Genomic DNA, 230,686 nt, shown 5'->3' with positions numbered 1-230,686 from the left:
CTCGCGGATACTCAGCAGCTGATACAACCCTTCCTCCTCTTCCTGCATCCGCCTGAATGCAGCCTCCAGAAAGACGAACTCATTCTTATTGCGGACCCCCGGATTGACGCGACCGCGAACGGTACGAACCAGTTCCCTGACCGGCTTGGACAACCAAGTGGCAATGAAAACGGTCAGGATGGATCCCGCGAAAATAATGACGATCGTAAGGAATATGATGCTTCGCTGCAAATTGTGGGGCTTGTTCATCAAATCATCGACTGAGTAGATGCTTACGTTTGTCCAACCGAATTCTTTCGTACGGGACCACGCATACAGTAATCGTTCGCCGTTAAGCTCACGGAACATATACCCTTCAGGCAATGCCTCCTGGGCGATATCGTGGATGAATGGTTCCTCATACGCGTTCTTGAGCAGCAAATTCTTGTCATGATGGGAGATGATTGTCCCGCTTGACTTCATGAGAAAATAACCTTGTTTCCCCGATTTCGTTGATTGCAGGTACTGCTGGATTTGACTCTCCTTCAAATTGACAACAATCGTTCCGCGAGTAGCGGTTGAAAGCCGATTTAAAGGCAATGCGAACGATAAGACATTCACGCCCGAATCAAGCTTGCGCGGATACCATACGCCGCGGATTCCTTTTTGCTCCATAAGCGCTTCGTTCAGCCAGTCGATCGGCTCGTATTTGTCCAAGCTTGTAATGCCTTTGTCCGTCGATATTACGTAATTCGCATCGTCAAGATAAAAGAAAGACGAATATACCCCGTCGACGCTCTGATTCAGATTCAACAATTCCTTGAGTACCGCCATTGCCTTGCTTACATTCATGTAATTCGTTTTGAGTTCAGCCAGAGACTTAAACGGACGGATTCGATCGAAGATGTCGGTGCCGCCAAGGCGTACCGTATTCTGGGATAGATTGCTCAGAGCATTCTCATTCAGCTCGCGATTGGCATTTAGTTCTGCAAGCGAGGTTTCGGCGAAGGCATGCTCCGAATTTTGCAGGATCTGGGAGCTGCTGTACCAGGTTAAGATGGCCATCGGTACGGCCATGATGCAGAATAGGATAAATGCCAATTGCATCATCATTGGAATTCGCTTCATTGGACCCCTCCATACCCTAAATTGATTGCATAAGAAAAAAACACTTATGTATGTATTAAGATAACTAAAGCGCTTTCATTTGTCTTCGCTTTTAGGTGTCTGTTTTGTTCAGATTTCGCATTATATGTTAAGTCAATGGGGACCAGCTCGTAAATCGCCATAACTGATCTTCATGATCAAAATCTGATCCTTTTGCGAAAATGGGATCAAATTTTGCCAAGATGATCAGTAATGTCGTGCGTCAATTATGTTCCCGTTGGATCATCACCTGACCAGATATAAAATAACATTTGTCATCCTTGTGCATGGTTAGCAGCGCAAGTCAGCTTGATACGGTTACGTTGATTACCGTCGATTGACTATGTAAGACACAGCACCAAACAACCGCCGTGCAGTGACGGCGGTTGTTTGGTGTTATGACGGACTACGATACGGCCTAACGTTGCGTTCGACAACTGTCGATCACGAACAAAAAAATACATCATCTGCTCCTCTAAACGTTTGGATTTTTAGGCAGGCTGTTTTTTATTTTTGTTAGATAAAACCGATCTTATGCAGCATATTTCATGATTTACCAAGCAGCAGCACGCACTTGCCGAATCATGTGAACTATGATATTTTAGTTTCCAAGTAAACAAAATGGAGTGTGGACCGAAGCATGGATTATCCTGACCGTATCAAGACGTTAATTTATGAACAGCTGCTTCATTTTTCCCATTTGCATGAACAGAGAATGGAGCTGGAGCTTAAAGAAATCAAAAAGATGGTACAGCTTCAGCAGCTGAAAGACGTGCCTGGAAACTTATCGACCATTCATGTTCTGGATTGTATCGGCGATCATGAACCGATCAATCATTCCGCGATTGCCGAGAAATTAAAATTGTCAAAGGCCAGCATTACCAAGATTAGCAAAAAGCTGCTTGAGCTTGAGCTTATTCATCGGACCCAGCTCAATGATAATCGCAAAGAGGTGTACTTTCGTCTTACCCCCCAAGGGAAACAGCTGTTTGAAATGCATCGGTCTATGCACGAAGCGGAAGAGCAGCGATTTATGCGTTTTTTGGACCATTACTCCGACGATGAGCTGCATACGATTTTGAAGTTCTTTCAGGGAATGGCCCGGTACATAGACGAGAGATAAACAAATTTTTTTAATATTTTTGTTTACTAGTAAACAATTTTCCGAGGAGGAATTACATTGAATTATTCCCAAACGATAAGAGAACGCAGAACCATCCGGAGATTCAACCCAACCCCGGTTGACCCTGATATAATCGTATCCTTGCTGACTGATGCAGCCAAACTGTACGAGACCGAAGGTACACCGCGCTGGCGCTGCCTATACGCCGGCACGGCAGAGTCGCGTCAAAGGCTGGTTGAGAGCATGATCGCCAAAATGAAGGAAAGCAAATTCGGCAAGCTTATCCCTGCTAAAATGATCAATTATTTCATAAAACAGATAACGGATATTCCCTCGCACCTGATCTTCATCGCGGAATCCGCCTCCGATCAGCGACAGCGCGATGAAAATTACGCTGGCGTGTGCAGTATCATGGAAAATTTTCTCCTGCTTGGTTGGGAGCGCGGGTTGGGCGCGCTGTGGGACACGGATCCGATGCTTCAAAGCGAATCGTTTCTTGCGGAAATCGGTTTGCAAGAGGGGGAACGTTTTGCTGGAATTTTACACGTGGGATATTTCGATAAAGTGCCGAGAGCCCGAAGAAGAACGCCGGCGGAACAAAAATGGACCTTGATCGTCGGAGACGGACAGCCGAGTGAAGTGCAATCGAATAACGCCCGGATTTCAGAGCAAAGCATTCTGGAGGTTCTGAATGACGCCGTCTGGGCGCCTAATGACGGATTAAGGGAACCGTGGCGTTTTATCTATGTAACGGGCAGCGGAGCAGCCGGAAAGCTGCCTGTCTTGCAAGGGAATCCTTCGTCTGCCCTCCTCCTAGTCGTAGCCAAGGAAGAAGCAGATTCACATAAGCAGGAGGAGGATTATGCAGCGGTATGCTGTTTGATCCAGAACTTTCAATTGCTGGCCAAATCCAAACCGTGGTACGCACGCCGAACGGTCCCGGAATGGATATATAACCAGGATCATTGCAAGCTATTCGGCATCCGTCCACTGGAGCGGATCGTAGCGGTGCTGGAGCTCGGGGAAGATGATCCATTCTCACAATCGGCACCGTCTGCTCCCCCATTGCTGAACCTCACGCATTTATGATGATATAGGAAAAAAAGGACATTCGTTCCTTCAAACGAATGTCCTTACGACCCTTTTTAGAAAATACGGTGGATCCTGCTTGCAATATCAAACGAACAGCTCAACACCAAAGAAGAGCAGCAAGCTGCTGACACTTGTGTAGGCGCTTAGGAGGTGCTGTTTGGATTCCTTATTGAAGCGTCTTTCAACAACGGATCGGAATGCATGCAGAAAGACTAGCACAAGAATAAAGTCCTGATAAGCCTCCCATCTCCATTCCAGAACAAGCCTCGTGTAGAAGAGGGCGATTAAAGAAACCGCAACAATGATGAGCTCCCCCATGAGATGAAATCGGTTGATATGCTTATACAACGGCCCATTTGAATTGTAGGTGACTTTCATTTTTTTTCTCATCCATAAGTAACCGATAACGACTACGAGTGCATACAAAATGATACTAATCTGAAACATTCAACTGCCCCCTTTCTAAGATAATGGACAGTATCACTTTTGACTTAACGCTCAAGTTTTGTGTACAGCTGCTCGAATTTGGTAATAAAGGTGATCCCTTCCTATTAAAATACACTACTTTCTTGTTTGGATCAATGGATTTAAGGAAACGCCTTCTTAATTGATTAATAAACTCACACCATGCTTCCAGGTTAACATAAGGAATCATCGGAGTGGCTGATATTTAATACTCGAGACCGCTCTGCTGCTCTTTATCTAACGGGTACTTCTTGGTCAACAAGGACTTGAGCTTCATGGGAAACAAAAAAAGCCGCGGATTCCGCGACTCCTTACTACGAAATTTTCAATGCATATAGCTGCGAGCTGATCTCATCAAGCTTCTCCTTAATCAAAATCGCCTCGGCATATCGGGCCGGAATGCCCGCATAACCGTAGTAGATGCCTGCTAACCCACCGGCGATCGCGCCGATCGTATCGGAATCACCGCCTAGATTTGCCGCCTTCTGCACGACTTCTGCATAATCCGACGTTTGGAGCAGGATGTGGAGCACCCACCGGAAGGTATGTACCACATACCCGCTTGTCGGACAATCCGGCCGTTCTTCAATGATGTCCTCGTATTCGCTTCCCGCCACTTCGGCCATGATCGCCGTTCTTAAGTGTTCTCCCTGCAGAAGGCGCTGAGCCATTCGGTTATACATGATGCAGGCTTCAGTACACCTTGGATCATAATGCGTCATGCGTGACTGCATAGCCGTCATTCGATCAATATCTGCCGGGTCCTTATACGCTAACGCCGCAGGCAGGCATCGCATGAGGGATCCGTTCCCGCCGCTTTGCCCCATATCCATGTGCGCCACAAACGCGGCTTCGAGCCAATCGCCCTCGTATTTTTGAAACACGTGTCGGATGATATTCCCTATGTCTTTAGGTCTCGATTGATACCATTCCATAAAGAAACGCCCGATTGCTTCCATTGGTTCAACAGGATTTTCGAGGATTCCTGCTGCCACGCACAGGGTCATCATCGTATCATCGGTCACTTCCCCAGGCTCCAGGTGCCATACCCCACCGCCAATGATCTCCGTCAAATAACCATGCTTCTCCTCGATCTCCCGTTCAGTCATAAACTCCGTCGTTCCGCCAAGCGCGTCGCCCACAGCCACCCCGTACAGCCCGCCCTTGATTCGGTCAAATATTATGTTATCCATTCAAGCACCTCACATTTACTGAAGTTCTTCGTCGAGAGCGTTCTTTGGGGATGTATAGGATTATAGCATATGTAGAAGCCTCTTAGAGCCTCAATAAGTCATCATAAGAAATTTTCGAGGTCGAGGTCATTAGCTCGAAGCTGCCCCTATCCAACATGTCCCGGCCGATGGACTGCAATAAGGATACCGCAGCTCGGAATGGCCCGGAGCCGGTACTGATTCGCTGGATGCCGAGCGCTTCAAGTTCATGCGCTGGAGGCAATTCGGGTACAGCCAATACATTAATCGGGCCGTTTATTTCTTGCCTGAGTGTCCGGATGTCAGAGACTGTTTTGATTCCGGGGACAAAAATACAATCTGCGCCTGCTTCCTGATAAGCATGCGCCCGTTTAATTGTTTCCTCGAGCTTAGTGAAAGGAGTCTCTAACTTGATCCAGTAGGGATCCGTTCGGGCATTGATAAAGACGGGAATGCCAATGCGTTTCCCAAGCTCACGGATGGCGGCGATTTTCTTTTGCTGATCAGGAATATCATACAGCGGCATTTGCGGATCCATGGTGCTGTCTTCCAGATTGATCCCTACCGCGCCGGCGTTGATTATCTGTTTGACCGTTTCAACAATTTCCTCTGGGGTCTCTCCATAGCCGTCTTCGATATCCACGGTTACGGGAATGTCGACGGCTTGAACAATGCTGCGGACGGCATCCAGCATCGTGTCAAACGGCATGCTGCGGTCGGCATAACCACGAGATGCCGCAATGCCAGCACTGGTCGTGCCCAGAGCTTGGAAGCCGCATTGCGCGAAAATTTTCGCGCTCACAGCATCCCATGCGTTAGGCAAAATAAAGAAGCTCGAGTGAAGCCTTCTGAAATTCATCGCCTTTTGAACTAGTTGTGTCCCTTCCATCTTACGCCCTCCCAACTCAATTTCTTCATATATGCAGCCCCGTTACATATTACACCAGGTATGATTCGATAACTATCGAAGTATGGAATGCACATGCCCGCTCCGCTCCTGCACTCGTCTTAGAAATGAACAGAGCCGTTCTCGGCAACAGTCGTTCCCAGACCCTACAAAATCCCTGTCTCCTATTCGAGTGATTTGCCAAGCGCGTCAAGCATTTCGTTCGTGCCATGCTCGCGTATCTCTGGCGTATCATGCCCGTCGAAAAACGCCCCTTGCTCGGTGAATACCAGCTTCGTGCCGCTCTCGGTTGGGAAGAGCTCTACAGTCGTGATTGAAACGGACATCCGAATATCGTCCGAATCCAGGGAGTAGCTATAAACGATCCGCTCCTCCGGCACAATTTCTTGATAGCACGCATCAAAGGTAAAGACGGGTCCCTCTGGCGGACCTCCGCTGCTGTATTCCCGCCCTCCGACACGGAATTCAAAAATTTCGGGCTTGGAGAACCACTTTGCCTTGGAATTCACATCGGACCAGGCTTGAAAGACCCTCGCAGGCGATGCGGCATAAGTTCGTTCCACTACAAAAGTGGCGTGTTTGACAAAACGTTCAGTCACGGTTAATCCTCCTTAGATTTTGATTCTTCTTCTCCCATGGCAAGAAAATCGCCAAGCATATCGAGACGCTGCTCCCACCTTGTCCGCCGCTCGATAACCAATGCCTCATGGCTTTTTTTCATCACTTGCAAGAGTTCGGTGAAATCTTCCACAGCTAATGGTGCATTTCCCTGTATCGACTTGGATACATGCTGAAGCTGTTCAAGGAGCATTTGCTGAAGCTTCATTTGCTCCTTAATTCGAGCCATCTGCAGGTTGATGATCTCCAGCGGGCTGATCTGCCCGTCGATAAGGACGGACTTGATTTCCTCCAAAGATAAACCCAACTCCTTCAGCGATACAATCTGCTGCAAGCGGGAAAGGTCAGATTCGTTGTACAGCCTGTGACCTGACTCAGTCTGCGCGGATGGCGAGAACAAGCCGATTTGATCGTAAAATCGCAAAGTTCGCACGGTGAGCCCTGCGAGTTTGGCAAGGTCCCCTACTTTCCAATGTCGTCTCATCAGAAACTCCTTTGTTAGCGCTAACGGTTTACCGGTAGCTCTAGTATAAAAGATGACGTTACGTAAGGTGCAAGCCATAAATTGATTTTAGAGCAGGATTTGCTTGGAATGCATCCCATATATCTGATAGAAATATTTAGACAAGACATTTACCAAATATTCCTTTACAGGAATATTCCAAACGTGGTATATTCAGTTCAGTAAATAATTTCCTGGAAAAGGAGCTGAGATGGATTGAATCAAGAAGTAACCTCTTTTATAGAAAATCTCGGTAAGCCGTGGCAAGTTGAGATTTCAAATCGACTACGCGAGTTGGTTCATGAAACCATTCCCTCGGTCGAAGAGCGTATCCAGTACAAAAAACCGCATTTTCTTAAGAATGGACATTACGCCGCGGTGATTTCCCCCTCGAAAGACGCAATTGCGTTCATGATTATGAATACGGCCGAGCTGGAAGTGCCGAAAGAATTTGAAGGTCCGCCTGAGCGAAAATGGTTGAAAATCCGTGAAGGCGATTCGCCGGACTATGGACTCTTAAGTCAATTGCTCGAAAAGGCATCCAGTTCGCTTTAATGTAATGGAGAAGGCGATTTGAGCATATTTATTTTTCATCGATTGGAACATGATGTGCAGGTAGTGCTAATGGATTATCCTAATTTATCGATTACCTGTCCAGCCAGCAATAATCCAATTTCATATCTGAAGGCACCCGGAAAATACGGTACTAACCGTTCATTTCCAGGTGCTTTTTATGCTGGAGGTCGTGTTAAAAAAAGAAATCTGAACGGCAGGTGATCATCATTATAATCCAGATTCTGGCGACCGTCTCTCATTCTTGCATGCAGGCTCCTTAGCTTTTTTGAAGCTTGCGCCTTTGATTATTTTGGTAGGCAGAGGGTAGATTGTTATGAGCTTCTCATAAATAACCTTCACCTCTTCTCGGTTATCACTTTTTATATGGCGAGCCAGAGCTTCGAAGTCCGAAACATCCTTTTTCCGATACCAGTCATACCCAAGCGCTATGGATTCGGCGAGTTTATCGCGCGATTCTTGAGGAACTTCCGGCTTTTCGAGATACATTTTTATGGCATACATCACGTTCGACCCATACAGTTCGCCAGTACGGTTAAATTCTTCCCCTTCAGACTCCGTTTGCGGTGTGAGATCTGCTGACTCCCCGATATTCGGTGTTGGAGCTTCTTCCGATATGGATGGATGGTTTCGTTGATTTGCCTCTCCGGTACTATTGCTGCAACCGGCACTCAAGGCGAAGGATAAAATCATTGCGATTTTACCCCCATAATGAACAAGATGCTTCAAGTTTGAATTCCCCCTCATGCTTCAACAAGCAGATTGATCTCTGTGGGATTATTCTACTATACAACCATTATTTTCTTCCAATTATTTTTCGACTGCCCTTTGGCAAAAGGTGTCATCGAAATAGTGCCGTGAACCGAGCTAAACAAATGGGCTCGCTTCGCTCCAATCGGACCACCCTCTTGATTCCCACGGATGTTAAACAACGCATGAAAAAAAGCCGCCTTTGGCGACTTTTGAGAGTAACTTTTCGGTCTTGTACAAACGGTGATTCATGCATTTAACACTCCGGTTCATCGTTTCGCTTAAAAATCACATAAGTTCGAGTGACCCTTCAACAAGTTAAGCGGAACCCGGCAACGTCAAGCTTTTCGTCCCAAGGAGGTATAACAACGCTGCCGCTTCCTTGCGTGTCATGACCTGCTTGGATCGGTAATCGACGGAGCCGTCTGGGGACGGTGTCACTTCTGGACCATAGAACTTGTATCCGACGATATTGCTTACAGCGTCAACGGCCCATGAATCGGTCTTCCCCGTTAGCTTTGCTTTCTCTAGCGGATGACCTAGCAGGATCGCAAGCCGTGAAGCCATCGCTGCCGCCTCCTGACGGGTGATCGGACGGTCCGGTTCGAACGAGCCTTTGTCGACCCCTGTCACAACCCCCATATCAAACGCTGTCGTGATTTTACCCGCATCCGACCGGTTCGCCGTGTCCCTGAATGCGGGTTGGCTCTTCGAAGGGACAGCTCCCAGCCAGTTGACGAGCCAAATGGCGAATTCGGCGCGAGTCATCGGCGCATCCGGAAGAAACCTTCCGTCCTGTCCGGCTTGAACCACGTTAAGCTGATGCAAGCCGTCAATGTAGGACGCATAAGGATGGTCTTCGCCGACATCCTTAAATCTTTCGGGAACAGGCAGCTTCTCCGACCACGCCGCCGGATTGGTTTTGGTGAATAAGAACCTGATGGACCCGTCCTTGTTTTCTTGAAACGCCACAGGACTTCCTTGCTCATCCTCGAACAGCAGCGGCTCGACTTGTTGGAGTGTGTGCTTACCCATTAAATCTTCTAGCAAGAGTACGCCATCTTGTGCCTTAATTCGAGTTGTCAAATAGGCGACCCGCAAATCCCGATAGATGCCTTCGTACCTTTCCAATTGATCCTTGGCAGGTGTAGCGTAGATTGGTTGACGTTCAGCCGGAAAATACCTGTCCATGAACGCTTCGAATAATCGGTCTCGAAGATCGGAGTTATTGTTGTACACGATAAAGGCGCCAACTTTCTGCTCGGGAAGAAGCCACATCCATGAAGCGAAACCGGGGATGCTCCCTCCTTTTCCGATCACGTATTGATCGTTGAATTTGTGATGCATAGCGAATTCAAACCCGTACGTCATCGTCGGCACCTTCGGATGAATCGCCTTCTGCACGCTTTGCATCTCTTTTACTGTTTCTTTCCGAAGAATGCGTGTCTCTCCGAGCGTTCCTTCGTTTAAATGGGCGAGCATAAACTTGGCCATATCGCTCCCCGTCGTTAGCATGCTGCCCTGAGGCATATCGGTTGGAATCGTATTGTAAGGCGGCAGCGGCTCTTGCCGTTCGTTGTAACCGGTAGCAAGGCTTGACTCCATGCCTGGAGTCAATACGAACTGGCTGTTCTTCATTCCAAGCGGCTTGAAAATGTTGTCATCCACGTATTGATGGAACGGCTTACCGGACACTTGCTCGACAATATAACCCTGCAGCATTGAGGCGAAATTATCATATTTATATACTTCGCCCGGTTTGTGAATGACCGTTGGCATCGTCTTGATGATGTAATCTTTGAGCTGCGTAACGGCGGACAAATCGCCCGTAATCATGTCGCCCGGCGGCGGGTCTACGATATCAAAGCCGGTTGTATGTGTAAGCAGATGCTCCATCGTTAGCGGCGAGCCCGTATTATTTTTTAGTAGCACGTCGCCCATGTACTGCTGAACGTCCTGTTCCAGGTCGATCTTGCCTTGTTCCACTAGCTGCATAACGGCTGTAGCCGTAATTACTTTGGAAACGGAGGCAATACGAAACCTGGACTGTTCCGGATCGACGGGTTTTCCTGCCTCGAGGTCTGCATAGCCGTAGCCTTTCTGCAGCAGTACTTTGCCATCCTTAACGACAACAAATAACGCACCGGGTACTCCCAAAGCCTGAATATCGGGGCGGTTGAAAAACGTGTCGGCAAACGCTTCGATGTCCTTCTCGTTCAGTATGGCCGCCCTTTGGGCTGGCGCCAATTTCTCTTGAGGCTCTCCGGCTGCGGATACCGCAGGCACGGTGGCACAAGCGACCATAACGACTGCCAAAGCCGAAAGCATGTTTTTTTTCCAAACAGGGATCGTTGCCATTTAAGCTGCTCCTTTCTCACTCCAATCTGCTATTGCAGCGGAATCGCCATTACAAGTATTGAGGTCTTGTCTTCGATGCCGGATCCGACTTTTTTATTGTATTTGCGAATTCTTTCTGTTTACTTTCTCGTTTCATTCAATTACCTTACAAAAAGGCACAGACGTCTCGCGAACCAGGTTCAGGTACTAAAAAAACCGCCATTGGCGGCTTTTTATGGGACTTGTGTCTTGTCCCCGTCAGCTTCTTAATTAAATCCGCCATTAATGCGGATCGTCTGTCCTGTTATCCACCGGGCTTTGTCGCTGACAAGCAGCTCGATCGCATTGGCAATGTCTCCGGGTTCGCCCAGTCGTCCGAATGCGTTCATTCGGCGGTATGAATCAATTAGCTCTGGTGACTTGCCGCTTAAGAAAAGTTCAGTTGATACCTGGCCCGGCGCTATGCAATTGATGACGATATCTCTTGCGCCGAATTCCTTGGCCAATTGGCGGGTCAACTGCTCGACTGCTCCTTTCGTAGCAGCGTACACGCTGTACGTCGGAAGCATCCCACCTGAGATGGAGGTCGAGAAGTTAATGATCGTTCCCCCCTGCTCCATATGCTTCATCGCTTGTTGACAAGCGAAATACGTTCCCTTCACGTTGATCGCGAAATGCCGGTCAAAGCTCTCCTCCGTCACGTCCTCAATCGCCGTACACTCCATGATGCCGGCATTATTAACCAGAATGTCCAGGCGTCCAAACCGCTCAAGCGTTTCCGCGAACAACGTTTCAACTTCTCCTACCTTGCTGACATCGGCACGAATCGCTGCAGCTTCCCCGCCGGATGCCTCAATGGTCTGAACAGCCTCCTCCGCTTTCCCTGAATTCGAGGAATAATTGACGACCACCTTCACTCCGGACGCAGCCAGTTGGATCGCGATCTGCCGTCCGATTCCCCGTGAAGCCCCGGTAACGATTGCCACTTTTCCATGTAAACTCATATTTGTTCACACCTTTACCTTCATTTTATTGCCGGTAACCCGACTGGATTGACCCTGTGAACTCATTATATGGAATCAATGGCTTATGCCGTTAGAACATATCTATTCAATCCTTGCCTAATTCTCTTCATTCTCGATATGATAAAAGCAATACACTCCGACTGATCTGGAAAGGAATACGTGACTATGGACGAATTACTCCGCAAGGAGCAAGTCTTGCAGCAATTGGCGAGTTTGATATGCCGCCACGCTCCGTCAACCGGGACACATTTGACGCCGATCCCGTCGTTGATGTTGATGCATGCTACAAAACTGTCCCAGCCGATGGAATCCGTATATAAGCCATCGATATGCGTCGTAGCGCAAGGGGCAAAAACAGCGACAACGGCCAATGAAACCTATCGATATGATCCATCGACCTATCTGGTGACTTCCGTCGAATTGCCTATCATCGGAAGAATCATTGAGGCTACGCCCGAAACTCCGTATTTAAGCCTAAAACTTAGCTTCGATGCGGACGTCATCTTGGATATTGTCAAAGAGACGAGCCCCTCCGTTGTTTCGCTGAGGGAAGCCTCCCGCGGCATAACCGTAAATCGCACGTCTCCACCATTGCTCGAAGCCATGGTTCGTCTCATGCAGCTGCTGGACGAGCCAGATCATATTCCTTTCCTGGCACCGCTAATCATCCGCGAAATTCTGTATCGCATCCTCCAAGGTGAACACGGCTCGCTTATCTATCAATTTGCTATGATCGGCAGCCATGCACACAATATCGCGCAGGCGATCCAGATGATTAACCGGCAATACGACCGTCCGCTTGTCATTGAGCAGCTTGCCAAATCCGTCAACATGAGCACGTCTGCATTCCATAAACACTTCAAACGCGTCACGGCAATGAGCCCGTTGCAGTATCAGAAAAGCTTGCGCTTGCAAGAAGCCCGCCGACTAATGGTGACCGAGGCCGTGCAAATTTCCGAAGCCGCCTTCCGCGTAGGCTATGAGAGCCCATCGCAGTTTAGCCGCGAATATGCCCGTATGTACGGACGGCCGCCCATGCTGGATATTCAGGAGCTACGGGATTCGATATGAGTGATAGTCATAAGCACTGCGCGAAACATAAGCCATTTTAAGCCAATTTTCATGACATTCATTTGACCTTAAAACAAAAGAAAAGGCAATCTACTCCAATCGAATAGATTGCCTTTTCGGGCCGCTGTTACTTGCCACGATGTCTCGTGATAAACGGAAATCTTCCTTGGTATTTTCCCTCTGTTGTACTAAGGAGCGGAGGAGATCATCGCCGGCAGCATATGCCGATTCCCCGCGACTTCACGAGGCATCTTCATTCATTTTACTGACTCGTCGGCGGATGGACCGTAAAAGCCCGGAACCGGAATATCAAGGAGCCGCAAATATACCCCAAGCTGCGCCCGGTGGTGAACCATATGGCTGATACCGAAGGTGCGAAGCGCGATAGCCCGAGGCTGGCGCAGGATGATATGGTCGCCGTTTCGCAAGGTCCATTCCTCGCCGAGCGTCGTCTCACCGCATTCGGCTAACAGCTGATCAAGCTTGACGACGTTTGCGTCGAATTCTTCCAACACGTCATCGCGTTTTTCTAAAGCCTCCCGCCGAAGCGGCACGGTTGCAAGATCGAATTCAGGGTACTGAAAAATGGCAATTTGCCAGTTGAGGATGTTGATCAGATGCGTGGCCAATCCGCCAAGCGTCATGGACTTCTCGTGCGGCTTCCACGACATATGCTCTTCGGGCAAGCGCTCCAGAATGCGGCGTGTAGCACTCAACTCTTGCTTCGCGTCTCCCACAATCAATTGTTTTACCATTGTTTTCCTCTCCTCCTTATATAGCAAGCATACTATAAACCCGCTCGGGTGAACATCATGGATTGGGTCGGATCTTTTCCAGTTCTCAATGAGAGTCCGCGAGAATCGGAAAGATGAACTAATCGTATATCCTAATCGTTTAATCCCTTTCCATCAAGGATTTGCGGTACATATTTTTCGACCCGGGACGCACGGGTTTTAGACTGCTTGGGTTGGGAGAAATAATGAAGATACGCTCTTTGACGTCCGGGCGTCAAGCCTTCAAATGCTGCTTTCAAGCCAGGGATTTCCTCGAGCTTAAGTTGAAACTCTTCAGGAACTATGTATTCATCCGTCTTTTTAAAATTGACTTCCAAACCGGCCTTTTCAATCTCAATCGCTTCATATATATAAGATTTCAAGATGGGTTCTAACTCATCGATTTCTTGTGCATTGGTGAACCGAATTTGACGCGCCGCCTGCACATTTTCCGTTTGTTGGATGAGAATTCCGTGGGCATCCTGTAATAAGGCGCCTTTGTGAAACAGCAGTGCACAATATTCCTTAAATCCGTGGATTAAAACGACGTTCTTATTCTTAAAGCTGTAACAAGGATGCATCCACTTAAAATCTTCGGTCAGCTCACAGTCAAGAACGATGGCTCTCAACTTTTCATATTCTTCTTTCCACTTTCTGGATTTACTTACGAATTCATCGACCTTTGGATTCAGATTTCGAGTTGTCACGATGGAGCCCCCCCCCCTTCAAATTCGTCGATCCGCCGATCGACAAGAATGATCATTCATCGTTTGCGTAAAATGGCCACCCTTTACTGGATGGCCATCTGTCATTTCATATAGTGAAGCTCAGAGTTAACCTAGAGTGGATCGGCTTGTGATTGTTTTTTGTTCGCAGGCGCAAACCAACCGAGAAGGGCTATCGCCACCAATACACCATAGAAGATCAACGTCCAGGCTGTGCTATGTGGAAAATGATGATCCAGCACAGCGATATCCTCATGAGCTAATGTAATCACGACGAGCTTGACCCCAACCCATGCTACGATGGCATATGCCGTGGTCTCCAGTGCCGGCCGTTGAGCAAGCAGCTTAACAAACCATGTCGCCGCGAATTTGATCAGGATGAGCCCGGCGATGCCGCCAAGCAGGACAACGATAAATTTTCCGCCGTCCATTCCACCGAAATTTCCAAGCGGCGAATCCGGAAGGCCCAGCGCTAAAGCCACTGCAGCAAGAATGGAGTCAATCGCAAAGGCGAGGTCAGCAAGAGCAATTTTACCTACGGTAGGCCAGAAGCCTTTGCCCGCAGCATCTTTCTTTATATCCTCGCGGATGTTCTTGTTTTCCTTGCCAAAACGCGCTTTGATTATATGTTTTAAGCCAAGGTACAGCAGATAAGCAGCCCCGATCGCTTGAATTTGCCAAACGTTCGCAATAAATGATATGGCAAACAGGGCGGCGAAACGAAAAACAAAAGCCATGATAATTCCGTAATTGATGGCTTTCTTCTTCTGGTCATCCGGTAAGTGCTTCGCGATTACCGCCAGAACGAGGGCATTATCCGCAGATAGTAAGCCTTCCAATCCAATAAGAATTAGTAATGCCCATACATACTCCAACCAAAGTGACTCCAACAGTTACTTCCCCTCTCTGATGTTTAGAATGTCATGACAAGCTTCTTGCTTTTAACCTCCAAGCATTGAAGCAAAGGGGATTTTCCGACTTACATGGTTTCCCGTATCCCCTTTCGCTATTTACGTTGTCATTTAACGTCTCGTTTCATTCATTTTTCGTTTGTTTTATCATTCATGCTCCGTAGAAATCTCATCACCTTTCATAAAAATTGCCACCCGCTACACTATCCGTTGATGAATCTATTGTTAGTGTCCATTTCGGCTAAAGATAGTATACCAACAGCCTGCCGCTATTCATAGTGACTGTTGATATAAAAGAACCAGAACGGATTTGGATACAAAGTCGCAGAAATCGTGAGCTCATGTGTAAACATTCCAACTCTCTCTTTCCATCCGAGCATCGCGGCATGCATCGAAGAAGATCCATGTCATTACCGCTTTTTTGGATACGAAAAAAACCGCTAAACGCAAGGAACCTTGTGTTTAGCGGCTGCTGCATGAAGAAGCTAACCTGAAATGAGTCTGGCTCGTCAGCTATTGGTGTTGAGGGATATGTTACTGAGCAACAGGTTTCTTCACACCGCTGATCTGCCCGCCATGCTGAACGACAAGCACGTCTTGTCCGATGAGCGTCGGCAATGGTGTGCCTTTGTATTGAGCGGAGGCCAGCGTACGTCCACTGTTCGTATCGAGCATTAGCAGCTTGCCGTTCTCAAGTCTTACATAGGCGATGCCCGAATCGCCGAGGGACCATTCGGTCACTTTCGCTTCAAACGAATAAGTTTTTTCCGGCTCGGATTTGGAAGGACTGTCTGTTTTGAAGCGGGAGACCACAGCTTTCTTTTGAGTCTCATCATACTTTTCAATGACATAGAAATACTCTCCATCGGATACGACATCCGATGCACTTTGATCTTCCACGAAATCCACCGGTATGTAGGATCGGGTAGCCATAATTTTTCCGTTGGTCAAACTAATTTCATTGATGTTAGCTGCATATCCGGCATCGATGCCCTCGGTTACGTCTCGCGAATAGAACGATTTGTCATTCGAGAAGAGAATGTCCTGATGGTCACCGTCGTTTTGTGTCCATTTTACTTTGCCGTTCTGAGGATCGATTCCCTGTAACCCGCTCGTGGTCAAAGCACCGTCGATAGTCGTGGTTGCAACAAGGATTTTGCCTGTTTGCAGCAGTTTGTACCCATGGGCGCCGCCCTTCAATTTCCACTTCACCTTTCCGTTTGATGCGTTGTAGGCCGTCAGTCCGAACGCATCCCCGACATAGATCACACCATCGGCTGCATGCAAGCTGTGATTCACATAGCTTTCTTTCTTAGCTGGCTGGGATTGGGTTTTAACCTTCCATTGCAGCTTCCCTGTTGCAGCATTGAGCTTGATCAATCGGCCAGTCGCATCCGTAAACCATACCGATTTACCGTCTGTGACGGTCTGCGAGACCGCGGTCGCAGGATACGTCCAGCGGGTTTTGCCTGCCGACGCGTCAAAAGCAATATATTTCTTCCCGACGGAATAGTAAAGGCTGTTCTTAATTAATGTGGTTTGGGGGCTGATCTTGCTCGGATCTCCCAGCGTCTTCGTCCACATCGGTTTCAGATTATAGGAAGACTTGTCCTCAGCTGACGCAGCAGAAGCTACATGTCCCTGCCCCGGCAAAATGGAAGAAATCGGCGATGCGAGAAGAGCCACTGCCATACTTGTTACGACGAGACGAGAAACGGTTTTCTTACGATTCATATTCATTGATGTATTCCTCCTATGATTAGATATACATATACCAGACGCTAGATAAGACAAAAGGTTGCATAATAATCCTATAAAATCCAAAATATCGAAAATTATTTAAAACCTTCCATATTCAGCATTCAACGAAACTAGGAAGTAACTGGATCGGTCTCACAACAGGGATAACGGGCTGGAGAAACCTTAACAAGCTGAGCCGCCCTGTGAGACGAAACGACCATCCGCTTTATGGATACATGTTATTGTATTATGACTAATTAGTTTTTTCAAGAACCATTTGGTTTTTACACAGGCGTACGAAATGACGCATTTGCTGATGCTATGGCCCATCAAATGCATCATCGTATGTTTAGTCGAATATAAACAGCTCCTCAATGGGCGCTCCAACTGCACGGGAAATATCAATCGCCAGCTTTAAGGAGGGATTGTATTTTGCCGCCTCCAGACGGATGATGGTTTCTCGGCGAACCCCTACCTTGCCCGCCAGCTCATCTTGGGTCATTCCCGCTAACTGCCTGTACTTTTTCAAATTGCATTTGAATGGTTCCATGGGCATCCACCTAACAATATTTATCCAGATAATAAAAAGTTATGGAATACGTCAGAAACGTAGCTGCCCAACCCGCTGCGCTCACGATAATCATGAATTCTCTCGTTACGAAGGCGAACATGCTGCCCATTCCAATGATAAACAAACATGCGGCCGGCACCCACATGGTGATGGACCTCGCCTTCTGAGCATTCATGTAATACCGTTCATCCGGCATCTCCTCTGCCAGCTTCCCATTGAAATAGAAACTGAAAAAGCTAAAAAAACTAAAGTAAAACAACATGGCTGGATCATGGGTCTTAAAATACTGCAGTCCGTTAAACCCCAATAAACCGAGCAGCCAACCGTGCTTTCCAATCCGTACGTAACGCTTCCTCTGTCCCTTATACATTCCTGATTCCTCTCCTGCGGTTAAAAATCAACGCCACCTCGATCCCTACCAGCAGAGCGATAAGGTATACGGCTGCATCCATGCTCATCACCGCGGCTGCCAGCAGGCACATCATCAGCGGAACGGCATATTTGCGGGGATGGTGCCATAAGTCACTCTCCACCCGCCATTTGTGCACGGGATATTTCCACTCGAGCCAAACGGCTGCAATGGCGGACTGGGCGGCAAATACGATGCTAATTACATAATACACGATTTCTACGGACCCATGAAATAGAAGCCAGGAGACTAAGAAGATCATGTAGATGAACAGGTTTACGGTCAATATAAACAGACCATACGGAACAACGGTACGTTGAAGCTGGCCTGGCAGCATTTGGATCTTCCGGTGCAGCCCGCGATTGCTCGATAGCAGGATGCCGATCGGCGTGTTAAAGGACAGAACCGCAAATGCGAGCGGCAGGCACGAGTCCAGATGCATCTGCTCGAGCATAAACGCCATGAAACCCGCAAATATACATAACGCCAGCGTATTGTATAAATAGCTTTTATGCGAGATTAGATACCGTACAATGTACCGCAGGAACGAAGAGCTTCGAAGCGGTGCCGCTTGGTTATCCTTCATCCTCGAGACCTTGTAGAATCGGTAAGAATCCGTCCGATGCAGCACGAGCCCTTGGAGGATGGTGCTGATCAGCAGTCCCGTCAACCGATAGGACGGCTCGGGGAGAAGACAGAGGGCTGCTTGGATGAGCAGCAAGAGACTGGCAGTTATCCTTTTACCGCTGTTCATCTGGGCGAATATTACGAAAGCAGTCAGGCCCGCATTCAAAAAGCTAAGCAGAAATGCCGGTATATAAATAGCCGTAAAGGACGAAAATGCCATGTAAAATACGAGAATGTACGAAGTCTTGGTAACCAGGGTGTATAGAGCAACCGCATAAAAATAGGCTGCATTGAACATGCCTGGCGCAAATGGAAGCATGAACGCTCCTTTCAGCTTCCTCCGGTTATCGTCCGATGCCAAGGTCTTCAGTACGATACCAAACGTAAATACGGTTATGGCCGTCATAAATACGAGCAAGGACACCTCATAATGGCGATCCAGGCTGCTCAGCGCCGCAAAGATCGCGGCTAAGGCTATGGCATGCTTCCACAATCGGTCGTAACGCGCCCCGAGGAGCTTTTTGGCGAATCCATGAAATGTCGAGATCACTTGTTCAGTACACCTCTAATGTGCTCGGGATCCATCTCTCCTTGCAGGAAAGTGTGACGGATTGATCCGGCTTCCAAAATGATGATGCTGTCCGAGGTTAAGCACAGGCTCTCAAGTACGTGGGAAGAAAACAAAATCGTCCCATAGCTCCTGTATTCATTCATCAACCGGTACAAAAACTCCGTGCTCTCAAAATCCAGCCCGTTGACCGGCTCATCCAGCAGCAGCAGCTCCGGACGCAGTGCAAATCCCGTGATCAGATAGGCCTTCCTCCGGCTGCCCATCGATAATTGGCCCAAGAACGCGTTCCGGTATTTCTGAAAGTTGAATCCTTCAACAAGTTCATCCAAGGTATCGTGACGAACTTCTCGTCCGTAGGACCGGAACACATGTCTCACATATTCCTCGAACGTGAAATACTCAAACGATTCGTCCTCCGAAAACACGGTATACCGGTTTCGCTTAAACGCAAGGCTGGTCAGCGATGCATCCTCGTTCCTCCACTTCAGCCGCTCAAGCGAATAATGCCGGTGAATGCCGCTCAGAACATGGATCAACGTGCTCTTGCCGGCTCCGTTCAATCCTACCAAACCGATGATTTGATTAGGGCCGATTTCCAAATGAAGGTTCGAAATGACGGCGTCCGTTTCCGTCCGGTACCAGGCGCAAAGTCCGGTCATGCTTAACAAATGCTGCTGCTGCTTCCCGTCATTGATTGCGGAATTTCCAACTTCTCCAGCCTGCATAAACAAATAGAACGCCTCCTGCTAGAAATAATAGAGCCAGCGGATACGATTGTTGGATAATACGTTGAATGCCAATCCCGATCCAGAGCAGGCCCATCCCGATACGAAGAACCATTTTCATCCCGATCATTCCTCTCAGATGTGATTTATTTGTCTCTTTATGTGATAAATATATCACCTTTTATGCAGATGGTCAAATGGCTTCCAGGTTTGACACGGTGCAGGAAAGGTTTTACAATACGGGGCATGTGTCCTAAAATACGATGTTTTATACTGGAGTGAATACGATATGCAGATTCGATTGATGACGGATAACGATATGGACAGCGTTATCGACATTTGGCTGGCTGCCTCGAAAGAGGCCCACCACTTCATTCCCCAGGAATACTGGGAGTCCAAAGAAAAGGACATGCGGTCCGTGTATTTACCAATGGCCGAAACGTATGTGCTGGAAGAAGCAGCCGGAATAGTCGGCTTTATATCGACCGTTCAACATGCCTTGGCTGCTTTGTTCGTTCATCCTCGCGAGCAAGGCAAGGGGTATGGGTTGGCCCTGCTTCAATCCGTCAAGGAACGCGGCCCTAAGCTCGAGCTTAAAGTGTATAAAGAGAATGAGAACGCCTTTCGTTTTTATTCCCGCCACGGCTTTTCTGTTGTTGAAGAAACGGTTGATGAGGATACCGGTCATGCGGAATACGTCATGTCCTGGGAAGAGCGTTAATCGGGTATATTCCCCTTCAAATGCTTCTTCGCTTCATTCGCTGATCTGCGTGAATGGAACCCATCAAATAAACCCACTGATCCTGAGTGATCAGTGGGTTTAAACAATTGGGATTTATTCAGGCCGATGGAGCGGGCTTCTTGAATACTTCGATCAGACTGGTGAAGCTATTCCCCGCTTGACCATTAGCCACACCTCGCTTGAACACCTCTAAGACAGCTGCGGGAAGGGATGCGTCGATGCCGGCATCCTTGCTCGTATGTACAATGTGATCGACACTCGCCACGCCCATGCCGAGCCGGTCTACATCCCCTGGATGCTCGCCAGCATCGATCCGAGGCGTATAGAACTCGATGAACATCGGCAGTGATTTCATCGTCTCAATGGCATAGGGGCGGATCTGCTCAGCCGTGAGGCCATTCGCGCCTGCAAGAGAAAGGGCATGCAAATAACTGAGCATGGAGGTCCAGAACATATCCATCTGAATCTGATAGTACAGCGCTGCAAGCCCCGGATCCTCGCCCCGATAGTCGGCCCCCGTCAGGACCTCAAGCGTCTTTTTATGGGCATCAAAAACCTCTCTTGTACCGCTGTAGTATGTTGAGGATTCCGCTTTGCCGATACCCGATGGCGGGACCTGTACGCCGCCCGTTAGGTGGCGTGCTCCGCGCGCTTCGAGCCACTTCGCCGCCTCTCTGGCTTTTTCCGGAGTGTCTGAGCTCAGGTTGACGAAGACTTTACCGCTCAAGTCCCTTGCAGCCTGTTCTAGGATCGCGTACATCGCGTCATAATCCGTGAGACTGAGGATAATTAAATCATTCGCAGCTATCGCCTCGTCAACACTAGACGCTTTAATGGCACCCTTAGCTGCTAAAGCGTCCGATTTGCCGGCAGTCCGGTTCCACACGGTTACCTCATAGCCCCGATCCAGGAATACGGCTGCCATCGCTTGGCCCATCGGGCCCAGACCGATTATGGTTACAGATGGACGGTTACGTTCCCTTGCTGACGTCGCTTCATGTTTTGATCGTTGATCATTTTGATTCATACAACATAGCCTCCTTAAATATACTAATCAAACAAAACGGTTTTGTTTCCACTTAGGCGAGTGTTCCCCTATTTTTGATCTCAACCCAGAGTGCTTCCATGCAAGTACAAACATTTCATTTCACTTAACGCAGCACTTTGACAAGCGCGCCTAGCTCTTCGTTCCCATAACCTGAATCCACAGCTTTTTGGAAGAGGCCCAGGGCGAATGTTGGAAACTCAGCGTTGATTCCCGCCTCCCGCGCTTGCTCCACGAACATTTTTACGGTTACCAAACAGGTGTTAAGTGAACTTTGCGGCTGATCAAACGTATTGGATTGAATCATATCCCCTTCGTATTTGATCATTTCTCCCATTGCTGGAGAGATCGCAGAGATCATGGACCCGAATTCATCTACGCGCAGGCCATCGGATTCAATGATGCGCGCCGCATGAAAGAATCCCATCATGGAACCGAATAGCGTAGACAGAAATGCCAGATCCGTTGTGGATGCTGCGCTGACCTTTTCTCCCAGGTAGGGAACGTTTCCAGCCAGACTCTTGAGCAGGGCCTCACTTTTCTCGTAAGCCGATTTCGAGCCTGATGTAAAAATTGTCGTGTCCGGTCTTCCAATTTGCGGTGGTGTGGCGGGGATGGCCCCATCCAGATAATCGGCTCCATGCTCCCGTGCCCATGCTGCATTATCTCTAGCCTCTTGGGGAGTCCCCGTGCTTAGCTGCACGAACACTCGGCCGGCGAGGGCTGCCGTAACCTCAGGTGTGTCCAACACGCTGTAAGAGATCTTGTAATTGGCTACACAGACGATCGTTACCGGACTGGAAGCTACAGCAGAAGCTGCATTGGGAGCTAGAATTGCCCCGTCCCTGACGAGAGTTTCTGCTCTTTCAACCGTCCGATTCCATACGGTAACGCGATGACCATTTCGGAGCAGCGCCTGTGCGAGGGCGGTACCCATTGGTCCTAAACCGATCACTGTTACATCACTCATATAAATTCCTCCAATTTTCCATTAGTGAAACGAAACTGTTTTGTTTCGTTTGAGAAAACAATACAACACGGTTCATAATCGTGTCAAGATATTTCTTCCATGTCTATGGGAAAGTCTATGGGAAAGGGAAGATTCCATCCCAATGATGCAAGGCTTGATTGCTTATCCGTGCGATATCCTTTATCCCCTTCAGCCCCGTTCGTTCATGTCCCTGTCAATTTAAGGCGCAAAAAAAACCTAAAGCCGTTAACTCGCTTTAGGTTCGTGGTTAAATCTATTCGTTCGTTTGACCAAGATATAATTCAATCAAATGTGTAGATAACGCCTTAAGCTGTGCCGCAGGTCCCGAGAATCCATAAACCGAAACGGAGGACAACGCGCCGTTAATGACAAGCATCAGTTGATCTGTCAATGTATCGTCATTCACACCGGCCAACTGTGTCAAACGGGATAAACGCTGACGTATGGCACGATTGTACTCTACGGCGAGTAAATGGACAGGGTGATCTTCTTCGGAAAATTCAGCAAGAGCATTTAGAAAATGACAGCCTCGATGATAACCCGGCTCGAGCATCTCGATCGTCGCATCGATCAAAGCCAGTAACTGCTCTTTAGGTTTTCCCTCTTTTTCGGCGATCACTTCGTCAAAGTGCTCCCAATTGATATGATCCTGTTCTTGGAGGTATGCCATAACTAAATCGTCCTTGGTCGGGAAATGACGATAAAGCGTGGCTTTGCTCACACCGGCTCGTTCAACAATGGTATCGATCCCAACGGAACGAATGCCTTCGCGGTAGAACGACTCTGATGCCACGTTAAGAATATGCTGGCGTGCTGAAGCGCGTACCATTTCCTTCACCTTGCCTTCTTTGTGCATACTAAACAAAACATTTCTGTTTCGATTCGAATTGTAGCATGTTTTCTATCATCGAGGCAAGGAATCTCTTACAACTCGGAAACCGCAATTGCCCGTCGAGCTGTCGGGCGTATTCCCGCTGCGGGCTGCCACGCGGTACCGGTTGCAATAGGATCTGTGACACAGGTACGAGCCCCCGCGCATAGACCTTCTGCCGGTTGGCTCTGCGTAGAACGGGTTACTGGCGGATGTTTGTTGATGATAGGACGGGCTGAACCAATCGCCGCACCATTCCCACACATTGCCGGACACGTTATACAATCCGTAACCATTCGGTTTGTAGGCATCAACGGGCGCCGTCCCGATATACCCGTCGCTGGCGTTGTTTTTGATCGGAAATTTGCCCTGCCAAATATTGCACTCGTGTTCTCCATCCTGCTTCAGCAGATCGCCCCATGGATAGGTCCTGTCCTCTAACCCCCCGCGCGCGGCATATTCCCATTCCGCTTCCGTCGGGAGCCGCACGCCGGCCCACTCGCAATACGCCATGGCGTCATTCCACGAGACATGTACCACCGGATGGTCCATCCGGCCTTCGAGAGTCGAGGCTGCTCCCTCGGGTGCAGCCCAGTAAGCGCCTTCCACCACCAGCCACCAAGGCGCTTCTTGCGGAACCTGCGTCACTTTAGCTTTGGTCTCATCTGAGGCCAGCAGTTCAAATACGAACGACCATCCGAATTTCTCAGCTTCCGTTACATAACCGGTGTCCTCTACAAAGCGTTGATATTCCCTATTCGTTACGGCATACGGCGAAATTTCGAATCCGGAAACCGTAACGCTCCGCGCCGGCCCTTCACCGTCACTTGGGAAGCCTTCTTTCGAATTCGTGCCCATCATAAACGTCCCCTCAGGGATTGCTATCATGTCCGTATGAACATCCGCTTGAGACGGTTTATGGTCAAGGCTTTCACGCACCATGACAGGTTGTTCATTCCGATCGGCTTCCGCAAGCTGAACGTTCGCTCTGGATCCCGTACAGCAAGAATGATGTTCTCCCACGCTCGATTCCTCCTAATCCTTGATACAGAGAACAGGACAACCATATTAGAGCGGTTATCCTGCATCCATTCACTGCAACATCGTTTTCTATTATACAAACTCCCGAGGATGACGTCGCATCAGCTCCGGTACCGCTTCTCCCCGGCCTGTATTCTTTAAGCGCTCAATATATCGCGGCAGATGACCTTTGGCATGGTAAGGTCCCCCCTCTTTCATGACCGTCCACAACGGATCCACGTCAAACGGCATCGTGGACATCATCTGATCATGCCACTCATTCAGCAGATAGACCGCTTCCCTGCAAAGCTCCGGTCTTTGAGACGCTTGGTTATGCTGTTCATGGACATCTTCGGAAATATGGAACAGCATCTCTTTGTCGAACAGATGAAAGCCGTCATGATAGGTCCGAATGTAGAGCCATTCTCCGAAACGAACGCTTCGTTGACAAACATGGGCGCATTGCGATACGACCAGATACTCTCTGCCGCTCCCTTGCCCTGTCCGCAGGCTATCGGCGTAACTGATGCCGTCCCAGCTTGCAGCCGGAGCGACGTTCAGATAGTCCGCCATCGTAGGCAGTAGATCCAGATGATAATGAAGCGCGGGGTCCGTAATTCCCTTCTTGATCCCAGGTCCCCGGATAATCATCGGAATGCGGCACGTTCCCTGATCCGCCGTACCATGTTCTCCATAAATCCCAAGCTCCCCCATGTTCTCGCCATGATCCGCAGTAATGATAATGACCAGATCATCCATGACTCCCTTATTCTCCAGCAATTCGAAGATCGCACCGATATGCTCGTCCATATGGCGAATGCCGCAATCGTAGCCGTCCACCATCATCCGCAAATCCTCCATCGACTTGATCTCCCCTGGATGTCGCGGATATTTGGGGGATACTTCACTATTATACATGTTAATTTCGTTTGCTCCATGCGGGCCAACCTTCTTCCGATGCTCCTGAAGCACCTCTTCCGTAATCCAAGCAGGCAGAGGATCATGCTCGAAGGGATTTCCCAGCGACTGGGGAGCACGATACGGTGTATGCGGATCCCAAAAATTCACGTATAGCATCCATTGGTCCTCATCCGCATGGCGCTCCAGCCAATCCAGAACGACTGGCGATACCTCTTCGGCAGACTCCATGCCGCTCTTACCGGTATTGTAGATTTCATTGAAGCCCGCATAAAAGGTCCATGCCGAATGGCGTTCTCCGAACGGACTGATCAAGGCCGTCTTCATGCCGGCCCGGCGGAATATTGCGGGAAAGCTCTCCGTTACGAGCTTGTCGTGAAAGTCGCGGGCAATGCCTTCATGCCGCACGTCGGCAGCCGTGCCCCCATGACCGACGACGCCGTTATGTATGCCGAACTTGCCGGTCATTAATGCCGTTCTTGAAGGAAAACATGGCGCGTCCGAGGTATAGTAATTGTCAAAACGTACGCCTTCCGCAGCAATCCGGTCAATATTGGGCGATGTATTGCGATGATAACCGTAGCAGCCGAGATGATCCGGTCTGGTTGAATCCAAATCCAGCAGCAATACTCTCATATCCACATCGTTCCCTTCCTCTTCGTTATCCACTTCCGACTTGTTGAAGCTACAAATAAAATGGTCAATGTGTCGTTGCTTGAAATTATAGGCCGCGATGCATGCGGAGTCGATGTACATTTCGCTGGTTTGGTGTACGATTCCATTCCAATTTTCATACAAGAAGATCATAGAAGCGAACGAAATTCTACTCAAAGCAAGTATAAATATGCTAGGCTATAGGTATAAAATCACTGCGAGGTGCTCGAATGTGTTCCAATTGATGAGCGTGAATTTTGATGATTACATCCCAAATTGGCGGACACAGCTGGAGACGATTGCATACAACGTCCTTGTTGTAGTAAGAGCAGGCAAGGTAAGATACGAGATCAACGGAGAAGAAGTGATTGCGGAAAAAGAAGACGTGCTCTTTATCCCTCAGTCTACCAGAAGAAGCGGCGGCAATTGGAACGATACCCCGCATCAGAAGCATACGATTCTATTTACGCTGGATCGCCAAGAGCCAACTGGAATTCCATTTCTGGACGCAGGGCAATTCATGAAATTCAACCTTACGCATATTCAATATGCCTATCGCCGCTGCGAGCGATTATACGAGGAAATGCGGGGCGGCAAAAGCTACCGCACGATGATCTGTCAAGGCATCATGCAGGAGCTGATCGGGATGCTGGCCCGTGAGCTCGAAAAGACTGAGCTTGCGCCCAGCAAACGAAACTACGCGGATACCATCAAATCCTATCTGCTGGAGCATTATCGCGAATCGATAGAAATCGATGCATTGGCGAGATTAATCCATCGCTCTCCGAGCTATGCCGCAGCCCTTTTCAAAGAGGTGCACGGTCAATCTCCGATTCGATATATGCACCAGCTGCGGGTGCAGGAAGCCTGCAGCCTGCTGATTCACTCGGACATGAGCATCACACATATCGCAGACTATCTGGGTTATTACGACACTTCCTATTTTTATCGGATGTTTAAAAAACACACCGGTTTCTCGCCCTCAGACTATGTACAACAACACAACTTGCTTTAAACCCAATCAAACATATCAACCTAAACATAGTATTAAGTATTCGGAGATGAGAGGAGGTTTCCTTGTGGGTGAAGTAAACGGATATGGCGGAGGCTACTCCATAGGAGCAATCCTGGTTCTCTTTATTCTTCTGGTTATCATTGCTAGCTCCTTTGGTTTTGGCATTGTTTAATAGGGAAACCTAAACTCACAGCATAGGCTCGGCAAGCACCAAGAACCCGCCGATCATTATCGCGCGGGTTCTTGGCATATACAAAGTTTAAGATGTGGAAATATTGCCTGACTAATACATAGGATCGCACGTGCTGAAAGAGATTTCCTTCATCCTCTCTAATCGGGGAGCCCGCTTCGCGGCGCAACAGCCGTTGTTCCTCGCTCAACCAGCTTGACCGGCACCAGGATTTTGCCCGAGGCTTGCTTGCCCATTTCCAGCCAGTTCACGATAATCTCGGCGGCCTGGCGTCCGATTTCATAAAAGTTTTGTTCAACCGTCGTCAGTGGTATGATGACATGCTCTGTGACCGGATTGTTGTCGAACCCAATAATCGAAATATCCTCCGGAATACGGATTCCTCTGTCCAGACAGAGATTCAGCAGGTTGGCGGCGATAAGATCATTCTCGGTCTGAACGGCCGTGATGCCCTCCGCACGGTAGGAATCAAGCAGCTCGTTATAGAATCGCTCCGCGCCGACTTGTTCCCGGTATCCCTTCATATTCAGCCAAATATATCGGCTGTCAAGAGGAATCCCGTGATCCTTAAGCGCCTGGCAATAGCCGAAATACCTGTCCCGGACCGAGGAAGTAGATTCAATGCTTACAGCCGTCAGGAATGCGATTTTGCGGTGGCCGAGCTCGATGAGTCGGGATACCGCCTGGTACGAGCCGCTGTAGTTGTCTGATACGACCGCTCCGAGCGGAAGGCTGTCGAAATATTTATCAATGGTAATGATCGGATAGTCCTCCAGCGTAAGCCGGTGAAGGATATCATAATTCGTCTGATCGTTCCTGGGATACAGGATGATTGCCGCTATTCCTTTTCGCGTCAGCATTTCCAGCAGATCCCGCTCTTTCTGGGAGTCGTAATCGCTTTGATGAATGCTCAAGTAGTAGCCATTCGCATTCAGCCAGTCCGATGCGCCGCGAATGTACCCCATCGTGCCCCGGTCATCCTCCGAGGGCAGGATCAGGGAGATCATTTTTCCGGTGCCTTCCTCTCTTCCATCTTGCCCGCGGCTCCTGGGTTTGACGAAGCTCCCGCTTCCTTTAATCCGGTAGATCAAGCCTTCCCGCTCGAGCTCTTCGAGCGCTCTTCTTGTCGTAATGCGGCTCACGCCAAAGGCCGAGCTCAGCTCGGCCTCCGTGGGCAGCTGGGATTCGGGAGGGTAGCGGCCCGAAACAATTTGTGATTTCAGCTCGTCCATCATAACGCTGTACAGCGGTTTATTGTCTTTGGTCAACTTCGCTCTCATCCCATCTTTAACGTACTTGCACGTATCTCGCTTGTTACGCTAAATTATAGCGTTTCTAACATCGGCATGTAAACTCGCTGCACGGAAATCGCCCGCTGCCGTACGCCCATACCGGGCAAGCGATCGTTTACACAGCAGTCTCGGCAATCGCTCGTGAACAATGCCATAGGATCATTTGACGTTCAAATATCGTTCGTATTGCGCACGCTTGATTTCCAGGTACTCCTTGGCCCCCATCTTGTCGAGCGTCTTGACGTATCCGTCCCAATCGGTATCTAAGCTGGCCTTCCCCGTCACGAACTTGACCCTCATTTCCTGGATATATTTATTGATATCGGTCAAGATTGCGCTCGTCGTGTTCGCTTCCTCATCTGTCGGCACGAAATCCGGCCACAGCTCCTTCGGGGCGAATTCATCCAGCTCAGCCGGGTCCGCCTTAATCTCGTCGGCTACCGTTGTCCCTCTTGCAGCCATCCGCAGCTCATCGTCCGGCTCCACATAAGGGTAATACGCACCGTACACATTGTCGACGTATTGGAACGCCCCGAGCTGCACGCCTCCCTTATAATTCAAGATGTCTTCCTTGTACCTCGGCTTGCCGTCTACAAGATCGTATGTTTCGCCCTCTAACCCGAAGGTGCCGAAGTTGATGCCCTCCTCGCCGTAGAAGTAATCGATCCATTTGATCGTTTCGACCGGATGCTTGTTTTTGTTCGTTATGATGAATCCGAATATGCCTTTGGCAGGCGGTCCGAGCGTGCCGGCAACCTTGTCCCCGTTCGGTCCTTCCAGCGCGTTAATGCCAACGTACTGCTCGGCAGCCTCCTTGCCGATATATCCAGGGCCTTCCCATACGAAGGAGCCGATCTTTCCGCTCGCGCCGTCCGCCGACCATTTGGCGTAGTCGTAGCCGGTCGTGAAATTTTGCTGCGCAAGCGAGCCGTCTTTATACAAATCGCTCATATACCGCAGAAGCTCCCGGTACTTCGGATCGTTGAACGTCGTTTTCACCTGTCCATCGGCGTCCTTGTACAAATATTGGCCGAACGCCTTGGCGCCGCCTTCTCCCATGCCGAAGCTGCCTGCGAGGAAGCTTTCCAGGAAGGTCCAATACTGCGTCTCAAGGACCCAGCCCAGGCGGGAATCATCCTTCTCTCTTACCTTCTTCAGCGCCTCGCGGAGCTCTGCGGTCGTCTTCGGAACGTCAAGTCCGGCTTCATCCAGCCAGGATTTATTGATATATAACCGGACGGAATTAAATGCCTTCGAGAAGTCGACATAGGGCAGCGCGTAGATGTGTCCGTCGGACATCGTGATCGCTCCCTTGATGTCCGGATTCTCGTTCAGCAGCTTTCGCAAATTAGGTGCATGCTCCTCGATCAATTCCTCAAGGGGTATGAACAATCCCTGTTTGCCGTATTTCATCAGCTCGTCCGTTCCGAAGGCGATGCGATAAAATGCATCGGGAAGATCGTTGGAGCCGAGCATGACGTTTTTCCGCTCCGTTACGGCTGCGCCGGCAAGTTCCTCGAACTCGACCTTAATGCCGGAGATCTCCTCGTATTTTTGCCACATCCACAGCTGATCGGCCGGAGGATGAACATCCGTATAACCGCGCTTCACGATATGCAGTGTAATGCTTCCCGGATCCCCTTCGGTATCGGAAGGCTCCGGAGAAGCCTCGCTCCCGGACCCGCCGCAGGCGGACAGGAGCAAAGAGAATGTCAGGGTCAAGGCAAGCAGAAATTGAAGTCTTTTTCTCATATCAACAATCCCCTCTTTCCATCTTTATGAGGTCCAAGCCAAGAAATCGGGCGGTTCCTGCTTGAATCCCCGTGTTATCCCTTGATCGCTCCCACCATGATGCCTTTCTCGAAAAAACGCGACAGCAGCGGATACAACAGAAGCAGCGGCAGCGCGGACAGGACGACAATCGCATACTTCAGCCCTTCCTTCACCATCATCTGGTCCGCATACTCAGCCCCGACCGATATGCCGGCCATCTCCTTGAAATCGTTCTGCACGAGAATTTCCCGCAAAATAAGCTGCAGCGGAAACTTCTCCCGATCCGTTAAGTAGATCATCGCATCGAAGTAAGCGTTCCAATGGCCGACGCCGTAGAACAGAAGCATGACGGCAATGATGGGCATGGACAGCGGGAGCACGATTTTGTACAGCATCTGAAAATCGCCGCAGCCGTCCACATAGGCGCTTTCTTCAAGCTCGATCGGAATCCGCGTCTGGAAATAGGTGCGCATGATGATCATGTTGTAGGCGCTGATCGCCCCCGGCAGCACAAGCGCCCATACCGTGTTCAGCAGCCCAAGCTGCTTATTGACCAAATACAGAGGAATCAGACCACCGCCAAAAAACATCGTAAACGCAAACAGCATCGTAAACAGACCTTTACCGTAGAACCGTTTGCGGGACAGCGGATAGGCGGCGAGCACCGTCATGATCAGGTTGATGGCAGTTCCCAGGAAGGCATACAGGATGGTGTTCAGGTACCCGCGCCATATTTCGCCGTTCTCAAACACCTTGGCATACGAATCGAGATTGAAGCCGGCCGGATATAACAGCAGCGGCTTGTCCCAGATTTGACGCGGATCGGAGAATGAAGCAAACAGCACGAACACGAGCGGATACAGAATGATGACGGTGACCAAGACGGCGAGCACCAGAATGACGATATCCGCGATTTTCTCGCCAGGCGTTCGTTTGATGTTCAGCAGCACGACATAGGTTCCCTCCTTAACATACAGTCGGCATTCTTCCCTACCATAAGCTGGTTTCCCCGGCCTTGCGGGCTGCCGCATTGACGATAATCAGGATCATGAAGTTTATGACGTTGTTGAACAGGCCGACTGCCGCGGAGAAGCTGTACTGGGTGTTAATCAGCCCGCTTTTGTACATATAAGTCGAAATAACCTCAGAGGTTTCCAGGTTCATCGGGTTTTGCATCAGCAGGACTTTCTCGAAGCCGACGCTCATAATGCTTCCGGCGCTCAAAATCGATAAGATGACAATGGTCGGCAGGATTCCGGGAATCGTAATATGCCAGATGCGGCGGAACTTGCTGGCACCGTCCATGTAAGCCGCCTCGTATAAATCCGGGGATATGCCGGATATCGCAGCGCTGTAGATGAGTGACGACCAGCCGATTCCCTGCCACACGCCGGACCAAACATACAAATGCCAAAAGTTAGATGGTTCGGCTAAAAAATCGACGGGTTCTTTCCCGAGAGAAACCAGAATGGAATTGAAAACGCCGTTCGTCGGCGAGATGAAAAAGAACAGGATACCGACTGCGACCACGACGGAGATGAAGTGAGGAGCGTAGGAGATGGTCTGGGCGAATGAGCGGAATTTGCGGCTCCGCAGTTCATTGAAGAGCAGCGCCAAGAGAACAGGTGCCGGGATGCCGACGAGCAGTCCATACAGGCTGATGCCGATCGTATTTTTCAGAATTGTCCAAAAGTAATACGCATCAAACAGCCGCTCGAAGTGCTCCAAGCCGACCCATGGGCTGTTCCAAATGCCTAGTCCGGGCATAAAATCCTTAAACGCGATTTGAACGCCGTACATCGGCCAGTAGTGCCAGATCAAGAAGTAAAGTACCGCCGGAGAAATAATGAGATACAGTCCGACATTTCGCTTCAGCTGCTTTTTGACATGCTTCCATTTGCTCGGCCTCTGTACGGGCTGTGCGGATGCCGAGGATAGGCGAGCGTCCATTTGTGGCCATGACCTCCTTCTTGAAAAAGGTAAACGCGGCGGAGATTTTTGTCAGCGTAAGAAACACAGATGTTCATCTCCTGAATTCAGCAATTCATCATCCCCTTCCTGTATTTGTTATGATATGTTGTTATGTAATTTCATAGTTGTTATAACACATTCTAGGTTCGATTCCCTGGATCGTCAAGATCTAATCATTTAAAAGATTGGGAGAAATGAAAAAAAGACCGCGTTGTTAAGCGGTCTTTCTGTTATCGTATTACCTCGCGAGCCTTGAATTAATGGGCATTGACGAGAATCTTTACCTGGTTCTTTTCCTTGAGCAGCGCCTCAAATCCATGCTCCACCACTTCATTTAGCTTAATCTTCTGCGTAACGAGCTTCTCTGCCGGGAAGAAGCCTTTCTCCATCAGGCTGATCACGGCCGGGAACACGTCACGATAGCCGATAATGCCGGTGATGCTCCGTTCTTTCATAACAATATCGTTCGGAATGATCGGCGCAGAGGTTTCGAAAATGCTGACGATCATAATCTGCCCGCCGATCTTCGTGGAATGGATTGCCTGAGTGAGAACGGGAGGAACGCCGGTCACTTCGAAAGCGACCTCGACACCCCCGCCGGTGCGCTGCTTCAGCTCCTCGACGACATCGCAGGCTTTCGGATCAATCACGATCGCCCCTAACTCCGTCGCCTTCTGTTTCCGTTCCTCGGACAGCTCTACGGCGTAGATATCCGAAGCGCCTGCAGCCTTCAGCGCCTCGATGACAAGCAGTCCGATCGGCCCGGCACCAAACACGACGGCGCGATCGCCGGCTTTCAGCTGGCTCTGGCGTACTGCGTACAAGGCAACGGCCGACGGCTCAACCAATGCCCCCTGCTCATACGAAACACTGTCGGGAATTTTGTGCACCATATGCTCATCCGCTGCGACGAACTCGGAGAATCCGCCTCCGCCGCCGGCCAGGCCCAGGAAGCCCATTTTTTCGCACAAATTGTATTTACCTTGACGGCATGCCTCGCAAGTCCCGCAGGAAAAAACAGGTTCTACGACGACGCGGTCGCCGGCTTTAAAGCGAGTTACTCCCTCCCCGACTTCAACCACTTGGCCCGAAAATTCATGGCCCATAACGACCGGTGCCTGTTCTCCGGTAAGCGCATGCGGGGTTGATTCAGGTATAAAAATCGGTCCGGCTACGTATTCGTGGAGGTCGCTTCCGCAAATACCGCACCATTCCACCTTGATTTTCACTTTACCTTTCGTTGCTTGAGGCTCCTCAATGTTCTCGAGCCGCAGATCCTTCACACCATGCCAGCGCAGTGCTTGCATCGTCTTCATCTCCTTATGAGTTCGAAAATAAAAGAATGAAATAGGAAACGTTTCCGAAATCAAATATGTCATAGTTTCGCTATTCTGTCAAATCTTCTTCCTTGAATTGTGAAAGGTGATATAGCATGTCAAGGCTCTTTGTCTGTAGCATGCCATAAATCGCAGTTTCCCGGTATTCCAATGGATCTCAATTACCGCCGACAATCGCCGTGAAGTTATATTGTCATCTTCAAAACACCTTCTTATCCCCCAACTCCCCATCCTCCCCCGTCTTTAGGAAATAAGGAAGCATGCATGCTATAATAGAGGTGATTGCCTCAATCATCCAATATTTTCGTACTCATACAGGAAACGTTTCCGATAGAGAAAGGGTTAAAGGATTATGACGAATTCAAAAAAAGTAACCATTGAGGATGTTGCCAAAAAAGCAGGCGTCGGTATTGCCACCGTCTCCAGAGCCATCAACAACAGCAAAGGAATCAGTCCGAAAACAAAGGCCATGATCATGCAGGTAATCGAAGAAATCGGCTTCAGTCCGGATACGTCAGCTCAAAGCTTAAAGGTCCGTCAGACGTATCAAATCGCCTTGGCCGTCCCGGACATCCGGAACGCCATCATCCCGGAAATCGCCTGGTCGGTCGAACAGACTGCCAAACAGCACGGGTATCGGGTTGTTCAGATTAATACGGCCGGCAACGCCCGGAACGAGCTCGAAATCGTGCGGGATATCAAGAAGCTGCACGTGGACGGGCTGATCATCATGCCGCTCGCTTACCCTAAAACGCTCGGAGATCTGATTAGCAAATCCAGCCTTCCGGTATCCATCATCAATTATGGCAAGCAGCTCGGCGATGAGTACAAGGCCGATATCGTCGGCCTCGCAAGGCAGGAAGGCAGACTTGTCATGGAGCATCTCATCAAGATCGGGAGAACGCGGATCGCTTATGCCGGCGCGCCAAAGGATAAAATCGAAGAACGTTACTGGGCATATGAGCAGTCGTTGAATAAGGTCGACCCTTCCCTCGTTTATTTCGGAGAAGATTTCTCTTTCGAGACAGGCGTCCGCGCGGCGGATTACTTCTACGGGCTTAAACATATGCCGGACGCGATCTATGCCGTCAACGACATGGTCGCCATCGGCATTGTTAACCGATTTAAAGAATTGAAGATCAAGGTTCCGGAAGACGTCGCTGTCGTGGGCATCGACAACAACGCGTGGACCACGGTTACTACGCCGCAGATCAGCTCTGTTTCCATTATGGGTGACGAGGTGGCGCGGCTTGCCACGGAGCTGCTCTTGAAGCGTTTGCGGGAACGGAAAAGCGGCGGCTACGAACGCGTTCAGTTCGAACCCCGACTGATCGTGCGGGAGTCTAGCGTATCCATCACCCGAACCACCGCCGAGGAATAAAGATATGACGAACTTGCGTGTGAACAATAAGAAAGACCGTGCAGCAGCTGCTGCACGGTCTGTTCTATGATTGCTTGAGTAAGGTTCGAGAAATGATCTCTGTTCCCTTTCCAAGCGATTTGGCGAGACCAAATGTGCTTTTTCTCACTATGCTGTGTCAGAGAAGCTTGCTAATAAGTAGCCGTAGATCATCGATGAGTGTGTCTGGATTTGACATGGCAATCATATGACTCTCACTGCTCCGATCTCGGGGATTTTCATTCGTATTCTTCGGCCATCCGTCATATTCTGTAAACCTCTCAATAAGGTAACCCAGCCTGCGCATTATCTCGGTCCAGACGCGGGCGACGCGTTTGCTGCTCCACGGAGCCTCATCTGCCGGCTCTGGATAAGCGGAACAGGCGAACCCGGGAAGTGAGGGTGCCACGATGTGTAACGCAATCCTTGGAGCTTCCCTTTTTGCTCAACTCTTTTTGTACGGGTTCCTTGATTCTTCGATGATCGTGATCTTTCATTTATACGGACCGAGGTCCGAATACCGGCGCTAACTTCGATGCAGAAAGCTGCTCGCTTAGCCCGAAATATTCGCAAAAATTCATGATCATCGGATTCCATTTCGAAGGATCGATATAGTTGGACTCTCCATCCATAAGAAGCCCTTCTTCGATATGCACTTTTTCAATGTAAACTTCCATGGCAACAAGCGAACTTGGTTCTTCAAAAGGGTGGACCTTCACAAGCCTGGCTTCCAGGTGGATGGGACATTCCTTGACGCGCGGTGCGTGAACGAGTTCGGACGGAAGTGGAGTTAGCCCGGCGATCCCAAACTTATCCGCCTCATGCTGATATCCCCTCTCGGCTTTAGATTCCGGCACAGGATTGCGACCGGTCAATAGCGTCAATTGATCGATTGCGGGAATCAAGTCAACCGACGGAAGATTCAGCACGCACTCGCGCTCACGGATCAGATTTTGAACGGTCTGGGATTTGCTGCTCATCCCAAGCATGCATGATTGATTGAGCCACCAGGCGGAAGACATTGGAGCCAGGTTGGGCGTGCCGTCTTCGTTGACCGTGCTGATCAATACGACCGAAGTGCCGAAGTATAGGATTTTGGGCTGGATTACTTTATGCATGACAGACACCCTCTCTCCACTATGATTTTTAAGTAATGTATCACGAGACCATTTATGGAAGATAGGGTTTTGGAATAAGACCGCAAGATCTCGAAATTGGACCGGGGATTCGCCACATCAACTAGAGAACAGCGGAACTTCCCCGCCCGGATACAAGGTCGAGCTGGACAGCCGTTTCGTCTGCGGCAAAGGAATACCCGAAGCAGGCTCGCTTAAATCTGCACTTTTGCTCGAATAGATAGACGCTGTTTCATCGCTGTAAATAATGACTTGCTCCATACCGCTTCCCCATAAGTCGGCATGGACGGCATATCCCTCGTCAGGAAACTCCGCGATTGCATTCATGTGACCGTCATACAAGGTGGGAAGGACCCCTCCACCGCGCCGATAAGCCAATATATAGTCCAGGGCTCCTTCCGCCCATCCGCGCAAAGGCTCGATAATCGTTAGCCAGCCTGGTGTTTTGCGGTCTTCTTTCCAAACCTCCCGGCCGCTGCCGTCGAGCAGGAATAAGGCGTCCTTGCCGACCAAACCCTTCCCGTCGTCCTCTCTCACAAGCCGGTCCAGCCCCGCAATTTGCAATCCAGGCAGGTCGCTTCGGAAGCGACCGAGCGCGATGTGCTGCGACTCGATGGAGCCTTCGTATCGCCATAGCTCCCTCCCGTTTCGGTCATACATGACCGTGACGCTGCCTCCGATCACGATCTCCGGGTCTCCGTCGCCGTTCACGTCGCCGATCCAAATGCAATCGGCATGGTCATCCAAATCGCGGCAGCTCCATAACGGCGTGCCGTCATGGTCCAACAAGGTATAACCGGCCATCACTTCATCATACCCGTCCCCGTCCAAATCGTAGACCCAAGGGAAGTGGCCCGGATTGCCCTCATGCGTCCATAGGATGTTGAAATGATGGTCCATTGCCCACATGCGGCGATAACGATCCTTTAGGATGATATCCCGCGTATGCGGGCTTCCCGTCAAATTCGCAACGATAATGCAGTCATGCGCCTCCGGATCCGGCAGCTCATGCGATGATCTGACGCTTCCGTCGTACCCGTTAATGACCAAGAGACGGTTCTCCATAACGCATAACACCTCTAAATGACCGTCTCCGTCGATATCGACAATTTGAGCGGGATAATCCGAGCCTTGACTGCCGGCGCCAGGATCCGGTTTGCCTGTTTGCCACAGCAGATTCCCCTCCAAATCGTACGCAGTGAGGCACTGCACCTGATGGGGAATGTAACGCACGTCCTGGCGGTTGTCGGGTTGAACGAGCAGCATCTCCATCCGGCCGTCTCCGTTTAAGTCGCCAAGCAGCATTTTACACCGCGGACCTGCTGCCCGAATATCCAGCCTCCCGATGAGCAAAGGATCAATTGCCTTCCCTTGGTTCATCCGATATCCCTCCTTTTGATGAATGATCATGAAAAATCCTCAAAAGCTCCCTCCAACTGCCATTTCGGCACTCCCGCTAAAGCTTGATCTGCTCTCCGCCTTTCACTTCGACAATCTGTCCATCCACGTCCAACCAAACGCTTAATGCTGACGGGTTATAGACGAAATCCAACGCGGCTGCAAACTTCAGTCCTTCGAATGCTTTCGTATAATCGACTAACTCGATGTTCGTGCAATACCAGATTTCCGGTTTACCTCCTACATAAGCGCAGAACTGTTCCATAAGTTCCCAATTTTGATCGTGATCGAATTCGTAGCTATGCCCCCATACGTTCATCAGATACAAGTACTGCTTTTTATGCAGGCTCATGAAGGTCTCGGCGTGCTTCATCAAATCACGATTATGATGACAGGTCGGCTGCCATTCCAGGAAATCGTCCGGCATTCCGAAATGCCCTGAACTCGCAACGACTCTCGCATATTCTATCCCGAGGCCCGGCAGCATCTCTTTAATTCTGCGGCTGTAAGAGCCGTTCGGATACGACATCCCTCGAACCGTATACCCTACGATACCCTCCAAAATGCGCCGGTCTTCCATGACTTCATGCACGATTTGCTCATTCGGACAGCGAGCGATCGTCGGATGGGTCAACGTATGCGCCGATACCTCGTGACCTTCATAAAGCGTTCTGACCTCTTCTGCCCCCACCCTGTCCGGCGTTCCGAGCAGCCCGGAATTGATATGAAAAGTTCCTTTGAGCCCATGCCGGTTCAAGATGTCCACCAGCCGCCGATCGGCAAATCGTCCGTCGTCATAACTCAATGTCAGGGCTTTGTGCCTCCCTCCAGGAAAGCACATCATAATTTTGGTCATCCTGTTTCCTCCTCATCGGATATGCTCCTCGTGACGGATTATGCTTCCATTACGAGATATACTCCTCGTGAACGAAATATCCCCCTCGTAACGGGGGCCGATTACCTTCGCCTTGCGCGGGGAAGATACAATTGCGGAACAGGCACCATTCCCCAATCGATATCGGATGCAAAATAAAAGCTTGTATAACTTGGCTGGTTATATACGACATTCTGCCATGCAATTCCTGTCCGATATTGCGTATCATGCATCAACGTATACAATTTTCGGTCCGTTACTTCGGTGCTCAAGTAGATACGGATCGCCGAGCTATCCTTTGTTCGAACCAACAGCTCCTCTCTCCAATCTCCGAACACGTCCGCAACAAGGCATGGATTTCCCTTCGTACCGTTGTTGGAAACCGCGCCTTCTGCGGTAAGCAGCCTGCCTCGTTTCCAGTCGTCGATCGTAACCGGCTCGTCGAATCTGCCGTTGATGATCTGTGTGGTCATATCAGCCGACCATTTGATGCTCATGTTCGTGCCCGGTACCTGTGCCGCAATCCGTTCTCCCGTACATGTCATCAAGCCGAACGCTTCATCGCTTTCATAACCTTCGCTGCACCATGTTTGAAGGCCGCGATGATTCGGTTCAACCTGCCCGATCATTCCGCGCCCAACGTCATCGATTGCGAAGCCGCCGTATAACACCTCGCCGGTTGCCGCATCACGCAGCGTATATCCGTAGGGTCCCGATGCGCCGCTTTCATGGACCATAAATATCTCCAACCCTTGCCGATCCGGATCTATATTCGCTACATGAAGTGCATCGCCGTGACCCAGCTTGGAGATTGCGCCAGGCTCCTTGCTTTCCGGGGGCATTTCAGCCCGAGAGCTGTATAAAATCGTTCCGTCATGGTCGATGGTTGCCGCCCCGTATATAATTTCGTGGCAGCCATCTCCGTCCACATCTGCAACGCTTAATGAATGCGCGCCTTGTTTAGCGAGGCTGCCGAACTTCTCACTGCGGCCGTCCTCTAGACCAAGCGTATCATGAAAAGGGTTATTCATCGAAACCCAGCCGCTGTCGACGAACCACTTCTCCTTAAGGCGCTTTCCATCCCAGGAATAGGCTGCGACGGCGGCCCTGGTATAGTAGCCGCGGGCAAAGATCGCAAACGGTTGTTTGCCGTCCAAATAGGCTACGCCTGCCAGAAATCGGTCCACGCGATTACCGGGCTCGATGCGGTTCCAAGCATAATCCCCCCACATCAGACCGTCATCATGCCGCCCCGGCTTATAGGGGATCGTCTCCAATTCCTCGCCCGTATGCCCATAAAATACGGTTAAATATTCAGGCCCATCAAGAACGAATCCCTCGAATGACCGCAAATTGTTGCGGCCACTCCGACTGGGAGCATACACATCGAGGAAGTAATCGGCGAGCCGTTCCGCATCCCCCCTGGACAAAGGGTAATCGTAACGTTGCTCGATCCCAAAGCATTCTTCCAGCGTGGAGGGCCATCGTCCGGCCACCACCTCCTCATGGGAGTGCCAGCGCATGAACACTGAGACGATATGCTTATAGTAATCCTCGCTGCTCATTCGATAGTCGTCCGAATGGCTGTATCCGGCAGCGATATCCTCAGGCGGCATCGTTACATAAGTTTCGGTGGTGCTCTGACCTGCCTGATTGTACCGGATGACCTTCGTGCCGGGTGCGGTCTTAAACATGAGCTCGGCTCTCCCGTCTCCGTCAAAATCGTAGACCAGAAACTGCGTATAGTGGGCACCTGCCCGAATGTTCACGCCTAGGTCAATCCGGTATAGCAGCGTTCCGTCCAGCTTATAACAGTCGATATACACCTGTCCGGTGTAGCCGGAGTGCGATACATCTTTCGCGTTTGAAGGGTCCCATTTGACAAAAAACTCATACTCGCCGTCGCCATCTACATCCCCTACGCTCATGTCATTCGCCGAGTATGTAAAGGTTTGACCGGTCGGCGTTATGCCGTCAGCCGGTTTTTGCAAGGGTATTTCGTAGTACGGACCTTCCCACGGATTGACATCGGCACTTCGGTCGACCTCTTGACCGTCGACAACGGCACAAACATAGTAAACCGAGTCTGGCGTCCCGCCGGGATCCAAATAATTGGTGCTGTCGCAGACAACTGCGATCAAGCTGCCATCTCGATACAGGTTAAAATCAGTTCCGGTCAGTCCGTTACTGCTAAAGCCGCTCACTTCATTCCCGAGCAATCGCCAGCTGAGAAATACTCCTTCGGATGTGACAGCTGCAACCAGCCCGCGACCCAGGTATTCCAGCTGAACCTCGGACTGATTCCTTGTTTCATTTTTGTACTGATCATGGTCGGTTTTCATAATTAGGCCCCCTCTCAATTGATGATTTGCCTGCGGCATACACGGTTAGATTTGCATATTCACCAATCAACGGGGCCATCTGGCGGAAACCAACCTTGCCGCCGGCGAGTTGCGGTCCGTACGTCTGACCGTCGTCCTCCCATGAGAACACCGGCAGGTCGTTAACGGCAAACGTAATGCGGTTCTTATCCTTGACGATGAGCATCCGGTAAGGGCCAACCGCGTCCATGACGCCAGGGATGGGATCCGCCCCTTGAGCGACCAGATGGAAGCCGTAGCTTTTTCGCAAATTGCATGTGTGAAACATCCGTTCTTCCGTCCACTTCCTCCGAAAGTAAGAGATATGGAAGGCATTCATTTCGCCGTGATGGTACTGGTCGTATTCCCCCGTCCGGGGCTTGATCGAAGGATCGAATAAATCACGCCCCTCCGTTCCGGTTGCGCAAAAAAACATCATGGCCAAGCCCGGCTCGCGCACCGGCCAAAAATCCCAAGAAATTGCGGCGTCTGCCGGAAAATCCTCAAGACACCACAGCACGAAATTGGCGCGCTGTCCCTCCTTCTCATCCAAGATGCTCTCGAGTCGCATTCGCCCCATAGGAAACGTGACAGAGGCATTCCCTTCCAATCGAAAATCGGCGACATGCTCGGGATCGGCTAGCGGGTTCACGTATATCTCCCTCCAGCCTTCAGGAATAAGCGAGCTATCGGCCGGTGCCGGAACTCCTGATTCGGTTGATTGATGAGGTTTCATCTTAAGTAATGCTCCTTTCTTCCAGCCACGGGCGGATTGCCAACTATTTTGCAGGGCGGACGTGCCGATTACCAGGCTTCTTTATATCTTGGCTTGTTGCCGTTCCGATACCGTATGGCCCGGGAGTGCGTCCGGGATCAGTTCCAGGCTGATGATCGTGTTCAAAGACCACTGCGACGCCTCGTTCGTGTTCATCCAGTCAATCTCCTTCAGCTCGCCGGCGTAAGTAACGTCAGCCGAGTCTTTCTCCAGATCTGTTGTAGCAAAAGGATGTGACAGCAGCGTCGACCAGGCAAAATCGGCTGTACGTCTGTCCTTTCGGTACCAAGCGCCGTAAGCGACGAGGGCCAGTGTCAGGACAGGGTGCTCAAACCGCTTCGTGCTGATTGCACCGCCGGTAATTTGATCCTTTTCTTCTTGCGTGAGATTATAGAACACACCAAAATCAGCCATCATCTCATCCCACTGCTTATCCTTCAGCATGCCGGACAGCTCGAACCACACTTGCGGTGCGCCCATGCATAACGCCAGATGCCGTCCCCAGTTGTCGTCGCCCATCGACGTAAGCACGCCGGTTATCGGGTCGTAACCGTAAGTCGGACCGGAGATCAGACCGAAATTCGCCTGTTTGATACATTGAATGCCGGTCAGCAGTTTGTCACGGTAAAATGGATCCTCTTTACGCTCCCAGCGGGTCATCCAGTTGGAGCTGAAGGCCGCCCAATCGGGACCGACCCGGATATGCGTCTTATGCTCGTCCTTCGGAAAATAGGCGCGCATCGGGTCGATATGAACGGTTGTATAATCGGCGTCCTTGGCCACATCCATCATATCCCCGATTCGTTCGTCCCCCGTCAAATAATAATAATAGCGATGCAAGCCGGCCATGCTGATCCGGGCTTCCTTGCAGCCGCAGCCCCAATGGACGACGTTATGCCGGGAGCCGAGGCCTGCGTATTCACCGAAGTGGTAGACGTCAACCTCGCTTGTATGGCGCGTCATCGCCTCCGCCATCCGGAATATATCTTCGCGTCCCGAACGCAAAAACATCAGCCACAGCCACATGTTCGGGACCAGTTCGGTATTTTGCCACGCACAGCCGCCGAGATCATAATTCCAGACATGGCGGGCAGGGTCATAGCTGTGCATGAAATCGCCGTAATCCCAGAAGCCGTACCAGCGCCTCTGCTCTACCTCCCTTTGGTAAAAGGCGATGATCCCGTCCAGCTTCTCTTCGAGACGGGCCTTAATGGGCGTTCCCCGGTCCGGCAAGCTCCAGATGCCAAAAGCGCCCCGGCTCCGCAAATAAGCCGGCTCGCATACAAGCAGCGGCGGCGAATCGTTATAGCTCGCGTAGGCTTCCAGCTCAATCGGCGACGGCGTCGCCCCCCGGCACCAGATCGTCAGCTCGCTCGTATTGCCGACGCCGTAAGACGTTGCGCGCAGCTCTTCCGCGCCTTCGTAGGAAGACTCAACATGCGTGCTCGTATCGTAATGGCGCATGTCCATGGCGGGAGCTTCCGGCGACCAGAACCAGGCGGTCAGCTGGGCCTCGTCCGCCGTGAGACCGTGTGCCTCCATGCCGGAAGGATGCTTCTGCCAGAAATTGCGCATCGCAAGAGCCAGGCCGCCGCCTGGCCCGCCGACATACGCGACCCCGCGCCCTCTCCGGCCTTCGGCGGATTTGAGCCAGCTGCACCCTGCCTTGGTCCGCTTGGCCATCAGGTAATGGTCAGCTGAGAGCTGCGCCATTTTATAGCCGTCCCAGCACGCGGAATCGTCCAGCAGATTCATGAAGTATTCATCGGCCATGTCTTCATCGGGCAGCAATTCCCCATTGAGCTGACGCTTGAACAGCTCCAAATATTTGCCATGTGTACGCCGCGTATGGAGCGTCTTCGGCGATTCGCTTACAAAACCGCTGTCGCCCGCGAACCGGACGTGGCGGTTATAGAGCGGCCCGCGCATTGGCAGCCCGAAACGGATGCCGAGTCCCTTCACGAAATCCTGATTCGGATTGCCGTCATAAAAAAACGTATGCACGACCCGAAGCGACTCCAGTCCCGCGTAGGCGTACAGGCGAAGCGAAAATGGCAGCCATTCTCCGGTTCCATTGACGGCACGGTGACGCCCCGTCAGCTTAATGACCGCTCGGACCGGGCCTACTTGCTCCACCTTCGCCTCGTAAATCCGGGATTGATATCGCTCTTGCCGGATCGTTCGGCTGCCGGTCAGCTCGCTTACGCTCTCCTTGATGGCAATTAACTCGCCATAGGAGCTTATGCTGATACCGTTGTGTTGAACATCGGCGATCATACGGCTGCCTGTTTTCGGTACCCGAAAGGAAATGACGCCTGTGTCGATCGTAAAGTCGTTCTCCGTCTCATGCACCGACAGCGAAGCTGATGTTGGCAATAGCCCGGGTTCTGCCTTCACTACCGCGCACCCATCAGGAGCGCCAGCCGGAAAAGCGGCCGCATGCGCCGTCCATTTCACGCTGCCGTCCGGCCAATATGCAGTCGGCCAGCTCTGCAGCGCAGGTGCGGTGCCGCCTTCCATATGCAGCGACAGCCGCTCGTCCCGCGAAAGCTCCCCTTCCTTCCACGGCATCCCCCACGTCAACCCTGCCGGAATAGGCGTGGCTGCCTTTAACCAACGCAGTTGTACCCGCGTGTCGTTCATGGAATCATCTCCTAACGTTTTTGCTCACTTCCGACTTCTTCAACGCCCTTATTGTAGTGAGCTGAGGTTTTCCCGGCAATGACACTTTCTTGATGACCTCTTCCGGCCGAAATTGCACGATTTCTAAAAGATTGCACTTTATTGCACGCGAAGGCTAAACGAGCTTCTCACAGGCCCTTCGCTTCGCAACAAAGCCGGCAGCGTTCGCATGATGAACCACTGCCGGCTTCTTCCCCGATGTGTCTTTTACGCAGCTTGCTTCCTACTCCGCCCGGCTTAGCTCGCGGTAACGGGTGGGGGTCATGCCCTCAAGCTTTTTAAAGATCCGGTTAAAATAGCTGTGCCGATATCCGACCTGTTCAGCGACCGTGTTGATTTTCATCTCCGAATCCCGAAGAAGCTCCTTCGCTTTTTCCATGCGCAGCTCGGTCAAATAATCGATAAAGTTCTTGCCGGTCACCTGCTTGAAGGATTTGCTCAGGAAAAACGGGTTCGTGCCGATGTGATCGGCGCAATTGTCGAGCGAAATGTCGCGCATATAGTTTTGCTGCATATAGATCATGGCTTGCTCGATCAGCCGTTTGACCTGGCCATCCGTCCTGCTTGTTAGCTCCTTCATGAAAGGTGCGATCACCTTCATCTGGAACCATTCGCGGGCGCCTGCAGGCTCTTTGATCTGAGATAGCTGCTCATACAGGTTGGCGCCCTTAAACAGACGATTTGGCTGAATGCCGGATACAAGAATTGCATGCTGGACGGAACCCAGCAAATGAAGCATCCCCTGCTGGACGTCGATCGCTTTGGCCTCTTTCACGGACAACGCTTTCTGGAACTCGACGAGCAAGGCGTTGGCGTCCGCTTCCTGCCCGGTCCGTAGCGCCTGAAGAAACTCCCGTTCCAGCGTGAACGGGTACTGCGGTTCGGACGAATCCTCAAAGTCCAGCTGCTCCATCTCGATGATTTGGTTGTCGTTATCGAATTTGCGGAAGCTGGCCGCGTGCTTCACGCCCTCGAATGCGAGCGGTATGTCGCTAGCCCGGGTGACAGCCCGGCTGATCGCTACGGTCACCACCATGTTGAGCAGCCGGTTAATCGTCCGCGCAAGCTCTTCGCTGAATGCTTTGATCGTTTCCGCACAGGGCTCTCCTTCCGGCAAGATCAGCAGCACGCCCGATCCGAGATCGTGGAAATTGATCGTGCTGCTTTGCTCGAAATAGGAATCCGCCAGCTCTTCGATCATGTTGACGGACGCAAAGGTGACCAGTCCCTCGTCCCCAAACTTGAATTTTCCTTCCATGCTGGCGATTCCGGTAAGCTGTACGTACAGCACGACAAACTGCTTGCCCCGCACCTGCCATTTATACCGCTCCATCCGTGACCGAAGGTCCTCCTCGGTATATGCGTACAAATAGCCCTGAAGCAGCTGATGGAGAAAACTCTCCTTCACGTGCGGCAGCTGCTCGACCAGCTTGGCGTTCAGCTCCCGGCTTTCCCGGTTTAAATGCTGCCATTGCCGCTCGATCAGCGTGAACTCGTCCTCCCGGCTTCCGCCTATCAAGGAGGCACTAGGCAGCAAATCCATCATCAGCCGTTTGACGGGCGAATACATACGGTTCGATGCAAGCCAAGCAAGGAGCACCGCCAGGAAGAGAGCGCTCAGGCTGACCGTCAAAATGACTTTGGATATAAAGACAACCGGCGCCGTGATATTGGTGATCGGCGAGGCTGACACGTACAGCCAGCTGTCCATGATTCGTGCGAAATAACCGTATGTAACCGCGTAGGTTTTATCGTTCCATTCGTACAGGAACGAGCCTTCCGTGCTCCCGTTCAATTCGATCTCGCTCCTGACTGCCATAACAAACGTCGAGTCGATCGTACTCCCGTTGGCGGATACGTAGAGCTGCCCGGCCGGCTCCATCAGAAAGTTCTCGCCGTCGGTATAAGGCGTAATGGTCCGCAGCGCCTCCGCGACCTGATCGTTGTCCAAGCGGACGATCAGGGCACCGATCGGTTTGGGGCTGCCCCCGGGAACGAGATGCACAAACGTCAGTTCCCGTTTTCCCGGCTGATCAGGGTCAAGCGCCAGCTGTGTCCAATACGTCGTTTTTCCCGCGTCAAGGAGACGATCGTAAAGCGATATGACACTTCCGTCATGCAAAGCAGAGTATTCCGGATAAAACAATACCGGCTGACTTCCGCGCAAATAGAGGCTGACGTTGCGAATCATCGTATTGGAGCCCTGCATCACCAGCAGCGTATTCGTAATATCGCGGGTCTTCTCGAAATCGCGCACGAAGTCGCGATCGCTGAGCGAATAATCGAAGCTCGTATCGAACGCCCAATGCGCCAGCATCATTTCGAGATTGGACAGCTGTTTATTGAGATTCTGCGACCGCTGCTCAATCTGGTTATTATGGAGGTTCAACAGCTCCTTTTCCAGCTTTCCCCCCGCCATGGAGTACACGAGAACCCCTGTTATGATGCCGGGAATGCCGGCAACGAACAGGAACATGATCAAGGTTTTCCTGTAGAAGCTGCCGGATCTGCCGGATAAGCGGGCCAATAACGTCTTCCATCCATTCATCGTCAGCTCACCAACCATATCTAAAATTAGTTTTGCCTTCCCACGTCAGGCGGACCTTTGATCTTTCAGATATGTAAGCGTATTCAATAACCGCGAAATAAAACCGTTTCCTTTCATTAGCATAACGCGGACCTCCCCATAAAGCCTGCATGTTTTCAGGGTAATTTGTTCAAAAAACCGAGGAATCTCAAATAACTCCACATCGTGGAGTTCTGGATGCAAAGCGGTTACTCTCAAGTTTCGGGTAAGTTGAACGGTTACATTCTATTGCGAAAAAGAGGCCACGAGGCCTCTTTTTCGCTGGAGCGACACGACTATGGACTGCTTAGGATTTGGATGCCGCGTACAGCTCGTTGATTTCCTTAACGTAATCGTCGCCGCCGGATTTTTTCCACAGTTCGATTGCGTCGCGCCAGCCCTGCTCGTCAATTTGGCCGACGATGAATTTAATGCGGGCGTCGTTAATAATATTTCCGAGCTGCTGCCCTTTTTGCGAGTATACTTCAGAAATGAACGGTTCCGCCGGATTGGCGACGATCGTTTCCCGGTTTTTCAGCTGAACCTCCGTTTGCTTCAAGCGAAGCGGGGTCTGGGCCACTTGCAGCCCCTTGCCTTCCGGAATGTAAGGCACCATCTGGTTAAGCCCTTCGACTTCCGATTCGAGCAGCACAGCGTCCGTGCTTCTTTCCAGCGTCTGATCATCGATCTTAGTATAATGCACGCCTTCAAGCCCGAAGCTGGTCAGCGTCTGTAATTCAGGCTCGTTCAGCTGGTCAAGGAATTTCAATATGCGGTCGACCTCCTCTTCAGTCTTCACGCTCGACTTCGGAATAGCCAAAAGACCGGCGAATCCGGAGGTAGGCAGGGTACGAATTTGTTCATCCGGACCGGCTACCGCTCCGAACACGTCCATGTAATGCTCTCTTGAGTCTTTGCCCGCAGCTGCATTCGCTGCTTTGATTTTGTCGTCGACTCGAGCCGCGCCGTCCACGACGTCGATAATCACGCCGGCCTGACCGTTAACGAGCGGATCGGTCCATTTCGCGGAGTCCATGACGGCAAAATCTTGGTTGACGAGCTTTTCGTCATACAGCTTTTTCATGAACTTCAGCGCTTCGAAGTATTCGTCGTATTCGAACTCCGGCACGAGCTGGCCGTCCTTTTCCCCCCAAACGTTAGGCGCACCGAACCACAGCTTGATCTGGTCGAAGCCCGCTCCCCAACCGGCCGTCCATTTGACCATGACCAGACCATACGTGTCGTCCTTGCCGTTTCCGTCCGGATCCTTCTCTTTGAACGCTTTCAGCATATCGTAAAATTCATCGATCGTTTTCGGCTCCTCCAGGCCGACGTTCTCCAGCCAATCCTTACGGTAATAAACGCCGTTACGGCCAAGCTCGCGCCCGCGATATACGCCGTACGTTCTGCCGTTGATCGAAGAGTTGTTCAGGATGATTTCGCTGGCCTGGCTAAGGTTCGGATAATTTTTGAGCTTGTCGGTCAAATCCCAGAACGCCCCCGATTTCACCGCGCTAACGAAGCTTGGCCCCTTCGAGTCCGGCACGTAAATAATTTTCGGCAAATTGCCCGACGCCAGGGTAATGTTGAATTTATCGGCATACGAAGCGTTGGGCACCCATTCGAAATGAATGTCCGTGCCCGTCAGCTTCTCGAGCTCGGCCGCTACGGGACTATCATCCTTTGGATAGTTCGTTTTAAAAATCGGGAGCATAATGTTCAGCTTATACGCTTCTTGCGAACCTGATGAAGCGCTTGCAGGCGGAGCTGCAGTCGAGCTGTTGGTTGAGTCCGTGCCCCCGCTGCTTTTGGTGGACGAGCAGCTGGCCAGCAATACGATGCACATCGTGCCTAGAATAAGAAATGTGGAAGCACGCTTCGCTTTCATTGTCTTTTTCTTCATTAAATAGCCTCCCTTTATCGTTAGAATCCTATTACAAACCGCGCGAGCTCCAAGCAACCCCATCTTGCTGGTATAACTAACAGAGCCACGCGGATTCACACATTTGGAAAATAAAGCTCTACCCTTTCACGGAGCCAAGCAGGACGCCTTTGGCGAAATGCTTTTGCAGGAACGGGTACACGCACAGGATCGGGATCGTGCCGACAACGATCACAGCCATCTTGATCGATTGATCCGGCGGCTTCACAAAGTTAGGGTCCATCGAGTTCAGATCCCCTGCAGCCGCTTGCGATAGCAAAACGATCTGGCGCAGCATGACCTGCAGCGGCCATTTCTCCGGATCGTTGATATACAGCAGTGCCGAGAAGAAATCGTTCCAATGTCCGACGGCATAAAACAACGTAAATGTGGCGAGAACAGGCATCGACAGCGGCAGCACGATCCGCCACAAGAGGCCAAGCTCGGAGCAGCCGTCGATGCGGCCGGCCTCCTCGATCTCCTTCGGAATTTCCTGAAAAAAGTTTTTGACGATGATCAGGTTAAACGCGCTGATCGCCCCCGGCAGCATGAGTGCCCAGAGTGAATCCAGCAGCTGCAGCTCCTTGACGACGAGGTAAGTCGGGATCATGCCCCCGCCGAACAGCATGGAGAAGATGACGAGATTCAGCACCAGATTGCGGCCGTACAATCCTCTCTTTGCCAAGGAATAGGCCATCGTTACCGTAAAAAACAAATTGACGAGCGTGCCGATCACGGTCACGTACACGGAAACGCCAATGCTTTTCACGATCGTGCCTGTGGAAAAAATAAACTCGTAGGCATTTAACGTAAATGTTTTGGGTATGAAAAACACCGCCCTGGACGTCAGCTCCGCATCCGAGGCGAAGGAGCCCGCGATGACGTAAACGAAAGGGAGCACGGCAGCCAGCCCGAACATTGTGAGCACGATATAATTGACGGTGTCGAACGTGACGCCTGCCGCTGTTCTGTATTGCTTGGCCATGGATCATTTCCCCTTTCTTCTTAATAAAGCCCGGATTCGCCGAATTTTTTCGCCAGCCAGTTCGTGCCAAGCACAAGCGTTACGCCAACGACCGATTTAAACAGCCCGACGGCAGTGCTGTAGCTGAAGGCGCCTTGCGTGATCCCCATCGCGTAAACGTATGTGTCGAACACCTCGCCTACCGAGCGATTGAGTGGATTTAACATCAAATAAATTTGTTCGAAGCCGTTGTCCAGCACGCTGCCCATACGCAGAATCAGAAGAATTACGATGGTGCTGCGAATCGCTGGCAGTGTGATATGCCAGAGCTGCCTCCAGCGATTCGCCCCGTCGATCGTCGCGGCCTCGTATTGCTCCACGTCGACGGCCGACAGCGCCGCCAGGAAAATGATCGTTCCCCAGCCGCATTCCTTCCAGATCGTCTGCAAAATGATGACGGGACGGAACCATGACGGATCGGACAGAAACTGGATTTTTTCCCCCGTATATTGGTATAGCAGCTCGTTGACCGTGCCGCCCTCCGTGGTCAGGAACACGTACGTCAAACTCGCTACGATTACCATCGATATAAAATGCGGTACATAAATCATCGTTTGAATCGTCCGCTTAAAGAACGAAAGCCTTACCTCATTTAACAAGAGCGCCAATATAATCGGAGCGGGAAAAAAGAAAATGAGATTATAAAACGATAACAGCAGCGTATTGCGCAGCAGCATAAAAAACTCGGGGTTATTAAAAAACAGGCGGAAATGCTCGAAGCCCACCCATTCGCTCTTCAAAAAGCCGGTAAACGGCTGATAGTTTTGAAATGCCAGCAATACCCCCCACATCGGCACATATTTAAATACCAAAAAATAAAGCAAGCCTGGGAGCAGCAACAGGTAGAGCCATTTGTCCCTGCGCAGCCTTGCCGCGAAGCTCGTGCGGTAATCCGCCTGCTTGGACGTTTGCGGGAAGTCCCTTTGAGCCGTAGCTTGCTTCATCATCATCCACCTCCATATGTCGTTCATCGCCTCGCGAGCGGTGTGGCCTTATTATGCAGCAGCGCTTTCTTTTCCGGCAATGAGACATTTTTGAAGGCTGAAAGAGCCGTGGCGATCGGCATTCTTAAAGAAAGTGCAAAGTGTGCAAAAGAGTCAAAAGACTTCCGAACATAAAAAAGCTGGTAACCTTGACGAGGCCACCAGCTTCTCTAGCGCACGAAAGTGTTAGATCGCTTCATTTTCACTCGATAGAACCTGATGCTGTTCACTCATGGCTTGCCGCCGATCATGCAGCACCAATACAAGCATCATTCCCATCACGATGCCGAAGATGATCCCGGCCTGCGTGGTCAGCATCCGAAGCACCGGGTGCTCAGGTGAGAGCTGGGAATCCGTGCGAATCGCAGAGAAGAGATTATACGAAAATAACATGCCTGAAGATACCCATACGGCTGCCATCCGGGGGACAAACCGCCGTGATCTGCTGCGGGAAGTAAGGACAATTAATCCCCATGCTCCGGCGAAGGACCATGCGCCCGTGCTTAACGTCAGCAGATGCCACCACATGTCGCGCTCTTCCAATCTGGCCGGATCAATGCCGATCGTCCCTCCCGCCGCCCAGAATACCTTGATCATGCCAAGCAGGATACATCCTATGCCAACAAGTCTCCCCATGATTTGCTGCAGCCTCAAGGTATTCCCGGGCAATTGGCTATAATCCATCGAATTGCCGAAAGCCTCCGGCCAGCGTGACCTTGCATATCCTGCCATGGCGAGCGGAAGGCAAATGCTGACGCCAACCAGCGATAGCATAACGAATAATTGTTCCAAGGCCCATACGCCGGCGGCACCTGCCTCCTGATCCCGAAGCATGGCAGCCGGGCCCAGTACCGGAGCCAAGAGCAGCATAGGAACGAGCAGACCGGTACCTATCCATACAGGGATGGCAACCAGCCATGCAGGCAGACGCGCCCCCCAGGGCATGCTGAATGCTAATGCAAGCAGGATTCCGATCGCTGCTATTATGGCGGTAGCTGCGTTGATTGCTCGCCAACTGGTGTCGCCCATTTGTTCAGTCGGAATGAATAGCCCTAGCGTCCAAGCGATTTTAATCAGAAAATACGGCATCACCGATATGGCAGCTCCATAGCCATATCTGCGCCTCATGGTTGACCATTGTGAAACCTGCCTCTCTTTCAAAGCTGTTGTGCGATCATACCTCATGCTGGATCACTTACCTCCTTACACACGCTAATTGTGTATCCCATTCTATCTCCCGAATCGAAAAGTAAAGCGACCCCAAGGTTAAGATTAGGTTAATAATTGCATCATAAGGTTCACAGCGCTCTCGCATCATCGAGATGCATAAAAAAAGCTGCTTGCAAGTCATCACAAACGACTTATAAGCAGCTTCAATGTCAAAAAAGTCGGCATTCTTAAGGCTCTCTTAAGCAGGCCTTGTCTTCCGTACCCAATCTGTTAGCTATTTCGTTTCTTTCCAAATGGAAAACGTACACCCCGTGGAGCTGGATTCCATTTCCCACTGCATTCCCATCTCCTTGGTCATCAGCGAAACGATGGATAAACCAATACCGGCGCCTTTCTCAAGAGTCTTATTGCTTATTCCGGGACCTCTGTCTCTAATAATGAGAGTCTGCTTCTGACTTTTCTGACCATCCGTCATATGAACCGCGATGTACCGGCCCGCTCCGGCGTGACGCACCACGTTTTGAAACACATTGTCGAGAATCCGATGCAGCCACATGGGATCCGCAGCCCAGATCACCGGCTCGTCAGGGAGCTCGACCTGAACCTCGAAATCCTTTGCTTCAAATACAGGATACCATTCGGCCACTCGATTCCGGACCTCCTCCGTTATATCGACGGGCTGCATGCTTATGGGATACTTCCCTGCCGACAGCAGCGAATAGGACAGGAGATTATCCATCAGCTTATCGACTTCATTCAGCTTCCTTTCAATGATGGAAAGCGACGTTTGCCCATGGGAGGATTCCGGGTTATTGCGAACCGTATGGATATGCTGGCGGATGACGGTCAATGGGGTGCGAAGATCATGGGACACGTTTGAAATGAATTGCTTGCGCAAATCTTCCTCTTCCCGCTCCCGCTGTTGACTTTCCCTGAGTTCCCGCACCATGCGGTTAAAGGCTCCTTCGAGCTCTCCGATTTCGTCTTTTTTGCTAATCGTGACCTCATTCGGAATTTCATTCTTCCCGCTAACGCTCATCGCTGACTGCAGCTTGATCAGTCTTTTGCGAAGCTTAACGAAGAATAGCCAAGACAGCCCCACGAAGCAGAGACAAATTATGAAAAACAAAAGGATCAGCGGCAAATTTCCCGCGAGCGACATCTCTGCTGATAGGATATGGGATTTAGGGAGCCGCATGACCATAAACCCTTGCTTGGGATCGCCACCGATCAGCGAGGCTAAGGTAAACGATCCTGGTTTATGTCCTTGCATCTGAAGTGAGAGCACATCCTCATAATCCCACTGCGCTGGTGTATCATCCGAAAGGTCTTGGACCGCCTGCGTTTTGCCCGACGGATCAACCCAGAATATTTCGGCATCCGGAAACTCCTCATTCAACTCGGCCAAGCGGTTAAGGATCGTATCCCGATCCGTCCCGTTCAGCTTCATGGCCTCTTGCTGCCATATACGGGTGATTTCTTCCGGACGGTAAATCGGATGATTGCTAAGGAGATAGCCCGGAAAATAAAACATCGCGGGAATGACCGGCCAAAGCAGCATAGCGGTCATAATGAGGATCAGGTACTTTGTCATTAACGAGCCTCGGATTTTCATGCCCGCACCCGGTATCCGACGCCGCGGATGGTCTCGATAATTTGGGGAGAAGCCGGATCCTGTTCGATTTTCTCCCGCAAATGGCGAATATGGACCGTTAATGTTTTATCCCCCGCCAAATGCGGTTCGCCCCATATCGCTTCATAAATCTGCTTCTGCGTTAAAATGTGATTCAAATGGTCAAGGAAATACATAAAAATATGAAATTGCTTACCTGTCAGCACAATCTCATCCTTCGATTCCGTGTGCCATATCCGGTTACGATTCCGGTCGATCGTTAAATGACGGATCTGAAGAAGTTCCGGTTCCGAAACGCCCGTGCGTCTAAGAAGCACTTGAATGCGGGCCAGCAGCTCATCCGGATGGTATGGCTTCGTCATATAATCATCGGCAAAAGACAAGCCCGTAAGCTTATCCTCAATGGCCGTTCTCGCCGTTAGCATCATTATGGGCAGCTCTGGCCTCTGCCGCTTGATCCGTTGACCGACCGTAAAGCCATCCAAGCCCGGCAGCATTATGTCGACGATAACCAAATCACAGCGTTCTAATGCTTCCTCTACGTCATAACCGGATGTCTTCCATATGACCTCATAGCCGTGCCCGCTTAAAAAGTCTCTGGACCAGGCACCGATCTCCTGATCGTCTTCAATATACAAAATCGTGAATGTCTTCATTCATCTCGGACTCCTAAATAGTGGTATATGAGTAGTCTAGCATATCATGGCTGTAAGGGAATGAAGATTCGCTAGAATTTCCAGAAAACATAAAACCACTGATCCAGGATCAGCGGCTTATGTATATCATTTATCATTTCAATTGTTCATGAGCTCTTCCATGTCCTTATAGGACATAGCCTTAATCAAATCAGCTCGTTCAGACTGCTAGTATTCCTTACTTGCGCAAAGGTATCTTGTAAGGATGCCATAAATGTTTGATGAACGGTTTGGGCTGGGATCACGGTTCCGTCCCATTCTATATCCCTGGTCGCACATGCATCGCTCAGCAACAATACTTCATAGCCCAAGCGACTTGCGCTTCTCACGGTAGAATCAATACAGATGTGGCTCATCATGCCGCATACGACTAACCGCTTGGCCTGAATGGATTCAAGATGCTGCTGCAGTTCCGTTTGATAGAAGCTGTCAGGGGTATGTTTTACAATCACTTTTTCGTCTGACCGGGGAGCTACTGCTGCATGAATGTTAATCCCTTCCGTACCGGGAAGAAAGAATGTTGCGTGTTCATCTAGCAGGATGCACTGAATATGGACAATGGGTAAATTCTTTTCCCGGAACAGCGTCAATGCCTCTTGAGCGCGGGCAGCTGCTTCATCGGAATTGTACAGCTCATTTCTCCCTCCCTTGAAATAATCGTTCTGAATGTCGACAATTACTAAAGCTGTATTCATCGTTCATGTCTCCTTTACTCGTAGTAAAGGTATTATAATATCGGGAATTACCACCCGTGAATTACCCACTTTTTTGTGGGTATGGGATGCCTTTTCGATCGAGAAGCTCGGTTTGCCCAAGCTCCACCATATATTCAATTCCGATCTCTTGCATGATCAAGACCGCATCTAACAATCTTCTTCCGCGTGCAGTGAGATAGTACTCTACGTGCAGCGGATAACCTTCCGTTTTGATTTTATCCACGATTCCGCAAGATTGGAGCTCCCTTAAATGCTGCAGCAGCATTTTTTGGGTGATCTGGTCAATTTCACGCTCTAGCTGCGCTAAGGATGTGTTCCCGTTCTTCAGCTGATAAATGATCATGGTCTTCCATTTGCCTTTAATAATGTCATGGACAATCTCCAGCGGGCAGTTACATACTTCACGAATGATCATAAACTCACCTCTATGCATCATAGCCGGGTTTTCCGGTATTGTTCCGGCGTCATGCCGGTTGTTTTGGCAAAGGCTCGAAAGAGCTGGCTTGGGCTCGCAAATCCCACGCACTGCGGCTTGTAAAGTGCCGATCCGTGCTCGTCGATTATGCGTTTGAGCTCGGCTGTTTGCCGAGCCTCAACGAGACGATGTGATTGACTCCGATTTTCTTTGCCCGGTGGCTGGGAATTTCCCTGCGTTTGTATTCCTCGAAGCCTAATTTATTATAGAGCTTTATTGCTGCCATATTGGTATCGGCGACTTCTTCAATCAAGTAAACCTTATAAGATGTATGCTCAAGGATATGACGAATTAACTGCGTAGCAACGCCTTGCCCCCTGAATTCGGAAGCTGTCCCTACAAATTCGATGGAGCCTGCCCCAGATGAAGGATGAACAAATGGTGTTTCAAATTCTTTTTTTAGGAAAACGCCAGCCAATGTGCCTTTATACCAGCCTAAATGTTTGCGAAGCTCCTGTTTATCCAGTTTGACAGAAAGTGATGTTCCATTCGTGCAGGCAGCCATTCCGATCACTTGCCCCTTGTGTAATGCCACATAAAATTGATCCAGCACGAACATGTGGGCGAACGCTGCAGCAAGTTTTTTCGGATCCTTGGAGAAAAAACCTAGCCACTCCTTGAAGCCATCCGCAAATAGCTCCGATAATCCTGGCCTCACATCCAGCTCCGCTTGATCAGCCTTCACTACGGTTATCATGGGTTCACTCCCCTACCTTAAATAGAAATGCGGTCATGACTGACGGCGAGGGCATCTGAAAGTTGCTCTTGAGCAGGATTTTCATCTCGGCCAAACCCTGAATGGAGGCGTAAAAATAGACGGCCATCTCTTTTGCATCTCCCAAGCGGAACTCTCCAAGCTGCTGCCCCTTACGAATGAGCTGAGCCGTTGCATCAAGCAATCTGGCATTGACCTGGAGAATCTCCTCATGCAATTGGGAGTCCGTGCCTGCACTTGCGAACAGCGCTTGATTGATTAAGATCAGCAAATTGGCAAGCTCCTCCCCGTTCGACAGGTCGGTGTAAACTTCATCGATAAACCGGGCAATTAACTGCTTAGGGGATTGATCCGACTCGAATGAACGAATATTGCGTTTCAACCCTTCGACTGCATAGCCGACCAATTCGTTAAGCAACTGATCCTTTGTCCTGTAATGCCGATACAGTAACCCGATGCTAATGCCAGCCGTATCCGCGATGTCTTGAACACTCGTCGAGCCGTATCCTTGATGAACAAACAGCTGCATCGCCGCTGAACGGATCTTGTCTCTGGTGGCATTCCGCATTTCTTCATACTGCTCTTTGGTACGTGGCAAAATCATAACTCCTTTTTTTGAGTGAGTTTTTACTCATTATAAAAAAGTTGAGCTGGAATTTCAACCCAACGAGTAAAAATAATCGTACTGCGAGGCCACCCTTTGCAATTCCGCTATCATATAACTTGATAATGACATAGCAAAAGACCCAAGTTCTTGTCGATATGTCAACTGTACATGAACTTGGGTTTTCATCTAAATATAGAACTATATTAGAACAAACGCGGCTATGAACATAACGTCTGGTCATCGTTTTGCAGATATCAATCAAGCGAACGCTGATGTTTTCGCCGGCTCAACTCCGCCTCCCGTTGGTATCAACGATACCAAGCTTGCTCATGCCCCTCCCTGCTTGCGGAGTTTGAGCGCATGCACCCCGACGATCAAGAGCCATGCGATGTCGGCAATAATCAAGAATCGTCCGAACAGACCTGCCAGAATATCAGGACCAAACCGGCCGTCTTGAGGGATTTGCAGGACGAATGCGAGCATGGCGACGAGCGCAATCCCGGTGCTAACGAGCAGCCGTTTACGAACGGGTCTCCATGGTTTGCTACGAGTTAACGCCAGGCTTAGCAGCAGAGCCGCGACCGGCGTATAATCGAGCATGGCGCCAATGGAATGCATCTTTCCGCTGAACGTTGCAGCCTCCGGGCTCACGGATATCGGATCGGTGACGAATACGGCCGCGATCAAGACGCCAGCCGCGCTTATAGCAAGGATAGCGAGCCCAATGTATCCCGTTATGGAGCGAATTTGCGGGAAAATTGAAATTGCAACGCCAATCTGTGCAGCAGCCAACAATCCAAATGCGACTTGCATGAGCCATCCAACGCTGCCAAGCGCATATTCGCTAATAAAACGCCATGTAGGATCGAACTCCGGCTCCAGCACATGAAGACTGGCAAGAATAAGGACGAACAACGTTCCACATAATACCGATCCGAAGGCGAATTTGGAAGCATTCGCAGATACCGGTTTTACTGTAACTAGCAGTTTAGCCATTTGTCATCCCCCCAACAGCCGCAATTCTCCTCATCGACGATTCATATCCGCCGCCACCTGGATAGGTCCATGCGCCCGTATTCGTATTCCCGTCTGAACTGAATGCTCCCTTGAAGTAAGTATTCGAGCCTTTCTCGCCGGCCCAAATGATTAGCGTGTCCCCTTCCATTTCGTAAACATAATCGAATGTGTTGCCCATCGTATCATAATACCGTGATTTGATGTCATGGCTAGGTTCTTCGCCAAATGGCTTTAAATGCCCGATAATCTCAATGCCTTTCACTTCTTGTCCATGCTGCATAAGCTGAACGCGTTGTATCAAGAAATATCCGCCTTCCATCCATTCATAGGTTACGGTGCCTTCTGCCCCTCCGCTGATTTGCCATGTACCGACTAAACGATCCAGCGATTGAAGATCAGTCACTTTTCATTCTCCTTTCATTGTTTAATTGGTTATTTCTTATGATTGATCTTTCTTCTTATCGGCGATCATCCTTTTTAGGTAATTGTCCAGTTGGTCAAGCCGCTCGTTCCAGATGGTTCGATGGTTCTGCAGGTAGCTTGCGGCAAAACTGTTGATAGCCGTCATAAGTCATCCTCCTTTTAGATACTCGAGCAATATCCCTCGGAAAAGGCGAGACCCTCTTCCCGCAGATATGGGTAGAATCCAGCCAATCTCCTAAGATCTGGAGAGGTCTGGCATCGTGTCTGCAGGTTCGCTGTCTGCTCATGCACCCAATATACACTTATACGTATATACATGTCAATGTATATAATTGATTTTCCAAAAATAATTGTTTCTAGTTCAAACTGCATGTAGGAACTCTTCCTTGAAAAAAAACGGAACTTCTTAACTGGAGCTGGAATTCGTTTGATTTGTCCAAGCTTTGTTTATGAACGACGGTAATTTGGCTGGATCACAACAAAAAAATAAACCACAGATGTAATCATCCGTGGTTTACTTCCAGATAAAAGCTTTCGGCGTTAGGATCTGCGAATCTGAATCTTCAAGAGAGATTGCTCCCGGAGATTGGGTCGCAAGGCTTCAATGCTTCAAGTTGCTCATGCCAGGTTTATGCTTCGAATCGAGTCCATATTCACTTTCGGCTTGCGCTCGATTGTCAGTAAGCCGTTCACTTCCTGCTGCACGTCCGTAATTTGCGTATAGCAGAATCCGCACACGTAAGGCAAGCTTTTTATCGCCTGCGTTATGCCTTCGTAACGCTTCAAAAATTCCTCATCGCTGCGAACCTGATTTCCGTAGCCCCAGCCCTCTTCGCTTGTAAAGGCGATGCCGCCGTATTCGCTGATAATGACAGGCTGACCGCGATAGCCATAGCCCTGCGCAAATGGGTATCGATGCTTGTTATGCGCGAACGCATTGCCTAAGAGTGCGTCTTTGTCCCGATAACGCTCTTCCAGCATGGCGCCCAGCTCTTCATAGTCGTGGAGCGTAATAATATCCGATACCGTATGCTCCCATCCGTCGTTCACAATCACCGGCCGCATTTGATCGAATGCCTTGGTCAGATGATAAATCGACTCCGTAAACTGCTGCTGCATGCGATCGGTAAAGATCTCGGATATTCCCCATGACTCGTTAAACGGTACCCAGGTAATAATGGAAGGATGGTTATAATACTGCCGAACGATTGCCATCCATTCATTCGTGAAGCGTTCTACGGCATCGTCGCCGAATTCGTAGGTTGACGGCATTTCCGACCAGACCAGAAGACCTTTGCGGTCGCACCAGTATAAATAACGGGGATCCTCCAGCTTCTGATGCTTGCGCACACCGTTAAAACCGAGCGCAAGCGTTTTGTCGATGTCTTCCAGCAGCGCTTCCTCCGATGGAGGCGTCAGATGCGTCTCGCTCCAATACCCTTGGTCCAGCAGCAGCCGCTGATAAAGCGGCGTATGATTCAGCAAGATTTGATCTCCTACGATCCGGATGCTTCGCATGCCGAAATAGGAATAGACGGTGTCGATCGGTTGCCCGTCTTGCTTAAGAATCATCTCGACGTCGTATAAGTTCGGATGATCCGGGTGCCAAGGCTTGATCTTCCATTCACCCGCCGCTTCGTTCACGACACTGACGTCGACCGTTACCGTACTGCGTTCGACGCTCGTTTCCGAAGATCGGATCAGCTTTCCGTCAAACCGGACGATCGTCTGAAGGGTTACTCCGTCGTAACGAAGCCCTGTATTCCCCAATTCATAACAGAAGTTCGCCGCCCCCCGTTCCAGGTCCGGCGTAATTTTCACCCTGCGGATATGGACCGGGTTCACGTATTCCATCCACACGGTCTGCCAAATGCCGGTGGTTTGCACGTACCAGCAGCCAAAGCTGTCCTTCATCCAGCGCTGCTTGCCGCGCGGCTGCATGCAGCTGTTGCTGTCCATAGCTCGAACGGTAATTCTGTTCTCCCGGCCAAGCTCGACCGCTTCGGTAATATCGAACGAAAATGCGGCATATCCTCCCTCATGCGTGCCGATCCTCCTGCCATTGACCCATAGAGTCGCCGCGTAATCGACGGCTTGAAAATGCAGCAGGATCCGCTTTCCCGCTGCCTCATTAGGAACGGTAACCGACCGCTCATACCACACGCAAGGATGGAATGTTTCGTCTCCTATGCCGCTGGCCTTCGTTTCAAATGTGAAGGGGACCGTAATTTTGCGGTCAGCATCTAATCGTTCGAACCACTTGCCGCTTTCCCCCTCCAATGCATCGTCGAACCGAAAATCCCATTCCCCGTTCAGATTTTCCCATTCTTCACGTACCAATTGCGGTCTGGGATAGTCCTTAATATACTTGTGCGAGCTTGACATTCTGTTCCACTCTCCATCTTCTGTTAGTTTATGTTTCTATTTCACAGCTATGGACTCTACCGTGATGTCCCCGAGCTCGATCTGCTCCGCATGAACCGACCGAATGCCCACTCTCCCCTGCATGAAAGCCCGCGGATCCTCGTACGTCAGAACCGGGTCTTTCCCGTCCTGCGCATAAACTCGGATTTCGCCGCGAACCGCCTCAATGCTTAAGCTTGCTAGCTCATTAGGCTCCAGCGAAATTTTCACGCTTTGCAGAAGCTCGGAATCGTAATTATGTTTGTACAGCTCAAGCTTCGTGGCGCTGACGGCAAGGAAATATCCCATCAACGAATCGCTCACTTGATCCCGGAAATCCGACTCGTTCGTCACCCGGAAGAGCACCCCCGCCTGACCGGACGGGTCAACGCCAAGCTTTACGGTCGTACGGATGCGATAGTCGGTCCACTGAGGACTTCCTCCATACATCTTGGCATCGGAATCGGCTGTGCCGGCATACCTTCCATCCGTTTCAACCCACTGGCCATGAATATCCTCGGCGCTTGCTTGTTCCAGAACACCCTCGACTTTGAACTTTTCTTCATTGACCCGTTCAAGATCCATCGTTGTCCACTCCAGCGTTTGGCCGCTGTTCAATTGAATGGTAAGGCTACGAAACCCCTTTTCGAGCTTCAGCGACCCGACCCGGATTTTCACCCAAGGCTCGCTGCCGGAGTGATCGCTGCCATCGACTTTATAGCTTCCGGCTACCTTATCGTCCACAAGAACCTTGATGGCCGATGGATGCGCGCCGGACTTGACCGTCAGGTCCAGCCCATACGTGCCGGATTCGGAGACGTTCACCGCGTAGCGCAGCCAGTCGCCTTTTTCCGTCAGTGCGGCCGCATAGCTCCCATCCTCTGCGAGCTTGATTGCCGTTCCGTCCGAACGGCGCCATTCACTGGAAGCTGAGGGGTGCCGGACCGAAAAGCCCCTGCCTTCGCCGCTTAAATAATGAACGGCCTCGATGCTGCCAGGAAGCGGCTTAGCCGTATCAAAGTCGCTGGTGCCGGAAGCGTGATTCGAGAACGCCGTATACGAAAGGCCCGGATCGCCTTCCTCGTACAGATATCCGATTTTGCCTGGGCCGAACGAGTCCGCCGATTCATCCAGCCTCAGCATGCCGTCCAGATAAACCCGGAGCCGATCTTCTCCACGCTCGACACGAATGGTGTGCAGCTTAGACCAATCCATGTCTTGAGGGATCTTCGTCTCGGCAAGCACCTGACGCCTTCCGTCCACCACTGTCCCCAAGGAAATCGCGTTGTCCTTCGGCTCAATTTCGGCGAATCCGTATTGATTCGCATCCTCATAGGCAAACAATGCGGCAGCGCGCGCCTGAGACGGCTCCAAATTATATTCAGCCGTAAAGATTGGACCCGTGCTCTCCTTGCTGATGATTCGACCGCTCCCTGCTGTTTTCTCAGCCTCCCACAATGCTTCGTCGATGTCAGCTCCATCCAGTCTGTCGGCAAAGACCGGCCCTCTCGGAACAGGCTGTTCGTAGTTCGTCGGTCCGAGAAGCTCCATCCTGTCTCCATTGAAGACCAGCCTATCGATGTTCATACGGCGGACAGGCGGGCCTTCCTGGGATCTTCCCGTAAGGTTATGGTATACGAGATAATATGAATCCAGGTCGGGACCAAGGACGGTTGAGCTGTGGCCGAGTCCGTAGAAGTCCGGCTTGGTGCTGATGACGAGCGGGTTGTTGACCGGAACGGTATACGGACCAAGCGGCGAATCATGGGACACGGCATAGTTAATGCGATAACCTTTGCTGAATACGTGATTGCCGGTATAGGTCATATAATAGGTTCCGTTACGTTTAATGATCATGGACCCTTCGGTCCAGTGGCCTAAGTATGGGCCCGGAATCGTTTGGCCTACCCCGAAATCGGCAGGACCGTTCATGGGAACGCCAACAATGCCCGAGGAGCCTGCATGCGTAAACAGCCAGGTTCCGTCATCGTCGATGAACACCGAGCCGTCGATGCTCATGCCGACATTCTCGGTGATTCGTTCGAACGGGCCTGTCGGCGATTCGCTCCGGAACACGAAGTGACCTCTGCCTGCCGGAGAAGTATAAAGATAGAACCAGCCGTTCCAGTAAATGACTTCCGGCGCATAGGCGCCGGTCGAGACAGGATCTTCGGTCACCAGCCCCGCATACCGCCAATCGACCAGATTATCCGACATCCACGCCTTGATTCCCGTCCGGTGATCCTTCGTGCTGACATACAGATAATAGCGCCCGTCATGCCGCAGCACGTATGGATCTCCGTTGCCGTAATCCTCCCATTCTTCCTCTAAGGATGGAAAAGGATTGGCATACGTTTGGTTCTTGTAAATTTCCATATCGACCGCCTCCGGTTTCGTGATTGTACTGCAACCCGACATTGCCAATCCGGCCGCTAATCCTAATGCTCCAAGGGATCTGGCGATCTTCCGCAGGTGCGGTATGCTTATCGGCATACGCCTCACCCCTTGATTCCGCTGATCGCCATCGATTCGATAAAGTATCGCTGGCAGAAAAAGAATACGATGATCACCGGCACCATCGCGATGATGGCGGCGGCCATGATCATCGGATAGTCCGACTGACCGATGTACATGGCCTGCATGGAAGCGATCAGCACCTGGATCGTTTGCTTCTCGGGCGTATGCAAGTAAATCAGCGGGCCGAGGAAATCGTTCCAAATGCCCATAAAGCTCAGGGCTGCTTGAGCCGCCAGCGCTGGCTTCATGATCGGCAGCGCGATCTTGAAGAAGATTCCAGGAAAGCTGGAGCCGTCGATCTTCGCCGCTTCGATCAACTCCGTCGGCATCGCGCTCTGCAGATACTGCCGTATGAAGAAGATGACGACGATGTTTCCGAACAGGCCGGGTATGATGAGCGGCAGCAGCGTATCTACCCAATCCAGCCTGGAAAAACCGATATATTGCGGAATCATGACAACGGAATAAGGAATCATCATCGTTCCGAGCAAACCGAGGAACAGCACCCCTTTATATGGAAACTCAAATTTCCCGAATGCATACGCCGACATGGCGGATACCAGCATGCCGACCGTCAGGACGATTACGACGATGATCAAGCTGTTCATAAACCCGTTAAGCAAAGGCGACTCCTGCCACACCTTCGCGTAGTTGCCAAACGTAAACGGATCGGGGATCCACTGCGGAGGAATTTCAAATACGTTTCGTCGATCCTTAAGTGAAGTCGATATGGTCCAAAGGAACGGCGCGACCATAAACACCGAGCCGAACAGTAACAGCAGCAGCGACCAGAGGTCGGTCCATCTTTCCCGTCTCACGATAATCCCCCCTAGTCCTGATAAACCCATCGATTGGAAAGCTTGAATTGAATCAGCGTGACGATGAAAATCAAAATACCCAGCACCCATGCAACCGCACTCGCATATCCCATGTTGAAATACTCGAACGCATGCTGGAATATGTAATAGACGACCGTAGCGCCGCTATATTCCGGTCCGCCGTCGACCGCCAGCACATAGATTTGGCTGAACGACTGGAACGCCCCGATGATACCCATAACGATGACGAAAAAATGAATCGGCGTAAGCAGCGGGATCGTAATTCGCGTCAGCTTATGCCATGCTCCGGCGCCGTCGATTTCCGCAGCTTCGTAATACGTTGATGAGATCGACTGCAGTCCCGCTAAGTACAGCACCATGTTCCCCCCGATGCCGCTCCACAGACCGATCAGGATCAGCGAAGGCTTCACCCACTCGGGTTTGCCCAGCCAGTTAGGCCCGGTTATCCCGAACACCTCCCACAGGAAGTTGTTGAGCAGCCCGTAATCCTGGTTCAAAATCCACTGCCACAGCAGCGATACCGCTATAATCGGCGAGATGACCGGCAGATAATAGATCGTGCGCATGAACGAGATGCCCGCGATTTTGCGGTTCATCAAGATCGCCAGCAGCAGCGACAGCACCATGCCGATCGGTATGCCGATCATCAAATACACGGTGTTATACAGAGATTTGAACACCTTTTCGTCGGCCAGAAGATCCTTATAATTAGCGAATCCCATCCACTGCGGATCGGACAGCATATCCCATTTATGAAAGCTAATATAGATCGAGAACAAGATCGGCACGAGGCCGAACAAAAGAAATCCGAGGACCGGCGGAGCGACGAACAGATACAGCCAAGCCAGTTCCTTTCTGCGATAGCCGCTGAGCAGCTTCGTTCCCATATTCATTCCACCTTCGCCTGTATTCCTTATGACAGGGCGTTGTTCATATAGCGGGGAGCGCCGGCAACAGCAGCCGGCCGCCCCCTTGCGCCATTATTTATTTCCCTTGTCGTACAGCTCCTGCATCTTCGGCTGGATTTCAGCCGTGAAGTCCTTGGCCGACATATCGCCGTTCCATACCTTGCTCGCGTTCTGATTAAATGCATCCATCCATTGCGTATCCTTCGAGAAGGCTATCACGTCCGGACGACCGTAATCTTGGATAATATCCAGAAATACTTGACGTGTTTGCGGCCCTTTATCCATTTCCATAAACTCGCCTTCGGCCATGTCGATCAGGTTGGGAACCGCTTGCCCGAGCTGGTAGTTTTCGCGCTGTCCTTGCTCATCCAACGACAGGAACGCCGCCAAATCGAACGCTTCCTGAGGGTGCTTGGATTTCGCCGATACGGCAAATCCCATCGAACCGAGCCAGGTCGCCGTTTGTCCCGTGTTCGGGCTTGCCGGCCATGCCGCAATATCCCAATTGAACGGCAGCTCCCAGAATGCCGGCTGATCCCAAGGACCCATCGCAAACATGGCCAGCTGTCCGTTAATAAAGCGGGTGTAAGCATTCATTGCTTGCTCAGCTTCCTGATTCGGGCTGACCTTATGCTTCAGATTCAGGTCGGCTACGAATTGCATCGCCTCATAAAACGCAGGCTCATTTACTTTCACGGTACCGGTGTCGTAATCGATGTACTCGCCGCCGTTGGCCCAAACCGCGGACTCCAGGCTGTATGCGCCAACCCCGTACTGCTCCGGCTTTCCGTCGCCGTTGTTGTCAACCGTCAGCTTCTTGGCTGCTTCGAGCATGTCGTCCCATGTCCACTCTCCGGCTGTTGCGGATGGATACGCCACGCCCGCTTGATCGAACAAATCCTTATTGTAGACAAATGCCCACGGGCCAACATCCTTCGGCAGTCCGTACAAGTCTCCGGTACCGACCTTGCTTCCGTCGAAGCGGTAACGGTCCATCGCCTGCTTCCATACGTTGTCTGGTTTAAACAACGTCGTCTGGTCCAGATAGGATTGAATATTGAGGAGCGTTCCGGCTTCTGCAAACCGATAGAATTCGGGCCCGCCGACGTAGAATACATCAGGCACCTTGCCGGAGCTGATCAGCGTTGTCATCTTCTGCGAGTACTCGCCCGGAGGCACCGATGTATATTTGACGGTGACATGCGGGTACTTCTCCTCGAAGGAAGCGATCAGCTTTTCGAAAATTTTCTTTTCGTTCGGATTGCCATGGCCCATAAACTCGATCGTCACGGGCTCCTTTTTGTCCGTCCCGGCGGCAGCCTCATTGCTTGGCGCCGAGCTGTCCGGGTTGTTGGAGGAAGCTCCGCCGTTTGGACCGCTTCCGCCTCCGCTGCAAGCGGATAACGCAAACATCAGTAACAGCATGATCATACCTGCAAATTTGCTCTTCGATTTCATGCGATTCCCCTCTTCTTCAAGGTATATTGTAAGCGCTTTACGAAGTCATAATAACTTATAACAATATACTTTTATATACTCAATTTATTATAAAATTGAAGAGATTGAATACTTCGCATAAGAATCGCTTTATTCCTTTACAAGCTGGACCGGCACAACGATTCTTCTAGCCTCAAAGGCCCCTTCAATCTGCTCGGTCAGCAGCTCGATGGTCAGCCTGCACATCTCCTCCTCGTTTTGCCGAATATACGGAACGTTCGGCAGATCCGGCGGATCGAACGTAATCAGCTCCAGATCGTCAGGCACCCGTCGACGTGAGGCGACAGCGGCTCTATAAACATTTCTGCACAGCTCCGTATTGGCTGTGATGACCCCGGTGATAGCGGGACTGCCGTCCAAAAAATCCTGAATGTGTTCGACGGATTGACCCGAAGCTATCTCATCCAACGGAAGGAGACACCATAAGCTTTTGTCGATCGACAATCCGCGCTCAAGGAAAGCCTGCTCAAACCCTTGCGCTCTCTCGTCCGTTACGGTATTCGTAATTTCCGGCGAGATGAAAGCGATGGACGAATGGCCTTTGTTCAGCAGATACGCGACGGCTTCCCTCGTGCCGTTAATGTTATCCGAGCTTACGCTGTACGTCTTGATCTCCTTCAAGAACCGGTCAATCAGGACAAACGGGAATCGATCCAGCGAAAGCCTCAGTATCGAATCGTTATATGTCTCGTTTTCAACCGGAAAAATGATCATGCCGTCCACTCCCTGCTTCAGAAAGGACGAAATGACTTTGGACTCCTCAAGCTGCGACTCGCGCGTAATTCTCAGCATCACTTCATACCCTGCGGCAGTGGCGTATTTTTCAATGTTATCCAGAAAGCGCTGGTCCACTTTGGTTTTCATCGTCGGCAGCACCAGCCCGATCCGGCCGCTTCTGCCTGCTCCCGCCGTCCACTCGCCCAACTGATCGAGCGCGGCAGCGTTCTCCGGCCTGCTCATGACAAAGGTCCCTTTCCCTTGAATCCGGACGAGCAGCCCTTCCTCCATCAGTCCGACCAGCGCGTTTTTGCTTGTAATTTGACTGACGCGGTACCGCTCGGACAGCTCCTTCTCCGAAGGGACCCGGTCACCTTCCCGCAGCTTGCCGATGGCGATCAGCCGCTTGATGTCTTCCTGAATTTTTTTGTACAGCGGCAAGGATTTCAATGCACATCACAACCTTTATAATTTAAATAGTATAATTAGTATATTAATATAACATAACTTTGTTTTTGTAAATGAAAAAAAGCACCCCCAAGAGTGGGTGCTTGATTATTTATATTTAATGGTCAGCCCTCCCCCTCCTAACTGCTCAGCTTCCAAGGATGGGGTCTGCGATGATCTAATGTGCCAAGGATGCTCACGAAACGGCATCGATTTGTTGTTCCTCTTGATCGGGCCGTTCATAACGATATAAATACCGGGACAGCACGCCATGCTTCGGCGACAGCAGGAAGCTTACAAGAAAGACGATCCCGGTCGCGAAAGCCATCGATCCCGAAATGGACGTGTCCAGCCATACGGCGACGTAATAGCCCGCGAAGGCAGAAATCACACCGAAGGCGCCGCTGAGCACCAGCATAATGGACAGCTTATCTGTCCATAGATATGCCGCTGCAGCAGGAGTAATGAGCATGGCGACGACCATAATCGCCCCGACGGCATCAAACGAGGCAACGGTTGTGATCGACACCATCGACATAAACACATAATGCAAGAGCACAACCGGTATGCCGATGCTGGCGGCTAAGGCCGGGTCGAAGGAGGTGATTTTCCATTCCTTGTAGAAGGCCAGGATGACCACCAGCACGACCAGCAGCACGGCAGCCAGCATGAAGGTTGCCTTAGGCACTTCGCCAAGAAGCGGTACATTCATGACCTCCCAGGGCACGAACGCAATCTCGCCCATCAGCGCGTGCTTGGTGTCCAAGTGGGCATTGCCGACCTGGGTAGCAATCAGAATGACGCCGATGGCAAACAATGTCGTAAACACCACTCCGATCGAGGCATCCTGCTGAACCCCCCGGGAATGAAACCACTGTACGAGGAGGGCCGTTAGAAGGCCGGTAATGATCGCCCCGATCAGCATATGAGGTCCGTTTAATTCCCGCGTAATCAGAAAGGCGGTTACAATACCGAGCAGCACGGTATGACTAATGGCATCGGCCATCATGGCCATTCTTCGCAATATGAGAAACACCCCGACAATGCCGCAGGACAAACCGACCAACGAAGCAGTAAGCAATATCCAGCCCGTATATGTCATCGTTTACTCCCCCTCCCTGATGGCCGGAACCTTGGTCCAGCTTGAGCTTGGATCCTCCACCTGCTTCTTCTTCTCGGATCGCAGCTGGAGTGCCTGAATCAGCAGCCCTTTCTCCGAGCCGAACACGAGCGACACGGTGAATAATACCGAGGAGGCTATCACGATAAACGGGCCCGTCGGCCAGCCTTTGCCGAGCGTGCTGATCAAGGTTCCGATCAGACCGGAGCCACCGCCGAAAATCGCGGACAGGATCACCATCGTTCTGAACGATTGCGTCCAGTACCTTGCGCTAACAGCCGGTATGATCAGCATTGCCGCCATCAGGATGACACCTACGGCCTGAATGCCGATTACGATCACGAGGACGAGGACCGCCATGTAGATCGCGTTCATCCATCGGCTGCTTAGTCCGAGCCCGCGGGCAAAGTCCGGATCGAACAAAAACAGCTTCCATTCCTTGAAAGCGACCGTCACGATCACGATGACCAACAGGGCTAGGGCAAGCATGGTAAAGACGTCTTTACGGACCATGGACGCGGCCTGACCGAAAATAAAATTATCCAGTCCGCTCTGGTTGCCTCCAGCCGTACGATTGACGATCGTGAGCAGCATGATTCCGAGTCCGAAAAATACGGACAGGATCATGCCCATCGCCGTATCCTCCTTGATCCGGCTGGAGGAGCGGATCCATCCGATTAACCAAGCGCCGATCAACGCGCTGACCGCGGCTCCGATGATCATGAACAGCAGATTTTTGGTACCGGTCAGCGCGAAAGCCACAACCACGCCCGGAAGGGCAGCATGCGAAAGCGCGTCACTCATGAGGCTTTGTTTCTTCCAATACGCAAGACAGCCGATCATGCCGGCCGCCATGCCCAAAATCAAGGTACTGAGCAGCACCCATTGTGTATTTGGAGACAGCAATGAATTCAACACATGTTACGCCTCCTTCATGAAGCGAAGGGAACCGCCATAGGCCCGGTATACGTTGTCCTTGGTGAACGCGTCCTCCGTCTTCCCGTGGGCAACGACGGTACGGTTAAGGAGCAGAACGTGATCGAAGTAATCCTCGACCGTCTGCAAATCGTGGTGGACAACCATCACGGTTTTTCCCGACATTTTCAAATTTTTCAGCGTGGTCATAATCGCACGTTCCGTCGCAGCGTCCACTCCGGCCAGCGGCTCATCCATGAAATACAGATCGGCGTCCTGCACAAGAGCCCTTGCCAAAAACACGCGCTGCTGCTGTCCCCCGGACAGCTGGCTGATCTGCCGATCCGCAAAATCGGCCATGCCCATCTGCGCAAGGGACGCCATCGCCTTCTCTTTATGGCTCTTGTTCGGCCATTTCAACCACCCGACGCGCCCGTAGAGTCCCATCATGACAACGTCGAGCGCATTGGTTGGAAAATCCCAATCCACCGATCCGCGTTGAGGCACGTAGCCGACTCTCGTCTTGGTCTGACTCAGCGTTGATCCGAAGAACGATACGTCTCCCGAGAGCTTCGGATGAAGCTCCAGCATCACTTTAAGGAGCGTGGATTTGCCGGCCCCGTTGGGACCGACAATGCTGGTTAACGAACCTTGCTCCACCTCGAACGAAACATCATGAAGCACCTTATTTTTACGATAGGATGCATGCAAGCCTTGAACTTTCAGCACACTCATCTTATTCACCGCTTCCTGTTAATGCATGATAAATGGTTTCAACGTTATGGCGATACATTCCGATGTAGGTCCCCTCCGTCGTCCCTGCTTCCCCCATTGCGTCAGAGAAAAGCTCTCCGCCTAGCTTCACGTTGAGCCCTTTCTTGGCTGCTCCTTCAATGACCGCGTTGATGGAAGCCGGGTTGATGCTGCTTTCAATAAAGACGGCGGGGATGTTGTGTTCAAGCAGCGTATCGATCGTCCCGTTGATGTCCGAAAGACCGATCTCATCCTCAGTACTAAGTCCCTGCAGCCCGACGACCTCCATGCCGTGCATGCGGCCAAAATATCCGAACGCATCATGCGCAGTAACGATAACCCGCTGAGCTTCAGGAATTTGACGGATCTTGTCTTTAGCTTCTGCCTTCAGTTCATCCAGCTTGGCGAAATAATCCCGCTTGTTTTGTTCAAAATATTCGGCATCATCAGGCGAGAAGGCTTTCAGCTCTTCTACAGCCGAATCCAGCGCCAGCTTCCATAGGTCGATGTCAAACCAGACATGGGGATCAATCGCCTTACCTTCATCCTCAAGCAGCTGATCCCTCGGGATCGCATCCGCAATGGCCAGCACCGGTTTATTTTTACCAATCTGCTCAAAGATCTCCGTCATATTTCCTTCGAGATGCAGGCCGCTGTAAAATACGACATCGCTGCCTTGCAGCTTCTGAATGTCTCCTTGCGTAGCATTGTATAAATGCGGATCAACCCCGGGCCCCATCAGGCTTTGGACCTCTACCCGGTCACCGCCGATGACGGTAATCGGCTCTGCAATCTGACCAATCGTCGTCACAATTTGGATTTTCTCTGCAGGATCCCCTGATGCTTGGTTCGTCTGCGGCTCACCGGAAGCACATCCGGATAGCACGAGTACCAGACTCAGCATGACCGCTCCCAGCATTTTCGTCGTTTTACTGAACAATTTGGTTTTCATCTTCCATTTCTCCTCCTCCAACGTATTGCCTTGTTCGAACATGACAATGTGCTTCTCCCGTCAATTCCATCCTGCATCAAACCAAATGTAATTCCTTGTACCAATTATTTTGCCTTAGGTAAACTTTAATAGCTATGTACAAAAAATAATCCATCATTAGGCATTTGTCAATACGATTTTGCCGTTCTTACGCAAACCACAACAAAATCAACGTCAAAATTCCTTGTGGTTATCCTTGTTTTTCGATTTTTTAAACGGATGCAAATTATTTAGAAGCGGTTAACTTATTTTCCTTTGATGATGAAAATACTGTATAAAACAAAAAAACGAAGCCCCTGGTCAGGTTCTTCGCTAGTTTCTGGTTTTATACTTGTATCTTTCGCTTAAGTTATCCTAAAAACCGAACATGGGAAAGCTTCGTTTTCATGCGGTCCAGCTGTTTTCTCGTACGGCTTCGACGATCGGGTAGCAGCTGAATGCCGGCATGTTCGGCAATCACCGAAACCACCTCATCGATGGATAGCCGATCCGTATCGATATGCTGCCGGAATACTTCCTGCGATAATCCGCTGATGCATCGGTCAATCTGCTGGGCTGCCCATGAATTCGCTCCTTCATAACGGCTACGAAGGCGCTTAAGGAGGACCTCCCTTGAAGCACACAAGGTAAAATGCCGAACATCCACACCGTCCCGGCGGAGCCTTCCTACGATTTCATCGAAATATTCCGGATTGGTTACCGTCATTGGCGCAATGATGATGCGGTTAGACTCCTGGTCCATGTGCTTGAACATGGCGTAATTAAACTCACGCCACATCGGGTAATGCTGGAAATCATCCCGCTTGGCATCCGGCGGCAGGTTTGACCGAATGAAATAGCCGGCATTTTCCGGATCGTACACATACGAATTCGGCAATCTGCGATGAAGCTCGTGTGCAGCTTGCGTCTTCCCGGAGCCGAAAGCTCCGTTAATCCATAGAATCATGGTTTACCTCCTGAATAAGGCCCTTATTTTCTCAAAAAATCCGGAGTTCTTGTCAGCGTCTTGCCATGATCCCGCACGAAGCCGAACTGCTCGTACAGACCGTGCGCATCCCTTGTTGCCAAAATGCCGAATAAATTTCGGTAATCCGGATGTCCGGTAATCGTTGCGATTAGCTTTTTGCCTACGCCTTGAGCCCGGTAAGCCGGATCCACGTAGACGTCGCATAACCAATACACGGTCGCCCCGTCGGTGACCACACGGGCAAAGCCGATTTGCCGCTCGTTATAATAAGCACCGAAGCAAACCGAGCCCTTCAATGAATCCAGGATTTTAGATCGGGACCGCTTATTGGCCCAATAGCTGTCATGCAGAAATCTTAAGATGGCTGCTGTATCCAGCAAGGAAGGGTCGCTGCTGATCGTCACGTCTTTGAGATCCAGGGGTTCATTCATGATGCAAGATCCGATCATTAACATGGAGCCTCTTCTGCTCCAGGATCTTTTCTCTCAGCCGATCGCATTCCTCGTTGATCCGAGCAACTTTGCGTCGCGTCAGAAAACGGAGAAAAACAAGCACCGCATACTGTGCAAAGGTCCAGCCGGATGACACCTCGTCGTCATGGTGATAGAAGCCTGCGTTCATGGATCCCCCTCCTAACCCTATGGGTTCATTTAGAAAACCTTCCCAGTTACCATCTTATGATAACCGAACGAATAAAACAACGCCCCTGGCGGCAATTCGCCATCCTGCTGTTATTGGCCGTCTCGTTGATAATTGTTTCAAAATAAGCGTTTCCCATCTCGCGGAGAAGATGATCGAGAACGCTTGCATAACATATCGGGTGGCATTCGGCAGCTATGGAAACAACTCGGTTCAACCATTTAAAAAAGGCTCCGAGCAGCTAAGCCCCGGGCCTTTTCTTCGATATCGTCATGCAATTGGGGTGCCGTCGGGCAGCTTGTATTCCGGCCGCAACAGGACAACATCTCCCTTCTCCGGAACTCCGCCCAAGACCAGCACCTCGGATTCAAAGCCTGCAATGCGTCTCGGCGGAAAATTCACAATCGCCGTTACCTGGGTGCCGATCAGCTCCCCGGCGTCGTATCGGCGCGTAATTTGCGCGCTAGTCCGCTTGATTCCAAGAGGACCGAAATCAATTTTCATTTTAATCGCCGGAACGCGGGCTTCCGGGAAAGGCTCGGCGTCCACGACGGTTCCAACACGGATATCCAGCTTCAAAAAATCTTCGATCGTTGCCATGTTGATTCGCTCCCTTGCAATGGTTACCGAAGTTTTGCCATGAACTTCGTATGGTGGGAATCATCATAACATCAGCAGCGGAAAGGCCGCAAGTTCGAGAACGGTTATAATCATTTCATCTGGGGGCGAGCCCAGCGATGAAGAAGGCTCATATGCTTCCAGTACGATATTTCTGCTCCTCCATCTCCCTTAGCCAACGTTCATGGAGTCTGGTAATTTTGTCCCATATCCCTTCACGCTCCAGCTCCGAATAATGGACGAGTTCCTCATGGAATAGATCGGCCAGCACTTCTCTCCACTGAGCCTTGCTTACGATTTCTGAGGAATGCATGCCCGCTTCATCCCATGACTTCAATATCCGGCCTTTGAGCTCATGGATTCTGTTCACGCTCCGCTGCCTTACAATGAACAGGTCGCGCCAAGGCGACTCGGGGGATCGGCTGTAGAATTTATGGTTAGCTGTGAAAACATCCAGGGTGTCAACCACATCAGGAGCATAATCTATCCCAACATAGGAATTGGCAGGATCATGCGTCAGACGCCAGCCTCCTTGTACCACAGCGGACTCCATGAGGCTGTAAGAGAACGGTCCTTGACGATATGTCCCATATCTTAACGGTATCGGTTCATAAGGCATATCACCTAATCCGACATCAACGATCCATGGCTCTTCTTGTCCGTCGTCATTGGCTAAGCTCACGGTAATCCCTAGATGAAATCCGTTAATTCGCGGCTCTTGCCCGATCGGCTGTACTCCCGCCCGATGCCACCGTACCTTATAACCCAAAGCCTGAAGCAGCGTGCCGAACGCGCCGTTCAGATGAAAGCAGTACCCGCTGCGCCGGCTCAGCATCAGCTGAATGGAACTCCGCACGTCCATAACGGTCGGTTTACCCGCAAAAATATCGACGGTTTGCCAAGAAATTCGCTCTACATGTGCTTGATGAAGCTCGAACAAAAACGCTTGTGTTGGAGCCTTTCTATCGTAAATTCCCAATCGGTTTAAATATGATTTGACTTCCGCATCCGTAATCAATATCTCCACTCCTCTGTGATCAGCCATCTGTAATATATGCTATATCGCTTCTGACCTTAAGGAAATGGTCAGAAAAGGCAGATTTAAAGAGACAGTTGCCGTCGCGCCTCAAAGCCTGATTTTACGCCATTTTCTTGATCACGGAGGTTAGGTCACGGGGTTACGCGGCGGTTCATTAATCAAGCGACCAGGCTTTACGCAGCAGCTGGATTCCGTACTCCATCTCTTCCTCCCGCAACCCCGCAAATCCCATATATAGTCTCGGGTACTGTCCGGCATCCTGCGTTTGCCCGATCCACATCTTTCGCAGATCATAAACCCTTACTCCCTGTTCCGCCGCAAGGCGAATCAACTCCTCTGACGTGACATGCTTCTTAATCGTCAGCTGGATATGCAATCCCGAATACTGGCCGGAGATCTCCACATGGTTGCCAAGATAAGTATGAAGGATGTCAATTAGGTGTCGATGCCGCTTCCGATACAAGCTTCTCGTTCTGCGGATATGACGGTACCAATGCCCCTCCTTGAAAAAAGACTCCATCGCCCACTGCTCAACCCGGGACGGAGCAAAAAACAACGTATGCGGCATCTTCTTCAACCGATTCATCAAATCCGGCGGAAGAACCAGATAGTTCATCCGAAGCGTCGGCGTCAGCACCTTGGAGAAAGTTCCCGCGTAAATCACCCTTCCGCTCCGGTCCAGACCTTGGAGGGAAGGAATCGGCTTTCCATGGTAACGAAATTCGCCATCATAATCATCCTCGATGATATATGCATGGTTGTCCTCTGCCCATCGCAGCAGGCGTTCCCGCTCGGGGTATGGCATAATGCTCCCTGTAGGAAATTGATGGGAAGGCGTGACATACACCAGCTGTACCTGCCTCCGGTTTAACGCAGTGATCGATATGCCGGAGTCCCCGACCGGGATCGGTATGACCTGAAAGCCGTTCAAATGGAATTGATCACGGACAAGGCTGTAGCCGGGCTCTTCGAATGCCACCGCTTGGATGCCCTTAAGCAATTTGGAGAGAATCCCCATGCTGTATGCCGTGCCTGCTCCGATGACGACTTGCTCCGGCGTAGATTGCACGCCCCTTGAATTCCGCAAATAATCGGAAACCACCATACGAAGACCGTATTCGCCTTGCGGATCACCGTAATGACCGATTTCTTGCAGATGTTGGTCCAGCGATTCCTTGAGCATTTTATTCCAGATCCGTACTGGAAAAGCACCCGGGTCTAGTGCTGTCGGATTAAAATCAACTTGAACCGGAGGCAAGCTGTATTCCGTGCCTAGCACTGGTGCAGCCGCAGCAGGTTTAGCAGCCTCCCCGCTTATAGGTCGCGCCACTTCGCGTTGGTACGGGTTAACGGCATACAGGCCGGAACGGGGCTTGCTGATGACATAGCCCTCCGCCGTCAGCATCTGGTAGGCCGTTTCAATCGGGGTTTTGCTAATATTCAACTGATTTTGAAGCGACCTTACCGAAGGCAGCCGCTGTCCGTTTGCTATAACCCCGCTTCGAATGCTGTCGCGTATGAGGAAATACAATTGCTGGTATAGAGGCTGCTCGCTTTGCTCCGGTAGAAGAAGATCGATCATAAGAACGCTGCCCCCAATCTGGTGTTTGAAATGTCGCGTGATATGCAATTTATAATATCTCCGGCCTCTTTAATGTCATGGACAGGTGACCTGCACGATTTATTAAAAACTGACCATTTTATAGTAGTCAGATTTATTTTATTATAGAACTTGCTTGCCGACTAGATCCGAATCCGCCTTCATCGGTCTCTCCCTTGCATGATCGAGTCGTGACCGTGAGCATCGGTAGGACCAGCCGCAACAACAACGTTCGCGTCGGGAGGAAGAATAACATGAGCTCATTCATCCATCTAAAAGACAAAATCGGCCAAGGCATAACATTTCGGCATTGGACGGGTCCTAGGTCGATGGGGCGCCCGTCCCGCTTATATTCAAGCGGTCATGGACCAGTTCAAGCGTGAGAACCCGGACAAAGAAGCGCATGAATACCAGACTCGCCTTGACGAGACATACCGACGGATCGGCCAGCTGTACAACGAAGGGACGTTCTATCAAGCCGTAATCGTTCAAGAAGTAAAGGATCTCCTGCAGACGTTCCCAGCACCTGGCCTTGAAATATAAAAATCGCAGGCCTTGGCCTGCGATTGCACTTATGTTATCCTTGATCGCTTACCTTATTCTTCATTACCTACATTATCCCTGTTTATCTCCTATTACAGTACGCTGTTCTCAATCATTCCACTGCGTTTAATCTTCCAGCTCCCAAGCCGGATTCCAGCATATTTCCCACAGATGCCCGTCCGGGTCAAGGAAATGACCCGAGTACCCTCCCCAGAACGTATCTTGAGCGGGGACAGTTACGGTTGCCCCTGCCTTTACGGCTTGCTCCATGACCTCATCGACTTCTTTCTTGCTCCCGACATTATGGCCGATCGTCATTTCCGTCGAGCTTGGTGCATGATGCGGGACATTCGCTTCCACGGCCAAGTCCTTGCGACTCCAAATCGCCAGCTTCACGCCAGCCTGCAGATCGAAAAAGGCAACCGCTCCATGCTCAAACTCGGTTCCGACAATCCCCTCAGTCGGCAAGCCGAGTCCGTCGCGGTAAAATTTCAGCGATCGCTCCAGGTCATCAACGCCAAGCGTTAGTACAGATATACGCGGTTTCATGATACATTCCTCCTAAACGTGTGGCTTTCGCCTTCAGGTTTAACTTCCTGTCACTATTTATTTTCGCTTCCGATAACCCGTAAAGGATTGTAAAAAACGGACATCTTGTACACTAACCCTGGCTGCACGGGGCATGGAACACCTGCTGAGGCGAAGCGCCGTAGAATCGTTTGAAGCTGTGGATAAAGTGCGACTGGTCATAATAGCCGTATTTAGCGGCGATATCCGGAAACCGGAAGGATCGGGCATGAAGCAGCTCCCGCAGCAAATATTGAAACCGGATGATGTCCGTCATTTCTTTGGGACTGATGCCCAGCTCTTTTTGAAAAGCCCGACGTACCGTTCGTTCGCTGTAATGGAGCTTCTCCGAGAGGGATTTGACGCTCAGCATCCCCTTCTCTTCGTATACATATCGGAGCCCATGCAGCAAAATCGGCTCGTCAAGGGAGAAGTCTGCCCGATCTAACCTGTTCCATAAATAAGATTCCATTCGTTCGATCCGCTGGCTCGTCTCGGCAGCTGTCATGATGCTCTCGCTGAACTCGACGGCGTCCCTACCCCAAATCTCATGCAAGAACACTTGCGTATTCCGGAATTCCGAGACGGGAAAGCGAGTGAATAAACGAACCGTCTCCGAATAGAAGCGGACGCCGAACAGGCAGTGATGCTCCGTTATGGAGAACGCGTCCGGTACAGTCATAACCCCTGCCACGAAGGCACATTCGGAGGCGGAACGGGAATGGAGGTCAAATATAATGTCGACGCATCCGTCGGGCAAAATGCGATGCTGCGGCGGGCGAGCCGATGGCCGCACATCCAGTGTCCAATACGCGGCCACATAAGGACTCAGTCCAGGACTTGGCAGAAATTCGCGATAGCTGTAGGAAGCGTCCGGATGAGAAGTCTCGATCATCGGAGCTTGCAGCGGGTTGAACGATCGCATGGTCTCCCTCCCATTCGTTCTGACGTCGCTTTCATTATACGATATTTGGCCTCTCCCTTGGGCTAGTTCGCGAAAATGGATACCGCACTGTATATGAGCAGCAACCCCATCGCAATATTGAATGCTCGCTCATGGCGGTCAAGGAAACTTTGGAGGAGCCTGCCGCCTAATGCCCAAGTTAAGTTGGCGCTAATCCCAACGGCCGTCAGCAGTAATGAAAACATGATCAATTGAATGCGGGAATCCGCCACAGGGATTACGAAGGACGAAATGGCCGTAAAACCGTATAGAATCACCTTGGGATTGATGAATTGAAAGAAGAATCCGAACCAGAAGGAATTCATGCCTCTGGCAAGGTCTTCGTTTTGCTGCGGCTTGCTTCTCATGATTTTGACGGCTAAATACAGCAAATACAAGCTCCCCAACAAATCCAAAGCGATCTTGGCCCTCGGAATCCATTGATTTAACGCAAAATTGAAGTAACCGGACAACAGCATGATGACGAAGCATCCCGCTGCAACCCCGCCGATAAACTTTAGAACGGCCCGGTACCCGTATTTTTGGGCCTGGGTCATCGAGATAATATTGTTCGGTCCCGGCGTAAAGGATGAAACGAGAGCAAACATAAGCAAAGGTATGAGCATGGCCGCCTCCTCCCCTCTTGTTGTATGATATAATTTACGATGTGTGCACTATAACGTATGTACGTTTAATTATACATTATGTGCGTTATAACGCACAATCTAAAATTTGTTCAGCAGGAGGCACTCGAACATGAAGCATATCAACAGCATTCTCGCTCAAAACTTGAAGCGGCTCAGGGAAGAACGCAAGCTTAGCCTGGACAAAGTGGCTGATTTGACCGGAATCAGCAAGACGATGCTCGGCCAAATTGAACGCGGCGAATCCAGCCCCTCGATTGCTACCGTATGGAAAATCGCCAATGGGCTGAAAATCTCATTCACCTCCCTGATCCATGAACCGGCAACGGATACCGTTGTCGTACCTGCCGATGAGGTCCAAGCATTGGTTGAGGATAATGGAAAGGTCCGTATCTATCCGTTGTTTCCGTTTGAGGACGGACGCAGATTTGAAATCTACTCGCTTCAGATGGAGCAAGGGGGATATTTAAGCGCGGAGGCTCACATCGACGGAACGGAGGAATTTATTACGGTGTTCGAAGGAGAACTAACGATTCGGATCAGTACCGAGGAATACACGGTGCGTCGCGGGGATTCGATTCGCTTTAAAGCCGATAAACCTCATGTTTATCACAACTCCGGCGAAACGACTAACCAGTTCAGCATGGTGATTCATTATAGAGAATAATGCTGGGAATCAGACAAATTAAACGCATCCTGTTAATAGGATGCGTTTAACGGGGATGCATTTAACGGGGATGCATTTAATCTTAACGTCGAAGCGCCTGGGTGCTGACCACCCCGTATCGGGATAACAGCTTCCTGCCGAGCAGCGCCACAGCGCGATCCGTCAGAAAGCCCATTATGCCGAGGCAGAAGAGGCCTACGAATATCCAGTCCGTACGGAAGAACAGCCTGGAATTCCAGATCAAATACCCGACGCCTTCGTTGGATGCAATCATTTCAGCTCCGATAATCGCCATGAACGACGTCCCCATGGCAAGCCTTACCCCCGTGAACATATACGGAACCGTTGCGGGAATGATGACATGAAGAACCGTTTGCCATTCGGATGCGCCCATGCTCCGGGCGGAACGGATTTTGTCCTCTTCCACGGACAACACGCCAGTCAGCGTGTTCAGCACCACGATAAAAAAAGTGGCGTACAAGATAAGTGCGACCTTTGACGTCTCCCCGATCCCGAACCAGACCAGAAATAACGTAATGAAGGCAATCGGCGGAATAAAGCGGATGAAATTCAGGAAAGGCTCTGCAATGGCTCGCACGGCATTCACCTTGCCGATAATGAGCCCTGCGGGAATCGCGATCAGGCTGCCTAGCGTCCAACCGAGCAGAACCCTGTAGGAGCTGATGCCGATGTAGCTTAACAGCGTTCCGTCTTGAAGCAGCTCATACCCGCCTTTTCCCGTATCGATTGGCCCCGGCAGAATTTCCGGTCCGTAGACCCATGCCAGGAGCTGCCACGCCGCCAGTATGACAAACCAGAAGATGAGATGGCGAATGCCTTTGATCATGTTATTGCTCATCGTTCTCCAAACTCCTTTCTTCGCATCGCTAGTCATCAAAATGCTCTTGGATTCGATTATGAAGCCGGTGGAACTCCGGCTCGGACAAATCGCGCGGATAAGGCAAAGGGACGTCGTAAATATCCGTGATCCTGGATGATGGTCCTGCGGACATAATGCCGATCCGTTCTCCTAGGAGCAGCGCCTCCTGGATATCATGGGTAACAAAAATAACGGTTTTATTCGTTTTTCTCCAGATATTGACTAATTCCCTTTGCATCGTGCGTCTCGTCATGGCGTCAAGCGCCCCGAACGGTTCGTCCATAAGCAGAATTGCAGGATCGTTCGAGAGCACTCTGGCCAGTTGAACGCGCTGCTTCATGCCGCCGGACAGCTCCCTCGGGAATTTTTGCTCGTGCCCGGCCAGCCCAACCAAAGAGATATACCGATCCGATATTTCCCTTCGCATCATGGCAGGCAACCGTTTCATCCGCAGGCCGAATTCCACGTTCTCCCGGACGTTCAGCCACGGAAACAAGGAAGAATCAGCCTGCTGAAATACGACAGCGCGGTCCTGACCGGGGCGCTCAACTTCTCGTTCCCCGACCTTCACCTGGCCTGACGTCTTGGATACGAAGCCCGCGATGAGCCCGAGCAGCGTTGATTTGCCGCAGCCGCTCGGCCCGAGCAGTATGAAGAACTCTCCGCCTTTCACCGTCAAATTAACATCCTGAATGATGTAATGCAGTTCCCCTGCTCCCGGCTGCGAGAAGCTTTTGTTCAGCTGCTCAATATATATCCCGTTCGTTTGCGGCGCAGCGCTCATTGATCGCCATCCCCTTTCTTGATATCGATAACGCGTTCGGGAAATGCCTCCCTCACGATATCCAAATCCAATTTCTCGTTCAGGTCAAAGTCTCTCTCGATAATGCCGCTGGACACCATATACTCCTTCTGTCCTTCCAGCCCCTCGTAAGCCTTATCCGAGAATCCGATGCTCCATGGATTGACCGGAAGATCCTTTAGAGTCGCGTCCTTCGGTTGCTTTACTTCCGCGTACATGATTTCCGCCGTTTCCTCCGGATGTTTCTGCGCGTATTCCGAAGCTTCATCAAGCGCCTTGAGGAACTGTACAAACCCTTCACGGTTCTTCTTCAGAAGCTCGGTCGGCGCGATCAGCCCCGTGCCGATCCGCACCGGCGTCTGCGACATATCGGTCAGCTCGCGCGCCTCTGAAAGGGCGCTGAATTTTTCATTCAGAACAGCACCGTATACCCATGCTGCGTCAATCTCCCCTTTTTTCAACGCGACGTAAGCCTCATCGAAGCCTCCCTGGCCGACGAGCTCCACATCGGAAATAGCAATACCGTTCTCGGCCAAGTACACATCCCATAGATAAGGAATAAAGGTCCCTCTTGAGAAGCTCAGCTTCTTGCCTTTCAGATCGGCTGCGCTTTCGATTTCCTTGCGAACGTACAGCTTCCACTCGCTAGCGCTGAGATCCGTTGCCGTACCGGATGAAGCAAAGATGGTGTAATCGCCCTTACCGGCAGCGTTCAGAAGCGGAAAGTCGGCGCCGAATGCAACATCCACCTGTTTGATGAACAGGGAGTTCACGCCTTCGGCAGGCGTTGCGAAATTTACCAGCTCCGCTTCGATTCCGTACTTTTCGAAGATCCCCTTGGATTTCGCAACGCGGAATGTCGTATTTGTGGAAATATCCGCAATTTTAAGTTTTAGCCGGCTTTCCTGCTGCTCCTCACCTGATACGCCGCTGCAGCCGCCAAGCAGACTCGAGATGCTCAATAAGCACAGAAGGAGCAAGACACTTCGTTTTCCACCATTTCGGCTAGTTCTGTTCATGGCGATCCCGGTCCTTTCTGGCCGTTTCATCCGTTCTGGCCACGCAGAGGGCTCCCTCTCCGTAAGAGATCGTCCCTTCAACTTCAACGGTCGTAATGGCCCCACGCGGTGCTGCTCCCGGAAGGCGGTAATCGGCGACATCGATCTTGGGGATCTCCGTTTCGATGGGCTTCTCAAGCTGCGGAACCCAATCGTACGGCACACGATACGCCCGGTAGACCATGTTGGAGTTCCGGTTGTTTTTATACGGCGATATGTACTCCCATACCAGCTCATGCTCCCGTGTCACTTCGAAGATCCGCCCGTCCGCGCCTTCCGTAATCAGCGTGTTGCCGTTAGGGAGGCGCTGCGCCGAGCTGATGTACGGACTGTAGAAACGGTAGGAGTCCAGCGGTGCCTGAAAGCCGGCTTCCGTCGGTGTGTACTGCCATTCGATCTCCAAGGTAACGGGATTGATCTCCAGAACGCGGGAGTGATCCCGGCGAGCAACCTTCAGACCGTCAGGCGACTCCGGATTAGGACTTCCATATCCGCCCCAGCCCCCGTTGTCGAAAATGAGAATGTTTCCTTCGCCCGGAAGCCCCTTGGGGATCAGATGAGCATGGTGCTGACCAATGATCCAGCCAATATGCTTCACTTCCTCCTGATCATAATTCGGGCCCAGCTTCCAGACGATTTCGCCTGTACGTTTGGAGATGATGGCAATGATATTGCTTTCTCTGGCATCCCAGATGATGTTATCCGGATGGAAACGCTGGTCTCCCGCATCATAATGCTTGTTGGGCCCTAATACCGACACCGAATTGATATGCATCCAGTCACCTGCATGGACGCCGAAGCCGCGGGTGTTCGGGTCCCGATACAGAGACTGCTTCGCATCTTCGTCAAACCCAAGCTCGGAGAAATGATCGCTCACGGACCACTCCCATAAGATTCGCCCTTCCCAATCGACTTCAATAATCGTGTCATCAAGCAGCTCGATGCTCGCGATCTCGGAACGGGTGACATTTTTGTGCGCAAGGATGATCGTTGTGCCCGAGTCGGTCTTGGGTTCCTGCCCCGGCGCATAGTAGCCTACCGGGTTGCCTTCCCGCTGATAATCATGATGCTGGCGAGCCATCCACTGCGGAGAATGACCCGGATCTTCGATAAATTCATAGCGGTCAAATTTCCATACGATATTGCCTTCCCAATCGACCTGAACGAGATTGCTCTCATCCTGGAAGCCATATTTCGGATCCCGCTCGGAAGTGCTGCCTAGTACAAATCCTCCTGGAAACAGCTTGTTGGGAAAACCACGCAGCCCTTTCCATAGGTGTACCTCTCTGCCATTCATGTCAATCAGGAGCGCGCCGACATCAGCTGCCTGAAATATCGTATAGCCGCTCCAGGCCTTTTCAGGCAAATATACCGTCGCACCCGTAGGATAAATCGTCGGATGTCCCATAGTTCAACCCACTCCTTAATAACGTGATCATTAATATGAGATAAAATCCCGGTTACGCCGGGAAGCTGGAGATCCGCCTTTTCCCGCTGGTCCTTCGGAGATATGGCCGACCAGCTCGTCAATCCGTTCCGAGAAGCCCACCAGCGATTCGTTGAGTCGTTTAAAATAATGGATTTGCTGAATTAACTCCTCTTGCGAAAAAGTGCCGAACAATAAATCGATGATGCAGGTGCCAACCTCCTGATTTCGAAGCAGCATCTTCCGCCCACGCTCCGTAATATTAAGCGCGATTGAGCGCCTGTCGGTCCGGCTTCTCTGCCTGACGGCAAACCCGGCGGCCTCCAGCTTGTCGCACAGGGCGGTAACTGCCCCGGACGTGAAATCCAGAACCTCCGCAAGATCGCCTAATCGCTGTTCGCCGTTTCGCTCAATCGTCTTCAAGATCAGCAAGCCGGGAAGGGATACGCCCTCTACCGAAATCTTGTCGCGTTCTTTCACAAATCTACGAACAAGCTTGCGAAAATGCCAGTCCGCCTCTTCCATCAATATCCAATCCTTGTTTTTCTCCATACCGCTCCTTTCCCGGTTAGCATACCCTCCGTCTGCCGGTCGGTGAATCAGCCTTGCGCTCCTTAAAAGGCGCGGCCTTTCTGCCTTCGTTAAAGCAGAAAGACTCCTGCCATTCTTACCTCTTACACGAGGTGAGAATGATAGGAGCCTTTGGTGGACCAATCGGCTGATTATATCGTTCAATACTAAGATAATGAGCGTTCATTTAATGATAAATGAACCACTTGCTTGTGCTTAGATTAAACCCATTAATTCAACCTGTCAAGTGGGAATTAACTAAAACTTCTGCTCAGTTAAATATTCCGGCTTTCTTCGAGGTTTGCTTTATCCATTCGCTCCATTGGCACCCGTAATGGCGATGGCAGGAATCGCAGTATGGAGGTCGTTTTTATACCAGGTGTGGGCATGGTTCACCCCCCTCATCACAAAAGCCTTTCCGGTTGAGTCATACAACGTGGTTCCGCTTACATAAAAACCGGCAGCAGTCTCTGTTCTCGAAAACCCGCTTCCGACCACAGTGAGCATAAGAGCGACTAACAAATGAGTCCTCCATCCGATCCATAATGACAACACGCTTTTTCCTCCTTTAGGAACGAACGGATATCAACGCGAATTCTTCACCAGCTCGATTTAAGTTATCGTTTAATTTATAAATGGAGTTTATAATGCGGATTTGTGATAGTCAATCCGATTTTAACGATCCCTGGTATTTGCGTTGTGTCGAACTTCCGCGTTGACATATATGGTCCTCAACCATTAGATTTATATTTAGTTAATCGATTACTTTATATGGAGGCTCTTATGAATACACATGATCCGATCTTTAATGAGATTCGCAAGGAATGGCTTGAGCATATCCTCCCCTTCTGGACCCGTTTAAAGGATGAATCAAATGGCGGATATTACGGCGAAGTCGATTTCTCACTTACCGTTAAGCCTCGTGCTCCGAAAGGCTGTATTGCGAATTCAAGAATCTTATGGAGCTTTGCCGCAGCCTATCGCGTCACGGGAATTGCGGATTATCTTAAATGCGCGCGACATGCGTTCTCCTTCCTTACCAAGCGGCTGCTGGATTCCGAATTGGGCGGGTTGATCTGGATGGCAGACTATCAAGGAAATCCGCTGGACACCCGTAAGCACATCTATAATCAAGCCTTCGGCGTATACGCTTTAAGCAAATATTTCCGTGCAACCGGTGAACCTGACGCGCTGAAGCTCGCACAGGAGCTGTTTAAAACGATTGAAACGGTCGGTTATGATGAGCAAATCGGGGCCTATCGGGAAGAGTTTGACCGGGAATGGAACGAGCAGCCTAATGTAATGCTGAGCGGCAACGGAGTTGTGGCAGACATTACGATGAACACGCATATCCACGTGCTTGAAGCCTATACCACGCTTTACCGCATTTGGCCGGATCCGCAGGTGAGGCAATCGCTGGATCGGCTGCTGTCGATTTTGCATGATCGTATGTTTGATCCGGAGCTTGGAAGGCTTAATGTTTTCTTCGACAAGAACTGGGCATCGCTGACGGATGTGACTTCCTTCGGCCACGACATTGAAGCAAGCTGGCTGATTCAAGACGCGATTGAAGCTGCAGAGCTTTCGAATCCGAAGTATAAGCAAATGGTCCTTGCCCTCGCGCATTCCGTATCCGCGCGTGCCATACTATCGGATGGCTCCGTGATGAACGAGGAGGAAGGCGGCCGGCTGGATACGACCCGCATATGGTGGGTACAGGCCGAAGCGATGGTCGGCTTTCTGAATGCGTATGAGCTCACGGGCGAAGCACGCTTCCTCGAGCTAGTGCGAAAGATATGGAGCTATACCAGCGAGATGATCATCGATCCGCGTCCGGGCGGTGAATGGTACTGGTCCGTTGACGGGCAAGGAAATCCCGCTGGACGTGAAATTGCCGGTCCCTGGAAATGTCCCTACCATAACAGCCGCTTCTGCATTGAGATGCTGCTTCGGATGGAGCGGCTGCACTCAAAGGCTTAATGATAATATTAGCCGCTGGTCTCGTCTTTATTTGTCATTCCCAAGCAGGTATACTTGATTTTGAACCAGGCGAGCATTCTCTCGAATCTAATACTTCAGAGAGAAAAAAAGGCTTGCAGCCATTGCTGATAAGGAGAGAGACATTGCGGTGAGCAAACATATTACGATGAAGGATATCGCCGAAAAGCTAGGCGTCAGCACGGTAACGGTATCCAAAGCTTTGAATGATAAGGAGGGCGTTGGCGGCGAGCTGAAGCAGAAGATCAAGGCTGTCGCGGTGGAACTGGGCTACCGTTTGAACACGGCCGCCAAGTCGATGCGCGAAGGATTAACCTACAATATCGGCGTAGTCATTCCCGAGCGGTTTACCGGACCGGATCAGTCGTTTTATTTAAGGGTTTATCAAGAAATAGCGAAAGCGCTTGAATCCTATGGCTATTACGGCATCCTTCATATTCTAAGCAGCTCGGATGAGCAGGAGCTCCAACTGCCGCGCGTGTACTATGACCGGAAGGTTGACGGCATTATTCTGCTCGGTCAGATCAGCAAACCATATATCGAGCTTATGGATTCGACCCGGACGCCGATCGTGTTTCTTGATTTTTATGACGATCATCGCGATATTGACGCCGTGGTCACCGATAATTTTTACGGTGCCTATGAGCTGACGAACTACTTGATCCGTCAGGGACATCGGAACATCGCTTTTGTTGGAAGCATCCATTCCACGAGCAGCATTCAGGACCGCTTCCTCGGATATTACAAGTCGCTTCTTGAACATCGGATTCCGCTTCGCCAAGAGTGGGTTCTTCATGACCGCGATGAGCACGGGAGCTTCGTCGACATCGCCCTTCCTGATGAAATGCCAACGGCCTTTGTATGCAATTGCGATCAGGTAGCCTATCTGGTAGTCCAACAATTGAAGAATGACGGCTGCCGCATACCGGAGGATTGCTCCGTCGTCGGCTTTGACAATGATATCTACGCCACATTGACCGACCCGCATCTAACGACGGTGGAGGTCGATATTGAACAGCTGGCGCAATCCTCCATCCAGGCCATGCTGGGCAAAATCGCTTCGCCCGACCTGCGGCACGGCCGCATCGTCGTTCCGGGCAAAATCATTTACCGCGAATCCGTGCGAAAGCTGCTATAGCCTTCTCATGCATAAAAGACGCAAAAAAAGGCAACTGCCCTGTGAACTGCACCCCTATTGTTATTGTTAGACATAACTTAACAGTGGAGCTGCAGTTCACCTGTAGCAGCTGCCTTTTATTCAATTTTGCTTCGGGTTAACCTCATTTGCTCAATCTTGCTGAAAGAGCGGGCCTAGTCAGGGAATAAATCGCACACACAAGGGAGATAATGACCACCCCGCCTCCAACCCATGCCGTACTGCTGACAGAGCCCCCCTGCTCCAAGACGATACCTCCGATAGCTGAACCAAGGGAAATGCCAAGCTGCAGCGCTGAGTTGTTGAAGCTTTGCTGGATATCGGACGTGTCCGGGTCCACCTGAATCAGGTAGTTTTGCAGCGGCGGAGCCAGGCTCCAGCTTAACGCACCCCAAATGATCATGACTGCCATGAACAAGACCATGGAGAACGTCGTGAACGGCAAGGCAAACAGTACCAGCATAAATGAAGTAATGATCATAATAATGCTCTTAGGGGATCCGAGAGCATCGGCAAGTGCTCCGCCAAAAGCACCTCCACCTACGGCCGATAAACCGAATATAAAGTAGAAGACACTAATCCAGTACGGGTTCAGCCCCAGCTCCGACTCCAGAAACGGCGTAAAATACGCGTATACGGTATAATGTCCCGCCAGCATAAACAAGCATGCCAGATGAGCCCCGGCAATTTTCGGATTGGCCAGCGCCTTGATCTGCTCACGGAGCGGAGTCACTTGATCCGGCTGGATCCGGTCCAGGAAGAAGTAAATAAGCGCCATCGATCCGATCGACAGGACGCCGATCCCGAGGAACAGAACGCGCCATCCGTAGGCTTCGCTAATCATGATCCCCAGCGGCACCCCCAGCACCAGGGACGAGCTGATGCCCATATAAATGAAGCCAAGAGCCTTAGCCCGGTGCGCAGGCTCCACCACCTTCGCCGCAATGGTCAGCGACAGCACAATAATAAGCGCCGTGCTCATGGCCGTCAGTATTCTTGCAGCCATCAGCATCGTGAAATTCGGACTTACGTATGCTATCACGTTTGCGACAAAGAATACGAACAGGGACAGCATATATAGCCGCTTACGTTCCATTTTTGCCGTCAAAACAAGAAGAACCGGCCCCGAAAAAGCATAGATCAGGGCGAATACCGTGATCAATTGCCCTGCGGTACCGATTGAAATATTTAAATCTTGAGCAATTTGGGGCAAAATACCGCCGACAATCAATTCCACCAATCCAACGCATATGGTTGAGATTGCAAGGATAAGCACCTTCAAATTCATTTGCTATCGATCTCCTTCCATCATCGCATGTATAACTTCTGCGGCCAAAAAAATAATCCTGACGACGGAAAATGAAAAAGCCATTTTCAGTAGTCAGGATTTTTACGGTTCCTGGTAGAGACCCTCAGACCATATTAATGAGGTTATACTAGCTGTGAATATTCGTTTCTAGCACTGTTGAATAATTTATCACATCGTTTGTTAATGATCAACCCTATGAAACATTTTTTCAGAGATTTTCAAATTATCTTAGCAAAGAATGATCCAACATCTGCCACATCCGAAAGCTTACGCAAATTCACTTAGGAATGAGCCGATCCGTCTTGCGGCTTCACGCAGCACATGCTCTTCCTGCACTAGCGCAATGCGTACGAATCCTTCCCCTTCGGAGCCGAAAGCATCGCCGGGGATGACGGCGACACCGGTTTTGAGCAGCAGCTCCCGAGCGAAAGCTCGCGAGCTCCAAGGCTGATTGCGCTGCAAGAATGCCGGCGGTAGCTTGGCCCACAGGAACATGGTCGCACACGGCTTACGTACCTCCCACCCTGCTTCAGCCAGTGCTTCCACCAATACGTCTCGGCGGGACTCGTACAGCGATGCAGCCGCATTTCCGGCTTCGGGGTCCGCCATTGCATCCTTCAATGCAGCAATTGCAGCGGACTGAATCGGTTTAAATACGCCAAAATCGATGTTGTTCTTAAATTCGCGAAGCGAACCGACAGCCTCCGGATTTCCGGTCAGGAATCCAACTCGGCATCCGGCCATATTGAAGCTTTTCGAGAATGAATGGAGTTCCACCGCAACTTCTTTGGCGCCTTTCGCCTGCAAAATGCTGACTGGCCGGTAACCGTCAAATCCCATTTCCGAATAAGCCATATCATGCACAATCAGCACATGATGCCGCTTCGCCTTCTCGACCAAGGATTCGAAGAAGGCTAGATCGGCTTCCGCCGCAATCGGATTGCCGGGAAAATTCAGCAGGATGAAAACCGCCTGCTCCCATACCTCTTCCGGAATTCGATCCAGATCGGGAAGGAAGCCCCGCTCCTCTCTCAAGGGAACATGCCAAGGGGTTACGCCTGCAATGGCCAATGCGCCGGTGTAGATCGGATACCCCGGATCGGGAACGATGGCGATATCTCCAGGATTGCAGATGGCTTGGGCCAGATGGGATAGTCCATCCTGCGAGCCCATTAAGGCCAGCATTTCGGAATCAGGGTTTACCTTGACCCCATAACGGTATGCCATCCAAGCCGCACATTGGCTGCGGAATTCCGGCGTGCCGCTTGTGCCTGGGTAAGAATACTGCTCTTCTTTCATCACTTCCGAGCTTAGCGTTTCGCGTATCGTTAATGAGGGGCCGCGGTCCGGGCTGCCGATGCCCAAATCGATCACTTGTTTACCTGCTTGCAACGCCTCCTGTTTCCACTCCGCGACCTCCGCAAAAATGGAAGAGCCGAGATGTGAGAGCTTATCGGCGCGCCATGAACGGCGCATTCTAGAATTCGTCAATGATTACACCCGCTTTTTTTGCATTTATTATAGCATGAATAAGCTCTACACTGGGCAGGCCCCAAGGCGTTCCCTTCCCTGCATATGAATAACTCCCTGCCTTAACCGCCTCTCATAATCAGTCTATAACCTGTGAGCTCATCGCCTAACCTTCGTTTAAAAATAGTTGTTGTTCTAAGTTCCACATGGGTACTTGCGCACTCAACGCATGCACAGGAGACGTATGATATACCAGTTCATGGGGAGATGTTCGCGGATGGGATGTCCGACTAGGAAAAAGAAACGATGCAAAAAAAACTAAAACTGTGGGATTCAAACCAAAGAAGAGAAAACGCAAGATTAGGATAAAAACGGTTCGAATGTCAGTTCCGTCATCAAGAAGTTGTTGCTCGAAGCAGGGTCGGGCACAATCAGAAAGCCTAACGAAGTGCCCAGAAGGATACGCGTAAAATTCAACAGGTACGTGTTGCGCCAGAAGAAGGGATAATTCTCTTTGTTTTTCCTCACTCCTACAAAAAGACCCCACTCTCAAAGCCGAAGCCGTAAGTGTGGAGTCTTCATGAATCTATAGGGGATACCCATTCATTATTGCTTTAATTCCGGCATCTGAGTAAATAACAGATTCACCGGCAGATTGCTGCCTGGGGCCGCGGTCAGAATAATGTCTACCTGCTGTTCATAATCGCCGGTCCGGTACAGAACCGATTGTTCACCAGGGGATACCTGGCCTAACGAGTAGATCGGCGTAATCGTTCCGTTAACCATTGCATAGCCGGAATACTTTCCGCCGCGCGGGTTAAACGAAATCAGCGTATTCGGCGCAACGCGGTCCAGCGTAATTTTGTACAGGACGCCAAAGTTACCCGTATTCGAGGTAGTATCTCCGACCATCGGGTCCGTTCCCTGAAGGTTCGGATCATCCATGTTATCCCCTAGAACCAACCGCTGGGGATCCGCGCCGACAAGCTCGGAATAACGGATGACACGGGTGGAATCCGGATAGGTGCCGCGGTTATGCACACCGTCTCGGTTCAAGATCGGGAGCTCCGGCAGCACCTTCAGCGGGTCGGCTTTCTCGTCGATCATAATGACATCGAATTGAATCGGCAAATCGCTGTACATATCCGAATATAAAGAGATGACATGCCCTTGCTTCATGCGGACTTCGCTAAGCTCGGTCATCACCAGCTTCTGCTCGCCCGGTGCAAGTGTTACCGACATTTGCTTCGAACCATCCTGCATCGATTGGAAGTAATTCAGCACCGATTTCTTCCCTGCCGCTGTGGCGATCGGAGAAGGTCCGGCAAAACCAAGAAAGTCTTGGCGAAGCGTTACCGGCGTGCTGTTTTTGTTTGTTGCCACGACGTACATCTTAACGTTCTTATTCAAGTTGTTCACATGGTGGATCATAAACCGCATATCCCCGGATGCCGTTTCCCGATAAACAATGCCTTCGCTGTTGACGGTCTCCGGGCTGTTGCTGCGGATCAGCGTGCTCGGCTCGTCATAGAACTCGTAATTGATTTTATCTCTGGATGTCACCGAGCCCGTGAAAGTGAATTTCTCGCCTTCCGGAATAAAGAGCTTGTTGAAGTCTTCTTCTACATACAGGGTTTCGTCTGTGATATGAATCGTATGCTCGTAAGTGGAGCTGAGCCCCTTTCTGTCCGTTACGGTCAGCCGGATCGTATGAACTCCCGGAGTAAAGTATGCATACTGCTTGTTTTCCCATTTGTAGGTCAATTGCTCGTTCTTATCTATGTCGTCATAGCTCTGATCGATGATCGTGACCAGCTCACCCATCTTGTATTCGCCCTTATCGGTATCAAACATGGCGACAGGCGGCTGGTTAGGTTGAACGACGGTAATTTTTACGCTGTAAGGATCACTCCAGGTTCCGGTGGAATCCTGAACGGCATAGGTAATGGTGTACTCTCCCGGCGTATCGAATATGTCCTGTCTTCCTTCCCAGCGCTCATTGATGATCTCGCCCTGGGCATTCTCAACCTCTGTTGTGTATGTAACGGTCGTTTGTCCGGCCAAAATCTCTTTCGGGCCCACGGTGAATTTGGCTACCGGCTTGGTCTGCAAATTCATGATTACACGCTTGCCCGCGTTATCAACGGAATAAGGAATCTCTAACGCCTGCGTGATGGCAGTCAGTGGAACCATAAAGGTGCCGTTTGTCTGATAGGAAGTGCCCTTCATGTTCTTGGATACGCCGTTCACGGTGTATTTGCTGCTGTTTGTTTTGAATCGGAGCTCGTTGCTGCCTTTTGTAATTACCGTCTCCTTCGTTTTCTTGTCGTAAGAGACCTTGAAGCCGACCCGATCTACAAGAGCACGAATGGGAACGTAGGATATGCCCTTCTTCACTTGCATCGGCTGAGGCGCATTGTAGGTCACGCCGTCTTGAATCATCTTGGTGCTGTTGAAATAAAGAATAAGTTCTTTGCCGCCAGCGCTTATCTGGTTATTTGGATTATTTGGGTTATTTGGATCATTCTGATTATCCTGGGCTTCTCCAGGAACGGTTGGCTCTTGTTCGCCGCCCGTGCCTCCTGCTGCCGGATCGGTCGTACCATCTTGCTCTTCAGTAACTTCCCCTGTTACTGTCTCTGTCGAAGCAGCGTCCGTTTGAGAAGTTTGAGAAGTTTGCGAGGTCCCCTTCGTTTCGGCGCTCTTGTTCGTTGCTGTCTGTTCGTACACTTCTTGGGTCACTGTTCCCGACTTGTCGTCCGGGACACTTGCATCCGCACTCGCCGGATATGCCGCAGCAAGTTGAGCTACAGCGAGCACAGCAAGCAGTGATCGTTTCTTCAGTTTCATTCCTAAGCTCCTTCTAATCCTATTTTGTTTATAATGAAAGATGTCCATACTATTAGACGCAAATATTGGTAAAAAAGTTTCTCTCATTCCTCAATTATTCTGATAGAAATTAAAAACAAGTTCTATAAGGTGCCTGTCCTCATGGTTCCAAGGTATCGTTGATCCCAGTTTTAAGCGCAAAAAAGGCTGCCGGCGAGAATACGCTGGCAGCCTGCATACATGACTGATTTATCAAAACTAAGAGAATTTCATCGATAGGATATTCTGCCAATTTTCACTAAAAGCACGGCGTTGATCGAACCGGCCGCCATTAGCATCAGGTGGATCAGAATCGCCCATAGCGCCTCCCCGTTCGCAACAACAGTCAAAACCCCAAACCACAGGAACAACGGAGGCAGCTGGATAATGCTTAAGCATAGCGTTAGGAAGAGGGCTATATTTTCGGGAGCGTCTCCCCCGCGAATACGGACCATGTTAAGTGCTGTGCCTGCCAGCCCGATGCCAATAACAATGGAAACCCCTGCCCAGAAGGACGTTACCTCCGTTTCAGAACCGACCTCGGGTCCAAGAAACGAAAAGCTGATCCAGCTTGAGCTTAGATACATAATTCCGGCCGCTATGGATAAAAAAGCAGACAAAAAAACCATTCCAATCACGCTTCGATTGATCCATATTTGCTTCATCGCGGCATCATCTCCTGAAATATCCGTTCCCTATTGATTGGTGAGTTCCTGCTTGTTGCCAACAGCGATCCAACGCCCATCGATATCCTCAAAGTGCGAGAAACCTTTATTCATTCGTATCCCTCTCTCAAATGATTCCCAGTTCCTTCACGAGATACAACACCAAGTCGTCGTCGGCGCGAACCATCTCTCCGGGGACCAGCGGGACATTGTGGTACATGATGCCGTGTCCATCCGGTATGTAGCCTCTACGGCAGTATATCCGCTGCGCGGCTCCGTAATCCTTGTACAGCCCTACACCGATACCGATGCGATGCGTCGTTTCACGGGCAATATGCTCAAACTCTTCGATGATCCGATTGGCGATGCCTTGCCTCTGGTATTCCGGAAATACGTTCAAATCGTTAATCTCCGGAATCCCGTTTTCGCGAAAGAACGGATAATCCGAATCATATTTCAAATGGGAAACGCCGGCCAGCTCTCCGTCCGCATACGCCAGCAGCGTAACGCGCTTTCCGGTCCGGTTCTCCAGATCGCAACGATCGAAATACGCTTCCGGACGATGAATTTGATGCTGCGCGAACGCTTGCTGCCAGGCAATTTTGAGCTCCATGCCTTCCAATCTCTTCACAGTGATCTCCATTAAGGACATGACCCCACTTTCTCACTTTCTCACGCTAGGTGTAATCACTATAATAACCGCTTTCCTTACGCTGGTAAATGACCTTACAGCCAGCTAATCCTGCTTATCGCGTTGCCGATATCAACAGAAACATCGGCCGATGACTCTCCTCCTCCCATTCCGGATGAACGGCTAGCTGTTCATCCGCTGGCCCCCAATCCTCCACGTGGGTGATCGTAAACCCAACCCGGATCAAAAGATTCAGGTACGTTCCGATCGTCCGATGCTGCTTGATTACGCCTTCGGCCAACCAATTCGTGGTTCGAGGTCCCTCGAATTGATAATGATCGACCGGCCATGTCCTGAAGCCATTCGGATGGGGGATCCATCCAGCCCCCTGCGATGCCGTGTAAATCGGATGTTCGATCGAGCATACCAAACGTCCGCCGGCCTTAAGCGAATCATACACCTGCTTTAACAGCCGCTCTATATTCTCGATATAATGAAAGGCAAGCGAGCTGTAGACCAGATCATATCTCTCCCGCTCCAGCTCGATCGTCTCCAGGTCTGCCCGTAGGTATGAAATTTGCGGGTCCTTCGTTTCATCCTTGGCCCTTGCAAGCATCTTGGCAGACACGTCGATGCCTACGACGCTTATGGCACCATGCTCCTTAGCCCAGCGGCTGAACCAGCCGAAGCCGCAGCCTAAATCAAGCACATCGATCCCCTTCATGTCGGGCAGCAGCGATTGAAGCGCAGTCCATTCCGGGGCACCGTCTAGTCCGTGGATGGAACGATTCAATTGACTGTAGCCTTGAAAGAAATCCTCGTGATCATAAATATTTTGAGTCATAAAGGTCACTCACTCCCCGTTTCCTTCCGTGTTCTTCTAAACTTATCGCGATTTGCGATGCGACTCAAGTTCAAGAATAGTTATGACGCAAAGGGGATCACCGCATAAAAAAAGCGATATTTGAAGGATCCCCATGGACCGCATCAAATATCGCCTCTCATTATGGTTTCGGCTTTTGTTGCCGGATGATCCGCCGGATGGATTGCTCCGTAAGATAATGCCGCTGCGACAGCTGACGAATGGATTCACCTCGGCAGTACCTCTCGTAGATCTCGCGGTTCCTACGGGTTAATTCCGCTTTGGCCCCCGTCCGCTCTCCCCAGCTTGTGCGGCGGCCGGCCTTTCTGGGGATATAGATATAACCGCCGTCTATATATTGTTGAATAACCTTAATTACATCGTCAGGTAAAAGATGCTGTGCATTTTCATATTTCATATTTGCCGCTCCTATCTACAAGAAAAATGAACAGGATTTTGCCAAATCCTCATGTAAATAGCGAGCAAAGCATGCACAAGAAATTTACGCCTTAACTGGAAGCAGGCTCCGAACAAACCCCTTTGTCCGTATTCTCCATGCTGTGCTGCTTTGCCCGGAGCCTGATTTAACCGTTTGTACGGTGGTGCTTCTTTGAAAAGCCATGTGTTATTCACCTCGCATTTATGAAAATACGTAAGCCAGTTTTGCACTGCTATTATTTTACCAGCATGAACGCCGTCGATAAATCATAACCGGAAAATCAATCCCCTTGCACGCTCCTATTCAGTTTCAGCAATTTCAGCGTGCTTTATTTTCTCATCAAGCAGCCGGAAAGCTTCCTTCAGCTCTTCTTTCGGCACCCGGCTATAGCGGTCCCCGATATGCACCTCGGCGGAACAGCTCTGATCGCCTGTTTCACGCAAATAACTGATGAGCCCAACCCCGGTTTCGGTAAGCACATCGACCAAAAGCGGCTCCAGCTGCTCCATACTCATCTTAAAATGGACATGAAACATGTTCGATACCGGAATTTCGGGCCGAGTCTGAATCCCTAGGCACTGGTTGAACAGCATGGCCAGTTCCTTAGCCTCCTCATAATATTGCTTCATGCGGCCGATTCTCAGCTTATAATAAAAATCCGAGCTAATGATATACGGATACAAGCTGACCAGGTCACCACCATGCCGCCGTTTCCATATTTTCGATTTGGCCGTGAACTCCGCATTTCCCGCAAGAATCGCCCCGGCAATCCCGCCGATGCCTTTGTAGAACGAAACATACACACTGTCAAAAAGAGCGCAGATTTCAGCAGCGGATTTTCCGTAGTACGGCGTAGTTTCAAATAGTCTTGCTCCATCCAAATGCAGCTTGATTCCGTTCGCACGGCAATATGCCGAAATCGCCTCCAGCTCCCCGTAATCAGGCAGCTGTCCGCCGATCGCCCGCTGCGGCAATTCCAACAGCAGACATGATATCCGCTCATCCAGATGCTGAACATCTTCAAGCGTAATCAAGCGGTCTTTATCCGCCAGAAGGATCGGCTCAATATGATGGAGCTCCTTAAGACCGTCCTCTTCATGAATCTCCAGATGACACAGAGGATGGTAAGCCACCCGCTTTAATCCGGCTTCATCACACCAAATCCGGAGGGCAATCTGCTGCGCCATCGTCCCGCTCGGGAAGAACACGGCCGACTCCTTGCCAAGCACATCAGCCATCCGACTCTGGAAGTCTTCAATAACCGATCCGCTGCCGTACATATCTGCCGTTTGTCCACCATCGACATCCTTGAATGCCTCCAGCAGAACTTCGGCTGTCCGGGCGCTGTGTCCGATTAACGGATACACCGTTTTGCTATATGTTTCATTTAGCGATTTCTTAAGATGCTCCATATGTAGGGGTCTCCCTTCGGGGTTCGATGCAACGTTTCGCACATCGTCCCGTATATTCCTTGCCTATTCTTTAGCATACTAGATAATTGGTCTGCGGAATATGCCTTTCCCTAAAAATGAGACGCAAGAAAGGGAAGCCTTGACAACGATGTCGCCATGATGCTGGCGTCAGAAACAGCCGCGTGTGCGAAAAGGGGAAATCCGCTTGACCAGGTTTACACTTTTTACGGATAACGGTGGCCTCCATAATGTACGTAACAAGACATTCCACGTTCATTCATTCAGACGTAATCCAGAATGTCTGACAGGAGGCAAAGTGATGTACGACGGCTACACGCTAGAGAAGCTGCAGGAGTATCGGCAATCGGAATGGGAACGGCTTGAACGCAGAGGCTTATATGTACAGCCTGATCCTTTGGAAAAACATATGCAGGCGGGCAAACGAAGCCTTCTTCATAATCTTTTCGGCTTCTTTCGACAGCGGCAGTCTCGCTCAAGCCAAAAGCTCCTCTAACGCGAAACAGAGCAGGCGCGGTTATTATCGCATCTGCTCTGTTATTTTTTCTCGTCATACCCGCCAGATTTGCTTGAAATCAAGCCAGCCTAGCCGGTTAATGACGATCCCCTTATAGGAAGCATTCAAATGGGCATAGAACTTCGTATGTGCAAGGAACAAAATTTGCGCTTCGCCGCGCAGCCGATCTTCGATTTTCTTTAATTGGCCGAATCTATCCTTAGAATCCGGGCTCGCTAACGCGCCATCGATGCACTCCCTGACCCATTCCCTAAGTCCCGGATCCATGAGCTCTTTCACAAAGCTGCTGTCCTGCTCGTAGTTCTCGACCAGACAGACTTCTTCGCCGGGCAGCACCAGCGCATGCACAATGCAATCCATCTCTTTCATCACATCCGGACGGAGAATCGTATCCATCCTCTCTTCGCGGATGATGACCGGTATTCCGATGTCGGCGCAGCGTTCCTTGATCCATGCTGCGTCCTTGGCATGATTGGCGATGGTGCCCATGATGATTGGTGTTCCATCATAGCCTGACTGTTCCAGCAAGGATTGCGCAAGCCCCGGGTCGTACTGCTCCTGGTATTCAAGTGTCCTCTTATCCCGGATAAAGCTTCTGGCCGGAAACAGACGGTGTTCTCCGAGCTCCCGGACCATACCTTGGCGATCAAGGACCAGATCCACGGCACGCCGGAACAATACGCATTGATGGGGACCTGGTTTCGTCATATTCCATGTCATCATGCTCGTGCATCCTTCGGAGGACTCAATGGTCACCACCTCGTCGTTTCCGTTATCGGCTTGCCTTACTTCCGGATCCTGAAGCAGATTCTCCCAGCTGACCTCATAATGGATGGCATGCTCAGGCATGATGACGATGTGCACGGTGTCCAAATGCGGACGACCTTGATAGTAATGCGGATTGGCGTGAAAGACCAATCGCTCTTCGCTCCATGTCTCGAGGATGAATGGCCCTGTGCCCATCGGGCGGGCCCAATACGAAGCTTCGTCCGGCTCGGCCAGGTGCTTAGGAATAATGGACATACAGATCGCGCTCAGGAACCGGATAAAGATCCGATTCGGTTTGTTCAACATAAATCTTACAATGCGGGGAGTGACGACATCGACCCGATTCAGCTCGCGAACGATCCAGCCGTTGCGTTTTCCGCGGCGAAGCCGTTCGACCGTATATTTGACATCATCTGCGGTCAATTCGGTGCCGTCATGAAACACAATCCCTTTTCGCAGATGGAAGGTCCATTCCGTTCCGTCATCATTGCTCTCCCAGTAGTGGGCGATGGCCGGCAGATAGCGGCCGGTTTCGTTATCGTAGTTCACCAGTCTGTCGAAGATTTGCTCAATCATATGGGACTGAACACTGTATACGCAATCGGCCGGATCCAGCGACTCAATGGTCCGGTAGATTGGAAGACGTAAGGAATCCTTTGACTGTTCGCCTTCCTGCTCTTTGCAAAATCCGAAATGACCGTTCATCCATTCCACAAACGACTCATTTGTGCGAATATCGTTTCCATACGTCCGGAGCAGCTCAAACGCCCGCTTATACTCCCCCTTCTCCGCCCATTGCCGCGCCGATTCCTGCAGAAGCTGTTCCCGATTGGCCAGAAACGTCAGTACGGAACGGTTCCCCCGTCCTCGACCTGCCCTCCAGGTTATCCACGCTTTCTCTTGCATTTTGCGCAGGACAAGCTTCGCATTGCGTTCCGTGCAAAACAAGGTGGCTGCGATCACTTCAAGCGTCACTTTCGTCGAAGTGCCCTCCGCCCCTTCAGCCAGCTTCCGATGCAGCATCAAATATTGTTCGCTGAGCAAGGCACCTCACTCCCCCGTAATCCGATATATACCTTGCATTCTACAGGGTGTTCCGGGTTCGCGCGATACCTAATCATCGCTTAAGTTCTAAACGATTCTTGACCAATGCCGGTGAGCTGCAATGGCTTCAATGAAACTGTGCCCGAATGATTTCAGGTCGTCGCCCTCGCGGGCTGTAACGATGCCTTCGCCGCTGGCCGAAGGCAGTAAATTGACGCCCTCGTCGATCGCTGCAATCGGCTTGTAATGCTGATAGGCCTCTCTCACGAAGTCAAGAACCTTCGGCTCGCTCAGAAGCTCGGATACGCTGAGTGTCCCGCCCGCAACGAGCACCGCATCGAATAAGACCGAATCGGCTCCGAGCAGGGAGTGCTTCACTTCAAGCTCGCCGCTGGTTTTGCCGCGAATCATGCCGAGCTTGGCGCTCACGATTTCCGTTATGACGCCGGCCTGCTGCAGCTGGGTGAGCACGAACGGCAGCTCGTCCGAATATCCGTTGCCGGCAAGTACTGCAACTTTACGGGTAAGCGGCAGCTTCACGGTATTCATCATGCTCAAAGCGGGCGAGGCCAAGCTGGAAGCGGAACCGCTCTTCTGCGGCGGAATCGTGCCGATGCCTTCCGATATGCGAGTGGCTAGCTCGCTGTCCACGTTCGCGAACACGTCTACAACCTGCTGACGAATTTCTTTCCGCTGCACCTTGCCGAGCTCGAACTGGAACGCGGAGACGATATGCTGCTTCTCGACTTCGGACATGCTGTTCCAGAACATGGACGCCTGGCTGAAATGATCCTTGAAGCTGTCGCTTCGCTCTCTTACCTTCCGTCCCTCTACCTTCTCGGTATAATGTTCATAACCGCCCTGCTCTCCGGGCACCGGTGCCGGCGTATTGCCGGCGATTCCGTTCTTATGATAGCTGACAGGCCCTTTATTTATCGTCATGCGATGCATGCCGTCACGCTGGTTATTGTGGACCGGCGCAACCGGGCGATTGATCGGTATCTCGTGAAAGTTCGGTCCGCCGAGACGGGACAGCTGCGTATCCGTATAGGAGAACAGCCGGCCTTGCAGCAGCGGGTCGTTGGTGAAATCAATCCCCGGCACGACATGTCCGGGATGGAAGGCGATTTGCTCGGTCTCGGCGAAGAAGTTATCGGTATTGCGGTTCAGCGTCATTTTTCCGATAAGCCGCACCGGGACGAGCTCCTCCGGCCATATTTTCGTAGGATCCAGAATGTCGAAGTCAAAACGGAATTCATCTTCCTCCGGAATCATCTGCACGCCAAGCTCATACTCCGGAAAGTTCCCCGATTCGATCGCTTCCCACAGATCGCGGCGGTTGAAATCCGGATCCTTACCCGCAATCTTCTGCGTTTCATCCCAAACTAAGGAATGGGTGCCAAGCACCGGCTTCCAGTGGAATTTCACAAAATGGGCTCTGCCTTCCTCATTCACAAACCGGAATGTATGTACACCGAAGCCCTCCATCATCCGAAAGCTTCTCGGCAGCGCCCGGTCGGACATTGCCCACATCACCATATGCACGCTCTCGGTATTATTGGCCACGAAATCCCAAAAAGTATCGTGCGCGGACTGGGCCTGCGGAATTTCGTTGTGCGGCTCCGGCTTCACGGCATGAACGAAATCGGGAAACTTCATTGCATCCTGAATGAAGAACACCGGCATGTTGTTGCCGACAAGATCGTAATTGCCTTCCTCCGTGTAAAACTTGGTCGCAAAGCCCCTTACATCCCTGACCGTGTCCGCTGAGCCTCTGGACCCCGCAACCGTGGAGAAACGGACGAACACCGGCGTAACCGTTGATGGGTCCTGCAGAAACTTCGCCCGGGTAAACGCCCTCATGGATTCGTACACCTGGAAAAAGCCGTGAGCTCCGAAGCCCCGGGCGTGAACGATACGTTCAGGAATCCTTTCATGGTCAAAATGGGTCATCTTCTCCCGGAAGTGGAAATCCTCCATAAGGGTCGGCCCGCGAACCCCCGCTTTCAGCGAATGCTCGTCCTCGGATACCCGAAGCCCTTGGTTGGTGGTCAAGCCTTTGCCATCATTATCCACCGTAAATTGAGCCAGCTGCTGGTCCTTGATCGTCTTCTTGCTGCTGTTGTTCGAATTGGAATCCTTCATGCGTCTCGAACCTCCTGGTTTATAGTTGGTACGAATATCTGCCACTATTAAACATGGGTGCGTCAACTAGGTAGCAGAATAACTAGGCATCCGAGAACTATTACCCTGCAATATGGAAAGCGAATCCAGATTCACCCTTCCTTCATGAAACGCTCATTCGATAGCTTTAAGGAAACATCCAGCACGAACCCGATAAAAATGGGTCCTTATCAAGTAAAAAAGAACGGATTCATTTATATAGAACCATTTGGTATAAGGAGCGCCAAATAAAAAACAGCCTCTCCCATCAGAGACAGGCTGCTTATGTTCCCCCCTATTGTAGCGGCGGGTTGATTATAACTTCGGTGGAATCAGTCCTTGAAGCTTATCCGGATTTCGCACAATATAGATTTCTTGAATCAATCCATCCTTCACATTCACAAAAACAACTCCGGTTATGACCCCTTGATGATAGAACACGACGCCGGTTTGACCATTCAGCTCATTGATCTCGATTAACAGCGAATCGCCATCTTCCAGCTGTGCATTGTGAAGAATCCCCAGCAGGAAGCGGGCGACCTTCTCTCTCGATTCGACCGGTCGAGCAGCGGCGATGACCTTGCCTCCGCCATCCGAGATGAGAACAGCATCTTCCGCAAGCAAGCTTAGTACATGCTCGGCATTCCCGGCCGATAATGCCGCAAAGAAGCCATTCACCCACTCCTCCGCCACAGTTCCCACGCCGATCAGATCATCCTCCGTGATCCCCATCTTGCCACGGGCTCTGCTCATCAGCTTGCGGCAATTCGTTTCACTCTTCTCCACAAGCTCCGCAATTTCAGTGTAGTCGAAGCCTAGCGCCTCCCGAAGAACGAAAACGGCACGTTCAGCGGGCGAGAGCCGTTCCAGCAGAACGAGCATGGCATAGGACAGCAGATCTTGATTCTCAACCGCCTCATAGCTGTCGCCGAACGCACTCGGAACCGGCTCGGGAAGCCACGGACCGAAGTATTCCTCCCGTCGCTGCCTAGCCGATTTCAGATGATCGAGACAGCGGTTCGTTACCATTTTGCACAAATAGGCCTTCGGTTCCTTAATCTGATCCATCGGCAGGCTCTGGACCTTGACGAACACATCTTGAACAGCGTCCTCCGCGTCGGAGACGGTGCCTGTCATTTGGTATGCGAGGTGAAACAACAGGTTTCTATATTGCTTATACAGCTCTCCCACGGGTATCCTCATTCCTTTAGATTGTTATAGCCGCTGTCGGTTAACGAACCATGCTGGCATGATTCCACATGAACGTCTTCACTTTGTAAGCGAGCTTGCCGGTGATCATGATATCGATTCCCCAGCTCCGGCTCCATACCAATCCGTGACCGGGGCCGAGCCCGACCGTGTAGCCTTGCGAAACGCCGCGATGCCTCTCGGCGTTTGCGCCCTGCCCGGATAAATCAGCCTTGATGATTCTGCCTAACCGGGTTGCCTGTGGAATGGCCTCCTTGCATGTCATCCGATCTGCTTCGCCGGTAACGGGATCTACGATATGGGCACAATCGCCAATACTGTACACGCCGGGTGCCCCCTGAACACGGTAGCTTTCATCCACGATGATTCGGCCGTCCCCGGTCAGGGGAAGCCCCAGGCTGCGAGCGATTGGATTCGGAGCAAGCCCAAGCGTCCACACGGTAAATCCGACCGGCAGCGAATCCCCGTCAGATAACCGCAAGCGGCCCTGTTCCTCACTCATCGCTCTTGTCCGGTGATGAAGCATAATCCCTAGGTTTTGCAAATAGCGCTCTAGCCGATGACCCACCTTTGCTGGTCCCTCCATAAACAGTCGTTCCTGGGTATTCAGCAAATGGACGCGGATGTTGTGAGGATCGAGCCGAAGTGCCGCAGCTTCCTTTCTCATGGCGAACGCCAGCTCCGCCGAGGTCTCAATTCCGGTGATTCCGGCTCCCGCTACCGCTGCACTCATCAGACGAAGCTTCTCTGCTCCATCCGCCATCGTGGCGGCAAGCTTCAGGTTGGCCATCCATTGCTCCCGGATGCGCGCTGCTGCATTCGGTCCGGTCAGCGCATATCCTCCTTGCTCCGGATTCGGCATCCGGACAATGCTGCCAACGGATACGACGAGGACATCATAATCGAGTGAATGGCTGATCCCCCCCCGATCCTGATAACGAAGCGATTTATGGTCTTTATCGATGCCCGTCACGGCTCCTTGCAATACCTCCGTTCCCTCAGGGACGATCCGCTCCCACGGCACGTGTATCGGCTCCCCGGTAGCTGCCGGACGGAACAGCAGCACCTTGCGGACATGCGCAGGCGCTTTATCCAGCAAAATGAGTCGGAGCTTCCCTCCGTTTGATAGTTCCGCATGGGCTTTGTGAATCGCTTTGAGTGCGTGAATGCCGGCAAAGCCGCCGCCTACAACGATACAAGTCAGATTTTTCATATACCCCATCTCCCTTATCAGCGCGTATTTGCATATGTAACGAGGAGGGAGCGATTTTTGTGACACCGCTTCGGAACAATCGATGGGACATTTCGGCTACCAAGGTTTAAAATCTATTATATTTCAAAGACCATATACTGGTAGTAATTGTGTATAGAAAAAACCTCGTTCAATGTGATACTGAACTGTGACCCGATTTGTGGACAGTTTGAAATAAACCGCCTAGAGCTTAGCTAGCAAGCAGATGACCTCTGAATTCATCGGGGGTCATCTTTTTTAATGTCCACTGGTATCGTTCTGAGTTGTAGTAGCTTATGTACTCCTTCACTCGCACCCTCACTTCATCAATAGTTTGGCAATCGCTAAAATCAACGTCGTCTTTCAAGTGACCGAAGAATGATTCCATCGGGGCGTTGTCCCAGCAATTGCCTTTGCGCGACATCGACTGCTTAAATCCTGCCTTAGCAATGAGAAGACGGGTTTTAGGATGCGTGTAGTGCATCCCTTGGTCGGAGTGCAGAATCGCTTCTGGATGAATGTTTCCATCTAATCGCTCTAAAAGACGCTGTAGCGTCCGCTCGACAATTGGAAGCTCGAGTGTTGCTGCCACGCTGTCGGCAAGGATCTGCCTGGTCGCCCCGTCCTTCACGCAGGAAAGGTATGCCCAGTGTCCGCTTCCATAGCGCAAATAAGTGATGTCAGTGAGAAACACTTTCTCAGGTTCGCCTTGGTCAAACTTTCGCTCCAGCAGGTTCGGACACGTCTTGTGCTCTTGAGTTGCCTTAGCCATCTTGCGGTAGGGGTTCGCCTGACGGATTACGGCTACCAAGCCTGCCTTTTTCATAAGCCGGCGAATCTTCTTGTGGTTCATGACAACGCCGCTTATCTGTTCCAGCCGCATCTTAATCACAAGCGCACCTGCTTTGCCGCGGAGCGCGTCAAAGTGCTGCTTGATGAGAAGGATGTCCTGCTCGTCGGCGGCAGCACGAAGTTGACGATCTTCTTCCGTCCCCAGCCACCTGTAATAGCCGCTTGGACTTACTTCCACGAGCTCGCATAGATAGCGTGTCATTCGTTTCAGGCCATATGCCCGAATGGTGCGATTTATGATCTCATAGCGCTCGGAGGGCGTCAGCGTTTCTTCTTCTGCCGATCGAGCGCTTCGAGCTTTTTTAGCATGTCCACTTGAGCTTCAAGCAGTTTGATCTGGGCCTTAGCCCGTTTCAATTCTTCTTCGGCTGACAACTGACCAGTTGGCTTGCGCCCTGTACTGCCCTTACCGCGCCGCTCTGTAGCCAAACCTTCCTCACCGTACAGTTCGAAGGTTTCACGCCACCGTTTTAAGCTGTCCTTGGGCTTCTTATGACCAATAACGTCCAGGTCGAAGCCGGCACGAATAAAGATTTCTGAAGGTGTCTGCCCCTGCTTGTAGGCTTTCAGCGCCTCCAGCTTGAATGCAGGTGTGTATGTAATGGCCGCCTCGGTCACATGGTGTACGTTTGGATTCTCCTCCAGCTTCCTCATTTGCTCCTCGGTAAAGAGCACCCGTTTCAACTTCCCCATTCTCGTATCACTCCTCGTCACATACCTTGATTAAAACACAAATGACCCACAAGAAGTCACTTTTTTCAAAGTGTCCATCTTATGGGTCACAGTTCATACCCTTACATCTGTTGTTTTTAAGAGAGGAATCCTGAACGAAAAAATTCCGCACTGATTAAACAATGAAGAGTATCATCAAGAAGTAATGACTCTTTGACTATAAATAAAGAGTTCAAAAGAAGGAGACCATTCGTAATTGAAGGAGCGCATGTTAGCTTATCGAAGAAAAAAACATTCTAAAATCATCATAATTGTTGCCGTATTCATTATCTTTTTATCTATCGTCCTTCTGATTATCAACAGTAACGCTAAAAAAAGAATCGAAGTGACGTCGAGTTATTATGCCAGTTTCGTTTCGAGCGTACAAACGTTAGATAAGATGCTTGCTCAAACTTCTGGCGCTAAAGCAGATGAGATTGCTATTAAGATGTTAGACGTGTATACAACCGTTATTTTTGTGAACGATCGACTTGATTTGTTAGAGGATAACGCTCATGGTTTTTTGGGATTAGAAGTTCTTAAGAACGATTTTTCCGCATTTAAATATACTTTTGCATCCATTGTAAGAAGCTACATTGAAGATAGAGACGGATTGGAATCAGAAATACATTTGAAAGTGGCGAAACATATCCATTTATTCTCTATTAATTTACCGAGAAATTACGAGAATTCTAATGATTTTTACAACCAGTTTCGTATAGCAGCAGAGCATATTAAGCCGTTACCTAACATTCCATTCGAAAAATAATCCTACCATCTGCCAAGCGAACTTCACTGTATTTTACTACAAACTTAGAAGATAAACTGTCCTTAAAAAGCGGTGGGTCTGCTTTCTTTATCATCATCTTACTTGCGCCCGGGCTTGTTTCAGGAACTTGATCGTTTTCTCGGAATCCCATACTTGATTGTTGTTCATACCGCCCAATATAGCGCTTTTTTCTGCAGGTATGTCCGGAACATTTACTTCTTTCCCGTTGATATGGGCCACAAGAAACCTGACGTTACCGTCTTTAATTAATGCCGGACTCGTGGTTTCGTGATTTACAGAAAGAGAGCCCTTCATGATGTCCAGTGATTTATCCAGTCTCGAAGCATCCCCCCCAGCCATTACCACCCTGAAGCCGGCATTATGCCTCTCGATGCTTAGAAATGATTTTCCAGCACCACCAGAGTATACAATAAATTCATATTGGCCTGTCGGCTTGGAGAGATCCATTAAACTGTCAGTTACACGGTCGAACTTGTTGGCATCAAAAAAATGAACTTCAAATCCAGGCCCAAGCGTTACGGAATTGACCTCTTCTTCATTTTTATAACCATAGCCGGCCGGATCCTCCAGGATCAATCTCCTAAATTCCTCAAGTCCGGCACCTTCTGCATAGTGCTGGATGTCTTCTGGAATACCGGCAACGTCATTATCTGTTGACCACAATCCGAAGCAAATGACTGCACTTAGAAGGGCAAGTACAACATATTTTAAATGCCTCATCACATAACCTCCCGATGAGCAGCGGCGATTAAACGTCCCACTCCTTCCTCCATCCGGTCCTCGGGGATAAACGAATAGCTAAGCCGAATCCACGAGTCCATAGCATCAAGCGGGTCGCAGATGCGGCCGGGCACAAAGGCCACGGACGCTTGCAGGCACCGCTGCAGCAGTGCATCCGCCGATAACGGCTCGGGCAGCTGCACCCACAGATTCAAGCCCCCGCCCGGACTATTCCATTTCCAGCCGGTCGGAGCAAGCAGCGCCTCCATTTTCTCCTTGCGCAGCTCCAGCGCCGTGCGCAGCTTCGCCACATGATTCTGAAGACGGCTGGAGAAGAAGTACTGCTGAAATATTTTTTGTGTCAATAGCGGCGTGCCGTTATCGGACAGCGCTTTGACGGGAACGATCGCCTGCATCATTTCGGGACGTGCGGCAAGCACGGAGATCCGGAGCCCCGGTGCAACATATTTGCTAAAACTGCGAATGTGGATGACGTAGCCTTCGGTATCATAGTAGAACATCGGCGCCGGCGGCATCGCGCCGAAATACATATCATGGTACACCTCGTCCTCCACCAGAATACACGCATATCGCTCGGCCATCTCGACCAACTGCTTCCGCTGAGGCACGGGGACCGTGTAACCCGTAGGGTTCTGGAAGGTAGGGTTCATATAGAACAACGAAGGCTTCTCATCCCGCATAAGCTGGTCGAGCCGGTCAAGGTCATAGCCCATTGGCGTAATCTCAACTGGAACGATCTTCACGTTTTGCTGGACGAACACATCAATCGCCGGACTGTACGTCGGCCGTTCGATCAAGATGGTGTCCCCGCTTTTCACGAATGCACGGGATATCAAGTCTATCGCTTGCTGCGAGCCCGTCGTGATCATCAGCTCCTCGGGATGCAGCGATATGCCTTGCTTTTGCATGAAATACTGCGTTAATTCTTCGCGCAGCTCCGGATCTCCCTTCACCGAGGAATAAGTGCTCAAAACTCTCGGGTACTTATCAAACACTTGCTTCACATGGTTTGACAAAAAGGCGTTCGGCAGCAGATTGGGATTGATCAGCGCCTCCGACATTTGATATTCCACCGGGATGCGATGGATGTCCGACAACCGGCTGCGATGGATATACTGCGATTTGGCACGATATGTCCATGCTTGTTCCTTACGATTGATTCCTGCCGGTCCTTGGCTTGCCGGCGCCACGAAATAACCGGATTTGTACTTGGATACAACAACGCCCTCATCCTGCAGCCGTTGATACGCCTTCAGGACCGTCAATCGGTGCACTTGTATTTCCTCGGCCAACTGCCGGACAGACGGGAGCCGCTCATGCTCCCCCCACTTTCCGGATTGAATCCCCTGAATGATGACGTCATAAACCGACTGATGAAGCGTCCGCTTTCCTGATCCTGCTTCCCAGGACGATTGCACCTGCACCCTCTCCTTCTCCGATCGCAATGTAGTTTGGCAATCTGTTCTATTCCTTGCCGATCTGTTCTATTAGCTTCCTATTATAGTATACAAAAAGGAGGAGGAACCATGATTATTTTCAACTATTTGCTGATGTGCGCCATATTCAGCACAACATTTCTCGTCATCAAGATCGGCGTCGAGGCCGGACTTCCGCCGTTCTTCTCGGCGGGGTTACGATTTTTACTCGCAGGTGCGCTCCTCTTCCTCTGGATGCATTGGAAGCGTAAAGCCAGTCTGCGCCTGCTCCTGCGCAAGGAATTCATCCTGATCGGGATGACCAGCACGTTTACGACCTTCGCCACGCTGTACTGGGCGGAGCAGCATGTCGATTCAGGGCTCGCCGCTATTTTGTCCGCCACGGGACCGATGATGATCCTGATCATCCAAGCCGTATTCTTGGGAAAACGAAGCAGCCGCAGCGACTACATAGGCTGTATCATCGGCTTCATGGGTGTCTGTCTGCTTATCATGCCGAAGCTGGTGCTGGAGCATGAAGGCGTATGGATCTTCAGCTGCATCCTGATTCTTATCGGCGAAGCCGCATACGCTGTCGGCAGCCTGGCAACGCGCAAGCTGACCTTTGATCTGTCTGAGGTCTCGCCGATCACCCTAAATGCAGTGCAGATGCTGTACGGAGGGGCCGCATTGCTCCTGTTATCGTTGTTCACGGAGCAAGTGACGATGGAGCAGCTGCAATCCTGGCCGGCTGCCGGTTCGATCTTGTACTTGATGGCCGTCGGCTCCATGCTCGCGCACAGCCTGTATGCCTGGCTGCTAAAAGCAACGAATGCTTACTTTCCATCGACGTGGCTCTTCATATCCCCGATGGTCGCATTGGGGCTCGGGGCACTGTTGTACGGAGAACACGTAACGAGCTTCTCCATTCTGGGCAGTATTCTGGTTCTGTTCGGGATTATCCTGATGCAGTGGCGGGGCATCCGCTCCCGCCTGCAGACACGTAAACACGGAACGTCATCGGTATAGGATGAGGGTGTGAAGGCGGCAACTCCACATTTGCGTGAAAAAAAAACAGCTGCGTCGCTCGTAAGTCTTGTTACGAACGCGCAGCTGTTTTTTTGAATGTCCTGTCCACCATCTATATGGACCCTTAGCTTGCATCACTTCATTTAATCGACCTTCGCACGATACGCATCAGCGCTCAGCAGCTTCCCAAGCGCTTCCTCCACATCGCCGTCCACCTCAACCTCGACGAGCCAACCGCCTTCATATGGTTCGCCGTTCACCAGCTCCGGCTGATCCTCAAGCGTTTCGTTGATCTTCGTAATTTTGCCGGAAACCGGACAATACAGCTCCGATACAGTTTTAACCGACTCAATTGTGCCGATGCTGCCCCCTGCGCTCACGATCGTACCCGGCTCAGGCAGTTCTACGAATACGATATCGCCAAGCTGGCACTGCGCATGATCGGAAATGCCGACGCGCACTACATTGCCGTCTACCTTCAAAGCCCATTCATGATCGTCGCTGTACACCAAGTTCTCTCTGATTTCGCTCATTACGGATACACCCTTTACTTTTGGATTCATAATGAAGTGAATATATAAAAAAAAGGGACGAAAAAAAAGGCCTTCGCCTTCTCTCTGTCCTCGGTACCTGAGAGTTTATGACGGACTGTCAGATTGATTGTCCCGTCTTTCCCCTTGGGTGGCTTGCGCACTCTCCAGAGCTGCGTCAGATGGCGGTACTTTTACCTGAGAGATTATTCGTTAGCCCGGCGGGGTTAACGGGTTGCTCCTTCGGTGCCGCTTAAGGCTGCTTACGCCTGATCTTGCGGTCTCTCCCATCCATCGTCATCCGCTTATTCAGTTGGATGATTCTCCCACAGAATAAATCAGGGCTTATCGTTGTGTCAAGATATCTGACAGAATTTTATTATACTCACGATGATGCAAAATTGAATTCAGCTGCCACCGGAACCATATAGACGAACTAACTTGTTCCCTCTATATGTTGCAAATTTAGAGTTTCCCTTGGGATTATTGCAAAATCCTCCAAATTTCGCATTCAAAACTTAATTTAATGGTTGACACATTATGGAGAATGCCGTTTATAATAATCAGAAGAACGACACAGGTTAGATAACAACTTCATAACAAGATACGGCGAATGATGGTAGCGGGAGAGATTACCGGTCAGACCCGCTTGACTGGTAACGCCGAAGGAGTAAGCCGCTTGCTTGCGGTGAATCTCTCAGGCAAAAGGACCTTTACCGGACGCACCTCTGGAGAGCATTCTACAATGTAGAATCACCCACGGGGAAACTCACACGAGCTCTACATAATGACGAACATGAGATGTGGGGTAACTCTCAGGTACAAAGGACAGAGCAGAAGATCGAAGAAACGAACGTGCTGGTTTTAGCGCGTTTTGTTAGCTTCCCTTCTGCCTGTCCTTTTTTGATGTTCCAAGCGTTTCTACCAATCTGAAGAGGTGAAGAGATGAGTTCATTACTGCGCACACCGCTTTACCCGCTTTACTCCGATTTCCCTTCTGTCCGCTGCATCGATTTCGGCGGCTGGGAGCTGCCCGTGCAATTTACCGGCATCGTTCAAGAGCATGAAGCCGTTCGCAAGCATGCCGGACTGTTCGATGTGTCACATATGGGCGAATTTTTCGTTGCCGGTCCGGATGCCGAGGCTTTTCTCCAGACGCTGACGACAAACGACGTAACCCGGCTATCGGTCGGCCAGGCCCAATATACTTTGCTGTGCAACGACAACGGCGGGGTTGTGGATGATCTTCTCGTCTATAAGCTGGCTGACGCGCGCTACATGCTCGTTGTCAATGCATCGAATATCGACAAAGATTTTGCTTGGCTTCATGATCAACGTTTCGGTGACATCGAGCTCCGTAACGCATCCGCGGAGACGGCACTGATCGCGCTGCAGGGTCCTGCAGCCGAAGCGATCATATCGGCAGCCGTACCGGAAGCCGAAACACTCCAATCCCTTCCTTCCTTTCACTTCATTCAGCATGTTAACGTATTTGGTTCCAAGGCCCTCGTCTCCCGGACCGGTTACACCGGAGAGGATGGCTATGAAATATACTGCAGTGCGGAACAAGCACCGGCCATTTGGAGAGGACTGCTTGACGCAGGTCAAGCGCATGGCTTAGTCCCCGCAGGTCTCGGCGCTCGCGACACGCTCCGTTTCGAAGCCAAGCTGCCGCTTTACGGGCAGGAGCTTTCGGAAGATATATCGCCGCTGGAAGCCGGCCTCGGATTTTTCGTCAAGCTGGATAAAGGCGATTTTATTGGACGTGAAGCACTGCTTCGGCAAAAAACAGAGGGTATTCCCCGCAAGCTTGTCGGCATCGAAATGATCGACCGCGGCATCCCTCGTTCTCACTATACCGTTCATGACGGAAACGGTGATCCGATCGGTGAAGTTACCAGCGGAACGCAATCCCCTACGCTGAAACGCAGCCTGGGACTTGCGCTTATCGACAGCGCCCATGCAGCGCTTGAATCCGAGGTGTGGGTTGAAATCCGCGGGAAGAAGCTAAAGGCCAAAGTCGTCAAAACCCCATTCTACAAAAGAGGAGCTGCCTTAACATGAAGCATCGTTATTTGCCTATGACCGATCAGGATCAAGCCGAGATGCTTGCCGTGATCGGCGCGAAGTCGATCGAGGATCTGTTTGCCGACATCCCTGCGGCCATCCGTTATGACGGCGTCCTGCCCATGTCGGAAAGAATGAGCGAACCTGAGCTGCTGAAGCATATGCGCGCCCTTTCGGACCGCAATGCCGACTTTGACCGATACGCCAGCTTTCTGGGCGCCGGCTTGTACGATCACCATATTCCCGTCGTGCTGAACCACGTCATTTCCCGCTCGGAATTCTATACGGCCTACACGCCGTATCAGCCGGAGATCAGCCAAGGCGAGCTGCAGGCCATATTCGAATTTCAATCCTATATCTGCGAGCTGACCGGCATGAAAGTGGCGAATGCCAGCATGTATGACGGCTCCACCGCGCTTGCCGAAGCTGCGGCTCTTGCCAGCGGCGCCACGAAACGAAAAAAAATCATCGTTTCCCGCGCCGTACATCCGGAGGCCCGCGAGATTCTGCTCACGTCCGCCCATGGCTTGGATCTGGAAGTGATCGAGATCGGGTGCGTGAACGGCGTGACCGACCAAGAGGCGCTTGCTGCCGCAATCACGGACGAAACGGCCGCCGTCCTCCTCCAGTCGCCGAATTTCTTCGGATGCATCGAGGATGTGAAGGCCATCGAGCCTAAGGTTCACCAGCATAAAGCGCTGCTCGTCATGAGCGTGAACCCGCTCTCGCTAGGCTTGCTGGAATCGCCGGGCGTCATCGGGGCCGATATCGTTGTCGGCGATGCCCAGCCGCTCGGCATCCCGGCCTCTCTCGGCGGGCCGACGTGCGGATTCTTCGCGGTCTCCGAGCCGCTCATGCGCCGCATTCCCGGACGGATTGTCGGCCAGACCGTCGACAAGGACGGCAAGCGCGGATTCGTATTGACGCTGCAAGCACGCGAGCAGCATATCCGCCGCGAGAAAGCGACGTCCAATATTTGCTCCAACCAGGCGCTTCTCGCTCTCTGCGCTTCGGTATACATGTCCACGATGGGGAAAGCGGGGATGCAGGAAGCCGCACTCTTGAATGTGCGCAAATCCCACTATGCAGCGGATCGTGCTGCCAAAGGTTCACTCTCCCTTCCGTTCAGCGCGCCGTTCTTCAACGAATTCGTGGTGAAGCTGCCGGAAGGTACGAACATTGACGCCGTTAACCGGAAGCTGCTTGCGGCCGGGTTTATCGGCGGATACGATCTCGGAACCGCCTACCCCGAGCTGCAAGGGTGCATGCTGATCGCCGTTACCGAACGGCGGACGAAGGAAGAAATCGACCGATTTATCGATGAATTGGAGGCGATCGTATGAAACCGGAAAAAGCATTGATATTTGAACTCAGCAAACCGGGCCGTGTCGCCTATTCGCTCCCCGAATGCGACGTACCGGAGACGGATGCAGCCTCATTGATTCCGGAGCATCTGCTTCGCAGCCAGCCTGCCGAGCTGCCGGAGGTCTATGAGGTCGATGTCATCCGTCATTATACCGAGCTGTCGCGAAGAAACTTCGGCATCGATAACGGCTTCTATCCGCTCGGCTCTTGTACGATGAAATACAATCCGAAAATTAATGAGGACGTGGCCCGTTTCGCCGGGTTCGCCAAAATCCATCCCTATCAGCCTGAAGAAAGCATTCAAGGCGCGCTGGAGCTTCTCTATACGCTGCAGCATGATTTGGCCGCGCTGACCGGCATGGATCAGGTTACGCTTCAGCCCGCTGCCGGCGCCCACGGGGAGTGGACGGGTCTGATGCTGATCCGTGCATACCACGAGAGCCGCGGCGAGAAGCGCACAAAAGTCATCGTTCCCGATTCCTCCCACGGCACGAATCCTGCCAGCGCTACCGTTGCCGGCTATGAGACCATTACGATAAAATCCAACGAGCGCGGCATGGTCGATCTTGAGGCGCTGCGCGCAGTCGTAGGCGAAGATACCGCAGCGCTGATGCTGACCAATCCAAGCACCCTCGGCCTGTTCGAGGAGCAGATCGTGGAAATCGCCGAAATCGTGCACGAAGCAGGCGGCCTGCTCTACTATGACGGAGCCAACTCCAACGCGATCATGGGCATTACGCGTCCGGGTGATATGGGCTTTGACGTCGTTCACCTCAATCTGCATAAAACGATGAGCACCCCGCACGGCGGCGGCGGTCCCGGCGCAGGTCCTGTCGGCGTCAAGAGCAAGCTGATTCCGTTCCTGCCGAAGCCGGTCGTCTCCAAACGGGATGACGGCACGTATTATTGGGATTACGACCGTCCGCAATCCATCGGGCGGGTCAAAGCGTTCTACGGCAACTTCGGCATACTTGTTCGCGCTTATACGTATATCCGAACCTATGGTCCGGAAGGATTGCGGCGTGTATCCGAGCTGGCCGTCCTCAATGCGAATTACATGATGCATCGTCTGGCGCCACATTACGAGGTTGCTTACCCGGGCCTCTGCAAGCATGAATTCGTGCTGTCCGGCAGGAAGCTAAAGGAGTATGGCGTTCGGACGCTGGACGTCGCCAAGCGTTTGCTGGATTTCGGCTACCATCCGCCGACCATCTACTTCCCGCTGAACGTTGAGGAGTGCATCATGATCGAGCCGACGGAGACGGAAAGCAAGGAAACGCTTGACGGCTTCATCGATACGATGATCCAAATCGCCAAGGAGGCACAGACCGATCCGGAGCTAGTTAAGAACGCGCCGCACACCACCGTCGTAAAGCGCCTTGACGAAACGACGGCTGCACGCAAACCGGTACTGAATTGTACGTGCGGTTAATTGGGGCTGCATCAGAAAGGAAACGAGCATGAAACGCTTCGGCATCCCGCCGCAGCTTCCATCCTGATTGCGGGAAGGTAGCGACAGGCCAGCCGCAGTTCACAGCCAACCTGTATATGCATGATTAAAGGGATCCCATACGCCGACATTGCGGCGCACGGGATCCCTTATTGGGTAACGTTAGTTTTTTCTTCCATCATATTATGAAGTTCTGTGGCTCAAAGCTCCGGCTCAATGTGCAGACACTAAGATTTCATATCCAGCCTCCAGATCAGCTCTCCTGATACCGCATCGACATACTGCAGTGTGGCCGCCTTTTCTGTTCCGTCCAAGGAGTTGCTCCGCTTCACAGCAGGCTCATAGATCAGCCGATAGCGTCCCGAATTGTCATCTCCGTCTAAGTACCAACGCATCGACACCTCCAGCTGCTCCTCCACTTTCCGCGCTGCCTCTTCTTCACTGATCTTCGCGATAAAGTTGTTCTGAGCAAGCTCCCGAATCTTCTCCATGGACACGCCGCGATACATTAAAACTTCACCGGTGATGCTGCATATGCTGATCGTCACGCTCTCTAGGCGCACACGGTAGGGTCCGATAAACAACGGCAAATGGAAAAACTCCCGTTCCGGGTCCTTCTCTTCTTGCTGATCGAGCTCCAATTGCAAATAATTGATATACTCGGGAAAGCACTGATGAAGGAATTGCTGTGCTTTCTCCCAGCACTCCGCGCGGGTAAACGATGGTTTCTTCCTCTTCATGCGATCCGGTTTCACTCTAGTGTAATAACTAACGAGCTGGCCCGTGGATTTCTCGATTTGGAGCGTATGCGATGCTTTTAACCTGTTAAGGGCCTTCCCCCATCTTCTCGACATATATCCGTCCACGGAGAGCGGATCCTCTTGGGCGCCGCTAGTCCGCTCTTCCGCTGACTCCCGCTCAGTATAGAAGAGATACAATTGTTCACCGTCATCCTTGCGCTCCCCTAAAGCATATAACGAAGAATCAATTCCCAAGACGGTCTCCCAATAACGCAGGGATGCGTTCCAATCATTGAAATCCATGTTGTTTAACGAAACATTCCCACGATATCCCGCAGACTTGTCCGGTTTCATCGCATCATCCTGAACGTTAGGTCCGCTCCTGTTGAACTCGCTGATGGGGCGGGTCGGCGGATACAGAGCATGCAGAAGATCTTGCAAAGGCTCGCCGGACACCGCATCATACTTACGATGAATCGTAACCGGCTCATAAACGAGACGATGCTCCATCGTGTCCGCTGTCGTTTCATAATCGCCCGGATACAATGCAGCAATGACGGGAACCAAGCACAGCTCCTGTATCATTGTTCGTCTTGCCGTATCGGGGCTTATCCTCTCGGCAGGCCATTCCGGCAACCTCATCGCCGAGGACGCTTCCTTCCGGTAACGAACCACCCGCAAGTCCCGGTTTATACGCAGCGTACATCCGGTATCCGGCAATTCCAGTCCGCCCACTTCCATTCTGTATTCGACGGTGTACTCGTTATGGATATCGTCGATGCGGACCCGGGTGAACTGTTCACAGCCCGGCAGATGTTGCTTCACAAAAGCATTAGCTGCAGCTCTTACAGCCTTCGTAGAGACTTCGCTGACATCCGCCTCCTCCTTCTCGGTTCGGATATAGAGACTCATCAAATCTCCGGTTTCAAGAGATAGCGAGACTTCGATATTATTGTCTTCGCTGTGCGGATCCTCCCATATGTACGTACGCTCCCTCGGTGCTTCGCCCTTTGGTGTATTATCTGCCATGGCGAGCCGATAATGCTCGGGGATATTGACAACCGCCTTGGCTGAAGCCAGCAGTGTCGAGTCGTCAAGAGCCATGGTTAAGCCTCCCTTCGATTCCTTTTTTCCATGGGTCTTCATTTCCATCCTTCAAGAATAGTATATAATGAGAAATATCTTGGATCGATCAAGCTCAAAAATTAATAGAGATGCGGTGATACCTTGAACACAACAACGGAAACCCTCAGCGTTACAAAATATTTGGAACGAATCGGCTATTCCGGTCCGATCGTCGAGAGCGCCTACATGCTAGCCAGGCTGCAGGAGCAGCATGTGCATTCGGTTCCCTATGAGAACCTGGATATCCTGGCAAATATTCCGCTTTCCCTCGAGATCCCGGCGCTCTACGATAAAATCGTGAATCGGCGTCGCGGAGGATTTTGCTTCGAACTCAACGCACTATTCGGGTGGCTGCTGCAAGAGCTTGGGTTTGAAGTAACCCATTATTTCGGACGATTTTGGCAAGGCGAATCGCATACGCCTCCGAAAAGGCGGCATCAGGTTCTGCAGGTAACCATCGGGGAGCAGCGTTTTATCGCTGATGTAGGCGTAGGTGGAGCGGGTCCCCGCCAGCCGCTGGAGCTGGTTGACGGTCTCGAACAGGTGCAGGGCGACGAGACCTATCGCCTTCGGGCAAATACCGATTACGGCTGGATGCTGGAGCAGCAGAAGCATGGTGGCTGGGAGTCCGTCTTCTCCTTCACCGAAGAACCCAATCTGCCGCAAGACTTCATCACTACATCCTATTGGTGCGAGCATGCCCCCGATTCGCCGTTCAACAAATTCGCAAGAATCTCCATGCGGACAGCAGAAGGCCGAAACACCGTAGAAGGCGAGGAGTTCCGGATTTTTACGAGCGGCGGGGTCCACACCTTCAAGCCGAGGTCTGAACAGGAGTTTGAGGATGCGCTGTATACCTATTTTGGAATCAAGGTCCCTGAGCAATTAAAGCAATAAGCCTGCGTATGCGGTAAACTCCATGGTTCAAACTTAGAGTTTATAAACTGCGGCAAGCCACGATAAACCGGGTTCCCTTAGGGAGCCCGGTTATTATTGTTATTTAAGGCTGTTTAAAATCGCACATCAAACGATGAAAAAATAGGCTCGCATGGGAGCAGACGCTGCAATCGCAACGTTAATATTCGATTTTTCGTTCTGCAGAAGACCATGCTTGAAAAGGCAGCAAATAATCAGCCGGTTGAAGCAATCTCATCGGGATGGAACGCTGATCCATAGGCTTTTCGATTTCTTCGTAGATGAAATGATCGTCAAACCCGATATTGGCAGCGTCCTTCTTCGTGCTTGCATAATAAACCGCATCCGGTCTGGACCAATAAATAGCTCCAAGACACATCGGGCAAGGCTCGCAGCTGGTGTAGATCACGCATCCGGTCAGCTGGAAGCTCTGAAGATGATTACAGGCTTCGCGAATCGCCTGAACTTCAGCATGCGCCGTCGGATCGTTTAATGTTGTGACGAGATTTCGCCCTTTGCCAATCACCTTGCCATCCTTGACCACAATCGCTCCGAACGGGCCTCCTTCGGCTTGCTGCACGTTACGAAAGGCTTCGTCAATCGCCATCTTCATCCAATACTCATGGCCGTATAACATCATCTTAAAACCGCTCCCTTCTCGCTTCATGATTTCAACAAGTCTGTACCATTTTATTTTTCCAAGCATTCTTTCCACTGGACATATGCCACTCAAAATATCATATCACATCATATTCGAATCACCATAATATTTCCAGATCATGAGACAATCCATGCGGTTAGGGTCAGGGGTATGGCGAATTTTTTTCGGTTGACGATATGTATACATACGTATACAATCAAAATTAATAGTATACAAACGTATACATACAGCGATTTGATTGTAATACATTTGGATAGGATCATTCAGGAGGTGAGCGGAATGAGACACGAAGACCCCATCGACAAGATCCCGCATCGAGAAGATTTCGAAGCTAACCAACGACGCGGGGGACGGCATAATCGGCACCGTGATGACCGGAGCCACTCGGGCAGGGAGCACGGCAGGGCCCAGACCTTCCGTCGAGGACGCGCGCTGGCATTTCTGGACCAGTTATACGTGAAGCGGGACACGCTAAAGCGGCAGGTAAACGATCCCGATTTTGAAGCGATTCGTCAAGTCGTGAGCGGGGAATTAAAAGCGGTGGATCAGATCATTCAGGAGTATATCCAGGCTTTCGATCTTCAAGAGTCGCAAGGAGCGGAGGAATGAAGTTCAGCTGCGTGATGCAAGCCCTTTCTGTTCGTTAAGAATACCTGCATATTACATATGACTTGGGAGTGTGATTGGATTTGATACGAAGGTTTTTCTCTTATTATCGTCCCTATAAGGGCCTATTCATCCTTGATTTTACGTGCGCGGTTATCGCCGGATTGCTGGAGCTGGCTTTTCCGCTCGCCGTCAGCAAATTTATTGACGACCTGCTGCCCGGGCAGAACTGGCCCCTGATTCTGATCGCTTGTCTGGTGCTGCTGTCCATTTATGCGCTGAATACGGCGCTTCAATATATCGTGACCTATTGGGGGCATATGCTCGGCGTGAACATCGAAACCGATATGCGCGCTAAAATGTTCTCCCATATCCAGAAGCTGTCCTTCCGTTTCTTCGACAACAACAAGACCGGCCATCTAATGGGACGTGTGACGAATGACCTGAATGACATTGGCGAAGTTGCCCATCACGGACCGGAGGATGTATTCATCGCCGTCATGACGCTGCTCGGCTCGTTCTCTCTAATGGCTTACATCAATTTGGAGCTGGCGCTGATCACGTTCATCATCGTCCCGCTAATGGCTTGGCTCATCATTAAATTCGGGGGACGAATGACGACAACCTACCGTCAATTGTTCCGGGATGTAGGGAATTTCAATGCCCGTATCGAAGACAACGTTGGCGGCATCCGCGTCGTTCAGTCCTTTGCCAATGAGGAGCATGAGAAACGGCTGTTCGAGGTGGAGAACAAGCAGTTCCGTGCCACCAAGCTGCTTGCCTACAAAACGATGGCAAAGAGCACGTCCGTCAGTTACATGTTAATGCGGCTGATAACCGTGTTTGTCATGATTTGCGGTGCATGGTTCTTTATCCAAGGAAAAATCGAGATGGGCGAATTTATGGCGTTCCTCCTGCTCTCCAATATTTTTTTCCGGCCGATCGAGAAGATCAATGCCGTTATCGAGAGTTATCCGAAAGGGATTGCTGGCTTCAAACGGTATTTGGAGATTATGGATACCGAGCCGGAAATCGCGGATGCGCCTGATGCCATCTCCCTCAAGTCCGTGCGCGGAGATATCCGATTCGAGGGCGTCACCTTCGGCTATGAGCCGAACCGGCCGATACTAAACAACGTCAGCCTCTCCATCCGTGCGGGAGAAACGGTCGCTTTCGTCGGTCCATCCGGCGCAGGCAAGACGACCATATGCAGCCTATTGCCGCGCTTCTACGAAGTGGACCATGGCCGGATTACCGTCGACGGCATCGATATCCGGAACATTAAGCTGCACAGTCTTCGCAAACACATCGGCATCGTCCAGCAGGACGTGTTCCTCTTCTCAGGCTCGATCCGCGAAAATATCGCTTATGGCGATCTGTCCGCGACAGACGAGCAGATCTGGGAAGCCGCACGCCGGGCTTCGCTGGACGATCTGATCCGCAGCCTGCCGGAAGGCATGGACACGATTATCGGCGAACGGGGCGTGAAGCTGTCCGGCGGACAGAAGCAGCGCTTGTCGATTGCCAGAATGTTTTTGAAAAATCCTCCGATCCTCATCCTGGACGAAGCCACCTCCGCCCTGGACACGGAAACGGAAGCCCAAATCCAAAAGTCGCTTTCCGAATTGTCCGTCGGAAGAACGACGCTCGTTATCGCGCACCGGCTGACAACGATCCAAAACGCTGACCGCATCATTGTCGTTAATAAAGATGGAATTGCCGAACAAGGCACACATCAGGAATTGATTCGATCGGGCGGCGCGTACAGCAGGCTGCATCAATTAAACTAGTCCGGTACCCTGATTGCCGGCAAGATGAGGACGGATCTCGCTTGGAGCGTGGGATCCGTCCTCTTTTTGCGTTATTTTTCCGAAATCTACCCTATCTACCTATTTACTAAGGTCTGCACATCGATTATAAATGATAAAATGATATCAAACGCGTTTATCCGATAAGGGGGCTGCAGTTGCGATGAGACCGAAAATTGCAGTGATTATTGTGCACGGATTGGGTAAGCAGAAGAAAAACTATGCCGATAAGTTCAAGAAGCAAATAAGAGAGGCTTTTGCTAGAGCCTCCGGCCAATCCCCTGATCAGCTGGAGATCGAAGCCGTTCACTGGGCGGATGTATTTGCCGGCAGAGAAGCGGAATTGGAACAGAATATCATCACCCCCTACCGGCTGCGATACCGCCGCCTTCGACGGTATGTGCTTCATAACCTGGCCGATGCCGTTGCCTACCAGCCGGTCGACTCCGAATCCCAAAACTATGACGCCGTTCATATGACCATCAGCCAAGCGCTGCACAGATTAACCGCTTCAGCCGGACCGACCGCCCCGTTATGCGTAATTGCCCACAGCTTGGGCGCCGTTATCGCGAGCAATTTCTTCTATGACCTTCAGCACTCGTCCCGCGGGCATAAGCTTGTAATTGATCCCGCTTCTCCACTGGAAAGAGGGGACACCCTCTCCCTCTTCTATTCTCTTGGCACGACATTACCGCTTTGGAGCCTGCGATACGGTGATTTTGACCGTCCGATCCGCGTCCCCTCCGATCGGCTTAGGGACTATCACGGCAGCCTTGACGGCGAATGGGTCAACTTCTATGACAAGGATGATATCCTTGGGTATCCGCTTAAAGGCGTAGATCCCGCTTACCGGGATGCCGTACGCGAAGATGTCGCCGTTAATGTCGGCGTCTGGTGGAAGAGCTGGAACCCCCTGTGCCACAGCGGATACTTTGCAAGCCGCACCATTCATGAATACATCGCGGATAAGCTGACTTCGGTCATGCGCAGCATGGCACCTTATCCATCAGACTAATTCAACATTGGTTTGTGCTGGACCATCCATAATAAAATCCCCTTTCAAGCTAGAAACCGGATCATGATGTTTGACGCCGGCATCGCTAAAGGGGATTTTTCTTTTTGGGTAATTCCAGGGCCAAAGGGTGCTTGGAAACACTATCGGCCATGATCGGCCATCAAGTGCCGGTTTCTTCGCCATACCACAGCTGCCGGAAGCTTTCGCTCGAGCGCAGCAGCTCTTCGGCTGTTCCTTCCGCCTCGATCACTCCCCCGTTCAGGACGATAATATGATCTGCATGATTCAAGGCCGCCCTTCGATGAGATACAACAAGGCGGGTAGCTCCTCTGCGCTCGCGGAACAGTCGTTCCCACAGCTTGCGCTCCGTCTCGACATCCAGCGCACTGGATAGATCATCGAAGACATAGAGTTCTGCATCGCGGACAAGCATCCGCGCAGCAGCGGTACGCTGTGCCTGCCCGCCGGAAAGCTTTACGCCCCGAGGACCGACCATCGTCTCAAGTCCGTCCTGCAGGTGCTTAATATCCTCCTCCATCACCGCAGCATACAGTGCACGATCCAGACTTCCGGGCTTCTCCTCGATTCCAAGCAGGATATTGTTCCTCAGCTTATCGCTGTACAGCCTAGGAATTTGCGCCGTATAGGCACTTTGCGGCGGAATGAAGAAATCCGCAGGATTATCGATCCGCTCTCCATTCCAGCGGATATCGCCGGCTTCGGCCGGAAGCAGGCCGAGCAGCGTCCGAACGAGCGTGGTTTTGCCGCTACCGATCATACCGGTTACAACCGTAAATGACCCCCGGGTCAGATTAAGGCTGACGTTCTCGATGCCGCGGCCGGTCTCAGGATAACGGTAGGTCAGCCCTCTCGCTTCAAGCTGTTGAAGCGGCGGTGCATAGATCATCGGAGGCTTCGGGTTCAAGCTTGATTCGGTCTCTTCAACTTGTGGGGCGCCGCCTATGGCTCTTTCTTCGGTAAGAGACTGCTCTCCGTCAGGGGCCCCTGCTCGTCTGCGCTCGGGCTGATGCTTGGTCTTGGTCCGACCAATGCCGATATAATTGGCTGCTGTCAGCAAGGTCGCGGGGGCGCCTTGAAGCATCGATACCATTCGCTTGAAGCTGACCCCCATCTGCTTGTAGTAGGTCATAAAGTTGCCGACATTAGAGATGAGCTGAGTGACAAACGTTAAATAATAGACGAATAAGGACAAGTCCCCTACGGTAAATTCGCCGTTGCGCATTTTATAGCTGGCCAGCACAAGAATCAGGCCGGTTCCCAAATTAACGGAATTGGTGAAGACGGAAGACAGTGCCTCTGTCAGCAGCTTATCCTTGACCATCGATTGGCGGCGATTCTCGCTGAGTCTTACAAAACGGTCAACGACGCGCTTCTCCGCCCCTGCCACCTGGATCGCTTGAACGTTCGCGAACATTTCGCTGATGGCGCCGGTAACTTTGGCTGTCGACTCGCGGCTGGCCGCCCTGTATTTCTGGATCCTTGCCGTTGCAATCTGAGCAGCCGTTACGACCAGAATTAAGGGAACGAACACCAATACGGTGAGCTGAAGATCGATCGAGATCAATATCCAGCTGGCGACAATGACAAAGCCGATCAGCCCTAATGTATCAACGGACCAGCTCGTTGCCTCTTCCGCCTGATCAACATCGTCACGGAAATTGCTTATCGCTTCGCCCGGCGAGCAAGGAATCGCCCGTGCGCCCGGCTCCTTCAGCACATGAGCGAGCATATTGCGCCGGATCAAGGTGGCGATCCGGAACCGAAAATGAACGTCAGTCATGAAGCCGCCGAAGATTAGCGCGATCCTCGCCAGCGCCGCTCCTATCAGGAGCACCGCGATGGCCCAGACGCCATACGGAAATTCGTACGTGCCTTCCAAATGATCGAAGAAGGCTTTCGTTAGCAGCCCCGGGAGGAGCGGAGCCATATGGATCAGCGACCATGCAAGTAAATTCAGCAGGTATAAACCCGGACGGTAAAGCAACAGCCGCCAGAAAAAATGCCTCGTTTTCATACCAGTACCTCCTCCGCGCCCACCGCAAGCATTCGGCTGAATCGCGATGTCGGATTCGCGGCAAGCTCTGCCCTTGCCCCGCACTCGATCGTCCGCCCGTTCTCAAGGATGAGAATTCGGTCCGCCCGCTGCACGGTGGCCAGGCGGTGAGCAATGATAATGCAAGTCTTCTCCCGTAGAAGCTTCGTGATTGCCGCCTCGATCCGATGCTCCGTCAACGGGTCAAGCCGAGAAGAAGCTTCGTCAAGAATAACGAGGCCCGGATCGGTCAGGAACACGCGGGCGAACGCCAGCAGCTGGGCTTCGCCCGCGGACAAGCTGCCTCCCCCGGACGCCAGGCTCGTATTAAGCCCTTCCGGTAAGGATGCAAGCCACGCCCCCAGTCCGAGCTCTTCCAACACTGAATGAATGCGCTGATCGGGAATCCGATCATCGAACAGCGTTAAATTATCGCGGACCGTTCCTTCAAGGATCTCGATATTTTGCGTCACCATCGCGACTTTCCGCCTCAGCTCTTGCAGCTTGCAGGCGCGAATGTCCGTTCCCGCCAGCTCGATGCTTCCCTGCTGCGGATCGTAGAACCGGAGCAGCAGCCGGGCGATCGTGGTTTTACCGCTGCCGGTCCGCCCCAGTAATCCAAGCGTTTGCCCCGGCTCCAGTCGCAGGTTCAGCCTTTCGAGCGTAGGCGGGCCATCCGCTTCGTATGAAAACGTCAAATCACGGAATTCAACCGACAACGGACCGGCAGGCAGCGGCGCTCCCGGACCGTCCTTGATAAGCGGCTCCGTCGCCAGCAGCTCCCGTACCCGCATGAGGCTGGCGTCTGCCTTTTGAAGGTCCTCGAGCTGGGTCCGGATTTTCTCGATCGGCTTCGCCAGCAGCTCCGTATAGTAGAACACCAGGTAGATGGAACCGATGGTCAGCCCTCCTTGCCCGTTTTTCCATAGCAAGGCGCAGACGATAAAGGCAGCCGCATTGCCGAGCGCAAACACGAGAATCGTTGTACTCCACATCAGAAAAAATCCGATGAAAGCCCTCACCCGGACCGGCAGCATCCTCCTCGCCAGTTCGAAAAAGCGGTTCATGACATAATCCGCCGCCCCGTTGGCCCGGGTATCCTCCGTTCCTTCAAGATGCTCCCCGATGAAGCCGTAGAAATCCGCATTCAGCTCCCGCCAGCGTTTCCAGACAGGTATGGCAAACCTGCGTATGTATTGGATGACATAAATACTGCCGATAACAAACGCTGTCATGACCAGGCCGATCCAGAAGCTCTCCCGGAACAAGAGAACCAGGATGCCGATCATTAACAGCAGGTTGCCGAACAGGTGGATGATAAAGCTGGAGAAAAAATTGGCGAGCGCATTGACATCGCCGTCCACCCGTTCGATCAGCGAGCCGGACGTCTGCGTCTTATGGAAGCTCATGTCCAGCGACAAGCAGTGCTCCGCCAGCTCGGCACGCAGCTTGTTGGTGGTCGTCCAGCCCAAATTCTCGCTGAAATAAGCGGCTGCAACCGATACGCCCTGCTGCAGGAGTGAAAGCCAATAAAAAAGCCTGCAGCGTAATACAATGCCGTCAGGCTTCCTTCGCCTTGAGCCGTATCAATAAAATAGCGGATGATCTGCGGGTTGATCAGCTGCAGTCCGATCGACAGTACCAGCAGCACGGCAAGGCTCGCAAGCATTTTTTTATGAGGCAGCACATACCTGACCAGCATTTCCTTGTACATCCCGAGACTTGTCGTCCTTCGCTTCGCCCGGAATAACCGGTCCGTTCGCATATGTTCCAATCTCCTTTCCCTTGTTGGATCTTTGAAGCCCCGGATCACCTAGTTCTCCTTGTTAAACCGTAATAACAGCAGCCGCTGACGATTCATATCACCGTTAACTCAGTGTCACTAAGCAATGATATGATAATAATAATGGCTTAGGGAAAATATTACAAGAACATAAGTTCCTGTTCGGTGACGAAATTGACGAGAGAGGAATTTGCAAATTACAGTCGAAAATTATGTGATGGCTTATACCATGATCAAGAGAAGGGGATCCCTTTATGCAAGGATATAATGTGCTTATGATTTTTAGTCCGGATATGAACCGATTGCTCATGTGCAAACGACGTAAGGACCCGTACAAAGGGCTGAGCAGTTTCGTCGGCGGCAAAATCGAGCGTGGCGAGTCGGGATTGGAAGCGGCTTATAGGGAGTTGGCGGAGGAAACCGGCATCGTGCAAGATAATGTGGTGCTGCAGCATGTTATGGACTTTACATATTATTGGCAGAATTGCTATGTTGAAGTTTATGCAGGCAGATTAAAGAACGATGTTAACCTGCAAGGAGACGAACACGAACTATACTGGTCCGATATGGAGCAGAACTTCTTCGATATGTCCCTGTTTGCAGGGGAAGGAAATATCGGCCACATGGTTGAGCAGGTCAAGATGAACAGAAACAGACTTTGGGAAGATTGATCCCGGGGCTTGCCGGTATGACTTGGAGGAAATGCTTAAAGGCCGCCTTCTAGGAAGGCGGCATAAGTATAAGTGTTCATTAAATCGAAAGCAGACCGCTTTCTCTTTCCTGTATGGGGTATTACGTATCGGAGACCATCGTCAGCACCTGGGCAAGCAGTTTATCGGTATTGCCTGGGTCGTTCCCGGTAATGCCGCGTTGGGCTTTATTGGCGGCATCCGCATGATGGACAGACTTGGCGGGAGTGGTATTGCCGGATGTCCCGGTACCGCTGCTTAGTCCGTTTCCGTATCCGTTTGCCCGGCTTTCCTGAACGACTTGCAAGGTATACCCGGAGGCTCCGCTGCGTGCAGAATCCAAGGCGTTTGCTTGTCCGCCTAATGCGTTTTGACTTCCTGCGAGCATGATCATCAGCAGCGTGCTGCCAAGACCGATCGACCATAAGTTCATGTTGTTTGTTTTATTCATTAGTGCTGCTCCTTTCATCACCTATCGTGACATCATTAGTCTAAACGGCCAACCTTAGTGAGAAATGAAGACAACCTTAATTTCCATTTCATATTCATCACTGTTCACAATTGGTTTACATAATATTATTTATGTAGTGTTCATTCAACATGCTATTCCCAAACTTGATCAAGCTTATCCGCATAAAACGAAATCGCCCGTCGATAAGACACAATCCCCTCATCATGACTCGTCTCGGCAAGCTCCGTCAGCAGCAGTTCCATCGCATGCTGATAGCTTCCTAAATTGTATAATGTCATCGCGTAAAATACGTTGAATTCCCTGGCTTCGGGGTATTCCTTCTTCGCAAGCTCAAGGACTTCTTTGGACTTGCCATACCGGCCCAGCGTCCGATACGTGGAGCCCAAGCCGAGCAGCGCTCCGCGCCGGTCCGCCCCCGCCAGCCCGGAGGAAATCGCCTTCTCGTAATAAGGGACGGCGGCGCCTTCGAGCCCGAGCATGTCATGGACCCATGCCAGCTGATAATTCAGATCGGGATCATCCGGCGTTTGGCCGTGAAGCGTCAACAACATTTCCTTCGCTTGCTCCGGCTTCCCTTCTTCTCTTAGCTTGATCGCATCCTGCAGCGTTTCCATCCATTTCACCTCTGATTCTGCGCATTTCATTCGCTTCCTCATCTTACCAATCGGTCATTCCCCATGTCAAAGCAAAACCACCCATGATCTCAAGCCTATGTTTAAAAATCGGGTGGCGCTCTAATTAACTTATTCTCGCATAACCTCTACCCTCTCGATCTCAAGGCTGCTCAAATCGTGGATCTGTTCCTTCATGGCGCGAAGAAGGCTTAATCGTCCGGGAACTGAACGAACACGTCCCATCCATAAAAAACAGAGGTCTACTGAACTGTAAACCTCTGTTTTTTTGCTTCGATGATTTAGTCACGAGCCATTAGTTCATTTCGTTCCAGAAAGCAATATCTTCAAGCGGAAGCCGGACGGTCGGACGAGCCGGCGACGCCGCTTTACCGATCGCGATTAACATAACGCTCCGGTACTGGGAAGGAATTTGGAATGCCTCGACAAATTTTTCTTTGTCATAACCGCCCATCGGCACCGTATCATAACCTCTCGCGCGGGCAACCAGCATGAGCTGCATGGAGATGAGGCCGGCATCGACATCCACAATGCTTTCTTTAACATCCTTATCCATGCCGGCATAAATGTTTTCCGCCGTGTAAATAAAACGCTGCTTGACCTCTTCGGTCATATACCCCGCTTCTTGGGACATCGTATAAATTTTTTCACCCTTCTCATACCATTTCATGTCCCCGAGCACGGCAATGACTGCAGATGCCTGAAGCACATGCGCCTGGTTGTTAGCGATCGGATGCAGCTTCTCCAGCAGCTCCGGCTTATCGATGACGAGGAAGCGCCATGGCTGAAGGTTGCTCGATGACGGTGCCAGCGATGCTTCCTTCAGAATTTCTTCCATTTCTTCTCTTGGGATCTTTACGGTTGGGTCGTAGGCACGAACCGAGTGACGTTCTGCAACAACCGTGTGAAAATCAGGCTTCGTTAGAGTTGACATGGTATTCCCTCCATTTTATATTGTGCAAATTAATGCACAGTTTATACCGCAAGTAAACTGTGATGATTTATGCACAGCATAATTCAGCGATCAATTAATTGTCAACTATTACTTGTGAATGAAAATCATACCGACCGCTCGACGATATCTGCGATCGTGCGGGATCTCAGCACACTCAGCGTGTTCTCTTCAATCTCGGACAGAATATCGGAGAAGGATTCTTTGATCTGATCGGCAAAACAATGCCCTGCCGTTGCGTCCAGCATGCTGTCGCTCAGCGAGCTGTGGACCTGAAGGGCCGTATATACTTCGGCCAGCGTAATCTGCTGGGCGTCCTTCTTCAGCCTATAGCCGCCGTCTCGTCCTTCTCGTGATTCGATCAAATTTTCTTGGGCGAGCGTCTTCAGGATGCGTCTGATTAGCGTGGACTCCAAGTGCAGATAAGATGCAAGGTCGCCGCTCGAGCATTTGCCCGAATGGCGCTCAAGCGCTACCAGAGCCTGTACGGCGAGACTAAAGGTTTTATACGTGGACGGGCAGGCCATTGGCGCTTTTTTGTCCGCTGCTTTTTGTATACTCATGATCCTACCCCTTTCTAGTGCTTTCTCCATATTGTATCGTAATGCCGACAACCCTTCAAGCTGAATAGGCGGGAGCTTCATACGCTCTCGCCCTGATCCATGGCTTGCGTTTCGAACAAATTGGCTTCCCGGTAATTCACGTCCATTCTGAAGTGGCTTGCCAGCGTCCGGTCGATTTCCCCCTCCTCGAACTGCCTTTGAATCTCATTTCGCTCCGCCTGGATGGCCTTCAGCTCCAGCTCTCTTCGCTCATTATTCATCTTGCGCACCGTACGGCTCCACATCCGGTCATTGCACAGGTAGAGCTCCATCGCCCGGTAATCCGCCACGACTGCCTGTAATGCTGCCGGTCTTTCTGTTCGTTCCATGCTTTCGAGCTCATCTATAGCCGCATGGATGGCTGCGAGCTTGAGCGCCTTATACTCATCCCAATCCGGATGATCAGGCGACATGGCAGGATGCTTCGGCCGCTCCCCTCCTTTTAAGAGACGCATGACCTGCCTCCACAGTGATTTTATGGTTAAACGGGGCCTGTAACGGCTCGTAAGAAGCAGCTCGACTTTGTTCAAGGAGGCGATAAATTTCTCAGCAACCCTAGGAGCAATCCGCTTTTCCCCCAACCATTGTTCAGCAACGGCGCGCTCGGCCTCCAGTCCCATTTTTCTTATTGCGATCGTAGCTTTCCAGGCACCTTGGATGTCGCCCGTTCCAGCTAATCTCGTATGCTGAAGCTTCCGGGTGTAGACGAGCATTAATTGAAGGGCTTCCTCCTTATTTTCGTCATTCATCTCTTCACGCACCGTCTGCAAGCCTGCTTCCAGGACCCGGATTCTCGCTTCCCGATCATGGGTTTCCTGCCCGGCGGTCGCCTTGTTCTTCTCCCGCGTAAGCAAAGGAAGCAGGCTGCTGGCAAGGATAAGGGTCATTAAAATAACACCTGCGCAAATAAACAGAATGAGCGCCCGCTCAGGGAACGGACTCCCATCCGCAAGCGTTAACGGGATCGAAAAGGCGGCGGCGAGCGTCAAAGCCCCTCTTACCCCGGACAGTGCGGTCAGCACTGCCGATTTGATATTCCGGTTCGTAGAAAGCCATACCCAAACAAGCCGAAGCAGAATAAGGACGGCTGTAATTAAAACGATATACCCGATAACCTGGCCGTTATTGTAAGCGGGATCACTCCAAATCTGATTAATGACCCCAGGAATTTCATGTCCGAGCAGCAAAAAGACAAGGCCGTTTAGCGTATACAAAATGACGGACCAGGTGCTATCCGATACGACACGGAGCCTCATGGAGGCGGACCGCATCCGGTCTCTCTCCACCGCATGGGTAACCCCTGCCGCAACGACCGCCAGAATGCCGGATAGATGAAGTTCCTCGGCGATCAAATAGATGATGAACGGCGTCAAGATGATAACAAGCATATGCAGCGTTACGTCTTCCATCCCGAGTCTTCTCAGCAGCATCCTGAACCAAATGACGGCCAAACCAAGCGCCGCCCCGACCGCCAAACCACCGACCGCAATGACGAAGAAGCTTAAGGCGGCCTTCGGCAGCGAGAAGTAGCCGGTCACCGTTGCCGCAATTGCAAAATTGAAGGCAACAAGCCCGGAGGCATCGTTCATCAAAGCTTCGCCTTCCAGCAAATGCATGATTTTGGGGGGAAGCTTGGCCCTTCCCGATAATGAGCTGACGGCTACGGCATCCGTGGGTGAAAGAATCGCCGCAAGCGCGAAAGCAGCCGATATTGGAATAGTTGGTATCAGCCAATGGATGAACGGGCCGGCAATAAGAACCGTGGCAAAGACCAAGCCGAGCGCAAGCAGCAATATATAAGAGCGGAGCTTCCAGAGTTCCTTGCGAGGCGTTCGCTTCCCGTCGTTAAATAGCAGCGGGGCGATGAAGAGAACCATGAACAATTCGGGATTCAGCGGGACATGGTGAAATGACCGAACGAATGCTGCGGCAATCCCAAGGGCGATCTGGATCAGAGGCACGGGGACAAATGGGACAAACCGGTGGATCATGTTAGAAATGCCGATAAGCACGAGAAACATTAAAATCATCAGAAAAATTTCCATTATCTATCTGCCTCCATCCCAAACAGTACGATCTTTCTCAGGAGCACAACGCTGCTCGTTTACTGCCGCGCCTAGCCACGGAATAGGTTGTGTAGAATAATGGAAATTTATGAATCCGGTCTTTCTATTCTTTAAATTCGATCGGAGAGGATAATACGGTCATCGTTGAAGTGTGTCCATAAGCGCTGCATGTCATAATGAACGCTTCAAGGGATTGCATGGATTCCGTCATGATCTTCATGAGATAGTTATATTGCCCGCTCACCTGATACAGCTCAACAACCTCGTCTGCCTGCCTGCAAAATTCCAGCAGCTTATCGCATGAACCGGCTTGTATGAGAATAAACGCCGTAACGCCCTTTCCCATCTTATCGTGCGCAAGAATCGTCCGATATGCCTTTATGATGCCTTTCTCTTCCATTCTTCGTACCCGTTCCGTCACCGCCGGCTGGGTCATATTGATATGCCGTCCCAATTCGGAATACGACATTCTCGCATTGTTCGCCAGCAATTTTAATATGTTGTGGTCAATCTGATCCATCATCTCGCTCCTTTGCCAGTTGATTAGAATTTCAAATCAGTGGATGCGAATCAACTTTAATTTTCTAACCATTCCACTCCGGATGCCTTGAATTCCTTATGTAAATATATTCGCTTTAAACGTACAATGAATCCACAAGAACATTATTCAATCCATATCCATACTTAAGGAGGAATACGAATATGAGTACAAATGTACATGATCCCATACAGATTGGAAGCTTAACGCTAAGGAATCGAATCATCATGGCGCCGATGCAGCAAAACCAAGGCACCACTGAAGCCTATGCGACCGATTATCACGTAAAACACTACGCTGCCCGCGCCGAGGATGTCAGCCTCGTCATCATCGAGTCGACCGGCGTATCGCCGAACGGCCGTCTTTTTCCTGACGATATCGGCATCTTCACTGACCGGCACGTTGACCCCCTTCGGCGGATCGTGAACGCGGTTCACCAGAAAGGCACCCCCGTCTTTATTCAATTAACGCATGGCGGCCGGAAGTCCTGGCCATCTCTAACGAATAAGCTGATGGGGCCAAGCGCTATCGCCTATGACGATGAATATGGCATCCCCTTGGCGATGAGCTTGGACGATATTAGGACGGAAATCGAGCGATACCGGCTGGCAGCCCGAAGAAGCTTGGAGGCCGGTTTTGACGGAATCGAGCTTCATGCCGCCCATGGACACCTCCTGCATCAATTCCTTTCCCCGTTATCGAACATGAGAGAGGATCATTACGGAGGCAGTCTGGAGAACAGGCTTCGCCTAATTATCGAGGTGCTGGAGGCGATCCGCGCCGAAGTAGGGTCCGAGTATCCGGTGCAGCTGCGAGTATCCGCATCCGATTTTGCGGAAGGTGGACTCACGCCGGTTGAAGTGGCGACGGCATTGACGTACCTGGAATCCAAAATAGATGCCGTGCATGTTTCCTCGGGAGGGCTGGTGCCGAACGCTCCATTAGCGACGCCGGAAGGTTACCAATTGCCATATGCATCGGTGATTAAGCAGTATGTAAACGTTCCAGTGATTGCAGTCGGGAATATTCGCACGCAAGCTTTCGCCAATTTCATTCTAGTAGATCAATTAGCGGATGTAATCGCTGTCGGGAGGCCGTTAATGGAAGATACCCGTTTTGTTGAGAAAATGCTTGTTCATTCTTAATTGCATATCGATAACAGCACAGGGAACGGCTTTTGAAATCCTGCGATTTCAGCCGCTCCCTGCTTCGCTATATATTGAAAGATTCATACATTTAAAACATGACATCCAGCGTGCTCTCGACGATTTGAAGGGCACGGTCGCGATTCAAGGTGGCGGAGTTAAGGACCCGAAGACCGTAATAGCTGCTTAGAAAAAGCTGTGCCAGCTGAAATGCCGAATGCTTGTGGCTGATTTCACCGGACTGAATGCCATCCTCAATGGCTGCGATGATGTGCTCCTCAAGCGTCTGGAGATATTCGCCGAAGGTCCGCTCGACCATCGGATCCCGGCCGGCCCGCTCCATGCTGACATTGACAGCCAGGCATCCCCGGTGATTCGGATCCGCAAAGTCCATATCGATCGCCCATATGAACAGCGCCCGCAGCCGCTCCTTCACCGGAATGGGACGGCCAAGGATCTCGATGGAGCGATCCAGACCGATTTGACTGTATCGCCGAAGCACCTGCTCGAACAGCTCGTGCTTGCTGCCGAAAGCATTGTAGAGGCTTCCCTTGCCCAGCCCCGTCCGCTCGCACAGCTCTTGGGTGGAGCTCGCTTCGTACCCTTTTTCCCAAAATACCTCCATCGCCGCATCAATCACCGCTTCATCCTTGAATTCGCGGGGTCTTCCGTTCGTGCTCATAACACTCATCCCTCTATAATGAAATCGTTTTGTTGATTCGATTATAGGGTTTGTGTACCACTCAGTCAAATATTTAATTCTCTCTAAGTACCTCCCTTACCGTTTCATATGCAAGCTTCGGGCGACGATACTCGTCGACCAGGCCTTTGCTGTTTCGGGTGCATGAGCGGGATAGCAGCCACCCCAGCCCTTCCGTGACCCGGCAGTCGCTGAATTGCCAGATGAACATACCGGAAATGTAGTCACGTCGTATGTACGCCTCGAGGTTGCTGCGCAAAATATCAGCCTGCCGCTCCTCGGAGCCCTTCTCCCGATTCGGACTTCGAAAGCCATAGAAGCCGTCCGCCCCGAATTCGCTCAGTATCATCGGTTTTCCTCTCCCGCCGAGCGCATCGGCCCAAGCCCTTGCCTGATCCGCCAGTTCGCCGGGATCTTCATCTGTATACCATCCAGGATACAGATTAAATGACACGATATCCGCCAAATCAAAACATAGCTCCCGGTCCCGATGATGAGACGCAAAGGAACGGGGGCGGCTGGAATCCAGCTCTTTTATTAGAGTCAGCTGTTTCTCGTAATGCACCCTGCCTTCCTTGGTATCGCTGGCGCATTCATTCAGGACCGCCCAGATCAGAATGGAAGGATGATTGAAGTGCTGCTCCACCATCTCCCGGGTGACCTGCTCGCTCTGCCAAGCAAAATTCGGATTCATCATCTGCTCCAGGCTTAATCCCCGGGCATGGTTCTCCTCCCACACCGCTATACCTCGTTCATCGCACATATCCAGAAAACGTTCATCATACGGATAATGGCTTGTTCGAACTGCATTGCACCCCAGATCAACGATAAGCTCAAGGTCCTTTGCCATCAGCTGCAGCGGAAACGCTGCTCCTGCCAGCGCATGGTCCTCATGCCGGTTCACGCCTTTGAGCACAAGCTCACGGCCGTTCAGTAGCAGTTTTCCATTACAGGTTGTTATTTCTCTGAACCCGATCCGGTCGATCCAATCGTCGCAGTCGGATTCGTCCACCGTTAGGACAGCTCGAAGCTCGTATAGATTCGGCTGCTCCAGCGACCACTCCTGTACATCCGGGTATGGCAACGTCACAATTAGTTCTCCACGTTCGCCAGGACCGACCACACAGCTGCCCAGCGGCAAATTTGAACCTGCCAGTCTTCCCTGGACATCAGCCTTCTTGGTCACTTGACCGATATTGCGTATGATCACCTTCCATTGCCCTTGCCAGCTGCCTTGCTCTCTGTGAGGAGTGAACATGACGTTCTCGATGTACAGATCACCGATCTCTTCAAGCACGACCGGCCGGATGATTCCTCCGTACGTATAGTAGTCGTTCGGGACGTGAAGCGCGGAGGCCTCGCTGAAAGCATTGTCTGAGTAGACCAGAAGCTCGTGCTCCCCTGGCTCCACATCAGGGATGACTGCATCGAATGCGGTATACGCATTGTAATGACGGGCAACCAGTAGCCCATCAAAGTACACTTGAGCCGTGTGGCTGATTCCTTTAAAAACCAAACGTAAATGGGTCTTCTCTGTTAACTTGATCCGTTTTCTGTAGACCCCCGTCCCCCTGTAGGTTCCGAATTGGGGATGCAATTCCCAGCAGCCGGGAACGGGCAGCTTGTATGGAAATGCTTCAGGGGGTTCCCCTAGAGCGGCTGCAGGCGCGAAATCCCACATCCCCTCCAGCTCCTCGATCTTACGGATTTGATGTGTATTGAATAGCCTGATCAATATGATTCCTCCTCAGCGATTCATTAAGCTCCCAGCACATCCGAAATCATCACTTTACGGCCCGTCTTAGCGCTTTCCAGGGCGGCGAGCACCATAGCCATGCTGTAAATATTATCGCTGCAATCGGTCTCCGGCTTCGTCCCGTTCAGCAGGGAATCGAACATATGCTCAAGGCATCCATGATGACCGATCTTCGCCATGTCCGGGAGCACTCCATTTATGCGCTCATATTTCCGGATAAACTGGCCTGTCTGATCACTAGGGGCGACAACCTCCGCATAAATCTCGTCATGTCCGTCCCAGATGGCGGTGCCCCTCTCTCCCGTCACCCTCCATGCAGCTTCCCATGAGGTCTGAACCCCTTCCGCGCACCATGAGCCGCGGTAGTTGAACACCGAACCATCCGACATCTCATAGATGCACACGGCCATTGCATTGCCGGCATACCAGGACCCCGGCGGGTTAAATTCGTGACAGTATACGGATACCGGGTCCGCTCCGCTGATCAAGCGTGCTTGGTCGAACGTGTGGATCGCCATATCCAGCAGCAGCGGGCTATCCATGACATCCCGAAATCCGCCGAAATGCGGCCCTAGGAAAAAATCGGCTGCCATAAAACCCGGCTTTCCGATGGAACCGCTGTCAATCAGCTCTTTAAATGCCCGTATGCGCGGATCAAAGCGGCGATTTTGCATGACGGCATGCGTCCTCCCGGTTTCTTGAGCTAGACGCACGATTTCCAGACATTCCGGCATGGATTCAGCGAGCGGTTTTTCACTAAAAACATGACATCCATGCTTAAGGGCAGCCGTGCTGATTGCATAGTGGCTGGCAGGGACGGTTACGTCAAATACTACATTGGCTCCGGTCGATTGGATCGCGTCGGTGACATCGGTAAATACGGGACATACCAGGCCGTGGCGGTCTGCCATGGCACGGGCGAATGATTCCTGGATATCCACCAAACCTACGATTTCCGTATCTGCTCTTCCTTTTGCATAGTCCACCCATGTGTTCGACATATGGCCGCATCCGGCAACAACGACTTTAAATGGCTTGGTCATGATCTCATGCTCCCCACATCAGATTTTTAGGTGCTCCATTGCATCGCCGGGCAGAGAAGATCTGGCAATCTGCCCGCCTTAGTCGACTTCTCATTGAGATAAACACCCGGTTGAAATCATTCGAATATTGGCTTACTGTAAATGAAGCAACTTCATTATATAAGCAGATTTTTTGTTAATCTCTATATAACCTTGTGCATTACCACTCTGATCTTGCGGTTTGAGGTGAGCCCATGTCCAATCCGAAAGAGCTGCACGAAAACACCAGGCTTGATTATAAGGCCTACCCGGTACAGGTCTTCCGCAACTTTAGTCCGAACGCGCGAAGTAGAGACTGCATCCTGTATCTTCATTGGCACGAGCACTTCGAAATCATTCGCATGCGGGAGGGGCATGCCGTCTTTCATATCGACACGGCGCCGTATGCAATGAAGCCCGGCGATGTCATGATAATTCCTGGCGGTTGCCTCCATGTCGGCTATGCAAGCGAGGATGGGGATGTTCGATTTGATTGTATCGTTGTCAACGGGTCGCTGTTCAACGACTTCATCCATGACCCGCTCCATACCCGCTATGTAGCCCCGTATCTCGAAGGAAAGCTGAGATTCCCTATTAAGCCGTCCGAGGCCAATCCGGTGATCCATGATTACGGTAGACTGATCGAAGAAATCATCGACGAGTTAAGCTCACGTCCTCCCGCGTACCAGTTGATAGCCAAAACCAAGCTTTACACCCTTTTCGTAGAGCTTGCAAGAGCCTTTCTGCCCTCTCATCTGGCGGAGAAGCCAGCGGAGACGTATTTTGCCAATCGTGAGCGTTTCAAGCAGCTGATCAGCCGGATCGAAACCGAAATCGGCGAGAAAATCTCCGTGGAGGAGGCGGCCGCGCAGGTTGGCTTGAATCCCTTCCATTTCTGCAAAATGTTTAAAAGGCTTACCGGCCGGACCTTCGTTGACTTCGTCAACCTCACCCGGATGAACGAGGCTGAGAAGCTGCTTCGCGAGCGCACCTTAACCATCACGGAAATTGCCGGGATTGTCGGCTGCAGCAATCCGAATTATTTTACGAAGCTGTATAAACAGTACAAGGGGATGACCCCCTCTCAGTCCAGGTCTGCAGCGGAATAAGTGGGATGCTGGTCATTTGGAGGGGGGACTTTTGGGGGTAACTTTGGAGGGCAATGCTCGGGAGTTACTTTTGGGCGCTCACCAGTCCCTTTCCGGGACTTGCTGCGGGCGCAGAGCTGCCATTTGCGCTCACTTGTCCCTTTTCGGGACTTGCTGCGGGCGCGGAGCTGCTTTTCGCGCTCACTAGTCCCTTTTCGGGACTTGCTGCGGACGCGGAGCTGCTTTTCGCGCTCACTAGTCCCTTTTCGGGACTTGCTGCGGGCGCGGAGCTGCTTTTCGCACTCACTAGTCCCTTTTCGGGACTTGCTGCGGGCGCAGAGCTGCTTTTCGCACTTACAAGTCCCTTTTCGGGACTTGCTGCGGGCGCGGAGCTGCTTTTCGCGCTCACTAGTCCCTTTTCGGGACTTGCTACGGGCGCGGAGCTGCTTTTCGCGCTCACTAGTCCCTTTTCGGGACTTGCTGAGAGCCTGGACTACTTATCGCCTGGACAAGTCCCTTTTCACCACATCGCCGCAAAGTTTCGCCAATAGAGCCTACTCTTTTACACGCACAAAGGCTCGCTGGAACAGCCGCTTCGCTGCCCATCGAGCCTTTGTTACAACATGTACGCTCCATCCATGAATCTCATCCTACTATCGAATGAGGTATTTGTGCAGACCACTCGCACTCCGACACCGAATATTACCGATCCACCAGCCACCAACTAACCGGCTATCAGTCTTCTACCCGCACTGTACACCTGTATCCAAGCACAACCGTGGAACCGATACTTACACCGCCGAGTCGCCAGGTTACTGTTAGCCCTCGTGACAACCGCATTACCGATCCGCCGGACCATACCTGCAGGCTGCCAATCTCTTGTTCACCTGTACACCAACCACCGACTCTCCGCTCACTTATTTCTGTTACCGAATCACCAAACCATCATGCATGGCTTGTCGTCCGAGCTTCGACGCTGATCATCGTGCAGCAGTCATCATTACACCGCGCGCCGGGAGAGGCACGCGGTAAGAAAACTCATCGCTCACTCGATTCCAATTACAGAATCACCAGAATACTAGTTATCTGTTCATTCTCACTTCAGCCTCGGGTCGACCTTTCAAGATGACCGCCCAATCGTTGACCACCTCCGAGCCGCCCTACACTTGCCCCGTGGTTCACTCAGTATGCTTTTGGGACCTCTACGCTTCTTGTCTTCCCGTCCCCGTTCGTGAAATAGAGAAGAACGCCGTGATCCTGATCATCAAGAAAATAGGAGACGTACTTGTTCTCGTCCTTTTTCATGGGAACGAGCAAAGTTACAATCCGGTGACTCCTCGCCAAATTCGTTTCGGCATGCAAATGCCATTGCGGGTCCAGCTCTTTAATCTCCTCCGGATCAACGCCGGTAAATTGATTATGCTGCGACAGTGTTAGATCGCCGGATGAACTGTAAACGAACCGGCCTTCCATTTCCGCCTTGATTCCCGCGACTCTGAAGGTCTGACCCGAAAGCTTCATTCGATGCAGCGTATGGAAGAGCCACTCGACGCGGGCCGGCTTAGCCAAGTCCACCGTATCGACAATGACGAAATAAGATTCGTCATAAAAGTAGATTTCCCGCACATACCTCTCCAGGTAAGGAACATGCTCGAAGTAAGCGTCTGTCGCGTTCATACGCGCATATCCGACTCCTTGTGAGGATTGGACCTCTTCTACCTTGCCGCTCGCCTCGATACAGCGCACCTTATCCTTGCCCGCATACTGGCCATGTCCATCGATCAGGATGTTGTTCGTGGAGCGGGTTTGCCGCCGCCAATTCATATGCATCGTGCTGCCGTAAGCAATGTAATACCCGCTTTCGATCGCCAGCGGCTCGCCGAAGGCATGCAGCAGAAATCCGTTCTGGTCGCCATGGCTGTGACTGATCGAGCCGTACGGACTGCTTTTTGCCAGCAGCATAATATGCTCATCCGGATCATCCATGCGGTGATGCATGGCAACCCATCCGATGTCGCGGAACCATTTGACGGCGCGAATCGTACCCGTGCCGCTGACTGAATCCTCGGTCGTCCACTTTTCAGAATTGTTTCCCTTGCTCCACCTCTCTGGCTCTTCGATAACCTCCGCTTCAGACTGCCTTATAGCCTCACCTTCTGATTCCCACACCGCTATAGCGGGGGCTAACGCCTCGATCTGCGGGTAATCATGCCGATACAGCATATCGTCGAACCGGAAGTCCCACCAGCCATAATTGTAAAATTTCGAATCGGCGTCCTTGTCGGCTTTTGCCACCTGCTCAAAATACCATTGATACAACCCGTTACCTGTAATCCCCGCAAATTGGCGAATGTTAAATGCTGTTTTCAAGCTGACCGGCTCCCCGAGATAGGACTGGTCGCCGAAGCTCGCCCGAATCGTATCCGGACTGCTGCAATACAGCGGAAAATCTCCCGTTCGCGCAAAGAACGGACGTTTATAGAAATCGATCGATATATAATTGCGGATCAAATTCAACGCATCGATAACAAAGGCCATACCGGTCGTCCAATAGAGCGGACCCTCCGCCCAGCCTCCATCCTCTCCTCCCCACGGGGAGTATAAGCAGGCGTAGTATTCCAGCGTGTAATCCAGCCATTGCTGCGCCTTCGGCTCTTCATGCAGCATGGCGATACAGGCGGGTACCAGCACGGACGATAGCGAGCGGACGGCATGGCTGTCGAAGGGAACATGATGAATTTTAGAGCGTTCCATTACATGATAAGCAACCTGCTCCGTACGTCGCAGTAACGCGCTTCGGACAAGCTTGATTTCTTCGGCAGACAGCATGTCATGCAGCCAGTCATAGCCCCATGCGAGCGCACCGACCATTCTAAACGCAGCCTCGTCGTTATAATCCCTCGACGTCGTCCCCTCCTGATCCCAGCCTGCCGCATGAAGCAGCCACTGTTTCGCTTTTGCAAGGATCTGATCATCCTGCAAAATAACGCCGGCCACGCTCAAATGCCGAATCGCGTACAGCGTCTCCTGGCAATCCATGTACATCTGTCTCCATAAACTCGCCACCCGCTTATGATCCGGATACGGCTTCGGCTCCGGAATGAGCGGCTTCTCCAGCCAGGGTACCACCGACTTCTCGTAAAAAGCTTTCCAGCCGCAATCATCATCCTCGCGCTGCAGCCTCTCGCGGAATGCGGTGATTCCGCTGCGATCCAACCACAGACGTGGATGTGACGCCGAAGTGTTCAGATAACGGTCGGCTCTGCCGGGCAGAGGCGTTTCCGGGAGCCCCTCAGGCACCTCAAACCGACGGATTCGGCTCCATGAGGTTCGTCCTCGCAGATCATCGGTCGGAGCTTCCCCTTCACTTTGGTTCATCAGTGCATATCTCCAGTAATACGTACCGGGGGCAAACACATGATCCGGCGTATACAGATTATACGGGATGTCCGTGAACGTCCTCGTCACGCCCGGCTCGAACGATGGCGACATTGATGTTTGCAGAACATAGCAATCGTTGTCCAGCTGCCCCGGCATCCAGGTGAACCTCGGGGGATTTTCGAGCAGCCTGGTCTCTTCGTTCGGCTGATATGGCACAGACAGACGCCCGCTGTGCGGTTCGAATAAGGTCTTCATGATTGCACCATCTCCTTCAGTCCTTGGCTGGTCATACGGAAGCTTCTTATAGATTTGCCATCGGACAGCGTCAGCCGACCGCCTTCCTTTGAAGCCTTCCATTGCAGCTCTACGGGCCTATCTCCGCTTCGGTATACTGCTATAAAACGGGACCTCTCTCCTTTCATGCGCAAGAGAATCCCTTCCATCTTCCGGCTTGGATCATCCGCGGTTCCAGGCGATTCCACCTGCACGCATTCCATGCCCTCAAACGGAACGAAGGACACGGAGGCGCTAAGGCCTGTTTCGCTCGTGATCCCCAAATCAAGCTGTCTCCGCCTAATTCTCAATCTGTGCGTGAGCTTTGCCGAAACGTAACCATAGCCATCTTCCGTTCCGAGTTGACGCGGCCAAACATCGTCTTCCGGCTCCTCGTCCGAGTCGCGAGTTTGATGATCGCCCCCGGCATCGACCAAGTTCCCGCTCCCAATATAATGAAACCACCAATCCACTACCTCCGGCTTCTCCGTCTTCACCTCAAACCAATCCAGAAGCCACCCTTCGGTTAGCAGTAAATGGCGATCCAGCACGGCATGCTCATAGGCTTCTTGCGTGCGGAGCCAAACGTAGGCGCAGCTTTGCGATGATTCATAGCGCACGCATGCGCCTTTGGATGGGAGCTGAGAACGTTCTCCAATGGATACCGTATTATGGCAGGCTGTATGAAGATACCACGCCTTTTTCAGCTTTGAGCCATAGGGTACGGTCCCACGATCCGGCGATAAAGGTGCTCCGTTGATATGAACCATAAGATTTAGTTTGTCAAAATGGCCGTGTGAGCCGCCATGCGGTCCAAAATCGACAAGGGCCTGAATACCGTTCCGAGCCTCCGTTCGTAATAACGCAAATCCGCTGTGCGGAAGGATGATACTAGAGACTACAGGCCCTGCGGAAGCTGCAGACACAGGTCCGCCCATCGTTCCGTTCCAACTGCTTTTACCATAGAGGAGCGCCTCCAGCATGCCGATTCTCCCCTGTTCGCCGTTCATATCGCGATAAGCGGCGGCGAGCAGCCCGCGGTAGCTCCCATTCTCATACACCGTCAGGCCGATCTCCATAATTTCAGCGATTTCTCTGGCATACGGTACCCGCTTATAAGGACCGTCGTGCAAAGCCGGCAATACGCCGTTTCGGTCTGCCAAGCGGACAAGTACAGTCAGCATACCTTCCATGGACTGTCCATCTCCGCCAGTCAACGCATATACATCCTCGCCAAGTCTTGAGCCCATTTCGGCCGCAATGAGATAGGCCCGCAGAACAAAAACGTGATAATACACGCTCCGCTCGAACTCGAGCTGATCCGGCCGGACCGCGATGCTCATATGGTGCTTTAACCCGCCCTCACAGCGGATCAGCTCCCTCATTTTCAGCTTGTCGCCTTGCACCGCGTATATACAAAATAACGCCGCGATAAGCCAAGCGGTGTAATTGTTCTCCGGATTTCCCCGCTCCCGGGTCAACGCTCGATGGTATTCCGTCATGCTGCTCTCCAACATGTGAAGGAACTCGTTAAAGATCCGCGACTCCGCTTTATCGAAGCGCATGCCTTCATCCCGAAGCAGCAGGTAACCTCTTAGAATCGTTGTCGTCCAGATCGCTTCCGTCAGGGCCTGATGGAACGCCCTGCCTTTCAGCATCCAGGGCTGGGCATCCGGATGGACCGGATATAAAGGAAACTGCCTGGCATAACGGAGGAGCAGATGTTTGCCGAATTCGCTGTATCCTCTCTCACCCGTACCCGCGTAAACAGCGGCAGCTTGAAGGATATATCTGGCCATCGCCTGATGCTTAAACACGAACCACGCTCCCCGGTACGGCTCGCCCTCCCATCTGCAGCCATACGGGCAGCCATACACTCGTGCGTTCGCTTCCAGCGGGTCAAAGATCAATTCCGTATGATGAACGGGACACACATATTGATGCCACCAGCCGCCGGGCTCCTCTGGTACCTCCGGATTACTCGCAATGACCTCATCAAGCTCAGCCTTCAGCAGACGGAGGGTCTCCCGGCTCCATTCATACCGCCGCGATTTTTCCTGAATTCCCATAAACTCTCTCATCGCATAAACATGCCGCCGTTGATCTCGATTGTTTCGCCCGTTATGTAGGAGGCCAGATCCGATACGAGAAACAGGATCGATCCCGCCACGTCATCCGGCGTCCCTTCGCGCCCCAGCGGAATGCCTTGAACCGTTGCCTTCCGTGCTTCATCCGAGGTAAACGTGGCATGAAATGCGGTTTGTCCGATAAAGCCCGGGGAGACGGCATTGACGTTAATGCCGCTTGCGGCAAGCTCCTTGGCCAATCCTTTGGTATAGCTGATCACGGCAGCCTTACTGGCTGCATAAATGCTGGCTCCGGGTCCGCCGCCGTTATGGGCCGCCACCGATGTCAGATTTACGATGCGGCCGCCTCCGGCCGATTTCATGCCGGGAATCACCGCTTTACTCACGAACACCGTGCTTTTCATATTGACATTCATCACGTTGTTGTACAGCTCTTCCGTCATTTCGGCATTGGAGAGCCGCTGGACCAAATGACCCGCATTGTTCACCAAGATCGTAATCCTGCCGCCGAATGTGCTCTCCACCTCGCGAACGAGCCCCTCCACTTGCTCGATCTGCGTGACATCCGCACGGAACGCATGCGCCTCGCCGCCGCTGCTCCGAATGTCCATTACCGCCCTTTCTGCCGCTTCCTTGCTGTTCAAGTAATTCAGCGCCACCTTAGCGCCGCTTCGGGCCAGCATGATCGCGGCCGCCCGCCCGATGCCTCCGCTCGAGCCCGTTATTAAGGCAATGTTTCCCGATAAGTTGATTTGCATAAGAATCCCTCCTGATTGGTGTCAAGTTGATCTCCCGTTACCCACTCTGAAGCAGCGTCACGTTTGCAGCTGCTTCAGCCTGCTCTCCTGATCATTAACGCGTTCCATCCGCGGCATCGTCATCACGATCTTGGTTCCCGATCCCGGCTGACTGCGGATCTTGATGCCGTAATCCTCGCCGTACACCATCTGTATCCGCCGATGTACATTCACGATCCCGATCCCGCCTCTGCGGCGGGCATTCCGTCCTTCATCTTCGTCCATGAGACGGTTTTTCTCCAATCGCCGGCGCAGCCGGCCGAGCTTAGCCTCCGGAATGCCGGAACCGTTATCCTCCACGATCACCAGCAGCTGATCCCCTTCGATGCGGGTGTCAATTCGGATATAATGCCACGGCTCAATCCCCTCCGGAAACGCATGCTGAAAAATGTTCTCGACGATCGGCTGCAGGGAGAGCCGGACCATTTTTTCCAGCAGCAGCTCCGGCGGCGTTGCCACCTCGATTTCGAAGTCCCGTCCGATCCGGTGCTTCAGGATGATCATGTAATGGCGGACATGGTTGAGCTCATTCGCGATCGTGATCTCCTCCAAATTCGTCTGAATCGAATATCGGAGCATGAAGGCCATCGACTCCACCATCTCCGAAATTTCATCGGAGTCCTGCACGATCGCATAACAGTTAATCGTTTCGAGCGTGTTATACAGAAAATGCGGATTGATCTGCAGCTGCAGCGCCTGGAACTCCGCCCGCTGCCGCTCCAGCTGAATGTTCTGGAGCTCCAGCTGCGTTTTCTGATTGTGAAGCTCGGTATCGTATACCTGCTCGATCATGTCCGACAGCCGGCTGACCATCAGATTGTAGCTGTGGATCAGCCCTCCGATTTCATCCTCACGCGGCTTGGCGTCCGTAATGTGGGTCCAATTTCCCTTCTCTGTCTGGCGCATGCCGTTCTTTAAGTTCCGTATCGGATCGACGATGGATTTACCGAACCGGTATGCCAGGACAAGCGCTATAATCAATGTGACAAATCCAACAATCATCGTGGTCGATCGGATGCTAGAAATGGGCGCCCTTAGCTCCTCCAGCGGCATCATAATGACCAGGCTCCATCCCGAATAATCCGATTGCCTCGATATGATCATCGTGCGCTCGCCAAGCACCGGTTCAATGAAGCGTTTATCCCCTTCGGCAATAATGCGCTGCGGCAAGCCGCCTGCCGTAATCCCGTTCATATCAACGTGATCCGGTGCATAGACCACCTCACCCTCGCGGTCAAGGATGAAGAAAAAGCCCTGTTCACCCAGATCAACGCCATTCCATAGGCTCGACAGCTGGTTTTCATTAAACTCGATAGCGAGAACGCCCTTTACGTCATACGTGCTCATGCCGCGGATTTTCCGGGCGACCGTAATGACATTGCCGCGATCTTGTTCCAGCAGACTCGTCTTGAGAATGGCGATCTCGCCGTTGTCCGGCGTCTTCTCCATCAGCTCCTGCAGCCGATCCGACGGATCAATCGACATGGCGGAGAAATTTTGATTCTGATCGAAGATCGATCGGCCATGGTACCCCAGGATGTACATCATATGCGTTTGGGTCGGATACTGAATAAAGATTTTCTGAAATACGTCTTTTCGGATCAAATGGGTGAACCGGTAATGCTCGTAGCTGTCGGCCGGGTCCATATCCAGAAATTTTTTTACCGAATCCTGAAGGAGAATGGTATTGCTGATCCGCTCGAACATCTGCAGCTGACTATCCGTCTGGCGTGCGGCATTCGTTATGACAGTCGTCATATATTTCTCCACCTGTTCATCAATGGCTTCGGACGATTTGAGGTAGAAAAACACGCCGACGGTGGTCAGGGAGAATAGTACGACAATTAGGAAATACAGAAAGATTTGGCGGGACAAGCTCCTTCTCATTATTCGATCCCCAACAGCTCCCGGTATTCGGAAGGGGTGTATCCGGTAAATTTCTTGAAGGTTTTCGTAAAATGGGGATGATCCGCATAGCCCACCTCAAACGAGATGTCCGTTATTTTGTAATGCGGGATGGCAAGCAGCTTCTTGGCCATCTCCATCCTTTTCTTAATGCGGTAGTGCACGAAGGTTTCATCCGTCAATTGTTTGAACAGCTGGCTGAAGTAAGACGGATTCAATCCGAGCATATCCGACACCTCGTCTAGCGAAAGATCCTTGGACAAATTGCGCTCGATATAAGCTTTGGCTTCCTCGACGGGCTCTTTGGCATTGCCTTTGCGCTTTGCCCGGATCTGCTGGACGGTCTGCTCCACGGCTTGCCGGAATGCTTGAAACATATTCCCCGGATTGCCGGACTCCGCCTTAAGAAATCCCGCCATTCGCTCAAAAGTGTATACATCCCTGCTGTTTAGCTGCTTGATTAGTTTCGCATACAGCTCACCCAGCAAATCCTGAAGCTGAATCGATTCGAGCTTTCGTTCCTGGCAGTATTCCTCGATTTCTTGAAGCCTTACCTGGATTTCGTTCATTTGCAAATGCCATACGGCGAGCTCCAACTGCTCAAGCCAAGCTTCCAGCTTGGATAATGGAAAATACCCCCGCTGCTTCTCAAGCAGCGCCTTCCGCTCCGTCATGAGCTTGCTGATCGTATGGTGCACCACTGATTTGGTAACCGGCTTCAGCAAATACTCCTTCACTCCATATGACATGCATTTCTGGGCGTACTCGAAATCCCCGTAACCGGAGACGACGACAACCGTGATATCGCCATAGTGCTCATGCAGCTGCCGGCTAAGCTCCAGACCGTCCATTTTCGGCATACGGATATCCGTGAAGATAAAATCCGGCCGGGCTTGTTGGATCGCTTCCAGCGCCTCGATGCCGTTGCCGGCGGTTTCCGTCAGGATCACGGAAGGATCCGCCTGAGTTATCAGTTTGGTAAGGCCCATTCTTATCATAGGTTCATCGTCAACGACCAGAACGCGGTACATTCCCATTCCCCTTTCGGATTAGCGAGTGTGTATAGGGTTAGCAAGATACTCCCCTGCAATGGATAAGCAGAGGAGTATCTTCCACCCTATACTAAAACAAGCTCCACTTATTCGAAAGCGTTTTCTTTTTCGTTAAATCGCTTCGTTGCCTCCTCGATGATCTCGCTGCCGCCCTTTGACAGGTACTCCTCCAGCACCTTGCCGTAATCCTCGATCGGCTCCCGGCCGTATACCATTCGAAGCACATGCTCGAGAATCAGCGGCGGCAGCTCGTCGGATTTCGGAGTCAGCTCCGGATATTTCACCATGGCTTCCAGCCTCGGATCGAATTCAATTCCCCGGCGCCCTTCGCTTGCAAGCATATGATCGAACGCATCGATCAGCGCTTTGCCGGAATCGGACAGCTCGGATACGCGTTTGTTGTAGGTTGTATCCTGAACCATCCACAGCCAATAGTTTAGATACCGCATTTTATCCGCGCCGGCGGCATCCGTTGGAACCTCGAATACCGGCTTGCCGTCCGTTACTTGATAATCCTCGCCTTCAATGCCGAAGCTGAAGTACAGCTCCGCTTCTTCACTGACCATCCAGTTGAAGAACTTGACGATATCCGCTGCCTTGTCCTTGGCTTTTGCGTTGATGAAGAAGGACCGCGTAACCGGGTTATAATGGGCATATCCGCCCTTTCCGTCCGGGCCGACAGGCGACGGGATGAGCGCAACCTCCGCCTCAGGCACATTTTCTTTAAGCTGAGTCCCCCAAATCGGGAGTTCGTTCGCATTCATGGACCACATGCCAGCTTTGCCGCTCGTGACGATGGATTTGAAATCCGCGCTCTCGATCGTTGCGAACTCCTTGCTGATCAATCCCTCTTCATGCATCGTTTTGTAGATTTGGATTGCCTTCTTCATATTCTCCTCATCGAAGAAGCTAGGCTTTACCTTGCCGTCAGGGAATACTTTGAACTGGTTCAGATAACCCAGCACGTCATAAGCGCCGAAGAAGGTATCGGCATATTTAAAGTTCTGCCGGCCGGCATAAGGCTGCTCCACTCCCGCCTCCTTGAATGCACGCAGCACATCCAGCGTCTCTTCAACGGTTGTCGGAACCTCCTTCCCGACCTTCTTCAGCAGATCGGTGCGAATCCATGTCGCGCGCCGGGACGGGTTAGACAGGATCTCCGGAATACCGTATATATTGCCTGTCTTGGAATCGGTCATCCGCTTCCAGGCCTCCTCCGGGATGAATTGAAGCAGGTCCTGACCATGCTCCTCGAGCAGATCATTCAGCGGGAGGAACACGCCGTTCTCTACAGCGCCCGCGAGCTCCGGACCGCTAATCCCGCCGGTACCTTGAACGACATCCGGAATGTCGTTCGTCGCGAACATCTGGACCATTTTATCCTGATACTCGTTATGCGGGATCAGCCGGATGTCCAGGTCCGTGTTCGTCATTTTCTCCAGCTCCAGCACGTATTTGTCCTTGTTGATATCCGGATTCTTCTCCACGTAGGATACGTTCAGCGTTCGCATGGAGATCGAGAATTTCGTCGGCCCTCCATCAGTACCCCCTTGCGTTTCGCCGCCCACTCCGTTGGCTCCGTTACTGCCGCCGTTATTGCCTGAACAGCCTGCCAGCATGGCAAGCACCAGTCCGGCCGTGATCACACGTCTCCAGCGTTTACTCATAAATCCCCCTCTTTTCAAGCTAGAATGTCCGCTATATAATAGCGCTTTCAAACCTAACCTCAGTATAGAGAGCCGTTATGGTAGTCACAAGGAATGTCTTTGGCCCGGTTTGTCGTTTTTTTAGAATCATTCTTTGATCGAACCGATCATCATCCCATGGATGAAGAAGCGCTGCAGGAACGGGTACAGGAGGATAATGGGCAGCGTGGCGACAAGAATGACGGCCATCTGAACGCCCTGCACGGATTGGGAGCTCGCTTCAAATGCCATGTTCCCCGTATCCGTCATCCCCTCGTTAACGAGGAGCTCCCTCAGCTTCACCTGGAGCGGATACTTTGCACGGTCGTTGATATAGTAGAGCGCATCCATATACTTGTTCCAGTTGGTCACCGAGTAGAAGATCCCCACAGTGGCAAGCGCCGGCTTAGATAACGGCAGCACGATGCTCCACAGCGTCCTAGCTTCGCTGCACCCGTCGATACGCGAGGAATCGATCAGTTCATTCGGAATTTGAGCGAAGAAGGTCCGCAGCACGAACAGGTTAAAAGCACTTATCGCCGTCGGCAGCATCAGGGACCAGAGGGTGTTCACCAGGCTCAACTCACGCATCAGAATAAATTGCGGAATGAGTGGAGCCGTAAAGATCATCGTCATCAGAATGAACACCATGATCGTCTTTCTTCCCACGTACTCCGGTCTCGAAAGCGGGTACGCAAGGGATGCGGTCGCCGCCAGATTGATGAATGTCCCCAGCAATGTGATGTAGACGCTGATCCCGAACGCTCGCCAGATCGAAACATCTTGGAACACATGCTCATAATACGCCAGCGTAAATTCTACCGGCCAGAACATCACCACGCCCCGATCGATCGCGCCCGGACTGCTGAACGATTGGGCAATGACGTTAAGAAACGGCAGCAGCATGGTCAGCGCGAGAAGGGTCAGGAACATATAATTGCCTGCGAGAAACAGCTTTCTGCCGGGACTATCGTATTTCACCTTCGTCACCCCCCTCTAATACAGCGACTCGCCGGTCGCTTTCTTGCTGATGGCATTGGCTATCGCGATCAGGAACAAACCCACCACGGATTTGAACAGCCCGATCGCGGTCGCGTAGCTGTACTGAAGCTGCTGCAAACCGGCCTTGTAGATATACGTATCCAGAATTTCGCTGGATTGAATGTTGAGCGGATTCTGAAAAACAAAGACGCGCTCGAACCCGTAATCCAGAAAATCGCCGATCTTCAGCAGGAACAGAATCGTAATTACCGGAAGCAGCGCAGGCAGCGTTATGCTGAGCGTCTGACGCCATCTTCCCGCCCCGTCGATGTTCGAGGCTTCGTACAGGTCGGGGTTGATGCCTGCCAGCGCAGCCAGATAGATGATTGTCCCCCACCCGACATCCCGCCACAAGCCTGAACCGACCAGCACGGTCCGGATATAGGAATCTTCGCCGAGGAAATAAATCGGCTCAACGCCGAACCATCCGAGAATGACGTTCACGATTCCCGAGCTCGGTGATAAAATCCCGACGAAGATACCGCTTACAATTACCCACGACAGAAAATGCGGCGCATAAAAAATCGTCTGAATGATTTTTTTGTACAGCACGAGTCTTACCTCGTTCAACAGCAGCGCCAGTACGATCGGTGCCGTAAAAGCAAACAAGATGTCGTACGTTCCCAGCAAAAGCGTATTGCGCAGGATTTTCAAGAAATCATAATGCGAGAACATCCGTTCAAAATGCTCCAGACCGATCCACGGGCTCTTCGTAACGCCTGCGAACAGATTATAATTCTGGAACGCGATCACGGAGCCGAGAAGCGGCACGTATTTGAACAGGACGAAGAACAAAAGTCCCGGAAGCGAGATCAAGTACAGCGCCTTGTACTTCCACATGAAGCCTAATACGTTCTTGCGTTTATTCTTGAGCGTCCCCAATCCAGCCGCATGATTTCGATCGGCCATCCTTCCTCACCTCTTGTTTCTCAAATTGGCCGGCGCATGCTCATTAATCGGAATCTCGTCAAATCGGATGCTGATGAACTCGGGCTCCCGTTCGATAATTCGGGACAGCTCCCTGGTAAAAACCTCGACGATTTCTTCCTTCTGAGCATCCGACCGCCCTTCGTACATTTTGATCGTAATTTGCGGCAACGGCATTCGCCTCCCTTGCTTATGGTGTGAATATGAATACTCATATCCTAAGAGCCCGGCTAGCCATGCAGCAATGGAAGATCATCGGCTCCTTTGTGTTTTTTTTAGGCGAAACCACCGGGCTTGTGTTTTTATAAGACGCGCTTGTCATTTTACTAGAAGTTCGATCGGAAGTATGGAAAAAGAAGGCTGCTTGTGGAACAATGAAGCAAACCCGAGCGATTATGATCGCATCAATCACGATCCGAACGGAGGTAAATCATGAGCGAAAATCATACAGAGGGCCGCGTAATATCGGAGGCGGGCCGCCTCAGCCCGGGGCATGATGCCCATGCGGGGCTGTGGAGGCTGCTGGAGGATAAGCTGTCGAGAATGGCTGTCCAGCTGGCAAATAAGGTCCCGCACGCAGCAGTGAACGGCAAATACGATTCAACCCGCATTGACTGGTGGACATCGGGTTTCTGGCCGGGCATGCTGTGGATCATGTACGATATGACCAAGGATCCCGCGTATAAGGAACGAGCATGGGAGTGGGACGTCAAGCTGGAGCAGGCTTTCTTTTCACAGAACAACTTCCATCATGATGTTGGCTTTCAATTTCTGCCGACGGCGGTCATTAAGCATAAATTAACCGGTGATCCGGATGCCAGGCGCAGAGGACTACTGGCAGCTACGATGCTAGCAGGAAGGTTCAACCCGGCGGGTCGTTATATCCGGGCCTGGAACACGGTTGATCGGACGGCTTGGAACCACGGCAATGAAGGCTGGTCCATTATTGACTCCACAATGAATCTTTCCCTTCTCTTTTGGGCATCCGAGGAGCTGGGCGATCCGAGATTCGCCCATATCGCCTCCCAGCAGGCCGACACAGTGATCGAGCATTTCATTCGAGCCGACGGCTCTGTCAAGCATATTTGCATCTTCGATCCCGTAACGGGAGACTATATCGGTGCGCTTGGCGGCCAAGGCTTCGGACCGGACTCGGCTTGGAGCAGGGGGGCTGCCTGGGCTTTGCACGGCATGGCAAACACTTGCCGGTATACCGGCGACGCCAAATACCTTGATGCTGCCAAACGGGTTGCGCATTATTTTATCGCCGCGCTCGGTGAGGAGGGAGTTCCTGCCTGGGATTTCCGGACAGAGCTTGTAGAGGCTTCAACATCATCAGATACGGAGCTCGAGCCTCCGGACACCTCCGCTGCCTCCTGCGCCGCCTCGGGATTGCTCGAAATCGCCGCTCTCGTACCGAAGAACGAGGCTTCGCTTTACATACGACATGCCGTAAAAATCATGGACTCATTAACCGAACGATACGCCGAATGGGACGATCCGGAGTACGAAGGCATTCTGAAAGGGGCAACCGGCCATAAGCCCGCGGGTCAAAATATCAATGTGTCGTTGATATACGGCGATTACTACTATCTGGAATCGGCCGCAAAGCTCATGGGCTGGAAGCAACGGATCTTCTGATCCGACCATGGAATTGTAATGCCAATGCTTCGCTTCCAATCGGCTGCTTCCTGCTTTGATCTTAATGCCTGTCCGATACGCACGATCGCGTCAAAACTAAAAACAGCAAGCGCCTTCCCTGGCGCTTGCTGTTCGTTATGTTTGTATCGGGACGGTACCCGTGCGTTCGATCGGCAATCGAATGAAGAAACAGCTGCCGTGATTCGCTCCTCGGCTCTCAGCCCATACCTGGCCGCCGTGGGCGGTTACCAGGCGCTTCACGATGGCAAGCCCCATTCCGCTTCCGCCGCTATTCCGATTCCTTGATTTATCCCCACGATAGAATCTTTCAAAAATAAAGGGCAAATCGTCCGGATTGATGCCTTGGCCGTTATCCTCGATACGCACCAGTACATGCTTATTCTCGGCTATAAGCTCTGCTCGCACACGTCCCCCCATAGGGGTATGTCGAAGGGCATTGCTCAGCATGTTCACCAGGACCTGGTGGATTCGATCGGCATCGACCATCGCAGGCATCGGCGGTCCGCTGGTATACTTCAGCTTCACCTGTTTTTCAAGATACATGGGCTTGACCAGCAGCACCGCCCGCTCCATCAGCTTCGACATATCCTGCCTGGCTAGGCAAAGGCGGAATTCGGGCGATTCCATATCATGCAGATCCTCAAGCTCGGTGACGAGATCGATCAACCGGTCGATCTCGTGCAAGCAAGTGCGAAACCGTTCAGCCGTCGGCTCCCAGATTCCGTCTTCCAATGCACGGGTATGGCTTTTTAACGTGGTTAACGGCGTACGAAGCTCATGCGCGATATCCTGGGTCATGCTTCTGCGAAGCTGCTCCTGCTTCTGAAGCTGCAAAGCCAACTCGTTAAGCGAACCTCCAAGCCCGGCGAGCTCATCTTCGCCATCTACATGAATTCGGGTGGCCAGATCACCTCGCGTCATCCTCTCAGCCGCTTGCTTCATTTGAACCAGCGGCGCGGAGATACGTCTTGCCACGTAAATGCCGGTCACCGTGGCAAGGGCGATCGACAGTATGCAGGTCAGTATGATCGACTGCATCTGAGCCTGTTCCAGATGGTAGTTCAGCTGGTCGATCCCGTGCCCTTCCGCGGTCTGCTGCTGATACATCGCGATATGATAATGGTTGGTCAAAATGCTGATCCCGGTAAACATAATCAAGATCCCGGTCGTGATGCTGATAATGATGGCAGCCAGCCGCAGATCCAGCCTTCGCTTCATGATTCCTCGCCTCCGAACCGGTAGCCAAAGCCGTACACCGTTATAATAAACCTCGGTTGTTTGGGATCCTGCTCGATCTTATGCCTTAGATTTTTGACATGCTGATCTATGGTGCGGATATCGCCGTCATAATCAAAACCAAGAACCCGTTCAACAAGCTCCTCACGGGAGAAATGACGTCCCGGATATTTCGCCAGCAGTACAAGGAGTTTATATTCGTTTGGCGTCAAGCTCACGGCCTGTCCATGGCAGGTCACCTCGTGCTTGCCCGAATGAATGACAAGGGCCCCGTGCCGATACACCGTAACATCTGACAGCAGCTCGGCATCATCGCCGGACCGTCTCAAGATGGCCTTGACTCGTGCAAGAACCTCCCTCGGATCGAACGGCTTCAGGACATAATCATCCGCTCCGGAGGAAAAGCCCTTGAGCCGGCTGCTTGCTGCGGATTTCGCCGTCAGCATCAGGATCGGAACCGGGCTGAATGAACGGATGTGGGCACAGAGCTGCTCGCCGTCCATGTCGGGCAGCATCAAATCCAGGATGATCAGGTCCACCTTTCCGTCCCGCATATGCTCCAATGCTTCCTTAGCATTTGCCGCCTCCAGCGTCCGGTACTGTTCTCTTTGGAGATACGACACAAGAACTTCCCGGATGTTCGGCTCATCATCGATGATTAATATCGTCCTCATTCCCGACTCTCCTTGCTGGAATTAATCTTCATGCCTTGAGTTGTTCTATTTTTATTTAGGGATGCTCCAGGCGTCCCGGATAATCCGAATCATCCGTTACGTCTGAACCGGTATCGAGGCGGGCTGAGCGGGTCTGCTCAGCTTCTTCATGCTTAAATAATACGCTGTTCCAAGCGGAATAAGCGCCCCCAGCCAAGCCAGCGGATTGGCGAGACATGCCCCGGGGAACCCGATCAGAGCCGACAGGAACATAGCGGCAACGACGCGCATGATCAGCTCCATAATGCCGGCGACGGTAGGGATGAAGCTTTGGCCAAGCCCTTGCAGCGAGAACCGGTAAATGAACAGCAAAGATAAGAGCAAATAGGTTGTTCCGTTCGCTAGGAAATACTGGCCGCTGAGATCCAGCAGCTGCTCCTGTCCCTGACCGACAAACAAAGAGACGGCGGCCGGACCTGCAACAATAACAAGCACCCCCACCAGGATGCTAAACGATCCCGAGAGCAAAATGCATTGCTTGACGCCTAGCCGAATCCGGTCGATCCGGTTCGCCCCGAAATTTTGCGCCGCAAAGGTTGCCATCGTAACGCCGAAGGAGTTCATCGGTTGGGTAGCGAGCATATCGATCTTCTGAGCCGCTGTGTAAGCCGCAACTGACAGTGCGCCAAGACCGTTCAGCGTAATCTGAAGAATAATCGCCCCGATGGCGATGATCGATGCCTGAAAGCCCATCGGGAAGCCCACCCGCATATGCTGGCCAATAAACGTCCAATCGATCGACCAGTCGGCCGTTTTGAACTGCAGCAACGGAACCTTTTTATGGATATAGATCAGGCAGAGCAGACAAGAGAACAGCTGTGAGATGACAGTTGCTAGCCCGGCACCCGCTACGCCCATCTTAAAGACGAGTATAAACACGAGATCCAGCACAATATTCAGAATACTTGCGATAACCAGAAACAATAGCGGAGTGCGGCTGTCCCCGAGCGCCCGAAGCAGGTTGGCCAGCAGGTTGAATAACACCGCTGCGCCGACGCCAGCATTGATTACGATCAAATACGAATAAGCATCATCCAATATTTCAACCGGCGTGTTCATCATGACAAGGGCAGGCTTCGTAAACACGATACTAAGGATGGTCAGGACGATCGTGAAAACGATACTGATCCAAAAGCTCGTGCCGACGCTTTTACGCACACCAGCAATATCCTTTGCCCCGAACCTCTGCGCGGTAATGATGGAGAGGCCTGCCGTCAGGCCTTGCGCAAAGCCGATAATAAAAAACATAATGCTTCCGGTCGAACCGACGGCCGCCAGTGCGTTCACGCCGATCGTGCGTCCGACAATGAGCGTGTCGGCCATATTGTAGAATTGCTGAAACAGATTGCCGATTAACAGCGGGATCGTGAACATGATGATCAGTTTAATCGGACTGCCTTGTGTCATATCTTTCATGAGTGCTCTCCTATGATGTGAAGTTCGCCATTCAACATCTTTTTTCTAATATGTATGGTTTCCTGCTGCACACCGGGTCGCTTATCGGGCGATGGGTCTTCCGGGCAGCACGAATGCTGTTTTCTTGTGTATCTTATCATGAACAACGGCAAAAGTGATGCAGGTTTATATTCAAAATCTAAATAATTTCCATGGCACTGCCTTTCCGATCATCGTATGGCCATTCGTAGATAGGGATCTAACGTATCCTCTTATGGAAAAGAGGCCAGCCGTTGGCAATCCGGCTGACCTCTCGCTATTGGGCAGTATTGCATTCTTCAAATGGATTTGATATCAAGCATAAGCGGATAAGGCGCACTTCGGAAGAAGGCTAACACCGTTATGCTTCTTCCACCCCAAGCTTGTCCAATGCCTGTTTGGCACGAGATCGCGCTTCCTCCACCTCGCCTGCGGTCGACAAGGCCACCGCTACTCTTCTGCCAGCCTTTGTCACAGGCTTGCCGAATAGACGAACCTGTGTGCTCGGTACCGCGAGCGCCTGCTCGGCGCCCGTAATCTTGTAGTTTTCAAGCTCACCCGGTGCTTTCAACGGACGGCTGGCGCCCGGGGTGATCAGCACGATTTCCGGAATCGGGTAACCGAGGATGGCCCGGACATGAAGCGCGAATTCGGACAGATTTTGCGTGACCAGCGTAACTAATCCGGTATCATGCGGGCGAGGCGATACCTCACTGAAATATACTTGATCCTCGGTCAGAAACAGCTCGACGCCGAACAATCCGAAGCCGCCCAATTCATCGGTAATGGCCCTCGCAATGCGCTCGGCTTCCTTCATCTGCTGCTCGGATATCGGATGAGGCTGCCAGGATTCGATATAGTCACCGCTTTCCTGCACATGTCCGATCGGCGGACAGAAGCTTGTCCCGCTCACCGAACGAACCGTTAACAGTGTGATTTCCGACTGGAAGGTGATGAACTCCTCGATGATCACCCGGCCGTTCTGTACGCGCCCGCCTTCCATTGCATTGTTCCAGCATGATTCAATGTCGCTCTCCGATCGGCAGACGCTCTGCCCTTTCCCTGAAGAGCTCATAAGCGGCTTAATTACGCAAGGAAAGCCCATCTCCCTTACCGCGACCTCGAATTGTTCATAGTTATCCGCAAAGCGGTATCCGGCCGTCGGCAATCCGAGCTTCTCCGAAGCAAGCCTGCGGATGCCCTCCCGGTCCATCGTCAGCTTGGCCGCTCTTGCGGTAGGAATGACGCGGAAGCCCTCCTCCTCCAGCTTCACTAACTCGGATGTGGCCAAGGCCTCAATCTCGGGAACGATCAGATCAGGCTGTTCCCGCTCGATGACTTCCCTCAGCTTGGCGCCGTCGAGCATATCGATGACGTAATGGCGATGCGCGACGTGCATGGCAGGCGCGTCGGCATATCGGTCTACCGCCACGGTCTCCAAACCTAACCGCTGCGCTTCGATAATGACTTCCTTTCCGAGTTCTCCGGATCCCAGCAGCAGCATTTTTTTCGTTTTATACATCGTTCTCCAGTCCCCTTTTCAAAATAGAAATATTAAAAAGAGGTAAGGGAAAATAAACTTCCCTTACCTCTGCCCAGGCGTACGGCTGTCGTCATCCATGTGCTCCCTCATGGTTCCCCCATGCAGCGCCAGTCACACATCGACCTACTCATTGTCAGCTAAATCATACTGAATATTGAGCATGAATGCAATATGAATGCAATATGACCGCTCATGACAATCACCGAAAGCGGCCACTGACCAATCCGTTCCATGCGCGCAAGTTACCAAATCTATCGCCCTTTCATTGATGAAAGCGCATCCAGCACATATAATAGGGGGGTGATCAAACCTTACAGTCAATTGAAAGGAGACTTGCCGTGCTCCCCTATTCTGTCCAGCGTCAGGACTTTGCTTTTGAACACGCCATCATCGGAATGGCCATCGTTTCAATCGACGGAGAAGTGCTTCAAGTCAATTCGGCTTTGTGTGAGTTATTGGGCTGCTCCAAACAAGAATTAATGGATGGAGCGCTGAAAGCGACGAACATCGGCGGAATTCAGGAAGTGATTAGGCACAAGACGGGAGATTTCCAGCTCAAGCCTTCTCAGGTGACCGCACTCCAAGTTGGCATGAAATACGAACATCCTGCCGGACGGAATCTGGATTTGAAGCTTCACTTTTCGGCATCCGCTGAAGCGCAATCGCCGTTCCGCCATTGCTTGGTCCAATTTGAGAATCTCACCCCTGTTTACGAGCTCCAGGAACAGCTGACACAGAAGGAGATGAAACTGGTTGAGAAGGAAGAAGGCTTCCAGCAGCTCCTGGAAGAGCTCCCGCTTTCCGCGCTCATTACAAAGTACGGCATGATCCAGTACGCAAATCAGGCGACGCTACGGCTGCTTCACGCCTCGAATGTCTCTGACGTGCTCGGAATTTCAACCGATGTCGTGGTTGATCCCTCTTCGCATCATAAGCTTGCAAGGCGAAGAACGCGTTATGCGGAATATCGGGAAATCGGACCCGTTACATATCTTATCCGCTGTTTGGACGGTCAACAAAAAATCGTCTCCGGTATCACGCTGGTCACCACCTATAGAGGCGAAAAGGCCGCACTTAGCATATTCAAAGATATCACAGAGCAGAAGATGGAAGAGGATCGCATCATGCAGTCCGAAAAGCTGACGACAGCAGGACAATTGGCAGCAGGAATCGCGCATGAGATCCGTAACCCGCTCACGTCAATTAACGGCTTCATTAAACTCCTTCGTTCGTCGGAGCAAAGCAATAAGCTGTATTTCGATATCATCGAATCGGAACTCAAACGGATCGAGCTGATCGTCAATGAACTGCTGGTGCTATCCAAGCCGGAAACCTCCCATGTCAGCAAGCCATTTGACGTGCTCGGCATCGTCGAACAAATCGTTACCCTGATGAAGGTCCAGGCTGCGCTGAACAATATCGAGATCATCCCGCGTTTCCCTGCCGAGCCTGTATACGTTCACGGCGAAGCGAATCAACTGAAGCAGGTATTCATCAATTTGCTGAAGAACGCCATGGAGGCGATGGATCAAGGAGGAACGATCACGCTGACCATTCAGCAAAGCGACAGCGATGTCCATATCATCGTCCAGGATGATGGTATCGGCATGACGCCAGAGCAGATCCGGTCGTTGGGACAGCCCTTCTACACAACGAAGGATAGCGGAACCGGGCTCGGATATATGATTACGAAAAACATCATCCATAATCACGGCGGATCGATCCATGTGGAGAGCTCCCCGGAGCAGGGCACCAGCTTTACGATTCAGCTGCCTGCTTTATAGATATTAGCGAAAAGGCGACAGCACGACATAACCGGTGTAATAAAACATCTCCCGAAGCAGGAATGGAACCTTGCTCCGGAAACTTTGATATGCACTTCGATCCGTTGGTGACGGATATGCCTTCATTCCGTAATCGTCCGCCATCGTCATCGCCCGCTTCATATGAAGCCGGTCGCTGACGATCAAATACGTGGACAAACCTTCTTGTTCACCGACCGCTTGGGCATGGGACAGGTTCTCTTCCGTTATCTTTGACACCGTTTCGATCAGAATGTCTGCTTCCGGAACTCCCCGGGCAATCGCGTAATCCCGGGCAACCTCGGATTCCGCCGACTCAAGGTCCGATCCCCGTCCCCCCGTAAAGATCAGCTTATCCACATACTGATGCTTATACAGCCATAAGGCATGATCAATGCGTCCCTGGAATACGGGGGAGGGTTTATCGCCCCACACGGCCGCTCCAAGTACAATGGCGGCATCGGATTTTACAGGCTCGGTCTTTGCTCCGTAAGTCCATATGGCGACGGCCGCATAAACCATATATGCCATGATAACGGCAGCAGCTGAGAGGACGATTCGCCGGATCGTCTTTCTTCGGCTTCCTACGACTTTGCGAGACCGATTTACATTATTCACAAACTCCCCCCCGATCTTCCTCGAAAGCCTTTTCGCAGCAAAGCGTTGATTTTTAAATTGATAGGAGCTGAATCCGTTCAATACGACTCCATTCTACCATACCGGTTCTCTCCCCCGGTATTTTCATTAGGTTATAAGCTCCTTTACCGGCTTAAGTCCACTAGGTGCGAGGATCAAGGACGGGTTAGATGTAAGCGATCGATGCACGAATTAGATATACGGATTAGATGAATGGGGCAGAGGTAAGATCGAGGTGGAGCGGCTCGAAGCCGGAGCAGCGACTAGATCGAGCTAGCCACGACGCTTGCCACGCAAAATGAAAAAACAGGGATTCAAAGCATCCCTGTTTAACCGTCGCCTTTAGCTGAGATTTATCCTTTCTTCTCATCCGAATACAATTCTTTTCAGCCATGACATTGCTAGCCCACGATCTCGTACTTCGGCTTCACGTTATTAAAGTCGGGATTTTCACCGCTAACCATCAGCCCCATCCCCCAATCAAAGTGAACATTGGCCGTCGGCAGATCCGATGCATCCCGATATTGGAACAACACGTTTCGCCTTGTTCGCTCGCTGCGGTTAACGTCCGACCCATGGATGGTCAGATAGTTGAAGAAGAGTACATCTCCCGCCGATGCCGGACAAGGTGTCCCTGACGATATCGGATATTCCTTGTGGTTCAGGTAATACGAGCCTACATGAGGAAGTATTCCTTCTTTGTGGGAACCGGGAACGACACACAAGCATCCGTTCTCCGTATCCGCATCATCCAGGTGAATGCTTGCCGCAAGCATGGTATGATCACGATGAGGGAAGTAAGGATAATCCTGGTGCATCGGAAAGGCTGCCCCGTTTGAGGGAGGCTTCACCAGCATTTTGGAATGATGAAGCTGCACATTCGGTCCGATAATTTGCTGCAGTACGGCGGTCATTCGCGGGTGGATGGCGGCGCGCATGAAAGCGGCATCATGATAGTGTACGTCATGAAACCCTTTCAGCACCAGCTTCTTCAGCTGCTCGGGAGGCAGATAATCGCCCTGCCAAGCGTGGTTCTGATCCGCCTTGGCGCGCGCCGCCCTCCGGATAATCTTCTCAACCGCTTCCCGCATCTCTTCCACTTCCGCCGGATCGAACACGTTCCGGACCAGCAGATACCCATAATCTTTGTAAAATTGGACATCTTGTTCATTAATCATGCCTTAGAAACCCTCCTCAATCTTGTTTTGGTTCTGGTTTCATTATAGGCAGCTCATGCATCGACGTATTTGCACAGCGAGGACCACAATTTGTACAATTACGCCAAGGAGGTGTTCATAACGATGATTCAATGGACCCACAGCGAGGAGCGGCTCAATCGGTATGCCGGGCATCTGCCGGGCGAGCGTCTTTCCTTTCTCGTACATTATTGGGGAAGCGTCCGGAATTTGGCTACCAATGCGATGCATAAGCATTCCTTCCTGGAGATTTGTTACGTTGACAATGGCGAAGGCATCTATACTGAAGCCGGCGTCGATTTTCCCTTGCGACAAGGCACAGCCTTTTGTTCAAGGCCAGATATTTACCATCGGATCCAAAATGTCGATCAACTGGATTTGTTATTCGTTGCTTTTGAAGTCAGAAACCATCCGGCTGAGGATCACGCCATGAACTACTTGCGTGTCCTGGAAGGAGGGCCGGTATGGATTGAGGATGCCCGCGAAGCGCCGTCAATCCATCTGTGGAAATCGCTGCTCATCCATGAACAGCCAGGCCAATCACTGCCGGTTACGCTCTTGCCGCCCCTCGCGCATGCGCTGCTTGAGTCTTTTTCCGTCATGTTCGGCAAAAAGGACACGCTCCCGAAAGGGCCGGAAATCTCCACCGGTTTCTCCCACTCCGCCCAGCTTGTTCAGCGGGCAAAGCTCTACATCAGGGATAACTTGGGCCGTCAGCAGCTGTCTTTAAGCGAGGTTGCACGATTTTTGAATATATCCCCTCGCCAGCTGTCGCGATTGTTCGCAACCTGCATCCATGAGTCATTTTCCAGCTTCGTCCGAACGGAGCGAATTCGAGCCGCTGAGCTTATGCTGACGATTTCTGATGAACCGATTAAGCTGATTGCCGAGCGTACCGGCTTTTCGTCCGTCCATTACTTCACGAGATTGTTTACCATGACGAAGGGCGTACCACCGGCAGCATACCGCGCTAAATTTAAAGCAGTCTTGGCAGCACGTACCGAATAACAGCTCATCGATTCGGCTTGATCGTTCTGCTGTTAACCCTCTGTATATCCGGTGGTGAACCATTGATTACGGTATGGGGCCGGCTCAGATATGGTTTCTCCCAGCTGCTCGGCTGCCGTCCGTGGCCAGAACGGGTCTTTCAGCAGGGCACGGCCAACCGCGATGAGATCGGCCTGACCTTTGCGGAGGATCTCTTCAGCCTGCTTCCCGCAGGTAATCAACCCGACTGCAGCGGTCGGCATTCCAATCTGACGGCGAATCGCTTCCGCATAGGCAACCTGATAGCCTGGATATACCTCCGGTTTTTGATCGGTTACGCCCCCGCTGCTCGCGTCGATGAGGTCGACCCCTTGCGCTTTCATCCGCTCGGCAAAGTCAAGGTGATCCTCGATATGGTTCCCATGAGGATGGTATTCTTCCGCAGAGATTCTCACGAATAGAGGACCGTTCCAAACCTGCCGCACCTTCTCAAGGGTCCTCCCGAGGAAGCGGTACCGATTCTCCCTTGAACCTCCATACATATCCTCTCTCTGATTGGTCAAAGGGGACAAAAAGTCATTGATGAGGTAACCGTGAGCGCCGTGAAGTTCTATGACGTCAACGCCTGCTCGCCTAGCACGGACAGCCGCGTTCCTGAAGGCCTCGATGACCCTTTCGATCTCCGCAATCGTCATCGGCTTCGTCCTTTTCCCCCGATACGCTGCCCCTGACGAAGAGAAGCCGGTGCCTTGCTCCTTCTTCCTGCCGGCATGACCCAGCTGCATGCCAACAGCCGTCCCTTGCCGGTGCAGCATGCTCACAAGCTCTCGAAGCCGCTGCTCCTGCCCATCATCCCATAATCCCAATCCGCCCGGATCTGCCCCCGTCCTCTCAACGGCCGTTACCTCAATCATGATTAATCCCGCTTGGCCGATCGCCCTCGCGCCGTAATGCAAATACTGCCATTCGGTTAGCTTCCCTTCTTGGTCTGCTGCTAACGTGCCCATCGGCGACATCATGATTCTGTTTTTTAACCGTACGCCGCGGATGGTAATCGGACTGAATAACATGGACATAACTGCTCTCCTCTCCGTTTTTTATGCTTTGCATCTCATGGCTTAATCCTATATGATGAAGGCGCAAGCGAGAATGGAAAGTTAAAGGTTTTTCATTATTTTCACCGCAATTTTCAAGGAAGTTTCGGGATTTACGCTTTATTTTCTAAGGAGGTGCGCATGTGGATCGAACGGATGTCCAAATCCTCGAATTGCTGCAAAATCATGCACGGCTTTCCATGACGGAGCTAGGCAAGCTCATCGGGCTGTCTCAGCCGGCCGTAACCGAGAGGGTCCGCAAGCTGGAAGAGCAGGACGTCATTATCGGATATCGGGCCGTCGTGTCGACTGAGAAGCTGAACAAGCACTGTATGGCGTATTTACTGTTCCATACGAAGCATTGCGAGAATTTCATTGCTTTCTGCGAGCAATCGAACGAGGTTGTCGAATGCCATCGTATCAGCGGTCAACATAATTATCTTATAAAAGTGGTCTGCGACTCGATGCGGGCACTCGAAGCGTTCATTAACCAAACAGGACAATTCGGCGATTCCACGACATTGATCGTCATGTCGTCCCCGATTGAGAACAGGGTGCTGCTGCCCTCACAGGTTGAAGAGTAGCCGGATTTCGGCAAGCGCCGAATCGGTTAAATCAGAACCACCCGTCAAACGGGTGGTTTGCTCTTGGGGTATAACCCCTTGTTGCCAAACTGCGCCTAAAGACGCTAGCCTGACAATAAAATTGCTCAGGCTCAGTGTAATTTGTCACTTTCACTTACCAGTTAAACTGGTTTACTTCTTCTTGTTACTGTTTTTGCTGAATGGGTCTTCATACTCTTTCACACTCAGTTTATCAATTGCTTGGTCATGTGCTTCTTGCTCACGGATATATTTTGCCACGGTGGCTTCATTCAAGCCCACTGTGCTGACGTAGTATCCCTCCGCCCAGAATTTTCGATTACCATATTTATACTTCAAGCTAGCATGCTTCTCGAATATCATGAGTGAGCTTTTCCCCTTCAGGTATCCCATAAATGATGATACTGAGATTTTTGGGGGAATTGCTACCAACATATGTACATGATCGGGCATCATGTGACCTTCGATTATCTCCACTCCCTTGTATTTACATAATCGTTTGAATATTTCGATTAAGTCTTTCCTCACTTGATTATAAATCTCTTTCCGTCTATACTTCGGGGTGAACACAATGTGGTACTTGCACATCCACTTCGTGTGAGCTAAACTATAGCTCTTGTTTGCCATCTAAGACCATTCCTTTCATTATTGAGCCTGAACATCTCAATTTTATCGGAATGGTCTTGTTGGTCAAACCTCGATCTCTCCACCCGCATAGCGGGTGGTTTTTTGTTTCGCACGCTTCGCGAGCTCAACTGGCTAAAGCCGCAACAAAAAAAAGGTCTCCATCCTCTGATAGGACGAAGACCTTTTTCAATTGGCATCGTTTATCGGCTTCAAGCCGGTTCTACCATATCGTTAAGTTGATGCTGCATTTCAATCCCCACGCCTTGTGGAACTTCCTACTTCACATCCTTGCTGCTCCGGCTTGAACAGAGTACCCACTCCGACTTCAGCACCGCGTAATAGTATTCGTCCCACCAGGTACCGTCTTCCCTTGGGATGCACTGAATAAAATGCCCTTCCCGGCGCATGCCGATCTTCTCCATCACCCTGTAAGAAGCGATGTTATCCGGCTGACAAGTAGCCACCACCCGGTGCAACCCAAGGTTGGTGAAAGCGTAATTCAACGTGGAAGCAGCGGCTTCCGTTGCGTATCCTTTACGCTGATATCCGGGATGGAATACCCAGCCGATCTCGTACGTGTGCTCGCCGAACCACGGGTGAAATACGATATGACCGATCAGTGCTTGTCCCTCTCGAAGCGTAACCGCATAATTTTTGGCGTTCTTGCCCTGATGGAGCAGCACGAACTGCCTGGCTTTCTCTTCAGTAAATACGCCCTCTGGGATATATTTCATCACAACCGGATCTGCGGTGTATGCCAATACTTGATCCCAATCATCTTCAACGAATTCCCGTATGATCAATCTTTCTGTCACGATATGCATCTTAAAGCGCTCCTTATTAAAGTTATTTAATGATCTAATAACTTCAATAGAGTCGCAAATGCGTTTCGTCGAATAAAGCGATGTGCTTGAATAACTACGAATCAACCCCTTTTGTTCACCCTGCCATTGTTGGCATAACCATCATATTCGACATGAATATGATCATTCCCTTCGTACGCTTTCGCATGCTCATCTAATTTAAGGTAGAATATGTACAAAAGAGTCCTTTGGAGGACTTCTGCTTTGCCTTTTTTAGTACGTTACCCTATTTAGAATCGTCTTGATTTTGTCAAAATGCATGCCTTCATGGTAGAGACAGAAGCTTAGAAATTCTTCCACGGTCGTAAGCTTCAAGCCTTTGGAGGTCGTATACGGGGATTTCACGGTTTCTTGCAAACGATGGGCGTATCGCTCCTCGATCCGTCGAACCTGACCTTCAAGATGCTGGATGATCTCCTCCATCGACGGCCAAGCTGCCTCAATTTCTCTTGGCTTGGTCCCCGAGCGGAACAGCTTTTGGTAGGCCTCCGGCAGCTCCGCCGGTTCACCGTTCACAACGAAAGCAAACGATTCCAGCGTGTAATAAATATGCCCGGCATTCCACTTTATATGGTTGTTGATGCCCTCCGGGATCATCTCGGCTTCCGCGTCGGAAACCTGCCGGATGACATTCAATGTCTGATTCCGTACGAAATCTAAATGCTCAAATATAAAATCTCTCATGTTTGGCACCCCTTCTAAAGGAAAAAATAGTGTGTAGCGTAATTTCGCTTATTTCGATACTGGCGTCGTTTCCCTTCTAACGCTCGAAAAGTCGTATTTTGATGTTGTTATGAATGATCGATATTCTCTCTCCTCCATACTCGTAGTCGGCGCCCCGGTTATCCCGAGTGTATCGTATGGCATGAAAAAAGAATAATATGGATTTCAAGCGGATTCATAAAAAAAATGGATGAATCATAATTATTCGCATCTCATCCTTCGATGGTCTGGTCTGCCGTCCTTATATCGGATTGGATAAAGGAAATGAACGAGCGAATGACGGGCGATTCGGTCCCGTGCTTGCGCGTGCACACCCGAATTGGATGCGGCAGCTTCACACCTTTGACATGAATCCGCTTAAGCTGACCGGAAGCAAGCTCTTTCTTCACGAACAGCGAAGGCAGAAGCGCGATGCCGAAGCCTGATTGAACGGCCTCTGCCGTTTCTTTCAGGCCTTCGATCAGAATCGCACAACGGGGCTGGTCGTATCCGGTGGATCGAAATAACGTGAGCAGCTGGTCACGCGTGTAGCTCCCCTCCTCTCTCATGACAAAAGGCTCCTTCACCAGCTCATCGAGCGTAACCTCCCTCCCGGCAAGCCGGTGGCTGTCCGGGACGGCAAATATCAACTCATCCTCGAGGATGGTGAAATAATCCACGGCTTCATCCTCAATCGGCCAATTGCCGCAAACGATCGAAATATGTACTTGCTCATCCAGCAAGCGCTGCAATGCAGAGCGGGCTTGGCCCTTAAGAAGCTGGATCGCCACTTCAGGATGCTCAAGCTTATAGCCGGTTATCCAGCGATGCAGCAGCGTACGTTCAGGAAGTTCCGTCGCGCAAATTTTCAAGCTTCCTAGAAGGCCTGTTTTCATCGCAGCCATGACGCCCTCGATTTCAGCTTCCATTGCGAATAACCGCTGCGAATGCTGAGCCAGAAGCTCCCCTGCTTCGGTAAGACCGATATTCCTTCCCCTGGCCTCAACGAGCTTCAAACCGAGTTCGCGCTCAAGGTTTCGAATTTGCGCGGTGACGGCCGGCTGGCTTAAGAGCAGGTTCTGTGCTGAACGCGTGATGCTTCCTGTTTTGGATACGTCGTTAAATATTCGAAGAGCATGAAGGTTCATACGAATCCCCCCTTTATAATCCATTAACAGCTCCATAATCAATTAGATATCTTATATCCTACAGCAAGCCGATTTGTAAACCGGAAGTTTTTCAATTGGCATGAGGCCGTCCTAATCACATAAACAAAAAGATGAGGAATTTCGTTTTCCGTTTTTTTAGCGGACTGCAACCTTTGCATTTATTTGCCGTCTATGACTATGAATCCAGCACATTTTACCAAGAAAATCGTGCCTGGTTACTTCCTATCGCGTTAGGACAATCTACATAATAATGGAGGAGACCCGTAATGAACAAAATTTACAAAGTACTAGCTACGACAACACTTCTTGCGATGGCAGCCATGCCGGTTGTTAATGCGCAAGCAGTGTCTCCCGCCCCGATAACTTCCGGTCAAGGAAACTTACAGCAGCAAGTGAAGGTTGTGCCCGGAACGATGGGTTATATCACCGATTATGTAAATGACAGCAATGAAAAATGGATTACCGTAACCGGACGCGGGCTCGGGCCTACCGATCAGAGCGAGATCCGTTTGTCGGTGAACCAAGATACGAAGATCATCGATGCCAAAGGCAATAAAGTACAGCTGCAGTCGATCGTCGACAAGAACAAAGCAATCAAAGCATTTTACAGCCCGAATATCACCAAGAGCCTGCCCGCACAAGGTCAAGCATTGACCATCATCGCGCTGGACAGAGACTTCGCCGCGATTGACGGTACAATCTCTGAAATCAGCAAGGCCGGTATTCTTGTGGAAGGACGCAACCTCTACACATCCGATGAGGAGACCATATTGCTCCATCTGGATCCGAAAGCTAAAATCATTGACCAGAACGGAAATACGCTGGAGGAAAGCGAGCTTAAAGCCGGCATGCAGGTGAAGTCTTTCTATGGCCCGGCCGTTGCCATGAGTCTTCCTCCGCAATCGACAACCAACTATATCCTGGTTAACACCGAAGCTGCAGAACTGCCTGATCTTGACCAGCCTGCGGGAACGACCGGTATCATAACCGACACGACAGATGGCAAAATCACCGTCATTGGTCAGGCTCTTGAGACCGGCGGCGTCAACTACGTCATCTTAACGGTGGATGAAAAGACAGAGATTGTAGACAAGAACGGGGCTGCGCTCAGCCGTGACGTTTTGAAGGAAGGCGTGCGCATTGAGGCATTGTACTCCCAGGTGATGACGCTGATTTATCCTGCCCGGACCCATGCCGACAAGATCGTTGTATCCGATACGAAAGCTCCGAAGATTGAAGGAACCATCGCCGAGTCGGAGCGCAACTCAAAGGAACAGCTCTATATCAATGTGGGATCGGATTCCTCCACCGACAATGACGTGATCCTGAACATTTCGAAGGATACACAGATTATTGCGGGACTTGACCCGGATGCAGAGCTTGCACCTGGTACCAAAATTACGGCTTATCATTCGCCGGTAATGACGAAATCGCTGCCGCCAATTACGGCTGCCGAAGTGATTATCGTTCATCAGAATCAAGAGTAATAGGCCCCATACGTCAAATATGACGAAAGTGGATGGTAGAGTTGCAGTTAATGCAGCGATTTTATCCGCCTTGTTCGCCTGGAAGCGCGTCATAACGGATTCGAATTCGGAGATGCCTTTGCTGGATCAACGCATGCAACTTCGCCGTCCAAAACTATGTCATGTGGAAACAGAGCATTAATTGAGCCGTTTATTTCGGGATATTGACGCGTACAATCGTTGTTATTTCGAGTGTATAGGCGAACGGTACCGTTCTGCTGCGAGTAGATCAAGCGGTGACCATCGATTTTAGGTTCGAATATATAGTGCAAGTCCGAGAACGGGGTTTTTGCTGTTGCGAGTAACATCGGTTCAATAAACATAAAAACGCCTCCTTATCGAATTATAGCGTTTTGCTAAACGATAAGGAGGTGGTAAATTTTAGAGATTAAACTTTTTACTTTTTTTCGTATATTAGATCACCATTAGCTGAAAAGGCCTCGAGTTTACTGTCCGCAGAGTAGGGTTCTTCTAATATGAGGTACCAGAAAGTTAGACCATCACTTAAGGTAATTTTATTTGTTACTTCTCCATTTACCTTAATCTGTTCTATATCTCCTTGATTAATTGATCCATAAACAATCCTAAACGGTACTGTTTCTGAATAGTCCCAAACGTAAGAAATTGGAATATCTTTATCAACTAAAGAGGCACTTCCACTACTATTAACCAATTTCCATTTCCCTGAGTTATATTCAATATAGCTCTCATTAAGACTGTCATCATGAGTGTAAAAAACAACAATTCCATTATCTACTACTTCGTAATGCAATATTTTGTCAAAGCTAATACTTGCTTTCTCTAGTACACTTTTTAACTGATTCTCTAGAGCAGGGCTATCTGGTGCTTTTGTGCAACCAGAAAGGATCGAGATTAACAGACACACCAGTAAAGTGAATTTAAGTTGAATTTTCATTTGATGTCAATCTCCTTGATGAAAAGGCGCATATATAGACGCCCGATTCCTTTTAATATGCTCTGCCTGTGCTAGTACGAGGGTAACGATTATTAACCGATTTATATGTGACAGTAAGTTGAGTATCTTTTAAACCTGTTCCTGAGATTGTTGCAGAAGCATCAAGTTTATGAGTTTTCCAGTTGTGTTCGAAGTCGAGAAAAACTTTGTTTGTAGAAGCTGAGCCTATTTTAGTAAAGTATAGCGTTGCTCTACCATGATCCGTATCATAACTTCTAATTAATATCGACTTGTCTGCAGCACTTCCACAAGACCAAGGAATACTAGATGAGTAAGCATTAGTATCATCAATTGTCCAGATAACTCCATTCGCAGTTTCTTTTTGCTTAGTTACTTTAGAATTGGCAATAGGAACTCCATTGTTATCGTAGCCAGATTGACTCTCTTTATATGATATCCTATTTGCCGCAGTAACGCTACCACAATAACGCGCTTCAACTTTAGTAGTAGTTGCGTATGATTTCACTATGCCAATCTGATTATTGCTTCTAATGGCTAAAACATCGTAAGTATCAGCATAATTATCCCATCCAGTGAGGTCCGTGAAGTTAAACTCTCCTGAAAATTGATATTGTTTTGTACTGGAGTTATACAAGATAGTTTCGTCCGTCATTGCCAACTGAGAAGGAGTTGAGAGCGGAGTAACAACATTTTCAGTTTCCGATACTTCGCTCCATCCATTCTCTAAAAGAAACTTTTTGTTCTCCTCTTTAGCTGCTTCCCGATACTTATCATAAATTGCCTTTTCATCTATGACTGCATTGTCTATATTCAAACTAATGCTTTTTCTCGTTTTTTCTTTCTCAATCTCTTCTTCTGCTTTTTTATAAGCATTCTCGTAAATTTGGTCTGTTATTTTTTGCGTTTCCTCAGCTTGTTGAATCTGCTCTTGTGTCGGGAGTTGCTCATTTCCTGCATCTGCAAAAGATATTGCACTTCCGCCGATAGAGAAAGCTAAAAGTACAGATGTCAAAGTGACTGCTATTTTCTTCATTTGAAACCTCCAGTTGTTAGTATGTACATCAATTTACAATTTTTGAGACAAACATACAATAGGAGTATTTAACTGTTTATTCCAATATAAAACCAAAAAATGGGACTTTCGTATCTAATTTGGATGTTTTGGAACTTCTCTATCTTTCACACGCTACTCAATAACCATCGCTATCATAGCGCCTCCATTTTGTAACGAAAATTTTAATTGATTCTCTTCTTAAACATTCAATTATTTCAATGAAAATATAATGCAAACTCTATAAGTTCATTAACGGGCTGGTTGTCTTTGCCAACTCAAGTATCTGCTCATCTTGAATTGACTGTAGATAACGATTAGTGATAACAGTCGACTCATGTCCTAATAATCTACTAAGACTGTAAACATCCAATCCTAATCTTAATTGTTTTTGAGCATAGTAATGTCTAAGTGTATGGGGACTGCAACGAATATGTTCTCGAACCTTAGCCTCCGCTCCAGCTTTTTTGACTATTACCTCAATTGCAACAACTGTAAGAGTTTTACCATTTTGAGATAAGAAAAAATTCGAATCAGTCATAATTTTATCTTTAAAATATGCCTCTTTTACTCTCTCGTATTTGATAATGTACTTTTTCAAAAGAGGTGAAATGTATAAATGTCTTTCCTTATTCCCTTTTCCATGTATCTTTATAACACTATCTCTTACATCAAGAGAACTAAGAGTACATAATTCCAAATTTCTGATTCCTAAGTCCACAAAGAACATCAGAATTAGCTTATTACGTAAACTTAAATAGTAATCCCCTTTAAAAACGTTAAGCATTCTCTTCACTTCTTCATCATTGAAAGTCTGAATCAGAACCTTTGGTTCCTTCATCCACTTCAAACCAAGAACAGGATTTCTTTTTTCAGCAATATATCCTTCTTCAACATTGAAACGGAAAAACGAACGAATGTTTTTTTGTATCCCATTGATGTAGGTTTCAGATAAACCTTTGTCTTTTAAGTTCCTAAGATAGGCTTTGATATGGGAAGTATTAACTTCTTCCACTTCCGTCACGTCATATTCATTAATTAAAAAATTTAAGAAGGCTCTGTTATTATTTCTGTATCCTTTTATAGTTCTGATACTATAATTCTTGATCTCCAAATCAAATAGAAACTCTTTGTAAACATCCTCTAATAACATAAAAAACTCACTCCTTGTATAGTCATACAAAAAGTGAGTTAAAATAGCGAGCACTTCTGGAAAAACGTACATCATCATAAATTTCATCAATCAACAAAATGTATACCATCGCTGATTGAGAAAAACGGTGAAATTCGGATATTTACCCATGTTTGAATCAGCAGTAAGAGCATCTAAACACTGAGTTTAAAGGATTCTTGTATCCTATTCCTCAAATTCCACGTTGTGATATACCTGCTGGACGTCTTCGAGGTCTTCCAACGCATCGATCAGCTTCTCGAACTGGGCTAAGCCATCTTCCGGCAAGGTGACGAAGTTTTGCGCCAGCATCGTCAGCTCGGCGACCGTAAACTCGGTTACCCCTGCATTCTTGAACGCTTCCTGAACCGCATGGAATTGATCCGGCTCTGCATAAACGATAACCGCCTGATCCTCTTCGATAATGTCACGGACATCCAGGTCCGCCTCGAGTAGAAGATCCATAACCTCCTCGGAAGTTTTGCCTTCTACGCCGAATACGGCTGTTTCATCGAACATATACGTAACCGATCCGCTGACACCCATATTGCCGCCGTTTTTATTGAACGCTGCGCGTACAGCGGAAGCTGTACGATTCACATTGTTCGTCAGCGCATCGACAATGATCATGGAGCCATTCGGCCCGAAGCCTTCGTAACGAAGCTCCTCATAGTTCTCATCGCCGCTGCCTTTGGCTTTCTCCAGCGCACGGTCAATGATGGCTTTCGGCACGTTATATGTTTTGGCACGCTCCAGAACGACCTTCAGTGCACGGTTGGATTCCGGATCCGGCTCACCCTTCTTCGCGGCGACATAAATTTCAACGCCGAACTTCGCATACACGCGACTTGTATTCGCATCCTTGGATGCTTTTTTCTCTTTAATATTATTCCATTTACGGCCCATACTTTTCCGCTCTCTTTCATCATTGAATCTGTAGCCGGTATTCAACAAATACCCTCGTCCATTATATCTCTATTAGAGAAGATGAACAAGTTAAGAGCGAAGATTAGGGGATGTGGAAGGATAAGCAGTCCTTCGGTCATCCCCTAGCCGCGTCCGATACCAAACTGGTCAATAGGGCGTAAAGTAACTCGGATATGGATGTTGAAAGTAACGTTAACGATACAAGTCCCTTTTGGGGACTTGCTGCGCCTTTGGAGCTCCGGTTCGCTCGTACTAGTCCCTTTTTGCAGCTAGAATAGAAAGTAGACACCCCTTAGTGATAAAACGATAATGAAACAAAGGAGACGAGAAGGTGTCCAAAAAATGAGTGGCCATAGACAACATTATAACGAGACATTTAAACGTGAAACCGTAAAGTATGTGCAAGAACAATCGAAGACGGTGGAGCAGATCGCCGATGAATTGAGTATTCGTGCACGAGTCTGTCAACCATGGTGAAACCTTACGTCAGCGGGGCAACCGGCAAGCTCTTCTCTTGTCTCCACTCCCACCATCCAATAAGGAAACGACCGTTTCTCCTAAGCGGGAAACGGTCGCTTCTTATTTTTATGGCTCGGTGGTTCTTCGGTCGTTCCTTTTTAAAACTTCAAATTACTTTCCGAACGCTTTTAATGTTAGTGCCAGGCTGTATTCCCGGTTCGCGTACAGGATATGCTCCGGATGAGGCTTTGCTCCCCAGCTGTCGTCACCGCCGACGCCCATTTGCTTCACCATGAGCCGGATAACGGTTTTGTCGGAAGCCGGCAGCTTATAGGCATGATCGCTCGCCTCGATTTCGGACGGCGTATACGGCAACGCATTAAATTCAAACCTGGTGTTACCTTCGAACAAGAAACCCGTTCCGACTTTGTTCTCCACCGATGCCCATCGAACTTCCGTCTTGTTTCCGCATTCCTGCGGCCGCAAATATGGAACCCATTGATCTTTGACGAGCCCTTCATATTTACCGATCTTCACTCCGCTGTTCCGGTCGGAATAATTCTCAAACGGGCCCTTTCCGTACCACTTGATTAGATCGAACGAGCCTTCCATTGCAAACAGCAAACCGACTTCCGGGATTTCCGGCAAGCCCTCGCCGGGTGTGAGCCGCATCCGCACATCCATCGTTCCATCGCCTTGAATGCTGTATTCCAGGGTACAGCTGGACTCCGGTACGGTCGGCAATGCATAGCGAACCCTGACATCTGCCAAAGCCGGAGCTGCACGATAGGAGAACTCGAGCAGCCTCCGCTCCATGCTGGCTGCGCGCCATATTCCGCTGCGCTCCTCCAGATTGTTCCCGCGGTCATTATCCACCATGGCCCGCCAGAAGTTCGGACGGAGCGGCACAGCGATAAGCTCTACGCCTGCGGCTGCGTAAGAAACCAGTTCCCCCGTGATTTTATCAAAAACAACCGCAAACTCCTCCCCTTTTACGGTAACCTGATCCTGTTTCACGTCCAGCTGTACCGGCTTCCCGGCAGGAATCGGGTTCACTCGAGTCTTCTGAACGGCCGGAAGCACAAACTGTCCGAAGGCAACCTCATACCCTCGTTCAGCCCATGTCGTGCCTTCTTTCAACTGAAATCCGAAGGTTGCGATAAATTCATCACCGGCCGATCCAGCTTCCGTATGCTTCAGGATGTCCGTGACGTCAACCTGGATGACGTCGCCCGGCGCGCAAGGAATTACGCGTTCGCCTTCCGCGACTGGATCGCCGTTACGCATGAGATTCCATACAAAATCAAATTCCGAAAGATCCGTAAACAGATACTTGTTCGTTATGCTCAAGCGGCCTTCTGAGAGCTTGCTTCCGTCAAATCGGACGCTTTGATAGCATTTTTTCACTTCAGCGATCTTCGGCGACACGGTTCGATCCGCAAAGATGAGGCCATTGCCGCAGAAGGTGCCGTCATGCGGCGATTCGCCGAAATCTCCGCCATAAGCCAAGTACTCCTCGCCGTCTTGGTTGCGGGTAAGAATGGATTGATCGATCCAATCCCAGATAAACCCTCCCTGAAGCACCGGATACCGGTCGAACAGCTCCCAGTAGGCGCTTAACCCGCCGCAGGAGTTGCCCATAGCATGGCTGTACTCGCACAGGATGAACGGTTTGGGCGGGTTGTTTCGGGCATAGCTCTCGATATAATCGAGCTTCGTATACATATGGCTTTCGATATCAGATGCCGCATCCGACCGGCGATCGTGGAACACGCCCTCGTAGTGCACGATGCGGGACGGGTCATTATCTTTGAAGTAACGGTACATATGAAGGAAATTGTCTCCGCCGAACGATTCGTTGCCTAGCGACCAGATCACGATCGACGGATGATTTTTATCCCGTTCATACATCGACTTGGAGCGGTCCAGCACGTTGCCTAGCCATTCCGGCTTGCTTCCGGGGACCGTATCCTCTTCCTCTTTCTGTCCGTAGCGCCAAGTTCCGTGGGTTTCAAGATTCACCTCGTCAATGACGTATAAGCCGTACTCATCGCAAAGATCGTACCATTTCGGATGGTTCGGATAATGGGAGGTCCGGACCGCATTGATGTTATGTTCTTTCATCAGCTTGATATCCGTCAGCATCTCTTCGACGCCGATCGCGCGGCCCTTCTGCGGAGAAAATTCATGGCGGTTGACGCCCTTGAATTCCACCGTCTGTCCGTTAATCTTCATCAGCCCGTCTTGAATCTCAAACCGGCGAAAGCCTACTTTGCAGCTTACGTATTGAACGGGCTCGTTTCGTTCATTTTTCAAACAAACGACCAACGTATACAAATTCGGATATTCCGCGCTCCATAGCTTTGGAGAATCGACCTGGCCAGGCAAAGTGATCGTCTGCGCCTTGTCGGTGCCGAGCGTGAAGCCTTCCGATACGGCATTGCTCCACACCGGCTGCCGATGCTCGTCAAACAGCTGCATTTCCAGCGCCAATTCCCCTTGATGCTGTTCGCTATAATTGTTGATTCGCACGGCAACGTTCAGAGAAGCATTCTTATAATCGTCATCCAGCTCAGGGAGCGCTTTAAAATCGTAAATATGGGCATCCGACGCCGTGTAAAGGTACACATCCCTGAATATGCCGCTCATTCTCCAGAAATCCTGATCCTCCAGCCAGCTGGCATCACTCCAGCGATATACCTCGACGGCGAGCTTATTCTCGCCCTGCACCAGGTAAGGGGTAAGATCAAATTCAGCTGGCGTAAAGGAATCCTCGCTGTATCCAACCATCTCTCCGTTCAGCCAAACATAAAATGCCGATTCAACGCCTTGAAAGCTGATAAAAACAGGTTGGCCGCTCCAGTCGTCCGGAACTGCGAACGTTTTTATATAGGAACCGACGGGATTGTATTTCGTCGGCGCGTAAGGCGGTTTCAAATTCTCCTGCTCGACCCAGGGATAACGGACGTTCGTATATTGTGGGTAATCATAGCCTTGAAGCTGCCAATGCCCGGGGACGGTAATCTCTTTCCAGTTCGACGCATCATAATCTCGTTTGTAGAAATCCTTGATCCGCTTCTCCGGATTTTCCGCCCAAGCGAATTGCCATGAGCCGTTTAAACTCAAATAGTTTCGGGAATCCTCGAACCTACCTTCGATAGCTTCCTCCAAAGTGTCATATGTAATGAGCGTGGCATGGGCATCCATACGGTTCAATTGATAAATTTCAGGGTTATTATTCCATTCGGGATAACCGTTCGCTGGCGGGCTGTAGATCCACTTCGTCTTTCCCAAATTCCGTTCACTCCATTTCTGTTATAATTATATTCACATTATAGAGTGATGAATTTTCTTTTTTCCATTAAACGATATTCAGCATGATTTAAATATTTGAAACCGAGGTGCAGACTTCTATGGATATTATCCATTTCTGCCATCTGAGTGAATCGGACAGACGTCTTCCCGTGTATCTTACGTCAGCGGGACAATGGAACCACCAGGAGCCCGTTCATAGGCCTGACGGCTTCGCATCCTACCAGTGGCTCATGATCTTGTCGGGTGAAGGAGCTCTCTATACAGACGACAGCGTTTATTCCGCCAAAGCGGGGCAGGCGATCTGCCTGTTCCCGGATGTTCCGCACCGCTATCACGCACTCCAGGAGCCATGGAAACTGATGTTCATTTCCCTGGAGGGCAGTCTATGCGGGCCGCTTCTCGCCCAAGCCGGAATTACGAAGTCGGGCGTGTATACGATGCTGGACCCGGATAAGATGCAGGCGGTTTTTTCAAGCATCATTGAGAGTGCCGGCTCAAACGACAGCCATGCCGGCGTGGAATGCTCCAAGCTGCTTTACGCTCTGCTCCTGGATATCCCCATGCAAATCCAGGCCAAGCAGCATACCCGGCATCAGCATTTCGAGCGGCTGCAGCCTGTCATTCGATACATTAAGGAATATTGTCAGCATCCGCTAACGCTCGATCTCTTGGCGGAACAGGCTGGCGTCACCCCGCAATATTTGTGCTTGCTGTTCAAAAAAGCTTTCAATTTAAGACCGATGGAATACGTGAATCGGGAGCGCATTCAATTAAGCAAAGAGCTTATGGTCTTGGAGCCGCAGCTTAAAATCCAAGAGATTGCCGGCATGGCCGGATTTGAGCACACCAGCTATTTTTGCACGGTTTTCAAACGATTAGAGGGGGTTTCCCCTGAAACATTCAAGAAATCTCAAAGCTATTAGATTTCTGGATCCCGTGTTACTTGCTCGTTGCTGCGAACGCGTCAAGCTGATCCTGCAGCTCGGCCATAAACGTTCTGAAGCCGGCTTGATCCAGCTGCTGTACGGCATTCGCCAAATCCGATTCGATAGGTTATACATGATGAAGCCTGGGTCTGGTATCAGTTCCGGCAGTGACTGGCTTAAGACATGAAAAAGCCGCGATCATCGCGGCTTCCATTCGTAAAAGTCTCAGCTTGGCTTATAAAGTTAATACCACTTTTCCTCGTCCGTGGCCGGTCTCTACCAGGCGATGCGCCTCCTGCGCCAATGCTAGCGGATAGGTTTGGCGGAGATGGATCCGAACGGCCCCTTCCTCATACAGATCGGTCAGCTCTTGGAGCCTGGCTGCGCTTCGCGTGCCTTCCAGCGCAGGTACGCCAAGCTCGTCGGCGGTCTCGCTCGCTACCATCGTCCGTATCCGTTTCTTGTCCGGAACAAGCTCTACCGAAGCCCTAAGCGCCTCGGCTCCTGCGGCATCAAGTGCAGCATCAACGCCCTGGGGTGCAATCGCGCGTACCCGTTCCACAAGTCCTTCCCCGTAATGGACGGGGATGACGCCGAGTGAACGCAAATAGTCATGGTTTGCTTCGCTAGCCGTACCGATGACGACCTTGGCCCCCCAGCGCTTAGCCAGCTGGCAGGCCCATGTGCCGAATCCCCCTGCCGCGCCATGGATGATCACGGTATCGCCATGCCCGATGCCGATCGCCTTCAGTGCCATATGCGCTCCTTGGCCGTTGCCGGATAGACCTCCTGCAATATCCCACGGCATATACGGCGGCTTCGTTACGATTTGGTCTGCACTGACTACGATATACTCCGCATAGCTGTTGAATAGGGAGAAGCCGAGTACCTCCATACCGGCCTCAAACCCATTCACCCCCTCGCCCACTTGATCAATGATGCCGGCAAATTCATTCCCCGGAATAATGGGAAACGGCTTATTGCGGACATAGGATATCGTTCCTTCCCGTACACGGCAATCAAAGGGCATCACGTCGGCAGCTTTCACCCGAACTCGCACGGTGCCGGGACCTGCGGATGGGTTCTCCATTTCCATCAGGGTTAAGACTTCCGGAGGACCGAAAGTGGATACAGCCATGGCTTTCATATACAACCTCTCCTTTATACGAAATCAATTTTGACAGATATAACTTCCTTCGCCCTTTCCGCACCTGGACTTTCACCCTGTTGAGGAAGCATCCTGAAGCTTCTTCGACCGCCGCATGAACGCTGCAGCATAGATCATGACGACCGCCATCATCAGCATGGCCAGCAGCAAATAAATGTTGCTGAAGGTATTGGCTTCAGCGCCTTTCTCTCCAATCAAAGGGTTCCAGGCTGAACCGATCCCTTGGTCCACCATTCTTCCGTACAGGCTGGCAAAAACAGCTCCTGAAATAAAATTCAGCATCGACATCAACCCCAGGCCAACACCGCTTTGATCCTTCGGAAGGGCCAGCGATATGGTTTTGGTAAGCGAAATCGCCATAAACGCCTGGCCTACAGTGCCAAAGATTAGGAATAAGGCGATGAGAATCTGCGCACCCATTGAAAAAGAAGACATCATCAAGAAGCAGATCATGTATAGCGTCGAGGCTAAGAAGAAAAGAAAGCTGTTGCCCTTGCGATCCGCCGCGCGCCCTCCCGACTTGCTTAAGAGCGCTGCGAGGACAGCAGCGGGTACCAGCACCCAACCGGCCTTGCCGTCTCCCATCCCATGCAATTCGGACAGCAGGGTCGGTGTCAGAAATGCCAGCGAGTAGCCGATGCCGGTTGTCATAAAGACAATACCCAGGCCCAGCGCATAACGCCTATTCGAAAAAAGCCGGGGACTGATAAAAGGTTCTTCGGCTCTCGTTATTCTCAGGAGCAGAGCCGACATAAGCAAAACGAAGCCAATGAATGTCCATGGTGCCACCGACGTTACGAACAGCAGCAGCATGGCAATCGTCCCGGCAAGCAATCCTCCTCCAAGCCAATCCATCCTTACCTTGCGGCCTTGCTGATCATCCTGTAAATATTTGTAGTAAAGCGGCAATAACAGCAGGGTCAGCACAGGCAGCAGGAACAATAGCCGCCAATGCACAACGCTCGACAGCAGGGCTGCCAACGCCGGGCCTGCGGCGCTGCCGACAGCGCCGCCCGTCATCGTAATCCCCAGGGCTCTCCCCCTCGTGGATGACGGAACATAACGAACAGGGATTATTCCTGATACAGCAGGGATTACAGCCGCGCCTGCGGCTTGCAGCATCCGTCCGGCAATGACCATGCCATAGGATACCGACAGCATCCCGACAAGCGAGCCCGCCGCAAAGGTAATGAATCCAAACGTAATCAGGGATTTTAACCGACAAGCATCTGCGAGTTTGCCGTACACTACGCTGCCTACCGCAAACACCAGCAAATACGTAGTGCTCACCCAACTGACCTCTGACATGCTTAGCTTGAATTCATGCCGAATCTCTGGAAGCACAATGTTGAACATCGTTGCATTCATAACCGTGACGGCAAGGGTGAGGGCCACTAAGACCATGAGGCGGTCCGTGGGTGACTTAATTGACCGTTTCTCCATGCATAACACTCCTGACTTAAATGGAATCCCCGATAAATAGAGGAATGACCTTCTGTTTCACTTGTATTTTATATGGCTTCTGGAATAAACTGAAATATATATCCTAACATGTTGATCATATACTTCAGTATATAGGGGGATGAAGATGGAGCTGCTCCAGCTGCGTTATTTTCAGACAGTAGCCAAAATGGAACATATGACGAGGGCCTCACAGGAGCTGCACATCGCTCAGCCTGCTCTTAGCAAGACGATTGCAAGGCTGGAAGCCGATGTCGGCGTCCCTCTTTTTGATCGATACGGCGGACGAATTCGGTTAAATGCATTTGTTAATTATATTTGGACAAGGTGGATCGCGCGCTGCGGCTGCTTGAGGAAGGTCAGAAGGAAGTAATGGAGCTGGCCGGTCTCGAGCATGGAAGCATCCACTTGGCAACCTCTACGCTCGACCTGCTGTCCGATCCGCTCAGCCGATTTATTGGACGATATCCCGACGTGAACTTCAAGATCTCCCAGGTCAGTCCGGATGAAATGATCCAACTGGTGGAAGACGGGCGGGCCGATATGTGCTTTACTGCAATAGCCCTGGAGCAGCCCTTTTTGTCCCAGGTTACCGTGCTGAGCGAAGACATCTATTTAGCGGTACCGGCGGGGCACCGGCTGGCGGGTCAAACGAGTGTCCGGTTGTCCGAGCTGGGCGGAGAATCGTTTATTGGATATAAAGAAGATTTTATTTTTCAAAAGATGTATGACGAGTACTTTCGTGAAGCGGGAATCCGTCCAAAGTATGTATGCATGGTGGATGAGCCGCCGGCGGTTGCCAGCCTGGTTCGAGCGGGGATCGGGGTTGCATTGTACGGATGCAAAAGCGCTCAGGACGGTAAGCTTACGCTGATTCCGATCACGGAACCGAAATGCAGGCGCGATTACCGGCTGGTCTGGCATAGCAAACAATATCTGTCTCTGGCTGCCCGCACATTTCGCGAGTTCTTGATGGATTATTTCAAGGATTCCGATGGAAGCACATCCCTATAAACAAGCACAAAACAAAGAGCCACCCCTATCATCAAGGGAGTGGCTCTTATTTCGTCTATCTGTACGTTTAGGCGTGAAGCTGCAGGCCGTCCAGTACCTCCTGCACATAGCCTGCACGAACGATAATATCGCCGAAGTATACGCCTATTCCTCTGCAGCATCATAAACACGGAAAAATAAACGCTTGTAATTTTATAGACATTTTATTATTATGTCTATGTATTAAACATCGTTCTGCGCATTCGTTTGTTTGATTACGTTATTTAGCTTGATTCATTCGATAGCCTAGAAAGGAGCCCTATTTCCGTGTCTAACAATCCCTACGTCCGCGTCATTTTGCTGTCGCGGGTGTTTCTCAACCTGGGCATTTGGGTCCGTAACTTTGCGATTTTGCTGTACGTTACGGATTTGACCCAAAATGACCCGCTGTACGTCTCGCTGATATCCGTTGCGGAATATGCGCCGATCTTCATCTTTGCGATCATCGGAGGAACGTATGCCGACCGCTGGCAGCCCAAACGAACGATGCTCGGGGCTGATATGCTGTCCGCCCTTTCCGTATTTCTCGTATTGGCCGCCGTTCACCTCGGATCATGGCAGGCTTTGCTCGGACTAACCTTTTTCTCAGCGGTCGTCTCCCAATTCTCGCAGCCTTCCACGATGAAGCTGTTTAAACGTCATGTGCCGGAGGAGCAGCTTCAATCGTTGATGGCGATATTTCAATCGTTGGTGGCTTTCTTTATGGTCATCGGCCCGATCGCCGGAGCTTTCGTCTACCAGCGGTACGGCATCGAAATATCGCTGGTCGTTACGGGCGTGTTATTCAGCGGATCCGCACTGTTCCTATCCCGTCTGCCAAGAGACGAGAAGAATGCCCGGCCATCTCATAAGCCTGATTTTAAACGAGAGTTGACGGAAGGGTTTCAGTATGTCTGGAAACGGCCCGCCTTGCGCTCTCTTGGCGCTACGTTTACCGTCGCCGGGCTAGCGGCAGGCCTGATCCAGCCCTTATTGCTGTTCGTCACGATCGAGAATCTGGGGAAGGACAAAGCGTTTCTTCAATGGCTGCTGACGGCGAACGGTGCGGCTATGCTCGTTGGCGGTGGATTCGTCATGTGGTTGGCGAAGAAGGTTTCCCCTCAAACTCTACTGGCCGCTGGACTTGCCGTCAGCGCCATCGGAACAATCGGGATCGGCTTTTCTACCCATATCCCGCTAACGCTGCTGCTTCAAGTCGTGAACGGTTTTTTCTACCCTTGCATCCACATCGGCATCAATACGCTGATCCTGAAAAATACCGACAGCTCCTTTATCGGCCGGGTAGGCGGCATTCTCACCCCGATGTTCATGGGCATGATGGTCATCGGCATGTCGCTAGGCGGCATGTTGAAAGGCGTCTCCTCCTTGGTTACCGTCTACTCGATCAGCTCCATCCTGTTCCTTGTTGGCGTCCTCTTCCTCCTTCCGTTATTGAAACGAAGCGCGGTTTCCAAAGGAAGCGTTTGATCCCTATCCGAAATAATTCAAGAGCCTCACCCTGGACAGAAGGGTGAGGCTCTTGGTATTTTTCGCGAACCGATTATGCGTGGAACTGCCGGCCGTCCAGTACCTCCTGCACATAGCCTGCCCGAATGACAAAATCACCGAAATGCTCGCCGTCGTGCCGGTCTTGGGCATAGTGGGCGATGATCGGACGAAGGGTATCCAAAATTTCCGCTTCTCCGATGTTCTCCTTGTACAGCTTGTTCAGTCGATGACCGGAAAAGCCTCCACCCAGGTACATATTGTATTTGCCCGGCGCTTTGCCGATAAATGCAATCTCCGCAAGCATCGGCCGTGCGCAGCCGTTCGGGCAACCGGTCATCCGAATGACGATATCCTCTTCGCTCAGTCCGTGCTCCGCAAGCATCGGTTCGATTTTATCCAGCAGCGAAGGCAGGTAGCGTTCGGACTCCGCCATTGCCAGACCGCAGGTCGGCAGCGCCACGCAGGCCATGGAATTGCGGCGAAGCGCAGAGCCGTGTTTGCCGTCCGTCAATCCATAGGTTTGGATGAGTTCCTCGATCTTTTTCTTCTTATGGCTGCTGACATTGGCAATGATCAGATTCTGGTTCGCCGTGAGGCGGAAATCGCCGTTATGAATATTCGCAATTTCCCGCAGGCCCGTCATCAGCAAATAATCCGGTTCGTCCTTCACCCGGCCGTTCTGGATAAAGAGGGTATAGTGCCATCGTCCATTGCTGCCTTTTACCCAGCCATAGCGGTCACCGTTATGGTCAAAATGGAACGGACGCGCCTCCTCCAGCTCCCAGCCCAGCCGGCTGCTCAGCTCGCCTACGAACCAGCCGATTCCGCGGTCATCGATCGTATACTTGAATCTGGCATGCTTTCGCACGGCCCGATCGCCGTAATCACGTTGAATCGTAACCGTCTTCTCCGCAACATCGATGACCTGCTCCGGCTTACAGAAGCCGATCAGCTTCCCTACCTGCGGATAAGTGAGCGGATCCCCGTGCGTCATCCCCATGCCGCCGCCTACCGTTACATTGAAGCCCTGGAGCTTCCCGTCTTCCACAATCGCGATCAAGCCAAGATCCTGCGAGAACACGTCGACGTCGTTGGAAGGCGGAACCGCAATGCCAATCTTGAATTTACGCGGCAAGTAGACTTTGCCATAGATCGGCTCCTGCTCTTCATCCTCACGGCTGTCGACAACCTTTTCTCCATCGAGCCAAATTTCGTGATATGCCCGTGTGCGGGGATCCAGATGATTGCTGATCTTGCGTGCCCATTCGTAGACCTCCGAATGAACCTCGGATTGGTACGGATTCGGATTGAGCATGACGTTTCGGTTCACGTCACCGCATGCGGCCAGCGTGCTCAGCATCGCTGCGTTCACTTCCTGGATCGTGCTTTTCATATTCCACTTAAGCACGCCGTGAAGCTGGAACGATTGACGGGTAGTCAACCGGATCGTCCCGTTGGCATACTTCTGTGCGACCCGGTCCATCATCAGCCATTGCTCCGGTGTCACCACGCCTCCGGCGGCTCTAACGCGAAGCATGAATTGATAGGCAGGCTCGAGCTTTTGCTTATGCCGTTCATTCCGCAAATCCCGGTCATCCTGCATGTAGCTGCCGTGGAACTTCATGAGCCGGTTATCATCCTCCGGGATGGAGCCCGTGATGCGGTCTTGAAGCGTCTCGACCAGACTGCCTCGCAGATAGTTGCTTCGGCGCTTAATATCTTCTACATCGCTATGCGGTGCACTATTCGGTGATAACAAATGATTGTCAGACATGTCCCTGCTCTCCTCTCGCGATCACGGGATATCGTTTCCAAAATTAATAGACATCCCGCTGATAACGTTTCTGTTGCTGCATAAGGGTAAGGTATTCCGATGCCTCTTCCGGACTAAGGCCGCCTTCCTGCTCCAGTATGGTGCCCAGCGCTGCATGCACGTCATGAGCCATCTTCTTCTCATCACCGCATACATAAACGCAGGCTCCCTCTTGCAGCCACTGGTATAACTCTTTGCTGTTCTCCAGCATGCGGTGCTGTACATAAACCTTCTGCTCGGTATCACGGGAAAAGGCTACATCCATCCGCGTCAGTACCCCTTCCTTCAGCCAGCGCTGCCATTCGATCTGGTACAGGAAGTCCGTGGCGAAATGCTGATCCCCGTAGAACAACCATGATTTCCCGGAGGCGCCTATCTCCTCGCGTTCCCCGAGGAATGCCCGGAACGGAGCAACGCCCGTACCCGGTCCGATCATAATAATCGGCGTGTCCGGATTCGCCGGCAGCTTGAAGTTCGGGTTGTGCTGAATGTACACCGGCAGCGAATCGCCGGCTTCTAGCCGCTCGGCCAATTGAACGGAGCAAACGCCGTAACGGTTCCGGCCATGTGACTCATAACGGACCGTTCGTACCGTAATGTGAACCTCGTCCGGATATGCCTTCGGACTGCTTGCAATCGAGTACAGGCGTGCTGGAATTTTACGCAGCACCCCTACCAAATCACGGGCTGGCACTTCCCGCAATCCGTAATCCTGAACCAAATCCAGCAGGTCGCGCTCTTGAATGTAATTGCGCAGCTCCTGTTCGTGGCCTGGCTCGAGCAGGCCCTTCAGCCCTTCATGGCCCGTCAGCTTCGCCACTTGTTCAATCAAAGGCTTTGTCAGCACGGTGATCTCATAATGACGCAGCAGCGCATCGCGAAGCTTGCGCACCTCGCCGTTCTTGTTGATCACAACCTCTTCGTCCGCATTCCATCCCATCGCCGTAATCAGCTCATCTACCAGCAGCGGATGATTTTCCGGGTAAATCCCGAGGCTGTCCCCCGGTTCATACTGGAGATTGGAACCTTCAAGGGATATTTCGATATGGCGGGTCTCCCGCTCTGAACCACGGCCGTTCAAGTTCAAGTTTTCCAGCACTTCGGCTTGAAACGGATTGCTTCTCGAATATTCCGATTCCGTACTCTCGCTCAGAGCTACCGCAGCAGCTTCACCCGAAGCAGCCGAAAGCCCGCCGGACTGATTCAAGGATCGAAGAACTTGAGTCATCCACTCGGATGCCGGCTCATCAAAATCTACGTCGCAATCCACTCTCGGCGCCAGCCGTTGTCCTCCCAATTCTTCGAGCCGCTTGTCGAAATCCTTTCCGGTCTGACAGAAAAACTCATACGAGGTATCTCCCAGCGCCAGCACGGAATACTGTAAACCGTCCAATTGCGGAGCCCGCTTGCTGTGGAGGAATTCGTAGAAAGGGATCGCGTTATCCGGCGGTTCTCCCTCACCGTGCGTGCTCACGAGAATGAGGAGATGCTGCAGCTTTTTCAGCGTGTTCGGTTTGAAGTCGCTCATGGATGACAGCGTGACCTTCATCCCTGTTTCCTCGAGCTTCTTGGTGAGCTTCTTCGCCAAACCATGGCAGTTGCCGGTCTGAGAGCCGAATAATACGGTGATTTCCTTCGGTGCAGCCGCCGCGGGAGCTGCGCTGACCGAAACCGTCGCTTGCGTAGCAGCAGCAGGGATAGCCAAGGCAGCTGCCGTACTTTGGAGAGCTGTAATATAGCCGCTGAGCCAGGTTCTCTGTGCTTCCGTCAATGTCGGCAGCAAACGGTTCAACAGATCAACCTGCTCCTGGTTGAAAGGGCTGTTCGTTACTTGAAGTTCCAACAATATCCACCTCGCAAAAGCATCCGATTTTAATTCCTAGTAATACGATACAATTAATTTTATTACTCCTCTGAACCTATCATAGCTAGGGGAAACGGTCAATTCGAATGTTCTTATAACAGTTATCAGATCTGCTGATAAATCGATAAGTTCGGGATATGATGCTCTCAAAGTTGACTATTTGGACGTGTTGGGCGGTATTTGCGGGGAGTGGCTTTTACAAGGAGAGGTGTTTGCGTACAACAGCCATAAGAATATACGGATAGGGGAATGGTAAAGATACCTAAGGATAAGGAGGGAAATTCATGGGATCAAGCACGGAACATTGCAATTTTGCCCCGCTGAAGCACAAGCTTGAGGAGCAGCTCGTCGAGATCGAACAGCAGATCCGGCAGATCATCGAGAAGCTGGATCAGGATCAAACCTGCCTGCTCAATGACCTGGATCTCGTCAGATCCAAATTCCTGGAGGCTGAAGCTCTTTCCTCCACCTATTATTTGAACTGTTTCCTCTATCCTTTTACGAAAAAATACAAAGAAATTGCGACCTCGATCTATCATTTAAGCCAGAAGAAGATGGGCGCGCTGATCGTGATTCAACGAGAAGATGTGCTGGAGCCTTTTATCACCCCAGGAATTCCGTTGTCTGCCGAGATCACGAGCCCGCTGCTCGAGTCCATCTTCATTCAAGGCAGCCCGCTTCATGACGGGGCCGTCCTTGTTCGGCAGGATATGATTCTCTCGGCAGCCAATGTATTGCCGCTAACTGGCCGTACCTACGGAGAACGGAAGCTGGGCACCCGGCATCGGGCGGCCATCGGTTTGACTGAATTGTGCGACGCCCTCGTGCTGGTCGTCTCGGAGGAAACCGGCAAAACCTCTTTTTGCATGCAGGGAACGTTGTATCCATTGTCGATTCCTATCCCCTAATCATGAACCTAGTTTCCACAAACGCAAAAAACCGCCCTTTGAAGGAATGGAAGCGAAGAGCGACCATTTCTCAAAGGAACGGTTTCGATCACCAATACTTGCTTAAGCGAATGTATATGTCCAGAAGCGCTCGGTCCCGAAGCGCTGCTCGATTTCCTTCGTCTTCAGCTGCTTCTTGCCAAGCAGCTCCGCTGCCTGGAACTGCGAGCGATGAGCCTGGATCGAGTTCATCTTCTGTACAATAAACATGGATACGTCATGAATAACGTCCGGCTTGCCGAGCTCCTCCTCACAATTCTTGGAGAATGCCAGACAGTGTACGGCCGGTCTCTCTTCCGCCGGCATCCGCTGAATGGTGCGTGTTACGGCTGCGCCGGTTGCATCATGGTCCGGGTGTACGCTGTAACCGGGATAGAACGTGAAGACAAGCGAAGGCTTGATTTCCTCTAGCAAGGATGCAATCACTCCATCCAGCTTATCTTGATCCTCGAACTCGATCGTTTTATCATGGAAGCCCATCAGCCGCAAATCCTGGATACCGATGGCCTTGCAGGATTCCTCCAGCTCGGCTTTACGAATGCTCGGCAATGTAATGCGGTTGGCGAACGGCGGAATGCCCATATTGCGGCCCATCTCCCCGAGTGTCAGACAAGCGTAAGTCACATGCGCGCCTTCAACGATATATTTAGCCAGCGTCCCGGATAAGCCGAACGCTTCATCATCCGGATGCGGCAGGATTACCAGTATGTTTTGCCCCATTCTCCTCAACTCCTCTCTGTATTTAAAAAGGCTCCCGACTAAGCTGCAGTGCGACGACCAGCTTCCCTTGACTGTCATGGCCGGCCATGATCAGCCGCTTCGTATCGGATTGCTCGAAATGCGTAAGCCCTTCGGTGTAAACCCAGCCATGGCTCATCTTCAATCCGACCCGGTAAGGACCGTTCCCAGATATAGAGCCGTGCTCGTACCGGATCAGTGCATTCGTGATGAAATTCGCTGCAGGATGCTTCGAGCTGTCATAATGAGCCGCATAAGCACCTGTCGTCATTTCAAGATGAATATATAAATCCTGATTCTTCAATGTATCGATCATTCGCTGTACTTCAGCCGGATTTATGAGTTCCATAGTTCCCTCCTGTATTCAATAGATCGTCTCAAATCTCGTAAGGCGTATGGTCCATTCTACCATATTCCTGCACGGGGGCGAAACAAGCAAGGTGTGATACAATCACTGCGGTCGCGCTTAAACTCAGGCATATTGGCTTTCCGCTCTTGCAATGCCTGATGCCCCTCATTTAAGTATCATGATTCGCGGCGTGATTGTCAACGAACCACAGTTTAGCGATACTGCTCTTAGCGGTGATGACGCCCTTCAATCATGGAGAATAGATAATGGGTACAATCCTTTCAAATAGCAAATCCTCCCTAACAGCCTACCGGATGGCCAGAGGCACCTTCTTCAAGAAATGGTCCATGAGCAGCGGCAGCGAGATCAGAATCGGCGGATCATCCAATCTAGGAACGTGCAAGGTTACTTCTAACGGCGGAACCTTGGTATAAGGTGTCACGACAATCGGCTCCCTGGAACGGGTGCGCAGCGTTGTAGATTGGGTAAGAAGAACGTCCACAGGTTGCATGCCCCATGGAACGGAGGTTGCCATCAAGTAATACGTTCCGGGTTTAACATCCGTGAATCTGAAGGGACCCAGCGATGGCAGGAGCGTGCCGTACAGCGGAAGGCCTTCGGGTATGGGCTTTGCGAATAATCCGATCAGAATAACACCCTGAAACGGGGCATGAGCATGTACCGTGCCTTCAATGGTTGCGTTGGGATTTAACACAGGCATCGATTGCCGCCAGTCGCTCAGCTTTTGAAGCGCTAACAAACGCTCGTTCACCTCATCCCTGGAATTGCGAAAATTCGACGGAGATACCCCTACCCTTTCGGTAAAGCGGGTTGTAAAGGTGCCCAGGCTTTGTTGTCCGATCTCAAGCGCGATATCCCGGATGCTCAGATGTGTATGCAGCAGCAAATCCTTGGCCTTCTCAAGTCGGAGTGAGGATACATAATACAAAGGAGGAAGTCCGATGCGCTCCTTGAAGATCCGGGAGAAGTGATATGGGCTGTATCCAATGTAGTTGGCTAATAATGACAATGGTAACGGCTCGTAAATGTTCTTATGTATGTATGCGATGACTTCATCTATCTCGGCGTAACGCTCATTCATGAACGGCTGCACCTTCCTATTGATCAAGTTATGGGATATACAAAATGGTTCTTTCAATTACCCAACAGAACAATCGTTCGCATATGCTGAATGATACCATATTCATGCATATAATGGAAGAACTCCGTCAGATATTTCTTGTCCATATGAAGTGCCGAAAACCATGACGAAATGATCATTTACGAGATGTATGACCCGATTCACCCAAAGCCCAATGCAACAAAAAAGCCGCGCCTATGGCGCGACTTTCACTCATTCTAATCCAAATCCGGAATCTGGATTTCCACTTCTTTTTTGCTCTGGGAGGAGCGCAGAATCCCGTCCAGAATCGCCTGGTTGCGCAGAACCTGCTCCCCTGGAATCGGTGCGGGACCGCCTTCGCGGACCGCCCGGACGAAATCCTTGATTTTCTCCTCAAACACGTTAATCTGGTGGTTGATCAGCGGAATCGGACTTTCCGTATGATGCCCCTGGATGTCATGGAATACCGAGATCGAGCCTACCCTTCCGTCCCATACGCCGCTCCAAGGTCCCGTACCGGCCGGCGTAATCTTCATCCCCGCATCCGTTCCAAGGAACATGGTCGCGCCCAGCGTATCCATATGCATCGCCCAGGATGTCTTGAAATTCAGGACTAGATCCCCTTCGAAGCGCACCATTGCAACCCCGAAATCCTCGACATCGAACGATCCGGCCTCCGCATGGTATTTCGGATTTGTGCCGAAATGATTGGATGTATACGCCGATACGGTCAGCGGCTTCGGATATCCCATGGCATTCAATGCCATATCCAACGAGTAGCAGCCGATATCGGCCATCGCTCCCGCACCCGCGATTTCCTGGCGGATAAACGTACCGCCCGGCATGCCGCGCCGGCGTCCGCCGCCCGTCTCCACGTAGTAAACCTTGCCAAGCTCCCCGTTCTGGATCAGATCCCGGATGATCCCCATATTCGGGTCATACCGCGGCTGGAAGCCAACGTTCAGCATATTGCCCGTCCGCTTTGCGGTCTGTACCATCTCAATGGCTTCATCCAGCGTAACGGACATCGGCTTCTCCAGCATAACATGTTTGCCAGCGGTAAGCGCGTCGATCGTCGTGCGGTAATGCGCGACATTCGGTGTGCAGATGCTCACGCCGTCAAGCTCCAGATCCAGAAGTCTGCGGTGATCATCGAAACCGATCGCGCCTTGCAGCCCCCATCGCTCGATGAACTGATCCGCTCTGCCCGGCAGAATGTCCGCCACGGCTACAATCTGGACATCTTCAATTTGTTTATAATATTTGGCATGCTCTCCGGCGATCCCGCCGCTTCCGATGATGCCGATTCGAATGGTTTTCCCCATGTCTGATGTTCCCCCTACGATTTCACTTTCATCGTTCTATAAGTTGAAGGCGTGAAGCCATAACGTTTGCGGAAGACCGTATGCAGATAGCTTCCGCTGGAGAATCCTTCGTGCAATGCAATTTTGTCGATCGACCAATCCGTATCGAGCAGCCTCCTGCACACGGACTCAAGCCGGACATCCTCAAGGATTTCACTGAAGGAGCGCCCATCCGCCTGATCCTTGAATATTCGCTGCAGCTGCCTTGAACTGATATGCAGCTTCTCCGCAACATCATCCAGCACAACCTCGCCCGCCGAATTGGCATAAATATATTCCATGGCCAGCTGATAGCGGTACGCCTTCATGTCTCTTGACGGCAGCTCCGCCTCCGTCGGTTTCGAGGCATAAGCTCTTACCGTTCGGATCAGAATCTGAATAATGCAGTGCTTGATGGTCGTATAAAGCCCTGGATATTTCTCCTGGGAGGCTTGATACGCCTCCAGAAAATACGGCATGGCCCGATGGATATCCATCGTCGGCTTCAGCGGCAGCTCCTTCAGCTTCTCCATGCAGTCTTCCGCTTCGGCGATCTCCCACGGATCCGCAGCCGGCAGCGACCGATTCTCCTTATGCAATTCCTGCTCATCCACTTGCGTAATATCCACGTGAAGACAAAGCTCATCCATCGGCTCCACCGGGTCCGCTTCCTGATAATGCAGCACGTTTGGCCCTGTTAGATAGAACATGCCTTCTCGGAGCGAATAGGGCGTTTCTTCCATGATCACGGTTCCTTTACCGCGAGGAATGAAATGGAATTCAAATTCGGCGTGCTTGTGGAAGGATACGATCTTCCCCGGCGGGAACGTCGTCAGATGAAAACGCAGAACCCGGATTTCATACCGGCCCCAATAAATTTTCAAATCCAGCCGCTCCAAGGCATCCTGTCGTTCCTTCATGCTTTCATATGGAAAATGGGTGCTCATTGCAGGAAACTCACCTTACCCTTACGCTTACGCCTGCAGTTCATCCAATCGGACGGCGCGGCGTTCCTTCGCAGCGCGGTTGGAAGCCTCCATCAGCTTGGTAAGTTCTACGGCGTATTCGATGTTCTCGTCAGCATTTGTGCCGGTCTTAATATGTGTAACCCACTGTTCAAAAGCACTTTCGCGATTCGCAGGTACCGGAAGCTCTACCCAGCCTTCGCTATACTCCTCCTTCTTCGAGGAACGAATGAGCAATTTGCTATCCGGTGTGCCATACAGAATCGTACCGTCCGTACCATGAATTTCAATGGTGAATGGCGAGTAATTGTTCACGAATCCGGCCTCTACGATGCCCACGGCGCCCGATTCGGTCGACAAAGTGGCCACCGCATTATCTTCGACTTCCTTGCCCGTTACGTAACCGAAATTCGCCTGCACATCGACCGGCGCTTCACCAAGGAACAGCCGCGTCAAATACATCGGGTGGCAACCCAGATCAATCAGCGCACCGCCATGGCATTCGGACAGACTGAAGAAATGCTCGGGCAGCCAGCCTGCGGTCGCGCCGTTATGCGACAAACGCACCCGTACCAGCGTCACCTTACCAAGCAAGCCCTCCTCCAGAATTTTTCGAATCGCAAGCGTATAGCCATCGTTTAGTCTTGGCAGCGATACGGTCAGCTTCACGCCATGCTCCTTCACTGCCTCTAGAATTCCATTCACTTCGTGAAGCGTTGACGCAATGACCTTTTCCGTAAAAATATGCTTGCCGGCCTTCGCCGCCTTCACCATAACGTCACGGTGCATGGATGTCGGTGCATCCACAATAACGCCATCGATATCTTCCCGTGCCAGCATTTCATCCAATGATTCATAGAACGGAACGCCCTGCTGCTCTGCGGCTTTGCGGCCGCGTTCCGGATTTTCGTCCCAGACCGCAGCAATTTCCGTGCCCGGATGCTCCTGGGCTTGTTTCGTATAGTCCCAAGCGTGAACATGCCAATAACTGATTTTTCCGATTCTGATCATGATCGTCACCCCAGTATTAAATATTAAGACATCATGCACTTAATCTATCACAGGAAAATCCGGATTTACAGTGTAATATTACGACAATCAAGTTAGATATCACGACATGCATGAATAAAAAACTCCGTCTCAAACGGAGCCATCCGGGAATTTCCTTATATAGCTAATCGCTCGCGCAGGGATGTAATGTGGGCCGTATGATGCTTCCCGTGCCATGCATACATGCCGGTTGCATAATACAGGCTCATGGTTTTATGGGATTCGGGATGATAGAAGGTTCGATCGAAATCGCTCGGGGTCATGGCGTTTAGCACAGCCGTCCAGCGGGCATGCAGTCCTTCGATTAATGAAAGGGATACTTGAACATTGACAAGGGGCGCGTCCTGCATCATCGCCCACTTCTGCTCATCGTAGGGCTTAATCGTCGGATTGTCCTCCGTCAGCGCCAGCTTAAAACGGATGTAACTGTTCATATGACTATCGGCAAGATGGTGCACAACCTGTCTGATGGACCAGCCACCTTCGCGATATGGAAGGCCTAGCTGCTCCTCGCTTAAACCTTGCACGGCGGCCGAGAGCATTGAAGGCAGCTTCTCAATATCGCTTATCCAACTCTCCCGCTGCTCTGCTGTAGCGGTTCCTTCCCAAGCAAAAGGCCCGATCGGGTATCTCAAGTCCATGGTCTCTCACTCCTGTTCAATATTTAATGTTGCATGGTTGCTCTTTCAGTCGAGGCACATGTGGATTGCCTAGTTGTACGAGATATCGTACAACTCTGATCGAAGTCTACCGTTTTACATATTCGTTCATATCGTTTCAATCTCCTCCCATCAAAAAATGGAACGAAACGAAATCAAAGAACGCTGCCTTTGAACCCAACCGCATCGCTTTAAATGTAAAGCCCCTGGTACCAGAACCAGGGGCTTTTCCGAAATATCGAATTACATGGAGCGGAGAATATCGTCGATTTCCTTCATTTGCGATTCAGACAGTGGCCCTTGTCCGATCGCGCCTGTCAAATCTTCCACCTGGCTAGTCGTCTTGAATCCCGGGATCGGTATGGCCGCCGGGCTGCGCCCCCAAATCCAAGCAAGCGCCCCTTGGACCAAGGTGCGGCCTCCGCTCGTTAAAATTTCCCTTATGGCCTCCAGCTTGGACAGGAAGGACGGTACCGCCTTCCCTTCATGGAAATAAGTCACCCACTCATGACCGCTTCCTCTTACATCTGAGATCGGAAGCTTGGAGTCAGCCGTAAACTTTCCGCTTAACAGCCCCATGGCCAGCGGCGAGTTATTGATGCTCGCCAGCCCGTAGCGTTCACATACCGAGATCATCTCCGGGTCGTCCCTTAGCACGTTCAACGGATGCTGAATAGCAGTGGCCACGGATTGCTGAGCGAAACCCTCCGCTTGCGCGGCATCCCAGGTGCTCCAGCCGTAGCTGCGGATCAAGCCCTCTTGCTGCAGCCCATTCAACGTATCGGTGACCGATTCCAATTCCTCTGTGCTCAAAGAGCCGACGTGTATCTGGTAAAGATCAATATAATCGGTCCCGAGCCGTCTCAGGGACCGCTGGCATGCATCCCGAACGTATGCAGGGGAGACGTCGTGTCTTGAAAACACTTCTTTGGTTGCCTCGTTGTTGGTGAACCCAAACTTTGTAGCGAGGACGGCCTCCTGACGCCTTCCCTTCACGGCACGCCCCAGCACTTCTTCACTATGTCCCGTGCCGTAAGCGTCCGCTGTATCAAAGAAGGTTACCCCTCTTTCCATCGCCGCGTGAATAGCCTTTATCGATTCTTGATCATCGACCTGCCCCCATCCATCCGGAAGACCATCCAGCGTAAAATGTCCCCCGATCGCCCAGCAGCCTAAACCGAGCGGGCTTACGGGAATGCCCGATCTGCCTAAAGTGTGATTCATGCACATTTTCCTCCCTTTTCGGATTGGTATGGCTTCATTATAATAAGGAAAATGGTTGATCATTAGATCCAATTCGGATGTGTTTAGAGGAACCAATAAGGAGCTGAATCACAATGTACGGCATCTATATCGACCGAAACTCCTCCCTACCCGTAACCCGGCAGCTATGTCATCAACTGCGTGAAAGGATCGAATCCGGCCAGCTGGCCGCCGGCACTAGACTGCTCCCGACCCGGGTACTGGCCAAGGAGTGGGGAATTGCACGCAATGTCGTGATTGAGGTGTATGAGCAGCTGACCGCCGAAGGCTATTTAGACTGCCGCGTCGGTTCTGGCACTTACGTCGCCGGCGGAATTATGCCGAATGCGGCAGCCCGGGTACATCAAGTCCCGGCGAAGATGGAACCCGCCATAACATCGCCAGCATCTCCTGATCGGACCATCATCGATTTTGCAACCGGCATCCCCGATCTAGCACGGTTCCCCGGAAAGAGTTGGGCCAAATATTTAAAGGAAGCGGCGGAATCGAGCCCTCATGATTATAATTACGGCGATGTAAAAGGAAGCCCGTCCCTTCGCCTTGCCCTGCGTGACTACCTATTCCGTTCCAAAGGCATCAGCTGCTCTGCGGATCAGTTGTTTATCGTTTCCGGCGCCTCCGAAGGATTCCTTCTATTGGCCAAAGCCTTATCCGCTCAGTTCAATTCCATATACATAGAGGATCCGACCATCGATATTACTCGTGATATTTTTCGCATGATGAATTATTCACTGGTTCCGGTTCAAGTGGACTCCAACGGCATGCAGGTTGATGCGATACGAACGTTCCTGCCCGGACATTTACTGCTGCTGACACCGTCACATCAATTCCCTTCCGGCAGTCTGATGCCGATTCAGCGGAGGCATCAAGCCATTCGCATGGTGGAGGAGGCGGATGCCTATGTGATCGAGGACGACTATGACAGTGAATTTCGGCTCAAAGGCATTCCGGTTCCTCCGTTGCAAACACTCTCGCCTTCAAGGGTGATCTATGTCGGCACCTTCAGTAAGACCTTGTCTCCGAGCCTTCGCATCGGATTTCTGATCGTGCCCCCGAGTTTGATCGATACCATTACCATGACGAAGGACAGGCTCAATCTGCATACCCCTGCCGTGATTCAGAAAGCGCTGGCTGCATTCATACAGGACGGCCAGCTGGAACGCCATATCCATACCGTGAAGAAGGTGTACAAAAAGCGGCGAAACTTGCTGACGGAACGGCTCGCACAGATCTTCGGAGACCGGATCTCCATAACGGGGGATGAAGCCGGCATGCATCTTCAGGTCCTGTTTCATCATGAAAGGCATATTGAGCTGCCATGGAACGATACGAGCGCTTTCGGCTTCCGGGTGGAACGCTCTGATGATTACAGGATAGCGGATCGAAACCCTGAGGGTGGCATCGTGCTTGGATACGGCAACCTGACTTCGGAGCAGATTACGAAAGGAGTATGCCGAATACACAGGTTCGTCTCAGCTTTTGATGACTCTATGTAAATTTAAAATCGCCATATCTATCATTTGAACGCAGCTCAAGAATCGCCCCACTCAAAAAAACGGTTCGCTTGCCGATTAAGCAAACGAGCCGTTTCTCCATCAAGTTCCCGGACATCTATCTTACATTCTTTTATCCGCGCTACTGAACCGTTTCTATCCGTTTAAAGTTTCGCAGCGTTCGCAAGGCGTTCAGCGTCAGGATTCCCTTCCACTCTTCCTTCGCCAACGGCCACACCTCATCGTATTGGTACCACGTCCAATTCGGCTCCCACGCCCCGTCCTCCCCTTGCGTCTCCACAAGCAAATCCAGTTCTAAGGGCAGCATATTTTTATACTTCTTATAATAAGGCGAATTAGGGGAATCCATGATGCTGAGCGCTGTCGCACCGTATCCTTCGCGTTCCGCGGTATCGCTGCTGATACAGTTGTCCAGATAACGTTCTAACAGCTCCTGAATTTCAAGGGCTTGCTCCTCCGGCAGTCGCTCCTTGAAACGCAAATAGCAGAATAACTCATGCATCTCCGTCAGATCGCAGGCTTCCCGCAAATAATCCAATGCATAGCGGATGACCGAATCCAGCGGACCAAACGGGCACAACGCCCGATAGTCCATGAAATAAGCAGCGATATCTGCATTCGGGTTGCCCCAATGGTCAGCAAAAGCCCCGTACTTCCACCAAATGGCCCTCGGCGATTGCTCGGCCTCTTTCGGGATGATATCCCACCCGAACCGTTCCGGAATATACGTACGTTCAAGATAACCCAGCGTCCGGATAACCATTTCTTCGCCCTCGCCAGTACCATCCAGCCGAAGCAGCTCCAGCGCCCGGGTTGTGGCAAGCGCAGATGATTCTTTGCAGCGAAGATCGGGCTCAAGCCCATGACCAAATCCGCCGTCATCATTTTGATACCGGCTGAGCTCTTCAAGCACTTCGGAAAAGCTCCCGCCTTCGAATTCATATCGATATAGGGCGGCTTCAAGCGCTCTGGCTTGAGTCAGCATGTACTGTTTCGCCCGGTCCGTTTGCTCGTGTGACAGCAGCTTCATGACGGTTCCAACTCCTCATAAAAAGTGATTCTATTGCCGAAGGGGTCGGTTACGCACACCTCTTTGCTGTTCCAAGGTGCCGTCTCAACGGCAGGTCGTGCATATGGATAGTTCTTCGAGTGGAGCTCCGCGTGATATTGCTCGATCTCCGTCATTTCAATGCGAACAGCCGACCCGGGCGTACAGTCCCCATGATGCTTGGTCAAGTGAATGGAAACCTCTCCCTTGGTTACCTGCATATACAGCGGAGCTCCATCTTCAAAACGATGCTCCCAATCAATCTGAAAGCCAAGATAATGAACATAAAATTCCTTGGCCTTGTCCACATCAAATATTCGAAATAATGGAATAATGCCCAGCATGGGATGGTCCCTCCTAATTCTAATAATCGTTATTATGCTTATTTGCTCCATTCGTCCGATCTCAAGCTCAACTAAGCGGTTTTAATCGCATCCGCCCAATTCGCATCGGGGTTGAGATATTGAAATCACTTCAATTCTCATAACGGCCCCCTTCTAACTTCCGTTCACCAAAACTACTGAAAAAACCCAGCTCAAGAAGATCCTTTCTTTCAGCTGGGTTTGTATTTCATGGATGTATACCTTCGATTATACAATGGGGAAGGTCGCTATGGAATCCTTGTTTAGTTCATCCGCATTATCTGCAAGGGAGACCGAATGAAGTAAACGGTACCCTATTCCCCAATTTTGCGAACCTGCTTGATTTTTTCACCTTCGGCAAGCTTTTGCGCCCGCGCGCGCTTTACACGACTCCATACCAGCAGAATCAACAACGAACACCCTAGGCAGATGAAGATGACCTTCAAATAGTGTTCAACCAGGTTCAGAATAACCTGCCACTGCTCCCCGAAGATAAAGCCGATACTGAAAAAGCCGATGACCCACGAAGCAATGCCCAAGTAACCGTACAGGCAGACCGTCCGGAACGGGACACGGATCATCCCGATAAAGTACCCGATAAATTGCCTGACGCCGGGAATGAAAAAGCTAATGAGCAATAGCTTATTGCCGTATTTGTCGTAGTAGGCCTGCGTCTTCTCTACCAGGGACGGCTTCAGAAACAACCACTTCCCGTATCGCTCGATGAGCGGCATGCCCAGCTTGTAGCCCAGCACATACGTAATGGTTAGGCCGATGGCTGCGCCGCAGAAGGCAAACAGGAGTGCCGGAGCAAAGCTGATGACTTCCTTGTACGCCAGGAAGCCGGTATACGTCAGTGTGCTGTTACCCGGAGGAATCGGAAGCGCAATAAAATCAAGGGGCAGCCCGATCAGAAGCACCATATATCCATATTGTTCAAATAATCGTTCAACGACTTCGAATAAATTCATCGGTCTGCTCCTTCATCTTTTAACGAAAGCTGTCTGCGTATTGCCCCTCGTAATCTTGCAGGTAGGCTTCTCTAGACATTAATCCATAAGCACGGGGATCGAGCTCATGCAGCCAGTTCCGCTGTGCGGAATGGCTTTGCAATACCGTCATTAATGCTGATAACACGGAAAGCGCGGAATCTTTATGACCGTATCGCGCAGCGCTGCGTTTCATCTCTGCCAGAATGGACGCATGATGCAGCATGTGGAGAAGCCGGTCCATAAGCTCTCCCTCGTCCGCCTGCTGGGCAACCCCGATCCCGACCAAATAATCCGCATTATCCTGTTCTTGACCCGGAACCGGCTTGAAGAGCAGCATCGGCAATTCCATCGTTAGCGCTTCGGATATCGTGAGTCCGCCCGGCTTTGTTATCATGAGATCGGCAATGGCCATTAATTCGTGCATTCGGTTTACATACCCCATGACCATAACCTGCGGGTGATCCGCAAATTCTTCCTGCAGCGATTGATACAGCTTATCATTGCGTCCGCATACGACGATAAACCGGACATGCTCGGGATATGCCCGCGATTGAAGCAGCTTCACGATCTCGCTGTCGATCATACCTTCGCCGCCTCCCATCATGAGGACGACTTGCTCAGACGGGCTCAGCCGGTAGCTCTCGCGAACCCGATCACGATTCACCGGCTGCGTATACAGCGGATGGACCGGTATGCCCGTGACCGATATTTTCTCGCCGGCTATCCCTTTACGCTGCAAGGCCTCCTTGACCTTACCCGATCCCACCATATAGTGATCGGTATGCTCATGGATCCAATAGCTGTGATCCGTATGATCGGTAATCACCGTGACGACAGGTACATCGGTGAGGCCCATCGATTTCAGCAGCGACATGCCTGCAGCCGCAGGCGGAAACGTGCTGATCACAACGGACGGTTTCTGATCTTCTAGCAAACTGCCCAGCTTTTGCAGGCTGAACGTGCTCAAACGCTTTAGGAGCTGGATGAGGGTGTTTTCCTCTCTCGTCTTTTGAAACAAATAACCGTACAACGATGGAAAGTGCTTTACCCATTGAATAAAAAAGTATTGGCCTGCCACATGCAAACGTGGATGCGTCAGCTCCATATAATCAATGACTTTAACGCTTAGATGCGGGGAGTTTCTCTTGGCTGACTCCACAATGGCCCTGGCTGCCTGGTTATGGCCTTCGCCCAGACTGCCGGTTAATATTAAAATTTGGTGCTCATTCATGGATTTCATCGATACGACTCCTTATCAGACGTTAAGATATTCCTACAGCATTCATTAGGTACACGACCAGCCAGCCGGTTCCGAATCCAATAGCGCCGCCCGCCAAGCAATCCGTCGGGTAATGATACCCCCAATAAATTCTGGAAAGTCCGACCAATGCGGCCAGAGCAAGCAACAAACAGGTGTACAGCGGGGACACGAGAAACAATACCGGTGTGATGACCGCAAAAATACCTGAGGTATGTCCCGATGGAAACGAATAGTCCTTGAGCGGGAAGTTCCCGACCTTCACTTGCTCCAAAGCCCGGAACGGCCGGTTTCTCCGCACTCCTTTTTTGATCAATACGACAATAATGTGACTGACGAGCAGTGCGATTGCGCTTTGGTACGCCGATACATCCCACGCCTCGTAAGCAAACCAGGCGATCAGCAGTGCGCTGGCGATGGTCGAAATGGCACCGCCCAGATGTGTGATTCCGCCGAACAACCGGTCAAATATCCGGCTGCTGATCGATTGGTTGCACCATACGAACAATTGATGATCCCATCGTTGAACGCGTTCCAGCATATTAGTTCCCACCTGCCGATACTTGATCTTGATGCGTTGCTTCTGTTTCTGCCGGAGCTTGAAGCTCCTCCGCCTGCTTCTTCTTTCGTTTCTTCACGGTATGAATCGTAAACCAAATGCCCCCGATGAGTGCGCCGGCAACCAGCAGAATGATGGTCAGCACATGATCAACCATATGCTCGGCGGCTCTGCCGTATATATAGAACAATACGCCAACCGTGTAAAATTTGAACGCCCGCCCGATCGCGGCATAGCTGAGGAGCTTCCACAACGGGTAATTCATGCAGCCCGACAAAATCGTAAAGATTTTGAATGGGATGGGTGTGAATGCGCCGACAAGGATCGCGGCCTCTCCGTGCTTCTTAAACAAGCTTGTTGCCGAATCATACCATTTCTTCTTGAGCATCTTACTCAGAACAAGCTGCCCGGAAGCTTTGCCGATGCCGTAACCGATCGGCGTTCCGAGAATACATCCGACAAATCCGATGCTTGCCAGCCAAATCGCCCGCTCCGGGGTTAGGACGCTCAAAGATAATTGCGAAAATAACGCGGGGATCGGAAAAATAATGGCATCGATCATCGCGTGAATAAATAAGCCGATATCGCCTAAGTTACGTAAAAACTCCATTCAACACGTGCTCCTCTGCATGGTTACTTGTGTTACAGCCGGGTAATATGAGTTCGCTTAAATTCGCGGGCACTCCGAATGATCGAGGCAATACTTCCTGACCACGCCTCTGTCCTGTTCAAGTTAATGAAAGGATACCATGAACGAGTGGCGATAGCTTCCGTCTCCAGACGATAATCATCCTAGACTTAGGTCTAGCTATTAGTAGCTGCTATTATATTAACGAGAACCACCCCGGATAAGTTGGTCCCATTCAACCAAGCCTCAAAAAATAAAGCCCAGCCCTTACAAGGACCGAGCTGTTACGACCTAACTCTTCAGCTGGCATATTGCGCTCACTTCTGCAATTGAGCGGACTACATAATCTGCGGCGGATAGATCCTGGTTACCCGAATTTGGATTAACGAAACCGATACACTGCATGCCGGCTGCTTTGGCCGCAGCAATGCCATGGCGCGCATCCTCCAGCACCATGCAGGAAGCAGGCTCCGCGCCAAGCAATTCAGCTGCCTTCAAATATACATCAGGCGCAGGCTTGCCTCTGTCGACCTCTTCCCCGCTTACGATACAGTTAAAGGCATCCAGCAGACCGAATTTGTCCAGCACCGCTTGGATAAAGACAGGGGGCGATGAGGATGCGATCCCAACGGGGATGCCGCTGGCTTTCAAATCCGCGAGCAGCTCGCGAATTCCGTCAATCGGTTCCATTTCGCGGGCGGTCAATATTTTAATTTTATTGGATAATTGATAATCGATGATTTCGGATACCGTCCGCTGCAGCTGATATTCTTCCCGGATCAGCTTCCACATTTCGGGATTGGTCATCCCTACATATTTCTCGAGCTGCTCCTGCGTGATAGCAGCCCCAAAATCCTTCATAACCTGAATGTCCACTTCGAAATGAAGCGGCTCGCTGTCAATAATGACACCATCCATATCAAAAATAAAAGCCTGAATCATACATGCTCCTCCTTTGAACGATTTCGGTTCAGCTCCCGAATCTTTTCCCTATTCTGAGAGCGTCTTTGCACCCTATGATATTTAACGATTTCCATCTGCTGTATGAGCGTTAGAGCGAGCAATGTAATCATTACACCTGCAGCAAAGATCAGCGTGCCCCATCCATCCATTGTAAATAATAGAATGAGGATCAGCTCCACAACGATGAAGATTCCTGCGCCTATAGCCAAGTTTTTCACAGCTCCGTCAAATCCCGCTTCATCTGAATCGTAATCATCGCGGCATCTCCATTGAGCGTGGTAATGTTTACTTCATACGGCTTGAACCCCTGTTTGTGATAAAAGACCAGCCCCCGCGTGTTGGTATTATGGCAGCTGAGATGCAGGCTGTTCACCCCGTATTTCGTTTTCGCCAATCGCATCATTGTTTGAAGCAGCTCTTTCGAAGCGCCTTTCCCCCGATGGTCCGGGGCAACGATGACATTGCCGAGCCATGCTGAACCGTCCTTCACATCATAGAAGTTCGCGTAAGCGACTGGCCGATCAGTGGAGGCCTCAACGATAACCGTAGGCTCTAACCGATTCTCGAGCAGGTCCATCACTTGCTGCGGCGTCAAAGGAAAGCCGGACCTCGGACTCATGTAAAAAAGCTCCTCCGGCGTTTGCGGAAAGCCGCATATCAACTCGAGATCCAGTTCATTTAGCGGCCTGTATGTATACAAAATTGAACACTCCTTTACGTTCGGATGCCAAAGCGAGCACAACATACACACATCCATCCCCCATCATTGGTCCCGATGGCATGGCATGGTCAACCTCGGCTGACTTGAAATAAAGACCCGGCTTAGACAGCTTATCTAAGACCAGGTCTTCAGGTTAGCTTCTCCCATGATTATACAACCGATCGGCCGATAGAGTAACCCCTTGGCGATCAAGCCTTGGACTTGCTTCCATACTCTACATGCAAAAAGCCGCATAGCCGGGTAAAGGTTTATCATTCAACATGTTTCGCCCGATACCAATAAGTGTATATTTCCCGGTAGCGCAGCCGGTCGTATAGCCGGTTAGCCGGCAGATTCGCTTGCACGACTTGGAGATAGCTGCTGGTCGCCCCTTGTGCTCTCGCCCATTGAAGAATATGTAATAAAATCTGTGTGCCATAGCCGCGCTTTCTAAACGCAGGTGCGGTTGCAATATCAAATATCCCCACAACGTTCTCCTCTAGAGCACCGATTCCGCAGGCCGCCGGCCTGCCTTGATCATATAAGGAAAAGAAGCCGTAAGGAACGGAAGAGCGGCTGAACAGCTGCTGCTTGATGTCCCTGTTTTTTGCCGTGAGCCCCGTAATCTCCGTCAGATCATCAAGCCATTCTTTGTTCAACTGTTCATAGACGGACACATCCCGATATGTCGGGGCCGGCACGTTGTCCAGACAATCCAGCACTTTGAGACTCGTGGGGTCGAGAACGGAGTAACCTTGGTCATCCAGAATCGAATCGAGTTCAGGGGGATTGAACGGCGTAACTTTAAATACAACGTCAAGACCCTCTCTTGCATATATGCGTTCACAATATTGAATCTGTTCATACAGATCAACCGACGGCTCCGTGTAGAGCGCGCTGACCGAGTTGGAACGCTTCGTGAAGCCGGCCGCTAACCGGAGCAGCCAGCCGTTACGGACGATCGTTTGGAATGCGGGCCAGGCATTCAATGTCATTTCCTCAATCCGCTTATCATCCATATCTACCACCCCACCTTCATAGAATAGGATTAAAATACACTATATTGTATATTCATGCAACACTTAAACAAGCATGATATGTTACGAAATTTCCTTTATGAAACACTGTCTCCATAAATATTGCAGCTATCTTTATGAAAAAAAAGTAACCATCTATTTTAGATGGTTACTGACGTTCCTTTATTTTTTAATCTTGCAGATTACTCCGGATTCGGTATGAAGTCTCCGCCTCGGCATCGCTTCAAATAATGAAGCGCATGAACCTGTCCGGTCATTTCAAGCTCCCCGTTATATACGGGATCGTGCCAGCCTTCAATATCGATCGTTCCCTGATAGTTGCCCTGCCGCAAAATCGTGATGATATCGGTCCAGTCGGTGTCGCCGAATCCGGGCGTACGGTGCCATACATAAGGCTTCGGCCCGTGAATGCCATATTCCCTCACGATATCCCAAGCAATCGTTGCATCCTTGCCATGGACGTTGAATACTTTATCCACCCATTTCCGCAGCTGCGGAATCGGATCGATCAAAGACACCATCTGATGGCAGGGCTCCCACTGCAGGCCGATATGGTCCGACGGGATGGCGTTGAACATCATCTCCCACGCCGTCGGGTTATGGGCAATATTCCAATCCCCCGTCTCCCATGTCCCGCCCATGTCACAGTTCTCGAATGCAATGCGGACGCCTTGATCTGCCGCTCTTTTGGACAGCTCGCCGAACACCTTCGCATATTGCGGGATCGAGGCGTCGATGGATTCGCCCGTCAATCGTCCGGTAAAACCGGAAACGATGTCGGTGCCGAACAGATGGGCATGATCGATCAGACGCTCCCAGCTCGCCAAGGTATCGGCATTACTGCCTTCCCCGGTCAGCGGATTGCCGAAAATCCCGAGCGTCGACACGATAAAACCATGTTCAGCTTGCAGTTCGCGGACCCGCTTGGTCGTCTCCACAAGATCGGTATCGCCTGTCGTCTGCCAGAAGGTAAGGCCGAACGATTCAAAGCCGTGGGGCGCGATCTGAGGGATGACCCGTACAGCGTCCCCGCCGCCAACCAGCGTTCCGATGCGCAATAATTTCGTCATGTTGATTTACCACTCCCATTTGACGTTTAGTATGCGTTTGCAAGTTCAGTATAACTGGGTTTCCCTGCCTTTTCTCGTCTTATCTTGTGCTTTCCTAGTTCAATATTGCGGGAGTTTCTTGTCTCGATCCCCAGCCTGGTCATCGGATTCCATGGTATAGCGGGATGTCTCGAAGAAAGACCATTCATTTACCGATCCACTGCCGTCTCTTTGCTAAAGAACGTATAAGAACGTCCAGTCTCGCCCACAAACACTACGGGTTCGAAGCCGGGAGCCTCCAATCGGCAAGGGCCTGAAGCTGCGCAAGTGACGACGGCTTCCGTAACCTTGCCCTCTGCCCAAACGAAGTCGACGGTATAACCTCCCCTGGCTCGCAGCCCCTTCACGCTCCCCTCGCTCCAGCAATCGGGCACTGCGGGAAGGAGCCGGATTGCCCCGTCATGGCTTTGCAGCAGCATCTCGGCGATGCCTGCCGTACCGCCAAAATTACCGTCGATTTGAAATGGCGGATGATCATCGAACAGATTAGGCAGTGTGGAGTGGTCCAAGAGCGCCCTCACATTCTCGTAAGCTGTGGCTCCGTCCTGCAGACGTGCCCAGAAGTTAATGATCCATGCACGGCTCCAGCCGGTGTGCCCCCCGCCGCTGGCAAGCCTGCGTTCCAATGTCGTCTTGGCGGCCTCAGCCAAATCCGGCGTTCGCTCCACGCTAAAGCGTTCGCCCGGGTAAAGGGCAAACAGATGGGAGATGTGACGGTGTCCCGGCTCCACCTCTTCGTAATCCTCCATCCACTCCTGGATTTGGCCGTATTTACCGATTTGCGGTTGGGGCAGCCGCTTCAGCGTGCCCGTGAGTTCATCGCGGAACGCCTCATCCCGTCCGATGATTTCCGAAGCCCGAATGCAGGCATCAAACAGCGCTTCGATGATCTGAAAATCCATCGCTGCTCCGACGCAGAGCACCCCCGTCTCGCCGTTTGGCAGCTTATACCGGTTCTCCGGTGAGACGGAAGGGCAAGTCACCAGCCGTCCTTCGGCGTCTTCGATCAAATAATCCAGCAGAAACAACGCCGCTTCCTTCATTGTCTCATACACCCGCGCCAGAAAATATCGGTCCTGACCGAACCGGTAATGCTCCCACAAATGCAGGCACAGCCAGGCAGCGCCCATCGGCCAGAAAGAAGCCGGAAGATACGTATCCTGCGGCGCCGTGTCCGCCCAAATATCCGTATTGTGATGGGCGGTGAAGCCCCGGCAGCCGTACATGACATGTGCTGTCACCCGACCGGGCTCGCGCATCCGTTCGATCAGCTCGAACAACGGCTCATGGCATTCGGCCAGATTGCAATTTTCTGCATGCCAATAATTCATCTGTGCATTGATATTAATCGTGAATTTACTATCCCACGGCGGGGTGAAGCTGTCGTTCCAGATGCCTTGAAGATTCGCGGGCAAAGAGCCCGGGCGGCTGGAAGCAATGAGCAGGTATCGGCCGAATTGAAAATAAGTCGCGATCAGGCCGTGATCCTCTCCTCCTTGTTGAAACTGCATCAACCGTTCGTCGGTCGGCAGCACGGTTTTGTCCGGGCTCTCGGGCAGCTTCAGATCGACCCGTCCGTACAGCTCGCGGTAATCGGCGACATGCCGGGCTAGCAGCTCAGCATATGGAACCCGGCTCAGCATCTCCAGCCGCCGTTTGCCATCAAGCTCCGGATCGGGATGGCGGAACGTTGTTCCGGCAGTGATCAGCAGCGTCACCGAGCTTGCGCCATCCACCAGCAAATACTCCCCAAGGGTACGGCAGACGCCGCCATCCGGAACCGCTTTCAGGACGGCGCTAAACGAGCTGCCTCCTTCGCCGCCGCAATCCCCGCGCATGGCAAGCCCGCTTTCCTTCCATTTGTCCGTCTTCTCCAGGTATCTCCAGTTTCGGCGATTGAACCGGGCTTTTAACGAGACTGCCCCCTGTTTGTCGGCGGATATCCGGATGACGATCGCCTGATCCGGATAGCTGGCAAATAGCTCGCGCGTATACCTGATCTCGCCGATCCGATAGCTGACCCGGGATATGCCGTTCTCCAAATCAAGCTCCCGCACGTAGTCGACGGCAGGAAGCTCGTGATGGCTAAACGACAACAGCAGATCGCCGAGCGGCATATAGTGCCGCTGCGCTTCGGGCAGCCCCGCCATCGTCATCGCTGCCAGCTCCTCGGCCTCCCGCAGCCTTCCCTCCATAATCAGCTTTCGAATCTCGGGCAAATGAGGCAGCGCGTCTTCGTTGTTGCGGTCGCGGGGGCCACCATACCATACGGAATCCTCGTTGAGCTGCAGCTTCTCCTCAGCCGTGCCGCCGAAAATCATCGCCCCCAGCCGGCCGTTTCCGATCGGCAGCGCCTCGTTCCATTCGGCCGCCGGTTTCCTATACCACAAGCGATGCTTCTGTTCCTTGCTAACCAAGCTTGTCATGGCTTCTCCTCCAATCCGCTTTATAAATTGCACTAGTTCAGCTCCATCACATGTCGAAAGGCAAATCGCCAAGGTAAAGCACCGGAAAATCGGGCGTAATCCATCCATTTAATCGTTACGGTCGATTTTTCAATAATGCTGATGGGCTTCAATGCGCACCCAAGCCACCTTCATTCCAACTTATTGTAACGATCCGATATAAGAATAAAAATTGCCTAATCCCGCATATTTGTACCTTATTTTGATATCACGGCCCCATATCAATGATCACTTATAACGAAAAAGCCCGCAGCGCGAGCTTTCCGTCCTTCCATCGCAATGCTGACCTCAAAAGCGCCGCGGGCACGCAAGCCTTGCCTCGAACCGCATTGGTTTCGACTCGTCTGAAGTGCCGTTCACAATTGGACATTCGCTTCGACAGTCCCGCGTCCTGAGCACAGAATCATGCCCCAAAGAATCCGAGCTTATCGCGCCGCGGTCTACTTCGATATCGTCGATGAATCGTAGGCAGCCTGCATGATTTCAAGATAACGCTGCATGTTCAAGCCCTCCAGCCCTTTCACGTAATCATCCCAATCTTTATCCAGACTCTTGGCGCCGGTAATGAACAGCAGAGCGTTCTGGTCGACATAGTCTTTGATGTTGGTCTGCATCATGCTGGCTTCATCGGCGACCAACGGGTCGACCCATAGCGCCCAGTGCGGGAATATTTCTTTCGGCTCCTTGCCTTCCATCAATAACGTTGCCTCGTAAAGACGGCGTTCGTAACCATCGTTAGCGTAAATATCCGTGCCCTGAACCTCGGCATCGCGGTATGCCCGGTGGTGATTATATTGGGTTAGTGCCCCCCAGCTGTCATTGCGGGGCTGCTCCCCGGATTCAAGCGGGATCGATTTATAGAGCGGCTCCACTTTGTCGTTCAGCGCGATTTCTCCAACCTGCGGCTTGCGCCAGCTCTTGCCTTCTTCACCGAGATAGGAGAGCATTGCCCCTTCTTGCGTATAGAAATAATCCAGCATTTTAATGGCGGCGATCTGCGCCTCTTTGCTCGCTTTATTCGTCAGAACGAAGGATGCGCCCGGATCGATCGGATAGTTGAACGTTGCATAATTGGCGTGTGGTCCTTGCAGAGGCGGAAGCGGGTTGTAGTCCTTGCTGTAGGGTGCATCTTCTCCTGTGGTTAAAAACAGGGCGGGATGCATGCCTGCTCCGGCACCCAAAAGCTGTGCGTCGGCGTTATCCCCGATTTTTTTGTATGCGCCTGCATTTTGTGTAAACGCCCCCGGGTCAATGAGTCCGCCGTCATACAGCGATTTGATGTAGGCCAGCGCTTCCCGCCATTCCGGTTTGTTCGCCGCGGTGTCGACCTTGCCCTCCTTCATGATGAGATACGTCCTGTCGTCGTTGTAAATAAAGCCGTTCATGAGATAAGGAATCACGTGAACGCCGAAATTTTCGACGGATCCGCTGAGCGGCACTTCGTCCGCCTTGCCGTTTCCGTTCGGATCCTGCGTCTTGAAGGCTTCAAGGACCGCTTTGAATTCTTCCGGCGTCGTCGGCTGCGCAAGTCCGAGCTGATCAAGCCACTTCGTATTGATCCACATTTTATTCGGGTATGAGCAGTGGAAGCATTCGTTTAAGCCGGTCAATCCGTAAATCTTGCCGTCAGGAGCAGTGTTCATGGCCTTATAATATTCGTTGTTCTCCAGCACTTCCTTAATGTGGGGAGCATGCTCCTCGATCAGGTCGTTTAGCGGAACGATCACCCCCTGCTGCCCGAACTTCAGCAAGTCCGTCTGCGAGAAACGGTCCACCCAAGGAATAAGCATATACAAATCCGGATAGTCGCCGGACGCAAGCGAAATTTGGCGTTTTTCGGCCGCGCCGTCGAACGGAACGGTTGTCCAGTTGAACTTGATGCCGAATTGCTCTTCCATTTTTTTCGTAAACTTATTGGTTTTCAGATCCACATCCGAGCTTTGATGGGCAAATACGTTGATCGTAACCTTCTCACCGGAATCCTGTAAGCCTCCTTCCGTCCCTTCGCTTCCTTCGTTGTCGTTTCCGCCGGAGCATCCGGCAAGCACCAAACTAAGCATCAGTATGAGAACAAGCAGACGGGTTCCCGTTTTTCTCAAATCAATCTCCCCCTCATGAATTGGTTATCAATATAACGGGCGATGCCCGGGATCAGCCCTTCACGGAGCCAATCAGCATGCCTTGTACGAAATAGCGCTGCACAAACGGATAGATCACCAGCACCGGGAGGCTTGCCACCACAATGAGCGAGTATTTCATCAGCTCGGCCATTTGCTGCTGCTTAACCATCTCCCCGGCGTCCATATTGCCCGTTCCGCTGCCCAAGATGAGAATGCTGCGGAGTATGAGCTGAAGCGGATAGAGCGATTGCGATTTCAAATAGATCAAGGCATCGAAGTAGGCGTTCCACTGCCCCACCGCGTACATGAGTGAGAGCACGGCGATAATCGGTTTGGCAAGCGGAAGAACGACGCTGAAAATGTAGCGGATGTCGCTGCACCCGTCGATGTCTGCCGCCTCGGAAAGCTCATCCGGGATCGAGGTCTGAAAGAAGGTTCTGGCGATAATGACCTGCCATACCCACACGGCGTTCGGAATGAGCAGCGCCCAGCGGGTATCGATCATGCCCATCGATTTGACGACCAGATAGGTCGGGATCAAACCGCCGGAGAACAGCATGGTGAATGTAATGAAAACCATAAGCGGCGTGCGGCCGAAAAATGACTTTTTCGATAACGGGTATGCGACCATGATGGTCAGGGATACGCTGATAAACGTACCAGCAACGGTATAAAACAGCGAATTGGCATAACCCGTCAGCACCTGGCCGTTTCGGAACACCGCTTCATACCCCGCCAGCGATACGTCGACCGGCCACAGCCACACCTTGCCTGCAGAGACGGCGCTTGGACTGCTCAGGGACGAGCTTACGATGTAAATAAGCGGATACAGGACGGCAATTAGAACCAAGATCAGCAAGATATAGGTCACGCTCAGAAAAATGCGGTCCCCCAGCGACTCCTTGATCTTGATCCTCGTGCTCCGGCGGCTTCCTTGATGGGTTTGCAATGTGTTCATGTCACTCCCCCCTTTTCGCGAAATTTACCAGAGACTGGTATTGGAAGCCCGCTTGGCAACGGCATTGACAACCAGGAGCAGCACCAGATTGATCAAGGAATTGAATAGCCCGACCGCCGTGGCGAAACTGTAATTCGCGTTCAGCAACCCGATTTTGTACACATACGTGGAGATGATTTCCGATGTGGACAAGTTCAGCGGATTTTGCAATAAGTACATTTTCTCGAAGCCGAGCGCCATGATGTTGCCTACGCTGAGAATCAGAATGATGACCGCTGCCGGCAAGATCCCAGGAAGATCGACATTCAGGATCTTCTGGAACCGATTGGCGCCGTCCACCTTGGCCGCTTCATATAAGGACGGGTCCACGCCCGCCAGGGCAGCAAGATAAATGACGGCGGAGTAGCCCATGGTTTGCCATACGTCGGACAGCACGTAGATCGTGCGGAACATGCCAGGCTCTCCAAGATAATTGATCGCTTCGAAGCCAAGCGCACCCGCGATCGTATTGACGATCCCAAGACGCGGGGACAAGAACAGCATGATGATGGACACCATGACCACCGTGGAGATGAAATATGGCGCATAGGTGACCATCTGCACGGTTTTTTTGAACCTTGCACTCTTCACCTCGTTCAAGGCCAGCGCTAGCAGAATCGGGATCGGAAACCCGACGATCAATTGATAGAACGAAATGTACAGCGTATTTTTGATCAGCGTCGCGAACGCCGGGTTGCGAAAAAACATCTCGAAGTACTGCGTGCCGACCCATGGACTTCCCCATATCCCTTTCACCACGTTATAGTTCTTGAAGGCAAGCACGGCGTTTGCCATCGGCAAGTACTTGAAGATGATGAAATACAAGACCGGCGGAATGACCAGCAGATACAGCTGCCAATGTCTTCTGAAGCTTCGGGAGGCAAATCTCCCGATTTCCGAGCGTGTATTGCTCGGGGCTCTGACTGTTTTGGACTTGGAAAATAGAGTACTCAGTTCCATCCCTCCTTCGATGAGCAGCTGCCAATGAAGCAGGAACCCTGTTTGGCAGCGCTTTCTTGTGCGTAATCATAAAATTGCACGCTCGGCGCCGTAAAGGCACACTTTCTCCCTCACCGTACAATTTCGGAAACGGATCCTTTCCAAGCGTTGATTTTCCTCGTTTTTTTCATTTGACGGATTCGATAAAAAAACGTCACTCGACACGTCCGATCCATTCGTTTAATGAGGTGCCTGACTCCCCTTCCGTAAAAGACGGCTAGGTCACCGTCTCCTTAATCGGCCATTTGCCGGAACGTGCTCGGCGACACGCCGCGAACCCGCTTGAAGGCCCTCCGAAATGAATGGGCGCTGTTATACCCCACCTGCGCAGCGATTTCGTCAATCGTCAATAGGTTCTGCTGCAGCAGCTCGGCCGCCTTGCCGATCCTCACCAGTTCAATGTAGTCCGAAGGATTCGTTCCCGTATGCTCCTTGAACATTTGGGAGATATACTTTTCTGGCTTGCCAATATGCTCCGCGATACGATAAAGCGTCAGCTCGGTGTCGGAGTAACGCTCGTGGATATAGCGGATGATCTCACTTACGGTCTCGGCATGCATGTCGCATTTTTTCTTCCGGACGTCCATGCATATATCATGAATAAGCTTTCCGAATCTGTCCCTGAGCTGATCGACCCCGTCCGTTGACGAAACGGCAGCGATCTGTTCCTTGATATGGTCGGTCAACGACTCGTCGTGGAATATTTTTTGTTCGGCCAGCTTTAAAAAGGTTCCCTTCAGCTCCGTCACAAACTGCTGCGTCATATCGTACGACAGCTCCCTTTCTTCAAAGTTCCGGCTGAACAGCTGGTCAAGAAGACGGTAGGTTTCCTCCAGTTCACCCGCCTTAAGCGTATTGAGCATTCGCTGTTCGGATTCAATCGGATAATAGTACAGCTCCGTTGCTTTCATCGCATCCTCGAACCGGGTGATGCCGACTGCCCTGGTGTGGACGGCATATTCCAGTGCTTGCTGCGCTTCGTTGAACGAGTCGGCTACGCCGTTCCACGCGTCGAACGCCGAACCCAGCCCGATCGTGATCGACAATCGATGCTGCCGATATACGGCATCGACCAGTTCGAGCAAACCGGCTTCCAGGCGGCGATTTAGCTCTCCGGCAAGCACATGCACGAAAGCGATCTGGTCCGAACCCCAGTCCGTAACCAGCACATCGGGTTCCAGCCGGCTCAAGGCCTGCCGGACGATCAACCGGGCGACGCTGAGTTCCTGGATGATTTCCTCACTGTCGGCGCTGCCATATCCGGCAACTTTCAGAATGCCTGCACGTCCATGCTCGCCGCGGAGCCGGACTCCGGTTTGACCGGAAACCGCCTCGAGCTCGCGCAGCGTATAGAAGTCGCCTGTCAGCAGCCGCTTGATGAACGCATCCCTAAGCAGCGGGAGCTGATCGTTCAGTGAAGACTCCAGCAATTTATTGTTTGCGATCAGCGCCGCGATATTGCCGGCCAGAAAATCATACTCATTGCCGATCTTTTCCCGAGAAACGTGGTTTTGTTCGCGAAATACAGACAGTAGCGAATGGACCTTAGCACTGTGCCGGTACGCGAGCACAAGTCCGATCAGCAAACCGATAATCAGCGCTGCCAGCGTAAATGTCGTCGTAACCTTCTGGATTCTGTCGGCCTTCGTCATCAGCGCCTGCTCGGGTATTCCGGCCATATAGGCCCAGCCGTTCAGGTCGGACCGGATGGAGATCAACAGCCGTCCGTCGCCCGTGGGGCTGACCTCGCCGTTCTCATCGGAAGAAGCTTCGGTGAAGCGCTTGGCCTCCTCTTCTCCGATGCCGCGGGACAGAATCAATCTGCCTTCCCGGTCCGCAACCAACGCCCAGCCCCCGTATTGGTCCACGATATTTTGCAGCAGGCTGCCCATATGATCTTCATCGATCAGTACGCCGATCATCGCCTGCGGATTGTTAAAGCTGTTAAGCGGGATCGATTGCAGAAACGTGACGGCCGGCGTCTCGACAAACACCGTATCGCGGATTTCCCGCCTATATTTTTTAAGCGGAACCATCTCATTCAGATGAGGTTTCTTTAATACAGCCTCCTCCCATTCCTCGAACGTCATTCCTTCAAGCCGATTCGCCTCGTAATAATGCTCGGGCCGGTAATAGACGGTATTCGGCGTAATAATCGCGTTATAATTACGTATGTAGATGAAGAAATTGGAGAGGTAATCATTCGTGCTGCTGTACATGGACAGGCTGCGCTGCATGCGTCCCAAGCCGTAAACGTTGTTGCTGTCGAGCAGCTTGGGATCAGCGATCAGACGATATAGATCCTGATTGATCGCAAGCTGCTTCGTGAAGGTTTCCACCTCCACCAGATGACGCTCGATGATCTCTTTTCCCAGATTCAAGGAACTCAGGCTGTTTTCGATTGAGCTTGCTTTCGCCACTTCAATCGAAGTCCTGTACGATGCATAGCCCGCAATTTGGGGGATCAGGAGCACGATCAAGTAGGAAATCAGAAATCTGCGGAACACCGGGGAGAACTTGGACCATAAACGCTGCATATGTACCCTCCTCAATAGAAAGCGCTTTCAAAGTAAGGCAATACGATGATACACTTGACTGTTCGCAAGAAAAAGGTACAATTCCTTCCTCGGGGTACAATTGCTTACGATTGCTATAGGCTAGGAGCGAAATGACATCCAACCGTTTAGGGCTGAAATTTCGGATCAAATCCAGCCCAGAACAAAGAGCTGTCCGTCCAAGTCGCCTGCAAGACCTGGAGACAGCTCTTTGTCAAAACTGCTGCTTTATCATTGATACCAGAACCGTGGACGATAGATTACCGCCCGAGTTCGCCTACAAAGGTCGTAACGCTCTGCGCGGGAAGATGGGCCCAGAAGTTGCTCCCCGTTACATTGAGAGTCGTACCGGGTTGAAGATTGCTGCTGCCGCTCGTGATCCACCTTGATACCTGCGAAACCGATCCGTTTTGCAGCACAAAGTTCTGATTGACCCCGGCGCTGCTCCGGTTAATCGCAACGATAACGATTTTGTTGTCACCTTTATAGGCTGATACGTAAACGTTGGATTCAGGATTTTTCGTGGCATCCACCCTGACATAGCCGGGGCGGACAAATTTGGAGAAATGAGCCATATTGTAGCCGCGTTTGCTGATCGTGCCGTCCTCCTTCATCGGACCGTAAGATCTGCGGATATACCACCACACGTAGGCTTGAAAATCGCCTTCTACCAGCGCATTGTGGATGTGATAGGACACGTCAAGGGCTTCAGGCCAGCGATCCGCCGAGTTGTTGTCGCTGTTCGGGTAGTATACCTCCGTCATCCAGAGATCTTTTCCCGCTCCTTTTTGTTTGAATAGCGGATAAGCGAAATTGCTAATCGGGGTCCCGTACAGATGAGCGCCGAGAATATCCATATTGGCAAGCGCCTGGGGATCATTCAAAATCGGATCCGACATATTTTTCAGATACTGGAACGATTCCGGCGCGATGACTCTCGTGTTGATCGATCCGGCATTTTCTTTCATAAACCGAAGCATTTCCTGCGGTGTCCACCACGTCCAGTCATGTGCATAATCGGGCTCGTTTTGGACGGATATCGCATACAGATCGACGCCATTGTTTCTCATATACGTCACGAAATCGTTAAGATGCTGGGCATACGCGGCATACTTGTCGTAACGAAGCCGCTTTGCCGACGTATCGCCGTTGTGGTTGAAGGTCTCGACCATATCGGCCGGCGGATTCCAAGGGGAAGCAAATACGATGGCTCCAAGGGCAATGGCCCGTTTGGCCGTCTCCAGCTCACGATGCCACTGATTTCGGTCTTCATGCACGTAGATTCTTAATATTGAGAAACCTAACTGATTCGCCCCGTTTCCGAATGCGGTATCTCTCTGTGCTGCCGTCAAATCGCCGATCCATGCCGGGTGGTTGATGCCTCCGAATCCGCGAATCACTTGCTTCTCCGAGGAAACATTGATGACGGCATCGCTGGCTGCGGCAATATTGCCAGGTGCAACCAGAATGGACAAAGCGATGGCAAGAGACAAACATACGCATAAGTATTTCTTAAACCGTAAACTCATGAGACTGCTCCTCTCGAATTTTTTTGGCTCCTCAAACCAAGGTCACGCGTTGAATAAATATTCAGCCGGTCAATTCCATTCCATTGCTTGCTCCTCTAACAATCGCTTTATCGCTTTGGATGCCACAACGAAAAGCTCCGGATTCGTGAATCCCTCGAATTTTCCGGCGGCGCGCAGATGCGGCTCCAACGACATAAACCCTGAAAATCGCCTGCGGCTGAGCTCATGAATGAGCTCGCGGAGCTCACCGTCGCCATCGCCTGCCGGTACGACGGTCCCCTTCCCCATGATGGCGTCTTTCACATGAATATACGACGCATACCCGCCTACCAGTGGATAGGCCTCATTGAAGGGCTTCACGCCGCACTGCACGAAATTCGCCGGATCAAAGGCTGCCCGCAAATGGAAGGATGAAACCGTTTGGAGCAGATCCAAACATCGCTCGCCGGTGTCTCCATAAATATGGCTTTCATTCTCATGAAGCAGGACCACGCCTTCGCGTTCAGCCAATTGAGCGAGTCGTTGCATGCGCCGTATCACTTCAGGCCGATGCTTCTCGTAGTCCCCGTCCGGAATGTAAAAGGAGAACACGCGTACAAAAGGCGCCTGGAAAAACTTAGCTAGACGTACGGCGCGCCGAGCGTCCTCGAGATGGGTTTCAAAGTCGTCGGTGATTTGGATTTTCCCGATCGGCGAGCCGATCGAGGAGACTCCGACCTTCCGCTCCGCTAATCGTTCTTTCACGGTCAACGCTTCCTCTTCCGTCAGCTGCAGCACATTTTTGCCCCAAACGCCTCGAAGCTCAAGATAACGGATGCTTTCGGATTCCAGGACATCCAGCTGAACATCCAAATCCGGGGATATCTCGTCTGCAAATCCGGTTAACGTAATCATTGGACCCTTCCCTTTCTTAATGGATGATTTCACATGATCAAGCGGCGATACATTGGGAAATGACCATCCAACCACAGGTTGTAAATGTTCATGTGGACATTACAATTTGTTTAAAAAGGAGGCGATATCCGCATGGAGCTTGAATATCACCCACATCTCGTACCGAATATTTTTCTGTTCGTGGACCGCAAATGTTATCCGGATTGGAGAATACAGAAGGCCCGGATCGGGTTTCACGATTTGACGTTCGTCGTTGATGGCCGGGCAAACTACTACATTGACGGCAAAAAATTTGCAGTTGAGGCGGGCGATCTGGTGTACGTTCCGGGTGGAAGCGTACGGGAAGCCCATACGTGCAAGGAATCTCCCATGCATGCGTATCCTTTCAATTTTTTCTGGGCCGAACCGCACAATCATATCCGGCTTCCGTTTGGCGTCGTAACGAAGAAATTGATCACCAAGGAGATACTTGCCTACATCCGGGAGTTCAACCACGTGTGGATGAATAAACAACCGTTTTATATGATCCATGCCCGTGCATTGTTCGAACTCATTCTCCACCGGCTGCTTCACGGCATGCATCGCCAAACGATCATGCATATGGACCCGCGGATCAAGAAGCTGACCGCCATCATCGAAGAACACTATGCGGAAGACTTGTCGTTTAACGACTTCGCCGAGCAGTTCAACCTCCATCCCGTTTATTTAGGGAAACTATTCAAAAAGAATACCGGTTCGACCTACAAGGAATACCTGCAGCGGGTACGCGTGAATAACGCTGAGATCATGCTGATGGCCGGCGGCGTTACCGTGACGGAAGCCGCCGAATCCTGCGGCTTTCAAGATCTTTCCTATTTCAGCAAAGTGTTCAAGGAAGCGAAAGGCTATCCACCGTCTGCCATTAAGAAGCATTGACTTGGAATCGCTTCCATCTGTAGCGCCGTACCTGACTCATCCCTTCAAAATGACGGGAGTACTGGCTGTGATTCCAATTGAGACCACGTTTACTTTTTCCAAACCGCATCAATCGCTGCCTGGAACGGCCCTTTATATTTCTCGACGACCGTCGATACCGGGATGCCTTCCATGATTTCCCCTATAAATTCGTAATAAGGCATCGATGGGTATCCGCTCTCGGTATCGATCACTTTAATGCTCTCACCGGCCAGCTTGGCATTCTGAATATCGTCCTCGTTGCTGAATAAAGTCTCCAGCGTAGATTGTTTCGGATAGTCGTAGATCGAGTCGATATCGTTGATTTTCTCGTAAATATAAACCAGACGTTCGGGATGCTCCACGGCGCTTGGAATCGTCAGGTAATTCGGGATCGTATTATGCGAATGGTAGCTTGATGCGCTTGGCCCTTTCGGAAATGGGAGAAATCCGATATCGTAATCCGGCATGTCCTGCTTGAAGTTTTCCATTTCATAATCGCTGCCTGCAACCATCAATGTGTTGCCTTGGCGGAAAAATTGGCCCGGCTCGGTCCAGTCTCCCCCTTCCGTTGGTCTCCCAACCGACTCGGTTGCGAGGCGCGACAAGAAGTTCAGCACCTCCAAGGTTTTGGGATCCTCAAGACCTTGCTTATCTAGAATGACCAGATTCGCTTCGTTCGAGGCCATTGCGGGAACCAGCAAGGAAGCGGATGCAAGCCCCCAAATATCCAATTTGCCGTCGTTATTGGAATCTTTGTTCGCTTCTTTCGCGACCTGAATGAACGTATCCCAGTTCCAGTTGTCCTCGTTGACGTATTCCTGCAATGGCTTCATGCCCAATTGATTCATTAACGTGCGGTTATAGAAAATGCCGGATGACGCGCCGTTGATGCCCGTCCTGAACCCGTAGCCCCTTCCTTCGTATTGGGAGTACTCGTTCGTGTACTGCTGGATGAATACCTTCTCGTTCTTCGTGTATTCATCCACCGGCGCGAACAGACCTTGATTGACCAGCGTCGGAATCATCCATGGCCTCGCTACCCGGATAATGTCGCCGATCGGTTCGCCCGCCACCAGCGAGGCTGTCACCTTATCCTGGTACTCGCCGAAATCCACGATCACGTATTCCATTTTAAAATTATGTTTTTTCATCAGCTCTTCCAAGTTACGTTTCCGTTTAATGTTGTCAGGATTGTCTTCCTGAATCGATTCATCATACCAGGACACCCATTTGATGGTTCGGCCTCCCATATCAAATTCCATTTCCGGCGTGCCGGTTAATTCTTCCTCGCTGCTTGATTCGTTTGTCGGCTGCTCGTTTGTCGCTTCCGCAGGCGCGTTGACGGCCTCTTCCGCTTTGCCGGGCTGGACTGTCTTCGCGTCGCCGCCCGAGCCGCTGCTGCATGCCGTCATGATCACCAGAATCAGGCTGCAGAACAGCAGACTGATCTTACGCATCCACATGCGTTAATTCCCCCCTTAATTTTTGGCTGCATGAATATGCAGCGCTTTCATTTTGATGCTCACCAAGATCATATAACTGCTTGCGAAAACGAACCATAGAGAAACTAAACACGATTTGTAATTACTAAAAGTGTTGATGCTCTGGGCAACGCAAAGGGCCGGAAAGTGGAAAGCGCATGAGCGTCGGCTATACGGTGTGCCCGATCTGAATCCATCATTGGAAAGGATTAACCTCGGGTTCACGTCGTCAAAATGCAAAAGAAGCGCTGCGTACCCGCACACGGGAACACGGCGCTTCTTTTGTTCTTCATGTTCTTGTCAATTCGCACACAGAAAAGTTGTTGTTCCGTCAGCCTTCCGCCAATGCTTCCACCAGCACATCCAGGTATACGGACGCAAGCGCTGGATCCAGGTCCTTCTCTTCCGTCAAGCCCAGCATCGGTTCACCGTCAACGTCGAAATGCACGCGACGGAGACCCGAGCAGCGAGGCTCTCCGATGCCTGGACGAGCGTGATATACGCTCCAGATCGTTCCTTCCTCGTCCTTCACATAAGAATTGTGTCCCGGTCCGTATTCGCCCGGCATGCTTCTTGAGGTTAGCAGCGGGTAATTTCGCTTCGTCCATTGGTTCGGGTCAAGCAAATCAGCGTCAGAATTGACGCTGAGCATGCCGACGCAATACGTGGCATCGACCAGAGCACCGGATATCGTCACGAAGATCTTCCGGTCTGTCATGAGTGCAAAGGGCCCTTCCTCCACGAACGTTTGATTGTTCGCCCAGCCGTATTCGGGCTTGGACAGCAGGACAGGCTCCGATATCAGTCTCCACGGTTTCCTCGGATCCGCCTCGGCGATATAGATCCACGAGCCCAGGTCATGCGGTACCAATTCCCTTTGCGCCCAGAGCACATATAAACGGCCTTTCCGCTCTAATACGGTCATGTCCAGCGTTATGCCGGCTTGAAACAGCGGGCTTCCGTCATGCCTGGCGACCCGGATCGGCGTCCCCCAATCCGCAGCAGTTCTCGGATTGCCGCCCTTCTTTAACCGCATAACATGCGATTGAATGTCTTTGAACTCGCCGCTGCTGCCGGCAAGAAAAATATACAGCTCGCCGCCGATGCCATGAAGTTCAGGAGCCCACAGAAATCGCTTCAGATGATCATACATGCCTGTATCCAGGATTTTGGTTTCTTCTGCCGAGGCCAGACCGATGATGGAATCCGACTCCCGGATCGATATCGTATGGTTGCCGTCGGCATCATTGGTCGCGACAAAATAATACCTTCCGTCCCACTGCGCAATGCATGGGTCGGCACGGTTCGTCGCCATCGGAAATGTATAGCGATCCTGCCGAATGCTTCCTGAAATGCGATAAGTTCCGGGACGGCTCCAATCGATTTCGGACGCATCCCACTCAATCGGCTTGATCGCGGTTGTGCCGTCACTGTATATCGCCGTCACTTTAACGGCTTGCAACTGTTCTTTGGACGAAACCGTAACGCGCTCCGGCAGTTCATTACGCACATGAACCGGTACCGTAAGCTTATGAATCAGCCTCTGAGCCACGCCTCGCGGTACACGTATCGCATTGCGGGCCACTGCTCCTTCAATGGCGACGCGTCTTGGGCTTAGTGTGAAAGCTTCGCACGGCTTCGGCTTGGCAGCGTCGTTCGGGCATGTCACGTCCGCCATTTCCCTTTGATAATACCTTCCGTCTTCTTCACGCCAACGTAGGATATACCTTCGAGAAGCATGTTCATATTCGCACATGATATCTTGTACATGAAGCCCGTTCGTTAGGTTCAACAGACCGAGCTCCCGATACTGCAGCAAGTCCGGGGAAGTGAACAAAAGCACCGAGCCCTTGCTTTGCTGATCGGGAGAACCGTCCGCTTCCGTCCGAATGGCCAGTACGCCAAAGTTTCCGTCAGCCATGTGGAACAGGTACGGATTCTTCAAACTCTTGGCGGACAGCGTGCCGTTTGAGAGCTCGGCGGCTTTAGCGAACAGTACCCCCGAGTTATGATTAAGCTCCCGATAAATCATCCCGTCATCGGTGTAAGCGAGATGCATGCTGTATGCAAGCTTCGGGGAATAGATTTCCGGTTCAAGCGGTTCTCTCGTATAGCAGAGAACGCTGTGAATTTCATTTTCCATACGCTGCTCCTTCCCTCCTAACGGATATTGTATTTCAAGCTTTCTCCTAAGATGAGCATCCAGATTACCTGCACAAATTCATTGCAATGCACTGCAACCCTTGTGTTGGCGGCGTTATACCACCGCGGAAGGATCGCTCTTGCGGGACATGCCGCGCTGGGCGGAGATCAGATTGTAGTAAATTCCCTGCTTCTTCATCAATTCGCGATGCGTGCCGATTTCGGCGATCCGCCCCTTGTCAAGGACGATAAGCCGGTCGGCATTTCGCAGCGTAGAGAGACGATGCGCGATAGCGATCGTCGTGCGATTCTTCGTCGCCCGTCTCAGTGCCTCCTGGATGGCCGCTTCCGTCTCGATATCAAGCGAAGCCGTCGCCTCGTCCAGAATGAGGATTCGCGGATCGTTCAGCACGGCCCTCGCGATGGCGATCCGCTGACGCTCGCCTCCCGACAGATTGTTCCCGTTCTCTTCCAGCCTAGTGTCGTAACCGTCAGGCAAGCTGATGATAAAATCGTGCGCGTTGGCGATTTTGGCCGCCTCGATAACCTCTTCCGGCTTCGCGCCCGGCTTCGAGTACTGAATATTCTCCGCGATCGTCCCGCTGAACAGGAACGTCTCCTGAAGCACGACCCCGATTTGCGAGCGCAAATCCTCCTGCCGAATCTTCCGGATATCGATGCCGTCAATCCGAATCTCCCCTTCGTTTACATCATAGAAACGGGAAATCAGATTGATCGTCGTCGATTTGCCCGATCCGGAATGGCCGACGAGTCCGATCATCTCCCCCGGCTTCACGGTGAGGTTGATCTCCTTCAGAACAGGCTCATACGATCGATATCCAAAAAAAACGTCGCGGAACTCGATCGAGCCCCGAATCCGGTGGCCCACCGCGTTGTTTGCATCCATGACTTCCGGCTGCTCGTCGATTACCGAGAATACGCGATGCATCGAAATGACCGCATTCGCGATCCAGCGCGGCATGAACATCAGCCAGGAAATCGGCCCGAAAATCATGGCGGCATAAGCGCTGAACTGGATCAGCTCGCCTACGTTCATCTCCCGGCCGATAATCATGTAGCAGCCGATCAGAAGTACGAGATATTGGCCGATCTGAATCAAATAATTCGAGATCGGCGATAAAATGCTGTACAACTTCTCGCTTTTCAACGCAGCAGCAGCGAATTCGCCGTTATATGTCCGGAATCTGCGAATCTCCCGCTCTTCCTGGCCGAAAGCCTTCACGACCCGAATGCCGCTGAGGACATCGTGAAGAAACGAGTTTGCCTTGTCGGAGATGCGCCACTGCTTGTGAAACAGCCTGTTTAGGACATGCCTCCAAATATAGTAGTGCAAATAACCAACGAATGGAGCCGGAAGCAGCACGATCAGCGCCAGCCGCCAATCGGCCGAAAAAAGCAGCGTCGCTGAAGCGATCAGGATGAGCAGTTGGTGGATGGCCGTCGTGCACATTTCCTGAATCAAGTGGCGGATGCGGTCCGTATCGGCCGTCACTCTGTTCATCAGGTCTCCCGCTCGCTGGGACGTCAAAAATCCGAGCGACATGCTCTGAATCCGATCGAACACCGTTTTGCGCAAGTCGGCCGCAATGCCCGTACTGACGCTGGCCATGATCCGGTTTCTGGCAATGCCGAGCAGCTCCCCGAAAGCCATGGTGAACAGCATCCCAAGGAGTGCAAGCCAAAATACCCTTACGCTGGCCTCTTGTCCGGAAGGGGGGAGCAGCGCCGCGTTGACCAGCAGCTTCTGGAAGTAAGGCCCGGCCATCGCCAACGCCGAGGCAGCGATAAGGACACCTAGTCCAAGCATCAAGCTTCGCCAGTGTCTTTTGGATGTGAGAAGCAGTCGTTTGAATGCAGCTGCCTTGCTCATGCATCTGGGACACACCCGCGTACCCGGGACGAGCGCGCTTCCGCATGCCGCGCAAACCGGATCCCCTTCGTCACGATAAATCCGGACGGGGCGATTGGCGGCCATATCGTTCAAGATTTGAGCGATATAGCCGTACCTGGACGCATGCTGCATCGTCACCCTGACGATGATTCGTTTCGTCCCGTTCTCCGTGGCTTCAAGCACCGCATTGCCAACGAACGGCACCAGATGATAATCGCAGGCGTCCGCGATGTTCCCGTGATCCCGCACTTGGCCATCCCGCACATGCGCCCACCTGCCGCTGCCGATCGCCAGGTATCCCTCCACCCGCCGCCCATCCAGCGACAGGTCGGCAGGGACGCAATAGTCGATCTCCTCTCCGATGACTTGCCGTGCTGCCGCGAAATTCTGCTCCGAAAGCGTGAAGTTTAAATTCATCGATATTCCTCCGTTGCCGCCGTCTACAATCTCGTTTCGATCATGCGGTATTCCTTGTCGCTAAGCTGATCCACGTGCGGGATGACGAACCGGTTCCCGTCGACGTCGATGATCAGCAGGCGGTTCTCCGCTGCAAACTTGACGCTGCCGCTGCCGTTCCGCACCGTGAACCGGCACCGTCCGGCAGTCGTTTCAACTTCCCAATAGGAATAGCCGAACTCCTCGCTTACGGCAATCACCTTGGTAATTTCCGGCGTAAAATAACGGATCTTCAGCTGCCTTTCAATGATAGAAGCCGTGCTTTGTGGAAAATCGTCAAGATAGCGGATCAAACCGATCTCCTTGTTGTCCGCCGTTCGAATCGACAAGAAAGAGTGCTGGTTCGTATGCGGGAAGGAACAATGAACGTAAACCGGCGAGTGCACCTCGCCTTTGGTCCAGACGGACAGCAGATGGCCCGTCGTCTCCGCAAATTCCGAATTGCTCGGTGTCAAATATCGGATGCCCGCGGCATCCGCCAGTTCCATTCCCCGGTGCTCTTCAATCCTCATGCGATGATTTCCCCTTTCATTTTAAGCGCTTCATCATGTTTGCGAACAAGCTCCCGATAGATGCCCTCTCTCGCCATCAGCTGGTCATGCGTGCCCGCTTCAACGACGGCGCCCTTGTCCATCACGACCAGATAATCGGCTTGCCTTAGCGTGGACAGCCGGTGGGCGATCGCGATCGTCGTCCGTCCTTTGACGAGCGAATCGAGCGCCTCCTGGATTTGCAGCTCCGTCTCGGTATCAAGCGAAGCGGTTGCCTCGTCGAGAATGAGCACCTTCGGGTTGTGCAGCACGGCCCGCGCGATCGACAGCCGCTGCTTCTCCCCGCCGGACAAGCTGTAGCCGCCCGAGCCGATCTCCGTATCGTAGCCGTCCGGCAACTTTTGGATGAAATCATGCGCATTCGCGATTTTGGCCGCATGCAGAATGTCCTCCATCTGGCAATCGGGATCGGCGTACGCGATATTTTCTGCGATGGTGCCAGTAAATACATAGATATCCTGAGAGACGATGCCGATATGACGACGCAGTGAAGCAACCGAAAGCTCCTTGACATTGACGCCGTCGATCCGGATCTCTCCCGCGGTTACGTCGTACAATCGTGACACGAGATTGACCAGCGTCGACTTCCCAGCCCCTGAATGGCCGACGACGCCGATCATTTGCCCGGGTCTCGCGCGCAGGGACACCTGCTTCAAAATCGGTTTGTTCGGCTCATAGCCGAACGAAACGTTGTCGATCTCGATGTCGCCTTTCATTATCACTAATGAAACGGCTCCGGGACGCTCTGCTACGCTAGGTACGGCGTCCTGGATCTCGAAGATACGCTGCGCAGCCGCCATGCAATTGGACCACCAGCCGATAATATTATTCATGAACTGAATCGGCCCGTACAGCATCATCATATAGTTGACGAACGTAAGCACTGAGCCAAAAGACATCCGGCCTTGCATCACGTACCAACCGCCGAACGCCCAGATCAATATTCCGCCCGCCTGCGTTAGAAAATTGAGAATCGGAAACACGGTTCCGCTCCATTTATTAAAGCGCTGCTCGGCTCCGGAGAATGCATCGTTTGCCTGCTGAAAGCGGCCGATCTCTACCTGTTCTTTACCGAATGCCTTGACGACTCGCGAGCCGCGAACCGAATCGCTGATGATCGAATTCAGAGCGCTTACCTTGCGGTGCCTCCGCCATGACAAGCGCCACAGCTTCGGGAACGCAGTCCGGACAAGCCAGAAGACCAGCGGCATCGGCAGCAGGCAGATCAGCGTAAGCCGCCAATCCATCCACAGGAGCACGGCAATGATGCCGATTATATTCATCGCATTCACGATGAAGTAGGAGAGCCCGTCGACGAAAAAATATTGCAATTCCTGTGCATCGTTGTTCACGCGAGTCATAAGATGGCCGGTCTGCCTTCGCATAAAAAAATCGAGCGACAACCGCTGTAACGAGGTAAATACCGCCGCTTTCAAATCGAAGGCAACCTTTGCCGCCAGCTTTGCGATGATGGTGCCGAACAAGATGCCGAACAACAGCGACAGCGTTCGGAATGCGAGAATGATCACGATGACCAGACCGATCCGCCCCGCAAAAGCGCCATTGCCGGCAAGCGCCTGGTCAAACAGCACGGTGCCCTGGAAATAAGGAATGACGAGACCGGTCGCCGAGTTCAGCAGCATAAACAACACGATAAAAAAAATGGACAGCCTATACTTACCTGCAAATGACAGCAAACGTGCGAATACCGCATGCCTCTTCATGCATTTCGGACAGAATGGCCTGCCTTCTTCGGGGTACATCAATCCGCATGTCGGGCATGAGGCCCCGTCCGATTTTCCGTCAATTTCGAAGGCTTCAAACGGCTCGTTGTTCTTCAATTTATCGAAGGCTTGCGCAAACCGGACGGCCTGATTCATATGACCGTTTGTGAATGCACCGATCACTCGCTCCTCCTTCTCCTTGGCAACGACCATGCCGGAAGCGACCAGATTAACGATGGTCAAGGCTTCGAGTCGTTCGAGGGGAATGCGTTCCCAAGCCCAATCGGCGGAACCCTCTTGCTCCGGCTTGCCGGCAGCTTTGCGCCGGCCGGCTGCATAACCCGAAAACGTCTTCTCCTTCGTAACGCCGCTGCCGCAAAAGATGTGGAGGTGTTTTCGGGACAATACGAGATAGCTTTCTGAAAAACCGCCGTCCGGCAGCCGGTCACACTCCATCCCGTGCAGGAGATCAGCAGCTTTTATACCGTTTTGGTCCAAAATGGACACAATGTCCTTCGGCAATAACGTCATGATTTTACCCTTTCGTTTTTGGCTGAAAGTAAAAAGCCCGGCCAAAATGGCGCAAGGCTTCCTTCAACATCAGTTATCTTTAAAAATGAGCTGGGAAAAATGATACAAATCGTTCTTCCATACGGGCCAATCGTGTCCACCGCTTTCCTCATACCAAACGTGAGGAACCCGATGCTCCGACAAATACGCGTGCGTCCGGTCGCTTATCTGCTTCAGATTGTCCTCGTCGCCGCATGACAGCCACAGCAATTTGAGCCGTGCCGACGTTTCTTCCGGATTCGGGACGAGCTGCTCCGGAGATTTCGTATTCGGAGCCGGGGAAAAAGCGCCAATCCATGCGAAGCGGTCAAGATGCTTCAAGCCGATATTCAGGGATTGCCCCCCACCCATGGACAGCCCCGCAATCGCACGGTTTTCCCGGCCTGTCGATACCGAGTATCGCGACTCGATAAAGGGAATCAGATCGCTTAGCAGATCGATTTCGAACGTCTCGAACGCTTTTATTTTGTCCGGAGCAAACAGGTCCCCTTCCGCCCGATCATTCGGCATCGCACGGCCATTTGGAAACACGACGACCATGGGCGCGAGTTTCCCGTCCGCATATAGATTATCTAGAATCGTCTGCGGATCGCCATGACGGTGCCATTCCGATTCATCACCTCCGATGCCATGCAGCAAATAAAGAACGTTGTACACGTTGTCTTCCGCATATCCCGGAGGCGTGTAAATCATCGCCTTTCGATCATTGCCTACCGTTTCGGATGCATATTCCACCGTTTCGATTTTCCCCCTGGCGATCTCCCGCGGAACGTCGTATCCAGCCGGTGCCGTCTCCTTCATCTTCCTCTCCCCTTCATCTTTTTTATTGAGCGCCGCTTGATGTCCGATCAAGCTTACCCATGGAGCGTGAAGCTATCTAATGCAATTCTATGGGACGTAACCGAAGCCCAGGATCGTAAATCGCTTATCCTCGTGGCCTTCCGCCATCTGGATCTCTACTTCATGTTCTCCTGACTTCGACTCATTGTACAAAATCACGGCGCTGCAGTGCGTCCAATTGACGTCATGCGGATCGGCGGTCTTCTTCAGCTTCCCGTCTACCCATATCTTCGCGGTCCCGAATGCCCGGCTTCCCGAATCTTTATAAACAAGGATAAGACGCTTGCTCCGGATAGTCATCTTAAAGCTGTGCTCGCCGGAATCGGCCGTGTGCATCCAGTTGTGCGGAAATTGCGGCGTCCCGTATGCATGATCGTCCAGCTCCGCCATTTGCAGATCCGTGTCGGTGTCCGAAAAACCGCCAGGATCAATGCGGGCGATGCGATCGCCATTCCTGCGATCGAGCAGCTTCGTTAAAGCGAAGTCATTTCCGATCAGCGGAGGCTGTTCATCCGTCAGGTCCTCCTCGTCGAGGGAGGAACGATCGGTTACTTCGAATAACCAGTCCAAACAATCGGCCATCACCCGATGCCCAGCATTGGTTGGATGATAAATGTCGTAGAAAAACTGTCTTTTCGTAATCACGTTCCCTTGCTCCTTGGTCCATCGGAACTGCTCCGTGACCGCATCCTTCACGCTGACCATCGGAAGATTGTAATGCCAACCGACCGGGGCCAGACGGTCTTGAAGATTCCAGTCGTTCACGAATACGCTGAACAGCAAAATCACCGCGGGTTTGTGATCGGCGCAAAGAGCCTTGAGTACCAGGCTCTCGTAACAATTTCCTTTCGTTTCGTCGCCTGCGTCGTTGACGGCAAACTCAACGATCACGATATCCGGCCGTACCTCCCCTTCTCGAAGCACATCCCGATCATAGCGGACGATGCCGAGCTCAGACGGCGTACCGCCTACGCCAGCTTTGACAAGACGAATCGGGCTGTCGCCGGCGGGTGCAAACCTTCGCTTGAACAGGTCATAGGATTGGTATGCGTAGCATTGGGAATGGAGGGGGACAGCGCCGGCCCCTTGGGTAATGGAACCGCCGATGTAGGCGATGGTTACGGGCTCGCCCCGCTTCGCTTTTTCGATTGCCGCCTTTAATCGTTTGTTATGACCCGGGCTTATGAGCGATTTCTTAATCATGTCTTGATATGCTTGTGATTCCACATCGACCGGGGGGTCGACTGCAGCCTCGGGGATTTGGTAACCGTCACGAAGATAGAATACGATGCTGACCGTTGCCAACACGCCCTCTCGTTCAAACTCGAAAACGAATTTGCCTGGAACATCGTCATCCGGATATCGATCTTCGTCGTTATCCAGAACCAGGAGCGTTTCCGTGCCGTTCGCTGGACAGGTTATACTCTGCCGGGATCCCGTTTCGTATGGATTCGCATTTCCCCAATTCCAAAATGTGAACAGAACGCTCGATACGTCCCATTCATGCGCATGAACGGATATTCCGATACTGTCCACCAGCCGGCGAAGACCCCTGCTGCTCTTTAGCAGCTCAAGAATGGCTTCATCCGTCACACCCCCGGTAAATCGGGCTTTATCGACGAGCTGACTCCCGTCCAGGTATATCTCTTGCGTGTACTTCCCATCGGGACGAGTCGTCGCTTCGATGATCGCCTCATACAGGATGTACAGTCCGCGGCGTTTGACTGCAGGATCCTGCGGCGCCACTGGACCTTCCGTTTCATTTCCCGCTGGCGTGAAATGGCCTGCCATCGTTCTTCATCCTCCTCACCTTGCCGCTCTCCACCTGTACGGCAGCGTCAATTTACGTTGATCAACTGCCATTGCTGATGCAAATCCCCTCGATAAGGATTCTGCTGGAGCTTCGCTCCGTCCGCGGACGAACCATCCGCCACTTCGACGGCTTTATTGCTGTTCGCGTTAAGGATGCTCCAGTATCCGTTGCTTAGCTTGATCAGACGGAATCGCTGTGCTTGATTCCCATAATCCTGCATGAGCTGTATTGCTTCCCCGTTGTTTGTGGAACCGTTTCTAACATCCATCACCTTGCCGTCGCTCGAACTGACGCTGCGAAGCCGGTATACATTGTTGTATGCTCCCATATCGTCCGCAACCCATCGCTGGGCCGTGGCGTTATTGTCCGGCCATTGCTGCAGCTGCAGCGAATTGCTGTTTTGTCCGCCCGGGACGTCGATCACCTTCCCTGAGGCACGGTTCACGATTTTATAGGTTTCTCCCGATAAAATACCGTTCCATATGCCGTTCCATGGATGAAGCTGCGCACGTTCGTAATACCATTCGAAGATGAAGCGGGCCATGCCGTCCCGTGCCGGATCGCCGTCGAAGAGCAGCCCTGCCGTCGGATCGGCAAACGTGCTTCTTGCCCCCGGCTGCAGAAGAAAACCGTTCATGTGGACTGCGATGCTGACGTTCCCGGCTGCCGTAAATATGGCCTTGGTGTTTTTGCCGAAGCCTTCATTCGAGCCGTTGAACAGCTCCCAGTACTCCGAGTCTCCCGGCAGCCGTTTGAACCAGGTCGTTTCCGTAATATTGATCGGATAGTTGTCCGCGCAGGGCTTAATGTTGGTATCCCATTGCTGCTGGAGTATCGAGCCGTTATCCTTTGCTCCGTAGCCCGGGTACCAATGCACGGCATATCCGATGTTGTTCAGCGGATCGGTTAGCGGACGCGTGGCGCATAACTGATAATATTGATCCCATCCAAGGCCGGCGGCCCATATCACGTTATCTGCCCCTTGACTGCGGATCGTGGAAATGATGGAATTTTGAAAATTGCGCAGCGAGTCCCAAAACGCCGGAAATTCGGGGTCGGACGGATGTCCTCCCCAGCGACCGTTCGCATAAGACAGCACCGGTTCATTGATGATCTCGAACATGACGTTGTCCGCGCTTTTGATCGCAGGCTGTGCCGCAAGATATCCCCAGATTTGATTAAATTTCTCGAGATTGGCTTGCGTCGTTGCCTGATTATCCTGGAGCGTGAAGTCGAGGCCTAGCGTAACGTAGATTCCCTTGGTCTTTGCATACTGGATATAAGGCACCACGACGTTCTGCGTAAAGGACTGGAGACCGGCAAAATTATACGTTCCGGCCGCCACGTCGCCCATGTCTTCACGGTCGATAAAGAGCCTGACCTGGTTCATATACCAGCCGTGACTGTTGCCGTACTTCGGAGAGGTATCGGAAAATGTGTCGGTAATATCCTTTAAATACGCCAAAATGGCAGCATGGCGATTCCCTCCGCTACGGTTCAGGTAGTAATCGCTTCCCTGATACGTCCAGTACGAGCCCCCGGGCTGGTGCCACCCGCTGAGGACAACGGGCTGCCCCTCGCTGTTTACCAGCTGGTTGCCGCTGACGCGAAGCTTGGACATCGGCATGCCCGACCATGCGTCGGCTGCGCCATTATGGAGGCCCAGCGTAGCTGGCAGCAGGAGCAGCGCGGCCAATAACAGCTTGAGCGTCCATCCTGTTCTTTTCATACATCGATCAACTCCTCTTCACTTCGGTTACGCGCTCTAACGCTCGGCTTTTTCGTAACGAAAATAATCGAAGTCGGCATGGCCGCCGGTTTGCCTGGTCGCATAATAATAAAGCCCGATGCGATAACCCATAAAGTGATCCAAGGTATACCGCATGTTCAGCTCACCGCCGATCTGCATCCATTCGGCCCCATCGACAGAATAATGAAAGGAGGCCACATCTTTGCTGTTCTCAAAATCAAAATCAATTCTCAAATGCACTTCACTGCCGCGATACCGAACCGTTTCCAGCTCCTTCTCCCTGCCGCTCCCATCGTTCACGCTCATCGCTATGAACTTGTGGCCGTTCTCCGCGACCTTGACGCCG

201 protein-coding genes, 4 pseudogenes and 5 riboswitches (2 of these 210 only partly in view) are annotated in these 230,686 nt (G+C 51.4%); of the genes and pseudogenes, 36 read left to right on the top strand and 169 right to left on the bottom strand.

Annotation, left to right across the window (positions count from 1 at the left end):
• Positions 1 to 1,107, bottom strand: partial view of a helix-turn-helix domain-containing protein gene (locus MKX76_RS06815; RefSeq protein ID WP_144872271.1) — the beginning only. Its footprint begins 1,173 nt before the window's first position; 1,107 of the gene's 2,280 nt are visible here — the first part of the coding sequence; the start codon lies at positions 1,105 to 1,107; the stop codon falls past the left edge of the window.
• Between the two features lie 658 nt (positions 1,108 to 1,765).
• Between MKX76_RS06815 and MKX76_RS06810 the strand changes: the two genes are divergently transcribed.
• Positions 1,766 to 2,248, top strand: a complete 483-nt coding sequence (locus tag MKX76_RS06810) for a MarR family transcriptional regulator (protein WP_007128208.1) — start codon at positions 1,766 to 1,768, stop codon at positions 2,246 to 2,248.
• 57 nt (positions 2,249 to 2,305) lie between these two features.
• Entirely contained in the window at positions 2,306 to 3,337 is a 1,032-nt protein-coding gene (locus MKX76_RS06805) for a nitroreductase family protein (protein ID WP_340900460.1), read from the top strand.
• Positions 3,338 to 3,424: 87 nt separating this feature from the next.
• On the opposite strand, the gene MKX76_RS06800 is transcribed toward MKX76_RS06805, so the two are convergent.
• From MKX76_RS06800 to MKX76_RS06780, 5 genes are all read right to left on the bottom strand, one after another.
• Complete coding sequence (locus tag MKX76_RS06800; RefSeq protein ID WP_341033263.1) at positions 3,425 to 3,787, bottom strand: DUF4181 domain-containing protein; 363 nt, start codon at positions 3,785 to 3,787, stop codon at positions 3,425 to 3,427.
• A 332-nt stretch (positions 3,788 to 4,119) separates the two neighbouring features.
• A complete protein-coding gene (locus MKX76_RS06795) occupies positions 4,120 to 4,998 on the bottom strand; it encodes an ADP-ribosylglycohydrolase family protein (protein ID WP_028405105.1) in 879 nt (292 codons plus the stop codon).
• Between the two features lie 82 nt (positions 4,999 to 5,080).
• Positions 5,081 to 5,905, bottom strand: a complete 825-nt coding sequence (locus MKX76_RS06790; protein WP_341033262.1) for an isocitrate lyase/PEP mutase family protein — start codon at positions 5,903 to 5,905, stop codon at positions 5,081 to 5,083.
• A 182-nt stretch (positions 5,906 to 6,087) separates the two neighbouring features.
• Positions 6,088 to 6,522, bottom strand: a complete 435-nt coding sequence (locus MKX76_RS06785; RefSeq protein WP_007128213.1) for an SRPBCC family protein — start codon at positions 6,520 to 6,522, stop codon at positions 6,088 to 6,090.
• Positions 6,523 to 6,524: 2 nt separating this feature from the next.
• Positions 6,525 to 7,025: a MerR family transcriptional regulator gene (locus tag MKX76_RS06780; protein ID WP_341033261.1), complete on the bottom strand. Its 501-nt coding sequence runs from the start codon at positions 7,023 to 7,025 to the stop codon at positions 6,525 to 6,527.
• 234 nt (positions 7,026 to 7,259) lie between these two features.
• Here MKX76_RS06780 and MKX76_RS06775 point away from each other — a divergent pair, with 234 nt between their 5' ends.
• Together MKX76_RS06775 and MKX76_RS06770 are read left to right on the top strand one after the other, a co-directional pair.
• Positions 7,260 to 7,598 carry a DUF1801 domain-containing protein gene (locus tag MKX76_RS06775; RefSeq protein ID WP_028405108.1) on the top strand — a complete coding sequence of 113 codons (339 nt, stop codon included), beginning with the start codon at positions 7,260 to 7,262 and terminating at the stop codon, positions 7,596 to 7,598.
• An 18-nt stretch (positions 7,599 to 7,616) separates the two neighbouring features.
• On the top strand, positions 7,617 to 7,820 hold the full coding sequence (locus tag MKX76_RS06770; protein ID WP_341033259.1) for a hypothetical protein: 204 nt from the start codon (positions 7,617 to 7,619) through the stop codon (positions 7,818 to 7,820).
• 6 nt (positions 7,821 to 7,826) lie between these two features.
• Here MKX76_RS06770 and MKX76_RS06765 read toward each other — a convergent pair whose 3' ends face one another.
• From MKX76_RS06765 to MKX76_RS06755, 3 genes are all read right to left on the bottom strand, one after another.
• A complete protein-coding gene (locus tag MKX76_RS06765; protein WP_341033258.1) occupies positions 7,827 to 8,345 on the bottom strand; it encodes a hypothetical protein in 519 nt (172 codons plus the stop codon).
• A gap of 339 nt (positions 8,346 to 8,684) precedes the next feature.
• Positions 8,685 to 10,724, bottom strand: coding sequence for a serine hydrolase (locus tag MKX76_RS06760; RefSeq protein ID WP_341033257.1), 2,040 nt, complete (start codon positions 10,722 to 10,724; stop codon positions 8,685 to 8,687).
• Between the two features lie 245 nt (positions 10,725 to 10,969).
• Positions 10,970 to 11,707 carry a glucose 1-dehydrogenase gene (locus MKX76_RS06755; protein ID WP_028405111.1) on the bottom strand — a complete coding sequence of 246 codons (738 nt, stop codon included), beginning with the start codon at positions 11,705 to 11,707 and terminating at the stop codon, positions 10,970 to 10,972.
• 186 nt (positions 11,708 to 11,893) lie between these two features.
• Here MKX76_RS06755 and MKX76_RS06750 point away from each other — a divergent pair, with 186 nt between their 5' ends.
• Positions 11,894 to 12,799 carry an AraC family transcriptional regulator gene (locus MKX76_RS06750; protein WP_028405112.1) on the top strand — a complete coding sequence of 302 codons (906 nt, stop codon included), beginning with the start codon at positions 11,894 to 11,896 and terminating at the stop codon, positions 12,797 to 12,799.
• Positions 12,800 to 13,056: 257 nt separating this feature from the next.
• Here the strand turns inward: MKX76_RS06750 and MKX76_RS06745 are convergent, their stop codons facing one another.
• From MKX76_RS06745 to MKX76_RS06710, 8 genes are all read right to left on the bottom strand, one after another.
• Positions 13,057 to 13,554, bottom strand: coding sequence for a DinB family protein (locus MKX76_RS06745; RefSeq protein WP_007128221.1), 498 nt, complete (start codon positions 13,552 to 13,554; stop codon positions 13,057 to 13,059).
• A 131-nt stretch (positions 13,555 to 13,685) separates the two neighbouring features.
• Complete coding sequence (locus tag MKX76_RS06740) at positions 13,686 to 14,279, bottom strand: YdeI/OmpD-associated family protein (protein ID WP_040738121.1); 594 nt, start codon at positions 14,277 to 14,279, stop codon at positions 13,686 to 13,688.
• A 131-nt stretch (positions 14,280 to 14,410) separates the two neighbouring features.
• Complete coding sequence (locus MKX76_RS06735; RefSeq protein WP_341033255.1) at positions 14,411 to 15,187, bottom strand: TerC family protein; 777 nt, start codon at positions 15,185 to 15,187, stop codon at positions 14,411 to 14,413.
• A gap of 555 nt (positions 15,188 to 15,742) precedes the next feature.
• Positions 15,743 to 16,948, bottom strand: coding sequence for an outer membrane protein assembly factor BamB family protein (locus MKX76_RS06730; RefSeq protein WP_341033254.1), 1,206 nt, complete (start codon positions 16,946 to 16,948; stop codon positions 15,743 to 15,745).
• A 349-nt stretch (positions 16,949 to 17,297) separates the two neighbouring features.
• On the bottom strand, positions 17,298 to 17,498 hold the full coding sequence (locus tag MKX76_RS06725; RefSeq protein WP_007128225.1) for a helix-turn-helix transcriptional regulator: 201 nt from the start codon (positions 17,496 to 17,498) through the stop codon (positions 17,298 to 17,300).
• Positions 17,499 to 17,508: 10 nt separating this feature from the next.
• A complete protein-coding gene (locus tag MKX76_RS06720) occupies positions 17,509 to 17,889 on the bottom strand; it encodes a DUF3796 domain-containing protein (protein ID WP_007128226.1) in 381 nt (126 codons plus the stop codon).
• A complete protein-coding gene (locus MKX76_RS06715) occupies positions 17,882 to 19,105 on the bottom strand; it encodes a hypothetical protein (protein ID WP_007128227.1) in 1,224 nt (407 codons plus the stop codon). Before MKX76_RS06715 ends, MKX76_RS06720 begins: the two co-directional genes overlap by 8 nt.
• Positions 19,102 to 19,851 carry an ATP-binding cassette domain-containing protein gene (locus MKX76_RS06710; RefSeq protein WP_034273169.1) on the bottom strand — a complete coding sequence of 250 codons (750 nt, stop codon included), beginning with the start codon at positions 19,849 to 19,851 and terminating at the stop codon, positions 19,102 to 19,104. The genes MKX76_RS06715 and MKX76_RS06710 overlap by 4 nt, the downstream gene beginning before the upstream one ends.
• 289 nt (positions 19,852 to 20,140) lie before the next feature.
• Here MKX76_RS06710 and MKX76_RS06705 point away from each other — a divergent pair, with 289 nt between their 5' ends.
• Entirely contained in the window at positions 20,141 to 20,572 is a 432-nt protein-coding gene (locus MKX76_RS06705) for an N-acetyltransferase (protein WP_007128230.1), read from the top strand.
• 118 nt (positions 20,573 to 20,690) lie between these two features.
• Here the strand turns inward: MKX76_RS06705 and MKX76_RS06700 are convergent.
• The 5 genes and pseudogenes from MKX76_RS06700 to MKX76_RS06680 form a co-directional block, all read right to left on the bottom strand.
• Positions 20,691 to 21,623, bottom strand: a pseudogene (locus MKX76_RS06700) (NAD(P)-dependent oxidoreductase); the annotation flags it as partial.
• Positions 21,624 to 21,744: 121 nt separating this feature from the next.
• Entirely contained in the window at positions 21,745 to 22,608 is an 864-nt protein-coding gene (locus MKX76_RS06695; protein WP_007128232.1) for an NAD(P)-dependent oxidoreductase, read from the bottom strand.
• Between the two features lie 274 nt (positions 22,609 to 22,882).
• Positions 22,883 to 23,458, bottom strand: coding sequence for a TetR/AcrR family transcriptional regulator (locus MKX76_RS06690; protein WP_040738221.1), 576 nt, complete (start codon positions 23,456 to 23,458; stop codon positions 22,883 to 22,885).
• 75 nt (positions 23,459 to 23,533) lie between these two features.
• On the bottom strand, positions 23,534 to 24,523 hold the full coding sequence (locus MKX76_RS06685) for a formylglycine-generating enzyme family protein (protein WP_007128234.1): 990 nt from the start codon (positions 24,521 to 24,523) through the stop codon (positions 23,534 to 23,536).
• A 90-nt stretch (positions 24,524 to 24,613) separates the two neighbouring features.
• A complete protein-coding gene (locus MKX76_RS06680; protein WP_040738222.1) occupies positions 24,614 to 26,074 on the bottom strand; it encodes a sulfatase family protein in 1,461 nt (486 codons plus the stop codon).
• A 250-nt stretch (positions 26,075 to 26,324) separates the two neighbouring features.
• On the opposite strand from MKX76_RS06680, the gene MKX76_RS06675 reads away from it, so the two are divergent.
• Both MKX76_RS06675 and MKX76_RS06670 read left to right on the top strand, forming a co-directional pair.
• The gene (locus MKX76_RS06675) at positions 26,325 to 27,107 is read left to right on the top strand and encodes a helix-turn-helix domain-containing protein (RefSeq protein WP_007128236.1); all 783 of its coding nucleotides are present in this window, start codon (positions 26,325 to 26,327) and stop codon (positions 27,105 to 27,107) included.
• Between the two features lie 46 nt (positions 27,108 to 27,153).
• Positions 27,154 to 27,279 carry a sporulation protein YjcZ gene (locus MKX76_RS06670; protein ID WP_198031543.1) on the top strand — a complete coding sequence of 42 codons (126 nt, stop codon included), beginning with the start codon at positions 27,154 to 27,156 and terminating at the stop codon, positions 27,277 to 27,279.
• A 158-nt stretch (positions 27,280 to 27,437) separates the two neighbouring features.
• Here the strand turns inward: MKX76_RS06670 and MKX76_RS06665 are convergent, their stop codons facing one another.
• From MKX76_RS06665 to MKX76_RS06645, 5 genes are all read right to left on the bottom strand, one after another.
• Positions 27,438 to 28,565 (bottom strand): GntR family transcriptional regulator, encoded by a 1,128-nt coding sequence (locus MKX76_RS06665; RefSeq protein ID WP_007128237.1) that lies wholly within the window; start codon positions 28,563 to 28,565, stop codon positions 27,438 to 27,440.
• A gap of 183 nt (positions 28,566 to 28,748) precedes the next feature.
• Positions 28,749 to 30,341, bottom strand: a complete 1,593-nt coding sequence (locus MKX76_RS06660; RefSeq protein WP_144878313.1) for an extracellular solute-binding protein — start codon at positions 30,339 to 30,341, stop codon at positions 28,749 to 28,751.
• Positions 30,342 to 30,415: 74 nt separating this feature from the next.
• The gene (locus MKX76_RS06655; protein WP_144878312.1) at positions 30,416 to 31,312 is read right to left on the bottom strand and encodes a carbohydrate ABC transporter permease; all 897 of its coding nucleotides are present in this window, start codon (positions 31,310 to 31,312) and stop codon (positions 30,416 to 30,418) included.
• Between the two features lie 40 nt (positions 31,313 to 31,352).
• Positions 31,353 to 32,312 (bottom strand): ABC transporter permease, encoded by a 960-nt coding sequence (locus tag MKX76_RS06650; protein WP_007128240.1) that lies wholly within the window; start codon positions 32,310 to 32,312, stop codon positions 31,353 to 31,355.
• Between the two features lie 278 nt (positions 32,313 to 32,590).
• Positions 32,591 to 33,640, bottom strand: a complete 1,050-nt coding sequence (locus tag MKX76_RS06645) for a 2,3-butanediol dehydrogenase (RefSeq protein WP_007128241.1) — start codon at positions 33,638 to 33,640, stop codon at positions 32,591 to 32,593.
• Positions 33,641 to 34,022: 382 nt separating this feature from the next.
• Between MKX76_RS06645 and MKX76_RS06640 the strand changes: the two genes are divergently transcribed.
• A complete protein-coding gene (locus MKX76_RS06640) occupies positions 34,023 to 35,051 on the top strand; it encodes a LacI family DNA-binding transcriptional regulator (protein ID WP_007128242.1) in 1,029 nt (342 codons plus the stop codon).
• Between the two features lie 515 nt (positions 35,052 to 35,566).
• Here the strand turns inward: MKX76_RS06640 and MKX76_RS06635 are convergent.
• The 41 genes from MKX76_RS06635 to MKX76_RS06440 form a co-directional block, all read right to left on the bottom strand.
• Positions 35,567 to 36,187 (bottom strand): flavin reductase family protein, encoded by a 621-nt coding sequence (locus MKX76_RS06635; RefSeq protein ID WP_007128243.1) that lies wholly within the window; start codon positions 36,185 to 36,187, stop codon positions 35,567 to 35,569.
• 117 nt (positions 36,188 to 36,304) lie between these two features.
• Entirely contained in the window at positions 36,305 to 37,585 is a 1,281-nt protein-coding gene (locus tag MKX76_RS06630) for an FG-GAP-like repeat-containing protein (RefSeq protein WP_007128244.1), read from the bottom strand.
• 76 nt (positions 37,586 to 37,661) lie between these two features.
• Positions 37,662 to 38,459, bottom strand: coding sequence for a polysaccharide deacetylase family protein (locus MKX76_RS06625; protein WP_007128245.1), 798 nt, complete (start codon positions 38,457 to 38,459; stop codon positions 37,662 to 37,664).
• A 101-nt stretch (positions 38,460 to 38,560) separates the two neighbouring features.
• Positions 38,561 to 40,819 (bottom strand): rhamnogalacturonan lyase, encoded by a 2,259-nt coding sequence (locus MKX76_RS06620; RefSeq protein WP_007128246.1) that lies wholly within the window; start codon positions 40,817 to 40,819, stop codon positions 38,561 to 38,563.
• Entirely contained in the window at positions 40,803 to 41,573 is a 771-nt protein-coding gene (locus MKX76_RS06615) for a DUF1961 family protein (RefSeq protein WP_007128247.1), read from the bottom strand. The genes MKX76_RS06620 and MKX76_RS06615 overlap by 17 nt, the downstream gene beginning before the upstream one ends.
• Positions 41,574 to 41,654: 81 nt before the next feature.
• The gene (locus MKX76_RS06610; RefSeq protein WP_007128248.1) at positions 41,655 to 44,255 is read right to left on the bottom strand and encodes an exo-rhamnogalacturonan lyase family protein; all 2,601 of its coding nucleotides are present in this window, start codon (positions 44,253 to 44,255) and stop codon (positions 41,655 to 41,657) included.
• A 262-nt stretch (positions 44,256 to 44,517) separates the two neighbouring features.
• A complete protein-coding gene (locus tag MKX76_RS06605; RefSeq protein WP_007128249.1) occupies positions 44,518 to 46,842 on the bottom strand; it encodes a helix-turn-helix domain-containing protein in 2,325 nt (774 codons plus the stop codon).
• A gap of 325 nt (positions 46,843 to 47,167) precedes the next feature.
• Entirely contained in the window at positions 47,168 to 48,763 is a 1,596-nt protein-coding gene (locus MKX76_RS06600; RefSeq protein WP_213615532.1) for an extracellular solute-binding protein, read from the bottom strand.
• A gap of 118 nt (positions 48,764 to 48,881) precedes the next feature.
• Positions 48,882 to 49,766: a carbohydrate ABC transporter permease gene (locus MKX76_RS06595; RefSeq protein WP_028405131.1), complete on the bottom strand. Its 885-nt coding sequence runs from the start codon at positions 49,764 to 49,766 to the stop codon at positions 48,882 to 48,884.
• 20 nt (positions 49,767 to 49,786) lie between these two features.
• Complete coding sequence (locus MKX76_RS06590; RefSeq protein ID WP_028405132.1) at positions 49,787 to 50,749, bottom strand: ABC transporter permease; 963 nt, start codon at positions 50,747 to 50,749, stop codon at positions 49,787 to 49,789.
• A gap of 225 nt (positions 50,750 to 50,974) precedes the next feature.
• On the bottom strand, positions 50,975 to 51,973 hold the full coding sequence (locus MKX76_RS06585) for a hypothetical protein (RefSeq protein ID WP_007128253.1): 999 nt from the start codon (positions 51,971 to 51,973) through the stop codon (positions 50,975 to 50,977).
• 259 nt (positions 51,974 to 52,232) lie between these two features.
• Positions 52,233 to 53,552 (bottom strand): HAMP domain-containing sensor histidine kinase, encoded by a 1,320-nt coding sequence (locus MKX76_RS06580; RefSeq protein WP_341033252.1) that lies wholly within the window; start codon positions 53,550 to 53,552, stop codon positions 52,233 to 52,235.
• Positions 53,553 to 53,569: 17 nt separating this feature from the next.
• On the bottom strand, positions 53,570 to 54,247 hold the full coding sequence (locus MKX76_RS06575) for a response regulator transcription factor (RefSeq protein WP_007128255.1): 678 nt from the start codon (positions 54,245 to 54,247) through the stop codon (positions 53,570 to 53,572).
• Positions 54,248 to 54,432: 185 nt separating this feature from the next.
• Positions 54,433 to 54,981 carry a cysteine hydrolase family protein gene (locus tag MKX76_RS06570; RefSeq protein WP_007128256.1) on the bottom strand — a complete coding sequence of 183 codons (549 nt, stop codon included), beginning with the start codon at positions 54,979 to 54,981 and terminating at the stop codon, positions 54,433 to 54,435.
• A 61-nt stretch (positions 54,982 to 55,042) separates the two neighbouring features.
• A complete protein-coding gene (locus MKX76_RS06565) occupies positions 55,043 to 55,417 on the bottom strand; it encodes a winged helix-turn-helix transcriptional regulator (protein WP_007128257.1) in 375 nt (124 codons plus the stop codon).
• A gap of 17 nt (positions 55,418 to 55,434) precedes the next feature.
• Positions 55,435 to 55,524: an AraC family transcriptional regulator gene (locus tag MKX76_RS29740; protein ID WP_167324083.1), complete on the bottom strand. Its 90-nt coding sequence runs from the start codon at positions 55,522 to 55,524 to the stop codon at positions 55,435 to 55,437.
• Positions 55,525 to 55,562: 38 nt separating this feature from the next.
• Complete coding sequence (locus tag MKX76_RS06560) at positions 55,563 to 56,174, bottom strand: GNAT family N-acetyltransferase (RefSeq protein ID WP_007128258.1); 612 nt, start codon at positions 56,172 to 56,174, stop codon at positions 55,563 to 55,565.
• Between the two features lie 4 nt (positions 56,175 to 56,178).
• Entirely contained in the window at positions 56,179 to 56,790 is a 612-nt protein-coding gene (locus tag MKX76_RS06555; protein WP_007128259.1) for a TetR/AcrR family transcriptional regulator, read from the bottom strand.
• 336 nt (positions 56,791 to 57,126) lie between these two features.
• Positions 57,127 to 57,795 (bottom strand): DUF998 domain-containing protein, encoded by a 669-nt coding sequence (locus MKX76_RS06550; protein WP_007128260.1) that lies wholly within the window; start codon positions 57,793 to 57,795, stop codon positions 57,127 to 57,129.
• A complete protein-coding gene (locus MKX76_RS06545) occupies positions 57,788 to 58,219 on the bottom strand; it encodes a hypothetical protein (RefSeq protein ID WP_007128261.1) in 432 nt (143 codons plus the stop codon). Before MKX76_RS06545 ends, MKX76_RS06550 begins: the two co-directional genes overlap by 8 nt.
• Before the next feature lie 36 nt (positions 58,220 to 58,255).
• Positions 58,256 to 58,384, bottom strand: coding sequence for a hypothetical protein (locus MKX76_RS06540; protein ID WP_007128262.1), 129 nt, complete (start codon positions 58,382 to 58,384; stop codon positions 58,256 to 58,258).
• A 473-nt stretch (positions 58,385 to 58,857) separates the two neighbouring features.
• Positions 58,858 to 60,624 carry a glycoside hydrolase family 2 protein gene (locus tag MKX76_RS06535; protein WP_007128263.1) on the bottom strand — a complete coding sequence of 589 codons (1,767 nt, stop codon included), beginning with the start codon at positions 60,622 to 60,624 and terminating at the stop codon, positions 58,858 to 58,860.
• Positions 60,625 to 60,660: 36 nt separating this feature from the next.
• A complete protein-coding gene (locus MKX76_RS06530; protein WP_341033251.1) occupies positions 60,661 to 63,135 on the bottom strand; it encodes a family 43 glycosylhydrolase in 2,475 nt (824 codons plus the stop codon).
• A 5-nt stretch (positions 63,136 to 63,140) separates the two neighbouring features.
• Positions 63,141 to 64,007 (bottom strand): carbohydrate ABC transporter permease, encoded by an 867-nt coding sequence (locus MKX76_RS06525; protein WP_034273159.1) that lies wholly within the window; start codon positions 64,005 to 64,007, stop codon positions 63,141 to 63,143.
• On the bottom strand, positions 63,989 to 64,885 hold the full coding sequence (locus tag MKX76_RS06520) for a carbohydrate ABC transporter permease (RefSeq protein ID WP_028405137.1): 897 nt from the start codon (positions 64,883 to 64,885) through the stop codon (positions 63,989 to 63,991). The genes MKX76_RS06525 and MKX76_RS06520 overlap by 19 nt, the downstream gene beginning before the upstream one ends.
• A gap of 93 nt (positions 64,886 to 64,978) precedes the next feature.
• On the bottom strand, positions 64,979 to 66,364 hold the full coding sequence (locus MKX76_RS06515) for an ABC transporter substrate-binding protein (protein WP_007128267.1): 1,386 nt from the start codon (positions 66,362 to 66,364) through the stop codon (positions 64,979 to 64,981).
• Between the two features lie 129 nt (positions 66,365 to 66,493).
• Positions 66,494 to 67,570: a GntR family transcriptional regulator gene (locus tag MKX76_RS06510; protein WP_007128268.1), complete on the bottom strand. Its 1,077-nt coding sequence runs from the start codon at positions 67,568 to 67,570 to the stop codon at positions 66,494 to 66,496.
• Positions 67,571 to 67,763: 193 nt separating this feature from the next.
• Positions 67,764 to 68,669: a metal ABC transporter permease gene (locus tag MKX76_RS06505; RefSeq protein ID WP_007128269.1), complete on the bottom strand. Its 906-nt coding sequence runs from the start codon at positions 68,667 to 68,669 to the stop codon at positions 67,764 to 67,766.
• 3 nt (positions 68,670 to 68,672) lie between these two features.
• A complete protein-coding gene (locus tag MKX76_RS06500; protein WP_007128270.1) occupies positions 68,673 to 69,605 on the bottom strand; it encodes a metal ABC transporter permease in 933 nt (310 codons plus the stop codon).
• Positions 69,606 to 69,608: 3 nt separating this feature from the next.
• Positions 69,609 to 70,337: a metal ABC transporter ATP-binding protein gene (locus MKX76_RS06495; RefSeq protein ID WP_007128271.1), complete on the bottom strand. Its 729-nt coding sequence runs from the start codon at positions 70,335 to 70,337 to the stop codon at positions 69,609 to 69,611.
• A gap of 1 nt (position 70,338) precedes the next feature.
• Positions 70,339 to 71,307 carry a metal ABC transporter solute-binding protein, Zn/Mn family gene (locus MKX76_RS06490; RefSeq protein ID WP_040738227.1) on the bottom strand — a complete coding sequence of 323 codons (969 nt, stop codon included), beginning with the start codon at positions 71,305 to 71,307 and terminating at the stop codon, positions 70,339 to 70,341.
• 388 nt (positions 71,308 to 71,695) lie between these two features.
• Positions 71,696 to 72,292, bottom strand: coding sequence for an AAA family ATPase (locus MKX76_RS06485; protein ID WP_007128273.1), 597 nt, complete (start codon positions 72,290 to 72,292; stop codon positions 71,696 to 71,698).
• A 23-nt stretch (positions 72,293 to 72,315) separates the two neighbouring features.
• Positions 72,316 to 72,744, bottom strand: a complete 429-nt coding sequence (locus MKX76_RS06480; RefSeq protein WP_213615526.1) for a GNAT family N-acetyltransferase — start codon at positions 72,742 to 72,744, stop codon at positions 72,316 to 72,318.
• On the bottom strand, positions 72,737 to 72,934 hold the full coding sequence (locus tag MKX76_RS06475) for a hypothetical protein (RefSeq protein ID WP_007128276.1): 198 nt from the start codon (positions 72,932 to 72,934) through the stop codon (positions 72,737 to 72,739). Before MKX76_RS06475 ends, MKX76_RS06480 begins: the two co-directional genes overlap by 8 nt.
• Before the next feature lie 288 nt (positions 72,935 to 73,222).
• Complete coding sequence (csaA, locus tag MKX76_RS06470; protein WP_007128277.1) at positions 73,223 to 73,552, bottom strand: chaperone CsaA; 330 nt, start codon at positions 73,550 to 73,552, stop codon at positions 73,223 to 73,225.
• Between the two features lie 148 nt (positions 73,553 to 73,700).
• Positions 73,701 to 74,588, bottom strand: a complete 888-nt coding sequence (locus MKX76_RS06465) for an arylamine N-acetyltransferase family protein (RefSeq protein ID WP_007128278.1) — start codon at positions 74,586 to 74,588, stop codon at positions 73,701 to 73,703.
• 175 nt (positions 74,589 to 74,763) lie between these two features.
• Positions 74,764 to 76,191 carry a MocR-like pyridoxine biosynthesis transcription factor PdxR gene (gene pdxR / locus MKX76_RS06460; protein ID WP_213615524.1) on the bottom strand — a complete coding sequence of 476 codons (1,428 nt, stop codon included), beginning with the start codon at positions 76,189 to 76,191 and terminating at the stop codon, positions 74,764 to 74,766.
• Positions 76,192 to 76,530: 339 nt separating this feature from the next.
• On the bottom strand, positions 76,531 to 76,701 hold the full coding sequence (locus MKX76_RS06455; RefSeq protein ID WP_341033250.1) for a hypothetical protein: 171 nt from the start codon (positions 76,699 to 76,701) through the stop codon (positions 76,531 to 76,533).
• Positions 76,702 to 76,878: 177 nt separating this feature from the next.
• Entirely contained in the window at positions 76,879 to 77,301 is a 423-nt protein-coding gene (locus tag MKX76_RS06450) for a VOC family protein (RefSeq protein WP_007128280.1), read from the bottom strand.
• A 112-nt stretch (positions 77,302 to 77,413) separates the two neighbouring features.
• Entirely contained in the window at positions 77,414 to 78,244 is an 831-nt protein-coding gene (locus tag MKX76_RS06445; protein WP_341033249.1) for a helix-turn-helix transcriptional regulator, read from the bottom strand.
• A gap of 62 nt (positions 78,245 to 78,306) precedes the next feature.
• Positions 78,307 to 78,888 carry a LysE family transporter gene (locus MKX76_RS06440; RefSeq protein ID WP_341033248.1) on the bottom strand — a complete coding sequence of 194 codons (582 nt, stop codon included), beginning with the start codon at positions 78,886 to 78,888 and terminating at the stop codon, positions 78,307 to 78,309.
• A 130-nt stretch (positions 78,889 to 79,018) separates the two neighbouring features.
• On the opposite strand from MKX76_RS06440, the gene MKX76_RS06435 reads away from it, so the two are divergent.
• Positions 79,019 to 79,573: a helix-turn-helix domain-containing protein gene (locus MKX76_RS06435; RefSeq protein WP_007128283.1), complete on the top strand. Its 555-nt coding sequence runs from the start codon at positions 79,019 to 79,021 to the stop codon at positions 79,571 to 79,573.
• A gap of 82 nt (positions 79,574 to 79,655) precedes the next feature.
• Here MKX76_RS06435 and MKX76_RS06430 read toward each other — a convergent pair whose 3' ends face one another.
• The 6 genes and pseudogenes from MKX76_RS06430 to MKX76_RS06405 form a co-directional block, all read right to left on the bottom strand.
• Positions 79,656 to 80,432: an ABC transporter permease gene (locus MKX76_RS06430; RefSeq protein WP_341033247.1), complete on the bottom strand. Its 777-nt coding sequence runs from the start codon at positions 80,430 to 80,432 to the stop codon at positions 79,656 to 79,658.
• Between the two features lie 28 nt (positions 80,433 to 80,460).
• The gene (locus tag MKX76_RS06425) at positions 80,461 to 81,237 is read right to left on the bottom strand and encodes an ABC transporter ATP-binding protein (RefSeq protein WP_341033246.1); all 777 of its coding nucleotides are present in this window, start codon (positions 81,235 to 81,237) and stop codon (positions 80,461 to 80,463) included.
• Positions 81,234 to 82,274, bottom strand: a complete 1,041-nt coding sequence (locus tag MKX76_RS06420; RefSeq protein ID WP_341033245.1) for an ABC transporter substrate-binding protein — start codon at positions 82,272 to 82,274, stop codon at positions 81,234 to 81,236. The genes MKX76_RS06425 and MKX76_RS06420 overlap by 4 nt, the downstream gene beginning before the upstream one ends.
• Positions 82,261 to 83,721: an aryl-sulfate sulfotransferase gene (locus tag MKX76_RS06415; RefSeq protein ID WP_007128287.1), complete on the bottom strand. Its 1,461-nt coding sequence runs from the start codon at positions 83,719 to 83,721 to the stop codon at positions 82,261 to 82,263. Before MKX76_RS06415 ends, MKX76_RS06420 begins: the two co-directional genes overlap by 14 nt.
• 30 nt (positions 83,722 to 83,751) lie before the next feature.
• Positions 83,752 to 84,291 carry a MarR family winged helix-turn-helix transcriptional regulator gene (locus tag MKX76_RS06410; RefSeq protein ID WP_007128288.1) on the bottom strand — a complete coding sequence of 180 codons (540 nt, stop codon included), beginning with the start codon at positions 84,289 to 84,291 and terminating at the stop codon, positions 83,752 to 83,754.
• A gap of 339 nt (positions 84,292 to 84,630) precedes the next feature.
• Positions 84,631 to 84,816: pseudogene (locus tag MKX76_RS06405) on the bottom strand (glycoside hydrolase family 5 protein); the annotation flags it as partial.
• Positions 84,817 to 85,092: 276 nt separating this feature from the next.
• On the opposite strand from MKX76_RS06405, the gene MKX76_RS06400 reads away from it, so the two are divergent.
• Together MKX76_RS06400 and MKX76_RS06395 are read left to right on the top strand one after the other, a co-directional pair.
• Positions 85,093 to 86,289: an AGE family epimerase/isomerase gene (locus MKX76_RS06400; RefSeq protein WP_007128290.1), complete on the top strand. Its 1,197-nt coding sequence runs from the start codon at positions 85,093 to 85,095 to the stop codon at positions 86,287 to 86,289.
• Positions 86,290 to 86,437: 148 nt separating this feature from the next.
• On the top strand, positions 86,438 to 87,445 hold the full coding sequence (locus tag MKX76_RS06395) for a substrate-binding domain-containing protein (protein ID WP_007128291.1): 1,008 nt from the start codon (positions 86,438 to 86,440) through the stop codon (positions 87,443 to 87,445).
• 142 nt (positions 87,446 to 87,587) lie between these two features.
• On the opposite strand, the gene MKX76_RS06390 is transcribed toward MKX76_RS06395, so the two are convergent.
• The 8 genes from MKX76_RS06390 to MKX76_RS06355 form a co-directional block, all read right to left on the bottom strand.
• A complete protein-coding gene (locus MKX76_RS06390) occupies positions 87,588 to 88,751 on the bottom strand; it encodes an MFS transporter (protein WP_007128292.1) in 1,164 nt (387 codons plus the stop codon).
• Between the two features lie 70 nt (positions 88,752 to 88,821).
• A riboswitch (purine riboswitch) is annotated at positions 88,822 to 88,922 on the bottom strand.
• Positions 88,923 to 89,039: 117 nt separating this feature from the next.
• Positions 89,040 to 90,248: an aminotransferase class I/II-fold pyridoxal phosphate-dependent enzyme gene (locus MKX76_RS06385; protein WP_007128293.1), complete on the bottom strand. Its 1,209-nt coding sequence runs from the start codon at positions 90,246 to 90,248 to the stop codon at positions 89,040 to 89,042.
• Between the two features lie 600 nt (positions 90,249 to 90,848).
• A complete protein-coding gene (locus tag MKX76_RS06380; RefSeq protein WP_007128294.1) occupies positions 90,849 to 93,092 on the bottom strand; it encodes a stalk domain-containing protein in 2,244 nt (747 codons plus the stop codon).
• Between the two features lie 248 nt (positions 93,093 to 93,340).
• Positions 93,341 to 93,775 carry a hypothetical protein gene (locus MKX76_RS06375; protein WP_341033243.1) on the bottom strand — a complete coding sequence of 145 codons (435 nt, stop codon included), beginning with the start codon at positions 93,773 to 93,775 and terminating at the stop codon, positions 93,341 to 93,343.
• A 127-nt stretch (positions 93,776 to 93,902) separates the two neighbouring features.
• On the bottom strand, positions 93,903 to 94,418 hold the full coding sequence (locus MKX76_RS06370; RefSeq protein ID WP_341033242.1) for a GNAT family N-acetyltransferase: 516 nt from the start codon (positions 94,416 to 94,418) through the stop codon (positions 93,903 to 93,905).
• A 103-nt stretch (positions 94,419 to 94,521) separates the two neighbouring features.
• Positions 94,522 to 95,250 (bottom strand): class I SAM-dependent methyltransferase, encoded by a 729-nt coding sequence (locus tag MKX76_RS06365; protein WP_341033241.1) that lies wholly within the window; start codon positions 95,248 to 95,250, stop codon positions 94,522 to 94,524.
• Positions 95,251 to 95,410: 160 nt separating this feature from the next.
• Positions 95,411 to 95,686: a CD3324 family protein gene (locus tag MKX76_RS06360; protein ID WP_028406948.1), complete on the bottom strand. Its 276-nt coding sequence runs from the start codon at positions 95,684 to 95,686 to the stop codon at positions 95,411 to 95,413.
• Between the two features lie 320 nt (positions 95,687 to 96,006).
• The gene (locus MKX76_RS06355) at positions 96,007 to 97,119 is read right to left on the bottom strand and encodes a threonine aldolase family protein (protein WP_341033239.1); all 1,113 of its coding nucleotides are present in this window, start codon (positions 97,117 to 97,119) and stop codon (positions 96,007 to 96,009) included.
• 319 nt (positions 97,120 to 97,438) lie between these two features.
• Here MKX76_RS06355 and MKX76_RS06350 point away from each other — a divergent pair, with 319 nt between their 5' ends.
• Positions 97,439 to 97,633, top strand: a complete 195-nt coding sequence (locus MKX76_RS06350; RefSeq protein WP_144865832.1) for a hypothetical protein — start codon at positions 97,439 to 97,441, stop codon at positions 97,631 to 97,633.
• A 54-nt stretch (positions 97,634 to 97,687) separates the two neighbouring features.
• Here MKX76_RS06350 and MKX76_RS06345 read toward each other — a convergent pair whose 3' ends face one another.
• The 6 genes from MKX76_RS06345 to MKX76_RS06320 form a co-directional block, all read right to left on the bottom strand.
• Positions 97,688 to 99,466: an ABC transporter substrate-binding protein gene (locus MKX76_RS06345; RefSeq protein ID WP_341033238.1), complete on the bottom strand. Its 1,779-nt coding sequence runs from the start codon at positions 99,464 to 99,466 to the stop codon at positions 97,688 to 97,690.
• Positions 99,467 to 99,553: 87 nt separating this feature from the next.
• Positions 99,554 to 101,611, bottom strand: a complete 2,058-nt coding sequence (locus tag MKX76_RS06340; RefSeq protein WP_144878853.1) for a catalase — start codon at positions 101,609 to 101,611, stop codon at positions 99,554 to 99,556.
• A gap of 333 nt (positions 101,612 to 101,944) precedes the next feature.
• Positions 101,945 to 102,820 (bottom strand): RNA polymerase sigma-70 factor, encoded by an 876-nt coding sequence (locus MKX76_RS06335; RefSeq protein WP_007128304.1) that lies wholly within the window; start codon positions 102,818 to 102,820, stop codon positions 101,945 to 101,947.
• Positions 102,821 to 102,860: 40 nt separating this feature from the next.
• Entirely contained in the window at positions 102,861 to 104,051 is a 1,191-nt protein-coding gene (locus tag MKX76_RS06330; protein ID WP_341033237.1) for an NAD(P)/FAD-dependent oxidoreductase, read from the bottom strand.
• A 229-nt stretch (positions 104,052 to 104,280) separates the two neighbouring features.
• Positions 104,281 to 105,147 (bottom strand): IS3 family transposase, encoded by an 867-nt coding sequence (locus tag MKX76_RS06325; RefSeq protein WP_244152659.1) that lies wholly within the window; start codon positions 105,145 to 105,147, stop codon positions 104,281 to 104,283.
• A 35-nt stretch (positions 105,148 to 105,182) separates the two neighbouring features.
• On the bottom strand, positions 105,183 to 105,614 hold the full coding sequence (locus MKX76_RS06320; protein WP_007127449.1) for an HTH domain-containing protein: 432 nt from the start codon (positions 105,612 to 105,614) through the stop codon (positions 105,183 to 105,185).
• 235 nt (positions 105,615 to 105,849) lie between these two features.
• Between MKX76_RS06320 and MKX76_RS06315 the strand changes: the two genes are divergently transcribed.
• Positions 105,850 to 106,401 (top strand): hypothetical protein, encoded by a 552-nt coding sequence (locus MKX76_RS06315; protein WP_341033236.1) that lies wholly within the window; start codon positions 105,850 to 105,852, stop codon positions 106,399 to 106,401.
• Between the two features lie 93 nt (positions 106,402 to 106,494).
• Here MKX76_RS06315 and MKX76_RS06310 read toward each other — a convergent pair whose 3' ends face one another.
• Complete coding sequence (locus MKX76_RS06310) at positions 106,495 to 107,142, bottom strand: hypothetical protein (protein WP_007130073.1); 648 nt, start codon at positions 107,140 to 107,142, stop codon at positions 106,495 to 106,497.
• Positions 107,142 to 108,581, bottom strand: a complete 1,440-nt coding sequence (locus MKX76_RS06305) for an aminotransferase-like domain-containing protein (RefSeq protein ID WP_007130074.1) — start codon at positions 108,579 to 108,581, stop codon at positions 107,142 to 107,144. The genes MKX76_RS06310 and MKX76_RS06305 overlap by 1 nt, the downstream gene beginning before the upstream one ends.
• A 108-nt stretch (positions 108,582 to 108,689) precedes the next feature.
• Between MKX76_RS06305 and MKX76_RS06300 the strand changes: the two genes are divergently transcribed.
• Positions 108,690 to 109,607, top strand: a complete 918-nt coding sequence (locus MKX76_RS06300) for a DMT family transporter (protein ID WP_210094821.1) — start codon at positions 108,690 to 108,692, stop codon at positions 109,605 to 109,607.
• A gap of 143 nt (positions 109,608 to 109,750) precedes the next feature.
• On the opposite strand, the gene gcvH is transcribed toward MKX76_RS06300, so the two are convergent.
• The gene (gcvH, locus tag MKX76_RS06295) at positions 109,751 to 110,140 is read right to left on the bottom strand and encodes a glycine cleavage system protein GcvH (RefSeq protein WP_210094820.1); all 390 of its coding nucleotides are present in this window, start codon (positions 110,138 to 110,140) and stop codon (positions 109,751 to 109,753) included.
• Between the two features lie 173 nt (positions 110,141 to 110,313).
• Positions 110,314 to 110,438: riboswitch (glycine riboswitch) on the bottom strand.
• 312 nt (positions 110,439 to 110,750) lie between these two features.
• A riboswitch (glycine riboswitch) is annotated at positions 110,751 to 110,860 on the top strand.
• 3 nt (positions 110,861 to 110,863) lie between these two features.
• Positions 110,864 to 110,971, top strand: a riboswitch (glycine riboswitch).
• Positions 110,972 to 111,082: 111 nt separating this feature from the next.
• Here gcvH and gcvT point away from each other — a divergent pair.
• From gcvT to gcvPB, 3 genes are read left to right on the top strand one after another with little or no spacing between them, the layout of a single operon-like run.
• The gene (gcvT, locus tag MKX76_RS06290) at positions 111,083 to 112,201 is read left to right on the top strand and encodes a glycine cleavage system aminomethyltransferase GcvT (RefSeq protein WP_210094819.1); all 1,119 of its coding nucleotides are present in this window, start codon (positions 111,083 to 111,085) and stop codon (positions 112,199 to 112,201) included.
• Positions 112,198 to 113,547, top strand: a complete 1,350-nt coding sequence (gcvPA, locus tag MKX76_RS06285; RefSeq protein ID WP_210094818.1) for an aminomethyl-transferring glycine dehydrogenase subunit GcvPA — start codon at positions 112,198 to 112,200, stop codon at positions 113,545 to 113,547. Before gcvT ends, gcvPA begins: the two co-directional genes overlap by 4 nt.
• Positions 113,544 to 115,001 (top strand): aminomethyl-transferring glycine dehydrogenase subunit GcvPB, encoded by a 1,458-nt coding sequence (gene gcvPB / locus MKX76_RS06280; protein ID WP_007130079.1) that lies wholly within the window; start codon positions 113,544 to 113,546, stop codon positions 114,999 to 115,001. The genes gcvPA and gcvPB overlap by 4 nt, the downstream gene beginning before the upstream one ends.
• A 245-nt stretch (positions 115,002 to 115,246) precedes the next feature.
• On the opposite strand, the gene MKX76_RS06275 is transcribed toward gcvPB, so the two are convergent.
• Positions 115,247 to 116,863: a YcdB/YcdC domain-containing protein gene (locus tag MKX76_RS06275; protein ID WP_007130080.1), complete on the bottom strand. Its 1,617-nt coding sequence runs from the start codon at positions 116,861 to 116,863 to the stop codon at positions 115,247 to 115,249.
• Between the two features lie 123 nt (positions 116,864 to 116,986).
• Between MKX76_RS06275 and MKX76_RS06270 the strand changes: the two genes are divergently transcribed.
• Positions 116,987 to 117,781 (top strand): arylamine N-acetyltransferase family protein, encoded by a 795-nt coding sequence (locus MKX76_RS06270; protein WP_007130081.1) that lies wholly within the window; start codon positions 116,987 to 116,989, stop codon positions 117,779 to 117,781.
• A 178-nt stretch (positions 117,782 to 117,959) separates the two neighbouring features.
• On the opposite strand, the gene MKX76_RS06265 is transcribed toward MKX76_RS06270, so the two are convergent.
• Positions 117,960 to 118,439 (bottom strand): nucleoside deaminase, encoded by a 480-nt coding sequence (locus tag MKX76_RS06265; RefSeq protein WP_007130082.1) that lies wholly within the window; start codon positions 118,437 to 118,439, stop codon positions 117,960 to 117,962.
• A gap of 300 nt (positions 118,440 to 118,739) precedes the next feature.
• Here MKX76_RS06265 and MKX76_RS06260 point away from each other — a divergent pair, with 300 nt between their 5' ends.
• The 3 genes from MKX76_RS06260 (at position 118,740) to MKX76_RS06250 (ending at position 121,889) form a co-directional block, all read left to right on the top strand.
• Positions 118,740 to 119,069 (top strand): hypothetical protein, encoded by a 330-nt coding sequence (locus tag MKX76_RS06260; RefSeq protein ID WP_007130083.1) that lies wholly within the window; start codon positions 118,740 to 118,742, stop codon positions 119,067 to 119,069.
• 80 nt (positions 119,070 to 119,149) lie between these two features.
• Positions 119,150 to 120,856 carry an ABC transporter ATP-binding protein gene (locus tag MKX76_RS06255; RefSeq protein ID WP_040738666.1) on the top strand — a complete coding sequence of 569 codons (1,707 nt, stop codon included), beginning with the start codon at positions 119,150 to 119,152 and terminating at the stop codon, positions 120,854 to 120,856.
• Between the two features lie 181 nt (positions 120,857 to 121,037).
• Entirely contained in the window at positions 121,038 to 121,889 is an 852-nt protein-coding gene (locus MKX76_RS06250; RefSeq protein ID WP_007130085.1) for a hypothetical protein, read from the top strand.
• A 160-nt stretch (positions 121,890 to 122,049) separates the two neighbouring features.
• On the opposite strand, the gene MKX76_RS06245 is transcribed toward MKX76_RS06250, so the two are convergent.
• Positions 122,050 to 123,924, bottom strand: coding sequence for an ABC transporter ATP-binding protein (locus MKX76_RS06245; RefSeq protein WP_341033230.1), 1,875 nt, complete (start codon positions 123,922 to 123,924; stop codon positions 122,050 to 122,052).
• A pseudogene (locus MKX76_RS06240) lies at positions 123,921 to 125,707 on the bottom strand (ABC transporter ATP-binding protein). Before MKX76_RS06240 ends, MKX76_RS06245 begins: the two are co-directional and overlap by 4 nt.
• A 272-nt stretch (positions 125,708 to 125,979) precedes the next feature.
• Between MKX76_RS06240 and MKX76_RS06235 the strand changes: the two are divergent.
• Positions 125,980 to 126,396 (top strand): NUDIX hydrolase, encoded by a 417-nt coding sequence (locus MKX76_RS06235; protein WP_007130088.1) that lies wholly within the window; start codon positions 125,980 to 125,982, stop codon positions 126,394 to 126,396.
• Between the two features lie 121 nt (positions 126,397 to 126,517).
• Here MKX76_RS06235 and MKX76_RS06230 read toward each other — a convergent pair whose 3' ends face one another.
• From MKX76_RS06230 to MKX76_RS06205, 6 genes are all read right to left on the bottom strand, one after another.
• A complete protein-coding gene (locus tag MKX76_RS06230; protein ID WP_007130089.1) occupies positions 126,518 to 126,865 on the bottom strand; it encodes a hypothetical protein in 348 nt (115 codons plus the stop codon).
• A gap of 152 nt (positions 126,866 to 127,017) precedes the next feature.
• On the bottom strand, positions 127,018 to 127,500 hold the full coding sequence (locus tag MKX76_RS06225; RefSeq protein ID WP_028407279.1) for a tetratricopeptide repeat protein: 483 nt from the start codon (positions 127,498 to 127,500) through the stop codon (positions 127,018 to 127,020).
• A 313-nt stretch (positions 127,501 to 127,813) separates the two neighbouring features.
• Positions 127,814 to 128,452 carry a nitroreductase family protein gene (locus MKX76_RS06220; RefSeq protein ID WP_007130091.1) on the bottom strand — a complete coding sequence of 213 codons (639 nt, stop codon included), beginning with the start codon at positions 128,450 to 128,452 and terminating at the stop codon, positions 127,814 to 127,816.
• A gap of 125 nt (positions 128,453 to 128,577) precedes the next feature.
• On the bottom strand, positions 128,578 to 129,033 hold the full coding sequence (locus MKX76_RS06215) for an RrF2 family transcriptional regulator (RefSeq protein ID WP_028407278.1): 456 nt from the start codon (positions 129,031 to 129,033) through the stop codon (positions 128,578 to 128,580).
• A 77-nt stretch (positions 129,034 to 129,110) separates the two neighbouring features.
• Entirely contained in the window at positions 129,111 to 131,117 is a 2,007-nt protein-coding gene (locus MKX76_RS06210; protein ID WP_007130093.1) for a Na+/H+ antiporter, read from the bottom strand.
• A 124-nt stretch (positions 131,118 to 131,241) separates the two neighbouring features.
• A complete protein-coding gene (locus MKX76_RS06205; RefSeq protein ID WP_007130094.1) occupies positions 131,242 to 131,658 on the bottom strand; it encodes an Lrp/AsnC family transcriptional regulator in 417 nt (138 codons plus the stop codon).
• A 182-nt stretch (positions 131,659 to 131,840) separates the two neighbouring features.
• Between MKX76_RS06205 and MKX76_RS06200 the strand changes: the two genes are divergently transcribed.
• On the top strand, positions 131,841 to 132,821 hold the full coding sequence (locus MKX76_RS06200) for an oxidoreductase (RefSeq protein WP_007130095.1): 981 nt from the start codon (positions 131,841 to 131,843) through the stop codon (positions 132,819 to 132,821).
• A 91-nt stretch (positions 132,822 to 132,912) separates the two neighbouring features.
• Here the strand turns inward: MKX76_RS06200 and MKX76_RS06195 are convergent, their stop codons facing one another.
• The 3 genes from MKX76_RS06195 to MKX76_RS06185 all read right to left on the bottom strand — a co-directional run bounded on the left by MKX76_RS06195 (position 132,913) and on the right by MKX76_RS06185 (position 136,320).
• Positions 132,913 to 133,503, bottom strand: a complete 591-nt coding sequence (locus tag MKX76_RS06195) for a TetR/AcrR family transcriptional regulator (RefSeq protein ID WP_007130096.1) — start codon at positions 133,501 to 133,503, stop codon at positions 132,913 to 132,915.
• Positions 133,504 to 133,576: 73 nt separating this feature from the next.
• Positions 133,577 to 135,256 carry a glycoside hydrolase family 2 protein gene (locus tag MKX76_RS06190; RefSeq protein WP_007130097.1) on the bottom strand — a complete coding sequence of 560 codons (1,680 nt, stop codon included), beginning with the start codon at positions 135,254 to 135,256 and terminating at the stop codon, positions 133,577 to 133,579.
• Between the two features lie 23 nt (positions 135,257 to 135,279).
• Complete coding sequence (locus tag MKX76_RS06185) at positions 135,280 to 136,320, bottom strand: Gfo/Idh/MocA family protein (RefSeq protein WP_341033228.1); 1,041 nt, start codon at positions 136,318 to 136,320, stop codon at positions 135,280 to 135,282.
• Positions 136,321 to 136,553: 233 nt separating this feature from the next.
• Here MKX76_RS06185 and MKX76_RS06180 point away from each other — a divergent pair, with 233 nt between their 5' ends.
• Positions 136,554 to 137,447, top strand: coding sequence for a helix-turn-helix transcriptional regulator (locus MKX76_RS06180; protein WP_028407275.1), 894 nt, complete (start codon positions 136,554 to 136,556; stop codon positions 137,445 to 137,447).
• Positions 137,448 to 138,608: 1,161 nt separating this feature from the next.
• Here the strand turns inward: MKX76_RS06180 and MKX76_RS06175 are convergent.
• From MKX76_RS06175 to MKX76_RS06135, 9 genes are all read right to left on the bottom strand, one after another.
• Positions 138,609 to 141,062 carry a DUF4962 domain-containing protein gene (locus tag MKX76_RS06175; protein WP_007130102.1) on the bottom strand — a complete coding sequence of 818 codons (2,454 nt, stop codon included), beginning with the start codon at positions 141,060 to 141,062 and terminating at the stop codon, positions 138,609 to 138,611.
• Positions 141,059 to 143,149 (bottom strand): heparinase II/III domain-containing protein, encoded by a 2,091-nt coding sequence (locus MKX76_RS06170; protein ID WP_028407273.1) that lies wholly within the window; start codon positions 143,147 to 143,149, stop codon positions 141,059 to 141,061. The genes MKX76_RS06175 and MKX76_RS06170 overlap by 4 nt, the downstream gene beginning before the upstream one ends.
• Before the next feature lie 8 nt (positions 143,150 to 143,157).
• Complete coding sequence (locus tag MKX76_RS06165; protein ID WP_007130104.1) at positions 143,158 to 143,925, bottom strand: SDR family NAD(P)-dependent oxidoreductase; 768 nt, start codon at positions 143,923 to 143,925, stop codon at positions 143,158 to 143,160.
• Between the two features lie 57 nt (positions 143,926 to 143,982).
• Positions 143,983 to 145,854, bottom strand: a complete 1,872-nt coding sequence (locus MKX76_RS06160; RefSeq protein WP_028407272.1) for a cache domain-containing sensor histidine kinase — start codon at positions 145,852 to 145,854, stop codon at positions 143,983 to 143,985.
• Positions 145,851 to 146,900, bottom strand: coding sequence for a response regulator (locus MKX76_RS06155; protein WP_007130106.1), 1,050 nt, complete (start codon positions 146,898 to 146,900; stop codon positions 145,851 to 145,853). The genes MKX76_RS06160 and MKX76_RS06155 overlap by 4 nt, the downstream gene beginning before the upstream one ends.
• A 107-nt stretch (positions 146,901 to 147,007) precedes the next feature.
• Positions 147,008 to 148,588 (bottom strand): extracellular solute-binding protein, encoded by a 1,581-nt coding sequence (locus tag MKX76_RS06150; RefSeq protein WP_007130107.1) that lies wholly within the window; start codon positions 148,586 to 148,588, stop codon positions 147,008 to 147,010.
• Positions 148,589 to 148,714: 126 nt separating this feature from the next.
• Positions 148,715 to 149,587 carry a carbohydrate ABC transporter permease gene (locus MKX76_RS06145; RefSeq protein WP_007130108.1) on the bottom strand — a complete coding sequence of 291 codons (873 nt, stop codon included), beginning with the start codon at positions 149,585 to 149,587 and terminating at the stop codon, positions 148,715 to 148,717.
• A gap of 15 nt (positions 149,588 to 149,602) precedes the next feature.
• Positions 149,603 to 150,556, bottom strand: coding sequence for an ABC transporter permease (locus MKX76_RS06140; RefSeq protein WP_007130109.1), 954 nt, complete (start codon positions 150,554 to 150,556; stop codon positions 149,603 to 149,605).
• 6 nt (positions 150,557 to 150,562) lie between these two features.
• The gene (locus MKX76_RS06135) at positions 150,563 to 150,745 is read right to left on the bottom strand and encodes a tautomerase family protein (RefSeq protein WP_007130110.1); all 183 of its coding nucleotides are present in this window, start codon (positions 150,743 to 150,745) and stop codon (positions 150,563 to 150,565) included.
• Between the two features lie 372 nt (positions 150,746 to 151,117).
• Here MKX76_RS06135 and MKX76_RS06130 point away from each other — a divergent pair, with 372 nt between their 5' ends.
• Positions 151,118 to 152,215 (top strand): glycoside hydrolase family 88 protein, encoded by a 1,098-nt coding sequence (locus tag MKX76_RS06130; RefSeq protein ID WP_232239450.1) that lies wholly within the window; start codon positions 151,118 to 151,120, stop codon positions 152,213 to 152,215.
• A gap of 135 nt (positions 152,216 to 152,350) precedes the next feature.
• On the opposite strand, the gene MKX76_RS06125 is transcribed toward MKX76_RS06130, so the two are convergent.
• The 4 genes from MKX76_RS06125 to purT all read right to left on the bottom strand — a co-directional run bounded on the left by MKX76_RS06125 (position 152,351) and on the right by purT (position 157,141).
• Positions 152,351 to 153,454, bottom strand: coding sequence for a sensor histidine kinase (locus MKX76_RS06125; protein WP_007130112.1), 1,104 nt, complete (start codon positions 153,452 to 153,454; stop codon positions 152,351 to 152,353).
• Positions 153,451 to 154,146: a response regulator transcription factor gene (locus MKX76_RS06120; RefSeq protein WP_007130113.1), complete on the bottom strand. Its 696-nt coding sequence runs from the start codon at positions 154,144 to 154,146 to the stop codon at positions 153,451 to 153,453. Before MKX76_RS06120 ends, MKX76_RS06125 begins: the two co-directional genes overlap by 4 nt.
• Positions 154,147 to 154,242: 96 nt before the next feature.
• Positions 154,243 to 155,601, bottom strand: a complete 1,359-nt coding sequence (locus tag MKX76_RS06115; protein WP_007130114.1) for an MATE family efflux transporter — start codon at positions 155,599 to 155,601, stop codon at positions 154,243 to 154,245.
• A gap of 379 nt (positions 155,602 to 155,980) precedes the next feature.
• Positions 155,981 to 157,141 carry a formate-dependent phosphoribosylglycinamide formyltransferase gene (purT, locus tag MKX76_RS06110; protein ID WP_007130115.1) on the bottom strand — a complete coding sequence of 387 codons (1,161 nt, stop codon included), beginning with the start codon at positions 157,139 to 157,141 and terminating at the stop codon, positions 155,981 to 155,983.
• A 64-nt stretch (positions 157,142 to 157,205) separates the two neighbouring features.
• Positions 157,206 to 157,287, bottom strand: a riboswitch (ZMP/ZTP riboswitch).
• Positions 157,288 to 157,500: 213 nt separating this feature from the next.
• Here purT and MKX76_RS06105 point away from each other — a divergent pair.
• Positions 157,501 to 158,946, top strand: a complete 1,446-nt coding sequence (locus MKX76_RS06105) for a PAS domain-containing sensor histidine kinase (RefSeq protein WP_007130116.1) — start codon at positions 157,501 to 157,503, stop codon at positions 158,944 to 158,946.
• A gap of 3 nt (positions 158,947 to 158,949) precedes the next feature.
• On the opposite strand, the gene MKX76_RS06100 is transcribed toward MKX76_RS06105, so the two are convergent.
• Both MKX76_RS06100 and MKX76_RS06095 read right to left on the bottom strand, forming a co-directional pair.
• A complete protein-coding gene (locus MKX76_RS06100; protein WP_034275186.1) occupies positions 158,950 to 159,582 on the bottom strand; it encodes a YdcF family protein in 633 nt (210 codons plus the stop codon).
• A 419-nt stretch (positions 159,583 to 160,001) separates the two neighbouring features.
• Positions 160,002 to 160,778 (bottom strand): phytanoyl-CoA dioxygenase family protein, encoded by a 777-nt coding sequence (locus MKX76_RS06095; RefSeq protein ID WP_007130118.1) that lies wholly within the window; start codon positions 160,776 to 160,778, stop codon positions 160,002 to 160,004.
• Between the two features lie 123 nt (positions 160,779 to 160,901).
• Between MKX76_RS06095 and MKX76_RS06090 the strand changes: the two genes are divergently transcribed.
• On the top strand, positions 160,902 to 161,804 hold the full coding sequence (locus MKX76_RS06090) for an AraC family transcriptional regulator (RefSeq protein ID WP_007130119.1): 903 nt from the start codon (positions 160,902 to 160,904) through the stop codon (positions 161,802 to 161,804).
• Positions 161,805 to 161,836: 32 nt separating this feature from the next.
• On the opposite strand, the gene namA is transcribed toward MKX76_RS06090, so the two are convergent.
• Positions 161,837 to 162,859 carry an NADPH dehydrogenase NamA gene (gene namA / locus MKX76_RS06085; RefSeq protein ID WP_007130120.1) on the bottom strand — a complete coding sequence of 341 codons (1,023 nt, stop codon included), beginning with the start codon at positions 162,857 to 162,859 and terminating at the stop codon, positions 161,837 to 161,839.
• Between the two features lie 161 nt (positions 162,860 to 163,020).
• Here namA and MKX76_RS06080 point away from each other — a divergent pair, with 161 nt between their 5' ends.
• Positions 163,021 to 163,461 (top strand): Lrp/AsnC family transcriptional regulator, encoded by a 441-nt coding sequence (locus MKX76_RS06080; protein ID WP_007130121.1) that lies wholly within the window; start codon positions 163,021 to 163,023, stop codon positions 163,459 to 163,461.
• Positions 163,462 to 163,632: 171 nt separating this feature from the next.
• On the opposite strand, the gene tnpA is transcribed toward MKX76_RS06080, so the two are convergent.
• The 4 genes from tnpA to MKX76_RS06060 form a co-directional block, all read right to left on the bottom strand.
• Entirely contained in the window at positions 163,633 to 164,106 is a 474-nt protein-coding gene (gene tnpA / locus MKX76_RS06075) for an IS200/IS605 family transposase (protein ID WP_007127619.1), read from the bottom strand.
• Between the two features lie 275 nt (positions 164,107 to 164,381).
• Positions 164,382 to 164,930 carry a GNAT family N-acetyltransferase gene (locus MKX76_RS06070; RefSeq protein ID WP_007130122.1) on the bottom strand — a complete coding sequence of 183 codons (549 nt, stop codon included), beginning with the start codon at positions 164,928 to 164,930 and terminating at the stop codon, positions 164,382 to 164,384.
• Between the two features lie 252 nt (positions 164,931 to 165,182).
• Entirely contained in the window at positions 165,183 to 165,653 is a 471-nt protein-coding gene (locus tag MKX76_RS06065) for a DinB family protein (protein WP_007130123.1), read from the bottom strand.
• Between the two features lie 251 nt (positions 165,654 to 165,904).
• Positions 165,905 to 166,819, bottom strand: a complete 915-nt coding sequence (locus tag MKX76_RS06060; protein WP_040738675.1) for a LysR family transcriptional regulator — start codon at positions 166,817 to 166,819, stop codon at positions 165,905 to 165,907.
• A 287-nt stretch (positions 166,820 to 167,106) separates the two neighbouring features.
• Here MKX76_RS06060 and MKX76_RS06055 point away from each other — a divergent pair, with 287 nt between their 5' ends.
• Positions 167,107 to 168,327: a hypothetical protein gene (locus MKX76_RS06055; RefSeq protein ID WP_007130125.1), complete on the top strand. Its 1,221-nt coding sequence runs from the start codon at positions 167,107 to 167,109 to the stop codon at positions 168,325 to 168,327.
• An 89-nt stretch (positions 168,328 to 168,416) separates the two neighbouring features.
• Here the strand turns inward: MKX76_RS06055 and MKX76_RS06050 are convergent, their stop codons facing one another.
• The 6 genes from MKX76_RS06050 to MKX76_RS06025 form a co-directional block, all read right to left on the bottom strand.
• A complete protein-coding gene (locus tag MKX76_RS06050) occupies positions 168,417 to 168,689 on the bottom strand; it encodes an ATP-dependent DNA ligase (RefSeq protein ID WP_007130126.1) in 273 nt (90 codons plus the stop codon).
• Positions 168,690 to 168,763: 74 nt separating this feature from the next.
• A complete protein-coding gene (locus MKX76_RS06045; RefSeq protein WP_210095190.1) occupies positions 168,764 to 169,282 on the bottom strand; it encodes a hypothetical protein in 519 nt (172 codons plus the stop codon).
• A gap of 52 nt (positions 169,283 to 169,334) precedes the next feature.
• On the bottom strand, positions 169,335 to 170,336 hold the full coding sequence (locus MKX76_RS06040) for a hypothetical protein (RefSeq protein ID WP_007130128.1): 1,002 nt from the start codon (positions 170,334 to 170,336) through the stop codon (positions 169,335 to 169,337).
• A gap of 259 nt (positions 170,337 to 170,595) precedes the next feature.
• The gene (locus tag MKX76_RS06035; RefSeq protein ID WP_007130129.1) at positions 170,596 to 171,507 is read right to left on the bottom strand and encodes a tyrosine-type recombinase/integrase; all 912 of its coding nucleotides are present in this window, start codon (positions 171,505 to 171,507) and stop codon (positions 170,596 to 170,598) included.
• Positions 171,508 to 171,711: 204 nt separating this feature from the next.
• On the bottom strand, positions 171,712 to 172,431 hold the full coding sequence (locus tag MKX76_RS06030) for a YebC/PmpR family DNA-binding transcriptional regulator (RefSeq protein ID WP_040738722.1): 720 nt from the start codon (positions 172,429 to 172,431) through the stop codon (positions 171,712 to 171,714).
• A 651-nt stretch (positions 172,432 to 173,082) separates the two neighbouring features.
• Complete coding sequence (locus MKX76_RS06025) at positions 173,083 to 176,205, bottom strand: glycoside hydrolase family 2 TIM barrel-domain containing protein (protein WP_007130132.1); 3,123 nt, start codon at positions 176,203 to 176,205, stop codon at positions 173,083 to 173,085.
• A 119-nt stretch (positions 176,206 to 176,324) separates the two neighbouring features.
• Between MKX76_RS06025 and MKX76_RS06020 the strand changes: the two genes are divergently transcribed.
• Entirely contained in the window at positions 176,325 to 177,149 is an 825-nt protein-coding gene (locus MKX76_RS06020; RefSeq protein ID WP_341033226.1) for an AraC family transcriptional regulator, read from the top strand.
• A 16-nt stretch (positions 177,150 to 177,165) separates the two neighbouring features.
• Here MKX76_RS06020 and MKX76_RS06015 read toward each other — a convergent pair whose 3' ends face one another.
• The 3 genes from MKX76_RS06015 to MKX76_RS06005 all read right to left on the bottom strand — a co-directional run bounded on the left by MKX76_RS06015 (position 177,166) and on the right by MKX76_RS06005 (position 179,763).
• Positions 177,166 to 177,264, bottom strand: coding sequence for a hypothetical protein (locus MKX76_RS06015; RefSeq protein ID WP_341033225.1), 99 nt, complete (start codon positions 177,262 to 177,264; stop codon positions 177,166 to 177,168).
• A 123-nt stretch (positions 177,265 to 177,387) separates the two neighbouring features.
• Complete coding sequence (locus tag MKX76_RS06010; RefSeq protein WP_341033224.1) at positions 177,388 to 178,299, bottom strand: NADP-dependent oxidoreductase; 912 nt, start codon at positions 178,297 to 178,299, stop codon at positions 177,388 to 177,390.
• A gap of 72 nt (positions 178,300 to 178,371) precedes the next feature.
• Entirely contained in the window at positions 178,372 to 179,763 is a 1,392-nt protein-coding gene (locus tag MKX76_RS06005) for an MFS transporter (protein ID WP_341033223.1), read from the bottom strand.
• Positions 179,764 to 179,908: 145 nt separating this feature from the next.
• Between MKX76_RS06005 and MKX76_RS06000 the strand changes: the two are divergent.
• Together MKX76_RS06000 and MKX76_RS05995 are read left to right on the top strand one after the other, a co-directional pair.
• Positions 179,909 to 180,795 (top strand): annotated as a pseudogene (locus tag MKX76_RS06000) (LysR family transcriptional regulator).
• A 306-nt stretch (positions 180,796 to 181,101) separates the two neighbouring features.
• Positions 181,102 to 182,301 (top strand): MFS transporter, encoded by a 1,200-nt coding sequence (locus MKX76_RS05995; protein ID WP_251534542.1) that lies wholly within the window; start codon positions 181,102 to 181,104, stop codon positions 182,299 to 182,301.
• Between the two features lie 73 nt (positions 182,302 to 182,374).
• Here the strand turns inward: MKX76_RS05995 and cysI are convergent, their stop codons facing one another.
• Together cysI and MKX76_RS05985 are read right to left on the bottom strand one after the other, a co-directional pair.
• Positions 182,375 to 184,096, bottom strand: a complete 1,722-nt coding sequence (gene cysI / locus MKX76_RS05990; RefSeq protein WP_144865963.1) for an assimilatory sulfite reductase (NADPH) hemoprotein subunit — start codon at positions 184,094 to 184,096, stop codon at positions 182,375 to 182,377.
• Between the two features lie 43 nt (positions 184,097 to 184,139).
• Complete coding sequence (locus MKX76_RS05985) at positions 184,140 to 185,978, bottom strand: assimilatory sulfite reductase (NADPH) flavoprotein subunit (protein WP_341033222.1); 1,839 nt, start codon at positions 185,976 to 185,978, stop codon at positions 184,140 to 184,142.
• A gap of 305 nt (positions 185,979 to 186,283) precedes the next feature.
• Between MKX76_RS05985 and cdaS the strand changes: the two genes are divergently transcribed.
• The gene (gene cdaS / locus MKX76_RS05980; protein ID WP_007130143.1) at positions 186,284 to 186,907 is read left to right on the top strand and encodes a sporulation-specific diadenylate cyclase CdaS; all 624 of its coding nucleotides are present in this window, start codon (positions 186,284 to 186,286) and stop codon (positions 186,905 to 186,907) included.
• Positions 186,908 to 187,009: 102 nt separating this feature from the next.
• On the opposite strand, the gene bshB2 is transcribed toward cdaS, so the two are convergent.
• From bshB2 to MKX76_RS05940, 8 genes are all read right to left on the bottom strand, one after another.
• Positions 187,010 to 187,666: a bacillithiol biosynthesis deacetylase BshB2 gene (bshB2, locus tag MKX76_RS05975; protein WP_007130144.1), complete on the bottom strand. Its 657-nt coding sequence runs from the start codon at positions 187,664 to 187,666 to the stop codon at positions 187,010 to 187,012.
• A gap of 22 nt (positions 187,667 to 187,688) precedes the next feature.
• The gene (locus tag MKX76_RS05970; RefSeq protein ID WP_341033221.1) at positions 187,689 to 188,033 is read right to left on the bottom strand and encodes a YojF family protein; all 345 of its coding nucleotides are present in this window, start codon (positions 188,031 to 188,033) and stop codon (positions 187,689 to 187,691) included.
• Between the two features lie 307 nt (positions 188,034 to 188,340).
• Positions 188,341 to 189,135 (bottom strand): helix-turn-helix domain-containing protein, encoded by a 795-nt coding sequence (locus MKX76_RS05965; protein WP_028406560.1) that lies wholly within the window; start codon positions 189,133 to 189,135, stop codon positions 188,341 to 188,343.
• Positions 189,136 to 189,392: 257 nt separating this feature from the next.
• Positions 189,393 to 190,481 carry a Gfo/Idh/MocA family protein gene (locus MKX76_RS05960; protein WP_028404917.1) on the bottom strand — a complete coding sequence of 363 codons (1,089 nt, stop codon included), beginning with the start codon at positions 190,479 to 190,481 and terminating at the stop codon, positions 189,393 to 189,395.
• Positions 190,482 to 190,495: 14 nt separating this feature from the next.
• On the bottom strand, positions 190,496 to 191,446 hold the full coding sequence (locus MKX76_RS05955; RefSeq protein ID WP_007130148.1) for an AraC family transcriptional regulator: 951 nt from the start codon (positions 191,444 to 191,446) through the stop codon (positions 190,496 to 190,498).
• A gap of 27 nt (positions 191,447 to 191,473) precedes the next feature.
• Positions 191,474 to 192,475 carry a Gfo/Idh/MocA family protein gene (locus MKX76_RS05950; RefSeq protein WP_341033220.1) on the bottom strand — a complete coding sequence of 334 codons (1,002 nt, stop codon included), beginning with the start codon at positions 192,473 to 192,475 and terminating at the stop codon, positions 191,474 to 191,476.
• 155 nt (positions 192,476 to 192,630) lie between these two features.
• Positions 192,631 to 193,155, bottom strand: coding sequence for a YfiT family bacillithiol transferase (locus MKX76_RS05945; RefSeq protein ID WP_341033219.1), 525 nt, complete (start codon positions 193,153 to 193,155; stop codon positions 192,631 to 192,633).
• Between the two features lie 261 nt (positions 193,156 to 193,416).
• Positions 193,417 to 194,397, bottom strand: coding sequence for an aldo/keto reductase (locus tag MKX76_RS05940; protein ID WP_341033218.1), 981 nt, complete (start codon positions 194,395 to 194,397; stop codon positions 193,417 to 193,419).
• 113 nt (positions 194,398 to 194,510) lie between these two features.
• Here MKX76_RS05940 and pdxR (MKX76_RS05935) point away from each other — a divergent pair, with 113 nt between their 5' ends.
• A complete protein-coding gene (gene pdxR, locus MKX76_RS05935; RefSeq protein WP_341033217.1) occupies positions 194,511 to 195,932 on the top strand; it encodes a MocR-like pyridoxine biosynthesis transcription factor PdxR in 1,422 nt (473 codons plus the stop codon).
• Positions 195,933 to 196,071: 139 nt separating this feature from the next.
• On the opposite strand, the gene MKX76_RS05930 is transcribed toward pdxR (MKX76_RS05935), so the two are convergent.
• The 17 genes from MKX76_RS05930 to MKX76_RS05850 form a co-directional block, all read right to left on the bottom strand.
• Positions 196,072 to 196,980 (bottom strand): hypothetical protein, encoded by a 909-nt coding sequence (locus tag MKX76_RS05930; RefSeq protein WP_007130153.1) that lies wholly within the window; start codon positions 196,978 to 196,980, stop codon positions 196,072 to 196,074.
• On the bottom strand, positions 196,977 to 197,342 hold the full coding sequence (locus MKX76_RS05925; RefSeq protein WP_341033216.1) for a glyoxalase superfamily protein: 366 nt from the start codon (positions 197,340 to 197,342) through the stop codon (positions 196,977 to 196,979). Before MKX76_RS05925 ends, MKX76_RS05930 begins: the two co-directional genes overlap by 4 nt.
• A 332-nt stretch (positions 197,343 to 197,674) precedes the next feature.
• Complete coding sequence (locus MKX76_RS05920; RefSeq protein ID WP_007130155.1) at positions 197,675 to 198,331, bottom strand: DedA family protein; 657 nt, start codon at positions 198,329 to 198,331, stop codon at positions 197,675 to 197,677.
• A 19-nt stretch (positions 198,332 to 198,350) separates the two neighbouring features.
• The gene (locus tag MKX76_RS05915; protein WP_341033215.1) at positions 198,351 to 199,592 is read right to left on the bottom strand and encodes an MGDG synthase family glycosyltransferase; all 1,242 of its coding nucleotides are present in this window, start codon (positions 199,590 to 199,592) and stop codon (positions 198,351 to 198,353) included.
• A gap of 22 nt (positions 199,593 to 199,614) precedes the next feature.
• Positions 199,615 to 200,151: a phosphatase PAP2 family protein gene (locus MKX76_RS05910; RefSeq protein ID WP_341033214.1), complete on the bottom strand. Its 537-nt coding sequence runs from the start codon at positions 200,149 to 200,151 to the stop codon at positions 199,615 to 199,617.
• 1 nt (position 200,152) lies between these two features.
• The gene (locus MKX76_RS05905; RefSeq protein WP_341033213.1) at positions 200,153 to 200,779 is read right to left on the bottom strand and encodes a YqaA family protein; all 627 of its coding nucleotides are present in this window, start codon (positions 200,777 to 200,779) and stop codon (positions 200,153 to 200,155) included.
• 309 nt (positions 200,780 to 201,088) lie between these two features.
• A complete protein-coding gene (locus MKX76_RS05900; RefSeq protein WP_028404910.1) occupies positions 201,089 to 201,739 on the bottom strand; it encodes an HAD family hydrolase in 651 nt (216 codons plus the stop codon).
• A gap of 235 nt (positions 201,740 to 201,974) precedes the next feature.
• Positions 201,975 to 202,460: a GNAT family N-acetyltransferase gene (locus MKX76_RS05895; RefSeq protein ID WP_007130161.1), complete on the bottom strand. Its 486-nt coding sequence runs from the start codon at positions 202,458 to 202,460 to the stop codon at positions 201,975 to 201,977.
• Between the two features lie 272 nt (positions 202,461 to 202,732).
• On the bottom strand, positions 202,733 to 203,479 hold the full coding sequence (locus MKX76_RS05890) for a GNAT family N-acetyltransferase (protein ID WP_341033212.1): 747 nt from the start codon (positions 203,477 to 203,479) through the stop codon (positions 202,733 to 202,735).
• A gap of 200 nt (positions 203,480 to 203,679) precedes the next feature.
• Entirely contained in the window at positions 203,680 to 204,567 is an 888-nt protein-coding gene (locus MKX76_RS05885) for a sugar phosphate isomerase/epimerase family protein (RefSeq protein WP_341033211.1), read from the bottom strand.
• Positions 204,568 to 204,755: 188 nt separating this feature from the next.
• Positions 204,756 to 207,032 carry a glycoside hydrolase family 95 protein gene (locus MKX76_RS05880; RefSeq protein ID WP_341033210.1) on the bottom strand — a complete coding sequence of 759 codons (2,277 nt, stop codon included), beginning with the start codon at positions 207,030 to 207,032 and terminating at the stop codon, positions 204,756 to 204,758.
• Positions 207,033 to 207,511: 479 nt separating this feature from the next.
• Positions 207,512 to 209,170, bottom strand: coding sequence for an ABC transporter substrate-binding protein (locus MKX76_RS05875; protein ID WP_341033209.1), 1,659 nt, complete (start codon positions 209,168 to 209,170; stop codon positions 207,512 to 207,514).
• A 52-nt stretch (positions 209,171 to 209,222) separates the two neighbouring features.
• Entirely contained in the window at positions 209,223 to 210,149 is a 927-nt protein-coding gene (locus tag MKX76_RS05870; RefSeq protein WP_213615437.1) for a carbohydrate ABC transporter permease, read from the bottom strand.
• A 24-nt stretch (positions 210,150 to 210,173) separates the two neighbouring features.
• The gene (locus MKX76_RS05865) at positions 210,174 to 211,148 is read right to left on the bottom strand and encodes an ABC transporter permease (protein ID WP_341033208.1); all 975 of its coding nucleotides are present in this window, start codon (positions 211,146 to 211,148) and stop codon (positions 210,174 to 210,176) included.
• Positions 211,149 to 211,420: 272 nt separating this feature from the next.
• Positions 211,421 to 213,724, bottom strand: a complete 2,304-nt coding sequence (locus tag MKX76_RS05860) for a helix-turn-helix domain-containing protein (protein ID WP_341033207.1) — start codon at positions 213,722 to 213,724, stop codon at positions 211,421 to 211,423.
• A 278-nt stretch (positions 213,725 to 214,002) separates the two neighbouring features.
• Positions 214,003 to 215,271: a glycoside hydrolase family 30 beta sandwich domain-containing protein gene (locus MKX76_RS05855; protein WP_213615431.1), complete on the bottom strand. Its 1,269-nt coding sequence runs from the start codon at positions 215,269 to 215,271 to the stop codon at positions 214,003 to 214,005.
• A gap of 69 nt (positions 215,272 to 215,340) precedes the next feature.
• Positions 215,341 to 216,165: a sugar phosphate isomerase/epimerase family protein gene (locus tag MKX76_RS05850; protein ID WP_341033206.1), complete on the bottom strand. Its 825-nt coding sequence runs from the start codon at positions 216,163 to 216,165 to the stop codon at positions 215,341 to 215,343.
• A 132-nt stretch (positions 216,166 to 216,297) separates the two neighbouring features.
• On the opposite strand from MKX76_RS05850, the gene MKX76_RS05845 reads away from it, so the two are divergent.
• Positions 216,298 to 217,080: an AraC family transcriptional regulator gene (locus tag MKX76_RS05845; RefSeq protein ID WP_341033204.1), complete on the top strand. Its 783-nt coding sequence runs from the start codon at positions 216,298 to 216,300 to the stop codon at positions 217,078 to 217,080.
• Between the two features lie 89 nt (positions 217,081 to 217,169).
• Here MKX76_RS05845 and MKX76_RS05840 read toward each other — a convergent pair whose 3' ends face one another.
• The 9 genes from MKX76_RS05840 to MKX76_RS05800 all read right to left on the bottom strand — a co-directional run.
• Positions 217,170 to 218,564, bottom strand: coding sequence for an ABC transporter substrate-binding protein (locus tag MKX76_RS05840; protein ID WP_341033203.1), 1,395 nt, complete (start codon positions 218,562 to 218,564; stop codon positions 217,170 to 217,172).
• Between the two features lie 349 nt (positions 218,565 to 218,913).
• Positions 218,914 to 220,725, bottom strand: a complete 1,812-nt coding sequence (locus tag MKX76_RS05835; RefSeq protein ID WP_341033202.1) for a family 43 glycosylhydrolase — start codon at positions 220,723 to 220,725, stop codon at positions 218,914 to 218,916.
• 114 nt (positions 220,726 to 220,839) lie between these two features.
• Complete coding sequence (locus MKX76_RS05830; protein WP_341033200.1) at positions 220,840 to 223,053, bottom strand: ABC transporter ATP-binding protein; 2,214 nt, start codon at positions 223,051 to 223,053, stop codon at positions 220,840 to 220,842.
• A 23-nt stretch (positions 223,054 to 223,076) separates the two neighbouring features.
• The gene (locus tag MKX76_RS05825) at positions 223,077 to 223,604 is read right to left on the bottom strand and encodes a DUF1854 domain-containing protein (RefSeq protein ID WP_341033197.1); all 528 of its coding nucleotides are present in this window, start codon (positions 223,602 to 223,604) and stop codon (positions 223,077 to 223,079) included.
• The gene (locus tag MKX76_RS05820) at positions 223,601 to 225,898 is read right to left on the bottom strand and encodes an ABC transporter ATP-binding protein (protein ID WP_341033196.1); all 2,298 of its coding nucleotides are present in this window, start codon (positions 225,896 to 225,898) and stop codon (positions 223,601 to 223,603) included. Before MKX76_RS05820 ends, MKX76_RS05825 begins: the two co-directional genes overlap by 4 nt.
• A 69-nt stretch (positions 225,899 to 225,967) precedes the next feature.
• Complete coding sequence (locus MKX76_RS05815; protein ID WP_007130177.1) at positions 225,968 to 226,738, bottom strand: alpha/beta hydrolase; 771 nt, start codon at positions 226,736 to 226,738, stop codon at positions 225,968 to 225,970.
• 87 nt (positions 226,739 to 226,825) lie between these two features.
• Entirely contained in the window at positions 226,826 to 228,568 is a 1,743-nt protein-coding gene (locus tag MKX76_RS05810; RefSeq protein ID WP_341033195.1) for an SGNH/GDSL hydrolase family protein, read from the bottom strand.
• Between the two features lie 47 nt (positions 228,569 to 228,615).
• Positions 228,616 to 230,319: an RICIN domain-containing protein gene (locus MKX76_RS05805; protein WP_251534520.1), complete on the bottom strand. Its 1,704-nt coding sequence runs from the start codon at positions 230,317 to 230,319 to the stop codon at positions 228,616 to 228,618.
• A gap of 36 nt (positions 230,320 to 230,355) precedes the next feature.
• Positions 230,356 to 230,686: the 3' portion of a glycoside hydrolase family 43 protein gene (locus MKX76_RS05800; RefSeq protein WP_007130180.1), read on the bottom strand. Its footprint extends 1,193 nt past the window's final position; only the last 331 of its 1,524 coding nucleotides appear in the window; its start codon lies off the right edge, out of view — the gene reads right to left on this strand; its stop codon occupies positions 230,356 to 230,358.

The sequence above is a fragment of the Paenibacillus sp. FSL R5-0810 genome (assembly GCF_038002285.1).
Lineage (GTDB): Bacteria > Bacillota > Bacilli > Paenibacillales > Paenibacillaceae > Paenibacillus_AQ > Paenibacillus_AQ lactis.
Note: the sequence above shows the minus strand (reverse complement) of the source record. Positions and strands in the feature narration are given on the sequence as shown.

What these genes read in the sequence shown, in the direction of transcription:
- MKX76_RS06810 (WP_007128208.1), top strand. Translation starts at nt 1,766, where the DNA reads ATGGATTATCCTGACCGTATCAAGACGTTAATTTATGAACAGCTGCTT.
- MKX76_RS06800 (WP_341033263.1), bottom strand. Translation starts at nt 3,787, where the DNA reads ATGTTTCAGATTAGTATCATTTTGTATGCACTCGTAGTCGTTATCGGT.
- MKX76_RS06795 (WP_028405105.1), bottom strand. Translation starts at nt 4,998, where the DNA reads ATGGATAACATAATATTTGACCGAATCAAGGGCGGGCTGTACGGGGTG.
- MKX76_RS06790 (WP_341033262.1), bottom strand. Translation starts at nt 5,905, where the DNA reads ATGGAAGGGACACAACTAGTTCAAAAGGCGATGAATTTCAGAAGGCTT.
- MKX76_RS06780 (WP_341033261.1), bottom strand. Translation starts at nt 7,025, where the DNA reads ATGAGACGACATTGGAAAGTAGGGGACCTTGCCAAACTCGCAGGGCTC.
- MKX76_RS06760 (WP_341033257.1), bottom strand. Translation starts at nt 10,724, where the DNA reads ATGGCAACGATCCCTGTTTGGAAAAAAAACATGCTTTCGGCTTTGGCA.
- MKX76_RS06755 (WP_028405111.1), bottom strand. Translation starts at nt 11,707, where the DNA reads ATGAGTTTACATGGAAAAGTGGCAATCGTTACCGGGGCTTCACGGGGA.
- MKX76_RS06750 (WP_028405112.1), top strand. Translation starts at nt 11,894, where the DNA reads ATGGACGAATTACTCCGCAAGGAGCAAGTCTTGCAGCAATTGGCGAGT.
- MKX76_RS06745 (WP_007128221.1), bottom strand. Translation starts at nt 13,554, where the DNA reads ATGGTAAAACAATTGATTGTGGGAGACGCGAAGCAAGAGTTGAGTGCT.
- MKX76_RS06730 (WP_341033254.1), bottom strand. Translation starts at nt 16,948, where the DNA reads ATGAATATGAATCGTAAGAAAACCGTTTCTCGTCTCGTCGTAACAAGT.
- MKX76_RS06725 (WP_007128225.1), bottom strand. Translation starts at nt 17,498, where the DNA reads ATGGAACCATTCAAATGCAATTTGAAAAAGTACAGGCAGTTAGCGGGA.
- MKX76_RS06720 (WP_007128226.1), bottom strand. Translation starts at nt 17,889, where the DNA reads ATGTATAAGGGACAGAGGAAGCGTTACGTACGGATTGGAAAGCACGGT.
- MKX76_RS06710 (WP_034273169.1), bottom strand. Translation starts at nt 19,851, where the DNA reads ATGCAGGCTGGAGAAGTTGGAAATTCCGCAATCAATGACGGGAAGCAG.
- MKX76_RS06705 (WP_007128230.1), top strand. Translation starts at nt 20,141, where the DNA reads ATGCAGATTCGATTGATGACGGATAACGATATGGACAGCGTTATCGAC.
- MKX76_RS06695 (WP_007128232.1), bottom strand. Translation starts at nt 22,608, where the DNA reads ATGAGTGATGTAACAGTGATCGGTTTAGGACCAATGGGTACCGCCCTC.
- MKX76_RS06690 (WP_040738221.1), bottom strand. Translation starts at nt 23,458, where the DNA reads ATGGTACGCGCTTCAGCACGCCAGCATATTCTTAACGTGGCATCAGAG.
- MKX76_RS06680 (WP_040738222.1), bottom strand. Translation starts at nt 26,074, where the DNA reads ATGAGAGTATTGCTGCTGGATTTGGATTCAACCAGACCGGATCATCTC.
- MKX76_RS06670 (WP_198031543.1), top strand. Translation starts at nt 27,154, where the DNA reads ATGAGAGGAGGTTTCCTTGTGGGTGAAGTAAACGGATATGGCGGAGGC.
- MKX76_RS06660 (WP_144878313.1), bottom strand. Translation starts at nt 30,341, where the DNA reads ATGAGAAAAAGACTTCAATTTCTGCTTGCCTTGACCCTGACATTCTCT.
- MKX76_RS06650 (WP_007128240.1), bottom strand. Translation starts at nt 32,312, where the DNA reads ATGGACGCTCGCCTATCCTCGGCATCCGCACAGCCCGTACAGAGGCCG.
- MKX76_RS06645 (WP_007128241.1), bottom strand. Translation starts at nt 33,640, where the DNA reads ATGCAAGCACTGCGCTGGCATGGTGTGAAGGATCTGCGGCTCGAGAAC.
- MKX76_RS06640 (WP_007128242.1), top strand. Translation starts at nt 34,023, where the DNA reads ATGACGAATTCAAAAAAAGTAACCATTGAGGATGTTGCCAAAAAAGCA.
- MKX76_RS06635 (WP_007128243.1), bottom strand. Translation starts at nt 36,187, where the DNA reads ATGCATAAAGTAATCCAGCCCAAAATCCTATACTTCGGCACTTCGGTC.
- MKX76_RS06630 (WP_007128244.1), bottom strand. Translation starts at nt 37,585, where the DNA reads ATGAACCAAGGGAAGGCAATTGATCCTTTGCTCATCGGGAGGCTGGAT.
- MKX76_RS06625 (WP_007128245.1), bottom strand. Translation starts at nt 38,459, where the DNA reads ATGACCAAAATTATGATGTGCTTTCCTGGAGGGAGGCACAAAGCCCTG.
- MKX76_RS06620 (WP_007128246.1), bottom strand. Translation starts at nt 40,819, where the DNA reads ATGAAAACCGACCATGATCAGTACAAAAATGAAACAAGGAATCAGTCC.
- MKX76_RS06615 (WP_007128247.1), bottom strand. Translation starts at nt 41,573, where the DNA reads ATGAAACCTCATCAATCAACCGAATCAGGAGTTCCGGCACCGGCCGAT.
- MKX76_RS06610 (WP_007128248.1), bottom strand. Translation starts at nt 44,255, where the DNA reads ATGAACGACACGCGGGTACAACTGCGTTGGTTAAAGGCAGCCACGCCT.
- MKX76_RS06605 (WP_007128249.1), bottom strand. Translation starts at nt 46,842, where the DNA reads ATGAATGGATGGAAGACGTTATTGGCCCGCTTATCCGGCAGATCCGGC.
- MKX76_RS06600 (WP_213615532.1), bottom strand. Translation starts at nt 48,763, where the DNA reads ATGAAGAAAAAGACAATGAAAGCGAAGCGTGCTTCCACATTTCTTATT.
- MKX76_RS06595 (WP_028405131.1), bottom strand. Translation starts at nt 49,766, where the DNA reads ATGGCCAAGCAATACAGAACAGCGGCAGGCGTCACGTTCGACACCGTC.
- MKX76_RS06590 (WP_028405132.1), bottom strand. Translation starts at nt 50,749, where the DNA reads ATGAAGCAAGCTACGGCTCAAAGGGACTTCCCGCAAACGTCCAAGCAG.
- MKX76_RS06585 (WP_007128253.1), bottom strand. Translation starts at nt 51,973, where the DNA reads ATGAGGTATGATCGCACAACAGCTTTGAAAGAGAGGCAGGTTTCACAA.
- MKX76_RS06580 (WP_341033252.1), bottom strand. Translation starts at nt 53,552, where the DNA reads ATGACAAAGTACCTGATCCTCATTATGACCGCTATGCTGCTTTGGCCG.
- MKX76_RS06575 (WP_007128255.1), bottom strand. Translation starts at nt 54,247, where the DNA reads ATGAAGACATTCACGATTTTGTATATTGAAGACGATCAGGAGATCGGT.
- MKX76_RS06570 (WP_007128256.1), bottom strand. Translation starts at nt 54,981, where the DNA reads ATGAATACAGCTTTAGTAATTGTCGACATTCAGAACGATTATTTCAAG.
- MKX76_RS06565 (WP_007128257.1), bottom strand. Translation starts at nt 55,417, where the DNA reads ATGATCATTCGTGAAGTATGTAACTGCCCGCTGGAGATTGTCCATGAC.
- MKX76_RS06560 (WP_007128258.1), bottom strand. Translation starts at nt 56,174, where the DNA reads ATGATAACCGTAGTGAAGGCTGATCAAGCGGAGCTGGATGTGAGGCCA.
- MKX76_RS06550 (WP_007128260.1), bottom strand. Translation starts at nt 57,795, where the DNA reads ATGGCTAAACTGCTAGTTACAGTAAAACCGGTATCTGCGAATGCTTCC.
- MKX76_RS06540 (WP_007128262.1), bottom strand. Translation starts at nt 58,384, where the DNA reads ATGACGGCTATCAACAGTTTTGCCGCAAGCTACCTGCAGAACCATCGA.
- MKX76_RS06535 (WP_007128263.1), bottom strand. Translation starts at nt 60,624, where the DNA reads ATGTCAAGCTCGCACAAGTATATTAAGGACTATCCCAGACCGCAATTG.
- MKX76_RS06530 (WP_341033251.1), bottom strand. Translation starts at nt 63,135, where the DNA reads ATGCCGATAAGCATACCGCACCTGCGGAAGATCGCCAGATCCCTTGGA.
- MKX76_RS06525 (WP_034273159.1), bottom strand. Translation starts at nt 64,007, where the DNA reads ATGGGTTTATCAGGACTAGGGGGGATTATCGTGAGACGGGAAAGATGG.
- MKX76_RS06520 (WP_028405137.1), bottom strand. Translation starts at nt 64,885, where the DNA reads ATGGGAACGAAGCTGCTCAGCGGCTATCGCAGAAAGGAACTGGCTTGG.
- MKX76_RS06515 (WP_007128267.1), bottom strand. Translation starts at nt 66,364, where the DNA reads ATGAAATCGAAGAGCAAATTTGCAGGTATGATCATGCTGTTACTGATG.
- MKX76_RS06505 (WP_007128269.1), bottom strand. Translation starts at nt 68,669, where the DNA reads ATGACATATACGGGCTGGATATTGCTTACTGCTTCGTTGGTCGGTTTG.
- MKX76_RS06495 (WP_007128271.1), bottom strand. Translation starts at nt 70,337, where the DNA reads ATGAGTGTGCTGAAAGTTCAAGGCTTGCATGCATCCTATCGTAAAAAT.
- MKX76_RS06490 (WP_040738227.1), bottom strand. Translation starts at nt 71,307, where the DNA reads ATGAAAACCAAATTGTTCAGTAAAACGACGAAAATGCTGGGAGCGGTC.
- MKX76_RS06485 (WP_007128273.1), bottom strand. Translation starts at nt 72,292, where the DNA reads ATGATTCTATGGATTAACGGAGCTTTCGGCTCCGGGAAGACGCAAGCT.
- MKX76_RS06480 (WP_213615526.1), bottom strand. Translation starts at nt 72,744, where the DNA reads ATGAATGAACCCCTGGATCTCAAAGACGTGACGATCAGCAGCGACCCT.
- MKX76_RS06475 (WP_007128276.1), bottom strand. Translation starts at nt 72,934, where the DNA reads ATGAACGCAGGCTTCTATCACCATGACGACGAGGTGTCATCCGGCTGG.
- csaA (WP_007128277.1), bottom strand. Translation starts at nt 73,552, where the DNA reads ATGGCAACGATCGAAGATTTTTTGAAGCTGGATATCCGTGTTGGAACC.
- pdxR (WP_213615524.1), bottom strand. Translation starts at nt 76,191, where the DNA reads ATGATCGATCTTCTTCTACCGGAGCAAAGCGAGCAGCCTCTATACCAG.
- MKX76_RS06450 (WP_007128280.1), bottom strand. Translation starts at nt 77,301, where the DNA reads ATGAAACCGCGTATATCTGTACTAACGCTTGGCGTTGATGACCTGGAG.
- MKX76_RS06445 (WP_341033249.1), bottom strand. Translation starts at nt 78,244, where the DNA reads ATGCGATCGTTCAACCCGCTGCAAGCTCCGATGATCGAGACTTCTCAT.
- MKX76_RS06440 (WP_341033248.1), bottom strand. Translation starts at nt 78,888, where the DNA reads ATGCTCATACCTTTGCTTATGTTTGCTCTCGTTTCATCCTTTACGCCG.
- MKX76_RS06435 (WP_007128283.1), top strand. Translation starts at nt 79,019, where the DNA reads ATGAAGCATATCAACAGCATTCTCGCTCAAAACTTGAAGCGGCTCAGG.
- MKX76_RS06430 (WP_341033247.1), bottom strand. Translation starts at nt 80,432, where the DNA reads ATGAGCAATAACATGATCAAAGGCATTCGCCATCTCATCTTCTGGTTT.
- MKX76_RS06425 (WP_341033246.1), bottom strand. Translation starts at nt 81,237, where the DNA reads ATGAGCGCTGCGCCGCAAACGAACGGGATATATATTGAGCAGCTGAAC.
- MKX76_RS06420 (WP_341033245.1), bottom strand. Translation starts at nt 82,274, where the DNA reads ATGAACAGAACTAGCCGAAATGGTGGAAAACGAAGTGTCTTGCTCCTT.
- MKX76_RS06415 (WP_007128287.1), bottom strand. Translation starts at nt 83,721, where the DNA reads ATGGGACATCCGACGATTTATCCTACGGGTGCGACGGTATATTTGCCT.
- MKX76_RS06410 (WP_007128288.1), bottom strand. Translation starts at nt 84,291, where the DNA reads ATGGAGAAAAACAAGGATTGGATATTGATGGAAGAGGCGGACTGGCAT.
- MKX76_RS06400 (WP_007128290.1), top strand. Translation starts at nt 85,093, where the DNA reads ATGAATACACATGATCCGATCTTTAATGAGATTCGCAAGGAATGGCTT.
- MKX76_RS06390 (WP_007128292.1), bottom strand. Translation starts at nt 88,751, where the DNA reads ATGAATTTGAAGGTGCTTATCCTTGCAATCTCAACCATATGCGTTGGA.
- MKX76_RS06385 (WP_007128293.1), bottom strand. Translation starts at nt 90,248, where the DNA reads ATGCGCCGTTCATGGCGCGCCGATAAGCTCTCACATCTCGGCTCTTCC.
- MKX76_RS06380 (WP_007128294.1), bottom strand. Translation starts at nt 93,092, where the DNA reads ATGAAACTGAAGAAACGATCACTGCTTGCTGTGCTCGCTGTAGCTCAA.
- MKX76_RS06375 (WP_341033243.1), bottom strand. Translation starts at nt 93,775, where the DNA reads ATGAAGCAAATATGGATCAATCGAAGCGTGATTGGAATGGTTTTTTTG.
- MKX76_RS06370 (WP_341033242.1), bottom strand. Translation starts at nt 94,418, where the DNA reads ATGGAGATCACTGTGAAGAGATTGGAAGGCATGGAGCTCAAAATTGCC.
- MKX76_RS06365 (WP_341033241.1), bottom strand. Translation starts at nt 95,250, where the DNA reads ATGACTCAAAATATTTATGATCACGAGGATTTCTTTCAAGGCTACAGT.
- MKX76_RS06360 (WP_028406948.1), bottom strand. Translation starts at nt 95,686, where the DNA reads ATGAAATATGAAAATGCACAGCATCTTTTACCTGACGATGTAATTAAG.
- MKX76_RS06355 (WP_341033239.1), bottom strand. Translation starts at nt 97,119, where the DNA reads ATGGAGCATCTTAAGAAATCGCTAAATGAAACATATAGCAAAACGGTG.
- MKX76_RS06350 (WP_144865832.1), top strand. Translation starts at nt 97,439, where the DNA reads ATGTACGACGGCTACACGCTAGAGAAGCTGCAGGAGTATCGGCAATCG.
- MKX76_RS06340 (WP_144878853.1), bottom strand. Translation starts at nt 101,611, where the DNA reads ATGAAGGATTCCAATTCGAACAACAGCAGCAAGAAGACGATCAAGGAC.
- MKX76_RS06330 (WP_341033237.1), bottom strand. Translation starts at nt 104,051, where the DNA reads ATGAAAAATCTGACTTGTATCGTTGTAGGCGGCGGCTTTGCCGGCATT.
- MKX76_RS06320 (WP_007127449.1), bottom strand. Translation starts at nt 105,614, where the DNA reads ATGGGGAAGTTGAAACGGGTGCTCTTTACCGAGGAGCAAATGAGGAAG.
- MKX76_RS06310 (WP_007130073.1), bottom strand. Translation starts at nt 107,142, where the DNA reads ATGAGGCATTTAAAATATGTTGTACTTGCCCTTCTAAGTGCAGTCATT.
- MKX76_RS06300 (WP_210094821.1), top strand. Translation starts at nt 108,690, where the DNA reads ATGATTATTTTCAACTATTTGCTGATGTGCGCCATATTCAGCACAACA.
- gcvH (WP_210094820.1), bottom strand. Translation starts at nt 110,140, where the DNA reads ATGAGCGAAATCAGAGAGAACTTGGTGTACAGCGACGATCATGAATGG.
- gcvT (WP_210094819.1), top strand. Translation starts at nt 111,083, where the DNA reads ATGAGTTCATTACTGCGCACACCGCTTTACCCGCTTTACTCCGATTTC.
- gcvPA (WP_210094818.1), top strand. Translation starts at nt 112,198, where the DNA reads ATGAAGCATCGTTATTTGCCTATGACCGATCAGGATCAAGCCGAGATG.
- gcvPB (WP_007130079.1), top strand. Translation starts at nt 113,544, where the DNA reads ATGAAACCGGAAAAAGCATTGATATTTGAACTCAGCAAACCGGGCCGT.
- MKX76_RS06275 (WP_007130080.1), bottom strand. Translation starts at nt 116,863, where the DNA reads ATGGCTCTTGACGACTCGACACTGCTGGCTTCAGCCAAGGCGGTTGTC.
- MKX76_RS06265 (WP_007130082.1), bottom strand. Translation starts at nt 118,439, where the DNA reads ATGATGTTATACGGCCATGAGTATTGGATGAAGATGGCGATTGACGAA.
- MKX76_RS06260 (WP_007130083.1), top strand. Translation starts at nt 118,740, where the DNA reads ATGAGACACGAAGACCCCATCGACAAGATCCCGCATCGAGAAGATTTC.
- MKX76_RS06250 (WP_007130085.1), top strand. Translation starts at nt 121,038, where the DNA reads ATGAGACCGAAAATTGCAGTGATTATTGTGCACGGATTGGGTAAGCAG.
- MKX76_RS06245 (WP_341033230.1), bottom strand. Translation starts at nt 123,924, where the DNA reads ATGAAAACGAGGCATTTTTTCTGGCGGCTGTTGCTTTACCGTCCGGGT.
- MKX76_RS06235 (WP_007130088.1), top strand. Translation starts at nt 125,980, where the DNA reads ATGCAAGGATATAATGTGCTTATGATTTTTAGTCCGGATATGAACCGA.
- MKX76_RS06230 (WP_007130089.1), bottom strand. Translation starts at nt 126,865, where the DNA reads ATGAATAAAACAAACAACATGAACTTATGGTCGATCGGTCTTGGCAGC.
- MKX76_RS06225 (WP_028407279.1), bottom strand. Translation starts at nt 127,500, where the DNA reads ATGGAAACGCTGCAGGATGCGATCAAGCTAAGAGAAGAAGGGAAGCCG.
- MKX76_RS06220 (WP_007130091.1), bottom strand. Translation starts at nt 128,452, where the DNA reads ATGTCAACTCTAACGAAGCCTGATTTTCACACGGTTGTTGCAGAACGT.
- MKX76_RS06215 (WP_028407278.1), bottom strand. Translation starts at nt 129,033, where the DNA reads ATGAGTATACAAAAAGCAGCGGACAAAAAAGCGCCAATGGCCTGCCCG.
- MKX76_RS06210 (WP_007130093.1), bottom strand. Translation starts at nt 131,117, where the DNA reads ATGGAAATTTTTCTGATGATTTTAATGTTTCTCGTGCTTATCGGCATT.
- MKX76_RS06205 (WP_007130094.1), bottom strand. Translation starts at nt 131,658, where the DNA reads ATGGATCAGATTGACCACAACATATTAAAATTGCTGGCGAACAATGCG.
- MKX76_RS06200 (WP_007130095.1), top strand. Translation starts at nt 131,841, where the DNA reads ATGAGTACAAATGTACATGATCCCATACAGATTGGAAGCTTAACGCTA.
- MKX76_RS06195 (WP_007130096.1), bottom strand. Translation starts at nt 133,503, where the DNA reads ATGAGCACGAACGGAAGACCCCGCGAATTCAAGGATGAAGCGGTGATT.
- MKX76_RS06185 (WP_341033228.1), bottom strand. Translation starts at nt 136,320, where the DNA reads ATGACCAAGCCATTTAAAGTCGTTGTTGCCGGATGCGGCCATATGTCG.
- MKX76_RS06180 (WP_028407275.1), top strand. Translation starts at nt 136,554, where the DNA reads ATGTCCAATCCGAAAGAGCTGCACGAAAACACCAGGCTTGATTATAAG.
- MKX76_RS06175 (WP_007130102.1), bottom strand. Translation starts at nt 141,062, where the DNA reads ATGAAGACCTTATTCGAACCGCACAGCGGGCGTCTGTCTGTGCCATAT.
- MKX76_RS06170 (WP_028407273.1), bottom strand. Translation starts at nt 143,149, where the DNA reads ATGGGAATTCAGGAAAAATCGCGGCGGTATGAATGGAGCCGGGAGACC.
- MKX76_RS06165 (WP_007130104.1), bottom strand. Translation starts at nt 143,925, where the DNA reads ATGCAAATCAACTTATCGGGAAACATTGCCTTAATAACGGGCTCGAGC.
- MKX76_RS06155 (WP_007130106.1), bottom strand. Translation starts at nt 146,900, where the DNA reads ATGTACCGCGTTCTGGTCGTTGACGATGAACCTATGATAAGAATGGGC.
- MKX76_RS06150 (WP_007130107.1), bottom strand. Translation starts at nt 148,588, where the DNA reads ATGAGTAAACGCTGGAGACGTGTGATCACGGCCGGACTGGTGCTTGCC.
- MKX76_RS06140 (WP_007130109.1), bottom strand. Translation starts at nt 150,556, where the DNA reads ATGGCCGATCGAAATCATGCGGCTGGATTGGGGACGCTCAAGAATAAA.
- MKX76_RS06130 (WP_232239450.1), top strand. Translation starts at nt 151,118, where the DNA reads ATGGCTGTCCAGCTGGCAAATAAGGTCCCGCACGCAGCAGTGAACGGC.
- MKX76_RS06125 (WP_007130112.1), bottom strand. Translation starts at nt 153,454, where the DNA reads ATGAAGCGAAGGCTGGATCTGCGGCTGGCTGCCATCATTATCAGCATC.
- MKX76_RS06120 (WP_007130113.1), bottom strand. Translation starts at nt 154,146, where the DNA reads ATGAGGACGATATTAATCATCGATGATGAGCCGAACATCCGGGAAGTT.
- MKX76_RS06115 (WP_007130114.1), bottom strand. Translation starts at nt 155,601, where the DNA reads ATGAAAGATATGACACAAGGCAGTCCGATTAAACTGATCATCATGTTC.
- purT (WP_007130115.1), bottom strand. Translation starts at nt 157,141, where the DNA reads ATGTATAAAACGAAAAAAATGCTGCTGCTGGGATCCGGAGAACTCGGA.
- MKX76_RS06095 (WP_007130118.1), bottom strand. Translation starts at nt 160,778, where the DNA reads ATGATTAATGAACAAGATGTCCAATTTTACAAAGATTATGGGTATCTG.
- MKX76_RS06090 (WP_007130119.1), top strand. Translation starts at nt 160,902, where the DNA reads ATGATTCAATGGACCCACAGCGAGGAGCGGCTCAATCGGTATGCCGGG.
- namA (WP_007130120.1), bottom strand. Translation starts at nt 162,859, where the DNA reads ATGTCCATGTTATTCAGTCCGATTACCATCCGCGGCGTACGGTTAAAA.
- tnpA (WP_007127619.1), bottom strand. Translation starts at nt 164,106, where the DNA reads ATGGCAAACAAGAGCTATAGTTTAGCTCACACGAAGTGGATGTGCAAG.
- MKX76_RS06070 (WP_007130122.1), bottom strand. Translation starts at nt 164,930, where the DNA reads ATGCATATCGTGACAGAAAGATTGATCATACGGGAATTCGTTGAAGAT.
- MKX76_RS06065 (WP_007130123.1), bottom strand. Translation starts at nt 165,653, where the DNA reads ATGAGAGATTTTATATTTGAGCATTTAGATTTCGTACGGAATCAGACA.
- MKX76_RS06060 (WP_040738675.1), bottom strand. Translation starts at nt 166,819, where the DNA reads ATGAACCTTCATGCTCTTCGAATATTTAACGACGTATCCAAAACAGGA.
- MKX76_RS06055 (WP_007130125.1), top strand. Translation starts at nt 167,107, where the DNA reads ATGAACAAAATTTACAAAGTACTAGCTACGACAACACTTCTTGCGATG.
- MKX76_RS06050 (WP_007130126.1), bottom strand. Translation starts at nt 168,689, where the DNA reads ATGTTTATTGAACCGATGTTACTCGCAACAGCAAAAACCCCGTTCTCG.
- MKX76_RS06045 (WP_210095190.1), bottom strand. Translation starts at nt 169,282, where the DNA reads ATGAAAATTCAACTTAAATTCACTTTACTGGTGTGTCTGTTAATCTCG.
- MKX76_RS06040 (WP_007130128.1), bottom strand. Translation starts at nt 170,336, where the DNA reads ATGAAGAAAATAGCAGTCACTTTGACATCTGTACTTTTAGCTTTCTCT.
- MKX76_RS06035 (WP_007130129.1), bottom strand. Translation starts at nt 171,507, where the DNA reads ATGTTATTAGAGGATGTTTACAAAGAGTTTCTATTTGATTTGGAGATC.
- MKX76_RS06030 (WP_040738722.1), bottom strand. Translation starts at nt 172,431, where the DNA reads ATGGGCCGTAAATGGAATAATATTAAAGAGAAAAAAGCATCCAAGGAT.
- MKX76_RS06020 (WP_341033226.1), top strand. Translation starts at nt 176,325, where the DNA reads ATGGATATTATCCATTTCTGCCATCTGAGTGAATCGGACAGACGTCTT.
- MKX76_RS06010 (WP_341033224.1), bottom strand. Translation starts at nt 178,299, where the DNA reads ATGAAAGCCATGGCTGTATCCACTTTCGGTCCTCCGGAAGTCTTAACC.
- MKX76_RS06005 (WP_341033223.1), bottom strand. Translation starts at nt 179,763, where the DNA reads ATGGAGAAACGGTCAATTAAGTCACCCACGGACCGCCTCATGGTCTTA.
- cysI (WP_144865963.1), bottom strand. Translation starts at nt 184,096, where the DNA reads ATGTCTGACAATCATTTGTTATCACCGAATAGTGCACCGCATAGCGAT.
- cdaS (WP_007130143.1), top strand. Translation starts at nt 186,284, where the DNA reads ATGGGATCAAGCACGGAACATTGCAATTTTGCCCCGCTGAAGCACAAG.
- bshB2 (WP_007130144.1), bottom strand. Translation starts at nt 187,666, where the DNA reads ATGGGGCAAAACATACTGGTAATCCTGCCGCATCCGGATGATGAAGCG.
- MKX76_RS05970 (WP_341033221.1), bottom strand. Translation starts at nt 188,033, where the DNA reads ATGGAACTCATAAATCCGGCTGAAGTACAGCGAATGATCGATACATTG.
- MKX76_RS05965 (WP_028406560.1), bottom strand. Translation starts at nt 189,135, where the DNA reads ATGAATGAGCGTTACGCCGAGATAGATGAAGTCATCGCATACATACAT.
- MKX76_RS05960 (WP_028404917.1), bottom strand. Translation starts at nt 190,481, where the DNA reads ATGGGGAAAACCATTCGAATCGGCATCATCGGAAGCGGCGGGATCGCC.
- MKX76_RS05955 (WP_007130148.1), bottom strand. Translation starts at nt 191,446, where the DNA reads ATGAGCACCCATTTTCCATATGAAAGCATGAAGGAACGACAGGATGCC.
- MKX76_RS05950 (WP_341033220.1), bottom strand. Translation starts at nt 192,475, where the DNA reads ATGATCAGAATCGGAAAAATCAGTTATTGGCATGTTCACGCTTGGGAC.
- MKX76_RS05945 (WP_341033219.1), bottom strand. Translation starts at nt 193,155, where the DNA reads ATGGACTTGAGATACCCGATCGGGCCTTTTGCTTGGGAAGGAACCGCT.
- MKX76_RS05940 (WP_341033218.1), bottom strand. Translation starts at nt 194,397, where the DNA reads ATGAATCACACTTTAGGCAGATCGGGCATTCCCGTAAGCCCGCTCGGT.
- pdxR (WP_341033217.1), top strand. Translation starts at nt 194,511, where the DNA reads ATGTACGGCATCTATATCGACCGAAACTCCTCCCTACCCGTAACCCGG.
- MKX76_RS05930 (WP_007130153.1), bottom strand. Translation starts at nt 196,980, where the DNA reads ATGAAGCTGCTGTCACACGAGCAAACGGACCGGGCGAAACAGTACATG.
- MKX76_RS05925 (WP_341033216.1), bottom strand. Translation starts at nt 197,342, where the DNA reads ATGCTGGGCATTATTCCATTATTTCGAATATTTGATGTGGACAAGGCC.
- MKX76_RS05920 (WP_007130155.1), bottom strand. Translation starts at nt 198,331, where the DNA reads ATGAATTTATTCGAAGTCGTTGAACGATTATTTGAACAATATGGATAT.
- MKX76_RS05915 (WP_341033215.1), bottom strand. Translation starts at nt 199,592, where the DNA reads ATGAAATCCATGAATGAGCACCAAATTTTAATATTAACCGGCAGTCTG.
- MKX76_RS05910 (WP_341033214.1), bottom strand. Translation starts at nt 200,151, where the DNA reads ATGCTGGAACGCGTTCAACGATGGGATCATCAATTGTTCGTATGGTGC.
- MKX76_RS05905 (WP_341033213.1), bottom strand. Translation starts at nt 200,779, where the DNA reads ATGGAGTTTTTACGTAACTTAGGCGATATCGGCTTATTTATTCACGCG.
- MKX76_RS05900 (WP_028404910.1), bottom strand. Translation starts at nt 201,739, where the DNA reads ATGATTCAGGCTTTTATTTTTGATATGGATGGTGTCATTATTGACAGC.
- MKX76_RS05890 (WP_341033212.1), bottom strand. Translation starts at nt 203,479, where the DNA reads ATGGATGATAAGCGGATTGAGGAAATGACATTGAATGCCTGGCCCGCA.
- MKX76_RS05885 (WP_341033211.1), bottom strand. Translation starts at nt 204,567, where the DNA reads ATGACGAAATTATTGCGCATCGGAACGCTGGTTGGCGGCGGGGACGCT.
- MKX76_RS05880 (WP_341033210.1), bottom strand. Translation starts at nt 207,032, where the DNA reads ATGACAAGCTTGGTTAGCAAGGAACAGAAGCATCGCTTGTGGTATAGG.
- MKX76_RS05870 (WP_213615437.1), bottom strand. Translation starts at nt 210,149, where the DNA reads ATGAACACATTGCAAACCCATCAAGGAAGCCGCCGGAGCACGAGGATC.
- MKX76_RS05865 (WP_341033208.1), bottom strand. Translation starts at nt 211,148, where the DNA reads ATGGAACTGAGTACTCTATTTTCCAAGTCCAAAACAGTCAGAGCCCCG.
- MKX76_RS05860 (WP_341033207.1), bottom strand. Translation starts at nt 213,724, where the DNA reads ATGCAGCGTTTATGGTCCAAGTTCTCCCCGGTGTTCCGCAGATTTCTG.
- MKX76_RS05855 (WP_213615431.1), bottom strand. Translation starts at nt 215,271, where the DNA reads ATGAGTTTACGGTTTAAGAAATACTTATGCGTATGTTTGTCTCTTGCC.
- MKX76_RS05850 (WP_341033206.1), bottom strand. Translation starts at nt 216,165, where the DNA reads ATGATTACGTTAACCGGATTTGCAGACGAGATATCCCCGGATTTGGAT.
- MKX76_RS05845 (WP_341033204.1), top strand. Translation starts at nt 216,298, where the DNA reads ATGGAGCTTGAATATCACCCACATCTCGTACCGAATATTTTTCTGTTC.
- MKX76_RS05840 (WP_341033203.1), bottom strand. Translation starts at nt 218,564, where the DNA reads ATGTGGATGCGTAAGATCAGTCTGCTGTTCTGCAGCCTGATTCTGGTG.
- MKX76_RS05835 (WP_341033202.1), bottom strand. Translation starts at nt 220,725, where the DNA reads ATGGAAAATGAAATTCACAGCGTTCTCTGCTATACGAGAGAACCGCTT.
- MKX76_RS05830 (WP_341033200.1), bottom strand. Translation starts at nt 223,053, where the DNA reads ATGAATTTAAACTTCACGCTTTCGGAGCAGAATTTCGCGGCAGCACGG.
- MKX76_RS05825 (WP_341033197.1), bottom strand. Translation starts at nt 223,604, where the DNA reads ATGAGGATTGAAGAGCACCGGGGAATGGAACTGGCGGATGCCGCGGGC.
- MKX76_RS05820 (WP_341033196.1), bottom strand. Translation starts at nt 225,898, where the DNA reads ATGACGTTATTGCCGAAGGACATTGTGTCCATTTTGGACCAAAACGGT.
- MKX76_RS05815 (WP_007130177.1), bottom strand. Translation starts at nt 226,738, where the DNA reads ATGAAGGAGACGGCACCGGCTGGATACGACGTTCCGCGGGAGATCGCC.
- MKX76_RS05810 (WP_341033195.1), bottom strand. Translation starts at nt 228,568, where the DNA reads ATGGCAGGCCATTTCACGCCAGCGGGAAATGAAACGGAAGGTCCAGTG.
- MKX76_RS05805 (WP_251534520.1), bottom strand. Translation starts at nt 230,319, where the DNA reads ATGAAAAGAACAGGATGGACGCTCAAGCTGTTATTGGCCGCGCTGCTC.